This is a genomic window from Hydrogenimonas urashimensis (assembly GCF_016593255.1).
Classification (GTDB): Bacteria; Campylobacterota; Campylobacteria; order Campylobacterales; family Hydrogenimonadaceae; genus Hydrogenimonas; species Hydrogenimonas urashimensis.
Window position 1 is genome coordinate 785,344 of record NZ_AP023212.1, and the last position, 226,110, is coordinate 1,011,453.

The following is a 226,110-nucleotide window of genomic DNA, read 5'->3' on the forward strand; positions in this document are numbered from 1 at the left end:
TCTTCCTGCGTCAGCACGAGCTGATCGACGGTCCGGTTCAGATCGTCGATCTTCTCCACCGCCTTGTCGTAGGAGCGTATCTTGTCGTTGAGCCCTTCGATGATACTCTGAAGACCGTCGATGCGTTCCCTGTTCTCCCGGACGATCGCCTGCTGCTTGAGAAGGCTCTTCTGGAGCGCTTCGATCGCCTGCTTGTTTTTGAGAATATGTTTCTCTTCTTCACTCAGGCCGTAGGGATTGGGACTGTCGAGATTGCCGGCACCGAAAGCGGAGGGCTCTTCGGGGGCCGCCGCGAAAACGGCCGCCGCCAGCACAATAGCTGTAAAAAGGTGTTTCATCAATCAATCAGGGGAGGAGTTTGAATTCGACACGTCTGTTCTTGGCCCAGCACTCTTTGGTGTGCTCGGTACAGACAGGGTTGCTTTCGCCGTAGCTGACCATCACCATGCGACTTTCGTCGATACCTTTGACGCTCAACGCGTCGCGAACGCTTTTGGCCCGCTTGAGCCCAAGGGCGTAGTTGTATTCATCGGTTCCCCACTCGTCACAGTTTCCTTCGATTTTGATCGTCAGGTCTTTCGCATCCTCCGACGTGAAAAGCCTGGCATCTTCGTCGACTCTCGGCTCCTGGTCGGGCCGGATGTTGAATTTGTCGAAGTCGAAGTAGATTTTCTTCGCGCTCGCCTCGATTTCACGGATTTTGGCCATCCGCGCATCTTCGCTCATGATATTGCTGCTCTCGGTGCTGCCCTGGATCGTATCCAGACCGGTGTCGGCACTTTTGGCCTCCTGGCCCGCTGTCTGCTGCGTCATATCGACTTCCGGCTCCTTCTGCGAACAGCCGCTCATCAGCATCGCCGCAGCCACAACGGCCATAAACAAACTCTTTTTCATCGCTCTCTCCTTCAAAGTTTTACGGATTTTATCATAAAGTTGTTGGTATCTTTTTGAAAAATCCATCCATTCATGTTGATTTACCCACAGGCAGTTCGGTTCGCAACAGGCTTCACCAGTCGATCGACTGGATCTTCCTGCCTTTGAGAGGGAAAAGATACCCTTCGTTGTAGTTGAGTCGGATGATGCCGATGGCGCTTTGTGACGCATAGTGTTTCAGATAGATGACACTCTCGCCGTCGTCCGAGAATTTCGGGAACTGATTGACACCGCTTGCGGTGAGGCGCCTGATGTAGTCGGTCTGTGTCGAGATGAGATAGAGGTTGAAGGTATTGGAACTGAAAGCGTTGTCCGTTTCGCGGCTGCTGTAGACAATATATTTTCCGTGGGCGCTGCACGCGTTGTTGTTTCTGCCGTGAAACACCATCTGCTGCACCCCGCGGCTTCCGATTTTCGAGGCGAAGATATTGGGATAACCGAGCCGGTCCGAAACGAATACGATCCGTTTCTCCCCGTCGATGTACTGGGCCGACACATCGATGCCGGAGTAGAATGTCAGCCGCTCTTTCATACCGGTATCAAGATGGTACTGGTAGATGTCCGGTTGCCCGCCGGGCGCCATCGTCAGCAGAAGTCTTTTGCCGTCCCTGCTGACATCGGAACAGACCAGCATGCCGTCGGATGTGGCGACTTTTCGCTCCTCGCCAGTATAGATGTTGTAGTAGTAAAGCACCGGGCGCCGTCCCAGTTTGGTGAAGTATATCCCCTTCTGCCCACGGTCGGCCCATTTGGGAAAGATATTGAGTCCGCCACTCACAAGCCGTTTTCTGTAGGTCAGGGTATAGTCGGCAATAACGATATCGGCACGCTTTGGTTTGACATATTCGGAAAAGACGACATACCGCTTCATCCATCGCACGCTCGGCATCTTCAGGAAATCGTTGAAATCAATCACCGCCTCATGGATCAAAAAAGGGTATCTGGCACGGTTGGCGACCCGGTAGCTTCTTTCGTAAAAGGCGCGCCCGGAGGGAAGTTCGAAAGCTCTGACGTCCATATAGAGTCTCTGCTGGTCGCCCTCCCTGAAACGGTAGCGCAGAAGATAGTTGTAGGATTTCAGCATCGGATCGATCATCGCGTCGTACTCCGCCCTGTGATAGGTGTCCTCCACCTTGAAATGGGCCGTCACTTTCAAATCGCCCATGACGAGCCGGAAAAATTTCTGACGTGTCATCTCCGTTCCGAACACGGAGGCGTCCTGTATGACGATCGACGGCCGGTTGTCCGCCGACTTGACGATCTCAAGCGTCGCATCGGAAGCGTAGAGGAAGATCCCCAGCAACATCATCACAACTATTCTCACACCTACTCCTTCGCTTTGAATTCCACATCGATCACGAGTCGTTTGTTCCGTTTGTGGGACGGGAATCTCTTCTGTTTGAGTTGTTCGAGGTATTCTATCAGGCTCTGATTGAAACCTTGATTATCCGACGGGTATAGCAGCGTATAGTCAAACTTGCCGTCAGGTTCGATGAGCAGCCGTACCGTCGCGGCCGATCCGGCATAGATCGCTTCGGGCTGCCAGGAGCCGTAGAGGATTTCGTAGAGTTTGGACATGTAGGCGTCCACCTCGCCCTGCCCGGAAGCCTTGGAGGTCATCCGGATCGAAGGTTTGCTCAGATTGATATCCCTGATCAGCTGCTGCGCCTTTTTCTGTTCCCGTTTCTCTTCTTTGGAGGCGGCCTTGTATTTGATTTTCGGGGCATTAGCCAGACGTGCCGCCCGCGTCTGTTCCGTGGGCTCTTTGATCTTTACCCCTTTAAACAGGGATGCGATCGCTTTGGGCTTCGGTTTGGCCGGGTGCTTGGCCGTCGCCGAACTCTTTTTCGCGACGGCGGGAATTTCGGATTTTTGCTTCTCTTTCTGCTCCTTTTTTGCCACCGGTTTCGGTTTCGTCCTGACAGGAAGCGCCTGTGTCAGGGATATTTCGATCGACTGGGTCGATTTGGGAACGTACCGCTTCGAGCGCTTGTAGTCGTTGAAGAAAAGGATCAACAGAAGAATCAGAAGCAGATAGAAGAGGAATGCGGCGACACCGCCCGTGAAGAAAAAGAGGCCCTTTTTATCCATTCGTCACCAGTGAGACTTTCGAAAACCCCGCTTCCTTCACCGTTTTGAGCAGATACATCACATCCCTGTAAGGCAGGCGTTCGTCTGCCCGTATGTAGACAGGAATCGACTTGTCAAGCGATTGCGTTTTGAGCAGAAAACGGTCGGGGAATGAGATTTTGTCGTACTTCTCTTTCTGAAAATGGATCACGCGGTTTTTGTCCATGCTTATTTCGATCGATTTGATCTTCTGCAGGGTACGGGTTTTCGATCCCTGCGGGAGAGTGATGTTCTCCTCGTAGATGATCGTGGGTGCCGTAACCATCAGAATGGCCATCAATACCAGCATGATATCGACAAGCGGCGTGATGTTCAGGTCGGGTTTCTCATCCCATTCGTATCGCATGGTCCTATGTGTCTCTTTTCTGAGCCAGCAGCATGTCGATCTGCATCGCGATGAGTGTCGTCAGATCGTAGGCTTTTCGCTTGAGCAGTAGATGGAAACTGTAGGCGAATACGGCAACGAAAATGCCGGCGGCCGTGGCGACGAGTGCCTCGCTGATGGCAGGCGCCACGACGCTAAGAGTCGCACTCTTTTGTGTACCCAGACCCGCGAATGCCTCGAGGATGGAGATGACGGTGCCAAAAAGCCCTATAAACGGCGACGTGCTCGCAATCATGGAGAGGAGCGTCAGGCCTTTCGTCGCCTCCTTGGTCGCGGCATATTCGCACATTTCGAGCATTCTCGCATTGACGGCGGGAGAGCGTTTGAGACAACTTTTCAGAACCGATTGGTGCGTGACTGTCGTCGCGCCCATGTGCATCTGTTCCATCGAATCTTTCTCTTTCGAGAGCCAGCGGGAAAGTGTGAGATAACGGTAGACGTAGGTCCAGATGGTCAGGAAAAGATAGAAGGAGAGCAGGCCCAGCACCGCAATGGTGATGGAGCTGCTTCGGTCGATATAACCGACGATGATGTCGATCATGGGTTAAAATCTTGTTTTGGCGGCGGTTTCTACTTTTGCCTCGACATTGGCGATGGCGAAGTCGGAGTTGCTGGCTCTCTTGATAAGCTCTTTCGCCTCTTTGATCGCTTTGGCCATGTCGCTCTCCGTTTCGCCGATGATCGGAACGGCCCCTTCGACGACGACGAGTGTCTTGTTCTCGTCGACTTTGACGTAGCCGGAGTCGATGACGATGGAATCGACGGTTCCATCCTCTTTTTCGATCTCGATGATACCCGCTTCAAGAAGGGAAACGAGAGAGGCGTGTTCGGGAAGAACGCCGAACTCCCCTTCCGCTCCCGGGAAAGTGGCAGATTTCACATTGCCGCTGAAAATCTGCCCATGCGGTGTCACGATTTCAAGTTTCATTGTATCCATGGTTATCCTTTAGGTCAGGATATGAACTCTCTTGACAGGGTGCTCCCCGTCAAGAGGCTTTGGCTTTGAGCTTTTCAGCTTTTTCGATCGCTTCGTCGATGTTTCCGACCATGTAGAATGCCGCTTCGGGCAGGTCGTCGTATTCGCCTTCGAGCAGACCTTTGAAGCCTTTGATCGTCTCTTCGAGCGTAACGTATTTTCCCGGTGAACCGGTGAAGACTTCCGCGACGAAGAATGGCTGCGAGAGGAAGCGTTCGATCTTACGGGCACGCTCGACGGTCTTTTTGTCCTCTTCGGAGAGTTCGTCCATACCGAGAATCGCGATTATGTCCTGCAGGTCTTTGTACTTCTGAAGAACCGACTGCACGCCGCGAGCAACCCGGTAATGTTCCTCCCCGATGATTACAGGATCGAGCATGCGGCTGGTTGAATCGAGCGGGTCGACTGCCGGGTAGATCCCTTTTTCTGCGATTTTCCGGTTCAGAACCGTCGTTGCGTCGAGGTGGGCGAAAACCGATGCCGGCGCCGGGTCTGTCAGGTCGTCCGCGGGGACGTAGACAGCCTGGACAGAAGTGATCGAACCTTTGGTTGTCGACGTAATACGCTCCTGCAGCTGTCCCATCTCGCGCGCGAGTGTGGGCTGGTAACCGACGGCCGAAGGAATCCGTCCCAAAAGCGCAGACATTTCGGAACCTGCCTGGGCGTATCGGAAGATGTTGTCGATGAACATCAGAACGTCAAGGCCCATCTCGTCACGGAAATATTCCGCCATCGTAAGACCTGTCAGTGCGATACGGTTACGTGCTCCCGGGGGCTCGTTCATCTGACCGTAGCAGAGGGCGACTTTGTCCAGAACGTTGGACTCTTTCATCTCGTTGTAGAGGTCATTACCCTCACGTGTACGTTCGCCGACACCTGCGAAAACGGAGTATCCGCTGTGTTTGAAGGCGACGTTGTGGATCAGTTCCATGATGATGACGGTCTTGCCGACGCCCGCACCACCGAAGAGTCCGACTTTGCCCCCTTTCGCGTAGGGTGCCAGAAGGTCGACGACTTTGATGCCCGTTTCGAAGATCTCCTGTTTGGTGCTTTGATCCTCGAACGCGGGCGGATTGCGGTGAATGCTCCACGTCGTTTTCGCTTTGAGCTCCTCGCCTTCGTCGATCGTTTCGCCGATGACGTTGAAGATACGTCCGAGGACCTCTTCACCCACCGGTACCTTGATCGCGTCGCCGGTCGCCTTGACATCCATGCCGCGAACGAGACCTTCACTCATATCCATCGCGATCGTTCGGACGCGGTTGTCTCCGATGTGGCTCGCCACTTCGAGCACGAGACGCTTTTTTTCTCCCTCAAGTTCGTAATTGACTTCGAGTGCTTCGTTGATCGCCGGCAGATAGTCTTCGAAATCGACATCGACAACCGGCCCGATGACCTGAACAATTTTACCTGTCATTCCTTCTCCTTCTTTTATTTCAGTGCTTCCATACCGCTGATGATTTCGATCAGTTCGGTAGTAATAGATTCTTGTCGCGCCTTGTTGTAGGCGATCGTGAGTTCATTGACGCGCTCGGAGGCGTTCTTCGTCGCGTTGTCCATCGCCTGCATGCGCGCGCTGTGCTCCGCGGCGAGTGAGTCAAGCAGTCCGTAGTACATACTGTATTCGGTATATTTGCGAAGCAGTGTGTTGAGCAATTCTTCCTGCTCTTCCGGCTCGTACTCGATGCTCGATTTCAATTCCCTCGGCTCGACCGTCGAGATGTCGATCGGCATGAGTTGAATGACACGCTGCTCCTGGGTCAGCATGTTTTTGAAGCCGTTGTAGACCAGGATGACACGATCGGTCACCCCGCTCGCGAAATCCATCAGCGACTGGTCCATGAACTCGGCCGCCCGCTTGTAGTCGGGCGAGGCGCTCAGGCCGATCACTTCATCGGTCATTTCGATGCCGTTGTATTTCAAAAAATCGATCGCTTTGCGTCCGATGACGCGGAGTCTTACCGCAACTTTTTTTTCTCTGTACTCTTTGAGAAGTTTCAGTGTCGTTTTCAGCGTGCTGATGTTGAAACCGCCGCACAGGCCCTTGTCCGCGGTGACGCAGATGATATCGACCGTCCTGACGGGCAGATCGATTTGGACGAATCGGCTGCTGCTGCCGCCGACCTTGCTCTGATTGATTTCATAGGCGATCTCACTGACGAGTTCGTCGAGTTTCTGCGCGTAGATACGGGAGCGCTTCGCGAGCTCTTCGGCTCTTTTCAGTTTCGCCTGTGAAACAAGCTTCATCGCACGTGTCGTTTTTTGGGTGCCCTTGACACTGTTGATCTGAAGCTTAATCTCTTTCAAATTTGCCATTGGTGATCCTTGTGATTAGGCGCTGAACGAATTTTTGAATTCTTCCAGTGCTTTCTTCATCAACTCTTCGACCTCTTCGTCGATTTTTTTCTTCTCGCGGATCTGCTCGAAGACTTCCGGGAAGTTGGCTTCCACGAAGGGATAGAGTTCCGCTTCGAATTTCGTGACCGCATTGACCGGAATATCATCGAGATAACCGTTCGCGCCCGCATAGATGATCATAATCTGTTTCTCGACCGGCAGCGGGCTGTAGGGAGGCTGTTTCAGTACCTCGACCATCCGTGCACCGCGTTCGAGCTGAGCGCGTGTCGCATCGTCAAGGTCGCTTGCGAACTGGGCGAACGCCTCGAGTTCACGATACTGTGCAAGGTCAAGCCGCAGTGTACCGGACACCTGCTTCATTCCCTTGATCTGGGCCGCACCCCCGACGCGGGATACCGAGATGCCTACGTTGATCGCCGGGCGGATACCGCTGTTGAAAAGGTTCGTTTCGAGGAAGATCTGGCCGTCCGTGATCGAGATGACGTTGGTCGGAATATAGGCCGAAACGTCACCCGCCTGCGTTTCGATGATGGGAAGGGCTGTCAGCGAACCGGCACCCAGCTCGTCACTCAGTTTGGCCGCACGCTCGAGAAGACGTGAATGGAGATAGAATACGTCACCGGGGAACGCTTCGCGTCCCGGAGGTCGGCGGAGAATCAGCGACATTTCACGGTAAGCGACGGCGTGCTTGCTCAGGTCGTCGTAGATGATCAGCGCATGCTGTCCGTTGTCCCGGAAATATTCACCCATCGTGACGCCGGCGTAAGGGGCAAGGAACTGGAGTGCGGCCGATTCGGACGCACCGGCGTTGACGACGATCGTGTAGTCCATCGCGCCGTGCTCTTCCAGTTTCCTCACGATAGAGGCGACTGTCGACTGCTTCTGTCCGATGGCGACATAGATACAGACGACATCCTGTCCCTTCTGGCTGATGATGGAGTCGATGGCGACAGTGGTCTTACCGGTCTGGCGGTCACCGATGATCAGTTCCCGCTGTCCCCGTCCGATCGGAACCAGAGCGTCGATCGCCTTGATACCTGTCTGCAGCGGTTCATGGACAGATTTACGGGCCATGATGCCGGGGGCTTTCTCTTCAACGAAACGATACTCTTTCGCTTCGATCGGTCCCTTGCCGTCGATCGGCTCGCCCAGCGCGTTGACGACACGACCGACGATCTCTTTGCCTACGGGCACTTTGAGAAGCTGTCCGAGCCGTTTGACGCTCATTCCCTCACGAATGTTCAGCCCCTTGCCGAGAATGACGATACCGACGCTCGCCTCCTCGAGGTTGAGGACCATGCCCCGCTCGCCGTCCTCGAATTCGACCATTTCGCCGGCCATCACGTTGTTCAGGCCGAATACCTGCGCAATTCCGTCAGCGACGCTGACCACTTTTCCCGTTTCATCGATATCGACGCTCAACTCAAAATTTTCGATACGCTCTTTGATAATCGAGCTGATTTCATCTGCTTGAAGTTTTGACACTACCGATCTCCTTTCTGTGTTTTACAATGCTTTCAAAATGTGGTTGATCATGTCGGAGGCGACCCGCTCTTTTGAGAAACTCGCTTCAAGACCCAGATCCTCGATCATGACCTTGATTCCGTCACGCTCGCTTTTAACCGGATGCAGAACGACCGTCGCATCCACGTATTTGGAGAGAGATTTCTCCAGCTCACCGAGCAGCTTCTTGTCGATCGGCTTTTTGCTTTCTACGACACCTTCGTACTTGTTGCTGCGTCGCTGAAGCTCTTTTTGCAGAAGCGTGACGATCTCGGGAATCAGGCCGAATCGGTTGTGGATGCCGAGTGTTTTGACGAAGTTGACAAGTTTGGCATCGGGCTTCTCTCCCAGAAGAGAGATGATCAACTCTTCGCGCTGCGCCTTCGAGACTTCCGGCGATACGATCACTTCGGCGAATTTCGGATCTTTGAATGCGCCCGCCACGACAGCGAGCGCTTTTTCCGCTGCGGCGATCTTCTTCTCGCCCACTGCTTCGATCAGGGCCTTGACATACTTTTTCGCTACAAGCTGCTCCATTTATGCCACCTTTTTCATGATGAGATTAACAAATTTCTTCTCATCCATGCCGATCGCATCGCCCTTGAAGAGCTCGTCAAGAACCTCCGCGACGGTTTTGCGGACCATCTGCCGTTTCTCGACTTCCATCTTCTCTTCCTGGAGCTTTTCGAGATTGTGGAGTTCGGCACGAAGCTGCTCATCCAGCTTCTTCGCCAGTAGCTTCGCCTCTTTTTTCGCCGACTCGATGATCTCCGCCGCCGTCGCTTCCGCCGCCTCGTATTCGGCCTGTGCATCCTCTTTGGCCTTTTTCGTCGCTTTCAGACGCTTCTGAACCTCTTCAAGCTTCGCCGCTATTTCGGCGCTGCGTCCGGTGAAAAAGTTTTTCACCGGCTCCGCGACAAAATAGTAGATGATACCGGCAAAAATGATGAAGTTGACCAGACGCGGAACGAAATCGGTTTCGTGCTCCGCCGCCTCCCCGCCGGAAGCCAGAACCACCGCAGGAAGAAAAAATGCAGCCATCCATAACAGTTTACGCACATTTTCTCCTTTATATTTGGCTGAATTTCGCTTTCAAAGACTCTTTGAAAAGCGGCATTTGCGAAAGAAGCTCGCTCTTGAGCTGTTCTTCCTCTTTTTTGAGTTCTTCCAGAAAATCCTGGTACGACTTCTCAAGCTCCTCTTTTTTCGCCTCGAGTTTGCTCATGGCAAGAAGCTTGGACTCCTCGATCGTCTTGGATCTCAACGCCGCGGCTTCGTTTTTCGCCTGCGCGATCACCGCTTCCGTTTTCGCCTTCAGCTCCTCGATCTCGGAACTGTTGGAACTCACGTTTTCGAGATCTTTGCGAATGCTCTTGTCGCGCTCGTCCATAAAGGCAAGCAGCGGCTGGTAGAGCCAGCTGTTCAGCAGCGTCAACAGGACAAGAAAGACGACGGCCACCAGAAGCATCAGGGATAAATGTATATCCAGCATGCACACGCTCCTTTCTAAAAATTGGGCAATGTTATCATATTTATCCAAAATTCTAAATTAAGGATATTCTAAAACGCTTGGCTCACACAAGCGCTTTCGACTCTCCTCAAGCCCGATATTCAGGAGTTCATCGCATGAAACTGGCGAGAAACTTCTCGACCTCCTCTTCACTTTCCAATCGGATTTCTATTTTCGACTGTTTGATATTGATACGAAAAGGAACATGTTCCATGAGACGTTCCCGGTAGGGAGCCAGATCGAAGTCGGTGCCGCTTTTCGTCTTTTTCTTCGCTTTTCCCTCGGAAGGTTTCATCTCGTTGACGAGCTGTTCCGTTTCTCTCACACTCAACTTCTGTCCGACGATCGTGTCGCAGAGGATGCGCTGATCCTTTTCGTCCAGGCCCACCAGGACTTTGGCGTGCCCCTGGGTAATCATCGAAGCGGAAAGTTTGTCGATGACGTAGTCGCTCAGCTGAAGAAGCCTGAGCGTATTGGTAATCTGGCTGCGGCTTTTGTGGATGATTTTGGAAAGCTCTTCTTGCGTAATCCCGTATTCGTCGATCAGCTCTTTGTAGGATCGTGCCAGTTCAACGGGATTGAGAGCCTCGCGCTGGATATTTTCGATCAGCGCCAGTTCACGGAATTTCGAGCGGTCGATATCGGCGACGATTGCCCGGATAGTCTCCAGTCCCGCCAGTCTGCTGGCACGTACCCGGCGTTCTCCCGCGATCAGCACATATTCGCCATCTTGTTCGATGACGACCACAGGCTGAAGCAGGCCGTGCTGCCTGATCGATTCGGAAAGTTCTCTTATCGCTTCTTCGTCGAAATGGGTCCGGGGCTGATAGGGATTGGGAACGATCTCATCCAGCGGGACGTCGATCACCCGTTCGCGGATGTCGCTCCCACCGCTTTGAAATTCGTTTTCGTACGCTTCGGCCACTTCCCCGAGAATGGCACCAAGGCCTCGTCCCAGAGATTTGCTCTTGCCTTTTTTCCCCATCATGCCGCCTAGCTTGCCAGAATCGCCTGCGCAAGATGCTGATAAGCCTGCGATCCTGTCGATTTCACATCGTAGAGTATGACCGGTTTGCCGAAACTTGGGCTCTCCGCGAGTTTGACGTTTCGGGGAATGACGATGAATTCGTCGTCAACCGATTTGAAGAGTTTGCTTTTGAAATGCTGTGTCAGATCGGCAAAAACCTGTTTGGAGAGGTTGTTCTGCCCGCTGTACATCGTGGGGAGGAACCCTTTGATCTTCAACTTCGGATTGATTGTCTTCTTGATCAGGCGAATCGTATTCAGAAGCTGCGCAAGCCCTTCCAGGGCGAAAAATTCGCATTGGATCGGGATAATCACCGAGTGGGCGGCACTCAGGGCGTTGATCGTGATGGGTCCGAGCGCCGGAGGCGAATCGATGATGATGTAGTCGTAGGATTTTTTGACCTCGTCGATCTTCCGCTTGAGCACAAGTTCGCGCCCCTTGCGCGTTTCGCTGTCGTAAAACTCTTTTTCCACCCCGACAAGCCCGATATTGGAGGGAACCAGATGCAATGTCGGCAGTGTCGTTTTCAAAATGGTGTCACTGATCTTTTTCGCCCCGATCAGCACATGGTAGATGTTGTATTCGTAATCGTTACGATGAAATCCCAGGCTCGTCGTCGCATTCGCCTGAGGATCCGCATCGATCAACAGAACCTTCTTTTCCGCCACGGCGAGCGACGCCGCGAGATTGACCGCCGTCGTCGTCTTGCCCACTCCACCTTTTTGGTTGGCTATCGTAATAATTTCACTCATCGCAGACTCACTACCCTTCTTTTTCCTATTATCAACGATCCGTCGTTCTGGAGGACGGCCTCCCTCAAATCCAACGTTTCCCGGCCGAAATGTGTATGAAAGTTTTTGCTGTTCTCGAATTCTAATCTAAAGTTGCTAAAAATATGCTTCCATGACGGCGTTTTTTTCAAATTTTCCAGATAGGCTTCCAGAAGTTCATGAGCGGAGATTTTTATGTCCAAAACCCCGAATTCATGGGGTCCGTCGACGATATTGACCCCTATACCCGCCACCACGGTTTTCCCTTTTTTCGCCGTGATGCAACCCCCTATTTTCCGGCTTTGGATATACAAATCGTTGGGCCATTTCACCCAGGTTTCCGATCCCATGTTTTTCAGTGTTTTTTTCATGATGCAGGCGAAGTAGATGGAAGCGGCTGCCAGTGGAAGATCCCGGGGAAGTGCATTTTCCGGCAGCGCGACAGAAGAGAAAAAATTTCCAGGTGAACCGATCCAGCTGTTTTCACGGCTTCCGACACCGTCTGTCTGCATCTGTGCGATCACGGCGCAGGGAGGTTCGACTCTCCCCTCTGAAATTTTTCCTATCAGCCACTTCTGGGTCGAAGGAAGGGTATCAAAGGAGTAGATCCGCAATCTTCAACCTTTTTCCCCGCAGGTAGCTGAGTGCATCCATCGGCTTTTTCGAAGGGGGCTGCACGGTTTTGATCCTGACCGCACCTTCGCCGCACGCGACGATGACGCCATCTTTTTCCAGCGAGAGGATACGGCCGGGCTCCCCCTCGCCGATGGCGGGTTCGATCTCAAGAAGTTTCAGGCCGTTTTCGAGATAGATGCCGGGCCACCCCTCATAGGCACGGAACCGGTTGTAGAGCTCATCCGCCGCTATCGCGAACGTGACGCGGCCATCATGCCGGGTAATCTTTCTGCAGTAGGTGGCATCGGCATCGCACTGCGGCAGGGGTTCGATGGCATCGTAGGCTTTTATGACCATCGGTGTCAGGTCGGCCGCTTCTGTCGCCAGCTTTTCGAAAAGTTCGTTCTTTCTCGTCTGCGGCGTAACCGAAACGACCCGCCAGGCGAGTATCGGTCCGCTGTCAAGCCCCTCTTCCATCAGCATGGCCGTGACACCCGTCACGGCGTCGCCGTGAAGCAGCGCCTCCTGAATGGGGCTGGCACCCCGGTATTTCGGCAGCAGCGAGGCGTGGAGGTTGATGCAGGGTGCGATTTTAAGAATCGCCCGGGGCAGCAACTGCCCGTAGGCCGCCACCACGATGAAATCGGGGCTTTGTGCCGCAATCTCTTCGGCGATCCCCTCCTCTTTCAGCGAAAGGGGCTGGCATACCGGAATGTTGGCAGCCTCCGCCGTCACCTTCACAGGCGGTGGAGTCATCGTTTTTTTTCGTCCCACGGGCCTGTCGGGCTGGGTATAGACCCCCACAAGCTCCATACCGCTCTCTTTTATCAGACGTTGTAGGATCTTTTGGGCATATTCCGGTGTTCCCATAAAAAGAATGCGTTTTTTTTCGTTCCCGGCCTCTTTGTTCACAATCCTCTACCCCGCATTCTCGGTTTTCTGCTCCCGGTCCCCGATTTTTTTCGTCCCTTCCGCCTGCATCATCCGCTCAAAAACCGTGGCCTCCTCTTCGGCTCTTTTGCGCCTCATCCGCTCTTGCTCCGCTCTTTTTTCCGCTTCGCTCATCTCTTTTTTGATCGTTTTGAGTTTTTCGAAAACCGTCTCGTCCATCTTCATTCCCTTTTTCGGCTTCGCGAATCGTCTGAAAGTGACATTTTACCTTCGTATCCGGCGTCTGTAAAGATACCATAGAAGCAAAAGTCCCGCCACACCGCCGAGAATCTGCGCCCAGGCACCTATTTTGATATTCTTGTTCAAAATTTCGTTGTGCGTTTTTCTGTCGATCTTTACGCCGGCGACCTCGGCGACATGATGCATCAGCGAAACGGCGAGGTCGCCGCCCGGCACCGTTTGGTGACACGCCAGGCAGGCCCCTCTGCGGTCGAGCTTCGCCCGTTGCAGGTTGCTGAGCGGTCCCGCCAGGTTCCAGTGGTTGTCCACCGTCTGCAGCGGCGTGCCGTTTTCGTCGACGAAGCGGCTCCAGTCGGTGTTGAAATTTTCGATTTTCGGCTTCTGGACCGTGTAGCGCGTGGGGATCACCTTTCCGTCGGCGGTTTTGAGATCGACGATGAAATCTTCGCCCATATCGCCCCACACTTTGCCCCCTTCGATGCCGTACCCCATGGCCGCCGGGTTGCCGTGGCAGCTTTCGCAGCTTCTGGCCTCTTTTTGCACCGTATGCGAATGGGTCGCCGCCATGACGACGCCGGGGAGTTTGCGCCCGCTTTCGGGGTGCTTGTAGTCGGGCATCATGAAGACATGGTTTTTCAACACCGCTTTGCCATCCTTGCCGATGACCGTCAGCACCACCTGGCATCCCGGCATGGCGGGTGAGACGCGCCCTTCGCCGTTTTGTACCAACGGCGGGTTCTCCCAACGCAGGTAGCTGCGGGTCTCGGTCACTTTGCCAGGAATCAGGTGCTCTCTGAGCGTGCCTCGGCGCATGGCGTCGGTGCCGTGGATATCACGGTCGTGGGCGGCGGCGAGCCAGTCGACACCTTTTTTGCCGCCGCTGTAGTCGACTTTGACATGGCATCCGTAACATTGCGGCGCCCAGCTGTCGTGGCAGGCGTAGCACTCCATCCGGTCGTTGTGTTTGGCGATCGTATCCATCGCCGTCAACCCCGCTTTGGAGAGTTTGCCCTCCTCTTTCAGTTTTTTGAGGGGTTTGAGGCGCAACTTTTTGCCGCTGGCCAGATAGACCAGGACCTCATCCCCGGTTTTGACGACATTCTTGTAGGGATTGCCCCGGGCGCTCAAGAGATAGCCCTCTTTCTTCTCGAAAGTGGTCCCTTTTTTCAGGTACGCCGCCAGAGTCTGTGAAACCCCTCTGGGTTTTCCTTTGGCCGCAAAGGTGTCGAACTCGTCGCCGTATCCCAGCGGCAGCTCCCACGGATATCTTTTCGTCGTTCCGTGGCAATCCTGGCACTCGATCTCCACCGGTCCCAGCGTCGCCCCAGCGAGGAAGCCGTCGCCGTGCAGGTCTCGGGTCGTGTGGCAATCCTGGCAGAGCATCCCCTTTTTCATATGGACATCGGCTTTGAGATGGAGGTAGTGTTTCGTATGGAGTTTTGGCTGCCCCTCCCCTTTCTCGTCGAATCCGGGTTTGTAGGCCGTCTCCATCAGCCCTTCGTAACTCACGCCGATCCGCTTGCCGCGATTGTGGCACGTCGAGCAGGTCTCCACCGGAACTCCCGTATAGCTCACGCCATGCACCGTCACTTTGGCGTTGACGGAGCTTTGTATCCGGTGTACCAGCATGTGGCCTGGTTCTTCTTTCGGAATCGTCGGGTCGTTTCCTTCGTAGAAGCCGTCGTTGCTGTAGGGAATGTGGCAGCTCGAGCACCCCATTCCCCGGTAATCGCCCCGTTTCTGGCGCCCTTTGGAGCCGGTGTGGCATCGCAGGCACTCCTGTCGCAGGTAGGTAAAAGCGGCCAGTTTCGGGTTTCTCTCGACCTCCTCGGGAGTGGGTGCGGGTGGCAGCTCTTTCATCTTCGCCGGGAAGACCTGGGGGTTCAGGTCATGAAGTTTTTCCATATATTTCCGATAGGTTTCGGTACCCAGCCGTTCGTGGGGATCGGGGTTTTTCGTCGCGTAGTTGCCCACATCGTGGCGGTACCCCTCCAGGCCGCCGAAACTGTAGAGTGTGCCGTGAATCTTGCCCTGCTCCGTCATCATCAGGGAGTTCATCTGGGCTGCCACCTGCTCTTTGTGGCACATGCCGCAGGTGTGCCGGTTGACCCAAGGGCTGCCCGGATCGGGATAGAAGGCTTTGGGCCCTTCGTAGGCCTGAAGTTTGCGTGGTGCACCCCGATGGGCGCCCTCTTTGCTCGACGCTTCGGGATCGCCGCCGTGGCAGACGACACAGGTATTGTCGCCGACACCGGCCTCTTTGGCCTTTTGGGCGATCGCTTTGGCCATCTTCGTGTGGGGTTCGCGGATATCTTCGATTCCCCGATGGCACCGAAGGCAGCTGTTCGCTTCCGATACGGCGAGCAGAAGAGAAAGAGTGAGGAAAAATCGCACCATGGCGGCTCCTGGTCAATGCGGTAGGCAAAATTTTTGGGAAGCGGATCGCGAAAGGTGACCGCGAACGGTTCCGTCAGCCATCATTATAACAAATTTTTATCATCAACAGCTCTTGACGGCTACGGTTCAGGGTAAGTTCGGCACTCTTTGGTTTCGTGCCGTCTGCGGGTCATCTTGCCATCTCCTCCAGGACGACACCGATGATGTCCGTCATCGTGAGAATGCCGTAAATTTCGTTGTCATCGATGACGAGCAGACGTTTGATGCTGTTTTTGACCATCATCCGAGCCGCATACCTGATATCGAGTTTCCTGGAGACGGAGATCGATGGGGAAGACATGATGTCATAGACGTTGAGCAGGTCGATATCGCCGTCTTCGGCGACAATGGATGTCAGTATGTTTTTGAACGTGACCAGGCCGTAGGCGCCGTGTTCGCCGTTTTTGTCGACAATCACCGCTTTGACTTTGTGTTTTTCCATCAGATTGAGCGCTTCTCTCACAGGCGCCATCTGCGATACGGTCACCAGCTTCTCTTTGGGGGTCATGATATTCTCTACCAGCATGTTGGCCTCCTTGGTGTTTTTGAATCTCTCAAAGCAGATTTTTTATTTCGCGTTCGAATTTCTGCAACTCCTCCATATTGATGCCCACGACATGATCGAGCGCCATCGTATACACAAGGCTCACATTGTCGTCGCGCTCCATCTGCAGACCCTTCGCCAGAGCCTTGAGGACCCTGCGGGATATACGGCGCGGAAGGATGAAGTGCAGAATCGTCACATTCTCTTCGAGTGTCAATCCGAAAAAGATCTTCTTCTCCTTCAATCCGAGCGTCCGGGCATGGATGATCGTCACCGCGCCGGCACCGGCCCCTTTGGCGATATCGATAGCCTCCTCTTCCCTCTCCTCTGGCACTACGGCCACCAATGCGACAAATTTCATCCCTCTCTCTCCTTTTTGGCTAGATAATCGGCATAGATGCCATACCCCATCACCGTCATCATCGGAAAAAGCGAAGCGAAAGCGATCAGGCCGAAACCGTCGACCAGAGGGTTGCGCCCTTCGATATTTTCGGCGAGACCAAGCCCAAGAGCCGCCACCAGCGGTACCGTCACGGTCGAGGTGGTCACCCCGCCGCTGTCGTAGGCGATGGGAATGATATAGCGGGGGGCGAAATGGGTCAAGACGATGACGATAAGATATCCGACGATGATGTAGTAGTGCAGCGGACCGCCCGTCACGATGCGGTAGGCTCCCAGAGCGATGCCCACGGCAACCCCCAAAGCCACCGCCACACGCAAAACCGTGTCGTTGATGCGACCTTCGCTCACCTCTTCGGCCTTGATGGCGATGGCCAGAAGGGAGGGCTCGGCCATCGTCGTCGAAAAACCAATAAGAAAACCGAAAAGATAGATGAGCAGATCGTTTTTCATGGCCGTCAGTTGAAAAGCGATGGTCTCGCCGATCGGAAAGAGTCCCATCTCCAGCCCCAGAATGAAAGCGTAAAGCCCCAGTATCACCAGAACGATTCCTACGGCGATTCTTTGCAAACGGGGCACCTTTTTGCGTATGACGCCGTATTGGAAAAAGAAGATGACAGCCAGAATCGGTGCCACATCCTTCACTACCGCGAGCAGATCCCAGAAGACTTCACTCCACTCAAACACCGTACGGGCCTCCACCGTGCCACGCACCGCCTCCTCCATCGCCACCAGACTCTCGTGGGCACCCTGTGGAAAGAGGGCATAGACGGCGATGCCGTAGATCTGGACAAAGATCATCGGCGTCAAGGAAGCGAAAGCGATAAGTCCAAAGCCGTCGACAACGGGGTTTCGGCCTTTGATGGAGCCCGCGAGTCCGATGCCCAGAGCCGCCACCAGCGGCACCGTCACGGTCGAGGTGGTCACCCCGCCGCTGTCGTAGGCGAGGCCCACGATCTCCTCGGGCGCGAAAAACGTGATCAGCACAACCAGTATATAGCCGGCGATGATGTAGTATTGGATCGGATGGCCCGTAAGGATGCGCAAAACCCCCAGGGCAATGGCAAATCCCACCGACGATGCGACAGTCATGCGTAGAAAGAAGGCATCGATCTTTCCGGCGCTGATGGAGGCGGCTTTCTCGGCGATGGCGATAAGCGCCGGTTCGGCCACCGTCGTCGAGAAACCGATAGCAAAAGCGAAGAGCATGAGCCAGAAGAAGGAGCCTTTCCTCGCGAAATCGGTGGCCAGGTTTTCTCCGATTGGGAAGATGCCCAGTTCCAGTCCGCGAATGAAAAGAGCGAGCCCTACTGCCACGATGAAGAGTCCCGCCGCGATGGAGACGAGATTCTCGGGCATCGCGCGGACGACGGCAATCTGGAAAAAGGCGACGACGGCGACGATCGGCACGAGATCTTTGAAGGCGTTTTTCAGATCTTCCCAAAATATGCGTGCCGATTCGCTTATCATCCGCCCTGTTCCTCGCGCTGAAAAATCGTCAGAAAAGCTTTTTTATCTTTTTCATGACTCTTTTGCCGGGAGTATCGCTCTTTTCATCCTCTTGTTGCGGGGCATCTTCCCGATAGAGATTGTCCGGAAGGTTGGATTCTTGTCCCGGCTCCACGTTTATCACCTCGAGATTGGGATGAATCAGCTCCCTGAGTCGCTTTTCCACGACCATCTTCGTCGTCATCAGACTCATGGAGCAGCCGTGGCACGTTCCGGTAAGCTGTATGTAGACACGGCCGTCCGCGACACCGAGCACTTTGATCCCTCCGCCGTGGGACTGAACATATTCGTTGACCGTTGGCAGATGGTGCATCACCGCCGTGTAGATGTCTTCATCCGAAAAAGGCATCATGGTGCCCCCTTCCATTTTTTTGCACCAATAGTAGCCAATCGAAGATTATAAAGAATGAAAATTCCCGATCTAACCCTAATATAAGACAGCCCATCAGAAAACCACTCTGCTTCCGCCCCTTTGCGTTCATCAAATCTGCCGGATTTCGCTGCCTGTGTAATACCTTCTGGGCCATCTTTGCACAAACCCGCGTGGCAAGTTGGCCGTTTCATCCAAGAATTTGTCTCTTTGAGGCTGATATAATACCCTCCCGATTTTTAGAGCAGGTCTGTTTTCATGAGAGAAACCATCCGATCCATTCACGCCATCGATGCCGGTATTCTTTTCATGCTGGCCAGTGCACTCATCTCCGCCATGAACGGAGCCGTGGCGAAAATGCTGGGGGATGAGATGAGTGCCATGGAGATTGTCTTTTTCCGAAATCTCATCGGCATGTTCATTATTCTTGCGACCCTGCGCCACACCCCCGCAACACTGCCGGGCGGGAAGCTTTTGCTGCTGCTTCTGCGGGGGTTTTTCGGATTTGCAGCGATGATTCTCTTTTTCTATACCATTACCACCATCCCACTCGCGGAAGCCATTACTCTTAACAAAACATCGCCGCTGTTTGTTGCCATCCTCGCCTTTTTCCTGATGGGCGAACGCCTCAACCGATACGCCCTATTGGCGCTTTTCATCGGCTTTTTGGGTGTCGCTTTTATCACCAAACCCCTGGGACTTGCCATCGGATACGAACATTTCCTGGGATTGCTGGGCGGTTTTTTCGCCGCGTGTGCCTACGCCACCATCAAAACGATACGCCGCATCTACGACGCACGGGTCATCGTTCTCTCTTTCGTGGGCATGGGCACCTTTGTGCCGCTGCTGCTATTTTTGCTGGCGCCCCACGTCGAAGTTCCCGACCCGCTCGCTTTTCTTTTCCCTCATTTTAGCTTTCCCGTCTCTCTTCATACCTGGACTCTCATCGCTTTCATGGCTCTTGTCTCCACCCTCTCGCAGTGGCTGCTGACAAAAGCCTACAGCCTGGGGAGAGCAGGCATCGTCGGAGTCGTCAGCTATACCAACATCCCGTTCGCCGTGGGATTCGGCTGGATGCTGGGCGACCCATTCCCGGATATCTGGGTATGGACGGGCATCGGCTTGATCATCCTGGCGGGCACCCTTTTGAAAAAGAGTTGAAAAGGTTACCGCACCCTGCCAGCCAAACGGCTACCGAGCTTCGCCATCGTTTTGGAAAGCTTCGCAATCGATGCACCCTGCCGCTTTGTCAGCTCTTGCGCCCGCTCCTCCAGCAGCATCTCCTCTTCCACCAGTCTCTCCTCTTTGAGCACGATCTTTTCATACCGTTTCTGCAGTTTCGCATACGCTTTGTCCAGTGCGCGAAGCTCTTTCATCAGACGCTCGTACTCTTTTTCGAACATCTCCACCTGGCGCTCGGTTTTTGCTTTGAAAATCTCTTTTTTCACCCGTGCAATCTTATTGAGCTTTTTGTGGATTTTGCGTTCGGTTTTGCGCATTTTGGAGGTAATATCAATAACCCTCTCTTCCAGTTTCGATATTTTGTCGTGCGATTTTCGTATCAGCGTATCGATCGAGTCGATCTCACCTTCCGTCTCCTTCAGCACGTCGAGCAGGTCCCGAATCGCTTTTTGCGTCGCTTTGAGCTCTTTTATCATTACAACTCCTTTTTTCGCTCATTGTAACGAACTTTTGCCCCAGGCACTGCTACATGGGTATCAAAACCCTAGGGTTTTAGATATCGACGCCGTCCCAGAACTCCTCGTAGCTGAGATTGGTCTGGGCGTTTTCGTCGACCATACTCTTTTCGAGCATCTTCTTCCGTTTCTCATGGAAGTAGTGTTCAAGAGCCTCTTCCACCAGTGCCTCCGGCGGACGCTTTTCGATCTCGGCAAAAGCCAGCAACTCCTCCGCCGTCACTTTTTTTAGACGCAGCGGCAGTATAGTTTTCATCTGTTTCATGCGAATTTTTCCTTTCATTCATCGTCGAACCGGATATATCTGACTTTTGCTGTTTTGGCCGCCGTGCGACCGCTTTTGCAAAAAGCCCCAACCGTAGTTTTAGGCTATCACAGGGATTCGGTCGACTCTATGCCGTGATTCATGGTACTATTATCGCCAAAAAGCGCAAAAAAGGTCAAAATATGCTGCAAGAGGGTGATTCGCTCTTCGATCTCGCTTCCCTGGGGCCAACTGTTGAAGGAACCTTTCTGGAGCGACCCAACCGCTTCGTGGCCATCGCCGAGGTGAAAGGAGAAAAAAGACGGGTCCATGTAGCCGATACGGGACGCCTCGAAGAGATACTCACCCCGGCAAGGGCGCTGCTGCTTCTGAAAAACCGCGAAGGCATGAGCACCGACTACACGCTTCTGGCCGCCCGAATGGAAGAGGGATGGGTCCTCATCAACACCCGTCTGCACGCACCCATCGCCAAAAAAGCGATCGAGCGCGGGGTACTCGGATTCGTGCCCAAACGATTACGAAGCGAGGTTCGTTTCGGGCATAGCCGTTTCGACTATCGCGCAGACGATGCGTTCGTGGAGCTCAAAGGGTGTTCGCTGGTGCAACAGAACGAATGCCGATTCCCCAATGCTCCCACAATCCGCGGTGTCCGACACCTGCTAGAACTGCTGCAGGCCAAAGAGCAGGGATTTAGAGCCTTTATTCTCATTATGGCTCTGCGTCCTTGCGACTGTTTTCGCGCGCATCCCCGACGGGATGAAAATTTTCGCCGCACCTTCTACACGGTTTTGAAAAAAGGAGTCCAATACAAGGGATTTCACATCAGAATCGTAAATGACACCGTGGTCTATGCCGGAGTGCTGAAACTCTGCCAGGACAAAAAAGCCGTGTCCGACAACTGATGCGGGCAATCGTCATTGTGCCACTGAAAATCAGGTTTGTTAATCAACGTACAATTTATCGCCTTTTCAACCTCCTTTCAATACAATTTGTATCCAAATTTACATTTTCACGATAATGCCGATATTATCGGAGAAATACATTATAATGAAAGGAAGGTGTTCAATGCGTTTTAGTTGGTTAAAAATCATGTTCGCCACATTGGCGGTGGCATTTACAGTCGGCTGCGGAGGCGGAGGCGGTGGAGGTGGCGGAAGCAATCCCACCCCAACACCTACATTGGAATTCAGCATGTCAGGAGACGTGACTGTTCAGGAAAAAACAACCGATGTTGCGACTTTCGAAGTAAAAAATGCATCAGGCGATGTAACATACTCGATAGACGGTGGAGCCGATGCGGCCAAATTCAAAATCAGCGGCAATATACTCTCATTTGTAACGGCCCCCGATTATGGAAATCCGGACGATGCCAATCATGACAGAATCTACGAGGTTGTTATTAAAGCAGAAGATGCGGCAAAGCATTCGGATACACTGACAATGCACGTGGAAGTCACCAATGCCACTCTTTATTTTACGACAAAAAGTGACATCACCGTCGAGGAAAACACCAGTGCCGTAACCACCCTTTCTGTTACGAATGAATCAGGTGGTGTGACCTATTCAATCAGCGGAGGGGCGGACCAGGACAAATTTCAGCTTCAGGGCAGTGCACTCTCATTTACCATCCAGCCCGATTATGAACATCCCTCCGATGCAGACAAAGACGGTATTTACGAAGTGGCAATTCAGGCAAAAGATGCGGTTGAAAGTGCCATAAAGGTACTGAAAATTACGGTCGTCAATGTCGGAAGTGCAAATCTTGAATTTACGACAAACAATGAAGTTTCCGTCAAAGAAAAGAGTACAAGTGTTGCGACACTCGCTGTGGCAAATGCGGCAGGTACAGTAACTTTTTCCATTACCGATGGCAGTGACAAAGATAAATTTGTCATCACATCCGGCAACGAATTGAAATTCAAAAATGCACCTCTTTACATCCCGGATGCTTCAAATGTTTATCATGTCACCGTTACAGCCATTGACGGCATCGACAGTGTTGATCTGGCGATAAATGTTTCCGTCGTTCCTTTGCCCATTACGTTTACGAATGAACAGAATGTCACAGTACCCGAACTGACTCAGGAAGTTCAGACACTGAGTGTGGACAATGCACACGGACGGGTGGAGTTCTTTATCGACAGTGGAGCGGACAAAGACAAATTTACAATCAGCAAAAACAAGCTGATTTTCGTTACTGCGCCCGATTATGACAATCCAGATGATTCCAACGGCGACCGAATCTATGTTGTCGTCGTCAAAGCGAAGGATGATGCGGGGGTTTCAACAACGCAGAAAAAATATATCACCATCACATCCTTGGGACATCCCCAATTTGTTTCCGAAGCAAACATCAGCGTTCCCGAATATACAACCAATGTGACCACAGTGAAACTCAACAGCAAATATGATGTAACCTCACTGATACTGAGCGGAGACGATGCGGGCTTTTTTGATTTCAATGCATCGTCAAACAATCTTAGTGCCGTTCTTACCTTCAAAGTCGCACCGAAATTCGATGATCCCCAGGACAAAGATCATAACAACATTTACGAGATTACAATCAATGCAACGGATGCAAACGGAAAAAATGCTTCTTTGCCGATGCAAATTACAGTCACGGATGTGAAAGGAGAAGATGTCAATATTGCATCTGCCGTATATGACGACAATTTGACGGATACAATGGATGATGACACACTCACTCTCTATTTCTCTGCTGAAATAGATGCCAACAGTATACCTGCTGATCTCAAAACAGCGTTCGAAGGTATCGATTTTATCGGGTCGCCAACCGACCACTCCTACATCGAGGGCTGGCCCTATAAACTGATCATTCATCTTGACAGCACGGCCAGCAGACCGGACGAAAACACTACCATTGCGATCAAAAATGAAGTGCTGAAACTTGCGGACGGCACTACACTAATAGAAGCGAGCCCCGCCAAACAGATCGAATTTGCATTGCCTATCTACAAAACGGGACAGACAAAAAGCTACGATGAGAATGGCACTGAAATCAATCCTCCGAATTCTTCTTTGAAAGATGATGCCTATTATGCGGTTATTGAGCATCTTGGAAAAGAAAATATATTGGAAAGAAATGATACACAGAATGTTGTCATTGACAAATTAAACAAACTCATGTGGCAGGATGATACGGAAGCAAACAGTACCGTAAAAGTGTGGATCACAAAAGATAATTTTGACAATCACAATTATTTTGCCAAAGAAGATGGTGACACCGCATTCAATTACTGCCAACAGCTTGACCTTGACGGATTTACCGATTGGAGGCTTCCAACTATTAAAGAATTGAATACGATTATCGTTAAAGGACAAAATCCGGCATACAGCAGCACATTTAGATATGTCGCTGATGATTGGTACTGGTCCGATACGCCATGCGATGAATGTGACAATTATGCCTGGGCGGCACAACTCTATGAAGGTACCATTAGAGCAGTTGGAAATACAAAATCTCGACATTTCCATGTGCGATGTGTACGTGATTATAGTGAGGGAGAATGATTATGATGAAAAAAAGTGTACTAATATTGGCATCATTGTTTTTATTTGCCAATGCGGAATATCTCAGAAATGAAAGTCAGGGTGTGGTACTTGACACCAGAACCAATCTCATGTGGCAGGATGACGCATTAGTAGGAGGAAAAACATGGAAGGAAGCTATCGATTATTGTGAAAATCTCGACTTGGCGGGATACACAGACTGGAGGCTTCCGAATTTCAACGAATATGACAGTCTCATCGATACAGAGCGTAACAATCCGGCGTTGAGTCCGGTTTTTGAAAATGTCGCGACCGATGTATACGACAAATACTGGACATCTACAACCTACATGGATGAGAACAAAACCAAAGCGTGGACGCTTCAAACGCGCAACGGGTGGAATTATCAGTCGGAAAAGTCTGAAAACGACGGAAGTCTATTCATCCGCTGCGTCCGCGGAAAAAATTGATTTATCCTCCTCTTTCCCTCTGCGGGAAAGAGGGGGCGGGCTTGCTCACTCTCAATCTCTATTTTTCTTCAATCTTCAAAGCGATTCATACTAGTCAGGTCTCTTCTCGCACGGATGGCATTAAGCGAATCTGTGCTTACGCCAGATTCGTATAGACTGCCTGTACATCCTCGTCATCTTCGAGTTTTTCGATAAGAGTGGCCACTTCGTCCATCTGCTCGTCGCTCAACGCCAGCGGAACGTTGGGTACCCGTTGCAGCGAGGCTTTGGTGACCTCTATGCCCCGCTCCTCCAGGGCTTTGGCCAGTTCGCCGAAAGAGGTATATTCACCGAAAACCCGGACGATCGCCTTGTCTTCTCCGTTTTCCTGGGGAATTTTGTCCTCTTCCAGCTCTTCAAGACCGTAATCGATAAGCTCCAGTTCCAGCTCTTCGAGATCGATAGTTTCACGCCTGTCGAACTCGAAGACCGCTTTGCGGTTGAACATGAAATCGAGCGAGCCGCTTGTTAGCAGTTCGCCGCTGTTGCGAACCAGTACCGCACGGACGTTGGCGACGGTGCGGGTCGGGTTGTCGGTGGCGCACTCGATCACCATAAGCGTCCCGTAGGGTCCCTTCGCTTCGTAGGCGATCTCCTTGATATCGGCCGCATCTTTGCCCTGCGCCCGTTTGATCGCCGCTTCGATATTGTCTTTGGGCATATTCTGGGCTTTGGCATTGAGAATCGCCGTACGCAGTTTCGGGTTCATGTCAGGGTCGGGTCCTCCTTCCCTGGCCGCAATCGTGATGATGCGACCAAGCTTGGGGAAGATGCGTGACATCGCTCCCCATCGTTTCAGTTTCGCCGCTTTGCGGTATTCGAATGCGCGTCCCATACTATTTCCTTCGATAAAAAAGTTTCGGCGAATTATAGCATTGCAGAAAAATTACGCAAATGTTCCTCTCCCATTGCCACTGTCTGCTTTTAACTTACACATTCCACACCTGTTCCTGCAAACTGCTCCTATTGGGTTCTTTCAATTTTTACGCCAAAACTCGTATTTGTGCAAGTCTGAATGCCCTATGGCGACGGGGAAACACTCCGTGTCGAATCTATCACGCAAGAAGCGAAAGAGACGGGATTTTCAGCGAAATTTTCCATGCTGTGAAATAGGATAATTTTTGTCGGATTTATTGATTTATATCAATTGTCATTCGAACTTTTTTAGTATATAATTGCATAAATTGACGAAAAAAGGGGAGCAAATGGAAATTTTACCGTCAGACGCAGAAAAGATCGAAGTGCCCGGTGCCACCGTCGACTTCTACAAATACACGAAAGACGGAATTACGTACTACCAGTTCGATACATCCCGCTGCGGGCCGCCGGAGCCGATGGTCAACGCCATGAGCGGCCTGAAACTTATCGATGGTCCGGATAAGAAGCTCGTGATGATCAACCACAAGAAACCGATGGGCTTGCTGGATAAAATCGGACAGAATTACGATATAAAAGTCGAAACACTCGAAGACGGGCGCGTCAAACTTATCTTCAGCTATCAAGAAGGCGCCAGCGAAAAGGCGAATCTAAACGACGCCGCCTGCCACGGATAACGGTTGCATGAAAAACGGAAAGTGAAAGTGAAATTTTTCACCGATCGCTTTTCGTTGTCATCCGTTTAGCTACAACGTTCATTTTTCACCAAAAAGGGTTTTTATGTTCAATGTATCGCGTGAATTCGCACCGCCTTTTTCACTGATCGCTCCCTTTTTCGTTGCAGGAAGCATCTTCTATCTGCTGGCATCTTCTATGCTGCTTGGCTTCGGCACGGATATTACCCATTACGACATCTCCGTTGTCGCATGGGCACACCTTTTCCTGCTGGGATTCGTGATGATGATCATTTTCGGAGCGATGGCGCAGCTGGTACCGGTGGTGTTGGAAGTGGGGCATTTCAGTGTCGATTTCTACTATCTCATCTGGCCGATACTGGCCCTTGGAACCGTTCTTATGGTCATGGGCTTCCTTTTCATGCCTGGCATGCTGCCCTACGGCGGATTGATGGTACTGGTCTCGATGCTCATTTTCCTGGCCGATACGATCATGACCCTCCGGAAAGTGGAACATGTCTCATTGACGGTCAAAACCGTAGCGGTGACCAACGCCTTTTTGCTGCTGGGCATTCTCGTCGGCTTCGCGATGGCACTGGGTATCGGCACCGGTGTGAATATCGATATCGCCAAATGGCTGAATGCCCATATCGTCCTGGTGCTGGGCGGTTATGTCACCCTTACCATCATGGGCATGAGCCTGATCCTTCTGCCGATGTTCGGCCTCTCCCACGGATTTGACGAAAGTCCGATCCGTCTCGGGTTCAAGATCATGGTGGACGGCGTGCTTTTCTATCTGCTCGCCACCCTGTTCGATTCGGAGGATTTGCGTTTTCTGGCAATGATGACGATGATTGGCGCATTGGGACTCTACCTCTATCAAATCTGGCTCATTTACAAAACCAGGGCTCGAAAAGAGGCCGATGTCTGGTTCAAATCGATGGTGATCGGATACGCTTCACTGGCCATCGCTTTGATTTTGGGCTTCATCGCTCTTGTCGGACACCTGGAGCGCGTCGGACTGGCCGCCGCCTGGTTCCTGATTATGGGGTTTTTTACATTCCTCATCAACGGACACCTCTACAAAATCATCCCTTTCCTGGTCTGGTTCGAGCGTTACAGCCCGCTTGTCGGCAAACAGAAAGTCCCGATGCTGGCCGACATGGTCCCCAAAAAGATGGCGGAATACCAGTTTTGGTTCTCATCCGCCGGCGTCGGCATCGCCGGCCTGGGACTGCTTCTTGGCAGCGATGAGCTCTTCAAAGCGGGTGTCACATTCATTGCAACCGGTGCCATTTTTCTCGTCACCAGCGTAAAATGGATGATGGGATTCGGAAAAAAGTAGTTTCGCCGCCAAGTTTTGACAGGCAAAGGCAGAACGAATGAAACGCGATTTGCAAAAATTTTCACTTAAAAAGGAGAAGAGAGATGTCCGAAAAAATTACAAAAGAGCAGGTTTTCGACGCAATCCGGAAAGTCGTCGACCCGGAAGTCGGGTTCAATCTCGTCGAAATGGGGCTCATTTACGATGCCGTTATCGACGATGACAACAATGTCAAAGTGGTCATGACCCTATCCACACGCGGATGCCCTCTGCACCAGATGCTGACCCAGTGGGTCAAGGATGCGGTCAAGGAGATTCCCGGTGTCGGTGACGTGGAGGTCGAGGTGGTCTGGGAGCCGGCATGGAACATCTCCATGGCGGAAGATCATGTGAAACAGAAACTCGGAGCCCTCTGAAGTGGGGGAAGAAAAGTCCAACCACAACCCATGGCTGCATGAGCTCCGCCACCTCTACGGCGCGGGTATTCTGCTCTTCTACTACGCCAAATGGCCCATCCTTGTCGGGTGGCCCCTTTTGCGACTTTATCTCGATTATCCCGACAACTGGATCATCGACGCACTCTGGATATGGTGCCTGATTCTTGTCATAAAAGACTTTTACGTCTGGTTTATTAAAAAAGAGAGTTACTGTACTGCAAAATCGTGCAAAAACGAAAAAGAGGAAAAAAATGGAGATTCGTCCGAACACGAAAGTCAATGACCTGTTAAACGCCTATCCCGAACTGGAAGCGTTTTTGATGAAGCTCAACCCCAAATACAAAAAACTCAAAAACCCGATTCTGCGCCGTACTGTCGCCAGAATCGCCACGCTGACACAGGTTGCCGGAATCGGCGGGTATGAGACGCTGGAATTGGTCAATCTTTTACGAAAAGAGGTGGGCCAGCCGCCACTGGACGCTTCGGGCCATCCCAAAGAGACAGAAGAGACCCGAAAGGCGCCGCAATGGCTTCAAAATGAACCCAAAACCATCCTCGACGCCAACCAACTCCTCGATGAAGAGAAAAACCCTCTGGCGGAAGTGAGCAAAGTACTCAAAACACTCGATAGCGGCGAGATTGTCATGATTCGAAGCGACTTTTTGCCATCTCCTCTCATCGACACTTTCAAAGAACAGGGCTACGATGTCTACGCGAGCGAAGCAGAAAAGGGACGTTTCCTGACCTATATCAGGAAACCGTGAGAATCGCCGGCCAAAGATCGGTCTCCAGAAGTATCTTTTTCACCCGCTCCTGCCACAATTGGCCGAAACGCTGCTTCTCCTGCTGCGTTGCGGTCCCCTGCATCAGTTTCTGCATCAGTGGCTGCATATCGGGGTGAGCCGGTACGATGGAGGGGTTGTAGACCATCTCCACATGGGCGGCATTGTCCAGGCGTGTCAGCCGCACTTCGGCACCCAATTCCACCCCGTAGAAAAGACGGTTGTTGCGGGCAAATTTGCCGCCAAGGCCTTTGAAGCCTCCCTCGTTCGAAGCTCCCGTCACCAGGCCGATGCAACTGCCGATGACTCCGGCGACTCCCTCATCCAGTGCCTCGCGTATTTCCACTTTGACATTTCCGCGTACCGGAAGATCATCTTGGTAGAGCTTTTTCAGGCCCATCTTGGTCATCAGCCACGCCCCCGCCACGGTGGGACAGGAGTGGCCGGCCAGTTTGACCATGTCAAGATAGTCGTACGTGATGCGTCCATTCTCCACGGCGCCGAGAATGTCGGCCAGCGGGTCGATGGTTTCGATCGGTTCGACTTCGTCGAAAAAAGCGGGATAGTTCATAAAATTCCTTTGTTTTTGAATTGGTGGTAGATTTTTGCGGCACCCAGCAGATTGGCGCCGTAAAGAAGGGATTCGATGAAAAAAAGGAGTGCCGTCACCTTCCACAGCAGCGGCATGAAAAACGACGCGATACCGAAAACCGGCAACGCCCAATGAATCCAAAGATGCGGTTTCATCCCCTTGGCCGGTATGATGTCTCCCATCATAGGGCACTCCAAAACTCCTTTGGCATTCAGGTGGAACCAGACCAGAAAGGGGATGATTTTATAACTCATGGCAAAAATGATACTGAGAAAAAAGTACCCAAAGAGCAACGCCCCCGTATCGAAAAATGTTTCTAACTGAAAACCGTAGTATAGAAACAGCGATATCGAGGAGGCTGCCAGAGAGACAAGGCCTGTGCGCCAGAGCCAAACCGTCGTATCGGCGACGGGTCGCTTTCTCTGGGAGAGGCGTCTGAGCGTCACCAGCGCAAAGGCGAGCAGCAATACTCCCACTGCCGCATCGAACAGTGTCACTGCCGACTGGGAGACGATATAGAAAGGTACCTGCAGTACCAAAAGAGCCAGTATACTCATCGGAAACCATCGCCGCACCGCTTCGGGATACGGCGGTGTGACATAAAACATTTCAATGACCTGGAAGGCCACCGCCATGATCAGCACGGCGATCCATCCGAAAAGCATGAAATGCATGTGGACCGTGCGAAGCCCCTGGGGCGGCAGGCCGATATCGACACCCAGGAAGGCCAGCATCACCAGCAGGGCAAAAAAGAGGCCAAAGCCCAATCCCCCGACGGCGACCATCATGCCGATGACGGAGGGCGTTTTGTTCTCGACACGCAGCAGTTTCGAGAACATCAGGAAAACGACGAAACCGAGGGAGCCAAGAAGCAGTGCCAGCGCCGTATGGAACAGGGCCGTTTTCGCAAAAACAAACCCTCCGACGAGCATCAACGTGCCCAAAGCCATGAAAGCATGGATCCATCGAGCATGGTACATCGGATCTTTGATCGATGCTCCGGCAATGACCGGAAGCATCTGAAAGAGTGCCCCCACCATCGCCATGCCTGCCATGCCGAGCACGACGAGATGGACGACGGCCACCGTATCCGGTGCATCCCAGAGACCCAAAGCGGCCGGGTCGGCAATGAAGAGCGCTATGGCCGTCAACAGACCGAAAGCCGGAATGGTAAGAAAAAAGCGAAGAATCACTTCAAACGGCGGCGCCTGATCGAGCGAAAGTCCCTGATTAAACATCGCAGAAATCCTGTAACATTCTTTTCAGATCGAAAGATGGGTTTTTCGTAAAGAGTATGTGCCACTCCCCCGACTCCGTTTCACACGCATCGAAACGGATGCCCTGTTTTTGGGCGATCATCAGAAGAGGACGGGGATACCGGTGAATTTGCAGATGCAGACAGTTTCTGCCGTCCAGCCGCTTCATCATTTCAACACTGCGTTCAAGGGGTTCGGGGTGGTTCAGGCCCCGAACATCCAGTTCGATCACTTCGACAGGGCTCAACGGGCTTTCATCTTTTCGACAAGATCCTTTGCCTGCTCACCGAGCACATTGTCGCACATCGCATAAAGCATCTGCTCCTCTTTCATGTTGTGCTGCTGCAGCAGAATCATCAATGTATCGGCTACGGAAAAAAAACGCTCCTTGTCCGCTTTGTCAATGGCATCCTTGAGCTGTTCGAGAAGTCCGCGCACCTGATTGTGCTCGTAGCGCATCACCTGCGTAGGCCCCTCTGTGCTCAGCGTCGCCGCTTCGAAAGCGGGAAAGAGTATCTCCTCCTCTTTGTCAAAATGCTTCAGCGTATCGACCATGAACTCTTCGAAATGTCTGAACGCCTCGTCGAAATCGCCGCTGCTGACAGCCTGCTCGGCTTTGGCGAACTCTTCGTCACAAAGGCGATGCTCATCTTTCATATAGTTCGATATCTCCATTTTCACTCCTTCTAAATTTTGGGCGGCTCTATTTGAACATCAGAAAAATTTTGCCCATCAGCACTGCGGTGAGGGCAAGAAACGAAACCAGAATCCAGTCCATTGTCCATCCTTCCGATTGATTATCTAAGATTTTACAAAAAAAGAGTTTTCAAAAGATTGATACGGGTCAACGCATGTCACACAGATGTCACGGAAGCCCTTTCAAACCGGTTTTCGTGACAATTTTGTGATGATTTTTTTTATGGCATGGAAAGTGGTTTCGTCCTATCATTTCACTAGCCGGAAAGATCCGGCTCCTACTCCGCCTGCCATAGGAAGGCAGGTTTTTACAGCTTGCATCGAAGGGCAGGAGCCGAAGCCTCCTCTCCCCGGGCTTCGGCTCCTGCCCTTCGCAAAACTTGACCGTAAAGACTTTAGAATGATACTCAAAGAGATACTCAAACGCGACGGCTCGAAAGAGAACTTCGCCCCCTATAAAATCGAAGATGCGATCAAGGCGGCCTTCAAAAGCCAAAACACCCAATACGACAGCACCATCTTTTTCAATGTGCTTGAACGGCTCAAGACAAAACGGATCGCCGCTGTCGAAGATATCCAGGATATGATCGAGCAGGAGCTCTTCAAAGCACGCTATTTCGAAGTGATGCGCGCCTTCATGATCTACCGCCATACCCACAAGATGCAGCGCGAGCACATCTACGGCCTGAGCGAAGACACCACCTACATCAATTCGACCGAAACGATCGAAGAATACATTGGAAAAAGCGACTGGCGCATCAATGCAAACTCCAATACCGGCTACTCCCATGCCGGCCTCATCAACAACACAGCGGGCAAGGTGATCGCCAACTACTGGCTCGACAGGGTCTATTCCAAAGAGGAAGGATACGCCCACCGCAACGGGGACTACCACATCCACGACCTCGACTGCCTCAGCGGCTACTGCGCCGGCTGGAGTCTGCGCGTGCTGCTGGACGAGGGATTCAACGGGGTCCGCGGACGTGTCGAAAGCCGTCCGCCCAGCCACTTCCGCGAAGCGCTTGGGCAGATGGCCAACTTCCTGGGCATTCTCCAGAGCGAGTGGGCCGGCGCACAGGCGTTCAGCTCCTTTGACACCTATCTCGCACCCTATGTTTTCAAGGACCGACTCCCTTACAATGAGATCAAAAAGGCGATACGCAGTTTCGTCTACAACCTCAATGTCCCCGCCAGGTGGGGGCAGTCGCCTTTTACCAACATTACCATCGACTGGACGGTGCCGGAAGATCTGAAAGATCAGATCCCCACCCGTGCCCAGCGCCACCTTTTCAAGGATCTGGAAGACGAAACCCTACTGGCCCTCGCCAAGGAGCGCGACCCTTCCGTTACATCGCTGGAGGATCTGCGCTACCGCCATTTTCAGAAAGAGATGAACCTCATCAACCGCGCCTATTACGAAGTGATGACCGAAGGGGACAGCACCGGCCAGCCCTTCACCTTTCCGATTCCCACCGTCAACATCACCGAAGATTTCGACTGGTACGGGGAAAATACGGACATCCTTTTCGAAAATACGGCAAAAATCGGCTCATCCTATTTTCAGAACTTCATCGGAAGCCAGTATAGACGGGATGAAAATGGCAATCTCATCCCCAACGAGGAAGCCTACAAACCTGGTCACGTCCGAAGCATGTGCTGTCGGCTGCAGCTCGATCTCCGTGAACTTCTAAAACGGGGCGGCGGCCTATTCGGCAGCGCTGAAATGACCGGCAGCATCGGCGTCGTCACGATCAATATGGCGCGGCTTGGCTTCGTCCATAAAGGGGACAAAAAAGGGCTCTACGCCCGGTTGGAAGAGCTGATGGATATGGCCTCTTCCACGCTGGAAAAGAAACGGCGATTCATCCAGGAGCTCTATGATCGGGGGCTTTTCCCCTATACCAGACGCTACCTGCCCGGTTTCAACAACCACTTCTCCACGATCGGCGTCAACGGAATGAACGAGATGATCCGCAATTTCACCGGCGACAGAGATCATATCGCCACCGAAAGCGGGCAGCGGTTCGCCCTCGAAATTCTTGATTTCATGAGGGAAAAGCTCAAAACCTACCAGGAGAAAACGGGCAATCTCTACAACCTGGAGGCCACCCCTGCGGAAGGGACCACCTACCGGTTCGCCAAAGAGGACAAGAAACGCTATCCGGGCATCATCCAGGCCGGAATGGACGAGAATATCTACTACACCAATTCGTCCCAGATTCCCGTCGACTGGACGGAAGATCCTTTCGAAGCGCTCGAACTGCAGGATACGCTGCAGTGCAAGTACACGGGCGGCACCGTATTGCACCTGTACATGCGCGAACGTATCAGCTCCGCCGAAACGTGCCGCAATCTCGTCAAAAAGGTGATCACCAATTTCAGACTGCCCTATATCACGATCACCCCGCTTTTTTCGGTCTGCCCCAAACACGGCTACATCCCGGGAGAGCACGAGTACTGCCCAAGATGCGACGAAGAGCTGCTTCTGACATTCGACGAAGAGGAGATCACAACAAAGGAGGAAAAAGATGCATCGTGAAGAGATTTTGAAAAAACTGGCAAATAAACGCACCCGCTGTACCGTCTATACCCGTGTAATGGGATACCACAGGCCGGTGGAGAGTTTCAACATCGGCAAAAAAGGGGAACATCGTCAGAGGAAACCCTTTGTCGAGCGATAGACTGATTTATGACATCACCCCATTTACGCATCTGGACTATCCCGGAAAACTGGCCGCGGTCGCCTGGTTCGCCGGATGCAATATGCGCTGCATGTACTGCTACAACAGTGACATCGTCTTTTCTAAAGAGGGGTCTTACACGGTGGACGATCTGCTCGCGTTACTGAAGAGGCGGATCGGACTGCTGGACGCTGTCGTACTCAGCGGCGGCGAACCGACTCTGCATGAACTGGAGCCCATCTGTCGCGCCATCAAGACGATGGGATTTTCTATCAAGCTCGATACCAACGGCCTCAGACCCGATCGTATCGCCGATCTGGTTGCAAAGAAGCTGGTCGATTACATAGCGCTCGATTTCAAGGCCGGAAGCGAAAAATTCGGATACATCACCGGATCGAGCCGATACGAGCGGTTCCGCGAAACGCTCGACTTTCTGATCGGCAGAGATTTCGATTTCGAAGTACGTACGACGGTACATGCCGACTTGTTGAGTCCCGACGATATCAACAACATGATGAAAGTACTCAAAAACAGAGGCTACAACCGTACCTACTATCTTCAGAATTTCATCGAAACACCCAACAATATCGCCAACATCACAAAACCCTCGGCAGAATTCGACAGACAATCCCTTGGCGATCTGCTGCCAACTAAGTGGCGCAACTGATACAGCTCCTATCGAACGATCAGCACATACCCCTGGCCCGAAACGTTCTCTATGAGACCTTTGTCGCTCTTTTGACGCACCCTCTTGATGAAAGTCCGCAGCCGCTCGTCGCTGACCTCCTCCCCTTCCCAGAGGCGCTCTTTAATCGCTTCGTTGGAGAGATAGTGGTTGGGGCTGTGATAGAGCAGCGAGATGAAACGGCTCTCCCGCTTGCTCAAATGGACCAGCACCCCTTTTTTGAAAAGCTGCTCGCTCTGAAGATCAAAGCTAAAAGGCGGCAACAATTGCACCAGACTCTGTTTTTTGATTTTTTCCGCCAGAGAACAGAGATACTCCAACAGCTCTTCGGGGTCGAAGGGCTTGATGAAATATTTCACGACCCCCACATCGATGGCACCCAGGAGTTTTTCTTTGTCGCTGTAGGCACTTAAAATGACGATGGGCATGTGGGGATTTTCTTTTTTGATCTTTTCGGCCAGTTCGAGTCCTGTCATTTTGGGCATCGTAATATCGGTTATGACGACATCGGGTTTCATCTTTCTGAACTGTTTCAACCCTTCGATGCCGTCATAGGCGATTTCGAACTCGGCAAAATAATCACCCACCGCATTTTTCAAAAGTTGCGCAAGACGTTTTTCGTCTTCGACGAGAAGGACTTTCAGTTTCGAGAGTCTACTCTGACACGACATCACCACCCTCCAGCGGTACCCTGATCGCGAATTTCGCTCCGCCGTTCACGTTTTCGACATCGATACTTCCGCCAAAACTTTTTTCTATGATCATCTTCGACATGAAAAGTCCCAGACCTGTTCCCTGTGCGGCGTGTTTGGTTGTAAAATAGGGCTCGAATATCCGTTCCATTGCCTCCGGCTCGATGCCTCCCGCATTGTCTTCGATCTCGATGAGTGCCCAATTCGCCTCCCTGCGGACACGGATATCGATGCGGCGCTCTTTGACATTCCGCTGCCTGAAAGCATCTTTCGCGTTCTGCAGAAGGTTAATAAGAACATGGGAGAATTCGTTGGAGACACCGACGATTCTCAAAGTGGCATCGACCTCTTTGCGGATATCGATGTACTCTTTTTCCAGCGTCTTTTCCACTATCTGAAGGGCTTCCTCCAGGCTCGCGGAAACGGCGAACGGGACTTTGGGCTTGCCGGGTTTGAAAAAGTTGATGAAATCCTCGATCGTCTGCGACATGTTCTGAATCAGCGTTTTCGCATCGTCGTAGGCTTCGTTCAGCTGGGTTTCATCCCCCCTCTGGGCCGCCTTTTTGAGGTTGAAGAGGGAGAGGGCCAGTTCGGTCAGCGGCTGGCGCCACTGATGGGCGATATTGGCCATCATCTGCCCCAGACTCGCAAGGCGCGACTGCAGAAAGAGCATCTTCTGTTTCTCTTCGTTCTTTCGGACCTCTTCGCGTACCCGCTCCTCCAGGTAACGATTGAGATCGTAGAGTTTTCTGGTCTGCAGCTGCACGCGCTTCTCGAGGGTTCTGTTGAGCATCTCCAGCTCTCTCTCTTTCTTCTCGAGGGCCATTTTGAGCTCGACCTCTTTGGTGACATCGTAGCGGATGGCGATGAACTCTTCAATCTCCCCTTTTTCGTCGAGAATGGGAATAATCGTCGTGTTGACATAGAAAGTGCTGCCGTCTTTCGCCCGGTTTTTCACGGTCGTTTTGTAGGTTTTCTTGGCGAGAATCGTATCCCAGAGCCGTTTGAATTTCTCCTTGGGCACGTCGGGATGGCGGACGATATTGTGGTTTTGCCCGATCAGCTCTTCGCGGGAATAACCCGATATTTTGCAGAATTCGTCGTTGACGAAAGTGATAATCCCGTCAATATCGGTCTTGGATACGATATTGGAACTCTCGATCGCTTCTTTGTACTGCTGGAACATCAGATCGGTCTCCGAAGGCAGTGATGGGTCGTTGGCAGTCGGTTAGGAGAAGCTCTCATCGCAAAACGCCTCTTTTGCCAATGAACGAAGACTAACGACCAACGACTCTTTTCTCCCACTTCTCGAATTCCGGTGAAAAATACTCAATCCTCACTTTTTTGAATTCTCTTGTTGAGTAGAGATAATTATACTCTTTTATTCCGATTTCGCCGGCCATCTCTTCGACGATGCTTTCGACCTCCTCCTTCGATTTGCCGTGAACCATCGAAAAGAGGGGATAGGGCCACTCGGGATAGACGGGACGCAGATAGCAGTGGCTCACGGCACTGTAGGCGGCCACCGTCTCCCCGATGGCTTCGGCCCGCTCCTCGGGTACTTTCCAGACCACCATCGCGTTGGCGGTGAAACCGGCCTTTCGGTGATAGAGAATCGCGGCGAAGCGGCGCATCAGACCCGCCTTTTTCATCCGTTCCGCTTCCGAAGCCAGCGTTTCATAATCGATGCCGAGGGCCTCGACAAGCGCTTTGAAAGGCTCTTTCATGGGCTCTATATCTTTTTGCAGCCCTTTGATCATCTCGTAATGCACGGGCTCCAGCACCATCGGCTCTTTCTTGGCCCGCTTGAGCTTCTCTTTCTTGGCACGGTCCCCTTTGACATCGAGCTGCACCGAAATTTTGAACATCTTTTTCGTCGGAAGAACGATGAAACTTTCGGCTTCCGACTTTTCCGCCAGAATCTCCACCGTCTTTTCCAGACCCAGTTTCGAATCGGGCGCAACCGCGATGGTAAACCAGAGATTGTAGGGATTGTCGCGTTCGTAATTGTGGCTCACGCCCGGATGCGCGTTGATTATGGCCGCGGCCTTTTCGATATTTTCCACCTTGAACGCGACCAGGGAGGATTTGTACCCGAGCGACTTCGTATCGAAAATCGCCGATGTCTGGCGGATCACTTTCTGCTCTTTCAATGCTCTGTAAAGATCCAGCACCTCTTTTTCACTGCTTCCGAGCGTCTCGGCCAGTTCGGCGAAGGGGCGTCTGGCGATCGGAAAATTTTTCTGTATCAGGGTCAAAAACTCTTTTTCCATCGTGTGCTGCAACCTGTTTTTAGCGCCCATTATAAAGGTTTGTAGTTTATACTTTCCTTGATGTGCATCAACCGGCTCTCAACGACTCTGTGTTAAGATATCCGCATCCCTTTGCAAGGTATTGGATGACCTTTTTCCCGGCATTTATCAAACTCGACAACCGAAAGATTCTTCTTGTAGGAGGCGGATTCATCGCTGGCGAAAAGCTGGAGAAACTGCTCGATTTCACCCGCGATGTCACCATAGTGGCTCCCGAAATCTCCGAAGAAATCGAGGCGATGGCCAAGGCCCACACTCTTTGCGTGCACCGCCGCCGCTACACCCCTGAAGATCTTGAGGATGTTTTCGTCGTCATTGTCGCCGTCGACGATATCGGACTTCAAAAAGAGATATACGAGGCGTGTCAGAGTCGCCACATCCTCTGCAACAGTGTCGATTCGGTCGATTACTGCGACTTCATTTTCCCCTCCTACACCAAAAAAGGGGCCCTCACTGTCGCCTTTTCGACATCGGGCATCTCCCCTTCGGTGGCCAAATATCTCCGCAGGGCCATCGCGCGCATGATTCCCGACTCGATCGCCGACTTTCTCGAAGAGATGAAAAGCCTGCGGGCATCCCTTCCCAAAGGGAAAGAACGGATGCGGCTTCTTGATGAAAAAGCCAAAGCCTATATCGACAATCTATTCAACAAAAAGGACACGGAGTAATGTTCAACAAAAAAACCGCCTATCTTCTGATGATTGTTTTCGCGTTTCTCTCCATCTCCGCACTCATCGTCAACATGCCTGAAAAAAAAGATCCCGACGTTATAGCGAAAATCACACCCTATTTTCCTTACGAAATGACCAAGACATTCGGTGGTCTCGATATCGTGGACAAACGTACGGGCGAAAAACTGAAACTCGACAATGCCAAAGTTTTTCTCGCGTACGACCACTACCTGAAAAAATGGGGGAAAACCCATCTTAAACTGCAGGAAAACAACCTGATCATCCTCGACGACAACGGATCCAGGATCGATTCGATGGCCTTGACACCCAAGCAGTTATCGTTCGTTAGAGAATTTTTCTTCGAGAATCCGCCGAAGTAGCGCTTTGTCCACCTCCCCTCTGAGGGGCTCCATCATAAAATTCTCTTCCGGAGAGAGCAGAAAAAGTGTGGGAAAACGTGTCGAGTAGAGAAGCTCTATCGGATAATCTTCGTTCTCTTTCGTCACGATCACCGCGATAGCATTTTCGTTCACCAAATGCGCAATCTGGGAATCGCCGAATGTTTTCACCAGCAGATGGCGGCATGCATCGCACTCTTTGGTCACCAGCAGCACCAGCATCGGCTTTTTCGTGCGCTGCGACACTTCCAACGCAGCGTCGAATCTCCCGTACCAGTGCACCCTCTCTGCAGCCACTACAACCTGTATTGCAAAAAGCATCCAGAAAATTCGAACCATTCTTCTCACACTCTCACTCTCTAATAGATCTCATACCCCACCGGATCCCCCTCCAACGTTTTCAAAAATGCGACAATTTCGTCAATCTGTTTCTTCGTCAGTGTCAAACCGAGCTGATGCCGTGCCATGATGCGCACCGCCTCTTCGATCCTCTTGATCGATCCGTTATGGAAATAGGGCGCAGTCCGTGTCACGTTGCGAAGAATGGGAACACGGAAAAGGAACTGACCGTTGGCACCGTGGAATCCTCCGATATCGTCGAACGGATAGGGTTCGTCCCCCCTGGGTTTCTGCCAGTCGAAACCGGCGAAATAGCGCTTGCCGTTGACGATGACCGATTTGGGTACCAGTATACTGTTGTAACGCCGCAACGGGAAGTGTTGCAGGCTCTGACCGCCCACACTCATACCGGTGTGGCACCCTTTGCATCCGATTCTCATAAAAAGGTTCAGGCCCGCTTTGGCCTTCTTGGAGATGGCATCGTCATCCCCCTCGAGAAACCGATCGAAAGCACCGCGCGTCAGGAGCGTCCGTTCGTAGGCGCCTATCGCTTTGGTCACCGTATCGAATGTGATCCCCTCTTTCGGGAAGACGGATTGGAACATCTTTACGTAATCGGGGCGCTTTTTCAGCCGAGAAACGACCTCCTGTGGCGTCATTGCCATCTCGAAAGGCGCTTGAATGGGTCCCTTGGCCTGATCCTCCACATCGGGACTCCTGCCGTCCCAGAACTCCCGCTTTGCCAGTGCGGCATTGAGGACCGTGGGGGAGTTGAGATGTTTGGGATTGGGCTGGTTGTGATAGCCGATGGCGGTGGGGCGGTTGTCGTCACCGCCGTCTTCGAGAATATGGCACGATGCGCAGTTGATGGTTTGATCCTTCGAGAGGATCGGATCGAAATAGAGCCGTTCTCCCAGTGCGATCTTTTCGGCCGTCAAAGGGTTGTCCGGATTGCCTACATAAACGGATGCTTGCGCCCATGAAGCCGGCACGGGCGCAAGGCCGCGTCGAAGCGCTTTGGCTCGCAGCTCCTTGGCTTCCGGTATCCGGGTATGGCTGGAAGGTTCAGGAATGAAAAAACCCTTGAAGTAGAGAGTGAAGACGATGAAAGAGATAAACAGTACCGTAGCATGGGTTTTCATAGCGACTCCTTTGCTATGAAATTAACCCATCGTGACGAAAAAATCAATGACTTTCGTCAACCCACTCCAAATCGTCTTTGAGATTCACGACATTGCCCACGACGATAAGCGCCGGGGTTTTGATTCCGGCCTCCTTGACCTTTTTCGCGATGGTCTCCAGTGTTCCGACAACACTCTTTTGTTCAGGCGTCGTCCCCTTGCTGATGACCGCCACGGGAGTTTCGGCCGACCTGCCGATACGGATAAGATTTTTGGCGATATTGGGAAGATTGTGGAGTCCCATCAGAAAAACAATCGTCTCGTCCGCTCGCATCGCTTCCCAGTCGACCTGGGAGTGTTCCTTGTTGGGTGCCTCATGGCCTGTCACGACTTTGAAAGACACTGCCACCCCGCGATGGGTCACGGGAATTCCCGCATAGGCGGGGACCGAAATGGCCGACGTGACACCCGGAATGAATTCGAAAGGAATCCCCCGCTCTTTGAGATACTTCGCCTCTTCGCCGCCCCGGCCGAACACCAGCGGATCACCCCCTTTGAGTCGGACGACCTTTTCATGTTTCAAAGCGTTCTGATAGATCACTTCGTTGATTTGATCCTGCGGCAGCGTATGCCGGCCATCCTCTTTGCCCACATAGACAAATTCGCACTCCGGCTTCGCCTCTTTGAGAATGTCGGGATTGGCCAGACGATCGTAGATGATGACATCGGCTTCGCGCACCACGCGCAGCGCCTTGACCGTCAGCAGATCGATATCGCCGGGGCCGGCACCAGTCAAATAAACTTTTCCCATTTCTTTCCTTCTTACAGCGAATGCTTTTTCAACTAAAAACTAAAATTTGAGGAAAAGGCGCTACGTTTCTCTTTATTTTTAAAAAGAGTAATTTTAATCAATGTCTGCGTAGCAGTTCACAACAATTTTTAGTTTTTAGTTTTTAACTTTTCTGACCTCTCACTTTCCGTGAGATAGCAAGACGGGTCTTCCGCCCACAGGTCGCCGTGAATCGCCCAGGCGCGGCTGCGACTGCCGCCGTTGCAGATGTCGATGACGCCGCAGTCGGCACATTTTCCGCTCAGTTTTCTGGGATGTTCCCGCAGTTTGGTGAGCAGTTCGTTCTCTTTATCCAGCCATATCTCATCAAAGGGGCGTTCGGTTATGTTGCCGATAGTGACGGGGAAGAAGGGGTCGGGTTTGACATGTCCCATCCAGTCGATGTTGACCAGTTTGCGTCCGGCGCTGTTGCCCCCCCAGTTTCGCAGGCGCCTGAGCATCTCGTCACGCATTTGGGGGTATTTTTGCGAAAACTTCTCCAGAAACAAAATGGCATCCATCTCCATGTTGCCCGTGACGACATCGATGTCGCGCCCCTCTTCATGGTAAGCAAACGCCTTGTCGATGATGAATTCGACGAATTTCCGCCGCTCCTCTTTGGAGATGTCGATTTTGAGATTGTCGAGTCCCCGGCCGCTGTAGACCAGATGGGAGATGTAGATTTTGTCCACCCCGATATTCTCGGCCAGGTCGAAAATGTCATAAAGATTCTCTTTCGTCTCGTCGGTGATCGTGAAACGGATGCCCGCATTGCCGCCATGTTTCTGGATGAGGTCGATGGCATCCAGGCTTTTTCTGTACGCCCCTTCCAGACCCCTGAAACGGTCATGCACCTCTTCGATGCCGTCGATACTGATGCCGATGTAATTGAACGTGCCGATAATGCGGTCCACATTCTTTTCAGTGACATAAAGGCCATTGGTCGAGAGATAGGTAACGATACCCTGCTCGCGCATCGCTTCGGCAATCTGAAAGATGTCCCGACGAATCAGCGGTTCGCCGCCGCTGAAAATGACGAATCGTATTCCTGCCCTCTTCAACTCGGCAATGGCCCCCAGTATGAACTCCGTCGTCAGGAAATCTTCCGAATTGGGATCGGCATAGCTGTAGCAATGGTGACAGGCGAGATTGCATCGGTTGGTGAAATTCCAGATGGCGATGCTCCCGTTCAGGGAGCGCTCTTTTTTCCCTTCTGTCACCGACTTGATGAGATTGGAGAGACGAAACACGTCAATGACTCACTTTTCGTATCTTGGGTGCCGGCTCATCGGGTGCTTCAAAAAGAAATATGCCTGACGGTTTCGGAACCGGCCACATATAATGCTTCCACCACTTTTTCGGATCCGGATCGGAGACGTTGTAGGCGAGCACTTCATCCTTCGTGTTGACACTGAAATAAAGATGCGGGGTGTCATTCGACCAGCGAAGGTGCAAAATCCATCCGGGGAACTTTAGAGTACGGGCGATTTCAAAGGTTTTGGCATCGATGATCTGTACATACGGGAAATCTTTGCCGCTAAACGATACGGCAAGCCACTTTTTGTCGGGGCTCAGCGCCGTAAATACCGGATTTCCCTTGACATCGATGGAGGTTATCGGATTGAATTTGTGATCGAAAACAAAAACCTTCCTGTTGCCCACTGCCGGAATGAAGAAATAATCGCCGCTGATGCTCCAGAAACCAAAGTGGGGCACTTTCAGTATACGCTCCTTTTTGCCCAGTTTCAAAGGCACTTTGCGATACTCCATCGTATCGAGATTCAATACGCCGATATCGGGAGAGTTGAAGAGGCCGACAACATAGAGATTTTTGTCGATCATCGCATCGAAAGGGACTTTGCCTATGTTTGTCACCTTTTTTTCGAGCACGAAATGAGGTTTTTTCTTGCCGGCGTTTTCGTCATGCATCACCCAGATTTCGTCACTGTCCATACATGCGAAAATCAGTTTGTCGCCATACTCTTTGATGCCGACATTCCGGCTGCCTGTTTTGATCGTCTGCAGCGGATTGAGATCGCGGTCGAGTATTTCGACCGTTTTATTGTCGTAATTGGCCACTGCGACATAGTTGTCTCCCACGATGAAACCGATCGCACTTTCGGATGTTTTGTACTCTTTGACCTTTTTGTCGTTGATAGGATCGAATTTTATGACATAACCGTCGCGGGTGATCACATAGCCGTCATTGTCCCGAAATTTTACGACAGCATGGTTGAAGTTGTGCATATTCTTGATCTCGTCCCAAACGAGGTTGTGCTTGATAACCGCGAGAGCCGAATTTTCCCTCTCGACAACGAATATCTTCTCTCCCGCCGTCACCGTTGCGGCAGCAAAAAGCAGCGAAGTGACAATCAGATGGACGACTCTTTTCATTTTTTATCCTTGAATTGCATAATGTAGTCTGTGAGCGCTTCAAGCTGCGAAGCGTTCAAATCGTCAAAGGCAGGCATTGAATTTCTTGTATAGCCAAGCTGCCTGTAGGTATGATCCGGATCGGCGATTTGGGCGATGATCTCACTGCGATCACGCTTGTTCGCAATGGTTTTGAATGACGGTCCAAAGGCTTCGGCAGTCTGGTGGTGGCATCCCCAGCAGTAGGCTTTGAAAAGCTTTTCACCCCTCTTGTGGTTTTCTGCATTCATCACAGCAGGAGCAACGAGCAGCAGCAGCACCGGTACGGCCGATCCGAAAATTTTCATTCTATTTGACCTCATAGACAATCTTTTTCATGAGATAGGGCTCCATTAAACTTTTTTCTTTCAACTGCAAAGTGTCCCAGCAACTTGGTTTTGTCAAGTATGCCCACATTGAAACGATGATTTTATCATCTCTCTTCAAAGAAGAAACTTTATAATGGAGACTTCTGCTCTCTTTTGCACGTAAATTGTTTTTAAAACCGTAGCCGTAAGCTTTCGAGGGTATCACAACAGGCTCGCCATCTTTGCCGGTGAATTCTATGACAAAACAGCCCTTACTGTCCTCATACGGACTCTTTTTGAAATTTCTCCATATTGTCTTGCCGTTTCGCATGATACTGATATCGAGATACTTCATTCTTGCGGCCTGGATAATCAACGGATGTGCCATCTGGTTGGTGATCTTGATTACAATTTCATCGCCTCCCGCGGATGCGGTCACATTCATCTCCACGCTCTTTTCGCGCATCTGCCTGCTGTGGATACCGGGAAACCTGTGGCTTCGGTGTTTTGTCCGTGCGCGTTTGTTCATTTTCTCGACTCCGCCGCGAACGTACGGCATGTGGCATTTGATACACTCTTTGCTCTCTTGCTTTTCGTCCATACCTTGGAAAATTAATAGGTCATGATCATTGTATTTGTGTGAATGGCATCCCATACAGACATAGCGGTCGTATATCGGACTCTTTACCATGGCATGCTTGTCGCTTTCATCCGGATTTTCAAGCGAGCCGTACAGTGTGGGTTTGTATCCCGCGGCCTGTTTTGCCAGAACGATAATGTTTCTTTTATGGGCCTTTTTGACGTAGGCGATCTCATGACAATAGAAACATGATATGGCGTCTTTTTGTTCCTGATGAATGGGATTGGGCCTGGCCTTTCCCTGATCCATCGCATCGATATTGGTGGCCGCAGGCATATGACAGGCACCGCAGTCATATTTTTTCATGCTTGCTCTGTCTGCCACTTTTCTATGCAGTTCGTCATTGAAATAGGTTTTCGAATGATACGAGTGTTCATATTCGTCATAAATCTCTTCATGGCACTCTTTGCATGATTTGTTTGTAAGGTAGACTGCATACAAAAGTGGAGCAATGACGACCAACAATACTGTTTTTTTCATTGTCGATCCTCTAAAGGATGGGATGTATCTTCTTCTCGCAGAAGTCTCCCCCGTCGGGGGAGACGAAGGGACGATTACGCGCCCGGAATCTCCTGTCGGTGTTCGACAGAATAGGTGAAGGTAGGCGTCGTCATATTGTAGATATACTTGATGAACTTGCCTGTTTTGGCATCATAGATACCGATACGGCCGGTTGTCCACTCGGAAATGAATGTCCATTTGCCATGGTTGGCAGGTTCGGCATGCAGCAGCCTCGGCTGAACCGGATGCTTGACCTTTTTGCCTTTTTTGGGTGTATAGGTCACAAGCTTCTCTTTGGAAAGCTTGGATGCCTTTTCTTTACCCTTGACAGTCTGATACTGCGTTGCATCCCATGTCTGCAGAATTTTGCCGGTATGGGCATCGATCAGGTGGCCTTTTTTCTTGCCGACTTCAATGATGCGGTCGGTTTTGAGTGTCTGTTTGTTGATCAGATAGACTTTGTTGTAATTGGCCGGTCCGCCAAGTACACAGTCTGACCAGATATAGGGTGTATCTTTGCTTGTACCGACAAAGAGACCGCCGCCCGCAGTCGGCACGTTGGCCACGACTTCGTTGTTCATGTTCCAGATAACGACATTACCGACATTCATGCTGTTTGTCGCATTGAGCTGGCCGTACTTGTCATTATGCCAGGAACTTCCCTGTCCCGGGTGCGGTTTTGTGCCAGGTCCTGTATAGATCTTGGCTGCCAGTTTTTTCGTTTTGAGGTCGATGACGCCCATCAGGTCGCTTCCCTGGGATGCGACGTAAACGAACCGTCCATAATCGACACCTTCGTTTTCGAACGCATCATGCAGAATTTTACCGATATTGGGAATATCTCCGACAATCGGGAAATCGGGTTTGCTGTAGTCTACGATGTAGACGTGTCCGGCATCTTTAAGAGCGAAGCTGAAATAGGGCGCATAGGGCGTATCCGCAATATAGGCGACACGGCTCGGGCCGATGTTGCCATCCGGATCGATAACGCTGGAAGTCGGGTAAACTTTGAGCGGTTCAAGCGTTTTGGCGTCACAAAGTACCGCACCGCCCGGATTGTAATCACCGGCCATCACATATTTGCCATCGGGAGAAACTGCCAGACCGCGGGACTCCTGTCCTACCTGTACACTCGCGATAGCAGGCTGACCCGGAGCGTTGAGGTCGAACATCGTCAAACGGCCGGATCGGCTGATGGAATAGGCGTAGCGGGGCATACGCTTGTTGGTCACCGTAACGTGAACCGCAAATCCCGCTTTATGGCGTGAAAGCACTTTTCCGGTCGTACCGTCGATAAAGTCGACCAGTGAAGCGTCACGCTCTGTGGCGAAAACGATATCTTTGACATCTTTGACATCGACCGGTTTCGGATACTTCTTGTAGAGCGCATCCCGGTCAGCCAGTTTTTTCCACGTCTTTTTGACTTCATCAAGAGAGAGTTTGAGCTCGACTGTGTTTTTCCAGTTCATGAGCCAATCGACCATGCCTGCCGCATCGTCTCGGCTGAACATATGCTTCCATGAAGGCATCGCCGTACCTTCACGCCCGTTCAGGATCGTGTCGGCAAGCATCTGGGCATTTTTCTTTTTCAGCGCCTTGGGACGAAGGTCGGAACCGACACCACCCTGGTGGATCGGACCGTGACATCCCTGACACTCTTTTTCGTAGGTTTTGGCAAAGTCCATTTTCGATGTACCGGCATACAGTGAACCGGTCACCATGGAAACAGCGGCAGCCATACCAAGAAGTTTTGCAATCTTCATATTTTCTCCTTCGTTTTGAGATTTCCTCCCCTCAAAAACGGAGCCATGCGACTCACCTTACCACTCACCCTCCGGCTACTATCTTCCCTCTTCCAGTTTTTTCTTTTCCTGGAAGTAGATGAAGAACATGGGAATAATCAGAACCGTATGCAAAAAGATGGTCAATGTCAACGGACCCTGATTCAACCATGCGAAAAAGTTGCCACATGCAATGTCAGAGCATGTACTCCACATAGTATACTCCTTTCATTCTTATATTAAATATAAATCGTAAGGAAGAGTTGCCCCTTCCTTGCGATCAGGCCGCTGCGGCAGCGACCGCCTCACTCTTCTCTTCGGCCGATTCAACGGCACCGATGGTCAAAAGATCCCATGCCAGATAGACGAATCCGATGAAAGTGACCAGCCCCATAACCAGACGCCATGCCTGGGCCTGCAGCATCCAAGGCAGCTCCTGGGCAACGAAGTAGGCATCCCATCCGCCGCCGAGATCGGCGCGTTCGACAAGGACCTGTTCGTAACCGGCTATGGTCAGCGCAACAGTCATACCCAGAACACCGAAGGTCACCAGAACGATCGCCATTTTACTTTTGAATGTCATCGTCATTTTCTTGATGCCGTAGGAGCCCTGGACACCCAGGTACATCATACCGATCAGGATCGTCGCGTAGGCGCCGAAGAAGGCCAGGTGGCCGTGCGCTGCCGTGAACTGTGTGCCGTGGGTATAGATATTGACCTGCGGCAATGTATGGAAGAAGCCCCAGATACCGGCACCCAGGAAGTTACCGAATGCGTTGAGCGCGATCCATCCCATCGCAGGTGTGTTGTTGACGGCATGTCCGGTCTGACCCGCTTCACAGTGGCCCTGCTCTTTACCCCAGTCGTAGAGGACATGGACGAACATCGCGACCAGCGGCACAGGCTCGAGTGCGGAGAAGAGCGCACCGATCTCCCACCAGTATTCGGGTGTTCCGATCCAGAAGTAGTGGTGTCCAAGACCGAGGATACCGGAACCAAACAGCATCAATACTTCGATCCAGAGCCACATCTCGACGATTTCGCGTTTCGCTCCAAGGATTTTGATCAGTCCGTAGGCCGCCAGTGAACCGACGAAAACTTCCCAGGTCGCCTCGACCCACAGGTGGATAACCCACCACCACCAGTACTGATCCATGGAGATGTTGTCGGTAAAGAACATACCGCACAGATAAAGGCCGGCCAGTGCGAAGAGGTCCGCGACCATAACGGTCATGATGCCCGTTTTTTTGCCTTTCATAAAGGTGGCGAAGACATTCCAGTAGAAAATCAATACGACGACGACAATACCGATATCCGCCCAGCGGGGTGCTTCGATATATTCACGTCCTTCGTTGATGAACCAGATGGTCGACTCGTTGCCCGGTCCGACCTGAATGAAAATATAGACAAGAACCACTACGGTTACGGCTGCCGTCAATACCCAGAAGGCAAGTTTGCCAAGGCCGATTGCCACGGCTTCTTCACCCGTTTCATCGGGTATCATATAATAGACTGAACCGATCATGGCATAAAGCATCCAGACAACCAACGCGTTGATATGCACCATACGCGCTACGTTGAAATCGAACAGTTCAAACAGAAAACCCGGATAGAGAAATTGAATGGCAGCTATCAGTCCCATCAGCAGCTGTGCGCCGAAAAGGACAAGCGCCACACGAAAATAGTTCATCGCCAGTTTTTGCGATTCATATTTCAAATGAGCACTAGTGAGCATGTGTACCTCCTGCTAAACGTTTCGCATTCTGGGAGAAGTTGCGAGGGAAACCATTGGTATCAATCGCACTCATATGTTTGAGAAATGCTACGACTGCGATTGCTTCATCTTTTGTAATCCCGAGATTCGGCATCATGCGTGCATGCGTAGGATATTGCGAGGGATGCATCAAAAATTCCGCCATCGCCTCTTCTTTCGACTCTTTGCCGGTGATTCCGGTCATCGTGCCGTCGTTCCATTTCGGATCGAGCCACGCTTTTGTGAGATCTGGCGCAAAATACGCACCGTTGCCCAGCAGTGTGTGACAATCCATACAGTTTTTTGCCTGAACAGTCAGTTTGCCGTGATGCAGAAGCGCCGCAGCCTCTTCATTGCTCCACTCTTTACCGAAGAAAGGCTCTTTTTCACCGATTACCGGCACCTCGTGACCACGTTTGTCGTCCATTACATAGTCAATATGGTAGTTGATGACCGAAGCTGCCGGAATACGCTTTTTAATCCCTTTCGCCAGATCCTCATCGCTTCCCATACTGATCTGCCCCATCGTGTTGAACGTCAGCCAGATAAGCAATACGGTCGCCGTTCCTGTGACCCATGCAGCCGAACGACGCCAGAACCGTATGCTCGTCCAGACCGAAGCACTCTTCTTGCTCATCACTCCTCCTTTAATTTATTGGTTGACTATCTTCCGCCGATTCATAGCGTTTTTCCGACTCCTCCACAAGATAAAAGTACAAATGTGGCGCAATGAGATAGATCATCATTGCCACCGTCAGTACTTTTGCCGTGAAAGGGTTGCTGTGAATCCGTATCGAAAGATCGTACAAACTGTAAGCCTGCAATATCCAGAATATATAGCCGAAAGGCTGCCATTTCCTGGGAACAAACCCCATTTTGGACAAGGTGATCAACGCAGCATAACCGACTCCGAACACAAGAACCAGCGTCGCTACGATGAATATTCCCAAAAACTCATCCGGTGCCAGCTGAGGCATATAGATGACCGTTTCCATGACACTCCTTTCTTAAAAGTCCTTTTTAAAAGTGACTTTTCAATATACCCGGATAAGGCATGGAGATATTATGACAATATTTATCGTTGATCGGATTGACATGCATCAAGAAAATGCGTTTTTTTTGTTGTTTTGAAGATGAAGAGAAATTTTCAGAATTTTTTAATCAAAGCAGCCGGGATCCCAAAACATGGGGTTTGGATAAATTATCGATTTTTGTAGGGAATACAGCGGGCGGCAAAAAAAGGACGGACATAGGCATCGGATACAAAATTGTCACCTTCCAATCTCCATCCGCTGGATTTTTTCAAAATCAAAGACTGTGCTCCTTTGCGCACCATTCGGCTTTCACAGATGATCGGCTCCCCCTTTTCGAAAGCCTCTTTCACCTCTTTCATTCGGGTAGTGGTAACCCAGTAATGCGCGCCGATCGCCAGGGCGAGAAAGAGCGCAACCGAAGTCAAACCGGTTTTTTTGGCATTTTTTCCCATAAAAGGCCGTGTTGTTACGAAAAGTGTCACCAAAAGAATGATTGCAGCCAGTATAAGATAGGCACCTTCAATATAAAAAAAATTTCCCATTTTTTAACCTCACCTTGAATCTACGATATTAATCTACTAATATTATCAAAATAGGGAAACCAAACATTGACCTATGTCAATTGCTTCATGTCATCTAAACTGTTTCTCAGTCACAAATCCCTATACTTTTCCATTCAGTTATATGTTTTAAGGAAACAGTTTGGATGTAATTCTTACCCTGGTTTTCAGTATCGTGATGCTTTTTTTCATGATTTTTCCTGCCATGAAAATCACGGAATGGATCGATACACGCTTTCCGATTCCCCGGAAACTCTACACGCCGGTGATGCTGACAATAGTTGTGCTTCTATCCCTTTGTATCGGACTTTTTTTAAAATTTGCATGAAAGAAAACGGAAACAGAAAATCATGATGAAAAAACTGAAAAAATTTTACCTCTTCAGACACATGAGTGAAGAGAAGCTTGCCCGGCTCGAGGAGATTTCCAACATCGTCGAATACAAAAAAGGGACCATCCTCTTCTTCGAAGGTGACGAAGCAAAAAATATGATCGTGCTTATCGATGGCATCCTGCAGGTTTACAAAACGGACCAGAAGGGAAACAAGGTGATTTTGCACCATTTCTTCCCCATCGATGTTATCGCCGAAATCGTCAATCTCGAACATATGCGTTATCCGGCCTCGGCAGAGTTCGAAACGGACGGCAGGGCGCTTGTGATCAACTACGAACTTTTCGAAAAGGAATTTCTCAAAGATCCGGAAGTCTCCTTTGCATTCATCAAATCGCTTTCGAAGAAGATCAAATATCTCGAAAACGTCATTGCCACCAACATGGTGATGAATTCGACGGCACGGGTTGCCAAATTCATCTGCGAACACGGTCATGAAATCTCATCTTTGAAAAAGAGCATGATCGCCGCTGATTTGAACATGACTCCCGAAACGCTTTCGCGCATATTGAAAAAGCTTTCGACACTCGGCCTTATCGAAAAGAAAAAAGACGAAATTATCGTTCTGGACAAAGAGGGGCTTGAAACCTTCTATCTGTAACAATTTCGTTATTCGGATAAGGGCAGTTTTTCAGATTGTTTGCTTTCTATTGTTCCGGTATCGATTCTGCCTCTTTTTTTCTTGGAACAAAACCTTACTCAATATTCCCACTGCAAACAACGTTTTCAAACATTCTATCGGGCTCACTAAAAATTCTTAAACCGTCTCTTTAGTTGTATTTCTGACTTTTATCAATTTCATTGACCAATATCAAGAATAATTCAGGCGGACTTCTGTAGAATTATTTTGTGTTGGAATCCTAGTGTCCAGACTCAAGAAATATTTAATCAAATATTTCTGGGCTCTGGGCGCTTGGTGATTCCAGAAACGTGCAAATTTATTAGGAGGTAAATATGTCATCTATGTCACGACGTGACTTCCTCAAGAGTGCAGCGGCCGCAACGGCTGCCAGCGCGGTGGGGATGTCTGTTCCTAGCGAAGTAGAGGCCGAAGCCAATTCTGCTGAAGCAGGATGGCGATGGGACAAGGCGGTCTGCCGCTTCTGTGGTACCGGATGCGGTATTATGGTTGCAACCAAAGACGGTAAAATCGTTGCCGTCAAAGGCGACCCTGCGGCACCGGTCAATCGCGGTCTGAACTGTATCAAAGGATACTTCAACGCGAAAATCATGTACGGTGCCGACCGTCTGACCGTGCCGCTACTGCGGATGGATGAAAAGGGCAATTTCGACAAACATGGAAAATTCCGCCCTGTCAGCTGGAAGCGCGCTTTCGACGAAATGGAAAAGCATATCCGCAAAGCGCTCAAAGAGGGTGGTCCGGAAGCGGTCGCGGTATTCGCATCCGGTCAGTATACGATTCAGGAAGGGTATGCCGCCCATAAAATGATGAAAGCGGGATTCCGCTCCAACGCGATCGACCCCAACGCTCGCCACTGTATGGCATCGGCGGTTGTCGGTTTCTTCCAGACATTTGGTATCGACGAACCGTCCGGATGTTACGACGACATCGAAATCACCGACACGATCGTCACCTGGGGTGCGAACATGGCGGAAATGCACCCGATTCTGTGGGCGCGCGTCACCGACCGTAAACTCTCCGATCCCGATCGCGTCAAAGTCGTCAACATCTCAACCTATCGACACCGATGTTCCGACCTGGCCGATATGGAAATCATCTTCCGACCGGGTTCCGACCTGGCGATGTGGAACTATCTCGCACGCGAAATCGTCTACAACCATCCGGAAGTGATCGACTGGGATTTCGTCAAAAAACACATCATTTTTGCCACCGGTTTCGTCGAGACAGGTTACGGAATGCGCATGCCCGACGAAGCGAAAAAACTGGGTTACAGCGACAAAGAACTCGAAACGATCAAACAGGAAGCCAATCATACCGTTTCCGAAAGAGAAGCTCCGGGTCTCGCACCGCTGGGCTACAAAGCGGGCGACAACATGAAAATGGTTCACCGCGGCCATGCACTCGGACACTGGGAGATCAGCTTCGAAGAGTTCAAAAAAGGCCTCGAGCCCTACACACTCGACTATGTCGCAAGCGTTGCAAAAGGCGATCCCGACGAAAGTATCGAATCGTTCAAGAAAAAACTTGAAACGCTCCGTGATCTTTACATCGACAAGAGCCGAAAGATGGTCAGCTTCTGGACGATGGGTATGAACCAGCACTATCGGGGTTCCTGGGTCAACGAGCAGTCCTATATGGTCCACTTCCTTCTTGGAAAGCAGGCCAAGCCGGGCATGGGAGCTTTCTCGCTGACCGGTCAGCCTTCTGCTTGCGGTACGGCACGCGAAGTCGGTACCTTTACCCACCGTCTGCCGGCCGACATGCTGGTCAAGATTCCAAAACACCGAAAGATCGCGGAAAAAATCTGGAAAATTCCGGAAGGTACGATCAACCCGGTCGGTTATCAGCACATCATGAATATCCACCGCCAGATCGAAAGTGGAAAGATCAAGTTCGCCTGGGTCAATGTCTGCAACGCCTACCACGATTCCGCCAACGCCAACCATTGGATCAAAGCGGCGCGCGAAAAAGATGTCTTCATCGTCACGTCCGACGGATACCCGGGTATTTCGGCAAAAGTCTCCGACCTGGTCCTTCCTTCTGCGATGATCTACGAAAAATGGGGCGCCTACGGAAACGCCGAACGACGAACGCAGCACTGGCGGCAGCAGGTTCTTCCCGTCGGTGACGCCATGAGCGACACGTGGCAGTGGGTCGAACTCTCCAAACGCTTCACTGTCAAAGACCTGTGGGGCGAATGGACCATCAAAGGCGGCAAAAAGCTGCCCAACGTCATCGAAAAAGCGAAGAAGATGGGCTACAAAGAGGACACAACGATGTTCGAGATTCTCTTCGCCAACGACTATTATAGAAGCTTCAAAGCCGACGACCCGATCATGGAAGGGTTCGACAACTCCGAAGTTTTCGGCGACAGCCGCAACGTTGTCGGCAGCGACGGCAAAGTCTTCAAAGGATACGGATTCTTCATCCAAAAAGCGCTCTGGGAAGAGTATCGCAAATTCGGTATCGGACACGGACACGACCTGGCCGATTTCGATACCTACCACCGTGTACGCGGTCTGCGCTGGCCTGTCGTCAACGGAAAAGATACGCCCTGGCGCTTCAACGTCAAATACGACCCGTATGCGCGAAAACATGCGAAACCGGGAGAAGAGTTCGCCTTCTACGGACCGGCGCTCAAAACAATCAAACGGGGTAACCTCAAGAAAATCGATCCGAAGGCGGGCAAGATTCATCTTCCGAACAAAGCGAAGATCTTCTTCCGCCCCTATCTGGATCCGACCGAACAGCCGGATAAAGAGTACGATACCTGGCTCTGTACGGGTCGTGTTATCGAACACTGGCATTCCGGTACGATGACAATGCGTGTTCCCGAACTCTTCCGTGCGATGCCGGAGGCGTTCTGCTACATGAACCCCAAAGATGCGAAAGCCAAAGGCTTCAAAGACGGCGATCTCGTCTGGATCGAGAGTCGACGCGGCAAAGTCAAAGCCCACATCCAGACACGCGGACGGAACCGACCGCCCAGAGGGCTGGTCTTCGTACCCTGGTTCGACGAGCGCGTCTTCATCAACAAGGTGTGCCTCGACCATACGTGTCCGATGTCCAAACAGACCGACTACAAAAAGTGTGCGGTCAAAATATACAAAGCGTAAACCGCTTCGTCGCCGGGAGAGCTGCTCCCGGCCGAATCACCAACCTCGAGAGGGTTGAAATTTCAATGGAAAAAGGTGGATTGAGTCTTTGAACACTCAAAATCCGAAAAAAGAGAACAAACCCAAAATCACCGAAAGACGGCGTTTTCTGACCATCATGGCGCAAAGCGTCGGACTCTCGGCGCTGGGCGGTATCGTCTGGATGGGGTATGTGGAGGAGGCGAAGGCTTCGCCGCTTTTGCTGCGTCCGCCGGCAGCGTTGCCGGAGCAGGATTTTCTGCGCACCTGCATCAAATGCGGACAGTGCGCGGAAGCCTGTCCATACGATACGCTTTTGATGGCCAAGCCGGGTGACGGCGTGCCGATGGGTACACCCTATTTTATTCCAAGAGATGTTCCGTGCTACATGTGCACGGACATTCCCTGTGTGCCGCCCTGCCCGACAGGCGCACTCGATCAAAAGAGCGTGACGACCGTCAAGGATGGCAAGGAAGAGCTCGATATCAACAAGGCCAGGATGGGCCTGGCGGTGGTCGATCACGAGTCGTGTATCGCATTCTGGGGTATCCAGTGCGATGCGTGCTACCGCGCCTGCCCCGTTCTGGGTGAAGCGATAACGATCGATTTTATACGGAATGAACGGACGGGAAAACATGCCAAACTGGTGCCGGTGGTCCATGCGGATCACTGCACGGGATGCGGCCTGTGCGAGCATGCCTGCGTGACGGAGAAAGCGGCGATATTCGTTCTGCCAAGGGAAGTCGCCATGGGCAAACCGGGCGACTACTACGTCAAAGGATGGAGCAAAAAGGATCAGGAGCGCATCAAACAGCGCAGTCTGGAAAACCTGAAGACGAAAACCGAGCGGAGCAAAAAGAAACCGCAGGAGTATCTGAATATGGATGAGGAGCTCTACGAATGAAAAAGCTCTTTAAAATGCGGTATCTGATACTTCGCAGGATCGTCCAAATCGGCCTCCTTTTTCTCTATTTCGCGGGAAACGCCTACGGATGGAGTATTCTGAAAGGAACACTCAGCGCATCCGTACTGTTTGACACTATTCCGCTGGCCGATCCCTTTGCGATACTGCAGATGCTTTCGGCCGGGGCGATGATGGGCATCGACGTTTTTGTCGGTGCCGCCATCATTGTCCTCTTCTACGGCATCGTCGGCGGCAGGGCTTTTTGCAGCTGGGTCTGTCCGGTCAACCTGATAACCGACCTTGCCAACTGGCTGCGCCGAAAACTTCTGCTCGACAAAGTGGAGAGAAAAGTGTGGGTAAGCCGAAATGCCAGATACTGGGTACTGGGCTTGTCCCTTATCGTCTCAGCACTTTCGGGACTGGCGGCGTTCGAACTTGTCAGTCCCATTACGATATTCAACCGGGGTGTCATCTTCGGCATGGGCATGAGCGGCGGTGTACTGCTGGCGATTTTTCTGTTCGATCTCTTCGGGGTCAAGAACGGATGGTGCGGACATATCTGCCCGCTTGGCGGCTTCTATTCGCTGATCGGGCGTTTCAGTCTGATACGTGTACGCCATAACGAACCCAACTGTACGCTCTGCATGAAATGCAAAGAGGTGTGTCCCGAAAGTCAGGTCCTGTTCATGATCGGAAAAAAGAGCACGACCGTCAACATGGGTGAATGCGTCAACTGCGCCCGCTGTATCGAAGTGTGCGATGATGATGCGCTCGGGTTTAGTCTAAGAGATTTTGCAACTACCAAAGCCAAAGGAGACAACAAATGAAAAAATTGATTCTAACGGCTCTGTCTGCTGTGTTGGTACTGGGCATTAGTGCCTGTGCCGGCAAAAGCGGAGAGAGTGCGACTAAAATGGATGAGCAAGAGCTGAACAGCAAAGCTGCTCCGATCGTAACCGAAGAGGAACTTGGACTGCGTAAAGAGAATCTTTACTCAGAAGAGACAAAGCCGGTCAAAGCAGAATTCAACCGGCCGGCACCGGGTGCGGCAAAAACATTCGAGCGTTCCTATGAAAACGCACCGCCGCTCATTCCCCACAGTGTCGACGGTCTGCTTCCTATCACCAAGAAAAATAACGCATGTCTGGGATGCCATATGCCGGATGTCGCGCCGAGCGTCAAAGCGACTCCTATTCCGCCGACCCATTTCATGGATTTCCGCACACAGAAAAAACTGGACCATCTGGCGCAGCAGCGTTTCAACTGTTCCCAGTGCCACGTACCGCAGGCGAACGTCAAACCGCTTGTCAAAAACAACTTCAAGCCCGACTATCGACGGCCTGAAGACAAAAGCAGATCCTTCCTGATCCACGACCTCAACGAAGGTGTCAAGTAAGATGATCGACGAAGAGAGACGGGGGCTTTTCGCCTCCCTCTCCTCGGCGATAAAAAAAGAGAAACAACGCGAAAAACCGGTTGTCCGGCCTCCCTACAATACCGATCCGTCTCTTTTTTACAAACTGTGTCCAGACTGCTCCGACAAGCGGTGTGCCGGAGTGTGTGAAGAGGAGATTATCGTCATTGACGAGAGGGGAACCCCGACACTCGATTTTTCCAAAAACGGGTGCACCTTTTGCGACGCCTGCGCCGACGCGTGTGACAGCGGAGTTTTAAGCGACAAAACGCTAAACTTCGTCGATACGACGGTCGAAATCGATGTTCTAAAATGTGTCGCGTGGCACCAGGTACTTTGCAGCAGCTGCAAAGATCCATGTCTTGAAAACGCCATCGTGTTTCTCGGACTGTTCCGGCCGGAAATCGATATGGACCGTTGCACGGGTTGCGGATGGTGTCGTCCGGTCTGTCCGGCCGATGCCATTTTGTTCATTCCCCCAAAAAGGAGAAAGGAAGCATGATGAAAAAGCTGTTTCTGCTTGTGTTGGCACCTCTGCTGCTCTTTGCAGCTTCCATCATCAAGCCGGCTTCGACCATCGATGTCGATGGCAATGTCATCGATTCGATCGTTGTCGGAGATCTCCTCTATGTCACGACTGATGCCGGCACACTGGAGACATACAACTGGAAAAGCAGAAAGCTACTCAATAAAATCTCTTATCCCAAAATCCACGATTTCATGGGCGATCTGATGCTTCCTAAAGTATTCGGTGTGGATGTCGATCCGAAAACGGGCGCGATTGTCGTTCAGGTACAGGCCGAAGAGGGGGCGCGTGTTCTTTATATCTACGACGCAAAGGGTCATCGTCAAACATTGCTTGATGAAAAATCGCACATACAGATGCGCGAGGTACGCTTTGTCGACAGCGGCCATCTGCTGATTTCGACAATGAGCAACGACCTGATTCTCTTCGATATCGCAAAAAAGAAGATTTTATATCGCGAGCAGATCAGTCCCTCGACATTTTCCGACTATCAGCTGAACGAAGATCATACGAAAGTGGCGAGCAGCTGCGAATCGGGCGATCTGTTCATTACCGATGTCATGAGCGGGAAACGTCTCAAAACATACAGCGGCATCAACAAAGACAACGTCTTCAAGGTCGATTACAAAAACAACAGGGTCCTCACCTGCGGCAAGGACAAAAAAGCGGTGCTCTACAATATTGACAACGACAGGCAAACCGTTTTTCCGACCGACTTTTTCGTCTACGCCGGCGCATTGAACGCCGATGCGTCTATGAGCGCATTCCAGATAGACATCGACAACGATATCGCTCTATACGACAACCAAACAAAAGAGATGAAATATAAACTTGTCGGGGCAAGCTCGACACTCAACAATATCATTTTCATTGATGACAAAACACTCATCAGTTCTAGCGATGACAACCATATTTTAATCTGGAGGATTCCATGAATATTTCAAGTATCGTAGTACAGGTACGCCAGGAGCATGTCGACGAAGTGGTCGAAACGCTAAAAAATTCGGATTTTTGCGATTATCATTTTCATGACAAATCGATCGGAAAAATCATCGTGACCGTCGAAGGAGAAGGCGTCGAAGAGGAGATCGCGAAGGTCAAACAGATTCAGGCCGTCCCCCACGTGATAGCAGCGGACATGATGATGGCATACAGCGAAGACGAACTCGACAAGGAGCGTTCCAAGCTCGAAATGGGCGGTCCAAACGTCCCCGAAATGCTCAACGACGATTCCATACGCGCCGAAGATATCGTCTACCATGGTGACTTGAAAAAGAAAGATTTCGGTTTTTAGTCCCTACGCATCGCCATTGGCGATGCCCTCATCGTGCAGCGCGACGGTATCCCTTTTGGGATTAAACAAAAACGCATCGTTCACACACTCTTTGCCTCATCCTGCTTGCAAGTCGGCAGGATGACGCAATCTGTCTTGTTGACTATTTGGAAGGAAGAGTTCGGGGAGCTTGGGCAAGGGGAACGAGTTCCGAAATTTCCGCCTGGCGAAGAATCTCGAATCGGTTTTCAACCTGGAGGAATCGTATCACTTCCGCCGTACTCATGATTTTCTTGAACTTCTTGACATACGCTCTTTTCAAAGCGATGGCATCCTCTTCCGTTTTGAACCATTCGTCGATAAGTTTCTGTGCCTTGGCATCATCAAGCTGTTTGTAATTTTTCGCATATTCCACGATGATATTGAGGCGCTTGGCGAGAATATCGTTAATCTTCTCCTGGAATTCGTCGTAAAGTGTGCCGAATGCCTCTTTCTTTTTGCCCTCCAGGTTCATCGTAGCGAGTACGATCGCCTTTTTTTGTGCCATTTTGGACAGCATCGCCAATTGAACTTCATCGTTGGGCAGTGCAAAAGCGGTAACGGCAGCGATTGTGAAAGCGGTAATCCATTTCTTCATGGAAACTCCTTTTGTTTGATTTTGTAAAATTATACCGATATTCGAACGAAATTCGCCCTCTTTTCGAACTTAGTTGTTCTTTATCAAAGTTGGCGAAGTTTTACGATGGCAAAAAGACCCTCCGGAGTCTGCTCTACATGGTAATCCGAATCGATCGGCGGTTTACGGTTTTCCAGGATTTCCGAAAGTTCATGAAGAACCATGCCGAAATGGTTCAACAAAGGTACGCGGATCTCCTTGATCTTCGCTTTGTGGATCTCGTCCGCGATACGGTTCAAAACGCACTCGTATGCGGCTTCGTTCGTGACGTATTGGAGGTAGTAGTCGAACATGGCGTCGATATTTTTCAGCCATGCCTGTCGCGCTTCTTCGGTCAGGGTTGTCGCCTCCTTGATATGGGTGCGCAGATCATCCACCATCGCTTTGGCTTTCTCTTCTCGTGACTGGACATAATCGTCGAGATTTTTGCAGTATTTCTGCATCAAATCCATAATCTGCGTTTCGCTCAGCTCACTGGTTTTGGCCCGATAGACAATATCCTGCGTGCCTTCCGGTACATCGAATGCCTGAGCAAGCTGCAATGCCACTCCAAGATAGATGTATTTGTCCGGTTTACCTGTATCGAATCGAACCCCTTTGTCCGTAACGATAGGTTTGGGACCGACGAATTTGATGGTTGTCATGATTTACTCCGATAGTGTAATTTCTATGCTGATATAGTACCGTAAACGATGTTTGTATGCGATTAAAATCATCGGAAACAGTGAATGCAGAGCAATACATGGAAATACCGTGGATGGGTGTCAGACCACCCACATAATCTGGGAAAGAACAATAATGACGACGACCAGTGTGAAAGGGAAATAGTGGCTTTTGAAAACCCAGGGGTTGATCTTGAAAACCTTTTGCATGAAGCCCCTCACTCCCAGCCACAGTCCCAAAAAGGCTTTGATCAAGAGAACAATTTGCAGATGGCTCAGACCCTCCGGAGCGACCTTGCCGAAAACATAGGGGAACATGACGATACCCGTTCCCACGACGACGAAAAGAGCATAGGGGACCACTTTCCTCACATGCACCATGATCGCTTCGCGGCAGGCCGCCCCTTCCTCGGCGGACAGGGACTTTTGCATCTTCTGCATGAAAAGGATGTCGGTGAAAAGGAAACCGCCGTAGACAAAAGCGGCGAGCAGATGGATTGTATGGATCAGGGTGAAAAACATCGGAACACCTTTTTAGGCGCGATTATATCCGATAGGAGATAAAAAAGAGTTGTCCGCCGTCAACGGGCACGGCGGACAGGACGGGGGCGGGGTCTTGGCCGCGGGGCGGGACGCGGTCTTTGGACAGGCCTTGGGCGAACGGCCGGTTTCTGCGGACGTGCCACCGGTTTCGTCGAAGGCCGCTGGATGGGCTGCGTGGAGGGTCGCTCGGGGCGCGGACGGTTGAAAAAAGGATTCTCTGTCGGCTGGATCGTCACCGGATTTTTCCCAGGCCTGTGCGGCGGCTTTTCTCCCGGATGATGCGGTGGCTTCTCCTCGGGATGGTGAGGGTGTTCATGGTGGGGGTGATCGTCCCAATAGTAGGGCGGATAGGCGTAGATGGGATGGGGCCAGTAGACACCGCCATAATACCCCCTTTCGTCCCGCAAATCTTCATGCCGCTCTTCCTCCTCGTGCCCCTCGCCTATCTTGATCATTCGCTCGATCCGTGCCTTGGAGAGGTCATGCTTTTTTGCCACTTCGACGAATTTGTCCCGCTTGCTGTACATCTGCACCCGTTCTTTGCCATCCTCGACAACAAAACAGTTGGAGCGCTGTTTGTAGCAATGGGACGTGGCATGCAGCGCATTTCCTGTCAACAGCAACAGCAAGGCCCATCCCGCCATTCTGGTTCTCAAGAGACTCCTTTCACTATCTTTATTACAACAATTTATTTATTCTAGATTTGTCGTGCAATCATTCCAACATGGAGGGAGCCCAGTCGATTACGCCGAAATTGTCGACGACGTAGTCGATATCTTTGTCGCCGCGGCCGGAGAGGTTGACCAAAATGGCATCGTGGGGGACCTCCTTGGCCAGTTTCATCGCGTAGGCGATGGCATGAGCGCTTTCGAGTGCCGGAATGATCCCCTCCATCTGGCTGATAGCGTAAAACGCTTCCACCGTCTCTTCATCCGTCGCGCCACGAACATGAACCCGTCCGATATCGTGCAGATAGGCCTGCTCCGGCCCTACGCCCGGGTAGTCGAGACCGCTGGCGATGGAGTGCACCGGCGCCGGTTCCCCCTCTTCCGTCTGGAGCATGATCGATTTGAAGCCGTGCAACACCCCCTCTTTGCCATATTCCAGCGTCGCGGCATGGTCACCCAGCCGGGTGCTTTTGCCCAGCGGCTCCACGGCGTAGAGTTGCACCGGATCGTCGATGAAGCCGCTGAAGATCCCCATGGCGTTGGAGCCGCCGCCGACACAGGCGACCACATGATCCGGCAGCTCTCCGTCGGTCATCTGCATATACTGTTCCCGCGCCTCGATGCCGACGATGCTCTGAAAATCGCGCACCATCAGAGGAAACGGATGGGGACCGACAACCGAACCGATGGCGTACATCGCCGTATCAAGCTGTGAAAGGTAGGCTTCGAAAGCCGAATCGACCGCCTCTTTGAGGGTTTTGAGACCGTGGGTCGCTGGGACCACTTTTGCGCCGAGTATCTTCATTCTGACCACGTTGGGATGCTCTTTCTCGATATCGACCTCGCCCATGTGGATCTCGCATTCGAGTCCGAAAAAGGCACATGCCGTCGCCAGCGCCACGCCGTGCTGCCCCGCCCCGGTTTCGGCGATGAGTTTGCGCTTCCCCATGCTTTTGGCAAGCAGCGCTTCGGCCATGCAGTGGTTGAGCTTGTGGGCACCGGTATGGTTCAGGTCTTCGCGCTTGAAATAGATCTGTGCCCCGCCCACCGCGTCGCTGAGGCGTGTGGCGTGATAGACCGGCGTGGGACGCCCCTGGTAATGTTTGCGGATACGGCGCAGTTCGGCAAGGAATTCGTGGGATTTTCGAAGCTTCATATACGCTTCGGTTATACGTTCGAACTCTTCGACCAGCTGAGGTGGAAGAAAAGCACCGCCAAACTTGCCGAAATACCCTTTTTCATCGGGCTGGGATTTGAGATAGGTGTGTTTCATCGAAACTCCTGGAAAACGGAATCTGTTTTCCAAGAGTGTAGTACGAAGTGGATTAGAGAGGATTTAAACGATCATTTCAGATCAGACCGAGCTCGGCGAAAATGGGCTCCAAAACGGCGAACTTCTGTGTCAGCTCTTCGATGAGACTGCCAAAGGCTTTGTCCTCCTCATACCACTCCTCGATATGGGCGATGGCATTGTTTTTCTCCTCTTCGCTCAGTTTGTCGGACTTGCGAATCGCCTCTTTGAGTTTTTCCAGTTTTTCATGATGTTTGTGATGGGCCATGATGATCCTTTTTTTCTGTAATCTTACACCAATTTGATTAAAAGTTTCTCTTTCTTACGGTATGATTGCGCTATGACACAGAATCGGTACAATATCCATCACAAAGAGTCGCATCGTGTTTGAACTTTTGAACAAGACATTCTACGGCAACACCATTCTGGAGTGGTCGATCGCGGCGGGAGGCATCATCCTCTCCTTCATCATCGCCAGGACCCTCTACTGGCTCATCGGCCACTTCTTCAAAAAGGTGACAAAAAGAACGCAAAACCGATTCGACGACATTCTCGTCGATATGCTCGAAGAGCCCATCGTCTTCGTACTGGTCATTACCGGCATCTGGTACTCACTCCACTTCCTCCATCTAAGCGATATGGCGGAAACGATCGTCTCCAGAGCCTACTATGTCCTTTTCATCATCGCGGCAGCATGGCTCATCACCCGGTTGTCGGACGCCACGATTGAAACCTACCTCGTCCCCTACGTACGCCAGACCGAGGGGAAACTCGACGACCAGCTGCTTCCGATCATCCGCAAAGGGATCAAACTCTCCGTCTGGAGCATTGCGATCATCGTCGCTCTCGACAATGCAGGCTACGACGTCAAAGCGGTCTTGGCGAGTCTGGGTATCGGCGGTCTGGCACTGGCTCTGGCCGCCAAAGACACGGTCGCCAACCTCTTCGGCAGTTTCACGATATTCGTCGACAAACCTTTCGTGGTGGGTGATCGCATCAAGGTCAAGGGGTACGACGGTTTCGTCCGTGAAGTGGGCATCCGAAGTACCCGCCTGCAGACGCTCGACGGGCGTATGGTGACCATTCCCAACCAGTTCGTCGCCAACGAAAGCATCATCAACGTTACCAGCGAACCGAGCCGGAAGATAACGATGGACCTGGGACTTACCTACGACACCACGCCCGAAAAGATGGAACTGGCGATGAAAACCCTCAGAGATATCGCCGCATCCCACCCCAACGTGGAGGATAGAATCGTCACCGCCTTCACCGAATTTCTCGACTCGGCACTCAACATCCGTTTTATCTACTACATCCAAAAAGGCAAGCCCGTTTTCGATACGCAAAACGACATCAACATGCAGATTCTGCACCGTTTCAACGAGTTGGGACTGGAGTTCGCTTTCCCCACCCACACGGTCTATACGAAAACGGTTTAATCTTTCCGGGTGGCCATCCACTTTTTGAAAGGCTGCAGCGCATCGATGAAATCGGCGACATCCTCGATTTCTTTGGGTGTGAGGGGCAATGTGGGCATGGCATTGGCGCTGTATCCGAATTGTCGATACATACTGCCGGGATCGCCGGCGTAAGCTATGATCTCCTTCTTTGTCCGGGTGTAGGAGACGAGGTTGAAATCCCGTCCCATTCCGCCTGTCATGTGAATGCTGTGGCATTGGGAACAGTTGGCTTGATAGACTTTTTCCCCCGCTTTCGGATCGGCCAGAAGCAGTGTGGCCACGGAAAGAATCGACAATCTGATAATGTTTCTCATTACTATCACTCCTTTTGGCCGGAATGATAGTTAAATAAGACAATTTTTGTCTTGATTAAGATCAAGAGGTGAAAATCGTGCCTGCCTGATAGATGGCGACGCTGATACCATAGGCAAGAAACGGCAGAAACAACACTTCAAAAAGCAGCCATCGCCAGCCGAATTCGTGTTTGATCGCCGCCATCGTCGAGACACAGGGAATATAAAGAAGCACGAATACCATATAGCTGTAGGCATTCAGCGGCGACGGAAAGTGCGCTTTCAGTTTCGATTTCAGCGGTGTCGATTGCCCATCCGTGTGAAGGGTTTCTATCCGAATGTTGCCCAGATGGAGCGCAGCATCGATCAGCGCATTTTTCAGACGGCGAAGCTCTTCGAATGTATCTGAAACAAAATCGTATCTTTGAGGCCGGTCGGTTCGCGATGCCGTCTCGACCCCGTAAATGGTCCCGAGCGATCCTATCACCACCTCTTTGGCGAGGGTGCCGGGTATCAGTGCCGCCACCGGTTCCCAATGATCGCCGAAACCTGCGGGTTTGAAAATCGGCGTGACGCTTTTGGCCGCCTTTGCGAGGTAGGAGTTTTGGGGCTCGGTGCCCGAGGGAAGATTGACGATGGCCCACAGTGCGATCGAAGCTGCGACGATAAGCGTGCCGGCCCGAACGATGAAATCCGCGAGTTTCGGTTTCATCAGTGCCCAAACGGCGCGCATGGTGGGCATATGGTAGGTCGGAAGCTCCAGCAAAAAAGGTTTCTCCCCGCTCACGGGAAGCAGCTTGTCGGCGATAAAGGCGATCAGAAGCGCCAGCGCGACACCCAATCCATAGAGCGACATGATCACGAGCGCCTGATGCGAAGCGAAAAAGAGTGCGGTAAAAAGGGCGTAGATCGGCAGCCTTGCGCTGCAGCTCATCAGGGGAATCATCAGCATCGTGACGATTCTCTCCCGGCGGCTCGTGAGTGCCCGTGTCGAATAGACAGCCGGCACGTTGCATCCGAACCCCACGATCAAAGAGATGAACGCGTTTCCCTTGATGCCCAGTTTCGAGGCGAGTTTGTCGAGCAGAAAACTGACCCGCGCCATGTACCCGCTCTCTTCCAGAAGCGCCATGAAAAAATAGAGAAAAAAGAGCAGCGGCAGAAAGGAGAGCACCAGACCCACACCCCCGACAAGACCCTCTGTCACCAGCGACACGGCCCAGGGCGGCGCGAATCCCTCCATCCAGAAACGCAGATATTTTCCGACATATCCGTCGAAAAAACCGCCCATCCACTCCACCAGCGGCGCACTTCCGTCAAACGTGAATTTGAACATCAGATACATGGTGAGGAGAAAAACAGGGATGGCCGCATATCTGTTCAGCACGATATTGTCGATCCGTTCGCTCAGAACCACCTTGTCAACCATCGGCTTCGTCAAAACTTCGTCGAGTATGCGGTCGATCACCTCGTAGCGCGCCCGGGTGACAATCGTTTTTATCGGCAGCTTCATATGCCGCTCCAGCCGTCCCCTCGCCTCCTTCGCGAAATCGAGAATATCGCCGGCTCCCGCTCTTTTTGCCCGTTGAATCGCGAACTCATCCCCCTCGATCAATTTGATCGAAAAAAGACGCGGCGGATAGGGAACGTCGGGATATTGGGCCAATCTCTTCTGCAGAAAGGCGATCTCCTTTTCGATATGCTCCTGATAGGGCTGGATACGCGGCACCCTTTTCTCTTTCACAGCCTTCACCGCCGAAGCGATCACTCTTTTTGCGCCCACGCCTTTGGAAGCGATGGTCGCCACGGCATCGACTCCCAGTATCTTTTCGAGTTTTCCGATATCCAGAGCGTATCCCCGACGTGTGAAATCGTCGAACATGTTCAGGGCGAGCACCATCGGTTTTTGCATATCTACCAGCTCCAGCGTCAGATAGAGATTGCGTGAGAGATTGGTCGTGTCGATCACATCGATGATGCCGTCGATCTTTCCTAAAGCCAGCGTGTCCCTGGTAATCTTCTCTTCCATGCTGTAGGGGCTAAGCGTATAGGTGCCGGGGAGATCGACCAGGGATACCTCCTCTTTTTCGTAGAGGAAACGGGCCTCTTTCTTTTCGACCGTCACACCCGGCCAGTTGCCCACTTCAAGATCGCTGCCGGCGATGGCGTTGATGAGGGCTGTCTTGCCGGTGTTGGGATTGCCGACGAATGCCAACGAGATCATCTCATTTTTTCTCTTTTCGTACGGTGAGCGTGCGATATGGGCTCCACTTCGATCTTTTCGGCATCCTCTTCGCGGATGGCCAGATGGGTATCGGCCACCTTGATCTCCAGAGGATCGCCGAAGGGGGATCGGCGCACTAACTGAATCGGTTCGCCGCAAAACACTCCCAGTTCCATCAGACGTGCCCTGAGTTCGCCCAGTTGCCCCACTTTTTTGACGATCGCCTTCTGTTTTGTCTGCAGATCAGCCAGCGTCATAAAGTGTTCATTTCGATGTTGTCGAAATTGCGCCGGTAGTACCGCATATAGAGCACCTTCTTCTCGAGCGCCTCGATCACCGTCTCACAGAAATCGACATCTTTGAAAAGATGGGAATGGTGCAGTCCGCCGGGGCTGAAGACATTGATTTCGAGCAGTTTGTCTCCGACAATATCGAGTCCGACAAGAAACATGCCGTCCTGGACGAGTTTCGGCCGGACAATCTCTGCGATGCGAAGCATCCCGTCGGTCACTTCGACCGCTTCCGCATGGCCGCCGGCATGGATGTTGGAGCGGATGTCTCCTTGGCCCGGAACACGGCGGAAGGCGCAGTATTTTCCCTTCGACTGCAGGGGTTCGGCATTCATCAGAAAAAACCGGACATCGCCATGGACCGCTTCGGGTATGAAAGCTTCCGCGATCGCATAGCCGTCGCGGAAGATTGCGGCAGCCATCTGGTGAAGGTTCGCCGCATCCGTCGGCTGGACGAAAAAGACATTGTGTCCCGCCGACCCCATCAGCGGTTTGAGGATGATGCATCTTTCGTGTTTTTCATAAAAACGTTCGATTTCGGAGAATGTTCGTGTAATCACCTTTTCGACCCGCACTTCGGAAGGGAAATGCTGAAAATACATTTTGTTGATCGCCCGGCTGAGACCGTCGGGGTCGTTGAGTACGACAACACCGTGGCGCATGGCGGTCCGGCCGAAAACGATCGCGGCGTGCTGGGCCCACGAAGAGTGAATATCCTGGGCCGGGTCGTTTCTGAGCATCAGGATGTCGAGGTCGTCTACGGTGATTCTCTCCTCTCGCGCGTTCTGCGAGCAGATCGCCGCGTAATACTCCTTCTGGTCCGCGTACTTTCTACCGTCGGCGCTTCTGGCATAGGCGTGCACCAGTTCATCACGGTTATAGACGAAATCGCCGACACCCATCAGCCACACCTCGTGTCCCATCCTCGTGGCGGTCAGCGCCAGCTGGATTGTCGAGCTCGGCAGCGCTTCGTTCAGCAGTTCGTTGATGACAAACCCCAGTCTCATAGGTATCCTTTTTCAATCAGATCAAGAAGCGTCAGTTTTTTCTCCCGTATCTCTTTCAGCCGCCTTTTCGCTTCCGGCTCTTCGAGCCAGCGCGGCCAAAGAGGAGGTTTTTTCAAAATGTTTCGATACTGCAGCTCTTCGATCAGAGGAATGTGTTCTGCCGCGATCTTTCCGACAAAGAGCGGTTCAAGAGGCCCCTCTTTGTGCAGATAGTCGAAAATCCCGATGAGGCCCCGCAGATAGATCGCATCTTTGCTCAGGCCTCCCCCACGGTAAACCCGTGTCGTGACGGTAAAGGCGCTCTTTGCGCCGAAATCGTACTCTTCATACAGCGTTTTGAATGTCTCTTCGAAACTTTTTCCCTCGCAGAGCAGATGCACCGCGATCACACGGGCCGCCAGCACCCGCAGGCGCGCCTTGCTTATGCCGCCGCAAAGATATTCGGATAGCACGGCGATCCCCTCCTGCATCTCGTCGTAACCGCTGAGGCCCGTATGGAGCTGTTTGAAAGGCTGCGACAGACCATTGGTATAGGTGAGGATGTGGGTTCCGATCTCATGATGCAGCAGCGCTTCGATCCGGTGTTTGGGAAAGTGTGCCGACCGGGCGATCAGAAAATTTCCGCCGGAGACCATCGCACCGGCAACGATGTCGTCGCGTATCTCTACACGCGAGGCCATCTGCGGACAGAAGGCCCTGTAATAGTCGATCTCCTTTCTCGCGTAATCGGCGAATGTCTCCGCATCGACCGCATCCTCCTGTGCGTCGGCTTCGACATTTCTCTTGTCATGGGGAAGAAGTTCGAGCGTTCGCCGGGCCGTTTCGAGCAGTCCCTCCTCCACCTTCCCGTAGACGGGAATGCTTTCATAAAGAAAATTCTCCGTATCGCGGTCAAAGAGCAGTGTCAGTTTGCGGTCGAGTTCCGAAACTTTTTCGCCGAAGAGCTCAAAGAGGGTCGGATCTTCGATTCTGTCGATGGGAATGTCGAAAAGAGCCCGCTTCATGTGGCCGATACAAAAGGGTCTCGGCCGGTAGAGAAAACGGGGTGTCCCTCTGAAACCGTTCGCCTTGAACTCTCGCCATGCGGCTTCGGTATTGACCGGTGTTATCTGCAGAAGAAAATCGAACGCATCCTCGATACTCGCCAGCGCGCTGTCGACCCTCCATACCGCTTTGGTCACGAGGCGGCGTCCCATCATCGCGTAATGGGTGGGACAGATACGGGTCATGTCGGCGGCGAACCGGAAAAACGTTTTTTTGAAAGCGGTACCCAAATCTCTTCGAAGGGCGTACAATTCGAGTGGGAAAAGCTCGCTGCCCGTTTCGTCGTGATAGATGGGCAATACCCCGAGCCCGACGATATGGATTCGGTGCCGCTGCCGCTTCGCTTCCGCAAGCACCTGTGGCAGTCCGGGAGGTGCCACGGTGTCGTTCCGCACGATTTCCACCTCGGCTTTCAGCCGGTGCACCGACACTTTTTTCAACCCGGACTGGAGGGTCTCGATGCTTGAGAGAAGCACTTCCGGTTCTTTGGCAACAATACGGAACCTGGGGCGATGCCTGCTTTCGATATCCTCGAAAGATAGTTCATCAAACGGAAGCGACCAGAGTTCGAGTATCAAAAAAGTGCCGAAAACATCCGCCATCGTCGAGGCGACCGCTTCGATCAGCATCGAGACATCCTGACCTCCCAGCGCGGTGATGTAGGAGGCTTCGCTCTGCACCAGTCTGTCGGTTCCCACATCCTCTCTTCCAAACGGTTTTCTATAAAGGCACAGGAACGGAAGCTGCCGGTCGATATGGATCCGCCCGCCGCCGGGTATTTTTTCGCGAACCGCCCGGTTGGCTTTGAGGCTTTCGGTCACCTTCCCAACAAAATCTTCCATGATCATCCGATCGGCTTTCAAAGCCTGGCTCCCATCTGCAGCAATGAGTTTTCGATACCCGGCATGGCGGATTTGATCATCGTATGAAGCCTTTCTGTCAGCATAAGCTCGACGGTCCCTTTCCACTCGTCCATGAAAATTTTTTTGAATTCCACGGAAAGGACGCAGGCGGAGTCTTTGAAGTTTCTGTGGATCCATTCCGCCATGTATCCGCCCTGGAACTTGACATTTTCCCGCACATCCAGTCTCTGTCCGAAATAGTCGAATTTCCGAAGATCGTCAATAAATCGGTCAATCAGCCGCTGCCACGGTCGGCGATCGAGCAGCGTCGCGGTTCCTACGTTGATGTCGGGGTTGGCTTTCGGATCTTCCGGCGGCGCATCGGGCCCGCCGCGTTTGTGATTGTAACTGTGAAGATCGAGCACGACAAAAAAACCGTACCGCGATTCGATCTCCTGAAGATAGCCGCGAAGCTCGTCGTAAAAGGCGTCGTAAAGGCTAAGAGCGTGATCGACCATCCCGGCTGTCGGCGGACTTTTCCACAGATCGAGCCCCCAGGCATCTTCGGGCGTGCGGTAGATCGCTTTCTCTCTTGGACGGTTGAAATCGACGACGAACCGGGAGACGGAGACCGTGATGCGGTTGTCGGCGACCGAAGTCATACGGTAGGTGCAGGGATCCTCCTCCCGAAGCCGAAGCGCTTCATCAAGGGTAAGCCGTTCCGCCACTTCGTGGGTGAGGTCGTGGCCGTCGTGGATCGAAGCCGCAACGATCGGCCCTTCGCCCGGACACATCATCCACTGGCGCCTCTGCATCGCGTAATGGCGCGCCAGCGTTTCGGGTTCATACTCCGGATAATGCAATGTTTCCTCCTTTGCGAACCTTCTTCATGTTATCACTTTTTCATCTGTTCGACCAGCCGATGCAGATCATCGTGCATTTGAAAGTAGCCGATCATCGTTTCAAACATTATTCGCCACATCAGTTCGGTCATGAGAAAGAGCCCGAGTACCAGGAGAATCACCACCGTTTTTCGGATCGGCTTCGATGCGGCGAAAAGCCGCTTCGCCATCTCATCCGATTTTCGACAGAATGGAACTCTTTCAACCAGATATTGGCGAAAAAGCCACAGCGCCGCCGGCACCACGACGGCTCCAAGATAGTAGAAAAAGATCAATACATCCGGCGTGACAAAGGTTTTGAAGGTAAGAAAATCCTTCACCACAGCATCCTCATTCCTCGCAGAGTTCTTCGCGAATCCTCGGAATCAGCAGATTTTTCATCTGGTGCAGTTCCCGTTCGTAGGCTTCGAAGGGTTTGCCGCTGGGATCGTCGAAGCCGATATGGATCTCCTTTTTCGCTCCCGGAAACGTGGGGCAGACCTCTTTTACATTGTCACAGACCGTGACGACCAGGTCGTAATCGGTCTCCTTCAGATCGTCGACACTTTTGGACCACAGATGCTCCGTTTCGATGCCGTCCTCGGCCAGCACCTGCAACGTTTCGTGATCGATGCTTCCTTTCGGCGCCAGACCGGCACTCTCGGCGTGCACATCACACGGACGGCCCAGATACCGGTTGACAAGCGCCTGCGCCATGATCGAACGGGCTGCGTTGCCGTTGTCGATGATCAATACTTTTTTCATGCTATCATTCTCCGAGACTGGTTTTGATGTATCATAACAATTAAATGATTTAAAAAGGTTTTACCGTGCGTCCGAGACCGCAGATGAACAAAGCCCTCAGGCAGCAGCAGAACGAAATCGATGACTACCTCATCTATACGGCACTCTCCCGTATCGAAAAGGATCAAAAAAACAAAAAGATCCTGAAAGATATCGCCGCCGAAGAGAAGCGCCATTACGAATTCTGGAAAAAAATCACCCGCAAAGAGCGTAAAGCCCGTCGCTGGATCGTCGTACTCTACGCCCTGATGGCCAGATATCTGGGAACCTCCTTCGCTCTGAAACTGCTGGAGCGGCGCGAAGAGGGTGCCGAAGAGTTCTACCGAGAACTTTTCGATATCTATCCCGAAGCGAAAACCATCTACGAGCAGGAGTCCCATCACGAAAAGCTGCTCATCGATATGCTCAGCGACAGGAAACTTCTTTATGCCGGTGCCATCGTACTGGGTATGAACGATGCGCTGGTGGAGCTGACGGGCACGCTCAGCGGCATCGCCCTGGCGTTCGACAAAAGTGCCCTTGTTGGTATCACCGGGCTCATCATGGGCATCGCCGCTTCGCTCTCGATGGCGGGGTCGGCCTATCTGGAGTCGAAGGAGAGTCCCGCGGAGGGTATCGATCCAGCGGTCTACGCTCTTTACACCGGTATCGCCTACATTTTTACCACGATTCTTCTGGTGGGCCCCTTTTTCCTTTTCGAAACCACTCTGCCGGCACTGCTTTTGATGTTTGCTGCAGCCGTCGCCGCCATCGTGCTCTACAACTTCTACATCTCTGTCGCCCGCGACCAGCCGTTCTGGAAACGGCTCAAAGAGATGTCTCTCATCACTTTCGGTGTCGCGCTTGTCTCGTTCGGCATCGGCTACACGGTGCGGACCTGGTTTGGAATCGACATTTGACCCATATCCTTAATGACCGACATTTGGCCATTTTGAAATCATGACCGACGGTACGCGTCGCGCACCGCGTACCGTCAGATAATAAAGTAATCGGCACCGAGTTCACTCAGTTTTTCGAGATCTTCGGAAGATTCCGCCCCGCTGATCAGCAGTTTCGTACCGATGCTTCCAAGCAGGAGCGTCAGGGAATCTCTGAGTGTATCGCTCATGTCGAGGAACTGGCCGATATGGAGTTTGACATAGATCGGCCGTACTTTGTGAAGCAGCTCAAGCATCTGGGTATCCGCGTTGAATCGGGCGATCGCGATGGGAATGGCTTGACGATGCAACTCTTCGACGATCGCTTCGATCGCCGAGAAGTTTTTTCTGATCAGGTCGTTCTGACCGATTTCGACAACGAAACCGCGATGCATCGCTTTGAGTCGCTTGATGTATTCGAGCATCTTTTCGAATTCGTGGGTCGTATCCAGGTAACGGATGGGAAGCTCCATCGAAATGCGGCTGCACGAAAACGTCGGCTGTGAGATGAGATATTCGAATGCATATTCGGCGTAGCGGGAAAAGAGATCAAGCTGCGTGAGCATGGGCGCGTAGATGCGGTAGGGTATCCTTTCTCCGCTGCCGGTGGTCAGGTCGAAAATCAGCTCGGCCGAAATGTCTACGCCGTTTTCCGAGAAAATGTTGGTCAGTACCGGTTCGAGGGTTCCCTTCTCCATCGCCTCCACGATAAGCTTTCGCCACTGCGATTTTCTCGTGGGCAGGCCGTCTTCGTAGGTCAGTTTTTTGAGGGCGTCGCGGTTTTGGCTCATCGCATCGTTGAGAGCGAGGTCGATGGAAGCGAAGAGTTTTTCCAGCGGTTTCTGCGGCGCGTAGGGTACGAGGGCGGCCGCGACATAGAGTGTTTCCCGGACAGCGTCGGCTTTGTCGATCTCTTCTCTGGCACTCTTTAGCAGCCGGTTGATCATCTCTTCGGCCTCTTCCATCGGCAGCGAAGGCACCAGAAGCGCGATCTCCATGCCGGAAATGCGGCATGCCACCATATCTTCGTCCGTTCCGAAGACTCCGTGCACCTTTTGGGCCACCGATTTGAAAAGGAGATTGACCCGGTCGTAACCGATCACCTTGTTGGCTTCCATCGTGCCGCAGAGGCGAAGTGCCACGGCCATCCCCGCGGAGCGATTGTCTTTTGATCCGGTGTACTCTTCGTAGCGCACCACAAAGTATCGACGGTTGCAAAGGCCTGTAAGAGCGTCGCCATACTCCAGTTCGCGATTTCTGCTCGTGAGGGCTATCAGTTTCTGGTGCATCTCTTCCATCCGCTTCACCAAAGCGTTCATCGCGAGGGACATCCGTTTGAGCTCCTCCGTGCGGGGAAGATCCTCATTGAGGATAAAACGGTTTTGCAGCACACCTTCGGCCTGCTGCTTCATTTTCTGTATGGGTCTGAGGATCATTTTGAGCAACGCCATGATGATGAACCAGCCCAGCAGCGCGGAGAGAAGAAAAACGAGAACGATCTTTTTAAAAAGCGAGTAGAGATAGGCGAGCGACTCGGTCGGATCCGATACGACCTCCAGTATTCCAAGCGGTTTCCAGCCCTCAGATACCTGTGCACGGGCTCTTTCGATTTTCAAATGCACCATCGATGCGAACCATGCCGGAACGGCCACAAGCGGCTCCCTGGACTTCTTGAAAAGTGTGGCGCCGCCAAGATCTTTCAACAGGATGGTTCGGTAGTAGCCCGTATCGAATACCGCATCGGCCATGACGGACATCTTCGTCACATCCCCTTCCGCCTGGGACATCGTCACGGCAAGAGTGGAGGCGGTATTCTGCGCTTTCGTATAGAGTTCATTCTCTATATAATCCCTCGAATCGCTGAAGCTGATCGCCAGAACGATCGCCAGCATCGTGAGAAAGAAGAGTGTAAAAACTGCCGTTATCTGTCTGAAGAGTGTCATGGTTCGTTCCTTTTCATTCGCTGCATCAGGTCTTCCCATTTGCGCTTCACTTTCCTGTTTTTCTCCTTGAGGCCGTTGCGGGAGTGATTGCTGTAGCGTTCCAGCAGCTCTCCGTTGAAAGTGTATACGGGAATGATATCTTTTCTTTTGGATGCGGGGAAGATTCTGTAGTTGATACTGTCAAGAATCAGAGGTTCGGCCTCCGGTGTTTCGTAGTAGGCGAGCACCATGTGGGGTATCTTCCTGTTACGCACGCGGACATAGACGAAATAGAGTTTTTTTGGATCGATTCCCAAATCTTTCAGGGTGAAGTATTTGGCGATCACATAGTCTTCGCAGTCGCCGCGATCCTTGAGCAGAAATTCGGAAGGGGTCGCCCAGTAGTCCTTTTTTCCCCAGACCCGCAGGTCGCTTCCGTAGCGCACGCCGTTCCAGAAGTCATTGGTCTCCTCCAGTTTACGGCGGGTATCGGCATGCCTGAGAGACTCGACCAGTTCGTCGAGATATTTGAAACGTGCCGCGACGAAGGGGCCGTATCTGGCCCGCAGCCGCTGCAGTCTCTTCTGGGCGATGTAGGCATCAAGAGAAACGGATGCCGTCAGAAAAAGGAGCATGGCAAAAACCGTGCTCCTTCGTACCGTGGGTGCCAGCTTTTTCAACCCACTCAGCCGTGCTGAACATCCTGATCGATTTTGAGCGTGACCGTCGGATCACCGCTGCTGCTGGTGTAGGTGTAGACGTCATACCCGCCTTCCGTCGACTGGGTCACGCTGTAACCCGACGGAGCGTCGGGAACATCCACTTTGTCGCCGCTTTCGCCATCGATAACGAGCGTATTGTCTTCATCGGTCATTTCGATGACATCTTCGAGCGTGAGCTTGACAAGATTCTCCTCTTTGCCGTCTTGCATATCGATCGTTTCGATGTTTTTGATCTGCCCGTCGGCCAAGAGGGTGAAGTCGATATTCTCCTGGGTAAACAGCGTATCGTTTCCGCTCCCGCCATCGACCGTATCGATGTTTTCGAACAGCAACGCATCGTTTCCGCCCTCTCCTTTGAGAGTATCCGCCTGATTGGAAGTGCCGAGAAGAATTTCATCGGCGTCGGTGCCCGTCACCGTCTGCGAATCCGTCAGGGCCACTTCGACCGATGCGTCATCGCTGTATTTGCCGTCACTGATTTCGTAATCGAAAGAGCCGTGTCTCTCCCCTGGAACCGGGTCGATCGAAATCCACAGCTCATAGTTGCCGTCGTCATCCTGGATACCATGAGCGGAATTGTCCCACGCCGTCGCTTCGATGTAGTAGTACCCGTCTTCACTGACCTCGTATTCCAGGTAGGAATCGAGCGAGTTGCCGTGATAGCCGCTCTTGACCGATCCTTCGCCTCCCGCGTTAGGAGCCGCATCATCGTTGCTTGCCAGCAGGTTGCCGCTTCCATCGTATAGATAGACAGCCATATCGACATCCTGGGGATCTTTTCCGACATCCCTGTCTCCGTCATCCCCTTTGTCGACATCGAGAATGATCTTTTCTCCGGCATGGAGATAGACTTTCAGATAATCTTTGTCGGAGACTCCGGACGTCGAACCGTCGTCATCGATCGTTCCGGTCCATTTGAACGAAGGAAGCGCCGCATCGGCGACATACGGGGCCTGTGAACCATCGACACGTCCGAAACGGTCACGTGTGATTTCGTAGGCATGCTCCAGATCGTTGTTCAGGGGGTTGGCTTCGGAATCGCCTGCATAGCGGTCCGCTTCGTTCATCGTCTCCGCCGTGCGGCCGACGTGTAAGTGGTCGGTAAATTCGATTGGATCGACGCCGTGTACGTCTCCCCCGACGGGATTGGAAACCGAGGTGACGGCCAGATCGTCCAGATCGGCGTCGCTGTCGTTGTTCAACAGCATGCGTGCCGGAATGGGAATGGCTTCCCCCGCTTCGATATTGGTCAACACGATATCGTCGTTGGCCACAGGCGGATGGTCGTTGCTGTGGGCTTGAACGACCAGTTCATCCTGCGTCGTGTCTTCGGAGCGGTTGCCCGCGCGGTCGATGGTCGTGACTGTCACATCGTATACGCCGGCAGCCAGAGGGGCATTAAGCGCGAGCGACCAGTTGCCGTTTCCGTCCGTCGTCAATTCCGGATCGTTGCCGAGCACATAGGTTTTTCCGTCAAGAGTCACCTCCAGGCCCGTACTTTCCGCTTCATCCCAGGTTCCCTGCAGAAGGGGAGTGTCGTCCTTCGTCGTTTGCGAAATCACGGTCGGTGTACCCGGAGCCGTCGTATCGAGCGTCACACTCAACGGATCGCTCGAAGCGCTGTTGCCGTAGGGATCGACAGCCGTCGCGGTGAAATCGAATTTCGGGTTTTCGATGCTCATCCAGAGCTCGTAGGTTCCGCTGTCGTATTTGCTGCCATTGTTGAAGGCGGAGACCTGGATATAGTACTCCCCATCCTTGGGTACGGTAAATTCGTAATAGGGATCGAGCGTTCGGGCATCGGGTCCGGTCCGGTCGTATATTTTCGAACCTTCCCCGCCATCCAAAGGCGTCAGATCGTCGTCTTGCATCGCGTCGGTGATCTCGCCCGCGGGATAGTTGTAGATATGCTTATCGACGCCCCTTACCAGCTCTCCGTTGGCATCGAAGACCCGGATCTCCGTATCGACGGAACCGTCGTTGTTCCAGATATTGCCGTCAACGCCGTAGTCGACGTCCAGGATAAGTTTCTCTCCCGCCTTCAGGGAGACTTTCACCCAATCCTGATCCACGTGACCATCGGCAGGGAAAGAGCTTCCTTCGGGATCGACATTCCTGATTTCGCCGACGAAGCGTGCCGAAAGGGTGTTGGGGTCTTTGACGTTTTCGGGCACTTCCCGTCCGTTGATGTCGTCCGACCCGCCGAAATTCCGGGAGAAAGCGCCAAAGTCGGAACGCTCGAACACGACAGCGGTATCGAGGGTGTTGTTGAGCTCGTTGCCGTTGGAGTCTTGCGCATCTTCCGTTTTCGTCGTGACCGGACGATCGATCAAAGAGGGAACCTCGAACTCCCATTTTCCGTCCGCATCCGCCGTCACCGTTCCTATTGCCGTGCCATCTTGATAGATGGTTACTTCCGCACCGGGGTCCGTCTGACCCGTCAGAAGCGGCGAGTCGTCGTTGGTCAGGTTGTCGGAATCGGATTCTCCGGTGTCACTCGAAGAGGCCAGGCCGATCGTCACGGAGCAGACGGTATCTTTCACTATCTCGCCTGTGGCGGTTCCGGTGTTGCCATAGGCATCCTCACCGCTTACGGCCACCTGCAGCGTGCCGTCGTCAAGAGTGGAAAGATCCACATCGACACGGTAGTTTCCATCCTGCTCGACAACGACATCCGCCGGATCGATCTCGAGTCTGTGACCCGCTTCGTCCGTGATGACCATCGTTTTGATCACGGCGCCCGGTTCCAGATGTCCCGTAACCGCGGCCTGATGCTGTTCGGCCCGATTGATCACATTGTCGCTGTCATTCGGGTTGTTGTCGCTTAGAGCGACGCTTATATCCAGCGCCGTATCGATACGGTAACTCTCGCTGTCTGTCGCCGTCGCCACATTGCCCGCTTCGTCGGTCACGCTCACCGACGCTTCGATCGTGCGGTCCGGATCTGCCGCAAGATCGCTTCCGGGCACCATCGCCGTAAATCTTCCCTCATGCACCTCCGCCGTGAAGGTTTTCCCGTTGACGTTCAGCGTGACGGTATCGCCCTCTTTCACATCACCGCCCACGGTACCGGTTATGGCGATATCTCTGCCGCTCTCTTCCGCGTTGATCACATCGTCGGGCGTAATGGTTCCATCCAGCGCAATCGTCGCGCCCGGTGCCGTCGTATCGACGATGGCGCTGTCGCTTCCCGCGGGCGAGGGGTTTCCTGCCGCATCGACGATGACCGCTTCGACCTGTATCGTGCCGCCCTCCCCGGGAGCGTCGAAAGCGACCGAAACGCGGCCGCTTTCGATCATCTCCTCACTCAGAGTCACACTCTGCACATCCGTTCCGTCTGTGACACGAAGACGATCACCGGCTTCCGCATCCGCGGGAAGATCGATCCGCACATCCACTTTTCCATCCAGCTCGGCACCGCTGATGAAGCCGTCGTTATTAGCATCCTCCGCGATTTTCACGACAGGCGCTTTGGGAGCGTTCAGATCCACACTGTAGCGGTCCGAATCGATGGCGGTGGTTCTGTTGCCCGCTGCATCCAAAACGGTGATGCTCGCTTCGATCGTATGGTCGGGATCGGCGACGAGCTCTTTTCCCGGAACCTCGATGACGAATCTGCCGGATGCATCGACCTGGCCGGTGTATTGCTGACCATTGACAGATAGATGGACAGTCTCTCCGACATTGAAATCGCCATCGACATGTCCGGAAATTCCGATGTTCCCATCGGCTTCGGCCGCATTGATCACATCATCGGAGGTGATCGTCTCGTCCAGTGTCAACTCAACGTGTGGCGGCCTCGTATCTTTCAGCAACGTGGAAGTGGATGTGGCGCTGTTTCCCGCTTCGTCGGTGCTTGTAAGGCTCACGACGATGGGTCCGTCCGCGAGGGACGAGACATCGATGCCATCCACTGAAAAGTGCCCGGTCGAAGGGGTGTAACGGATCGCCGACGAAGGGACATGAAGGGTATTCTCTCCATCGGAGAAGGTCAGCGAATCGATCCTGCTTCCGGGTTCGACGGTGCCGGAAACGGCGATGTGTGTCGCTTCATCGGCGTTGATGATATTGTCCCCGTTTCCGTCGGCCACCGTGAAACTGTTGCTCGTTTCCGTATCGTTCGGCGGCTGGATGGGCATGGGAGGCACGGTCGGAGAGGGAGAGGGGGCCACGGGCGAAACCGATGCTTCGGGTGTGAAAAGACCCGTCCCGTTCTCGCTTCTTTGGGCCTGGGCAGGGTTGTATGTCTGGTCGAGCGAGTAGTTGTGGGAAGCGACATTGCGCAGTGATGCTTCCACGTTCGCTTCCGCACCGCTCTGTGCGGCGAAAGTGTCACCGCTCTCATGCGATTGCGGCAGAACCTCTTTCTCACCGACTGCCGTCTCTTCCACATCGATGTCGCCGTACTCTTTTAGTAGCATGTCGATCGGATCGTTTTCGCCCCGTTCCTCTGCGGCGAGGGCTGTCACCATATCCGCTTCGCTCAATGCCGATTCAGCAAGACGCGTTTCGTTCTGCGCCACGGTTTCGTCGAACATGATTTCGGCCTTCCCGCTGGCGACAAGGTCGTTTTCGGCCCTGAGAAGATCGATAACCACCCGGTTGGCGGCATTGTGGGAAGGGTCGTACACCAGATCGTTGCTGAAGATCGGGTCACCCTCTTTCAGCTCCCTCACCGATCCGTCCGGACCCTTGGCGTAAAATTTTCCTTCCGTCGATTTTACATACCCGATGATGTGTGCCATACTGTTCCCTTCCACTGTCGTTTTTTTCAGATTTTATTGCATTTTCTCTCTTTTCGTCTATTGGACGAAAGTACTAGAACCCGTCTCTTTGACTTTCAATGCCAGCTCCAGGCGGTTGGAAACGCGAAGTTTCCCGTAGATGTTGCCAAGATGGGCCTTGACCGTCCGTTCGGCGATACCAAGCCGTTCGGCGATCTCCCTGTTGTTTTTGCCCTGCGCAACCTCTTCGACGATCTCTTTTTCACGGGGTGTCAATATATCCGGCATATCCTCCGCACGGAGGTTTTGCGTTTTAGAATGCATGATCTTTTCGACCAAGGCGCTGAGGAATTCGGGATAGACCCAGAGGTTCCCGCTCCTAACCGTCTCGACGCACGATTGCAGATGGATCGGCTGCATGTAGGCGTTGCCATACCCCTTCACACCGGCCGCGAAAAGTCTCTCCGCGGTCCGGCGCTTTGGAACGCCTTCGAGCACGATCAGTTCCACCCGCCCGTCCGATCGCTTTTTCAGGTAATCGAGCACCTCTTTCCAGGCGGTGGTGAAATCCGCGATGAGGATCTTCCGCGACTCGGAAGACTCGATTCTCTCCACAATCAAGGGATCGTACTCTTTCAGAGCTTCCCGCCAGCGGTCGGCCAGAACGATATCCCCACTCAGAATTTCGATCATCAATGCTCCGTGAAAATATAGTCTTTGCTGTTGAGTATCGGCTTGAGCAGATAATCGAGAATCGTCCGCTTGCCTGTGATAATATCGGCATTTACAACCATTCCTGGAATGATTTTCAGCTCTTTTCCGTTGGAAAAGAGAAAATTCTTGTCGGTTTTGATGCGGACGATGTAGAAAGTCCTCTCTTTTTTGTCGGTGACCGTGTCGGGACTGATTCCCACGACCTTGCCGCTCAGCCCCCCGTAGATAGCGAAGTCGTAAGCGGTGAATTTCACGAGTGCTTTCTGCCCCGGATAGATGAAGGCGATATCTTTGGGGCTCACCTTCACTTCCGCGATCAGGTTTTTGTCCAACGGCACGATCTCGACCAGGTCCATTCCGGGCTTGACGACCCCACCGATCGTATTGACGTAGAGTTTTTTGACCAGTCCGTCCACCGGTGAGCGGACAAGCGTACGGTTCACGGAATCGCGGAACGCCTTGATCTTTTCGGTGAGCCGCTCCATCTCTCCCAGGGCCTCGTTCATCTCCTTTTCCGATTTGCTCCGAAAATCCAGCTTCGCCTCTTTGATGCGGCTGTTGATTTCCAAGATCGCGGACTCTATGCGGGGTATCGAATTTTTGACACTGTCGATTTCCGTCAAGATGGCATTGGCTTCCCGCTGGAGTTTCAGAAAGTCGACACGCGATTTGACCCCCTCTTTGACCATCGGTTCGCTCATTTTGACCTCTTCTTCGATCAGTTCGTAGCTGTGCCGGAGGTTTTTGAGCTTCGCCCTGGCCTCTTTGAGCTGCTCCCTTTTCTGGCGGATCTGCCTTTTGAATGTCTCGACCTGCGCCGCAAGGCGGCCCATGTTGGCCTCGTAAAGGCTTTTTTCCCGCGCCACCAGGTCCGGATGCGCCTTGCGCATGACAGGATCGAACGTCAAAGGCCTGTTCTTCGCCTGCGCACGGAGCCGGCTGGCCCTCGCGGCCAGTTCGTTGTATTTGCTCAGATAGCCGGCCAGTTCCGTTTTCGATTTGACGTTTTTGATTTTCAGCAGCACCTCGCCTTTTTTGACGGCATCCCCCTCCTTGACGAGAATCTCCTCGACGATACCCCCTTCGAGGTTTTGAAGTGTCTTGTTTTCGCCGGATGGGACGATCTTTCCCTGGGAACGGACGATCTCATCCACTTTGGCGATGGAGGCCCAAAGCAAGAAAGCCGCGACGGTCACCAGCCAGAAATAGAGAATGATACGGCTGCGTCTGGGGGTCGAGTGCAGCACCGCCTGACTCAGGCTTTCAAGATAGGCGAGCTCCCGTTCGCTGAGCTGCTCTTTACGCTTTGCCATGGTTTTCGCCTCGCAGTGTTTTGAGGACCACATCGCGCGGTCCGTCCAGATAGATTTTTCCTTCATGCATCACGATGACGCGATCGACCGCCTCCAGCAGGGAGAGTTTCTGGGTCGACAGAAGGAGCGTTTTGCCGCGAAAACGGGATTTGAAAAGCGCGATGATACGCGCCTCACTGACCTGGTCCATCGCGTTTGTCGGCTCGTCCATCATAACGATCGAGGCATCCCGCATCAGAGCCCTGGCGATGGCGACGCTCTGTTTCTGGCCTCCCGAGAGACCGACACCCTGTTCGCCGATCATCATTTCGTATCCTTTGGGATGCTTCTGCACAAATTCGTGAACACCCGACGCTTTCGCCGCCTCGATCATCCGTTCGTCATCGATATAGGGGTTGCCGTATTTGAGGTTCTCCTTCATCGTGCCACGAAAGAGTTTGACATGCTGGTCGACATAGGCGACATTGGCGCGCAGATCGGCCGGATCGATCTGTTTGATATCGATGTCGTCGATCAAAACGGCCCCCTCATCCGGTTCATAAAGATGCATCGCCAGTTTCAAAATCGTGCTCTTTCCCGAACCGATGCGACCGATCAGCCCCACTCTCTCTCCCGGTGCGATCGTGAAGGAGACGTTCTGGATGGCCGGCCGCTCCTCGTCCGGATAGCTGAAGGTGACATCTTTGAACTCTATCTTGCCTTCGAAATGCGGTTTCTGGACGAACTCCTTCGCTTCGGGACGCTCCACCGGCTGATTGACGATCTCCTCCATCATCCTGTAGACGGTTTTGACATCCTCGTAATTGGCGATGAGCGAAGCGGCCTGTCCCATCGGGGCCACCGTTCTTGATACGAGTATGACGATTGCGATCAGGTCTCCCATCGTCATCGTTCCCTCTTTGATCAGATAGACCCCCACCACGACGACCAGTACCGTATTGAACTGAACGAGAAACGATGTGATCGCAGGCAGGGAAGCCGACATCAGACGGGCCGAGAGGCTCTTTTCGGCCACCTCACCTGTCGCTTCCTCCCACTCCCACTGCACACGGCCCGCCGCACCGAGGGTTTTGATGGTTTCGAGATTGTGAAGCGCCTCGACCAAAATTCCGTTTTTGTGGGCGGCCGCCTGATGGGTCTGCTCGATCCGGCGATAGAGCGGTTTTCGGATCAGCAACGCATAGCCGATAATCAGAAGAATCGTGACGATCGGCACCCAGACGATGGGGCCTCCCAGATACCAGATGACGACCAGGAAAAGGATTGCGAAAGGGATATCGATGAGTGTCGTCAGAGTCGCCGATGTCAAAAAAGAGCGGATCGCGTCGAAGTCTTTCAGATTGCTGGCGAAGGAGCCGACCGACTTGGGCATCGCTTTCATCTGCATGTCGAGTACTTTTTCGAAGATCACCGACGACATGATGATGTCGGACTTTTTGGCGGCGATTTCAAGAAAATAGGTGCGGGTGAGCTTCAAAAAAAGATCGATCAGATAGATGACCACGACACCGCCTGCGAAGTACCAGAGCGTTTCGACCGCCTGGTTGGGGATGACCCGGTTGTAGACGGTCCGGGTAAAAAGCGGGGTCGCCAGAACGAAAATGTTGACAAGGATCGATGCCATGATGACATCTTTGTAGATGCTGTAGGAGTGCCTGATGCTATCCCAGAACCAGTGTTTGACATCAAGATTGAGCCGCTTCTGCTCCCGCTCCCCGTAGTCGTAGATTCTCTTCAGCAAAAATCCGTAGCCCGTATACTCCTTTTCGAGTGTCTCAACATCCACCCACTCATGGCTCTCTCCCGCATCGGGAAGAACGATCTTCGCCTCTTTTCCGTCCGGAGAGAAACTCTCCAGAATGCAGCTCTCCCTGTTCTTGAGCAGCAGGATCATCGGCAAAAAGAGCGGAGAAATCTCATCGAGATCTTTTTTGACGAATGTCGATTTGAGACCGGCACGCTGTGCCGCACGGGACATCAGTCCCCGCGCTTTGTTCACGCTGAACAGAACCGGCCTGCCCTCCTCGTTTTCAAGAGGCAGGCCATGGGTCAACGATTCGGCCGAGTAGGGTTTATGATAGAGTTTCGTAAAGAGGACAAGGGAGTTGAGCAGTGAGTCGTATGCAGTATTTTCCGGTTTCATAACCCTCGTCCGTCATCTTTGGTCTCATTTCTCTTTTTTGGTGACACTCTTCTGCAGCGTTTCGAGAAATGTGTTGTTTTCATTCAAGATATCGACCGGCAGCGAATCCTGTTTACTCTCATCATCCGGACCGAGTCCCACACGGGCTGTGTAGATACCGCTTCGGCCCACGACAGCGGGTACCATCGTTCCCATCGCATCGAGGATGCGGTATTTCGAGAAGAGATAGCCGTATTTGGTCATGACGATCTGCGATTTCGCATTGATCAGGTCGTTTTGGGCAGAGAGAAGATCGAGCAGCGAACGGCGTCCCATTTCGTACTCTTTGGAGTAGAGCCGCAGCGTGTTGACGGCATGAAGTTTGTACTCCTGCAGGTGTTCAAGCTTGTTTTTGAGATGTTCGTAGGCCGCCCAGGAGAGGTCGAAACTCTCTTCGGTTTTGCGCATCAGATCGTGTTTGAGCATCACCTCCTGCTGCACTTTGCTCACACCCTTCTGTATCGCCGCTTTATCGGCGAAGCCGTTGAAAAGGTTGTAGGACAGTGTCGCCGTGACACGGTAGCGGTCGTCGTGGCCGTCCCGTTCTCCCCCCATGTTGTAGTTCCATGAACTGCGGGCGCGGATATCGACACTGGGATAGTAGCGGCCCCTTTTCTCCTCGTAATCTTCCTGGGCCACTTTGATATTGTAGCGTTGCACGAGAATCGAAGGATTGTGGTTCAACGCATAGTTCCTGCCCTCTTCGTAACTGCCGGGCAGCGAAAGTGCGAGATCGGGAATCTCGAAAGCTTCGGGATCGACTTTCTCTCCGTAGAAATACTTGAACTGAAAGAGGGCATCGCTGAGATTGTTCCGCTGGACCACCTCGTTCGAACGTGCCAGCGCCAGTGAGGCGGCCGCCTTCTCCATCTCCGATTTGGTCGTCAATCCGCCCTGGTAGAGCTTGTTGACCTTGTTGAAGATCTCTTCGTTGATGCGTATATTCTCTTCGGCGATTTTTAGCAGTTCCCTGTTTTTCACCACTTCCAGGTAGTAGTTCACCAAGCGGTACCCGGTGTCGTCGACCACCTCGATGTAATTGTAGGCTGCGGCGAGAACACGCGCTTGCTGGGTGTTTATCTGATGGGTCGTACTCCAGCCGTTGAAAATATTTTGCGTCAACAGAAGGGAATTTTCGTAAATCCTGTAATCGTTCCAGTCATGATCGGTGTAGAGGTTTTTTCCCCACTCGCGTCCGACACCGCCGTAATAGTCGAGTTTCGGCAGCCATCCGCTCTTTGCGATCGTGACATCTTCACGCGTCGCATTGTAGTTTTTAAGCCGCTCCTGGATCAGGGGATTTGTCTGCAGTATATGCAGCATCGCTTCCTGCAGATTGAGCGCAAAAAGCGGATGGACCGACAGCAGAGCCATCAACACCCCGATTTTCGATAATATTCTCATGAAAATTCACTCCTTCGTTCGCGCATTTTCGCCTTTTTTTGAAAAAAATTATAGCACATATCGATTCTTTTCAATTATGTTGCAATATAATATTTACTCACGGTATCCATTGTATGCCAACAGTGCCGGAATTATATATCGGCAAAAACATCGCCCGATTATAGCTTGACCTCTCTCCCGATGGAAAAGTTGACAATCTTTTTGCTGCCGAAGGTCGTTTTGGCGAATTTTATCTTTCAAACAAGGCGCCAAAATTTTTTTTGGATATTTTAAAGCAATCCCCCCCAATGCGACAAAAAGAACGGGGGATGTAACAACAAGGCCTACTTTTACTCACCCCACCCAATATGCACTCCTTTTTTAAAGAACATGGAGCTACAGCAGTGTGGCAAGTGAACCGATGGAGGTCATTTTGGGCCCCGGGTTTGAACCGAGTATATTGGCGTATGTCAAGGCTTCATGACCCCCATAGCTCCCGTGGTCGATGGCGATATCCATGATCATGTTGGTGGGCATGTTGTTCATCACCGCGCTCATGATTGCGAAAATGAAACCGGGCCTTCGTTGGCGAAAAAAGCGGCCACCAACGCCCCCAATATCATATTGACGAACATCAACGGGCCGCTGCCGCCCACTCGAAAAAGCCGATCTCGTCCAGCACCATCGAAAGCAAAATGATGCCGATGAGCGCCAGCATGGCGTCCCAGACGATCGCCGTCACCGCCACCACGTCGTGCCAGGAGACGGCCCCCAGCAGCAACGCAGCCACGGCATCCAGCACCGCCGTCGTGCCTATCTGAAGGCCTTTTGGCTGCCAGATGACAAGAATTAGTGTCACCAAAAAGAGAGCCAGTGCCAGAATCATGCGAGCATCACGTTGAAAAGATAACCGATGGCCATGATCCCCACCGCAACGGTGCTAAAAAAGATCGCGATCAGTTTCATGGAGAGAATCTTTTTCAAAATCATCGCCTCCGGCAAACTCAATGCCGTAATGGCCATCATGAACGAAAGTGCCGTCCCCATGAGCATCCCTTTTTGTGTCAGCACTTCGATCAGGGGCATGACACCGGCGGCGTTGGAGTACATCGGCACACCCAGGATCGTCGCCAGCGGTACGCTATACCAGGCGTCGCCACCGGCGTATCTGACGATGAGATCAGCGGGAACGTACCCATGAATCCAGGCACCGATACCCACCCCTGCCAGCACGTAAAGTCCTACTTTTTTCAAAATATCCAGCGTATAGGCCCACGCCTCTTTCAACCGTTTGGCGACAGGTATTTCGACTGTTTCGATCGTGTGTGGTTTCATGGGCGGGGGCTTGATGAGTACCTCCTCTTCCAGGTCGAGGCGGTCGATGACGAGTCCGGCGACGATAGCCACCAGCAGCCCGAAGCCGATATAGAGCGCCGTCACTTGCCATCCGAACAGCGTAAAAAGCATGGCAATGGCGATTTCGTTGTTCATCGGTGCGCTGACGAGGTAGCTGAAGGTCACGCCCAACGGGATACGCGCCTGCAGGAAACCCAGAAAAAGCGGAATCGCCGAACAGGTGCAAAAGGGGGTAATGATACCAAACAGCGCCGCTGTGACATAGCCCACTATCTGGTGTTTGTCGGCCAGCCAGTCGCGCACTTTCTCCACGGGAAAGTAGCTGCGCACGAAGGTCACGAGAAAGATGATGACAGTAAGAAGCAGCAAAATCTTGACCGTATCGAAAAGAAAGAAATCGAGCGCACTTCCCGCGGCGGAGTTGGGGTCGAGCCCCAGTGTGCCGTAGACGAAACCGTCGACGATCTTCTGCCACCACCCGAACACTTATACCCTTTTGCAGTAAAGGTCGATCAACTGACGGATCTCTTTGGAACAGCAGCGGCCATTGGGATTTTTTTCGGCACATTCATGACCGCTGCAAGCGCCGGTTTTTTCCTTGATCGCCTTCAGATCCGTCGCCCCGTTTCGGATGGCTTCGACGATGCTTTTTTTGTCCACTTCGATACAGTAACAGATCAAGTCGTCGTCATCGAGCGTCGTGGCATCATCAAAACATTTGATTTTCGTAAAGAAACGCATCATCCGGCCTTTTGGATCAGCTGGGCGATCTCGTCGGGCGAGAGCACCTTGCCGACACTGACGACCTGCCCATCGATCACCAGGCCCGGCGTAGTCATGACCCCATACTGCATGATCTCGGTGATATCCTCCACCTTTTTCAATTCCGCGAATTTCCCCACTTTTCCCAATGCCGCCATGACATTCTGCTCCAACGTTTTGCATTTGGCGCAACCGGTTCCAAGTATTTCGATCTTCATTCATTTCCTCCATTCAGTTCTTTTTCGATGATGGGCAAAAGGTCGTTTTTGATCTTCTCTTTCGTTTCGACGAAAGCGTCATAGGGTTGGCCGTCGGGGTCTTCGAATCCCACATGGATCGTTTTGACGCCGCCCGGGAAGACAGGGCAGCTCTCTTTGGCATCGTCACAGACGGTCACCACCAGATTGAAGGGGCCCTCTTTCATCGCTTCGTCGATCGTTTTGGAGTGGTAGCGCTCGTCCCACGCCCCTTCCTCCTCCAACACCCGCTTCGCATCGGGGTTGACCCGGCCGCTGGGGCGGCTGCCGGCACTGAAGGCTTCGATCCCCTTCGTTTGAAGGGTTTTGTTCACCAGCGCTTCGGCGATGATAGAGCGGCAGCTGTTGCCGGTACACAGAATCAGCACTTTTTTCATGCGTTGCATACCTTTCGGTTTTTCGGAATTTCAAGTGGTAGCGAACGAATCTTTTCCAGCGCTGCCCTGTGAAAGGTCCCGGGATTTGGATGAATCGCGTAATAGACCCACCTTCCCCTTCGCTCGGATGTCAAAAATCCCGCCTCTTTCAAAATTTTCAAATGGCGCGAGAGCCTGGATTGGAGCATTTTGAAAGCCTCTTCCAGTTCACAGACGCAGAGCGGACCATACCTGTCGATATACTTGAGCAGCCGGATGCGCGTTTCGTCATAGAGTGCCCCTGCGGCTTTGAGAAAATTTTCGGTTCCCTTCTCCATCGCTTCTCCTTGACGCGAAAGTATATCATTGTTTTTACTACATATCAAAATATATTGATATATTTACTATCTGTTTTTCATTAAATTTTCTGTCTACAGCAAAATTGCCGGCAAATCCGCTACCGAATCGATGACAGCGTCGGGTTTGACACCCCCTTCCAGGTCGGAAGGCCGGAACTTGCCCGTGCGTACCAATACGGCACGTATGCCCGCACGCTGCGCCCCGGCGATGTCGCTTTCGATGTCGTCGCCAACCATCACCGCTTCTTCGGGGGCAACCCCCATGGAGCGAAGAGCCTGGCGGAAAAATTCGGGGCTCGGTTTGCCGACGACCGTCGCCTCCACGCCGGCGGCATACTCCAACGCAGTAACGAAACCGCCGGCATCCAGCGAAAGTTCGCCATCGGCATCTTTGAAATATCGATTTTTCGCCGCGGCGATCAACCTGGCGCCGTTCATCAATGTCCGAAATGCCCGGTTCATGCGCGGGTAGTTGAAGTTTTCTCCCGCGTCCCCCACCACCACAAAAGGCGAAGCGGTGTCGATGCAGTGAAGGCTGCCGAAATACTTCTCCGCCTCCTCGGTCAATATCGTCACCGCCTTGCCGCCGGCCTCCTCCACGATCTGCCGGGCGGCGGCAAGCGCCGTGAAGAGTTGCGATGGCTCGACCTCAAATCCCATTTTTGTCAGTTTCGCATGGATCGTCCCGGGCGGTCTGCGCGTGGAATTGGTCACGAAACGCATGGCGTAACGCCCCTGCAGCGAAGCGATCGCTTCAAGGGCACCGGAAACAGGCTGTTCGCCTACATAGAGCACGCCGCCAATATCCAACAGGATTCCTTTGACATTTTCCATACCATCTCCCTTGTTTTGGCATCATTGCTCTATTCTAACATGGAAGATATCCCATTTCATCCTTTTTCGAGAAAAAAGACAACCTAACCATCCTGCCAAACCATCAAACCATATAGGAAACGGTTTTCTTTTTAGTGGGTCTCACCCTCGACTATCCGTCTGTTGCAAGCTTCAATTATTGGGGTGATAATAGAAAATTTACCGTGTTCACAAACATGGTTGATCAAAAAATAAACAATTGATCAACATTTTGATTAATTTTTAAACAATTTTTGACGATAAATTATAATCATTTCATCGCCTTCCTTGATTTTGGTCAAAAGAAACCGAAAAGGTGTTTTTCTATACTTCCCCTGAATTTTCAAAGTTTTGGCAAGGAGTAAAGGATGTTTCAGACATCATTGGAGCTGCTCAAGTTTCACTGGGCGGCCTATTCGATCTATGCGCTGCTGATCATTTCGGTCATCGCGTGGTTCGGTTACAACCTGACCCGCAAGGAGAAGGTCAAGTCGATCGTTCGGATCCCCTTTTACGGCTACATCGCCTTTCTCGTCGCCGGCGGGGTCGGGCACCATATCTTCACCTACAACGCCATCCCCTGGGTGGCTGAAGATATCATGCGCCACGAAATCACCCCCGACCGCGACTACGAAATAGAGATCGCCAAGCACAAGTGGAAGCTTCCCGAAGAGCAGATGGTCGCCAACATGGGCGAAAAGGTGCGTTTCAACGTCCACAGCCACGACCTTACCTACGGATTCGGCCTCTTTCGAAAAGACGGCACGATGGTGATGCAGATGCAGGTGGTCCCCAAGCACGACAACGACATCGTCTGGACCTTCCACGAGTGCGGCAAATTCGACCTCACCTCCACCGAGTACGCCGGCCCCGGCCAGTACGACAAAGAGACAGGCGAAGACAAGATGTTCGTCAAAGACGCCCTCATCGTCAACTGTAACGACAAATTCGCGAGCAGATAAGGAGCCACAATATGGAAAACGTAGCGAAAAAACCCTTTTTGGAGCAGTTGATCCACGGGACCAACTTCGATGCCGACAGCCTTAGCGCCCTGCAGAAGGTCACCCTGCGGGCGGTGGTGATGAGTTTTCTCTTCTTCGGCCTCGTTGCGATCGAAGGGATGATCATGCGGATGGTGCAGACCGGCCCCATCAACCCTCTGCCCGAGATGTTCAACCATCCCGACCACTACTTCTCCATCATGACGGTGCATCCCATCGTCGGTATCTTCGGCTCGACCTATCAGCTGGTCTTCGCCGCCTTCATGTTCCTGGTGCCCTACCTGACGAAAAAGCCGCTCTACAGCGTCAAACTGGCCAACTTCGTCTGGCTCTGCATCACGATCGGTACGGCGATGGCGTGGATCGCCGGCTTCATCTGGCAGTATGCGCCGCTCTATACACTCTACTGGCCGCTGCCCGCCGACTTCGAGCAGTTCAGCGTCATCGGTGCCTTCGTCTTCGTTATCGGCGTCGCGCTCATCATGATCGGCACCATCGGCTTCATCTACAACATCTACGCCACCATTTTCGCCCGAACCGGTGTGCACAAGAACAAGACGACCAAAGAGCTTCTGATTTCGGGCTTCGGTATTGATGGGTTGATGAACCTCATCCATAAACTGATGGGCAAGCCGCCTTACTCCAAGGAGCCGGCACTCAGCCTGCCTGTCGTCGCCATCTTCCGCGGCACCGTCGACACCTTCCTCGACGCCATCGTCATTCTGGGAGCCGGCATCCTGGTGCTGGTCTACATCGTCGCCCATGCCGGCGGTTTGTCGTGGGATGTCCACGCCGTCGACTCGCTGCTTTATAAAAACTACTTCTGGTGGGGACTCGACCTGGTCGCCGACGGCCTGGTGCTCATCTACGTCGCCGGCTCGTGGTACCTGCTGGCCACCATCATCACCGGCCAGAAGCTCTTCATGGAAAACGTCGCCCGCGCCGCGTTGTTGCTGGAACTCTTCGTCAGCTGGATGGTCTGGAGCCACCACCTGCTGGCCGACCAGCCGCAGCCCGAGATGATGAAGCTCATTTCAGGCGAAATGGTCACCGCCTTCGAACTGCTCACCCAGGGGCTGGCCCTATTCATCACGCTGGTGACACTCTGGAAGGCGCGTCCGCTGAAAATGAGCCCCGAGCTGGCCTACCTGCTGGGCGGACTGGTCGGCTTCGGCCTCGCCGTACCTGCCGGCATCATCCAGGCCGACATGGGCCTCAACCGCGTGTTACACAACACCCAGTGGATCAGCTTCGCGCATTTTCACATCGCGCTGATCGTGGGGCTTTACATGACGCTCTACAGCGCCCTTTACGTCCTGTGGCCGCTGGTGACCAACAACACCAAGCTCTTTAGCAAAAAGCTGACCTGGGCGCACTTCTGGCTCTACCTCATCGGCGGTATCGGCATGGGCGCCTTCGCCGGAATGGCAGGACTTGACGGCATGCTGCGACGCCACCTCTACGTCGACGGAGAGTTCCATGGCTGGATGATCCTGGCGGCCATTTTCGGCACGATGGTACTGATCGCATGGTTCCTCTTTTTGTACAACATCGTCATGAGCGTCGGCCTCAAGGGGCTCATCGGCATCTTCAAACCGGCCAACAACGACATCGCCACCTTCGGCATCGAAGAGGAGCCCGAACCAGCTCCCGCCGCCGTCAAGGCGTGACGGTCCGTGCGCCTGGCGCACGAACCGCGGAGAACAGGGAATAGGGAACAGGAAACAGTGAACGGATGGAGGCGCAAAGCGCCTCTCCCAATAACCAATATACCAATAACCCAATAACAAGGACCATATTGACCAACCTCGACCGCGTCGCCCGTGAAATCAAAGATGTCGGGCTCTACGACCTCATCTTGCAGGATGTCCAGAAGATCGCGGGGACTTCCCGCCCCACGGTGGAGCAGATCAAGGCGATTCTGCAGAGCCACCCCGACATCCTGCGCGATTACAAGCAGACCAACGTCGAATACAACCTCAGCAACATCCACCTCAAACCGATTCCCACCGAGGAACTGAGCGGTGCGTGCCTGAAGGAGGCGAAGCGATTCAACGAAAACCTCGAAACGCTCAAGGCCATCGAAAAGTATACCCTCGACTTCGAACACTCTTCGACGCTGGTCATCATCTTTTCGGTGGAGTTTTTCGTCCTCTTTTCGGTGCAGTACTTCATCGTGTTGCTCAATCTCAAAGCCTACCAGTGGTACATCTACGGGCTCTTCGCCCTCTCCATCGTCGCGGCGTGGTGGTACGCCAGCAAGGAGCGCAAAAAGTACGCCCGCGAAAACGCCCGCTTCGAGCGGCTTTACGACGAGACCCTGGCCATCCTGGAGGAGCTGGAGGCGAAAGGATGCGTCGAAAAAGAGAGGCTTTGGATCATGGAGAGTGACGAGCATGTCTGAACCCTCCTCCATCCATGTTTCCATGACGTGGGACGAAGCGACCTTCCTCGAAGGGGCGAAGATCGCCTACGACGTCGACATGCGCCACTCCTGGCGACGCTACGCGGGGTGGTTTTTCATCGCCCTGACGCAGTTTGGCGTCGTGGGTGCCATCCGCCACCAGGCCATCGGGTTGCTGCTTGTCTCGACCCTGCTGGTCATCTACTGGTACGGCCTGCGCTGGCCCCTGCGTCGGCGGATGCTGCGCCGCTTCTTCCGCTCCCATCCCGACGCCGGCAAAACACTGGAGATCTCCCTTTTAAAAGAGGGAGTCTGCGTCAAAGAGGGGTGCATCCCCTGGAACCGCTTCCTGCGGGCGATTCTCTCCCCCAAAGGGTACCTGCTGCAGCTGGATGACGGTACGTTCCTCTACCTGCCCAGACGCATTTTCCCCGACAGCGACACACGCAACGCCTTCGTCGCCGAAATAAGAGAGAAAATTTCATCTATCGTCAAAATCGACACATAACCCAACACAACAAGGAGTGACCATCATGAAAAAACATTTCGTTATCGCCGTATACGACAAACCCGAAAAAGCGAAAGAGGTTGTCCATCACCTGCTCGATGCGGGTGTCGACAAGCGGACCATCTCTCTCGTCTCCCGAAGCAACGAAGATGAAGCCGAGAAGATCGAAATCGAAAAGGTCGACAGCGATGTCAAAGTGTGGGGTACCCAGGGCGCGCTCTGGGGCGGCCTGATCGGTGCGCTGATGGGGGGCGCCTTCTTCATCGTTCCCGGATTCGGTCCCATCGTCGGCGTCGGGCCCGTTACCGCCGCATTGGCGGGGCTGCTGGGCGGTGCCATGACCGGCGCCGCGGTTCTGGGACTCAGTGACGCCCTCGTCGAATGGGGAATGGGTGAAATCGAGGCCAAACGGTACGAGGAGCTGGTGGAGAAGGGAAAGGTACTGGTCATCGTCCACGGCAAAGAAGAGGCCGTCGCCAAAGCCGAGACCCTGCTACAGTCCACCGGTGCGGAAAAGGTGGAGGTGCATTGACTTTTTTAACTCTCCAATGCGGAGACCCAACCTCCGCTTTGGCATACTTTTCCCACTTTGCCTTCATTCCTAAATCAAGGATCAGTTTCATCGTTTTGGCAGTAGGTCGATTCTTCCGGAAGGAGCTCCTGCGAGTGAGATGGAGATTGCCGTTCCTTTGAAAGCCATCCAGAAGAGAGCATTATCGGTATCCAATGTTTTGAAGTCGAGATTGCAGCAGCCTACTGACCCGATGAAATCTGCCAGATTGCACCGTTTGATTTACAAACTGATGTTACAATATACGCAATAAACGGAATGGATAGATAGACGGGATGATATGGGAAAAATGTTGATACGTTTTTTGATCGACGAGTGGCTGCTTCTGGTTTCACTGGCGGGTTTGGCGGCCACCTCGCTCTACCTGAAAAGTTGGCCTCTCTATACCGAAAAGGAGATGGAGCCGATCTTTCTTCTGTTTGCCCTCTTCGTCGTCGTCAAGGGGATCGAAAACAGCCAACTTCTCGGTATGATCGCCAAAGTGTTGGAAAAAAGGGGACGCATCCCTCTGCTGTTGGTCTTAGTCACGTTCGTGCTCTCCATGTTCGTCACGATCGACGTGACGCTTGTGACGGTTCTGCCCATCGTTATGGCGATGAATATCCGTGAAAAAGAGAATCTCGTCATCCTCGTCGCGCTGACGGCCCACGCGGGTGCGGCGCTCACCCCTTTCGGAACGCCCCAGAATATCTTCATTTTCAGCTATTACGAACTCCAGACCATACCCTTCATCCAGACCATCGCGCCTTTCTCCTTCGGAATGCTTCTGCTCTTTGCCATAGCGGCCCTCTTCCTCAAAAACCGTCCCAACTCCGGCTCGAAACGTAAAAAGAGGCCCATAAGTCAGCCATTGGCACTGATCTATGGCGTCCTTCTGCTTATCGTCGTACTCTGTGTCCTTCGGATCTTGCCGACCGGCACGGCACTGCTGGCGCTCGTTTTCGCTCTCTTTTTCGACCGAAAAAGCCTGAAAGTCGATTACGCCCTTCTTTTGACTTTCATCGCGTTTTTGGGGCTTACCACCAATATCCAGGCGATGATCGGCGCATCGCTGGAACATCCGATGCATATCTTTATCCTCTCCAGCCTTATGAGCCAGGTCATCAGCAACGTGCCCACGACCCTGCTGATGGAAAAGTTCACGAGCAACTGGCAGGCGCTGCTGTGGGGGACCAACGTCGGCGGTTTCGGTACCCTCGTCGCGGCGTTGGCCAATCTCATCACCTACCGCATCTATGTCGCCGGTGCCGAAGCGGGAAAGAGTCTCTCTTTTGTACGAAAATTCGTCGGGGCGGGGTTTGTCGCTTTCTTCGCGGGGTATGCAATTTTCTATCTTTTCTATTAGATGTTAGACTGACCTACCAGCCCAACTGAAGCAGCATCGAGAAAAAATAGATCATGTATGTCAATGCAAAATCATCTATCGTTTTTTAACAAGGTGGAAATACCCCGGTCGAAAAAAACCCTTTCGGAAGGCTACCTTTTTGAATGTTCAACTCCAACAGAATGAAGCGAAATTGATCATCACAACTTTTTGTTCCACGGCTGCGCGTTGCAACGTGATATTCAAACGATGCGTAACTTCATGCCATTCACCAAAGAGAGGTTTCATGGTGCCATGTGACCGCCTGTAATATCTTTGCCTAAATAAACGAGAGCTATCTACCCGGTTTCAACGACCAACTCCTTGCTGTCATTCCGCCGATATTCCGGCTGCAGCGTGACATGGGCGATGTGGAACTTCTCTTTCAGCAACCGTTCCACCCGTTCGATGGTTCGGGTCACCTCTTTGAGGTGCAAATTGCTCGAAAAATCGAGGTGCGCTTCCAGAAACACATCGTGGTCGTCCAATCGCCAGATGTGGATATGGTGGATGTTTTCGATGCCCGGCATTTTTTCGACCGCTTCGGCCACTTTTTCCAAATCAAGCCCTTCGGGGGCAAACTGCATCAAAATCGCCACCGCCTCTTTGGCAATATCGAAGGAAGCGTAGATGAGATAGAAGGCGATCATCATCGATACCAGCGGGTCGACCCAGAAAAGCTGCCACCGGTACATCAGCATCCCGCCTGCGACGACGGCGACCGAGGTCATCACGTCGGTTAGAAGGTGCAAATAAGCCGCCTTGATATTCATGTTGCCATGAGCGTCGTTTTTGATAAGCAGCACGCTGGCGGCGTTGAGCACGATACTGAGCATCCCCAGTCCGATGACCCAGCCCGATTTGATCGTCTCGGGATGGATGAACTTGTGGAACGCTTCGATGATGAGGAAAAAGGCGATGCCGATAAGCACAGAAGCGTTGAAGAGCGCCGCGATGATCTCGGCACGCCGGAAGCCGAAGGTATACCTCTCGCTCCCGGGTCTTGCGGCGATTCGGTGGGCGACCCAGGCCACCGCGAGCGCCAGTACGTCGCTGAAGTTGTGCATGGCATCACTCAAAAGCGAGAGCGATCCCGAGTAGAGTCCGCCCACGATTTGCGACAGGGTGATGATGACATTGAGCAAAATCGTGATGAAAAGATTGCGCCCCATGCTATCGTGGTGGTGATGGTGTGCCATAGGTTTACCTTTGCAGCATCTTTTCAAAGAGTACACTCAGGGTTTCGGCCGACACAAGCCCTTCGGCCAGAATCTCATGGCCAAGCGTCAGTGTCGGGTCTTTCGAGACTCCGGCTTCGAGGGATTTTTCCACATCCTTTTCGTACCGAATGCGAAGCCGCAACGGCAGATGTTTCACGGCGCATACGAGCCGCTTGGAGAGCTTCACCCGCTCCCTGTCGCTGCCGTGGATCGTCACGGAAAAGAGCGGCCATTCGGGATGGTCCGCATTCAGCACTTCACCTTCAGCCAGAGGATAGCAATATTCCAGTGCCATCTTATTCCTCGATAAACTCTTCGATCTCTTCGATCGGATTGCTCTTTTTGTTGCGTGGGTCGGTCGCATAGGCATAGAGCGGTACGTAGATCAGTGTCAGCAGCGTACCGATCAAAAGACCTCCGACAGCCACGTCGGCCAGCGGGCTCAGACGCTCCAGGCCCACCGCCTGCTCCAGCGCGATCGGGATCATACCCGCGATCGTACCGAACGCCGTCATCATGACGGGGCGGAAACGCACGCGAACACTCTGGATAGCCGCATTAAACGGCCGCTGACCTTTTGCTTCGTACTCTTTGTAGAAGTCGATCAGCAAGACGGCGTTTTTGATGATGATGCCAAAGAGCAGCAGCACACCCACCATACTCGGCATACAGCTCGGTTTCTCAAAAAGCAGCATGCCCCATGCCGCGCCGATCATCGAAAGGGGAAGCACGACGATCATGATGAGCGCCAGCCGTACCGACTGGTAGATCGCGATCAGCGTCATCGTCAGGATGATGACACCCAGCCCGATCGCTTTGATCATCCGCTTGAAACTGTCGTTGAGCTGCGCTATATCCCCCTCCTGGGTCACGACGAAGCCGGTAGTGTCGATCGTTTTGAGCAGTTTCTCGCTATCTTCGGTGATGTGCGTCACCGGCCGCTTGGCACGGTAGCCGCTGGCATCGACGCTGTAGAGCATCTTGTCGCGCTCGATCTTGGCCGGAGTGAGCTGCAGATGGATGTCGGCCAGCTCTTCGAGCGGTATTTCACCGAACTTCGTCTGGATCGGGAGCAGCCGCACCGTCTGGATGTTTTTGGCGAATTTGCCTTTCAGATAGAGCCGCATGAACTGCGTATTCATCGAAGCCAGGTCGGCACCAAGTGCTACGATCTGCCCTTTTTCCGGCATCTGCTGCGCTATCTGGTAGGGCGTGACGCCATAACTGAGCGCTTTGTTGACATCGATGTCCACCGCGATCTCGGCGAAGTCGTTGTCCCAGCTTTGCGAGAGGGAGGTCAGACCCTTGATGCTCTTCATCGCATCGACGATTTCACGCGCCTTTTGGGGCAGCTGGTCGTAGTTGGGCGATTTGATCCGCACATCCAGCGGCGCCTTGATCGTCGAAAGCGCCGTCGCGCCGAAATCGAAGACGTCGTTTCGCTTCACACCCGGCAGCTTGGCCAGATGGTCGCGTATTTCGTCTTCGAGCTGCCAGATGCTCTTCTTTCGCTCGAAACGGTTGACGGCGTTGATCGTCACCGTCGCCTCGGCGGGCAGGTTTCCGCTTCCAAGGCTCAGTACGCCGGGTTCGGAGCCGAAGGCCACCGAACTCATGCGCACCCACGGCTGGCCGTGCAGCCAGGCCAGAAACGGTTTGAGTTTCTTTTCGGCGCTCTCCACCGTTTCGTTGGAGCTGAAGAGAATCTGCGCCTTGATGATACCCGTATCCATCGGCGGCATCACGTCCTTTCCGATGAGCGGCAGGATATTTTTGACGCTCAGTACGAGCGTCAGAACCACCGCGGCGGTCAGTGCCATGCGCCTGAGCGCCCACCATTTGCCGTTGGAAAATTTCAACACGCCGATATAGGGCCCGACCAGAAGCCCGATCGTGTGCTGATAGAGCCATTCGAACCACTTTTCGACCTTCGTCTTGCCGGTGCCGTTTCTGTAGAGCCACGCCGACAGCTTCGGAATGAAGGTGATCGAAAGGAAGTAACTCACCAGCAGTGCGATGATCAGCGTCGATATGAGCGGCCGGAAGATATGCTGCGGGAAGTCGCCCACAAACATCAGCGGGAACATGATCGCGATCGTCGCGATCGTGCCCGCGAAGACCGGCTTGATGACCTCTTTGGTCCCCTTCTCGATCGCCGTCTGCAGATCTTCGTGCTCCTCGTCGAGGTGCCGTTCGATGTTTTCGAGTACGACGACCGCATCGTCGGTGAGCATCCCCAAAGCCAGTATGATCGCCGTGTAGATGACGATATTGAGCTCACCTCCCATCAGCCAGATGATCGCCATCGTCGCGAAAAAGACCATCGGGATCGAAAGGCCCGCCGCGATGATCGCACGGAAATTTCCCAAAAAGATCAGAATGACGATCAACGTATAAACCACCGCGTCGCGAAGCGCTTCGAGCATGTTGGTGTTGGCCGTTTCAATCAGGTCGCGCTGGGTATCGGCGATAGAAAAATCGATGTTGGGATAGCGTTTTTGCAGTTTCGCCATCTCGGCCCGCGCCGCTTTGGAGACGCTAAGCACCGAACCGCCTGGCGATCGCTGGATAGAGAGGGCGATGGCCTCTTTTCCGTTTCCGAGATAGCCGCTCATACGCTTCTTGTAGCTCCAGGAGACATCGGCGATATCCCCCAGCCGGACATTGGGAAGGACCGGAAGGTTTTTGAGGCGCTCGACCTGGTCACGCTCGCCGTAGTAGGTGATGGTATAGAATCCGTTCTCGCTCTTTGTGAACCCCAAAGGAATGTCGTGGTTGGTCGCGCCGATCACCTGTGCCAGTTTGTCGAAATCGACGCCGTAGCGCTTGGCCTTGAACGGATCGACTTCGATACGAATGGCACTTTCGTATCCGCCGAAGACTTCGACATTGCCGATCGCAGGGTCACTGAGCAGATAGGGCTTGATGAAACTGTCGGCGATTTTGCGTATATCGCTCATCGAGAGCTGGTCGTTTTTCGGGCGCATCGCGATGACGTCAACAGGAAGCGTGAAGTCGCCGGCCGTGTAGATCGACGGATTGGCCGTGCGCGGAAGCTTCCCTTTGGCGATCGAGAGGGCGTTGGCCACGTCGACCGCCGCCGCTTCGAGTCCCTTTTCATACTCGAATTCCGCTTTCACGATCGAAAAGTTCGCCACGTTGACCGAGCTGATGTCACGCACCAGGCCCAGACGTGAAATCTCTTCCTCGATCGGCTTGGAGACGGTATTGGCTGCTACCTGCGCCGTCGCACCCGGTACCTGGGTGATAACCACGACCTGCGGACGGTTGGCGTCGGGAAAGAGGTTTTTGGGCAGCGTCACGAGCGCGATGATGCCCATGATAAAAAAGGCCGCGATGATGCTGTAGAGCATATAGGGCCGTTTGTAGAAATAGTCAAACATATCGCTCCCCTTTTACTTGATCGTCTTGATCGCGACGCCGCTTAGAAGTTTGAGAAGAATGTCCGGTTTTTCGACGATGAGCCTTTTTCCCTCGATCGTCGTGTCCGTCACGACGACGCCCTCCTGACCGCGTGCTTTCACCCGTACCGGCATCGCTTTGGCGCGATCGCCTTCGACGGCGAGCACATAGGTTTTGCCTTCGCGATCGAGCAGTGCATCCATCGGAAGTTTGATCCCCTGCCCCCTATAGGTGACGACATCCACATCCACACGCTCTCCTGCCGTCAGCGTCGTCGCTTTCAGGTCTGCGCGGTACTCTTCGAGCCCGTTGAAGGTATGCATCAGATCGACGGTTTTGAGCAGTTTGCCCCGGTAGACGATCGCTTTGGGATGGATATCCCGAGGTGCTCTGACGATCAGGTAGACGCCGGTTTGCGCGTTGATCTGCATCAGCGGTTTGCCCGGCATCGCCATATCGCCGGCATTGGCGAAGGTTTTGCTGACCGTGCCGTCGACCGGGGAGACGATTTTGGCGTAACTGAGCAGATCGAGAATCTCTTTCCGGTTGGCTTCGAGGCTTTTTATCTTCGAAAGTGCCTCTTTCACCCCGGCTTCGGCCGCGGCGATCCTGCTCGCTTCGCTTTCGTACTGCTCCATGGACGCCCCCCTGACCTTCAGCAGCGTTTCGGTGCGTTTGTGGATCGCTTTGAGATTTTCAAGCGTCGCACGCCTCGCTTCGAGTCCCTTTTTCGCCGCTTCGATCTGCGCGTTGATACTCTCCAATTTCGCTTTCAGGTCGGTTGTATCGAGCTGTGCGACCGTTTCACCCCGCCTGACAGGATCCCCGGCATGCCTGATGGCGACGATACGGGCTGCGAGTTTGGAGGCGATCGTGGCACTGTTTTCGTTCTCCGCGATCGCGATATAGGGCAGTGTCAGCGTCACTTTCCCGGCTTTGGGTTCGATGGTATGGACCACCACCGCATACTCTTTGGCTGTCGGCATCGACGCCTCGGCCGCTCTTTTGTGCTTGATCGCTCGAATTCCCAGTACCACCAACAATACGACAACCGCCAGAATGATCGATATCTTGAGTGCCTTCTTCATCTTCTCTCCTTACTCCACAATAGTTTTCAGATCGTTGCCGTAGATGACGGCCAGCTGGGCCATCGTCTGCCACCGCTTCATTTGTGCTTCGAACACCTTGCTCTGGGCATCGAGCAGCCCCTCTTCGTAGCGAAGGTACTCCTCTTCGGTGAGACGGCCCGCCTGCAGCGCCACTTTGGCGTATTCGAGCAGCGATTCTCTTTTTTGGACACTCTTTTTGGCCAGTTCTATGGAACGGGTGTAGAGTTTCAGGGACGTTTTGAGTGCTTTGGTTTTGGCGAGAAGCTCCTGTCTCATTTTGGCCAGATGCAGTTTCTCTTTTTCAAGCGCGACCCTCGCACGTTCGATATCGGTGTAGGTGCCCTTTTCAAACAGCGGCATCGTGACACCGACCATGTAGTTGCCGTAGCTTCGGTGCACGTCGTCGGAAACATGGGTCGAAACAGATGGGGGAACGGTGTTGACAGCGTTTTGGCCATAGTTTTCGCTCCACACGGCGCTCAGTGATATCCTGGGGTAGAGCCTGCCGTAGCTCGCGTCGATTCCCTTCGCCTTGGCTTCCACCCCATACTCCAGCGGTTTGAGGGCGAAGATCTCTCCTTCCTGCACCCCCCGTTTTTGGGAAATCGGGGCGGGTTCATCCAACTCCAGTCCCGTCAGTGACGCAATGCGGCTGCGAAGGGATGCCTGCTTGATATCGATATCGTTCACGGCAATGTCAAGACGGTTAATCGACTCCTCCATCTTGTCCAGGGTCACACCGGGAGCGCGACCGCTTGTCACCTTGATACGGGTGTCTTCGAGCATCTTTTCGATAGAACGCTTTCGGGCCGCGAGCGCTTTTTTGAGAGATACAAGATAGCGCCAGGAAGCGTCGGAACCTAGCAGCAACGCTTCGTGTTCCAGCAGATTGAGCCGCTCTTTGGCTTTGGCGCTTTGAGCCATCGAACGGGCCTGGTCTGCGAGAGCGAAGAGCTCTTTGACGAAGATCGGCATCGAAAGCCTGCCCCCAAGCCGTTCGATCGTCGTAGCAAAGGGCAGTGGCTCCCCGTGCCCTGAAACTTTTATGGATTCCGCCGGCGACATCGGGCGAAGATTGGTTGGCGAATTGTAATGCTCATAGGTGGCAAAAAGCGATGCCCTCGGATAGAAGGCGTCTTTCACCTTCTGGGCCGACAGTTCGGCGTATTCGGAACTTTTCACATCCATCTGTGTGACGGGGTTTTTCTTAAGGGCATCGAAAAGCTCGGTCATCGTCGCCGCCTGCGACTGGGTCGCGAATCCTACCGCCACCGCCACGCTGATTGCGAACCGTCGTTTCATTCTTTATCCTTTTTCACTGATTTGATCACTTTATTGGCCAGTATCCGGGCCAGATCCGGCAGCGAAGGGTCGGGACTGACGGGGTGAAATCCCCGCACGTTCCGTGCGACACGGGCACGAATCGTGCGAGTGGTCTGGTGCATGATGAGCGTCGAGACGATCATCATCTGCACGACCATCGGATTTTCCATCGCGAAGACCCCTTCCTCGATCCCTTCGTTAAGGATTGCCGTTACCGTTCCCAGGGATTCGGAGAGAACCTTGGCCGCCCGGTCGCTCATCTGTTTGCCGTCGTCGGCAAATTCGTGGGCCAATATGGCGGCAAAACAGCGATGCTCCTGCAAAAAGGCGCCAAAGGCTTCGATATAGGCGCGAAGTTTCGCTTCGGCCCCTTCGCTTGCGGCGACGGCTTCTTTGACCGATTCGGCCAGCTTTTCGAGCCGAAAAAGCAGCACCGCTTCGTACAGAGCCGCTTTGTCTCTGAAGTGGTAGTAGATGGCAGGTTTGGTCACTCCCACTTCCGTGGCAATCTCCTCCAGCGACGCCCCTTCGAACCCCTTTTGGGAGAAATGCTGCGCCGCCACCCGAAGGATTTTCTCTTTTTTGCTTCCTTTCATACTTGTCCTTACTTACTGTTAAGTAACTATAACACGGGAGAGACCGGTTTGTCAAATATCCGAAACCGTTCACAATCCGTACACATAGTTGTGATACCATACGAACGCAATCACAAAAAAGGAGAAACAATGTTCAAAAGAGCACTCGCCATGATCGCTGCGGCATCAATCGCACTGACTGCCGCACAGGCCCAACCGGAAAATCCCCAGATGCAAGGACAAAAGCATATGCAGGGCAAAAAGAAGATGAGAGGCATGCACTCGGTCTTCCTGATTCAGCGCGGCCTGCCCCACTACTCGATGATTCTGATGAAAATGTGGGACAATCCGAAGCTGGCCCTCACGCCGGAACAGAAAACGAAACTCGAAGCGATTCGCACTCATACCATGACGCAGATCAAAGAGATCGCGCCGCAGGTCAAGCAGCTGCGCAAAAAAATCGTCCAGGAATCCAAAAGCGGTGCCAAACCCGAGACACTCGCAGCCAATGTCGACAAACTGGCAAGTCTTAAAGCCAAAGCCACAAAAGTTCAACTGCAATGCATTTATGACACACGACAGGTTCTTACGGCTGAACAACTCGAGTTCATTCACAAACATCTGAAACATAAAATGAAAAAACACAAACAAAAAAAGAGAGAGCATCAATAAGCTCCGATGAACCTTCCCCGCTTGTACGGCGGGGATTAACTCCCGTTTAACACTCCTTCGATAGACTGCTTCTCATGAAAAAAATCGTGATCGTTCTTGGTTTCATCGTTCTTGTGGTGATTTTGTTCCTCTCGCTGGCCGAAAAACCGCATCCAAAAATTGTTTTGTTGGGAAATATCGGACAAAAAGCGGTGGAAATCGTCCCCAATGCCTGGCAGTGCAGTGCGTGCAAAATGCCGATAACCTCGCAAAGGCATGCTGGCGAAGTGGTCACCGACGACGGAAAAACGTGGTTTTTCGACGATGTGGGATGTCTTGCCGGATGGCTGAGTGACAAACCCTTCAGAGAAAAAGCAGTGGTCTGGGTCCATACACTCGATACGAAGCGATGGATCGATGGAAGAAAAGCGTGGTACAGCGTCTTGGAAAACACCCCGATGGGATACGGTTTTAGTGCCTATGAAAAACAAGGACCCGACAGAATCGATTTTGCGACGATGTGCGGACGGATGGCGAGGGGAGAGAACCTGACTGACAGAGAATATGCCCGAAAACTTTTGAAAGAGAGGCGGCATGGAAGCCGTTAATTTCCTCTCGATCGCTACGATCGCCTTTCTGGGAAGTTTCGGCCACTGCATCGGCATGTGCGGCGGCATCGTCCTGGCCTATACGGGCACCAAGGTCCATCCCCAATGGAACGCCGTCCACCAATCCACCGCCCATCTGCTCTATTCGCTCGGCCGTGTCACCACCTACACGGTGATGGGGGCGCTGTTTGGCTATCTGGGCAGTGTGGCGACCTTCAGCGGCTACACGGTCGCGGCCCTCTTCATCTTCGCGGGTGGCGTGATGATTCTAACCGGACTCTCCATCATGGGGAAGGTGAAATTTCTCACTCTCATCGAACATTCGCTGATGAAAAGCCATTGGTACCAGAAGAGTTTCCGCGCCATCATGCACGACAGAAGCCTTTTTAGCTTCTATCTGCTCGGCATGCTTAACGGCCTGCTTCCCTGTGGCTTCGTCTACTTCTTCGCCGTCACCGCCGCCAGCACGATGAGCCCGTTCTGGGGCGCGGTGGTGATGCTGGTTTTCGGCCTAAGCACCGTTCCGGCCCTCTTTTCGCTCGGTTTTTTCACCGGAATGATGCAAAAAGGCAGCCTGCGCAAAACGATGGTCACCCTCGCCTCCGTCGCCGTCATTGTCTATGGCCTCTTCATGATCGCCGATGCCGTGAAATTCATCCGGCACCCCGAACGAAGCCTTTTGCACTGCTGCGATTGAAAGTGGATAATGTATAGCGAAATATTTACTTTGCTCGTTTGGTAGGTAGTTGGAAAGTAGCCCCTTGCGGGGCTATAGTTTAGTTCAGATCGGGTTTGGGAGTTTTGTTCGTGCTGGCAGGAAGCATCGGGTAGCGGACATAGGGTTTCTTGCCTGTCAGCGCGCCGAAGAAGGTTTCGATCTTTTCGGCCTCTTTGTCGCTGATCTTCACGCCAAGCTGCGTCTCGCCCATGATCTTGATCGCCTCTTTGATGTCCCACACCGCACCGTTGTGGAAATAGGGGCGTGTTTCAAGGATGTTTCGCAGGGTCGGTACTTTGACCATACCGTTTTTGTCACCCTTGAAATCGCCGACATTGGCGTATTTGTATTTTCCGACGGCAGGGAACGGCTGCATGCTTCCGCCAAGCGCCACGCCGTTGTGGCAGCTTGCACACCCTTTGTCGATGAAGAGTTTCAGGCCCTCTTTCTCCTCTTTGCTTAGCGCTCTGTCGCACCCCTGCAGATATTTGTCATAGCGTGAAGGGGTCACCAGCGTGCGCTCGAAAGCGCCGATCACGTCCGCCACATCTTTGAAGGTCGGTTTCATCTTCGGATTGTGGTAGGCTCGTTTGAACGCCTTGACATATTCTGGGATAGAATTGACCACGTCGGTGACATGCTGTTTGGTCGCGGCCATTTCGGGAGAAGCCTGCATCGGTCCTTGGGCCTGGTCTTCCAGGTCGGGGCTGCGGCCGTCCCAAAATTGGCTTCCGGCGAAGACGGCGTTGTAGACCGTCGGCGAATTGAGGTGGTGCGGGTTGTGGCGCCACATATGACCCGTCGCCGCGTCGACACCGTCCACACCGCCGGTTGCCAGGTTGTGACAGGTGTTACAGCTGATCAAACCGCTCTTGCTGAGCCTGGGGTCGAAATAGAGTTTCTTACCCAGCTCCACCTTCTCGTCGGTGATCGGGTTTTTGGGGTTGTCGATCAGTTTCAAAAGTTCCGTTCTACTCTCCGGAATCGGTTTGAGACCGGCTTTTTTCGCCTTTGTCATCAACGCATCCGAAGCGACGGCACTGATACCCAAAGCCGCAACAACACTCAATGCTGCTGTTAATCTTTTCATCTTTTCTCCTCCTGAAATTTTATAAGAAATTATACACTATTGGATAATATTTTTCTCTTAAAGTAAATAATTTATTGTCGCTGTCTCAGCATAGATGTTCGCGCTTGAAATACTCTCTCGGCGCTTTGCACAGAGGGCACGCTTTGGGCGCTTTTTTGCCCCTGTGGACATGGCCGCACACTTCACAGACCCAGTATTCATCCTCGTCGCTGTCGAAGAACCCCTCCTCTTCGAGGCACTTTTTGAGCTCGGCGTATTCGCGCTCGTGCTCCACTTCGACTTTGGCGATCGCCTTGAGCAACCTAGCGATATCCTTGTGTCCCTCCTCTTCGGCGATTTTGGCGAAGTTGGGGTACATTTCGGTATGCTCGTAATGCTCCCCGGCCATGGCGATGTCGAGATTTTTGAGCGTTTCGTAGATCTCAATGCCGAACATCAGCTGGTTGTAGGCCTTGAATTCGGCTTTGGCGTGGTACTTTTCGTTCATCGCCGCCTCTTTGAAGTGTTCGGCGATGCGATGCCACCCCTCTTCCTGCGCCATCTCGGCAAAAAACTCGTATTTGTTTCGCGCCATCGATTCGCCGGCGAAGGCCTTCATCAGATTCACCGCCGTGAGGTTTTCGGTGGTGCAGACCATCTCTTCGCCGCAGCAGACCAGCGTACCGCCGCCGACTTTCTGGACTTCGACCTCGTTGCCGCATTTGTTGCATTTGTAGGTTTCATACTGTCTCATTGGATACTCCCTTTTATCTGTTCGACAAATTCGGAAATGTCTTCGTGCAGTGCCACAAGATCCTCTTCGTGCTCCACCTCGTCGGCAAGAATCTGGCTGACGATGTCGTAGGTGACGATATCCTTGTCTCTCGTCATCTCCGCCAATTGGCTGTAGACGCCGATCGCGCACTGCTCTCCTTTGATGGCATCCTCGAGAACACTGAGCACATCGAAATTTTCGGGTGCATCGTAACCGCAGTTGGTTTTTTCGAACCACTCTTTGGGATGCAGAATCGGCGTGCCGCCCAGCTGGATGATACGGTCAGCCACCATCCCCGCATGCCGCAGCTCGTCCGCAGCGTGCTGATCCAACTCGGCAATAGCCGCATCTTTCATGATCCCTTTGATCACTTTGCTTTCTATATAATACTGATAATAGGCCAGCCACTCATCCGCATAGGCTCTGTTAAGCATACGGATCACTTCAGCGATGTCGACACCTTTGATGATTGAATTGCCACGAGTTGCCATTTTGACTCCTTTTTTATTGGAAAATTTTTTTCCTAAGAAAATTATTGCGTAAAAAGTCTTAAAAGAAAATTATTTTCCACTCAGCACCTTCAGCGTTAACGGCCCTGTCAATATGTTTGATGTATAACTATAAAAAATAAAAGACTCTTTTTGGTAAAATGCCGACATTCTTATTGGGGGAAAATGATGAAAGGAACAGCCGAACTGCTCAAAGAGCATCAGCTCAAAGTGACGCCGCAGCGTCTGAAAATTGTCAAGATGCTTGAAGAGCATGGTCATATCAATATCGAAGAGATGTACCGTGAAATGCTCAAAGAGTTTCCAAGCGTTTCTCTGGCCACGATTTACAAAAACATCAACCAGATGATCGAGAGCGGACTCATTCAGGAGGTGAAGCTTCCGCAAACGAAATCGGTCTACGAACTGATCAAAGAGCCGCATCTGCATATGGTTTGCGACAGATGCCACAAAGTGGAAGATATCGTCATCGGTACCGAGAAAATCATAGAAGAAGCGGAAAAACTGAGCGGCTACAAAATTAAAGAGAGCTTCATCACCCTGCGTGGCATCTGTCCCGCGTGCCAGAAGAAGGTGTCCGAAGAGGCATGAGTGCCTCACGCTCTCGCCACGGCGGACATTTCGCCGTCTTCGTCCCACATATTCCCGCCTCTTTTGTACTGTCTCCCGTTATTCTGTTTTTTCCCTGCCGCTTCGAGTGGTAGGCATATTCGTCGGCCCGCTTGAATACCGATATCGCGTCGTCCCCCTCTTTAAAGAGCGTCACCCTAACGCTCAAGGTGATATGCAGCCCTTCCGCGAAGCCACGTCCCGCCACCTTCCTGCACAGCGCTTCGGCAAAGCGGACGGCTCCCTCGACCCCGTCGGTCTGAATCAGCATCGCGAACTCTTCACCTCCTATGCGAAAGAGTCTGTCGGTTCGCCGGCTATCCTCTTCAATGATTCGCGTCAGCTCCTGCAGCACTCTGTCGCCCGTGTCATGACCGTAACGGTCGTTTATCGTCTTGAAATCGTCGATATCGAAAACGATCAGGGCATAACGCTTTTTGTAGCGCTTGAACTCATAGAGCGCCTGCTCGAGCATCTTCGCGAAATAGCGGCGGTTGTAGGCACCGGTGAGGGCATCGCTGAAAGAGAGCGCTTCGAGCTCTTGATGTTTCCGTGCCACTCTGCTGCGGTACCCGTTCAGCGCCTCGGCCACCTGTACGAGCTCGTCGATCACGAAGCCTCGCGAATCGACATCTTCCTCTTTCACAATGGCCGTCGAAATACGCTCGAGACTCTCCGAGAAGAATTTTCTGAACAGAAAGAGCATGATCAGGACCATCGATAAAGCGGCGAAAATCTGGAATCCCAAACGCAAAAGTCTCTGGTGGTAGTGGGCGAACTGTGGATGAAGGTCCAACCGGCTCCGCAGGAGGATATACTCTTTGTTCAACGGTTCGTTGAAAAGATTCTCCGACACGGAGTAGACGACGGCCTCCTGCCGATTATCGTCGATTCTGTAACGCAGTTTCCGGCCATTGAAGAGTTGAGTGAGCACATCGCTTTTTTCATTCACGCTTTTGGGGTCGATACCGCCGATATCCTGAATGAAACGGTTTATGAACGAGCGTTTCTCCCGGGCGAGGCGTTCGAAAAATTGTCGTTTGTCGGCCATTTTACCATTGAGTGTCTTGATGAGCCCGTTGCTGAAAAGGATCACATCCAGCGATCTCAGATCCCGATGGCGCGACTTGAGCGTTTCGACCTCCTTTTTTATGCTATCTATCGGGAAATAACTGTGCGAAATCTGCACGAAAAACTTTTTCGATGTCGAAAGTGTCAGAAAATACCTGACAAACTCCTGCGTGATCGAATGGAGATAGGGGTGGGAAGCGTGATAGGGCATCTCGCCCGATTCGACGATGTCGAACACTTTCATCGCGATGTCGAACTTCTTGAAATCGAGCCCGATATCGGGTTTGAAGGAGGCGTTGACGATGACCCTGTTGCGATCGATCAAAAAAACCTCGTAAGTACCGAAAACGACATGGCGGTTCAACGCCTCTTTTATCGGGCCGATCGGTTTGTCGATCCTGTCGAAATAGGCTTTGGCCTCCATCAGCTTTTTTCGGTCCAGATCGGAGGTTTTGTTGAAAACGTAGTGTATCCTGTCGAAGTCGTTGGTGAAGTGCTCCTGCAGCGTAAAGGTTTTCGATTCGACGGCCCGCTTCAGTTGGGTGGTGAATTCGTTGTCGATGTTCCGGTACTCTTCGTACCCGGTCATCGCCACAAACAGAAGCAGAAGCGCTGCAATGGCGATATTCAGAGACTTTAAAGAGATGACCGCATGATTCACGACGGCTCCTGGCAGTTTTTAATGGATAACTGAGCCTGCACAATATACACCGCTATCCGCGGCATCAGCATCGCGCCCCATATCCTGTGGTTATTGTTTGACGGATGGTAATGTATATTGTGCAAGGTCAGTTAATAATAGTGGCGTTTGCCTTACATTTCATTGAAACTGTTTTATAGCGTATCGTTAATTTGATGATGGAGTATGTTTTGGAAAGCAAAAAACCCGGCATCACAGGCCGGGTTTTATTATGGAAATAGGGATAATAAGCTCGTTTGGAAGCCGGGAGGCTTACATCATGCCGCCCATGCCGCCCATGCCGCCCATATCGGGCATAGGTGCTGCCGGAGCCTTCTCTTCCTTGACTTCGCTAACAGTCGCTTCGGTCGTAAGAAGCAGGCTTGCAACGGAAGTGGCATTTTGCAGTGCGACACGCTCGACTTTGACCGGGTCGATGATTCCCGCTTCGAGCATATCCACATATTCGCCTGTGGCTGCGTTGAAGCCAACATTTTCATCCTCGGCACATGCAACATTGTTGGCTACGACACCCGCATCGAATCCGGCATTTTCGGCGATCTGCTTCAGCGGTGCCTTGATGGCGCGCAGAATGATATCCGCTCCGATCGCTTCGTCACCTTCGAGTTTCACATCGACTTTGTTCGCCGCACGGATGAGTGCTGCTCCACCACCGATGACGATACCCTCTTCCACTGCCGCTTTGGTCGCAGAAAGCGCATCGTCCACACGGTCTTTCTTCTCTTTCATCTCCGTTTCGGTCGCTGCACCGACTTTGATGACAGCCACACCGCCGCTCAGTTTCGCCAGACGCTCCTGAAGTTTTTCGCGATCATAGTCGCTTGTCGTTCCTTCGATCTGGATCTTGATCTCCTTGATGCGCGCCTCAACCGCCGCTTTGTCGCCTTTTCCGTCGACGATCGTCGTATTGTCCTTGTCGATGACGACACGTCCCGCCTGACCAAGATCGGCGACCGTCGCGCTCTCGAGCGTTCGGCCCACCTCTTCGCTGATGACGGTACCGCCGGTCAATATCGCGATATCCTGGAGCATCGCCTTGCGTCGGTCACCGAATCCCGGTGCTTTGACCGCCGCGATGTTGAGAATTCCACGCAGTTTGTTGACAACGAGTGTCGCCAGCGCTTCGCCCTCCACATCTTCCGCGACAATGAGCAGCGGCCGTCCGCTTTGCTGGATGCCTTCAAGCACCGGCAGGATGTCTTTGAGGTTGGTGATCTTTTTGTCGGTCAGAAGGATATACGGATTCTCGAGCACCGCTTCCATCTTTTCCGTATCGGTGATGAAGTAGGGGCTCAGATACCCGCGGTCAAACTGCATACCTTCGACCACTTCGAGTTCGTCGACGATACCTTTGGCCTCTTCGACTGTGATGACACCGTCTTTGCCGACTTTGTCCATCGCTTCGGCGATCAGATCACCGATTTTGGCATCGTTGTTAGCAGAAATGCTCGCGACCTGGGCGATCTCTTTTTTGTCTTTGACCTCTTTGGCGATTTTCTTGAGCTCTTCGATGATCGCCTCGGCTGCCTTGTCCATGCCGCGCTTCACTTCGATCGGGTTGGCGCCGGCCGTGATATTGCGAAGGCCCTCTTTGAAAATGCTGTAGGCCAGAACAGTCGCCGTCGTGGTACCGTCACCCGCTTCGTCCGCCGTTTTGCTGGCGACCTCTTTGACCAGTTGGGCACCCATATTCTCGACGGTGTCTTTGAGCTCGATCTCCCGGGCAACGCTTACGCCGTCTTTGGTGATGCTCGGCGCACCGAAGCTCTTTTGGATGAGAACGTTACGCCCACGCGGCCCCATCGTCACTTTGACCGCATCGGCCAGTTTCTTCACACCTTCGAAAAGTTCGTTGCGTGCACTGTCTGAAAAATGAATCTCTTTGGCTGCCATCTTTCACCCTCCTCTTATTTCAAAATTCCGAGAATATCGTCGCTGTTTAGTATCAGCAACTCTTTTCCGTCAATGGTGATCTCTGTACCACTGTATTTACCGAAAACGACTCTGTCGCCCACTTTGATGTGGCCCTCTTCCTCAACCTCCGGTCCGATTGCCAGTACTTTGGCCTCTTGCGGTTTCTCCTTCGCATTGTCGGGGATGATGATTCCCGAAGCAGTCTGCTGGGGTTCATCAACACGTTCTACCAGTACCCGATTGGCAAGTGGTTGGAAACTCATTGACGCTCCTTTCATGATTTGATTTTAGCAATTACTTTTTTAAAGTGCCGAAATTTTAACCCAATTTTTTTTCTTTGTCAAGATTTTCACCATATTGTTTAGCTAAATTACATTAAATTCTTTAGTCTATACTACTCAATTATAAATCACTATACCACTTTTGGCATTCCACACATCCTCTAATTCAACGTTTCATGATATAATTCATCAAATTTTGCTGTGACAAAGGATCGGGTCATGAAGTATCTCATCTCTCTTCTCGTTATTATCCTGCTGCTGGTCGGCGCGCTCTATGGAGTGCTCTTTACCTCTCCGGGCAACAATCTCCTCAAACCTGTCATCGAAAAGAAAATCGCCGCACAGGTACCGCTCCCCACTACACTGGAAACTTTCGTACTGCGGCCGGACCGTTTCGAAATTGCGCTCAAGATTGGCGAAGATACCCGCATCGAAGCCAAAGGCACGATGAATCTGATGGCACAGTCGGTCGACGCGACCTATCTTGTCGATATCAAGGAACTCGCCAATCTTCAGAAACTGATCGGTCAAAAGCTCAACGGGCCTTTCAAAACGAACGGTACAATCAAAGGGGATCAGAAGATGATGCATATCGATGGGGTAAGCGATGTGGCGGGCAGTGCCACCGACTACCACCTGGCTTTGAGAAATTTTTCGCCGGAAAACCTCAAGGCGAAAATCGCGCACCTGCATATCGACAGACTGCTGCATATGGTTAATCAGCCACAATACGCCGAAGGAGAGGTAGACATCGAAGCGGATATTCCGAGTCTTAATATGAAAAACCTGAAAGGGAACGTGGTCACCACTATCGCCAAGGGTCTTGTGCATCCGGCACCGGTCAAATCCGATTTCAATCTCTCCATTCCCGCAAACCTCACATTCAAAGGCAATATCCATACCCGTCTGACAGGGACAAAAGCGATCTCCAACGTCGATTTTGTCACATCCATCGCATCACTGAAAAGCAAGGCGGTCACGTACGACATCAGCGACGGCTCCCTCGCAACCGACTATCACCTGCATGTACCCAACCTCGATGACCTCTATTTTGTCACCAATCAACATATGAAAGGCAAGATTACCGTCACTGGGGATGTCAAAGTCGCCAAAAACGGCCTGGAAGCGACCGCCCACTCCGACACTCTCGGCGGAGCGTTCGATGCCATCGTCAAAAACAACAAAGTGAATGTAAAAATCAAAAACATCCAGACGGTCGCTTTGACCGATATGCTTCTTTATCCCCATATCTTCGATTCACGCGCCAACATGAATCTCGACTACGACACCGTAACGCAACAGGGCGTCATGCACGCCGAACTGCTCAACGGCCAGATTCTGCCCAACAAAATGAGTTTCATGCTTCGGCAGATGGCCAATTTCGACATTACCCGCGAAGTTTACGAACGTACCACTCTCGATACGAAAATCGACAGAAAAGTGCTGCACAGCGACCTTTATATGAAAAGCAAACTGACAGAAATTTCATCGAAAAACGGACTTGTCGATCTTGACAAGCAGTACATCGACACCACGATCAATGTCAAACTCAAAAAGATGTTCATTCCGGTCGTCCTGAAGGGCAAACTCAGCAATCCGGAGGTCAAAATCGACAGCAAGGGTCTCATTAAGGCAAAAGCGAAGGAGGAACTTGAGAAAAGACTCCCTGATAATATCAAAAAATCTCCAGCCGGCGGCCTGCTGAAAAAACTTTTCTGATCCGCATCGAAAATGCGGATTCTGGCTTGACACCACCTCTGTTTTTGGTTAAAATACCGCTCCACAAACAGAGGTTGGCTGGGTAGCTCAGCTGGTTAGAGCGCTGGTCTCATAAGCCGGAGGTCGGGAGTTCAAGTCTCCCCCCCGCCACCATCTTCAAACCCCGAAATTTAGGGCTTTCCGAAGGTTCATCTCTCGGATTGTACTAAAATTGTACTAAATCACACTCTCAAATAGCTATGTTTTTTACGCGTGAAGTGTCAACCTTCACGCGGCCCATGTAGTGTTCGTATGTAATGTCGATCTTGCTGTGTCCGACCTGCTGGATGATCCAGCTTTCCGGCATGCCGCTTTGGGCCATAATCGTGATGAATGTATGGCGCATATCGTACATACGAAGCTCTTTGACGCCGGCGCGCTTCACGGCCGTCTTGAACTGCCTTCGGAGCGTTTCGCTCTCCTGGTAGGGCACGCCGTGTTGCGTCAGGAATACATCCTTCGCCAATCCGGTGTGCCGTCGCTGCCGCATCAGTGCCTCCTTGGCCTGCGGAAGCATATCGATCACCCGCTTCTTCTTGCTCTTCGTCACGTCGACCACCCCTTCGCGTCGCCGGCGCTGCACGATGATCGTCTCCGTCTCGAAGCTGATGTCGCTCCATCGAAGCGCGATCATCTCTCCCGGACGCATGCCGGTGAAGAACATGAGCTGAACGAAATTCCTGAAAGGCTCTTCGCACGCCCGGATGATCTTCCTGACCTCCTCGATCGTGTAGGTCTCTATCTCCCGTTTCGGCTGCCTTGGCACTTCAACGAAATCGAGTGGATTGCGATCGATGATGCCGTCCGCATACGCCATCTTGAATATCGAAGCCAGAACGGACCGGTAGTTCTTCACGGTCTTTGGCGTGACACGCTGCAGCATCCTGTTCTGCCATCGCAGAATGTCGCTCGCCTTGATATGCTCCACAAGCATGTCGCCGAACACCTCGTTCAGGCGTTCGAGCTTCTTCATCGATTCGTCCTGGGAAAATCCGTTCCGACGGGAGGATGTGTTCTCGATGACCATCCGTCCGTAATCCTTGAATGTCGCGCCGGACCTCTCCCGATGCTTCTTCTCGTGCAGTTTGATAAATTCGCGCTCTTTGTTCTTTTCGAGCCACCGCCGGTTGACGGCGTTCGCCTCCTTTCCTGTGGCGTAGGTGTACTGTTTTTTGTCGATCGTCCCGCGCAGGGACAACTTGTTACCTCTTTGGACAACGGAAACCACGCATCTCCTTTCCAGTTGCCCGGCCAGCAATGCGTATTTTACCATGTCACACCCCTGTCGACCCGAAACCGCCACGTCTTGCGGCATCGATCCGGTACGCCTCTTTCATGATTTCCCTGCCGAAATGCCGGTGAAGCAACAACTGCCCCACAGCCATCCCCCTTTGGATTCTGAATGGCCCGTTTTCGCTTTCTGGAAGCTGCATGATCATTTTGATTTCGTCGTAGAAATCCATGTCTATTATGCCTGTCCCGTTTGGGATATACACGCCCCGCATCGCCACGGAGCTTCTTATGTAGAGCCCGAATTCGAGCGTATTGAGTATTTTTTTACGAAGGCCCTGTCTCGTAAAACTGATGAAGCGGCACCGCATGGTCTATCACGTCAAGCCCCTCGGCGACACGCCTGTGTTTGGGCAGCAGGTCGCCAAGACGCACATAGCTCTTCCCGCCGCTGGTGATGATCTTGCCGCGGTAGGCCCGACATTTGCGTATCGCCCCTTTGTACAGTCTCGCCTCGAGTTCGCTCACCAGCACGCACTCACGCAGCACTGTCATTGCCACCCCTTTCGTCGAGTTTTGAAAGAATGTACGTCGCGTACTCCCTCACCGTGCAATCCTCGTAAATAAACGGCCTGGAGCGGTTCACCGAATCCATCACCGCCAGCTCCTCCGCGCTGAAATACCGCGCCTGCGGCCGCTGGCTCGGCAGCACCTCCGCGTCCTCGTCCTCTCCCAGCTCCTCCAGCGCGCGCACCAGCCGCCCCACCAGGTCCGCGAACCGACGATCCGCCGGCTTGTGCCTGCGCACCAGCTCCGACGCCGAACGCACGCTCGCCGCCTCCGGGTCCCCGCCGATCCACTCCTCCCAGTCGTTCAGCCATGTCGCGGGGTGCGGAATGTAGGTCAAATCCCTCTCGGCGATCGCCTCGGCCACCCTCGGCGACTTCACATAGTGCCCCACCGCCTTGAGCAGCTCCCTGATGCGTTTATGAAGTTTTTTCGATTTGAAGCGCTTGTAGGCCGTGTCCTTTCTGACCTTGCGCGGGTAGAGCTTCCAGAAGCGTGAAAACGCCTCCTCCACCTCGTCGGTTTTGGAGCCATTTTCACAAGAAGATGAGTCGTCCAAAGAGGTCCTTTTGGACCGATTTGGACAATATATATTATTTATTTTATATAATAGGTTGTGGTGGACATCTTTGTCCGCCTCAAAGAGGACATCTGTGTCCGCCTGGAGGACATCAGTGTCCCCATCGATGTAATCAGGAATGCTATATTTATCTGGCTTGAGATGCAATGCCATAACAGCTCTATCGGTAGGGTAATATGCAAAGGTACTACGAGAATGTTCAATTCGATGCATTGCCCCCGCATCGACGATTTTTTTGAGAGTTCTCCTGATATGTCTATCGCTATCATCAAGAGAAAGTGCCTCTTTGAGCATTTTCGGAGTAAGAATCATATACTGTTTGCCGTTCACCATAATAGTATCCTTGATTATTTTATCCGCGTCAATTGTCCACAATACTATCAGCGCCTCAGTCGTATTAAGCTGTGGAAACAGCTTCCTAAATGTTCTCAAAAACTGCCATATCATCTTCATTTCTTCTCCAGCTTCAATATTTCGTTAACCGAATCTAATATCTGAATTTTTTATCGCTTCAGTTCTCTTTTGAGCCCATAAGCCATCTCGTTTATTTTGGCAGTGCGGTACTCTTCTACGGCGTTTAATTTCCCTCTGGAGTGATGGGCGAAAACCGCCATCCAGATTGTAGTGGTCCGTAAATCTAAGGTATGCATTTCTCACATGACACCTTACGATTTTCTTCATTTCTACATTCACGTATTATTCCGATGCCTATCTTGATGAGCCGCTTAACTGCGCATGATCTATAATTTTACATCTCATAATTTTCTCTCCTTTTGCTATAATTTGTTAGCAAATATGTTTAACTTTTTTGTGTTTTTTACGATTTTTTGGTAAATAATTAGTTTACTATAGTCTTTTATAACAACATTATACAAATTTTTGTGGCTATTTTCAATCACATAAAGGATTTTAATATGGATGATGTAGCAAGAAGACTTGATAAAGCAGTCGAATTAGGTGGTTTCAAAAGTCGTCGTCAAATGGCAGAAGTATTGGGTATTTCGTATAATACTCTTAATACGTGGATTAAAAATGGTTCAATTAGCGAAAAAGGCGCAGTAAAAATTGCCTCGAAAATCCCGATTGCCCAGAATTACCTCCTTACCGGCGAAGGTATCCCCGAAAAACATATAGACATTCATGAACTATTCGGAAGAGAAAAAAAAGAATATAATAGTGTCTTTGCCGATGCCTGGGACCCCAAAATTTTAGATATGCTCAAAAAAGCACAAAAGAATGAAGAAATCAAGAGACAGGTCGCCATCCCCCGCCTCACCGCCAAAGCCTCCGCAAGAAGCGGCAACAACATAGAAAGCATCGACGTCTTTGAAACCGGAGAAGTTCTCTTTGTCGACCGATCCCTCTTTAAAACCCACCCAAAAAATGTTCGTGCCATCCAAGTTGACGGTTACAGTATGGTCCCCGTCCTACTTCCTGACTCCTGGGTCTTCTTCACCGAAACCTCGGAATGGACCGGCGACGCCCTCTACGTCCTGCTCTTTAGAAACATCCTCATGGTCAAACTCGTCGAAGCCGACCCCAAAACAGGAAACCTCTGGATCAAATCCGCCAACCCCGACTACGACAGCTGGCAATACGACCCAACCCAGGACCAAAGCACCATCAAAATCATAGGCCGCGTCATCCGCTGCATGGTGTGATTGGTAAAAAGGAATAACATGTGCACTTCATCCTATGTGCTTGCAGCATTTCTGATCTATCTGTTTGTGAAATACATTGCACTCAAAGATGCATTCGGTCATGCACTGATCGATCTTGACGAAGCATATGAAAAACTTGGGACAGATCAGTTTGAAACCGGAGTGACAGATATAGGAGGATGGAAAGCACGATTGTTCAGACGATCCTCCAAGAGAAGGAAAGAGTACCTCGTGAATTATCTTGCAGAAAAGAGTGAAGCGAGAAAAAGGCTTGGAAAACCGCCCATCGATCCAGCCATGATCAAAGGCCTTGAAATCGATGTCTTACGCATATTCAAATCTTGAATGAGCAGCAATAAACCATGAGAAAGATAAACACAACGATGGAGGAGCCCGTATGCCTTGCCATGCACTGATCCAGAACACAGATATAGCAAATATCTATCATATAAAGCAGATTAAACGTGTTTCGCTGAAATGCGAATGCAAAGACGACGACGTCAAAGAGTGCTTTATCACCCCTGAGGCCAAAAATTCCCCCGCTTTGGTCTGCCAACCTATTCAACGTACATACTACCGACACAAGCCCCTTCGCGGCATGAAAGGTACCGGGAAAGTCGTCAAGCACGAACTATTTTACATGTGCCCGTTCTACAGAAAAAAAGGCATCGCATCCGCATTGGCAGACAATGAAATGACGATCTACAGAAGAAATAATTTCGACGAGATTCAGCTGGATGCCGCCGCGGACGGCGTAGTGGTTTGGCAGCGTCTTGGGTTCGAATACCAAAGGAAAAGCGATGAGCGGATGCTCTTGTTGGCATGGAAGCGCTACTTCATGGAGATTTACAATGAAGGCAATATTTCCAATGAAGTTAAAGCGGATATAATATCGAAAATCAGACATTTCCACGATGTCAAATCAAAGCATATGAAGCAAAGCAACGGTCCATCATTCAGTGATTGGCTTCGGGGGAGCCCAAAGACGCAGATGCTTCCAATGTACAAGAGAGTGGCATAATGAACGAGCGCAAACGTTACGATTTTAGGATGTATCTTGGAAACGGAGAATCCAAGATACTCTTTTTCCGTGCCCTTGTCGTCAATGAAGAGAACTATTATTTCATCGAGGTGCCCCATTTTGGCATAGATGAAGGTGCCAAAGAGATTTTCGAAGGTATTCTGCACGGTACGCTGGAAATCGAATATTTCGATACGGAAGAATATAAAAATCCAGAAATCGCGCCAGAAATTCACGTCTGGAGGCCTCATGGAGAGACTGCTATCGAAAGGCTTGAAAGCGCCGTTGATGCACCACTCTCAGACGTATTGCCGGAAATGTCAATTGATCAAATAGAACTCGTGGAAGCTTTTTCTTTCCGGTTCGACGGTCATGATCTCAATCTTGCATATGGGCTCAGTCCCAAAAGCGCGGGGAACGTCTTTACCCTTTCTAACCAATATGCCACAACGATATCATCATGCAACAATGGAAGTTTCGGTGAGACTCTGCAAGTCGAACCCATCGCCGCAAGCACAAAAGTGCCCTATCTTGCAGAAAAGATCGATGAAACCGCGATTGCCACGATCGAAAAGGCGATCCGTGACGTCAAAGACGGCACCATAGACAGGACATACGCTTCGCAGAACGATGCCTATGCCAGGCTTTACAAAAAGTTCCTCAAAGAGTTGAAATATCTCAGAACCATTACAGACATCCGCAAGTTCGAGTTTTCGTCTCAGAACGTTTCGATTGGCATCGATGATTTTTCCGTACTCAATGATATCGATATGCAGCTCTACAACGAAACGGTACAGGGTTCCGGCACGGTGCATCATCATGAGCGATTTTTGAAGAGTAGGCCCAATATTTATGTGGTCGTACTGGATGAAAACGATCACGAAACGAGGCTTCATCTCGACAGTCAGCGGGACAATTTCAAACAGATGCTCCGCATTCTCAAAGAAAATGACGAAAAACGTATCCGGTACGAAGGTATTCAGGTAAGTGAAACCGTTGTAGAGGCAACACATGTATATGCCGACGCATAGCATGAGAACACCGCCGACGACTCCACCATGAAAATAATAGGCCGCGTCATCCGCTGCGTCGTATGATTGTAAAAAGGAGCACCCATGAAGCGCATCATAGCAGGAACCCTCATCGCCGCCGCATTTGCTTTCGCGGAACATCGTCCAACACAATGTCAGATATGGCTAATGCTAACAAAGGGCGAAAAGCTTGCTATGCTTTGGGGAATGGAGTTTGCCTATTTCGACTCACATAATGAAGTTATCGTGGACACTATTGCTTACAGTACATACAACATCGAAGGAATCGATAAAGTCTGCAAAGACCCAGACAATAAATATGTTCAAATCGTCGATGCCGCTGCACTTGCTCATTATAGATCAATAGGAAGCGTTATTAGGAAAAATGATCTGGAAGAGATAAGGAGAAGAGGTTATAAGTTATACCGACGATGGTATAATTCGAATCCGAAAAAGTGAGAAATTTTTCACAAAATTTTTCGCACCCCACAAACCGGGAAAACGAAAATTTCCACACACTCCTACATCTGTGGAACGCGGCTTTTTTTAAAAAAGGCCCGGGTGGGGGACGCACCCCCCTCCAAAATGAAAAACCGTTTTCCGATGAATACCTACGCGCCCGCCTGGGCAGATTGCCGGAAACGTTTCAAGCCGTCTCCAGAGCGCCTCGATGGAGATTTTCCGCTTAAGGTTTCTTTTTTCAGAAGGTTTGAAAATCATAATTTTCAATACTTTTTAGGGCGCTTTTCATCACTTTCGCCGCGCCATGCAGAGCCATTCAGCGCCACAACCTTAAACACGCCTATTTTTCCCCGATCCTCTTAAGATTTCCCCAGACAATGCCCCTTTTCATATTGTATTCTTACGCTTTGAAATTAGTTTGCCGTTTTCAGTGAAAACAGGCTTAAATCACCGCCATCGAGACTCGCTATCGTCCGTTGCATCGCTCTTTTCAGCGGATCGCCCCCGTTTTGGCCTCGCCGGTCGCCCGCTCCCTGCGCCAACCCAAACCATAGCACCCGATCACCGGACGCGTCCAAATTTTTCAAATTCCAAAGCCGCCCTCCCCTTTACGTATCATTTTCGCCCGAAAATCTGCCGAGTTTACCGCTTTTTCGCTTTCTATAGACCTCCTCTTTTTGTTTGAATTGTCTCTCTTGCCGATTCGATGGAGCGTAAATTCATTTTGACTATTTTCAGCGCAAAAGCGGCGCGGCTGTGTTATAGTGTGTCATCTTGTTTAAAAGGTGCGCAATGAAAATGAAATTTCTCGCAAAAGCGGCGGCGGTTCTTTTGGTAACGGTTTCTTTGTTCGGCGGTTCTCTTTTTGACAACCCATACGACGGCGAAAAGAAGAGTGAATACAAGTACGAAGGTTCAAGCGGCGCGCATTACAAATATGACCTTAGTGACCCCTCCGACCGTATCGAGTACAGCACGGATCTCGACGCCCAGATGAATGACAAAATGAGCGTTAGCCCCAATCGGGATCTCGATCGGCAGATGGGGCAGTTCGGCGGCGGTATCGACCCGAACGATTAGTCGTCATCGCCGGCAATAGCGGCGTCGCGCTGCTGTTTTTCGAGCATCCGGCGCAGCTCCTCGTCGCTCATCTTGCTGTAATCCTCGACCTTGTTGGTATTGTTGTTGACGACCACCACATCCGGACTTTTCCCGAAGACTTGCTGCTTGGCCATCGCCACGATCTCGTTGTAGGTCTTGATCTCCCGCATGTCCACACTGGCCGGCGACGATCGCATCAGCTTCTTCATATGCTGAAGCTTGTCGTGCGCCATCATCACCCCCTCGAACGCCAGGGCGTCGAACTTCTCGATGCTCAGTGCGCCCATGATGATCGCCTCGGCCCTTCGGTCCGCGATCAGGTCGTGCGTCTGCAGCTCGATCAGGTCGCGCGGCTTCCCCGTCTTCTCCTCCAGCTCGTCGACGATCTTCTTCTTCGCCTCCTGGAAAATGTCGGTGCTCTCCATCCGCTCCTTAAGGATTTCGGCCGCTTTCTTGACCTCTTCCTTCAGCGCGCCCTTCATCCAGTTCTCCCGCTTGCGCCACTCCCCCAGCGTCGCCTTGGGCACGCCAAGATGCTCGCCGATCTTGCTCAACGGCCAGCCGTACACCTCGTAATAGTCCCGTGCCCTGGCCCGTATCTCCGCGCTGTACGCCATGCTTGCATCTCCTTCGCTCTTATGTTATTATTTTCGCGTGCCAGTGGGTCGCATGCCGTGGGTAGGCCAGGGCCAAACACACTCCCGGCGGCGCTCAGCCTTCCGCCCGTAGGATTAACGCCGGGACGGCGGGGCGGCGGTACCCCCACGTCTTACGACGACTCCGGGCCGGTAGGCGGGTAAGCCGGCCTGGCACATCCTTCTGTAAAGTTTTGACATCTCTTCACATTTTCGATAAAATTTCAACAGCAGGCCGCCTCGCGGCCAGGATTTATCCTGCGTTGGTTACTACCTCCTGATCTTCAGGGGCGCTAGGGGGCGGCCTGCAAAAACCTCGCGCTACACGATCTCATCCACACATTTGACATCTTTTCCTATTTGCGATAATATTTCAGAAGCAGGTCGCCCTTCGGTCAGGATTTATCCTGCGCTGGTTAGCACCTTCCGCAAACGGAAGCGCTGCGGGGCGGCCCGCTTTCTTCTACTGCTTCATATACAGCAAATTCGCATCCGGAACTTTCAACAACTCTTTAATCTTCGAAAGATTTTCAATCTCGAAAAACGTTTTGTGCACCAATTCTCCATCTTTGTCCAAAATGAAGCTGGCGAGATGGTAGTGGCCATTTTCATCTTTGAACGGCTTGTAATAGACATGCTGCCACTCCCCTTTGTACCGCTTTTTCACGACGAATAGAGGATCTTTGAGGGTCTCGACAAAAGCACCTACAAGATGCTTTGTCATCCATATGAGTATTGTCTGCGCCTATTCAACCTATAAGCGCAATCAATCCACCATTTTATCCAATTCCTTCACAAGCTTTTGGAAAAAGACTTCATGGGGTGTTTTGTAACCCAATACTTTTCTTGGCCTGTGATTGAGTCTGTTTTGAATCTTCGTGGTCTCTTTGACGCTGATATATTCGAGTTCACTCTCTTTGAAAATAGCCCATATGCGTACCCCAGATTTTTTAAAGTATGAATCATGACAAATTCCTCTTTGCTTATCATTGCCTCTCCGGATAGGATTTTCATCGGGGTTTAGCAACTTCTTTCTCTATCTCGGTGGTACATTTTAGCGCGTTGTTTAACAGTGAGCAAAATTTGTAAAAAATTGTCCATAAAAATAAACGTACTTAATATAAATTCAATATTGAGAAGTCCAGTACTCTAAAATTCTATTTTATGCCGTACTGAGATTTTATTATATTGATATCAACATATTTGGCTCCCTATAATTATATTATGGCACTTGAGAATATCTAGCCTGGAAGGTTCCAAAAACTCATGCACAGACACTTCCCTCTTCGCATCCATGGATAGGCTTTAACAAAAACTATATATAATTATTTAAAAAGGCTTGTTGTGTCCAATAAAACGTTTAGAAGTAAATGCCAAAAGTGTGGAAAAGCCATAAATATGGTCGAGACAGATGAAGGATGGAAAGCTTTTGAAATAGGGACTTATGGTTTACATTTTTGCAGTAAACGAGATAACTGGTCACTTTCTTCTCTTGGACATAGGCTCACATGCACCATCCGATGCTGGTGGTGTAGGGAAACAGTTTATTTTCATACAAATGGAAATGGTGATGCTGTTTTGTTCGAAAAACTGGGTGCCCCATGGGAAATCCACCCATGTTGGGAGAAGCACAAACATTCCAGATCTGCAAAGATTAAAGAGTTAGAATCAATACTTAAGCAGGCAGGGTATGATGGAAGATCTAAACAATTCAATCTTCTCAAGCGGCGAAAACATGATCCATATATTAAAATGATTTTACAATCAAAAGATATGAGGGTACTGGATAATTATTTAATTGATTTTTGCAAATGTCTGGTAAGCAATGATATTTCATTCAAAGGACCTATACCTATGAATGTTAAAATTAATAATGGTGTCAAGATATATAAACGAATCATAAAAATATTGACGGCCAGTGCAATCAAAGATATTGATTGTTTTAAAGAAATGATTCCACCTTCTATCAATATTAAATTAAAAATAATTTAATAAAATGTATCAATAAGTGATAATCATTCGTAAAAATCCGACTCCATTCTCGAAGAAAGTAGAATATATAAAAAGTTGTCTATCATTGGAGATTGTCTATCCTTTATTTGTCAAGATAAATTTATCGACCATCATCTTTAAGTTACTCAGATCGCCTACTTCATAGAGGATCAGTGTAGATTTATTAATTATTTCCTTCTTATTGTTTATTAAAGTGTTACCAAATTCTTTCCTTTAATGGTCATATATTTCCTTCATAGTCATCTGAACTGATAACAGTATCATATAGTCCGACCTCTTCCCCTATATGCTTATTAATACCGACATATTCAAGACTTGCATCTTCATATCGTTTAAATTTGTAAACCGCATCGTTCATAAGGGCACTGTTAAAGACATCAAGACTGACCAAAAGCTCAAAGTCCTCTACTGTTAGACCTGTAACCTTTTTGAATAGACCAGGTTCAAGCTGCGTGATAACATCTTTCAGACTCTTCTCGCGATAATCTGTCAAATACATAAATACTGGTATTCGTGTTGCAAATTTGATGAGCTTTTCCTGAATCTTTTTACGGAGGCTTTTATACTCTTTCTCTTCTTTACTAAGTTCTTTTTTCTCTTCCTTGGTCAGATCTCTATCATTAGCTTCTTTTTTGGCTTTCTTGACTGCTTCAGACTTGTTAATGATCGTTTCTATGTCCTGATTGAGAGAGCGAAACCCTTCGATGCTCATGAGCGCGTTCATCGCTTTTTCGTTATCCATGAGTCTTTGTAGTGTTGCGTTGTCTACATTGACCAGCAGAGCACTTTCCCATCGTCTCGCAAGCAGTGTCGCTGTCGTTCCACTCAATGCCATGTCGAGAACACCGGCAGCGTCTATGCGCTTCATTGAGCTTCCGTCATAGGCGAGAATCGGAAGGAAGTGAATGAATTCGGCTACTTTCTTTTCAGGATCAGGTTCTTCCACATTCAGCCTTGAACTATATTCGGCAATTTGACTCAGTGCTCTGTTCGGCGCGAAGTCAAAAACATAACACTCTTCTTTGATGATCTCTTCTTTGTTGGGGGACTTTCCATCCGGGTTCTTAACTGTCCATGGAGTTTGTACCCTGAACGCTGCCTGAAAATAGGTCTCCGGACTACTGAGGTTTCGCAGCATAAAGATCCCGGACCAGGGCTTTACGGAAACACCTGTTGTGAGTTTCCCGCATGAGAGGGTGATGGTTTTGGTTTTAAGGGGATCTCCCATCGCTTTGAGTACCGGTTCCAGAGCCTTGACACCTATTCCAGCCTTTGGACCTGCAGCCACTACAATGTTGTAGTCGTGATAAAACCTGTTTTGTCTCTTCATCATCAGGTTTCTCATAGCATACGCCGATGCTACGGACGGCAGGAACCAGAAGGTATGGGTCAGGATGTGAAGCAGTCTGGTATCTGAAAAGGGAAGCGCCGGTTTTTTGGCACCGAGTTTGAGATTGTCTGTACTTGTCGGCAGATAGGCACCACGGATCAGGTCAAGCCATTTCTGCACATACTCTTCATAGACAAACTTGGCATCATCGCCTTCACCTTTGGCAGAGAAAAAGAGGTTGAGGTCAAATTCGTTAAACTCTCCGCCCATAGCGATAGAACGGATCGATTCCGGCATCTGGTAGGTCAGCATGACCATACGCGGCAAAGAGGCATAAGGATTGTTATCACCTTTCCACTCTTCTTTGGCTCTTTGTTCATCGGAGTATGTCCAGTTGAATATCTGCTCTTCTATGAACTCACCAGTGCTGATGGCGCGAAACGGAGTACCCGAGAGATATAGATAGTGATTTGTAGTGATAGGCATAATATCTTCAATATCGTCATCGTTTTTATCGAGAATATCAACCGCTTCACCCTGTGCCGCTTTCTGCTCTTTGGCATCTTCTGCCTCAAAAAGCTCTTTGGCACTCTCTCGCCATGCCCCGTAATGATACTCATCGAAGACTACACAGTCCCAGTTGGTAGCGTGTACCCACTCATTTTTCGCCTTGATACCGCCGGCAGAGTTTTTGCCGAGGTAATCCTGAAATGAACCGAAGCATACGAAAGGCTTACTCTCATCGACGCTCTCCTCCTTCAGACGCTCCGGAGAGTAAAACTCCCACCCTTCAAAGTCAACATGACTCTCAAGATCCTCTTTCCATGCGCTTTGTACCGCAGGCTTGAAGGTAAGCACAAGTATTTTTCTCCACCCCATCTTCTTCGCCAGCTGATAGGTCGCAAAGGTCTTACCGAAACGCATTTTTGCATTCCACAGAAAGTGAGGTGTCTTACCCGGATTCTCCGCTTTGAAGCTCTCGAAATAGCGAATCGTCTTATCCACCGCTTCAGCCTGCTCCGGACGCATCTTGAATGTCAAGGTACGGTTTTCCACATTCTCTTCACCGTTTTTGATGGCATGTATAGCCGCTTGGATTTCTCTTTTGCCGCATCTGAACCACTCCCCGTCAGGGTTGGCGATCCCTCTGGCACGCAAATAGCGATGGACATCATGGTCAGTGAAAGTGCTGCCGTCATTTCGCATGGCGGACTCTTCGAGGATGATCTCATAGCGCAGTCCCGCCGTACCGACCTGCTCTTTAATCCGCTGGCGTACATCTCTGGTGGTGTAACCTACTTTTACAAGACCTTCTCTGTCTGAGGCATTTAAGATCTTGTAAGCATAGATTGTGGGATGTAGATCAGGGCGTTGTGGGAAAAAGTCCATATCATTACTCCATCGGACGAATCATGGATTCAATAAAAGCAATTTCATCCTCACTCAAACCATATTTACTGTAAAGTTTTTCATCTGTCCACTCTTGAGTAAAATCCTGTTTCGGTGCAAATTGATAAACTTTAGAAGTTGCATGTTGTGTTGGTTTATTAAGCAGTACCATAAATCTCAAAAATTTTGTTTTTAGATAATTTTTAAGATTTTCTGCCTCCTGTGCATTATCATATGCTCCTGCAATGAGATAGGTTTCTGTGCAGGCGCTATTGGGCTCAGCAACAAATGGTTGCCCTAAAATTGGATGAGGAAAAGAATCACTACCGCTACCAAGTGGAGGAATCATTACTTTATAAAGAGGTACATACTCAAGTCCCTTGCTTATCTTCTCTATACCGATATACCCTATGCCACCATTCTGATAGATCTTAATACAATCCTTAAATGGCTTTGTTTCCCCCTTAAAAGTAGTATCAAGACCAAATGGTTTTCTTGAACTGATTTGAGACATCAAGGACGGTTCTTTTTTCTCTCGAACCTTTTTTAAGATAGGGATTGCTTCATTGTACCGGATAAATGTATCAGCTCCATCTTCAAGTAGCGGTCGCTCCATAACAGAAGGAGTATTATCTTTGGAGTATGAAAACACTTTACAAAGACCTGGTTCATCCCGCTTCCAGAGAAAATAACAAACACCACCTTTAATCTGCACGCCAGGGAAAACATGAGTTGCATCAGGAAAATCATGGATCTCACGAATGCGATTGTCTGTGAGCATCTCTTCACGAAAACTGTCCAAACCCTTTCCGCCTGAAAACCATCGTGCAGGTATAATCATTGTCAGATATCGAGGTTTTAATTTTTTGGCTTGTTGAACAAATTTATGATAGATTGGTTTGGCACTTGTTCCGTAACCACTATCACTTAGCTGATAAGGAGGGTTTCCTACAATAACATCAAATTTCATATTAAATATCTCCTCTGGATTATCTGTGTGTATAAACTGATAAGCATGGGTCTCAAGAATGTCGTCCCGATCATACACCTCTTGACTGGCACCGCAGTATTTGCACTTTCCGTTTACCCATGTATGCTCAATGCGCTTAAAGATAATATTTCCCTGCTCATTGGTAAATGTTTCACAAAAAGAGTACTTGCCGTTGGCAATTTTCGAACCGTATACACTCCGGCGTGAGAGCAGAGATGTAAGCTCTGTTATAGCTATTCCAAAGAGCTGTTTTTCGAAAATATGGTTGATGCGCTCTTGCTTGTCAGGTATGATTTCTTCGAGACCTTTTACAAGCCGCTTTGCGATTTCTCTTAAAAATACACCGGATTTGCTGAAAGGGTCAAGGAAGGTCGCATCGGGGTTTTGCCACAACTTCTCCGGCAGCAGGTCAAGCATATCGTTGGCAAGTTCCGGCGGCGTAAATACCTCGTCACTGCTGAGGTTTGCCAGCATGTTGAGTACATCAGGGTTGTAATTTATTTTATTATCCATGTTCTGCCAGCCTTAAAAAATGGGTTACGGGGTACTCCTTCACCGGGTCGGGAATAAATGCTTCCTCCCCCAGGTCCGAAAAAAGGCCGGCATCACTGCCAAACTGGGTGTTGTGCAGTATCTCGAAGCTGTAGTCTCTGCGCTTGATCATCACACTGTTAACGGGGGACCATTCGGAGAAAATGATAGGTTCACCTTTCCTGTCTGTCCTCTTAAAGGTAAGGGCATCGCCCTGGATGATGTTGCGATCTAAAATATATCTCACACTTTGACGGCATGCTTCCTGACAACGCTCTTTGAAGAGTTTGGTATATTGCGCATCAAACAGATCATAGAGCCGACAGCGACACTCTTCGACATTATCTTCCAGCAGATCGATACCGTAAATGCTTGAGACGGCAATCACCGCATTTCGTTCATAGTCCAGCTGGTTCTTCTTGTAGCGACTCTTCACCACTTCCAGTTTCCTGCGTAAAACCTCCAGCAAAAAGTTCCCGGTACCGCATGCCGGTTCCAAGAAGCGAGATTCTATCCGCTCCGTTTCATGTTTGACTAGATTAAGCATCGCATTTACTTCTCGTTCCGCAGTGAATACCTCACCATGGTCTGCTACCCGAGTTTTACATTTTACTTGTTTATGCATTTAACTTATCCTATTGCTACAAATACGATTAGCTTAATTATTTTTTTCTCTTTATTGTATCGTTACACAAATGCTAAAAATATGATAACTCATCCTCCCCATTCGTCTTCTTTCTAGAATTATAATTCGATTATATATCATATTTTGAATTTTTTGCCTAAAACCTTGGCCAAAAACTAACTGTCCACAGTGTTGATAGATCGTTTTATCTTTGACAGTAATGCTCCCCATTCTTTACCGCATCCAAAAGTAAAACCAGGCCGCCAAGCAACCTTTTACCTTGGCACAATGTCGTTTCTATATGGGCCTTTTTGACCTCGTGCCCGCCATCTTTACTGTTATGCCTCAATTCCAGCTGATCATCGATAGATGTACACCGATTCGTTCGGCAATCTCTTTTTGGAACATACCGCTCTTGCGCAAAACTGAAATATGATATCGTTTCTGCAGGGTTAATTAATGATAGCTCATGCAACTTTCCTTCTGTTTTTGGTCGAACAAGGATAACTGAGCCCCTGATAACCGTCTCTTACGACCTTATGAAAAATTGTGTTTATCTTTTGAATAAGCTTTTAAAAAAATGCTCCGAAAGTGCCCTGGAAACCAGGATGCAAAAAGAGGAAATAACGCAGTTTGTTTTGTACTAAATTTGTACTAAAAATCACCCGAAAATCGCTGACCGGACAACTCTTCTTTTACCGAAAACAGGGAAACCGCCGCAATCACGGCATCAAAAAAACTTCAAGTCTCCCCCCCGCCACCATCTTCACTTACACACATTTTCTCTCATTCGACAATCGAACAAATACAGCAATCTTAAATTGAAAATCAGAAGACTCTACGTAGTTTGGCTCAGGCAGGAAGAAAAAGCGTGCCCCCTTCATGTCGCTTTTCGATAAGAAAAGCGTAGGCATCCTTGAGGTCGAAGCCGCTTGCGAGAAACATTTTTTTCCCATGCTTCAGAAGAAAAGAGGCCGCTTTGAGCTTGGTGACGATTCCGCCGGTGGCGAAAGAGCCGTTGGGAGTGCACTCCGCTTCGAGGTCTTCGGCAGGAATCTCGTGAACGATCTTAAGCGGCCGTGCATCTTCGAACTTTCGGGGATCTTTATCGTAGTAGCAGTCGATATCGGAGAGTATGACGAGCAGTTCGGCATCGAAATAGTAGGCGACACGGGCGGAGAGTTGATCGTTGTCGCCAAAAACCAGCTCTTCGGTGGCCGTCACGTCGTTTTCGTTGATGATGGGCACGACGTTCTGTGCCAGAAGCGTCTCGACAGCACATTTGGCATGATAGGTGCGTTTTCTGGAGTCGAAATCGTCCGCCGTCAGCAGTATCTGCGATACGACAATGCCAAATTTTTCAAATTTTTTCTGATACATCGATATCAATTTCGGCTGACCGATGGAAGCGAGTGCCTGGCGATTGGCCACGATACGTTTGTCGAGCTTGCACAGGGTATATCCGGCAGCCACCGCGCCGGAGCTTACCAGGATCACCTCGATCCCTTTCTCCTTGACTCTGGCGATCAGTTCCACCAGTGCCGCCATGCGCTCTCTTGCCACGCGGTTCTGTTCTGTCAATACGGCGCTGCCGACTTTGATGACAATCCGTTTCACTGACGCTTCTCCATGACATCCGCCAGAGCGAAAATGAGCGGTTTGATGTTGATCTTCGCGACGGCCGAAATGGGCATGACAAAGTGGGGGTTGCCCTTAGTTTCGCTGCCGTAGCCGATGTAGTTTTCATCGACGCCGTATTTTTTCAGCACATCGTTGGGTACTAGGTCGATCGATTTAAGAAGTTTCCACATCTTTTCATTGACCACTTCGCCCTCGATGGCGTCGATTCGGGTAAGAGCGATGGCATAGGGACGTTTCGCGAGCTCCGTGCTGTAACGCGCCAACTCCTTCCGCAAAGCTTCGAACTGATCAGCCACTTCCCGATAGTTGGCCGCATCGATCATGTACAGCAGCGTCTTGGTACGTTCGATGTGTTTCAGAAACTCGATGCCAAGCCCCCTGCCGTCGCTCGCCCCCTCGATGATCCCGGGAATATCGGCCATGACAAAGGATCGGTACTCGTCGATCGCCACGACACCGAGTTTCGGTGTGAGCGTCGTAAACTCGTAATCGGCGACTTCGGGATGGGCATTGGAGACCGTGGAGATGAGTGTCGATTTGCCCACGTTGGGAAAACCGACAAGCCCCACATCGGCAATCAGTTTCAGCTCAAGACGCACATCCTTCTCCTCACCCGGTTCGCCGGGCTGGGCATAGGTGGGACGCTGATTGGTCGACGACTTGAAATGGACATTTCCAAGGCCCCCCTTGCCTCCCGCAAGAAACTTCACCTTCTGACCCTCTTCGGTCAAATCAAGCAGAAGCTCGCCCGTCTCTTTGTCGATCACCTGGGTACCCGGCGGCACCTTGATATAGAGCGATTCGCCCGTTTTGCCGGCACACTTGCGTGGCATTCCGGGGCGGCCGTTTTTCGCCTTGAGATGGGTTTTTCCCTTGAAATGCGAAAGGGTGTCGGTGTTTTTGTCCACGACGAACCAGACGTCGCCCCCGCGCCCGCCGTCACCGCCGTCGGGACCGCCTTTGGCCACGAACTTTTCACGACGAAACGAGGAGCACCCCTGGCCCCCTTTTCCGGAACTGAGTTTCAGCTCTACACTGTCTACGAACATAAGAAACTGCCTTGAATTTTTGATTTTAAAATATCAGATTTCGGGACGTTTGTCAAAAAGCGGGTACGGGTATGATGAAGTAAGAGGCGGCCAAAGCCGCCTGCGGATTATGCGGGATAGACGGAAACTTTTTTGCGATGCTTGTCTTTGCGCTCATACTTGACGACACCGTCGATGAGTGCGTAAAGCGTATGGTCTTTCCCCATTCCGACATTGTTGCCGGGATGGATTTTCGTACCGCGCTGGCGGTAGATGATGTTTCCGGCTACGACCGACTGGCCGCCGATCTTTTTGACACCGAGCCTGCGTCCCGCTGAATCACGGTTGTTCTGGGTAGATCCCTGACCTTTCTTGTGAGCCATGCTATCTCCTTGCTGCTTATGCGATTTTAGTTATGCGTACGCGAGTGAAATCTCGGCGGAAGCCACGCTTGAGTTTGCTATCTTTACGACGTCGTTTCTTGTAGATGATGATCTTTTTTTCACGACCTTCGTTGATCACTTCCGCTTCGACAACGGCGCCATCGACGAACGGTGTACCGACTTTCAGGTCGCCATCGTTCTCGACAGCCAATACCTCTTTGATCTCGATTTTGGCTTTCGGCTCAAGGCCCATATGATCGAGGCAGAGAATATCGCCTTCATTGACCTTGTACTGCTTGCCGCCATGTTTGATAATTGCTGTCATGCCGTTTCCTTTTGATTGTCCAACGATTTTAGTGGCGAATTATACTCAATCTATATTTAAGTATAGTTTAATGCTTTGTACTATCTTCGGTCTTCGGTCAAAGCCACACAGTCGATTTCGACCCGAGCATTTTTCGGCAGTGTTCTGACAGCCACGGTACTTCGGGCCGGCCTATGCCCGTCTAACCACTTTTCGTAAACGGCGTTGACTCGGGCGAAATCATCCATATCCGCCAGGAATATCGTCGTTTTGATCACCTGCTGCAGCGAACTGCCAGCCGCTTCGAGAATCGCTTTGAGATTGCGCATCACCTGCGCCGTCTGAAGCTCTATGTCCCCCTCGACCATCTCACCCTCCGGCGTCAGCGCGATCTGTCCGGAAGTATAGACGAATTCGCCAACTTTCACAGCCTGTGAGTAGGGTCCGATCGCCCCGGGGGCAGTATCGGTTTGGATCACCTTGACCATCGCCACCTCTTTTTTCCCGCAATTATACCATTACAAGAGGCCAGATGGATGCGAAGTAGAGAAGAAAAAAGAGGGAACTGACAAAAACGAGGGCCGCCACATCTTTGGGACGGCAGTGGAAAAGCGCGGCAAAATTGACATTGGCGACAGCCAGTGGGGTCATAAGCTCGAGCAGCAGAACCGCCTGGACCATCGGCGGCAGCGCCGTGAACCGCATCGCCACCCAGCCCGCCAGCGGAAGCAGAACGAACTTGACGCTGCCCACGCTCCCCAGTAGCCGCCTGTCGAGATGTTCGGGGCGCACCTGGGAGAGGTAGATGCCAAAAAGCAGCAATTGCACCACGATGGAGGCGTAGGCGCCCAGCTTCAGGTTGGCTTCGATCGAACCGGAAATCTGCAAGCCGAAAATATTGACTGCGATGGCGGCGAGCGCACTCCAAAGAATCGGCATCTTGACGACATTCATGACCGACTGTTTCGGCGAAAAAGTGCCCGATGAGTAGATGTAGACACCCAGAATGTTCACGAAAAAAACATTCGCCAGATTGATCATCGTCGTATAGGGCACACTCGCTTCACCGAAGATCGCGATACCCAGCGGTATGCCCAGATTGCCGGTATTGCCGACCAGGGAGGCGACGAGAAATATGGCCCGCTTCTTCTTTTCGGCAAAAAGGGCGCGGGCAGGGAGAATCATCAGAAGGAAAATCGCCGCCACGATCCCGATGTACCAGAAGGAGACTTCGAAAACGTCCGGTTCGATGGGACGGGCGGTCAATCCCCAGAAGGTCAGAAACGGCTGCAGAAGATAGACGGACACGAGAATGAGCGAACGCTCCTGCAGATCCTCTGCGAATTTCCATTTCGCGAAAGCACCCAGCGCCACGAAAAGATAGATGCCCAGTATCGAGATCAGTAAATCAACCATGGGTAAAAGTATAGTATAATCATTCAAAAAAATCCGAGGAGACGACGTGGATATCGAAGCGATCAGAAAAGAGTTGAGAGCCTATGAGGACCGGCGGGACGAGTTTTACCGCTATCTCGACGAGAACATTCCCCACGACGGCAGCACGGGGCTTTATGATTTTCGCACCCGTCCGATGCTCGATGCGGAAAAGGTATACGAACTCTTCCACAAACTCGACTACCAGGCACGTAAGATCCGTGGCATCGTGATCAACGAAATCGTTCAGAAGTCCGACGCTTGACACTGCTTCTTCTTCTCGTCGCTGCCGCCGCAGGCATTGTCGTACTGCTCTATGAAAAGCGGCTGCGGGAAGAGAATACCGCCAAACTCCAAAACTACATCGTCCAGGTTCTCCACGACGACAAACTTCTCGAGCGAGAGAAGATAGCGCGCATCATGGATCTCTTCAGCGAAAACCGATACAGAATCGACGATATGAAAAACGGTACGCTTATCGTCAGCCGCAGGGAATTCAGTGTCGGCGCCGCGTTGATGTGGCTCTCGCTTGCCGGCATCGGCCTGATCGTCTATTTCGCCTACTATTTCCTGAAAAAACCGGAAAGACTCCATGTCGACCTTGCCACAGGAGCCGTCCATGCCGGATAATCCGAATGAAACCTGCCCCTGCGGATCGGGAAAAACCTACGAAGCGTGCTGCAGAAGATACCTGCAAAAGGGTCTGCAGGCACCGACCGCCGAAGCGCTCTTGCGTTCCCGCTACACCGCCTATGTCAGGGGCGATCTCGACTATCTTGTCGATACCGATTTCCACGAAGTCGACAAAGAAGCGACAGAAGCTTGGATGCGGAGCACACGCTTTTACAAACTCGAAATTCTGAAAATCTACAAAGGCAAACCTCTGGACAGAAAAGGCCGCATCGAGTTCAAAGCCTATTTTACGGAAAACGGAGAAAAGAGAGTCCACCATGAACTCTCCGATTTCGAAAAACACAAGGGACGATGGTACTACAGCGGCGGCCTGGCGGCGGAGTGAGCTCCGCCAACATCACACCTTCGCCAGGTCATCGAACGCCCTGGCGTTTCTGGGGCGGTTGATTAGAAGCTTCGAATAGGTGTCCAGAAAGCGGAAATAGGACTCCACGATTTTTGGCTCCACATTCTTTGCGTGGATTTCGAGCACCTCCCTCCAGGTTCCCAGCCATTCGGTCCGATGTTTTTCGTTGATACTGAAGGGTTTGTGCATTTTGACCTGGTCGACATGTCCCAACTCTTCACTGTAACGCTTTGGTCCACCCGCGATTTCGGCGAAATATTTGCCATTGTGCCTCTTGATCTTTTCGATCTCCTCATCGTCCTGCGGGAAAAAGAAGGCGATATCACTCTCGACAATCCGATCGTAAAATTCTCCGATCATTTTTTTAAAACCTTCCTCCCCGCCGACAGCCTCGTAAAATCGGGGATCGGGCAGCGAAATCTCCTCCTCTTTCGGAACGTTGTCCGGATCGTAGGAGGTAATGACAAGATTCATCCGCACTCCTTTTGGGATTTTGCAAACTTTACCATACTCCAAACGGAATTTCGATAAATTTATACCGAAAAATATTCAAAAAACGGAATATGATGAAATTTGTAATACTCGATACCGAAACGACGGGAGCCGAAGAGAAAGACCGCATCTGCCAGATCGCCTACATCGTCGCGTCCCCTCAGCTTGTGGGCACCACAATCGAGGAAGTGCACGAAGATTTGTGCAAACCGCCGGTTGAAATCGGTTTCGGTGCGATGGCGGTGCACCATATCACCAATGAAACCGTCGCGAAAAAACCGCCCTGCGTACAGACCGAGAGTTTCCGACGACTGGAAGAACTCAACACTGCCGAAAACATCCTGGTCATACAGAATGCCCCCTTCGATCTGGCAATGCTCCAAAAAGAGGGATTCAGATCCCGCATGCCCCTTATCGACACTCTTAGATGCCTGCGTCATCTCTACCCCGATCTGGAGGCTCACGCTCTTCAGTATATACGCTACGCATTCGGTCTTTACAAAACAGAAAAGAGAGAGGCCCGATCGATCGGACTCAAAATTTCGCCCCACGATGCCCTCGGCGACGTTTTTATTCTCAAGCTGCTGCTCGACTACCTTCTGATCGACCACGCGCCCGAGGAACTGGTGGAACTGACGAAAAAACCTATCACCTACAAAACGTTCAAATTCGGCAAATACAAGGGAGAAGAGATCATCGAAGTGGCGAAAAAGGATCCTGGCTATATCGAATGGCTGCTGATGGAAAAAGAATCAGAGGAGGGGCTGGACGAAGATTGGCGCCAGACCCTGCAAAAAGCTCTGGAAATCGCGGAGGAAGAGGCCGTCTGGCTCTTTCCTTTCGGCAAATACAAAGGCCAGAGCATCGAAGAGATCGCAAGCCACGATGTCGGCTATCTCAAATGGGCGCTGGAGAATATGGACAAACTCTCCGAGGGAATGAAAAAGGCGATCAGGAAAAGAATCGAGGCGTAGTCGCTTTTGTGTGGTACGTTCTCAAGCGAAGCGGATGCGACGCCAACCGCATCAGGAGAAAATGTTTCAATGCCCCGCCGCCAGCCATGTGGCTGTATTAAAAGGACACAAATAAAAAAAACCGGGCCGCGCAATGCGCGCCACCCGGCTTTGGTTAGGTCAAGAGCAAGAAAGTCTTACTTCAGGCCGTGAATGTATGCAGCCAGTTCTTTGATCTGAGCTTCGTTCAAGCCTGCGACCTGACCTTTCATCAGCATACCCATGCCGTGCTTGTTGAGCGTACCGGCCTGGTAACCTTTGATATCGCTTTCGAGAGTCGCAGCATCCATTCCGCCGATTACGGCAGATTTTCCGAGAGCTTTCTTCTCACCTTTTGCACCGTGGCATCCGGCACATTTTTTAAACAGTGCAGCTCCGTCAGCCATTACGAGGCTGGCCGCTCCTGCGAGCATCAGTGCGAGTGTTACTTTTTTCATCGTATCTCCTTTTGTTTTTTTGTGATGTGATTATAGCGAATTCTCATCGCTTCGGCTTGACGATCGTCAAGCCGTTTCGTTAACGAATGTTGCCGATTCTGCCTTAGCAGGCCGGAACGTTGCCGCTGTCGTTCGCATACTCGTATGCAAAATCGTACAGATCATCAAGATACTTCTTGATCGATTCGATATTGACTCTCGGGCAGATTTTTTTGATTTCATCGGCGAATTTGCCCTCTTCCTTGAGCTCTTCCCACTCATCCTGGGAATGTTTGGCCGCGAATTTCGCCCCGTTGAAGCCACACGCATTTTTCAGTTTTTTGCTGTAAACTTTTTGGCCTTTTGCAGCATCCGCGCTGGCAGAAGTCGCCATCAGGCTCATTGCAACGAATCCCGCTGCCACCACTGTAAGCAATTTTTTCATATATCCTCCTTTTGATTGGATGCCCCGTACGCCGGGCCACCCTTTTGATACCCACATTGTAGAAAACAATCGTGGAGTCATCGTGAAAAAGATTCTAACACAAACTATTTTATTTTCCCAAATACTTTGTAGGTTTCCCAATAGATATCGATCGCGCTGCGTAAATCCGTATCACTCAAACCGCTTTTGGGCATCAGACCATACTGGCGAATCAGCTCTTCGGAGGCGAGCGCCTTCTTTTTGGTCGGATATCTCAGAAATCGGTAGAGCGCGCTCTTCACACGACGCTCGCTGCTGTACTTCAGCAGATAGTTGAAAAAGAATTTGTCCAGCGACACCGGCAATCTCCTGTGACACGCCACGCAGTTGCGCTGATAGACCGATCCCTTGTTTGCATGAGCGGGGATACTCCCCAAAAACGCACCCTCCAGAAGCAGGGCGATCAAAACAAGATGGCGAATTTTCCGTTTTCGGGTTTCCGCTTTACGCTTTCCGTATCCCGACTTCATCTTTGAATCTGCCACCCCAATCACCTTTCGCCTCTGTTTTGCCATCTCACCCACACTTTTGTCCCTTCTCCTTTTTTGGACGCGATATCGATTTTCAGGCCGTACTCGCCGGCGATCATCGCCACGATATTGAGACCGATGCCAAAGCCGCCCACGCTCGTATCGAACCGCTTGTAGCGTTTGAAAGCCTCTTTGACCGCCTTGCTCTCCATTCCCATCCCGCTGTCTTGCACCAGCAGCTCTCCGGGGCGGAGTCGGACGAAAATTTCCCCGCCCCGTCTGTTGTATTTGATGGCGTTGGAGAGCAGATTGTCGATCAGCCGCGCCGCCTTCCCTTCGTCGATAAAGAGTTTCACGCCCGGCTGGATATCGGTTTCGATGCCGATTTTTTTCGATTCCGAAAGGATGCGGAAGTAGTCGATACGCTCTTGGACGAGCTTCGCCATGTCGACGTACCGGTTCTGGGACGCTGTTTTGTGGTGGAGCACCAGGTAGGTCAGGTCCTGGTAGATGTTGCTGATGGTCCGCGCCCCGATCTCGATGCGCTTGATCTTTTTGGCGGTCGATTCATCGAGCCTTTGCTCATCGATCATCTCGATATTTGTCAATATGGCATTGACGGGCGTGTTGAGCTCATGGGTGGTGTCTTTGATGAACCGGTCCAGAAGCCGTATGGCATTGCGCATGGGCGCGAGAAAGAGCCGGACCAGCACCAGACCCGCCATCAGAAACACCGCCAGCATCGCCCCGCCGTAGAAGACGATGTTTTTCCATGTCTGAAGAAACCATTGCCTGTCGTCGTCGATCTCGACCACCACATATTTGGCCCCAAGATAGTAGGAGTCGAGCACATGGATGTAGTGGATGACATGATCGGTGGTATAGATGACCCGATCCAGCGCCACCCCCCGCGGATGCTTCAGCGTCGAAAATATCCGGACCTTGTCGGCATCGTAGATGGCCGAGCGGTAGAGCGGATTGCGGGGGTAGGTACGGTAGCGGTCGAAATAGATATGCAGAAGTTTCAGCCCGTCTATCAGCTCTTTGGAGTACTCCTCCAGCTCCAGACGCTTGGTCTGCAGCATCAGGTCCTTCTGGAGTTTGTAGTAGATGGTGGAGCCAAGAATGAGAATAAGAAGGGCCAAAAAGGCATACAATCCCAGAAAACGCAGCAGCGTACGCCGCTCGTTATGGGAGATACTTGTAGCCGTAGCGTTTGATGCTGACAATTTTCTCTTTCCCTATGGTTTTGCGCAGGTTCTTGATATAGGTCCGAAGCGCTGTCTCGCTCGGCGTCTCGTCGTATCCCCAGAGCGTATCGTAAAAAGTCTCGTGGGCTATCACCTCCCCGGGATGGGTCAAAAAGAGTTTCAAAAGCGCAAGCTCCTTGGGCTGAAGATTGGCAGGCTTGTCGTCGATGTAGAGAGTATTGCCAACCGAGTCGTAACTGATACCCGGAGCGATTTCGATACGGGGAGCCGGTTTGTGGGAGAAGTTGCGTTTCAGAAGCGTCCCGATGCGCAGCAGCAGCTCCTTGAGGGCGAAAGGTTTACGGATGTAGTCGTCCGCGCCGCTTTCGTATCCCTCTTCCAGATTTTCGATCGCGTTCAAAGAGGTGATGAAAATCGCGGGCGTATCGACACCCCGCTCCCTTGAGGCTTTGAGGAGTTCGAATCCGTTGATACCGGGAACATTGACATCCAGAAGCAGCAGGTCATACCGTTGTTCGTAGAGCTTCTCCTCCGCCTCTTCACCGTCGTAGGCGCACTCCACCTCAAACCCCTCCTCTTCGAGGAAATCGGTCACCGTTTCGGCGAGGTTGGTGTCATCTTCGAGAAGAAATATTCTGGTTTTTTTAGTTTTTGCCGGCATCTTCGATCTTTTTCTTCGCCTCTTCGTATGCCCTCTTCTCCTCGGGCGTCATCGTCACTTCCCGCTTTTTGAGTTCGTGCAGGATGACCGGGATATTCCCGCTCTTTTCATATTTTAAAGCGGCGATCAGTTCCTGGGTACTTCTTTCCGACCAGTCGATGGCGAAGGCGAAAATAACCAGCGCAAGGATCAGCACAAACTTTTTCATCCCCTATCCCAGATGCCGCGCCACCAGCTGGGCGATCTGCTGGGCAGGCAGCGCACCGCTGACACGCTCCATCTCCTGTCCGTTTTTGAAGACAATGATGGTCGGAATGCCGCGTATTCCGAAAGGTGCCGCGAGCTGCTGATATTGCTCGGTATTGACTTTGGCAAACTGCGCCTTGAGCGGAAACTGCGCCGCAGCCTCTTCGTAGGCGGGAGCCATCATCCGGCAGGGGCCGCACCAGGGTGCCCAGAAGTCGACGACGACGGGAATATCGCTTTTTTGGATATGGATCGCAAAGGTTTCGGGTGTCAGTTCGACCGGATGGGTGTCGAGCAGAGAGCCTTTGCAATAGCCGCAGTTGGCCTTGGTATAGTGCTCTTTGACGGGTATACGGTTGACTTTGTGACAGTGTGGGCAAACCACATGGATGGTTGACATGAAGAATCTCCTTCCAAAGATCGCATTCATTTCTGAAACGTTTTCTTTCAACTGATTTTACCTCATTTTTCGTGCATGTTTTGTACAATAGGTATCAAAAAAGGCATATTTCTTGCGATTTGAAACCTATCCTTTCGAAAAACTGAACGTTTTGCTGGAGGAGATCACTCCCAACGGCACGTACGAGCCGATCGTTCTGACCATCGGCGAACCGCAGTTCAATACCCCGGCATTCGTCACCGAGGCACTCTGCGAACATGCCCCCCTGCTGAAAAAATATCCGAAAACATCGGGGGAACCGGAACTTCGGGCTGCGATGCGCGTTTTCTTCAAGCACCGTTTCCATATCGAGCTGGACGACTCCCAAATTATCCCCACTTTCGGAACCCGGGAGTTTCTTTTCAATTTTCCCCAGTTCCTGCTCGCCGATGTCGACCATCCGATGATGGCCTACACCAACCCTTTCTACCAGATCTACGAAGGGGCCGCCATCGCCAGCGGCGCGAAAGTGCTTCATCTGCATCTGACGAAGGAAAACGGTTTCCTGCCCCCTATCCGTGAACCGGAACTCGCCGGCTGCGACCTGGTGATTCTCAACTTTCCCAACAACCCCACCGCTTCGGTTATGGATGTCGACACGATGGCGGAGTGGGTCCGCCTTGCGCTGAAGCACGATTTTGTCCTGCTCAACGACGAGTGCTACAGCGAAATCTATACCCATACGCCGCCGCCCTCTTTGCTCGAAGCTTCCATCCGGGCCGACAATCCTACGTTCAAAAACGTCCTTGTCATCAACTCGGTTTCAAAGCGCTCCAGCGCCCCGGGCCTGCGAAGCGGTTTCGTCGCGGGCGACGACGGGATACTTCGTGAATACATGCGGTACCGTACCTACGTGGGATGCGCCTCCCCCCTTCCCCTGCAGATGGCGGCCGCCGCCGCATGGCGCGACAACGAACACGTCATCGCTTTTCGGGAAAAGTACAAAGAGAACTTCGAAATCGCCCAAGAGATTCTGGGAATAAAAATCCCCGAAGCGACTTTCTATATCTGGCTGGAAGTGGGGGACGAACTCGCGTTCACCAAAAAACTCTACGCCGACTTCAACGTCAAGGTGCTGCCCGGAAGTTTCCTCGGACGCGAAGGGATCGGTCAGGGATTCGTGCGCATCGCACTGGTCGAAAACGCCGAAAGAACCCTCGAGGCGGTCCGTCGCATCAAACGATGCATTGACGAGATGCTATAATGTAGTCCATGAATGAAATTATTCGTAAAAATCCCCGCCTCAAAGTGATGCTCAGGCAGGTCAAGCCGCTGATCATGAACTACATCGACATGGCGCTGTACGACTTCGAACGCTACAGCCTGCCCTCGAGCGCCCTCCTGATTCAAGCCCCCCTCAAAATGCTTCTGACGCTTGAGCGAAATACCCGAAAAACCGACATGGTCATGGCTTTGGATCAGAATCTCTTTTTCGTCATCTATCCGAACACTCCTGTCGAAAAGGGGAAAATCGCCTTCTCCAACATCCTGAAACTCTTCACCAAAGAGGTGCACGAAGGCAATGTCAAGGCGGCCATCATGGAGATAGGCGAAGACAGAATCTCTCCCGAAGAGATCATCGAACGTCTTGTCATCGCACTCCACAACCGCCAGGAAACGGCCAAAACGCCTCTCATCGACGCTTCCAAAATCAGGTTCTAGCAGACCTCGCACCGACGCACTTTTTCCAAAAACGCCTTCTCGTCCAGCGGCGCGCTGTAGTAGTAACCCTGGCAGAATATCGTTGCGTCGATCGCTTTGAGACGGTTTTTCTGCTGGACGCTTTCGACCCCTTCCGCCACGACACTGTATTTGAACTGCCGGGCGATATCGACCATCGCCCTCACAAGTGCCACATCGTCCTCGTCGGTCAGTATGTCGCGGATGAATGACTGGTCGATCTTGATCGACTCGAATTCGAACCGCTTCAAATAGGAGAGCGAGGAGTAGCCTGTCCCGAAGTCGTCGATAAGAAATCCGATACCCACGTTGTTGAATTTTTCGATGAGTTCTCTCGTCCTTTCGCTCTCCTCCATCAGTATGCTTTCTGTAATTTCGAATTTTATCAGGCGCGGATCGATAGCGTATTTGCTTATGATTGCCATCACCTCGTCGTAAAATCCCTGATGCCTGAACTGCTTTGAGCTGATATTGATGCTGATATAGTAGAGAGGAAACTCTCCCTCCCGCTGCCACGACCGCAGATTCGAGCAAACCGTCTCGATGACCCAGTGACCGATCTGGTGGATGAGCTTCGACTCCTCCGCCACCGGGATGAACTCGGAGGGCATGACGACCGTACCGTCGGGCTGTTTCCAGCGAAGGAGCGCCTCCGCGCCGTAGATTCGCTCCTTGTCGATATCGATGATCGGCTGATACTGGATAAAGAGCTCCTTCCGGTCGATCGCGTGCCGCAGGTCGTGTTCCAGCTTGATCGTGCGGCGCAGCTCCCTGTCCATCTCCTCTTCGTAGAAACTGGTGACGCCCTGCCCCCTTTTTTTGGCATGATACATCGCGATGTCGGCGATCCTGAGAATCTCGTCGAGCGGTTCGTCCATCCCATAGATCATGACAGCCCCGATGCTGGTCGTGATGTAGAGCTGGTGCTGGTCAATCAGGTAGGGCTTCGCCAGCTCTTTGTGAATCTTTTTGGTCACCTGCCATGTATGCTCGACACTCTCTTTGAGCTCTTTTGAGATCATCGGCAGAAAAATGATGAACTCGTCTCCACCGAGCCTACAGACGGTATCGCTCTGGCGCATGATCTTTTGAAGACGGTCCGCTGTCTCTTTGAGCAGTTCATCGCCGACATTGTGGCCGTAGGTGTCATTGATATGCTTGAAACGGTCGAGATCGAGGAAAAGAAGCGCCGAAAAATACTTCCCTCGGGCAGCCTGGGCAATCTGGAGCCGGTATCTGTCTTCGAGCAGTTTTCGGTTGGGCAGATGGGTCAAAGTGTCGTGATAGGCCAGAAATTCCGCCCTCTCCATCGCTTCGTGTTCCGCCGTTTTGTCCTGTACGACCGCCAATCCTCCGATCAACCGGCCATACTGGTCGAGCAGGGGCGAATAGACAGCGGAGACCCAGAGCTCTCTTCCCGAAAGGGCCGCCATAAAAGGGCCTTCATAATGCATCACCCTCTTCTCTTCGATCACCTTCCGGATGTTCCTGATGGGACGCTGATCCTTCAATTGCAACAGGTTGAGTTTCAGCAGCGTCTCTTTCGGAACGCCGATATGCTCGGTCAGCGCCTTGTTGCAGTCGATTATGTTGAATTTCGTGTCGAAATAGAGTATGCCAACGGGTGCCTGGTCGGCGATAAGATCGAGCCTTCGGCGCAGCTCTCCCAGTTCGCCGTGCTGTCGGATCCCCTTTTCGAGAATTTTGTTGAGCTGACGTGTGCTCACGAGAAAAACGGTCATGAAAACGAATGTCATCAAAAATAAAATGGTATGCAGTTCGTCCCAGCAGATGATCAGTCGCAAAGCGAACGCCGAGAGAACGAGGATGATGTAGGTGTCGGCAATCTTTCTGTCGATGGCCAGCGTGATCGCCCCGCCACCCGCCATGCCGGCCACGATGATCCCCAGCAGCAGTTCGTACTGCAAATGGCCCTCCGGATAGAAAACAAAAGCGGCTACCGCCCACAGAAACGCCATGGTCACCGCCTCCACCCTGAAGCGCTGATACCGTGCCTCGAGGGAACGGTCGCCGTACCGGCACCCTTTCAGGGCGTAATAGACCCGCTCCAGCGAAAGAACGAGGACCAGCACATACCAGGTGCCCAGAAAAAGATGGTCCGCATAGGGCCACAGAAAAAGCAGAAGGCTGCTCGCCACGATAATCGTCGCCCCCATCGTGATGGGAACTTTGGTGCAGAGCGTCACAAGTACTTGTTCGCGCAAAAACTGATGCAGTGTTTCGGATTCGGAAAACAGCGCTTCGATGCGTTTTAGAAAAGTTTTGAAAATTTTCGGCATCTCTTTTCCATCGTTTTGTCAAATCCCGATTCAGACGGCTCGGAGTCTGCCGGGTTGTTCCCTTGCTGTTCCAAGGCATTTAAGTTTACGACGATTATTCTTTTATGTCGCTAAGTCTGTTATCCAAAAATTTATGCTATTGTGACACATGGCAACCCTAACAAAATTGTCAAAAGAAAAAGAGTACGATTTTACAAAAGCGATCGAAATCGCTCCCGCTGTCTGGTGGGTCGGGCATGTTCTCGAAAACGATATTTTCCAGTGCCATGTCTACCTGATCGAAAACGAAGAAGAGAGTATTCTAATCGATCCGGGGTCGAAACTGACATGGCCACACACCCGACGCAAGATTCAAGAGATCATGCCGCTGGAAAACATAAAATACATCATCTGCCACCACCAGGACCCCGACATCACCTCCGGCATCGCAGATCTGCTGGCCGAGATCGGAACGCAAAACCGCTATCTTGTCACCCATTGGCGGGCGGCCGAACTTCTCGATCATTACGACTGGGGGATCGAGTACTACGAAGTGCAGGCGAAAAACTGGCGGCTCAGCACGAAAGATCGCCTATTGGAATTCGTGTTTACGCCCTATATGCATTTTCCGGGAGCCTTCTGCACCTACGACACAAAAAGCGGCATTCTCTTCTCCAGTGACATTTTCGGCGCCCTGACGGAAAGCTTTTCGCTGTTTGCCAAAGACGCCGACTCCTATTTCAGGCAGATGGAACCTTTCCATACCCACTATATGCCGGCTTCTGAAATCGTCAACCACGGCCTCGACAATATCCTCAAATGCGAACCGATCAACATGATCGCTCCCCAGCACGGCTCGATCATTACCAAAGAACAGATCGGACCCATCATCCAAAAACTGCGAACACTGCGATGCGGCCTCTATCTGGAATTCGGCGGGACCAGAAAGATCGGACTGATGACGAAAGTCAACGCCGTTTTGCCGAAGGTTTTCGAAACGGCGGCTTTCTTCGAAAGTTTCCACTCCGATACCCAGCGCATTCTCGCCTCGATGCGACAAGTATTTCCGATCGAGAGAATCTTCTCTCTCGTTCTGATCGACGACAGCTATTTCGTCAAACTCGATTCAAACAGTCGCAAGATGCAGCCCTGCAAGCAGAAAAAAAGTGACATCCTCGAAAAATTCCACCCGACTTTCCATGCACGGACTCGCGCCTTCATCGACAGTGAAACCATCCAGTGTCTTCCGCTCGAGGCACCGAAAACTCTCTACACTTTTCCGCTTCACGATATGCAAAATCGCATCTTCGGTATCGGGATGTTCGTACTCGATCGCTCATTTGAACGCTCCGATGAAATGATGGAAATGCTTCAAAAATTTGAAATCGCCGTCGACATCATCGCCAAACACGAAGCCGAGGCTCATCTGATCGAAAAAGAGAAAACCCTCGCCTACGCCATGGCAATTACCGACAAACTCACCGGTCTATACAATCGGTACTACCTCGAAGAGGCCGCGGCGAAGGAGCTCGCCAAAGGCCAGCGACACGGCCATTCCCTCTCATTCTGTTATCTCGATATCGATTTTTTCAAAAGGATCAACGATACCTACGGCCATGATGTGGGGGATGAAATACTGCAGCGCTTCGCCCACATTGTCATCGCCAATCTGCGGGAGAGCGACATGGCCTTCAGACTGGGCGGCGAAGAGTTTCTTGTCATTTTGCCCTACACGATCAAAGAGGATGCCGTCAAGATGGCCGAACGGCTGAGGTATTCGGTAAAGGAAAACGGCTGTCTCGAAAAGGATGGCAAGAGAATCTGTTTCTCTTTCAGCGGAGGCATCACCGACACCGAAGAGAGCGGCTACGAGCTGGAGAGACTGCTCAAAAGGGCCGACGAGAAGCTCTACGAAGCGAAAAAGTCGGGAAGAGACCGAATCGTTTTTTAAAGCTCGACGACCGTCGCGCCGAATCCCCCCATGTGCGGCGGCGCGTCGTGGAAACCTTTGACGCTGGGATGCTCTTTGAGAAAGGTGCGGACCGCGTGGGCCAGTTTCCTGGTCCCGATGCCGTGATAGACCAGCACTTCATCAAATCCCGCCAGCAGCGCGTCCGAGATGAATTTGTCCAGTTTCTCGATCGCCTCTTCCGCTCTGAGCCCGTGCAGATCCAGCTTGACGCCCGCTGTTGCTTTGGAGCGCTCCAGCGTCACGGAGACCGTTTTTTTCTTCGGCGCTTTCGGGGGGTTGCCCGAGCGTTTCAATTCGCTCAGCGGCACCCGCATTTTTATTCCTTCCACTTCGATCGTCGCCTCTTTGGCTTTGAGCGCGATGATCGTGCCCCGGTTTTTGCGGTATTTCACCCGGTCGCCGACGGCGAAGCTCTCCAGCCTTTTCGGCGCCTCGATCTTCGCCTTCTGCACCGTTTTGTGGGCCCGGTTGAGCTGGCGATGGATCGATTTTTCGTCTTTGGCTTTCAGCGCCATTCTCACCTGCTTCGTCGCTTCGGCGTAGATCGCCTCCAACTCCCGCTTCTTGGCGTAGAGTTCGCTCTCCAGCGTATCGTTGAGCTCCTTGTAGCGTGCTTTCTCCCGCTCCAGCGCTTCGATCCTGTGCTCGAGTTGCCGCCGTTTTTCGTGAAGCTCTCTTTCAAGGGTGCTGGAGCGTTCGATGAGTTCGTTGAGCCGCTCCTTGTCTTCGCCGTACTCGACTCTCGCCTTCTGCACGATGTTCCTGGGCACGCCGTAGCGCTCCGCCGTCTCGAAAGCGTAGCTCTTGCCGATGATTCCCTGCAGAAAAGTATAGGTCGGCACCTGGTTCTTCTCGTCGTAGACAGCGGCCACCAGTTCCACCCTCTCGTTCCCCGCCATCATCGCTGCCAGCCTTTTGTGATGGGTCGTGATGACGATTTTGACATGCCGTTTCACCAGTTCCTCGATCATCACCTTAAAAAGCGAGGCCGCTTCGTCGCTGTCGGTCCCAAGCTCGATCTCGTCGACTCCCACCAGCACGTGACTTTGGGAAAAGAGCCGCGAAAACTCCCGCATCCGTCCGGCGAAGGTGGAGATGTCGTTTCTGACATTCTGGGGATCTTCAATGATCGCTTCGATCTTTTTGAAGCTGCCGATGTACGTCTTTTTGGCATCGCACTTCATGGGCAGCAGGTACTTCGACAGCCACGCCGCGGCCAGAATCGATTTGAGCAGCATCGTCTTGCCGCCCGCGTTGACGCCGGTGATCATCAGGACATCTTTCGTAAAATCGATCGAAACGGGTCTGGGATGGCTCAGCGCCGGATGGGCGAAGTCGGCGAGTCGTATCGCTTCGCCGCGGTCGGGCATCACGAAATTCAGGTCCTCCAGCCTCGCCATCTGCATCCGCGCCTGGTAATGGTCGAACCGATCGAACGCGGCATCAATGAATTTCAGGAATTTCAGCCATTCGCCCAGCATCCGGCTCGTTTTCTTGGCGATGTCGTAGTAGACCTCCTCCAGGCGGCTGACAATGCCCGCCTCCTTCTCCTTGAGCTTGGCGATCGACTCGGGAATGACATAGAAAAATCCCGCCGTCGTCCGGCCGATGACCGTGGCTTTCATGACATGGTTGAACCCGCCCCGCACCAGCAGCGCCTCCTCGTCGTTGACGTAGTGGATCTGCCGGTCCACCAGATAGGGCGAAAGTTTCGCGCTGTTGAGCATTCGAGAAAGCGTCTGGCGGATCGCTTCCCGGTTTTGTCGCTTGGCCGCCTTGAGCGACGCGAGCCTCTCGTCCACATGCTCTTCGAGGTTTCCTTTCGCGTCGAACATTTTCGACAGATCGACGATCGGGGCGGGAATCTCGATCTGCGCAAGCCACTCTCCCAGCACATTCTCGATGCGCAGATTTTTGAGATACATGAAATAGCGTACGATCTTGACGACTTCGTAGATCTCCTCGAGCCCCAGCACCGCCTGCTTGCCCAGACGCATCCACATATCCTTGCAGTCGCGCACCTTCGGCGGCGCCTTGAACTCCACCTCCTCCAGCGCCCGGATAAAGCGAAAATGGAGGCTTCTGTCCCCCTCGATAAAGAGCGGTTTGGGCCGCGCCAGCAGCCCCTCGAACCGCTCGATGTACCCTGTCAGATCCAGCTGTTTGATCAGTTTATCTCTCATAAAACCCCTGTTTTTCAATTGCACCGCACATCGGCGCCAAGCAGGCGAGCCAATGCCCGCACTTTTTTGCCTGCCAACCTTCGGGCTTTCTTATTTCAAATTCTTGAACCATATCCGCCGCCGCCGGGTGTCTCTATGCGTATTCTATCGCCTTTTTCCACCTGCAGCTGCACCTTCGCTCCCAGGTCGTACACTCGGTTTGCTCGAATCAGAATGTTGCGCCCCCTGGCACCCGCTTCCCCGCCGGCCAGCCCGAAAGGGGCGAAAACGCGCCGTTCGCTGAGAATCGAAAACGCCATGGGCTCGAAAAAGCGGTAAATCCTCACCACACCGTCTCCGCCCCGGTGGCGCCCGGCACCACCCGAACCGCGGCGCACGGCGAACCGCTCCACCGCCACGGGGAAACGTCGCTCCAGTATCTCGATGTCGGTAATTCGCGTGTTGGTCATGTGGGTGTGCACGGCATCCGCCCCCGGGGCGTTGGGCGTCGCTCCCGCGCCGCCGGCGATCGTTTCGTAATAGCCGAAGCGCTCATTGCCGAACGTGACGTTGTTCATGCATCCCTGGCTCGCCGCCGCCTCGCCGAAAAGCCCCAGCACCACATCGACGATGCGCTGGCTTGTGGTCACGTTGCCGCCCGCCACCGCCGCCGAAGGCGAGGGATTTAGAAGCGAGCCTTCGGGCAGAACCATCTCCACCGGCGCGATGAGCCCTTCGTTGAGGGGAAGATCCTCCCGCAGCATCGCCCGCAGGGCGTATATGAGCGAGGAGCGAACGACCGCGGGCGGCGTATTCTGATTGCCCCACATCTCCAGGCCGCTGCCCGTGAAGTCGAACACCGCCCCGCCCTCCTTGTCGAACGTCACCGTCAGAGCGATCTCGCTGCCCCCATCCAGCCGGTCCGCGGCCTCGCGTCTTTGTCCAGCATACCTCCTGAAAAAGCGGCGCACCGCTTCCTCGCTGATTCGCTGGATATCGGCCATATACTCCAGTATGGCATCCCGCCCGCTCTGGCGCATCAGGGCGAGCACCCCCTCTATGCCTTCTCGGTTGGCCGCTGCCTGGGCCCGCAGGTCGCTCAGGTTGTCCGCGATGTTCCGCCCCCCCGCCCTTTGGAGCGTTTCGATGACCCGCGTCTCGTCGAAACGCCCCTTTTCGATGAGCGGAAAGCTTGTAAAAAGCGCCCCCTCCTCCTCAAGTGTCGCCGAAAAGGGGGGCATCGACCCCGGCACTTTGCCGCCGATGTCGGCGTGATGGCCCCGGCTGGCGACCCAGAAGAGTACCTTTCCATCTTTCACACAGGGCGTGGCGAGGGTGATATCGGGCAGGTGGGAGCCGCCCTCGAAAGGGGCGTTGGTGATGTAGGTGACCCCCGCTTCGAAGGATCCGTGTTTTTGTATCAGCGCTTTTACCACACTGCTCATGGAGCCCAGATGCACCGGGATATGGGGGGCGTTGGCCACCAGGTTGCCCGCCGCGTCGAAAATGGCACAGGAGAAGTCGAGCCGTTCGCGAATATTGGTGGAGACGGCGCTTTTTTGCAGCATATCCCCCATCCGCGCGGCGATGAAGCCGAAACGGTTGGAAAAGAGCGATCGGCGCACCGCGGCAAGCGACGTCTTGTCGTTTCGGACCGCGGCGATGTCCATCACCACATCACCGACTGCGTTGACGGCAGCACGGCATTCGGGCTCGAGCACGATCGTGGAAGTCTCCTGTATCAGGAGGGCCGGCCCTTCGATGGTGGCACCCGCACCCAGTTGCGACAGGTCGTACACCCAAGCATCGTGCCATCCGCCGCGAAGATAGATTCGCACCCGCCCCGTGGCCCTTGGCTCACCTTTTTGCGGCGGCACGGCCGGGCGCTCCCATCCTTTCGACACGACGGTCGCCACCAGTCGTACCGACTCCACGATGAGCCTGCGCTCGGGCATCAGAAAACCAAATTCCCGTTCATGCCGCTCCTCGAACGCCTCCTTCGCCTTTTTGAAAGGCACTTCGATCGCCTGCTCCGTTCCGTCGTATTTGACCAGCGCCCTGTAGGAAAACCGCGTATCGCGCCCCCGGGTTTTGGCGGCCAATTCTCTTTTGAGCGGTTCAAACAAAGCGGCGTCACACGCCTCGAGGGGCTTTTCCACAAGCCGCATCGCATCGACGCTCTCAGAAGCCAGCGCCATGCCGTAGGCCGAGAGGATACCCCCGTAGCGATGGATCAAAACCGTCCGTATGCCCAGCTTCGCCGCCACGGCCGCGGCGTGCTGTCCGCCCGCGCCGCCGAAAGCGCAGAGGCGGTGGTCGGCCGGGTCGAATCCTTTCTTGAGGGTCACCTCTTTGATGGCGGAGGCCATCTGCTCATTGGCCACATCCAAAAAACCCTCGGCGACCGCTTCGACACTCGTTCCCAGCGCCTCGGCGATCGGTTCGAATCCCCGGCGGCTCGCGGCGATATCCAGCGGCGCATCGCCGTTTGGGCCGAATATTTTCGGAAAACTCTGCGCATCCAGACGCCCTGTTACCAGATTGGCATCGGTAATGCTCAGATATCCCCCGCGCCCGTAACACAGAGGCCCCGGATCGGCTCCGCTGCTCTGCGGTCCCACCTTGAAAAGACCGTTTTCGAAAAAGAGGCGGCTCCCCCCGCCACTGGCTATCGTGTGCAGATCCACCTGCGGCACCCTGACCCGCACACCGGCCGTCTCGCCTTCGTAGCGTAGTACCGTCTCTCCGTCATAGCGGCACACGTCGGTGCTGGTCCCGCCCATGTCAAAGCCGATCAGCGGTGTGCCGTCGTAAACCGACGCCAGGGCCGTCACGCCTCCGGCCGGCCCGCTCAGAAGCGCCCGTGACCCCCGGAAATCTTCCAGTGAACTGAGTGCGCCGCTGCTTTGCATCATCCGTGTCTTTGCGCGGATATCGCCGCGAAAAGCCGCCTCGAAAGTTTCGAGATACTCCTGCAGTTTTGGTGTCAGGTAGGCATCGCACAGCGTTGTCTCCGCCCTGATCACGGCACCCGGCAGCGGCACGGTTTCGTGGCTGCAGACAACCGAAAACCCCATCGTCTCGGCGATTTGCGCTACCTTTTTCTCATGTTCCACAAAGCCGTAGCCGTGCATCAGGCAGACCGCGAGGTTCCTCTCCTGCAGTCCCCAGAGCGTTCGCCGAACCTCATCGGCATCGACCGCTTTTTCTACGACGAACTCCCCTTCTCGCAGCAAAACCCGTTCGTCGATCTCCACGACTTTCGCATACAAAGGCGCGATCTTTTCGATCTCCAGGGCGAATATGTCCGGCCGGGCCTGGTCGCCGATCTCAAGCAGGTCCCCGAACCCACGGGTCACCACGAGCACGGTCGGCTCCCCTTTGCGCTCGAGCAGGGCATTGGTCGCGATGGTCGTCCCCATGCGTATCCACCCGATCCGTTCCGCGTCGATCGGCTTTGTCGCCCCAAAAAGTTCACGCATCACTTCGCCGATGGCGTGGCTGCACGCCTCTTTATAAAAAGGCGAACGGCTCAAAACCTTTTTGACGATAAACCGCCCTTCATAACGGGCGATCAAATCGGTAAAAGTCCCGCCCCGGTCGATAGCAAACTCGATTTTTTTCAAGGTGTTTCCTTGAAAAGGTTATCGATGCTGCATGCCTGACGGGAGGGATATAAAAAGGGAAAATTTTTGGTTTCGCATCTCAATAATTCCCGGATAAAGAAAAAAACCGGACCGATCATCTCACCTTCTCACCCAAAAATCGTCACTTCAAACCCCGGATCTGGTAGGTGATGTCTCCGGCACCGAAGGCCACGATGAGATCGTGGTCAAACTCCTTGATACTGCGGCCGCTTTTGTCGAGAATTTTCACGACGCCCCCCTCTTTTGTGACACGTTCGGCCATCGTCAGCTCATAGCCCGCGAAGGCACCTTTGAGATCGATGGGAACCTCCACCTCCCCGGCGGCCCAGATCGGCAGAATGACCAGTTCGTCCACATCGGTGAAACATTCGACGAATCCCTGCAGGTTGTCCATGGTACGGCTGTATTTGTGAGGCTGCCATATCGCCCTGATTTTGCGGAAACCGCGCATGGCGGCATAATCTTTCAAGGCGTCCATCGTCGCCCTGATTTCGGTGGGGTGATGGCCGTAATCGTCGATCACGACACACTTTTCACTGTTTTCGATGATGTCGAAACGCTTCTTGATCCCTTTGTAACGCTTCAGATTGTCCCTAATGGCATCAGGGCTTTGGCCCTCATGCAGCGCCGCCAGAATAGCCAAAGAGGCATCCAGAGCGATATGCGCTCCCAGCCCGAACACATCGAAACTCCCGAAATTTTTAAGCCTGAACCGTGTATGGGGCTCCCCGTCGATGAGCACATATTCGATATCGCGGATATCACGGCTTGGATAGAGCCTGATCGACTCAAGCTTTAGGGCGGAGAGAAAAAGATCTTCCCCGTTGACCACTCGCACCGACGCCAGGCGCAAAAACTCCTCATACGCCGCATAGAAACGCTCAAGATTGTATTCGTAGTACTCCATGTGTTCCGGTTCGACATTGGTGACGATGGCCATGTAGGGGTTGCAGTTGAGAAAACTGGCATCGCTCTCGTCCGCTTCGAAAACCACTTCGTCGTTTTCCGCCGTTCGTACATTGGAGTGGAAGACTTTCGAGATAGCCCCGATCAGTGCGTTGGTTTGCGGAAGAAGCTCGGCCAGCATCGCCGACGTGGTGCTTTTGCCGTGTGCTCCGCCGACGGCATAGACTCTCTTGTCTTTGAGAATGAACTTCAACGCCTCTTTTCTCGCATAAAGCGGGATCCCAAGCGCCTTCGCGCGGATATATTCGGGATTGTTCTTTCGCACCGCCGCCGAATGGATCACCATATCGGCCCCCTCCACCGCGTCGCCGTGATGGGGAATCGTGATCTTCGCCCCGTATTTGAGAGCCAGCTCGTCGGTGATCTCGCTCTGGCGTATGTCCGATCCCGAAATCGCATGCCCCTCCCCCGCCATGAACTTGGCAAGTGCCGAAATGCCGATGCCTCCGATGCCTATGAAATGGATTCTCATCTTTTTTTCGCTGCCGGCATAGGGGCTGTTTGGACAAGGACGAACGTTGGGGTGCGCTCTGTCAGCTTCTTGCTTCTCACTTCCTGTTTCTCACTTTTTCAAAGTTTCCAACTCTTTGAGCGCATTTTCGAGCACATCTTTTTTCTCTTTCAAAAATCCTTCGACGGAGGGTTTGAAGTTGGTCAGGAAAAAGCCGTAGGTTTCGCTGTCGTTTGGGTTTTTGGTATCGACCAGTTCGTCGATGAAATCGTCAAATTTCATTTGGGATGCCGCCGCCGCGATGTGGGGCATCATCGCCTCCGAGAGCGTTTCATCGTTCGCCGTGTAGTGAAGGATCAGAAATATCTCCTTGGCCCCCTTGAAATCGTTTTCGCTGTAGCGCTCGATACCGTGTTCGTAGATGCCCCGCAGGGTATAGAGATCCTCCGGCTGGCCGATATCGAAAAACTCCTCTTTCGTCAGTTTGTCGGCAAGCCGATCGAAAACGGTTTGCAGAATCTCCGTGTAGATGCGATCGAGTCGCTCGGCAGAGAGGTTCAGCATCACCGACGTATCGAGCACATCGTACATCCCGACGACATCTTTCGCTTTGACGGCGGCCTCTTCCCTGTTGGCCAGTTCCATCATAAATGCCGGATTGTTTTTCAAATCTTCAAATTCGTTCTCATTCATTAAAATTTTCCCTTTTGTGTCGATATATGTGACAACTTTTTAACATAAATTCAAACAGAGCCGCAGGAGCGCACGAATGAACAATCCGATTATATTTAATTTTAAATTAAACAAGCTATAATCGCGCCATGATTCTTTTTTTGGTAATTTTTACTTTTATTTTTACTTTTATTCTGATTCTTCTTTTCATTAAAACCGCCCCAAAGCTGGGGTTCGTGGATATACCTAATGAACGAAGCATGCATACACAACCCATACCCAGAGGGGCAGGCATCGCCTTTGTATCGGCCGCGCTGTTTATTTCGTTGATTTTGATATTGTTTGATTACAACCATCTTTCCCGGTATCTTCAGGTCTATATTGCGACTATCATCGTTTTTCTGGGTGGTGTTCTGGATGACAGAAAGGGTGTAACACCCAAAATGAAATTTCTTTTTATCTTCATCGCATCGATTCTGCTTTACAGCAACGGCATCGCTATCGAAAGAGTGGGTAAATATCTTGGATATGAGATTTTTTTACCCTCTTTGTTGGTTTTTCCTTTCACGTTCATTGCCATTGCAGGCTTTACCAACGCACTCAATCTGCTTGATGGCCTGGACGGTCTGGCAGGCACCGTCTCCATTATCATGCTGGGGGCTTTCATGTGGATAGGATACACCCATCATGACAATTTGATGGTGATGCTCTCTGTCATCTTTATTCCGGCCCTGGCCGCTTTTTTGCTGTTCAACTGGCATCCGGCCAAAATCTTCATGGGCGACAGCGGGTCGCTGACTCTGGGCTTTGTCATCTCTGTCCTGGCTGTTAGAGCCACCCATTACATTGCGCCCACGGCCGTGCTTTTCATGCTGGCCATTCCCGTTCTCGATACTTTCGTCGTCATGACACGGCGCATTCAGCGGGGAAGGTCCCCTTTCAGCGCCGACAAAAACCATATGCACCACATTCTTTTCAACCGGTACGAAGATGTAACATATACCGTCATACTGATCGTATACATACAGATTGCCTTTACGATGATCGGATACCAATTGAGAGATGCCGATGACTTTCTGTCACTGGTGCTTTTCGGCATACTGTTTTTCATTTTTCTCAATCTCTTGGATCAGCGAAGAAAACGGCGAAAAAAAGAGAGAAAAAGAACATTGTTCAAATCAAAAATTTAATATTTTTGTCATTCCATCGATTATTATCGAAAAAGTATCTTTAAAACCCTCAAGGAGGCTTATTTGAAAGGCATCATTCTAGCAGGTGGCAGCGGTACACGCCTTTATCCGATTACCAAAGCGGTATCCAAGCAGTTACTGCCCATCTACGACAAACCGATGATCTACTATCCGCTTTCGGTCCTGATGCTGGCCGGTATCAAAGAGATACTGATCATATCCACACCTGCGGATCTGCCGCGTTTCGAAGAACTTCTTGGTGACGGCGCACATATAGGCATGCGTTTCAGCTACGCCGTGCAGGAGCGTCCCAACGGTCTGGCGGAGGCTTTCATCATCGGGGAGGAGTTCATCGGTAACGACAATGTATCGCTGATTCTTGGCGACAACATCTTCTACGGCCCCGGACTGACACCGATCCTCGAACGCGCCGCCCGGAACAAAGAGGGAGCCACCATTTTCGGCTACCAGGTCAAAGATCCGGAACGCTTCGGGGTCGTCGAATTCGACAAAAACCTCAAGGTTCTTTCGATCGAGGAGAAACCCAGGCATCCCAAAAGCAATTTCGCCGTTACCGGGCTCTATTTCTACGACAACGACGTCATCGAAATCGCTAAAAACGTCAAACCTTCCGATCGAGGGGAGCTGGAGATCACCTCCGTCAACCAGGAGTACCTCAGGCGCGGCAAACTGGAGGTCCAGCTTCTTGGACGCGGCTACGCCTGGCTCGATACGGGCACGCACGCCAGCCTCGCCGAGGCGGGACAGTTCATCCAGACCATCGAGCATCGCCAGGGGTACAAAGTGGCCTGCATCGAAGAGATCGCCCACTACAAAGGGTGGATAGACGACGAACAGCTTATCAAATTGGCCGAACCTTACAAAAAGACCGAGTACGGCCAGTATATGCTGGAAATGGCAGGTGCTCTATGAAATCGATTCTCGTGACAGGATGTGCCGGATTCATCGGCTCCAATTTCGTCCCCTACTTTCTGCAGAAGTATCCCGACTACCGTCTGATCAACCTCGACCTGCTCACCTACGCCGGCGACCCGGACAACCTCAAAGAGGTGGAGGGCCATCCCCGTTACCATTTCGTCCACGGCAACATCGGCAACCGGGAACTGGTCGAATACATTTTCGATAGCTTCGACATCCAGGGCGTTATCCACTTTGCGGCCGAATCGCATGTGGACAACTCGATCAAGAACCCCGGGGTATTCATCGAAACCAACGTCAACGGCACTTTCACGCTGCTGGACGTGGCCTACAAGCACTGGATGGAAGCACCCTTTTCCTACAAGGAAGCCTACAAAGAGTGCCGTTTTCACCACATCTCCACCGACGAAGTTTACGGCACGTTGGGAGAGACGGGCCTTTTTACCGAAGAGACACCCTATGCCCCCAATTCGCCCTACTCCGCTTCCAAGGCCTCCAGCGACATGGTGGTCAGAAGCTATCATCACACCTACGGGCTTAACACCGTCATTACCAACTGCTCCAACAACTACGGCCCCAAACAGCATGACGAAAAGCTGATTCCGACCATCATCCGAAACGCTATACATGGCCATCCCATTCCGATCTACGGCGACGGAAAGAATATCCGCGACTGGCTCTACGTTCTTGATCACTGCAAGGGAATCGATCTGGCCTTTCACAAGGGCAGGTCGGGCGAAACCTACAACATCGGCGGGCGGAACGAGCGGGACAACCTTTACATCGCCAACAAGATCTGCGAAATTCTCGACGAGCTTTATCCCATCCTAAGCAATCCGACATTGAAATCCCGCCATTCCCGATTGCGTTCCTACAAAGAGCTCATCACCTTCGTGCAGGACCGTCCGGGCCACGACCGGCGCTACGCCATCGACGCCACGAAGATCGAGAACGAACTGGGATGGAAAGCGGACGAGAATTTCGAGACGGGCATTCTCAAGACGATCAAGTGGTATCTGGACAAATACAATGATTAATGTAACCAGCCCTTATCTTCCCGATATCGAAAAACTATATTCGTATATTCAATCAATTTATGATTCCGGATATCTCACCAACAATGGGCCTCTCGTCCATAGGCTGGAAGAGCGGTTAAAAGCATATTTGGGCGTCAAGCATGTTATTCTCACTGCCAATGGCACCATGGCCCTTGATATAGCCTATACCGCACTGCATTTGAAAGGAGAAGTTATCACGACCCCTTTCACCTTTGTAGCAACGACAAATTCACTGGTTCATGCTGGTCTCAAACCGATTTATGCCGACATCGATCCCGAAACATTCAATCTGGACCCTGCGAATATTGAACCTCTGATCACAGATCGCACAACCGCCATTGTTCCCGTTCATGTTTTCGGAAATGCATGTGATGTGGAATCTATTGAAACAATAGCGAAAAAACATAATTTGAAAATCATTTACGATGCCGCCCATGCATTTGGCGTTCGGTATGGGGAAAACAGCATACTCAATTTTGGTGACATTTCGATACTGAGTTTTCATGCCACCAAAATGTTTCATACGATTGAGGGAGGAGCCATTGTCACCAATGACGACACGTTGGCAAAAGAGATACGCATTATAAAAAACTTCGGTATTGACTGCCCCGATACCATAAAAACCGTAGGTATTAATGGAAAAATGAATGAATTTTCAGCGGCAATGGGACTCTGTGTATTGGATGATATTGATATCATTATTCAACGACGTAAAAAAATTCACGATACCTATAAGCAAAAGCTCGAAGGTTTTGTCGAATTTCAGTCGCAAAATCCAAAGGCCACACAAAATTACAGCTATTTTCCCATTCTATTAAAAAACGAGAGGGAGATGTTTCTTGTACAAAAATCACTTGAAGAAAAAGGAATTATATGTAGAAGATATTTCCATCCTTCGTTGGATACAATTCCTTATATGGATTCGGCCATCGAAATGAACATATCCAGAGATATTGCAAAGCGCATCCTCTGTTTGCCAATCTATCCATCTTTGGATTTGGAAGATGTGGAACGAATTATAGAGCTTACAAAAAAAGTATTGCACGCAAGAATCGATTAAAGATTAAAAAAGGAAAAAAATGGTCCGTGTTACGAAAGTGTATTATCCAGATAGAGAAAAATACAACTCCTATGTGGACAAAATCTATGAAAGTGGTTGGTTGACCAACAATGGTCCTTTGGTAAGAATGCTGGAAGAACGGTTGGAAAATTATTTTGGAGTCAAAAATGTCATCCTGGTGGCCAATGGCACAATGGCTTTGGAACTGTCATACAGAGTTCTGGCGTTGGAAAACGAAGTTATCACCTCTCCTTTCAGTTTTATTGCAACGACCAATTCCATCGTTTACAGTTGCTTAAAGCCGGTTTTTGCAGACATCGATCCGGAAACATTCAATATCGATCCGGAAAATATTGAAAATCTCATAACGGATAAAACAAGTGCAATCGTGCCGGTTCACATTTATGGCAATGCATGTGAAGTGGATAGATTGGAGCATATTGCCAAAAAACACAATCTAAAATTGATCTTTGATGCGGCGCATGCTTTCGATGTCAATTATAAGGACAAATCCATCTTGGGACGAGGCGACATTTCCACTATAAGCTTTCATGCCACCAAAATGTTTCATACGATCGAGGGGGGAGCTATTGTTACCAACAATGACGAAATCGCAGAAAAAGCGCGACTGTTGAGAAACTCCGGAATTACCCCGGATGAAAAAATCATTGGCGCCGGCACCAATGCAAAAATGAATGAATTCGAAGCGGCAATGGGTTTATGTATTCTTGATGATATCGATATGATTATCAATGGTCGACGAAAAGTTTTGGAATATTATAAAAAAGAGTTGGACGGTTACGTTAAGTTCCAAAAACAAAATCCCGATGCCAATCAGAGTGTCAGCTATTTTCCTATTCTGCTGAAATCTGCCGAAGAAAGAGAATATGTCCATAACAGACTCAAGGAAAATGATATCAATTCCAAACGTTACTTTTCTCCCTCACTCGACACACTCTCCTATATCGATGTTCCTGTACCCATGAAAATTTCCCGAGATATTGCCGACAGGGTTCTTTGTCTCCCTTTTTATCATGATCTTGAGTTTGAGACAATAGAAAAGATCGCATCGGTTATCAAGCAGGCATGTTCGGAAAACATTGTTCAGGAATAGGAGATTATATGAATGAAAAAAATTTTGACATACTTAAACTGATTGGCAACACACCTCTGATTTCATTTCGCAATGAAAACATTGTCGCCAAAGCAGAATTCCTAAATCCCGGCGGAAGCATCAAAGACAGGGTCGCTCTTGCTATGATCGAGGCGGCCGAACGGGAAGGAATATTGAAACCCGGCATGAAAATTGTAGAACCCACAAGTGGCAATACAGGCATAGGTATCACCCTGGTAGGCGTCGCCAAAGGTTACGAAGTGCATATCGTCATGCCTGAGGGCATGAGCGAGGAGAGAAAACAGATCATCCATATGTTAGGCGGGCACCTTGTCCTCACGCCGGATGAAGAGAATGTCGCAGGAGCCGTATCCAAAGCGGAAGAATTGGCGGAAAAATATCAAGCCTTCATGCCCCAACAGTTTAAAAACAGAAACAACGCATTGGCTCATTACAATCACACGGCTCCCGAACTCTGGGAACAAGCCGGAGGAAAAATAGATGCATTCGTTTCGGGAATAGGCAGCGGGGGTACGTTGCAAGGTGTCGCATCGTTCCTTAAAGAAAAAAACCCGAATATCAAAATTGTGGCAGTGGAACCCAAAAATGTCTCCGCCCTGCTGGGACACGAACCAGGCTTACACAGCATTCAAGGCATTGGTGACGGATTTATTCCCGATATTCTCGATGTCTCTTTGATCGATGAAATTCTTGAAGTAACGGATGAAGATGCGATAGACACGACAAGAGAGATTGCAATCAGTAACTCTTTGTTGTGCGGGATATCATCCGGAGCCAATATATGGGCTGCCAGACAAATTGCCAAAAATCATCCTGATTGGAGAATCGCCACCGTTCTTCCGGATAGAGCGGAGCGCTATTTCAGTACGACTCTTTATGATACGTTAACAGAAGGAGAAGTTTCATGAAAATAGGCATAATGCAACCATACTTCTTTCCATATATCGGTTATTATCAATTAATGGAGGCTGTTGACACCTATGTTATCGCGGATGATTTGAACTATATTAAAAATGGATATATCAATAAAAACTCCATATTACTCAATAATCAGCCATTCAAAATTTCTCTTCAACTTTTTGGGGCCAGCCAAAATAAGCTCATTAACCAGATAGAGGTGGGTGAAAATGGTCCGAAATTGTTGAGTACCATTAAAAATGCCTACAAAAAAGCGCCTTTTTTCAAAGAAGTATTCCCACTTTTGGAAGACATCCTTCTTGAAAAGGAAAAAAACCTTGGCAGGTTTCTGGGAAATTCTTTGATGAAAACAGCAAAATATCTGGAAATCGAGGTCGATTTTCTCTATTCAAGCGAAATTGAAAAAGACAATTCCCTAAAATTTGATGAAAGAATTTACGATATATGTCACCGTCTAAATGGTGATCATTACATCAACGCAATCGGAGGTCAAAAACTTTACAGTAAAGAGAAGTTTGCAAAGCACGGTATTCGATTGAACTTTATTCAAACCCATGTCATCCAATACAAACAATTCAACGACTCATTCGTTCCCAATCTTTCCATTATCGACGTTATGATGTTCAATTCAAAAAAAGACTTGAAAATATTTTTGAATGAGTATTCGCTTGTTTAACAAAAAATTGACAATATATATGCTGAAGGATTTTCGGTGGTGAAGAAAAAAATACTTTTTCTTGGCGCATCTGTTTCCCAACTTCCCGTCATAAAATATGCAAAAAAAGCGGGTCATTACATTATTACCTGCGATTACATGCCGGAAAATCCCGGAAATGCTTTGGCAAATGAATATTACAATATCAGCACCATTGACAAAGAAGCTGTTTTGCAACTGGCAACGAAGTTAAAAATCGATGCTATCGTTTCCTTCGCTTCCGATGTCAATATTGTCACACAATCTTATGTAGCCAACAGGCTCGGACTCCCTTCCAACCCTTACGAATCGGTTATGACTTTGACACGAAAAGATCGTTTCCGCTCTTTTCTTAAAAAACATGGCTTCAATGTTCCTCGGTCACAAGGATTCTCAAATTACAAAGATGCGGCTGCTTTCGCAAATACCATAAATTATCCGCTTATCATCAAGCCCACAGATGCTGCAGGGAGCATGGGAGTAACCAAAATAGACAGTAAATCCGAACTGAAAAAGGCATTTGATTATGCCATGCAATTTTCAAGAGAAAAAAAAGTGATTCTTGAGGAGTTCATTCAACGCAAAGGCTTTCAAGTCGGCGGCGATGGATTCATAGAAAACGGGAAATTGGCTTTTAAAGCATGGACAAACGCACACTTCAATGATGCATGCAATCCTTTGATTCCCATTGGTACCAGTTTTCCCTCAATTCATGACAAAAGCAAACTGGAATATGCCCATCGGGAGTTTCAAAGATTGTTTGATCTTCTCAAACTCAAAAGCGGCGCGGTGAATTTTGAATTTATTTTCGATCAAAACGACAATCTTTACATTATCGAAGTTGGACCCCGCAATGGGGGCAACCTCATTCCGGAGGTCACCCATTATGCCACGGGAGTCAATCTGATCGAATGTACAGTCAAAGCAGCGCTTGGAATACAGTGTGAATTGAAAAAGCGAGAGACAGACAAATACTTTTCATATTATGTCATTCATTCTGAAAAAAATGGGGTTTTGCAGAAGATTCAATTCGACTCGGAGATAGAAGAGAATATTGTAGAAAAACATCTTTTCAAAAAAGAAGGTGACAATGTAAATCGCTATGAAAATGCAAAACAGCAACTTGGAATTGTGATTTTGAGATTTTCATCACAGGATGAAATGATAAACAAGATGGAAAATATGCAACAATATATCAAGATCTTTATAAAATGAAAACTGAAAAATTCACTATTTTGGGAGCTTGCAAAGTTTCAATAGGCTATATATTGGATTGTCTATATAGTCAATACAAAAACAACTCCAGAATCTTCGTCGACATTATTCACAATCTACCCCTGGAAGAAAATCAGTATGCCGCGTTGGATTTCATTCATCCATCGATTTCTGTAAGAGAGTTGTGGTATGACGATTGGAAACCCAACGGAAACGAACAGTTGATTTTATCCGGCATGGCCCCTTCTACCAAACGGAAAATATTCCATTTTTTCTATAAACATTTTGGAATCGATAGATATAACTATATCTCAGTTATTCACAAAACCGCATATGTTTCTCACGGTGTAAAAATAGAAAAACCGGTACTGTTGACCGGAGGATCCATCATAGAACATTATGTAGAACTTGAAAAATTCGTATCGGTATTTACAAAAACCGTTGTGGCACATCACTCCCGCATCAAAGCTTTCAGTTCGATACTCATGGGAAGCAACATCGCAGGGTTTTGTTCCATTGGCGGCAATGTCATTATAGGTATGGGCTCGAATATTTTCAATCGCGTATCGATAGGAGACAATACTTTTATCGGTGGCGGTTCAGTCGTAACAAAATCGATTCCAGCAGATGCCATAGCATATGGCATTCCTGCCAAAATCGTAAGACATTCATAAGGCCAACAGATGGATAATCTGAAATCGACCGGAATCAAAGCCTTTATATGGAACCTAACAGGAAAACTTGCAAGACACGGCACCAGTTTCATAGTCACGATTTTTTTGGCAAGGTTATTGGATCCATCGGCTTTTGGATTGATAGCTATAGTGATGATGATTGTCATGGTCGCCATGGTATTTACAGATGTAGGGCTGGGTGGTGCTTTGATCCAACGGAGAAGAATTCTGCCTATTCATTACAGTTCAGTCTTTTATTTCAATATATTTGTAGGAGCAGTCCTTACTCTCATAACCTTTCTCTCGGCTGATTGGATCAGCAGTTTTTTTCATAATCCAAAACTGATACCTCTCATTCAGGCGGTCGCCTTTCTTTATCTTATTAATTCTTTCAGTGCTGTGCAGACAAACAAATTCAAAAAAGAGATCAATTTCAAGGCATTGACAAAATCCGATGTACTTTCTTCCGTATTCAGTGGAATAATAGGTGTTGCATTGGCATTTCTTGGGGCAGGTGTCTGGAGCCTTGTAGCCCAGGTCCTTTTAAAAAGTATTTTTTACAATATCATAATCTGGCACCTTTCCGACTGGTCCCCGACTCTAAACTTTTCATTCAAAGCATTGCGGCAATTGTGGAAATTCGGTTTTCACATGTTTTTATCTTCTCTTCTTGAAACCATTTTTTCCCGTCTTGACGTTCTTATTATCGGTAAACTTTTCTCTTCGGCTACACTGGGATTTTTTGATCAGGCCAAACGCCTCAACAATCTTGTTACCCAATATTCATCCGGAAGTCTTATGAGCGTTCTTTTTCCCATATTGAGCAAACTGCAAAATGATTTGCCCCGATTCCAGAACACCTCTATCAAAATACTTGAATTGATCAGCTTTGTAGTTTTTTTTCTTATCGGAGGCCTCTACCTGGTTTCGGAAGAGCTTATCGTTTTCCTCTTTTCCGACAAATGGCTTCCTTCTGTCGATTATTTCCGAATTCTCATGTTGAGTGGTTTTGGATATCCTGTCAGCGCCCTTCTTGTAAACATTTTGAAAGGCCATGGTAATTCAAAAGATTTTTTCATTCTTGAAATTTACAAAAAAATTATGACATTGGCGAATTTTTATATCGGGTTCATGTTTGGAATCAAAGGATATCTGTATGGAAAAGTCATTGTGACATTTCTGGGAGTCTCTTTAAATATATTTTACGCATCAAAAGAGATAAAACTTGCAACAAAAGCATTTTTTAAACCTATTTTGTTGCAAATGGGTATTTCTTTGTTATCTGTGTCTTTTGTTTTATTGATTATCTTTTACCTGCCAATAGATAATCTTCTTATATCTTTTCTGTTTAAAGGATTTACTTTTTTCTTTTTCTACATTCTTTTCAATGCCATCCTTAAAACCGATTCTTATGAAAATTTTCGACGCCAAATACTACACTTAAAAAATCTTGGAGTACAGTATGTCAAAAAATAATACAGATGAAATTCTTGTTAGCATTCCCATGCTAGCTTATAATCATGAAGAATATATTGCTGAAGCTATTGATTCTGTGCTAATGCAACAGGTAAATTTTAATTATGAAATTATCATCGGAGAGGACTGCTCCACGGACAATACCAGACAGATTGTGCTGGATTATCAAAAAAAATATCCAGATAAAATCAAACTGATACTGCATGAAAAAAATGTGGGCATGGAAGCAAATGCAGACACGGTTTTTAAAGCTTGTAAAGGTAAATACATTGCCCCATTAGAGGGAGATGATTACTGGATAGACCCACATAAACTTCAAATACAAGTGGATATGATGCGACAATATCCGGAGTGTCATATAAGTTTTCATCCTGCAGAAGTCCGGTATGGTTTTGAACGTAAAGGAAAAGTCATTGCTCAGCATGCCAATGAAAACAAAATTTTCTCATTATCGGAAATTATTCGAGGTGGGGGAGGATTTTGCCCAACAGCATCCACCATGTATTTAAAGGCAGCAAAAGAAAATTTTCCAAAATTCAAAAACAAACCACTTGGTGATTATTATACACAAATTTTCGCCTCTCAGAACGGAGGCGCTTTATATATAAACAGGGTTATGTCTGTTTATCGAAAAGGCGCAAAAAGTTCATGGTCATCTTCTATGAAAAATCTTGAAAAAAGAGAAAAATGGTCAAAAGAAATCATAGCATTCTTTTATGAACTAGATGAATATTTTGACAATAAGTATCAAAAAGAAATATTTGAAAAAATTTCTAATCATTATTATAGAATGGCTCAATTTTACTTCCACCTGGGATTTTATCATAACTTTAAACAATGTATTGAATTAAGCTACAAGCATTTCCCTTACAATTCACCAACATATTTGTTATATTATCATTTTAGATCCAATCCCAAAATAATCAATTATTTAAAAAAAATTTATAAAAAAATTTTCCATAAAGGAGCCAATCATGAGAATTAAAACGATTATGAATCTAATTTATAGACATTTAATTAGTTGTAATAAACTTGCCCAAAAAGAAGGTGTTCGTTTTGGAAAAAATTGCCAATTTAACACAAAAATATTTGGCACTGAACCTTATCTTATTGAAATAGGAGACAACTTTTATTCTTCTAGAAATGTAAAGTTTGTGACACATGATGGAAGTGTCAATGTCATAAGAAATCTTTATCCAGAATATAAAAATATTGATCTATTTGACAAAATTATTATAGGTAATAATGTTTTCATAGGCATAAATGCAACAATTTTACCTGGTAGTACAATTGGAGACAATGTTATTGTTGGTGCAAATAGTTTAGTAAAGGGGACTCTAAATTCCAATAGTGTCTATGCAGGAAATCCAGTAAGATATATTTGTTCAATAGAAGAATATTTACAAAAACACAAAAATAAATTTGATTTTACAAAGAATATGAGCAAGAAAGAGAAAAAAAAATATTTGATGGAAAAGTTTAAAATAGGTTCATGAATAAAAACAAAAGGAAGTAAATATTGAAAATAGTAATGTTTATTTATTCATTGTCTGGGGGCGGTGCAGAAAGGGTTATGGTGTCACTTGCGAATTATTGGGTTCAAAAAAACAATGAAGTATCAATTTTTACTATAAAAAAAGATAATCAAATTGCTTACAACTTACATAAAAAAATTAAAATTTGTAGTTTAGGTATTGATACAGAATCAAATAATTTTACAAAAGCTTTTCTTTTTAATATAAAAAGAATTAATATTTTTTCTAATGTCATGAAAAAGGAACAGCCTGATATAGTAATAAGTTTTAATACAACAGCGAATATATTAACAACAATTGCTGCAAAAATCACAAATACTCCCATTATAATTTCAGAAAGAACTTACCATAAACGTGTACAGACAGGAATTTGGAAATTTTTATCACGTTTGACATACCCTCTTTCAAATGGTTTAGTAGTTCTATCACCGGAAGATTATGAATATTACAATTTTCATCCAAATCGGATAATTATAAAAAATCCAATAGGTATTCAACCTCCAACCAACATCAAACTGGAAGAAAAAGAAAATATTATACTTGGTGTAGGTAGATTGCATAAGGTTAAAGGCTTCGATATGCTTATTGAAGCTTTTGCAAAAACACAAAACAAAAATTGGAAATTAATAATATTGGGTGAAGGATCCGAACGCAAAAATCTAGAAACATTGATATACAAATTTAAATTAAGTTCGAAAATCAAATTAGTAGGACAGGTTAATGATGTACATACTTATTATAAAAAGGCATCCTTATTTGTATTGTCATCGAGAAATGAGGGTTTTCCAAATGCATTGGTAGAAGCTATGGCATATGGTTGCGCTCCTATTAGTTTTGATTGCAAAACAGGTCCTAATACCATTATTAAGCAAAATGACAATGGTGTACTCATTGAAGCCGCAAATATTGAAATGCTTTCAAAGGAATTAAATTGCTTGATGAATAACAAAGAAAAAAGATTAAGTTACGGAAAAAAAGCAATGGAAATCAGTAAAGAATTAAATATTAGCAGTATCAGCAAACAATGGGAACAGTTTATTGAAAATATTTTGGGGAAAAAGAATCTAAAAAATTAACATAAAAGGCCCGTAATGAAAAGAAAGAAAGTACTTTTTATCATTCCATCCATGCGAGGAGGGGGTGCTGAAAAAGTTATTTCAATTATTTTGAAAAAAATTGATAAAAAAAAATTTGAGCCAATACTTGTGTTACTGGAAAAAAAAGGCAAATTCTTAGAAGAACTTCCCCCTATTAAAATAATAGACCTGAAAACTCCGAGAGCAAGATATGCTTTGTTCCAAATAATACGAGTAATTTACTTGGAAAAACCAGAAATAGTTTTTACAACATTAGGGCATCTAAATTTAATTATCGCATTAATTCGTCCACTTTTTTCAAAAAGTATAAAATTTATTGCACGTGAATCAAATACTGTAAGTGTACAGAATCAAACAGAAAAATATCCTATAATTTTCAATTTTCTATATCGTAATATTTATAATAATTTTGACAAGATTATTTGTCAATCTGAATATATGAAAAATGATTTAATAATAAATTATAAAATCAAAAAAAATAAAATTGTTGTGATAAACAATCCAGTCGATATAGATGATATTGAAAAAAAATCAAATGATTTTAAGCCAGAATGTTACAACAACAACATGATTAATCTTGTAGCAATAGGAAGACTTGTATATCAAAAAGGGTTCGATCTTTTAATTAAAGCATTCGCTAAACTCGATAAGAAATATACCTTAACCATCCTTGGCAATGGGCCTTTGAGAAATGAGTTAGAGAGGTTGGCTCAAAATTATTCTATCAATGAGAGGATAAAATTAGTTGGATTTCAAAAAAACCCTTATCCTTATATGAAAAACGCTGATTTTTTAGTATTAAGTTCTAGATATGAAGGGTTTCCCAATGTTGTTCTTGAGGCTAATTGTTGTGGTATCCCCGTTATAGCATTTAACTGTCCTGGAGGCACTAATGAAATTATCAAGAACGAATTAAATGGCTTTTTATGTTCTTGTTCTGATATTGAAGATCTTACTTTTAATATTCAAAAAGCAGTCAATTACAAATTCAATGCTTCTTTAATAAAAGAATATATTAAAATTAATTACAATACTAACTATATTGTTCAATTATACGAAAAAGAGATGGAATGAATCATCAATTAAGTAAAATAATTTTATTTGTTTTTACTTTACTTATATATTCCAATGTAATTAATTTTTATCAAACAACACATTTAATCGGAATTACGTACACACAAATTATAATTCTTTTATGTTTACTTGTTATTTTTTTTGTTTTTCAAAATCATGATTTCTCTTTTTTTAAAATAGCATTATATAAATGGATATTTTTTTATTTGTTTCTTCTACTACTTTGGTATATATTCCCATCAAATGAATTAAATATCCTAGAATTTAGAAAAAAATTATTAAGTATATTTTCATTATTTATTTTTGTAATATTTATCTACCAAGATAACAATAAACTATCTACTGTAAGATGGGCGATTTTTATAGTGACAATCATATCCGTGTTTAACAACGTATATGAATTTTTTAATCCAGGATCATTTTTGCCTTTGGGATCCCCTCATTATATTCCTGGACGTTCTTCCGGTTTTTATATGAATCCAGCTACATCTGGAAAAATCATATTACTAGGTTCAATCCTTTCATACGGTTTAGTTCCTAAAAAATATAGAATATTTTACTTTTTTTTGATTTTTATTGGGATTTTATTCACATTTTCTCGCTCAGCTTTAATTGCATTTATTTTATTTTATTTTATTCTTTCATTTTATAAAGAAATTGATTTTAAATATTCTTTTATTTTTCCGATAATAATTGTATCTGTCTTAACAATTTCAATGCCCTATTTGCAAAACTATATTCAAACAAATATTCAAGGCTCATCCAATATACTTAATAGAATTTCCTGGTTTACAAATCCAGAAAAGCATTCAGATTACAGCGCAGAAGAAAGATTGGATGTTGCTAATAAAGCTCTCTATTTGTTTGAAACACATCCTTTTTTAGGAAAAGGTTTAGGTGCAACTCGACACTGGAATGAACGTGTTTCTGCTCATAATATTTATCTTACCAATATGGCGGAGTTCGGAATAATTGGCCTTTTTATATTCCCTTTATTATTATATTCATTAATATATAGATGTGGCAAGAATGTTCAAAAGACTATGTATACGTATGTACTTGTTGTCTTTTTTTTAGGTTTTTTTTCTCATATGTTATTGGATGAATTCACATCGTTGTATGCGTATGCAATTTTAGCAAATTTGGGTTTTAAAAATTTCAATATCGAACTATCAAAAAAGGAATAAATAATTCTTCAAATACGATAAATCAATTATACAAAAATAGGAATAAACAACATGATGCAAAATAAAAAAATTAATGTTTTACAAATCATAACCGGATTGGGTATAGGAGGGGCAGAAAGAGTAGTATTAGATTTGGCCACAAATTTGAACCAGAAAAAATTTAATATTTTTGTTGTTTCATTATCCAAAAAAGTTGAGATGTTAAATGCTTTTAAAACACAAAATATCAATACAATTACTTTAAATAAAAATAATGCTTTTAAAGATTTTATTGAAATAATATTTTTTTTAAATAATTATATTAAAAAAAATAATATTGATCTTATACATGCCCACATGACTCATGCAATGCTAGTTTCCAGTGTTTTAAAAATTTTAAATCCTAAATTGAAAATAATATTTACTTCTCATAATATTAATATTGGTTCCAGAAAAAGAGAGTTTTTGTTATATCTTACCAAATCGTTAAGGTCTGTAGATATACTCTTTTCAAAAGACCAATTCAAATATTTTTACAAAAAGAATTATAAAATAATTCCAAATGGCATAGATATAAAAAAATATTTAATTTCTACTCAAAAGTTTGACAAATTCACTTTTCTTTCTGTTGGACGTTTGGAAAAACAAAAAAATCATTTATTACTATTAGAGTGTTCAAAGAAATTAAAAGAAAGAGGGAAAAGATTTCAAGTACTTATTGCAGGAAAGGGCAAGCTTCGGAAAAATTTGGAAAGAAATATAATACAAAACAACCTTGAAAATCATGTTTATTTACTTGGATCACGATCTGATATTCCAGAATTAATGGCAAAATCTCATGTTTTTGTAATGCCTTCTTTATGGGAGGGATTGCCTATTGTATTGCTTGAAGCTGGTGCAAGTAAATTACCAATTTTAACTACACCTGTAGGTTCAATACCATCATTAGTAAATGATTCGTGTGGCTACCTTTCAACTTTAAATGACTTCTGTAATTCCATGGAATTAATATTAGATAATTACAATATTGCTATAAACAAAGCAACTAAAATGCAAAAGATTATTAAAGATACCTATTCAATCAATGGCATAACAAAAAAACATGAAAAAATATATGAAAATATTTTATTTAAAAAGAATATATAATTGATTTTAAATAGTGTGTTGGCGCCGGCCCCATTAGGACACCCTGTCGGAATAGATTGATAGGATCAATAAATGTCCATAATTTACCTTCCCGATGCGTCAACGTCAAGGGTAATCCCCCCATTTTTCACCACTTCCAAAAGTAGAGTCTAAGCCACAATGGGAACCTTCTGCCTTGGCGAAATACCACCGAGCGCCGTATGGGGACGCTCGTTATTATACACCCATAGCCATCTGGTGGCATATTCCTGTACCTCTTCGATCGTTTCGAACAGGTGTTGATTGAGCCCGTCGTATCGGACAGTACGATTGTAGCGTTCAATGTAAGCGTTCTGCTGAAGCTTACCGGGTTGGATATAATCGATCACGATATTTCATTTTTTGGCCCAGTTGTAATGACTCCTCTCTTTCTGCACACCTAAGCCGCTAAATGAAACACCTCTGCGGGTGTTCTGAATTGCAGCGCCGAATGTTTTCGTTTCTTGTTGTAGAAGTCGATCCAGTCTCCGATGATTTTGTTGGCCTCCTTGAGCGATTTGAAGTTGTGATGCCAGATGCACTCCTCTTTGATGGTACGGAAGAAGCGCTCGATCATTCCGTTTTATCCTCGGCTCCGCCTGCGGGGCTGTCGTCTTCGGCTCGGACGCTCCGGGGTATAGGGCGTGATGAACTCTTGGGTGAAATGGTAGTCTCTGACCCTCTTGGTAAAGGATTTGCCGGTAAAGACCAATCCGTTGTCGCTTCGCAAGGTGATCTCTCTTTCCACCCTTTTGAGTCTGCCGAAACGGTAGATGAGCCCCTCCTGCAGTGCCGCCTCCGCCGTCTTGGCTTTGCCGCTTTTTGAGAGCCTCCAGCCCACAATCTCCCGGGTACAGGTATCGATAACGGCGGCCAAGGTGCTCCAGCCATCCTTTTGGCTCCATACGCGGGTCATGTCGATGGCCCATCTTCGATCGGGAATCTGTGAGCGTGAGGGCATCGCCTTGGCCCTTGGCCTGTGGCCTTTTGCTCGTTTTCTCACCTGCCGCCTTTGAGCCGCAGAATGCGCTGGACCGCCTTTTTATTCATTCCCAGCAACAGAGCCAACCGCTGGTAACCATAGGTGGGAAAGGCTTCGATCTTCTCTTGGACTCTTCGGACGCGATCTTCATTCAGTTTCGGCGTTCTTTGGATGGGCTTGTAATAGAAACTCCTGCGAGGAATACCGAACAGACGACAAAGTTTCGTGATGCTGATCGGATGACCTTCACTTCTCATTTCGCTCTGAACCCGCATCACTTCTTCTCTTCCCCTACAGAAAAGTCGTACTTTTTTCTCGAAGAGAGTGATTCGCTACGCGAACCGCTTCGCTTCACAAGAAAGCGATGTTCTCCAACGTCAACTCCCCGATGACCTCTTTCATCGCTTTGATCTTCTCTTCGTACACTGCGGCGATATCTTTCGGTCTGGCCCGCAACTGGTTCTCCATCCCCGCTCGGGCCTCCTCCATCCACTCTTCAATGGTGGCGGGTGTCAGATCATACTTGCGCGACACTTCGGTCACGGTCGTCTTGCCCTGAAATATATCCATCACGATATCCGCTTTCTTTTTGGCGCTAAAGCGTTTGATTGGTGGTTGCTGTTCTTCCAACTTTTTGCTCCTGTATTTCCTATATTATACATTGTGCAGTTGGGCTGGGGGTCAGTATACTTCTGTATAGCACCCACTACTGGGGTATGCCTTCGTAGGTCAGGCTCTTTTGAATGCAGGCATAATTTTCATCGATTCGCACGAACGCCTTTTCATCATGCTCTTGCGAAAACGCTTTGGCTCTTTTGAGACGGGATGGCACACGGGTAATAAACGTGATGCCATGTTTTTTGATCGACTCCATCCCTCTATCTCATTCTCCATTCATAGAATGGAGAATGACAGAGCAAATTTTGTTCTTCTTTTCATGAATGCCCTATTTTCGGGCTTTGAAAAATGTGGATTTTGGGTGCGCAATGGCGGATTCATGTTAGGTTAATTTGGAATTTTAGATATCGTATATAAAAATTTACCTGTTTCTGTTTTAGGAATATCTTTTACAAATTCAAAATTTACTTCACATTCATCTCCCATTAGGAATTTAATTTTTTTTACTATATCATCTAATTCATTTTTTGGAATTTTGTCTTTTTTTACAATTTTTATTAAGATTTTATCTTTTGTTTTTTGTATTACCTGAAATTTTTCAATCCAATTTCTGAAATAAAAAATATGTGTAAAATATGCACCATATATCTTTTCATCTTTTGTGTTTATAAAAAAATCTGTACTTCTGCCTAATACTTTATGTAGTTTTGGATAACTACATCCACACGAACAATGAGTATATTCTTGAAATATTCCTATATCTCCTATTTTATAGCGAATAAGAGGCATGGCAAAATTATGAAGAGATGTAACTACTATTTCTCCCTCTTCTCCAGGTTTACATAATTCTCCTTTTTCATTTACAACCTCAACAATGGTATGTTCCATCATAATATGCAGCCCATCATGTGCAGAGCATTCTGTTGCAATTGGCCCTACTTCTCGACTCCCATAGTGATTGAAAATTTTACATTGGAATACATCTTCTATAAGATCTCTCATATAATCATATACCGTGCCAGCAGAAGTATGAATAGCATTTTGTTTTTCTACATAAATTTTGTTTTCTTTGGCAAATTTTGCAAGTTCATAAATTGATTGAATATATGAAATTATAAGTTTGGGCGGTCTTTTATTTAAAATTTTTAAAAAATTTATCATGTCATTTTCAGATAATTTATAACTATTAAGACAAACTCGATTTAATTGAAAATCTAAAAATCTATCCTTCAATGATCTTTTTCCAATTGCAATATCTCTATCCGCTCCCCAAATGATAATAGTTGAATCATATGGAGTACATCCTCGCAAAAACTTTACCAATTCGAAATTAGCCTTATTGCTTAATTTGTATTTATCACATTGAAGAAATTTAACAGGTTCACCCGTTGAACCGCCGGAAGTATTTACATAATGATTTCTTTTATTTAAGTCTTTTGAATATAGATTTTCTTTTTGCTGACGAATAATCTCCTTGGTCAAAAAAGGAAAATTTTTTAATTCAGAAAGATCTTTTAATTCTACTACTCCTCTTTGGACCAGTCCGAGATCCTTAAAAATTTTAGAATAATAAGGAACATTTTTATATGCATGATTTAGTAAAATATTCAATTGATCGATTTGTTTTTTCTCTAATATTTCTATAGGCATAGAACAATCATTTTTTAAGTTGTGGAAGTATTCAAGGATATGTTTTTGATTTATACTAATATTTGATCTTAAAAAGCAAATAAATTTTTGTATTGACATTTTATTCTCCTTTTATCATTTACAAAACAAATATTACATAATCATACAATTGTATTGTTGAAAATAATTGAATTAATAATATGCACGTATCGATCAATGATCAATTTTTCATCGAATTCTTTTTCCATTTTTTTCCTCCCAGATATTCCCATCTTGAATCTTTCTTCTGCTGACATTTCAACAATTTTAGACATAGCTTCAACCAAACAATGAACATTTTTAATTGGGCACTTAAATCCATTGATATTATCATCCACGACATCTTTACAACCGATATTATCTGTTGTAATAATCGGTTTACCCATAGCTGCAGCTTCAAGAAGCGATCGTGGTACACCTTCTCTATAATATGATGGAAGAACAACACAATCACTCATTTCTACTATTCCAGGCATAACGTCCGGACTGACACCACCAAGATATTTTATTGATTCACCATCACATATCTGATTAATAACATTTATATTAATATAGTCATCATAATTATCATGTTCACCTACTATAATAAATTTTGTATTGGAATATTTCTTAATCATTTTTGATGCCGCTTTTAAATATTCTTCAATTCCTTTTTGTTTCAAAAGGCGACCAACAAACAAAAATCTTATTTCTTTTGAGGACTCTTTTGGAAACTGAGAATCCGTTATTTTAAATTTGTTCAAATCTACACCTGATCCGGGAATTCGCTCTGCTTTAACTTTAGAAATAATTTTTTTTTCTATAAAATAATTCATATCATCATTATTTTGAAAAAATACTTTCATAGCATTTTTTAATGAAAATTTGAACAATTTTTCAATAGTCAATCTAAAAATTTTACTTTCATGAGAAAAAGCTTTACCAGCTCCAGCTACATTATTAATTACCGGTATCCCAGCCATTCTTGCAGCAATATTGCCAAAAATATTTGGTTTGATTGTATAATGCAAAGAAACATCGGGGTGATATTTTCTAAAACCTTTATAAAGTCGGATGAGAGTAGCAATTTCTTTAAAAGGATTCATCCCATATTGGGAAAAATGTACTGGAAAACATTCCACATTGTATTGTTGTAATTTTTCCACATAAGAGTCAGGTGGTGCCATAACAATAACTCGATATCCCTCTTCCTGTAGTTTTTTTATTAAATTTAATCTAAATTTATATACTGATAAAGTTTTATTATACACAATAGAGATAGTTTTAGCTTTCAATACACAACCTTGAAAATTACGATTATTTTCTATTAACGATTTCATTTTTAACTATATCGACATATTTGTTGAAAATCAAATATGGAATCCTTTTTTACAACAATTTTCAGCATTAAAGAATAAATTATGTATTGGCTCACCACATATAGCACTCCGGATGATATTCAATAATTGGGTAGCTTTTACTTAACCAACCTCTACTTTTGGAAGTATTAGAAAATGGGGGACTACCCAGTTATATAAATGGTGTACCACTTTGAAATTTGTATCAAGAACACAAGAATCTGATTCTCGCTGTAGTATAATTTTTTCATTAAAATTTCTCATCCCCTCTATAAAATTACTATTTTTGAGAAGAATGCATATTCGAGGGAGTTATTTCTATGAAAAATCTATTTTACGCTCTATTATTTTTAAGCAATCACATACTACATAACAATTATCTGGAATGTCTTTATATATTATTGCATTAGCCCCTATTTTAACATTATTACCTATCTTAATTTTACCAAATAATTTTGCTCCAGGTGCAATATAAACATTATTCCCAATGATAGGGCATCCTCTTTTTGAACCTTGACCTGATACCCCTATACTCACATCTTGTGATATATGGACATTATCGCCTATTACTGATGCATTATTTATAAATATTCCACCATAATGACCAATTCTAAAACCTTTTCCTATAATCGCACCTTTCTCAATAGAAATTCCCCATAAAGAATTAATAATAAAATTAAATAATAAATAAATTGGTGAAAATATTAGTTTGATAAATATATTATTTTTATAAATCCAATTACCAAATCTAAATATTAAAATTGCATGTAATCCCGGCTGTCTAAAACAATTAATATATCTTTTAATTTTATGTCCATGTGTTAATGTATAGTATCTTTTAAAATCATATTTAATATAAGAAAACATTTCAACTACCTCCTGAAATTCACTATCATTAATTCCATTTGTACATATTTAAGTTGATTAAATTCCCCAATCATTGACCAAACGGGATGACTTTTTCTTATTTTTGATTATGGCTTCCCCCTACCTCAATGGAAGTTATTTTTTTATCAAAAGAATTATGTGAAAATTCCATATTGTAATCCAGTATCTACTCTTTGCTCATCGGTCATATCCTTGAAAGGGAATTGAAAATAAAAGCATCAATTGTTCCTTTCTCAAGCTTCCATCAAACTATTCGATGCAAGCGTTGTGCGATGATTTCCCGTGACGCTTGAATTTTAGATAAGTTTTTTGTTATTTAGACCATTCCAACAACTTACAAAAGATAAATTCATGGCTATTATAGACACGGATGGCATGACCTGCGGTCAAATGGTTCTCTCCATTATTTAGGACCCTTCTATGGACTATGAGGCCAAAATCATTGTAATTTTGACATTAGATTTTAATCTTTTTCTAGCATCATCCTTTGATGAAAACCAATAGACATTTAGTATTCATCTTAGAACGACCGATTTAATGATTTAATTATAACATTGTCTATAAAGTTTATCGAGACGGAAAAGTCCAATGTAACACCGTGCTCATATACTCAACAGTAAGGATTTCTGGAAATGAACTCTCCACCATTTTCAACTTAGTTCGTTTCGGAAAACCCCGCTTGTTTTAGATCGCCCATTCAACCAGAACGTGAAAATAAGGTAATGGCAGGCTCAAATGGTGGAGACTGTTACCTAATTTCTTTGTACAAAAAATGTTGACAGATTATTACACTGGTTTGTTTCTTAAAGGACAAACCAGTGCGAAGATATAATTAGTGAGCAGAGACTTCCAGAGAAAGCTGATGAAGCTGATGTTCAATGTTTGTATATTGACTATTATATTTCTCATGAGGATTTGTTACTTCTTTAAATGGTTTGTATATTTTTTTATAATTTAAAGAAGTAGGTGCTGAAGTGGGTATTCTTCCTGTTCTGTTTTTTACCTCATTTATGATACGGGTATCTATATAATCTCTTTTTCCTGATCGTGCACCAGCATTTGTAAGAACTTTATTATAAGTAAGTGTTGATTCATATGGTTTATAATTTGGTACAAGTAAAGGTTCTTCAGTTTTATAAGGTATTTTAACAGGATTTTCTACATTATAACCTGCAACATGGTGGCCAAATGCAATATTATCTTTCATATAAATTTCTGCGTGATTATTAGCCATGGAGTTTCCAATACGTACAAGTGGATGTTTTATAGCTGTTCCAGTATCGGGACCAGCAACTGCAACATTACCTCGGAAATCCAACCGTGCGGGACGATTTCCATAATAATCATAATCTCCAGATAATTGCGCTGCTCTATAATTGAAATTATACATCACATTATTCCATGATGCACATGACGTGCCTACTTTGATATATGGACTTCTGTGCCCATAATGTGCATAAAGATTGTCACGCAAAAGAATATTGTTTCCATTTATAAGTGTTCCAGTTGAATGGTAGAGTAAATGTTCTGACATTAAACAATTTGAAACTGTAACATTTGAAACTGTATTACCTCCTTTTTCTCCATTCGAAGGATATGTTGACCAAATTGCTACGGCTTCTCTTGACGACCAAGAAAAAGTACAATGATCTATTACTACATTATAAATTGGGCCATAGTATGCAATCAATGATATATTTGTGTAGGTCCCATTTCTAGAGCCATCTTTTGGCATTCCAGTTCCAGCACCACGTATTGTAATATGCTGAATCAAAATATCATGTGCACCACTAATTCTGAATTCTCCTCGTCCAAATAAAACTACAGGACCAGGAGCTGTTTGGCCCGCAATTGTCAAAAAAGAATTTTCTTTTTTGAGGTTATAATTTATGCCATCTTTTAAAGGAATAATACCTGAAATATCAAACACTATTATTCTTGGAAATTTTCTTGTCACTGCCCACGCAAAAGAACCATGAGTGTTATCTGTATTTGTTACATCACCAGAAAGGGTATTTACATGCAATATTTTGGGCAGATCTGAAGTTTTGCCAGTTTTCGCATATAGTCCATATGCGGCCCTTGTTTGAGTTCCGTATCCATAAAGTCCCGGAATAATGCTATATTTGGATAGATCATAGTTCACTTCTGTAGCGTTTTCCGAAGCATCACCTTTTTGTATATCTTGAATCTCATCTCCAGCACCCTCATGTTCTGTGACAGGAATCAATGTTCCATGGTTTGTTCCACCTTCTGGTGTGATTACAAATGCCATTGCCATTATCGCTGGCAAAAACAAAAGAAAAATTATTTTTTTCATGCTAAATCCTTTTATCGATTGTCTTCGAAAGTTTCACCGGGTTTGATGCCCGGGATCACTTCCTTAAATACCGCCTCGAACTTCTTGACGTAATCGTACGCCCGAATCTTGAAGTCACTGTTGGGTACCACCTCGATCTCGAACCTTCCATCTTCATCCGTGGAAAGATCCGTCATGATCCAGTTCTCACCCCGTGCCTGGATGCGGATGCCACGGGCCGGTGTCCCGTCTTCGTATACGATCCTTCCGGTATATAGGCCTGCCGCCTCTTCAATCGGCATACTCAGGCTCCATGCGCCGGCATGAGAAATCTCTCCTTTGTAGGAACCGTCACTCTGGCGGGTCGCATACCCCTCTTCGATCCACATCCCCTCTTTATAGTCATAATACCACAGGGGAATCGTTTCCGCTTTCGCTTTGGAAACTGCCGGAAAGCGGATGACAGCGCTGTCGGCAATCTTCAACGGATTGCCATCACTGTCTCTTAGATCGATGATCATCATTCCGTAAGAGGTCAGCATCCTCTCTTCTTCGTTACTGTCGATCCCCTTGTAGGCGCCGAGAAACTCGTATCGCCCTTTGCTGGTGAATATATCTTCGTAGGCTATATCGGCCTGAACCTCACCGGTGTACATATTCCCTTCGCTGTCCTCATAAACTCCGGCCGGAATCTCGATGCTCGCATCTTTTGAAGTCACTAGAGTTTTCTCTGTTTTGCTGTCATAGCTTTCATGGTCATCATACCGATCCAGCGGATAGGCAAAATAGTTCGGAGAAACGGTCGTCGTGCCGTTGACATACTGTTTCACCTGGATGATTTTGCTGTTTGTGTAATAACCCTCTGCACTGATCGTAACTACCGCTCTATCACTTTCGGCAATGTTCTCCAGTGTGTAATAACCGTTCTCATCGGTCGTTGTCACACAGCCTCCGATGCTCACTTTCGCATTGGCGACAGGATCTCCCCCGCTGTACTTGAATATCTTCCCCATTACTTTCGCCGATCCGTGCCGACAACCATCCATGGGCTCTGACGTCTGATCGCTTTCTTGAACATCCGAAGACTCTTCCATACTCTTCGACTCTTCTGTCGATGAAACAACCTCTTCTGAGGCTGCCGGGAACGCATCCGCATCTGCAATGTTGTCTTGTTTATCAGATTCTTCTATGACATTATGGGAAGTGATTTCATCCTTAAGCGACCTTTCGGCGTCGTTTTCATTGCTACTTTGATTTGCGATGTTTGCAGAAGACGCGTTCTCTTTGATTTGGCTCGTTTCGTTAAAGCTGCTGCCGCCGCCTCCACCACATGCAGTCAACAGTGTCATGGCTGTAATTGTCACTAAAATATTTCTGAGTGTTCTGATTGTTCTCAAAAAAATCTCCTATATCTATTTGCTCCGACAAATAAATCGTCTTACGCAATTGAAAGTATATATACATAGGGCTAATAGTGGATAAACAATCAGTTAATCAGTATTAATCGAAACATTGCCATTTTTATTTTGGAGCCACAATATCACTCATGGCTCCGGTTTATGTTTGACAATATGTTGTAAAAGAACGTGAAATTCCCGAAATTCCAACAAATTTGTGACAAAATTCTGGGAATATCATTGAGACAAAAATTATCTTTTGTCTTCGAAAGTTTCACCGGGTTTGATGCCCGGGATCACTTCCTTAAATACCGCCTCGAACTTCTTGACGTAATCGTACGCCCGAATCTTGAAGTCACTGTTGGGTACCACCTCGATCTCGAACCTTCCATCTTCATCCGTGGAAAGATCCGTCATGATCCAGTTCTCACCCCGTGCCTGGATGCGGATGCCACGGGCCGGTGTCCCGTCTTCGTATACGATCCTTCCGGTATATAGGCCTGCCGCCTCTTCAATCGGCATACTCAGGCTCCATGCGCCGGCATGAGAAATCTCTCCTTTGTAGGAACCGTCACTCTGGCGGGTCGCATACCCCTCTTCGATCCACATCCCCTCTTTATAGTCATAATACCACAGGGGAATCGTTTCCGCTTTCGCTTTGGAAACTGCCGGAAAGCGGATGACAGCGCTGTCGGCAATCTTCAACGGATTGCCATCACTGTCTCTTAGATCGATGATCATCATTCCGTAAGAGGTCAGCATCCTCTCTTCTTCGTTACTGTCGATCCCCTTGTAGGCGCCGAGAAACTCGTATCGCCCTTTGCTGGTGAATATATCTTCGTAGGCTATATCGGCCTGAACCTCACCGGTGTACATATTCCCTTCGCTGTCCTCATAAACTCCGGCCGGAATCTCGATGCTCGCATCTTTTGAAGTCACTAGAGTTTTCTCTGTTTTGCTGTCATAGCTTTCATGGTCATCATACCGATCCAGCGGATAGGCAAAATAGTTCGGAGAAACGGTCGTCGTGCCGTTGACATACTGTTTCACCTGGATGATTTTGCTGTTTGTGTAATAACCCTCTGCACTGATCGTAACTACCGCTCTATCACTTTCGGCAATGTTCTCCAGTGTGTAATAACCGTTCTCATCGGTCGTTGTCACACAGCCTCCGATGCTCACTTTCGCATTGGCGACAGGATCTCCCCCGCTGTACTTGAATATCTTCCCCATTACTTTCGCCGATCCGTGCCGACAACCATCCATGGGCTCTGACGTCTGATCGCTTTCTTGAACATCCGAAGACTCTTCCATACTCTTCGACTCTTCTGTCGATGAAACAACCTCTTCTGAGGCTGCCGGGAACGCATCCGCATCTGCAATGTTGTCTTGTTTATCAGATTCTTCTATGACATTATGGGAAGTGATTTCATCCTTAAGCGACCTTTCGGCGTCGTTTTCATTTTCGCCACTTATGTTTTTTTCATTTTCGATATTTTTTTCGCTATTTGAAGTTTTGGCAGAACTATCCAGGTTTGAAACCATACCGTCCTCATTGCCATTCTCCAAGCTATCTATATCTTGTGTCGGAATATTATCTTGTGGAAGTACCTTTTCCGTTTCGGTTTTTTGCTGATGACTCGGTTCAGAAATTTCCTCATATTTGGATTGATCATTAACTGTTTCGTCTGATGATAGATCGAGTGAAATGTCAATGGCCGATCTTTCACGCATATGACGGATTGCCGATTCTTCATCCACAAGTACAGATCCAATGACAGCTTCCGCCTCATGATCAAATGATGGAGAAGCGATATCAAGAGGTTGTTCAATACGTTTCACCTTTTCTCGGTCTATTACAAATGTATTGAGATCGCCGTCATCATCCAATGTTTGAAGAAGCTGAGCAACATTCACAGCAGCTTCAGGATCTTCAGGATGCAGAGTCAACGGAGTTATTTTGGAAGCCACTTTTGCTTCACCCAATATAATCTTTCCTACCTTGAACGTAACGGTATCTCCCTGTGGGCACGTAAATTCTCCCATTTCGGCAGTGACACCCATTTTTCCCGATGAACATTCATAATCAATTCCCTCGACAGGTCCGTCGATAAACTGGCCTGTAATAAGAGTCGAAGCTGTATTCAAGGTTGTTGAATCCAGGCTGCTTTCGGCACTGTTTCCGCCACTACCGCCACAGGCTGTAAACAGCGTGGCGACTGCTGCTGAAACAAGCGCGTTTCTCATTATCTTGATTGGTCTCAATGTGTCTCCTTTTACAAGACTAGTCGATAATGAAAGTAATTATTTTTCTCATTTAAAAAACATTACTTTCGACTAAGCGTATGCAAGGAGCAAACCACTAAAGTAGAAGAATTGGAGACAGAAATATGCAAATTCTAAGATTTACATATCGATCAAATAGGAAAACATGATACGGGTGTATCATGGCAACCCAGCCGTCTTTATAAAACATAAAGACCTGTGGCTTTCCGTCCCCATTTCACAATGGGTTTGGCATATCCTACATACATTAAAAAACGTGGAAAAGGTTTCATAAAAGAAGATCTTGACTCTTTCGAGGAATAAAGAATCAAGGCAACCCGGCTGTCTTTGACCTTTTGGTAAAGACCCGTGGCTTTCCGTCCCTGCTTCACAACAGGTTTGGCCTTTTCACATACATCATTATGATACAATTCATATTAAACAAATCTTAAATCAAACGAAAAAAGGTAGCACTACTGTTAATGAACAAAAACAAGAGAAAGTGGGAACCAAGGTTTAGTTGGCCCCATTTTTAGACATAAAACCTTAAAGCCGACCGTCACTCTCTTTGAGTTTGGACTTGATATCATAAACGACTGTTTTTTGACCATTCTTCACTTTGTCGATGTCAAAAGATTCGAACTCATTGTGAGCCACCGCCAGAATAATTGCGTCATATTTCTTGCCATTGAGATCCCTTTGTTCCAGTAGGTCCAGACCATATTCACGTTTTACCTCTTGGGGATCAGCCCACGGATCGTATACATCCACATCGATCTCGTAATCTTTAAGTTCTTGGATTACGTCGATAACTCTTGAATTGCGGATATCAGGACAGTTCTCTTTGAAAGTGATACCAAGAACAAGTGTTTTTGAACCTGCGATCTTATGCTCTTTTTTAATCATCAGTTTGACCACCTGGTTGGCCACATAGATACCCATATTATCATTAAGCCTTCGACCTGCAAGGATAATTTCCGGATTATAGCCAATCTCCTGAGCCTTATAACTCAGGTAATAAGGATCGACGCCGATACAATGGCCGCCGACCAGTCCGGGACGAAATGGCAGAAAGTTCCATTTGGTCCCGGCAGCCTGAAGCACCGCTTCGGTGTCGATACCGAGCCGGTTGAAAATGATCGCCAGTTCGTTGACAAAGGCGATGTTGATATCGCGCTGAGCGTTTTCGATGACTTTGGCAGCTTCCGCAACCTTGATGCTGGGAGCGAGGTGGGTGCCCGCCGTGATGATGCTGGCGTAAAGCGCATTTACCTTTTCTCCGATTTCCGGCGTCGAACCCGATGTAACTTTGAGAATCTTCGTGACGGTGTGCTCCTTGTCGCCCGGATTGATCCGTTCGGGGGAGTAGCCACAATAGAAGTCTTTGTTGAATTTCAGACCCGACTCTCTTTCAAGAATCGGCACGCACTCCTCTTCGGTCGCGCCCGGGTAGACAGTCGATTCGTAAATGACGATATCCCCTTTTTTCAACACCTTTCCGACGCTTTCGCTCGCTTTGAGCAAAGGAGTCAAGTCAGGGTTTTTGTGTTCGTCGATGGGAGTAGGTACTGTCACGATGTAGATATTGCACTCCGCGATATCCTCCAATCGGTTGGTGAATTCCATCCCATTGGCGATCGCTTCCTTTACTTGCTCGTCGCTAAGTTCAAGGGTTCTGTCATGTCCCTTTCGAAGCTCGTCAATACGCCACTGGGCGATATCAAAACCGATCACTTTATATTTGTTGCTGAAGGCGTGGGCAAGGGGGAGGCCCACATAGCCCAGGCCGATGACGGCGATTTTATCGGACATGGTAGAACTCCTTGTACCAAGTTATAAAATTGTTGATTCCCTCTTCAATGGATGTTTCGGGTTTGTAGTGCAGATCTTCGATGAGATCACTCACATCGGCGTAGGTCGCAGGGACATCGCCGGGTTGGATTGGAAGCATGTTCTTCTGCGCTTTCTTTCCCAGGGCTTTCTCGATCGCTTCAATAAAAGCCATCAACTTGACCGGGTTGTTGTTGCCGATATTGTAGATTTTGTAAGGGGCTTTGGAACTGCCGGGATCGGGGTGTTTGCCGCTCCACTCGGGATTGCCTTTGGGCGGGTTGTCAATGACGCGAAGGACTCCTTCGACAATATCGTCCACATAGGTGAAGTCTCTAAGCATCTCGCCGTAGTTAAAGACATCGATCGGTCTGTCTTCAATGATCGCCTTGGTAAAGAGAAAGAGGGCCATGTCGGGACGACCCCAGGGGCCGTAAACGGTAAAGAAGCGAAGCCCCGTGGTGGGAAGTCCATAAAGGTGGCTGTAGGTATGGGCCATCAGTTCGTTGCTTTTCTTGCTGGCGGCATAGAGGCTGATAGGATGGTCAACATTGTCGTGGACGGAAAAGGGCATCGTTTCGTTAAGGCCGTAGACGCTGGAGCTGCTGGCATAGGCGAGATGTTCGATATCGTTGTGGCGGCACGCTTCCAGGAGATTGACAAAGCCGACGATATTGCTATCGACATAGGCATAGGGATTGGTGAGACTGTAGCGCACTCCCGCCTGGGCGGCGAGATTGCATACTTTGTCAAATTTCTCCTCCTTGAAGAGTTGCTGGATGGCATCACGATCTTCGAGATTCAGCTTGATAAAACGGTAATTCTCATATTTTATGCTTTGATAGGGTTTGCCATACTCTATATCGGTACCCTTTTCGATGCCGGTCTCTTCAAGACGTCCATATTTGACACGCTGGTCGTAATAGTCGTTGATGTTATCGAGTCCTACGACTTCGTCCCCCCGTTCGAGCAGTCGTCTGGCCAGGTGAAAACCGATGAAACCTGCGGTTCCGGTTACCAAAATTTTCATTGTATTTCTACTCCTTTATGTCATTCATGAAGTAATCTCATTATCGACAAATTCTGTTAACTATTAAATTTCAGATAATCATTAAAAAGATTAAATAGATTTTACTCTTTTGCTATTTTAATTAGGAGGCTGATAATAACGTGATTTATCTTAATATAATGACAAATATTCCGATATAGCTTTCAACCAATAGTTGTATATTTTCATAAGTAGGTTATACTTTCGAAAAAATTTAAAGACAGTGGGAAAAAAATGACAAGTTTTTTTAGCAAAATTTTCAATAAAAAAACAGAGTCAATAGAATCATCGACACAAAAACAACCTCAGCACCAACTTTATGTGGATATCCATTCCCACTTGCTGCCTGGTATTGATGATGGATCAAAAGCGATGTTTCACTCCATCAAATTTGTAAGTGCCATGCAGAAACTGGGATATAAAAAACTCATCATTACTCCCCATATTATGTCCCACCGATACAAAAACAGTTCAAAAATTATTCTGGAAAAACTGGAAATACTAAAGGATGCTATTGCCGACCACGATATTGATGTCACGCTAGAGGCGGCATCCGAATATTATCTGGATGATCATTTTCTTTCATTGCTGGATAAAGGAGACATTCTCACACTCCACGGGAAATATGTACTTTTTGAAATGTCATATACGCGGCCGCCCGTTGACTTGGAAGGCATAGTGTTCAACATGATTTTAGCAGGATATATTCCAGTCCTTGCCCATCCGGAAAGATACATTCACATGCACAGTGACTTTTCACAATACACTGCTTTGAAAGAGCAAGGAGTGCTTTTTCAGCTCAATCTCAACTCATTGGCAGGATACTACTCCAAAAAAGTTCAGAATGTAGCGAAAAAGCTTGTCAATAAAGGAATGGTGGATTTTCTAGGAAGTGATATTCACAAAATGCAGCAAATTGAAACTTTGGAAACAGTCCTGAAAGGGCCACTGCTTCAGAAAATTTTTGAAAAAAACAAAATTTTGAATAATTCTTTTCTGTAATCTTAAACCATGAGACTGAAAACGAATTTACTGGTTTTCAAATATAAGATTCGAATAGATCAACCGAAATATTTATGAATTCGGCCCACAATAGGGCCGAATGATATTTTCATGAATAATAGTTGTTGTTGTATCCGTAACTGACTCCATAGCCATAGCCATAGGCACCTTTTTTCGAAGATACTTTGAGTGCATTGATAATGATACCTACCTTGATTTCATGCTCTTTGGCAAAATGGTTGATATTCTTCACAAATTCTCTCTTCGAATATTCGGCACGTACCACCACAAGATTGATATCTGACATTCTCATAGCAATCATCGCATCTGTAACAAGACCTATCGGTGGTGAATCGAGTAGTACATAATCGTATTCGCTCAGCAGCTTTTCAATCAATTTTTTGAACGCATCTGACATCAGCAGTTCGGAAGGATCCGGTGGTTTGGGGCCACTCGTAATAACATACAGATTATCTTCATTGGTTTTCTGGATCACTTCTTTGAGCGTATTTTTTCCTGCAAGAAGTGTACTCAAGCCCTCTTTGTTCGGAAGGTTAAACATCTTGTGTACTTTGGATTGACGCATATCCAGATCGACAATGATGACCCTTTTTCCGCTTTTTGCTATGATTTTAGCAAGCTCGGTTGATATGGTCGTTTTACCCTCTTTCGGAATCGTCGAAGTTATCGTTACAAGCTTTGATTTGCCGGTATTCTGGAGAAATTCCAGATTGGTTCGGACAACCCGTAATGCCTCGTGGAAAGTACTGAGGTTTTTTCGACCGCTGAGAAAGGGAATCGCACCATAAAGAGGAAGATGCGTAAGTTTTTCCAACTCTTTGCTGCTTTTAATCGTATCGTCCATTCTGTAACGAATAAGCGCAATGGCCATGCTCAACATAAAGCCAAGAATTCCACCTATCAAAACAATGAGTTGTACTATAGGTTTGAATGGCTTTTTCGGCACATAAGGTTCATCCACAACGCGGGCTCTCGGCAATGTGGAGGAGGCGGCGATAGCCGTTTCCGCTCTTTTCTGCAGAAGATAGGAATAAATTTTTTCGTTAACCATAAAACTTCGCGTCAAACGTGCCAGCTGCCTCTCCTGCTCCGGCAACTGTTTTAGCTTTTGTTCATTTTCATTGATAATTCCAAGCAGTCTTTGTTTCCTGTCCTGAAGGCTCCTTATGGCACTTTTGAGTGCAGCCAGCAAGGAAATTCTAAGGCTGCGCAATTTTTTGGTTACCCTGACCACATCAGGATGAAGTTCCGTATACTCTGTCAAAAGTGAAGAACGCAATTCATTCGCTTCCTGGATTTTCAGGATCAGTGCGTTTATAGTGGGACTCAACTGTTGGGCAAGATCAATATCGATGCCTTTAATATCTTCATGCGTCTTAACAAACTGCAGAATATTCTGAAAAACACCAAGCCTCATGTCGATTTCATAAAGCTGACTCTGAAGTTCACTCAGCTTTTCTGCCGTTAAAGTGGCTTTTTCGCCGACACTGGTCACAACATGTGTCGCTTTGTATTGTTGAAGCCTGCTTGCCGATGCCTGCAAGGTTTTACTAATAGAGGCCAATTGGCTGTCAATAAATTTCAGTTTTTTCTCTTCACTTTCCGTTTTCAGCTTCAGTGTTTCATTGATATACGCATTAATAACCGCATCGAGAATATCTTTTGCGCGCATACCTACCCTGTCTTCGAAGCTGACAGTTACCATTGTGGCTTTGGGGGAAATGGAGTTGACTTTTAGATTGTTTACGATATAGTCTTTCATTTCTTCGTTGGGACGAATCGAAAAGAAATACTTCTCGTTTTTCGGTTGGAATATTTTTTGGACAACTATGGAAAACCAGGGTGTTTCAATCTGTTCTCCGTACTTGTGGACTTTTTCATAGACAATCGGTTCTTCATTTTTTGAGCCCAATTTGAAATAGGACATGACAAAATTGATGATTTTCTCTTTTAAAGAAGGTTTGATAACAAGTTTGAAACTTTCTTCCGAAACAGGATAGAGTTGAAACGTGCTTCTCTTGGCATTTTCTGTCAGCATGTCAGCATTTACAACAAACGGAGAATTTTTGTACAACTCTTTGGTTTTGAAATTTTTAACTGTGTAATAACGTGTTCCGATATTCAAATTTTGAAGCGCATCAAGAATTATCTTTCTTGACTGTATGATTTCTATTTCATTCTCGATACTTGATCCGCTCGCACCTGTTGCGAGGCTCAAAATATCCGGCTGTGATCGTGAACCTTCCGTATTGATTTCAATCAAAGACGATGTCTTGTACATTTTTGGAGCAAAATAGGAATAGATAACTGCCAATACAATCGAAACCAACGTTATAGATACAATCAAGTATCTATAACGTCTAATGATGGTGAAAAACTCTTTCAGATCTGTTTCGCTAGCGCTGTTTTTCATATCAGTGGAATCCATGCAGATTGTATCCGTCTTTGATATATCTGAATTTTACAAATGGATCAAGCATAGCACTCAACAGTTCCCAGAATGGCATCTGTTCTCTAAACGCAACATTGTAGGCTTTCATGTCTCTTGGAGTGACGTAGACAATATCGTTGGGTCGAAGAATCAGACTCGACATGCGAATAGCTGATACGTCGTTGATGTTGATCTTCCTGATTTTCGGATGCCTGAGATCTCCTCGGATGACCAAAATATCTGTACGTTTCGCATCGTCTGTCAAATCACCTGAATAGGCCAACGCTTCAAAGAGGGTCATGGAGCCGTGCGGTACCTGAACGACACCCGGCTTGCGCACTTCACCCAGGACAAAAAGTCTTTGATCGAGAATCTTGACCGAAACGAAAGGGTTCCTCAAATATTTTTTATAGGCTTCCGTCAACCTTTCGGCCGCTTCGTTCTCCGTCAAGCCCGCAACTTTCACTTCATTGATCAAGGGCAGTCGAATCTTGCCGTTTTTCGGCACTTTCAAACCTTCGTATCCGTCACGTGTCAGATAGGTATCCCCCAATCCGCCACGGGATATCACTTCATTCAATTTTCCGCCGGCTCCACCCGATTGGTTGAAGACTGAAATCTGAATTCTATCGCCCGGGACGATTTTATATTCGTAAGACATTTCAGCTTCATATTCGGAATCGGAGACGTTTGTCTCTACATTGTTGACATTTTTATCAAACATTTTGTATTCCTGGGTAGCACACCCGCCAAAAAACATCCCTGCTGCCAACAATAAAGGCAATAGACCTTTTTGCATCATGTCTCCTTCTTGATTGATTATGGGATTAACCGATCCCCACAATGCCCGTTTTTTATAGAAAAATTATACACTACCAACATTTAAAAGTAATTGACTTATTGGATGACAACGGTATAACTTTCTTTATTAAAATCGGTAGATTCGGATTTTGTTTAATACATGATCAACAAAAAGAAATGGATGTTCTTGATTTTGCAGAGAATCGGAAGTTGTGTGGGTTTTTCAGATCAATGGTGCGCAGAGCGAGACTTGAATTGTAATTGATATAACAAAATACGCTTCATTCGGCATTCTCGTCAAACCAGAGCGTCTTTTTTTGTATCATTTGGCACAATTTTGGCACACTCGTCCACTACCGCTACCAACTCCTCCGCCCTGCTTCCAACCTGCCGATACCACAAACTGTTCTGCATTTCCAACGCCATTTTTGCCCAGTCTCTTCTTTGGATCGCCTCCCACATATGATTGAACGTCATGAGTCGATTGATGCCGAGGTTGTAGAGCATGTCCAACAGGACAGACTGAATCTCCGACGGCAGATCGTCGAAATCCGGGTATGCGCGTCGTAATTCGTCTGCCATGTTGTCCAGCCGGTGGCGCAGCAGAAGTTCGCCCTCTTCTTCGGTTATGGGCAGTTTCGTACCGTACCCGATGGTCCAGTTGCCGTAGATGTCCTGGTACGCCATGCCTCTGAAGCCTTCATGCCGCTTGATCTGATCGATAAGCCTCATTTCTCATTGACCTTCACATTTGTGTAAATTACTTTGTAATCGCTGTAGCCAAAGAGCATGATGTATTTGTCAACATCTTTCGCTTTCAGATCGAACGAGACCTTGCCGCTTTTTGTCGTGCAGTAACCATGGTTGGACGATGCCGCAACACACCACTTCTTGCCCGCTGGCTCCGTACGAACATCGACTATGAACGTGTACGTCTTTCCGGCCTCGTAGCTGTGCGGCTTGCTGGCGTATGAGTATTTGCCACCCTTGTCTATCGTGATCTTTCCGTCCTCGATCTTCACGCCTGACTTGTTGGTTCCATGAGCCGTCCACTCTTTGGCGACAATGCTCGACTTCGGTTTCGCCGTGCATACCTCAAGCGTTTTCGTTCCATCGGTGCAGTAAAGCTCCGACCCAGTCACGCCCTCGGGAACAACGATGCTTTTGTTGTACTCGATGTATGTTGGATTCCACGGCGAGTAGGCCATGAATTTGAAAGGCTCGCCCCCTTTGACGGAAACGTTGAATTTCCCATCGTCGTTCGTCAAAGCGTAGCTGACCCAGTTCTCCCCGACAGTTCGAACCACGCCACGCTTGTAGGGCTTGCCGTCCTCGTAGACGATGCTACCGGTGAAGTTGCTGTCGTATGCGGGAGCCAGATCGAGTTTCGGGCACGGTTTTGCCACCTCGACGATCTTTTCGACTTCAACAATTTTTTCCTCGCACTCAGGGCAGGCAGGGCACTCTATCGTGCCGTTCATCTCTTTTGTCAGAACGTCGTAAATGTCAGTTTTCGTGACGCCAAGGTATCCGGCTATCAACACCAGAACGGTCACTACGCTCGCTATCGTTTTCTTGTTCATTTCATATCCTTTTTGAGTTCGTTGTAAACTTTTCGTATCTGCTTGATGCGGTTGTACACCATGTACGTCGGTATATCGAGCCTTTCGCCGATTTCTACCTGATCGTAGCCCTGCATGAACAGGTCGAACGTCTCGGAACCAAGGCGCATCAGTCTCTCTTTGACCTTTTCGACAAGCTCTTCGTTGGACACCATGTCGAACGTGTCTTTTTCATCGACCAGGTATCTGTCCAGCGGGTGATGCCTTGCCCCCGACTCGTCCTCATATTCCGGCCAGTCCGACCATGCCATGTGCCGTCTTTTCTCTTTCCTGTTCCTGTTCTTCTCGCACAGCAGTTTCTCGTCGATGTACTGCCACAGCTTGTTTTTGATCGAGATCCACCGCATTCTGGTTTTCTCGATCTTTCCGACGGTTCGGTGATACTCGATCAGCCCCTCCATATAGAGATCGTCGTAAAACCGATGAAATGGTCGAAATTCACGCTGGACGATCGCTTTGACGAAATTACGATGCTCAAGCGTCTGGCTCCACGCTTCCGTCATTCCCGCTCTTCCGTCTCCAGGCGAAGCCGCTTTGTGATGAACGTCTCCATTGCGAAAATCGCCTTGGTTCCCATGTGACCAGATATACCGACAAACACAGCGGTGAGCATCGTGGCGACTTCGTAGTACTCGCAAATGAAGTAGGTCAAAAGACCGATGAAGCCGCTTATGACGACATCCCCGACAAGCTCGCTGATGCTGAAGCGAACCGTTCCGTTTCTGACTTTTCTGATATTGCTGGCAATGCCGCCCCACAATGAGAGGGCCAGCACCCACAGATAGGTGACGAACGGCACGTTCTCCGGACTGTTGTGCGGCATTATCTCTCCCCTTTGCACTCAAGAAGTTTCTCCCTGAGCTTGTAGTATGTGTAATCGTTGAGTAGCACGCCGTCGAACGGAGCCACCTCGCCCTGACGCATCCAGTGTGCGTTGATGCTGGGGTCGGAAATGTCCACTCTGGCGCATCCGTCAATCATGAATAACGCTATGAAGCTCGTCAATAGTTGTCTTGTCATCTCTCTTCTCTATCTCGTTGATCAGTCTCTGTTTCGCGGCTTCATAGCCCGCTTTCTTGTAGAGAGCCACCGCCATCTTGATGATGTCGATAAGCTCCAATAGCTTCGTCATCTCACCCGTTTCGTGGCTTTGATTCGGCCATAAATGGCGACGACGGAACCAACGGTGGCTCCAACGCTTGTCAGTGCGACGACGATGGCCTGCTGGTCTTCCGGGCTTACCGTGTAGCCGAACACGCCGAGAACGATAGCCAAGATGGAGACGATGCCTCCCCACACTCCCTTGCTCTGATACCATGGTTTTTCGTAAGTCATTCCGTTTCCTTTCTAAAAATATTACGTTTTGCCGCTTCGTTCTCGAAGCTGTTTTTGCAGTGATTCTCGCCGAACACGAAGTCGATGAACCTCAGGAACCACTGCGCCTGCCGGTTCCCTTTATAGATGGCGAGGTAGTACGTGTACGAACTGATCGTGTAGTCTTCCTGCGAATACAGGATGGAACCACCCGCCTGATCGAACCCTATCGCCGCTGTCTTGAAGTACCTACCGAGGCTGGTTCCTCGCCATAGATGCCGCATGACGTTCAGCGGAACCACCACGGGGGTGAGAAGAGTTGCGAGAACGAAGGCGACGATGAAGAGGACTACCCACTTCACTCCGCTGGCTCCTCGAACTCCTCTTCGGGCGACTCCATGTGCGGCGAGACACGCTTCCACGCCTCAAGCTCTTCGAGAGTCAATATCCAGAAGGCTTTCGGGTCGTCGTTGGCGAAATTCTCTCCGCCAAGCACGTAGCCCCACGCCTGCGCTAACAGTTTTGTGCCCTTCAATTCGTTCTTGAGGTCACTCATCTCCATCGCCACATAGCCGTATTTCCCGTCAGGCGTAGTGACAATCGTTCGATTACCGAACGAATCGATGTATGTTCGTATCGTGTGGTAATCCACGACGTTTCCCTCTTCGTCGGTGATCTCGAACAATGGAAACCTTACATTGCCGGTCGGGTCAACCACTTTGATGTTCGTCGCTTCCAATGGAGCCACGAGGAACATGCTTGGGTAGACTTTCGAACCGTACTTATTTTCACTTGTGGTCATTTTCTCTCCTATGGTAAATCAGGATATTTGGCTTTCGCCTCTGCGTAGAGCCGTGCGATTTCTGTATTGGATAGAGCTTTTTGATACATTCTGAAAAGCTTGACAGGATGTTCCATTGGCTTGTGCCATGCCGAATATCCAAAAATGAAATTGTATGTTTCGTCTTGCGGAGTGTATGTGGTATTTTTTTCGATTTCTCCATTGACAAATATTTTGAGCGATGAATTACCATCCCACTTGACAACATAGTGAGCAACCCCGCTATGCGAAGAATACTCTATCGTGCTTTGATAGGAACCAACTCGTGCCCATGCCCTATTGTCCGCATTGTTGTATCCAAATCGTAGTTTGTCTCCACCGCACAGTTCAAAGTCGTGAGGCACTCTGTCCGAGAAGTCAAGAATGAATTCTATCGAGCCAGGTTTCGATGTGTCGAAATACTGTTCAGGTGTCATCAGCAGATACTCGTCCGTTCCCACTTGAAACTCAATTCCATCAGCCACATACTCGACAGGCACTCCGACATCGTTCGTCTTGAATTTGCATAGCTGTAGACCGTGAGATTGGTTGTCGGCGTTCGTGCGGATTGATTTTGAATAATTCATAATTCGAAGTCCACCATTCAGTTTTTTGATGGAAATTTCGGATATGCGCATTTTCCCTGTTTTTGTTCCATTGAAAAGAAAATATCCCCCTGTCCTATCATGATCTTCCATCATGGTATAGGCGTGATAGCCCTCAGCGACGTTCTGCCCTGCATTGTATGATCCCGTCAGGCTCTCAATGGCCACAATATTTTCACCACTGATAACTTCCGATCTGTATTCAACCTTGAATGGGACATCTGCCGTTACAATCGGATTAAGATTGTCGAATCTAACCTGCGGTCTTTCAGAGTGATCGCCGTCGCCGAATAACTCTATTTCAAAACCATTTTCAAATGTTGAGAATTCATACGTCGCATTTTGCGGATCATGCACATATGGAGTATCGTATGTGACATTTTCTTCGGAATAGTTCTTCACGTCAACTATTACCCCATTTGTGCTTTTCCACCCTTCTGATGGAATTCCGATTGTATGCTCACCGCACGGATACCACGACACGATATCATCCGGCGTCAGACTCAATCCCGTGCTTGTGTCCCCAAGAGCCAACCTGCCCAACAGTTCCGGCTCTTTGTTGAGCTTGTCGATGTCGGACTGCGTGAAATGTTTGCCGATTGCGAGTGTCGTGATATTGCTGATTGTTTGGTATTCGAAGCGGTATTGTGTCGAGGGTTCGAGTGAGCCATCGTCAGTTGTTTTGACAGCAAACTGTCGTGTCTCGAAATCGTAGTAGAGAATGTCGCCTGTTTCGATAATCGGTTCGAGAATCAGTTCTACCTCGAAGTCGGCGTTGTATTGCGCCGTTCCATCAAACGTTACGACGATGTGCCGGAAATCTGGATTTGACGCATAACGAAAATACCCTTCTTGTGTGGTGGTAAATGTCCCCGTGATGTCGGTGTCATACGTATGAACGATATCGCCTCCACCATCAGGAGTCGATCCAGTCTTGATGTTGTGGAGTCTGACGGTTCCGCTTGTGACGGTCACGTTTACAGTGACCTTGTATCGTCCTGTATTGTTTCCATTGTACTGAAATGATGGCTCCCATGCATTGTCAGTAGGGTTTTCGAGATGCACTGTCCATTTCTTTTCAGTGTCGTCATATGTCGCCGTATTGTTTTCGCCTGTCATAACCTTGTACGGATTTCCCGTATACCGCTCCCCAAGCGTATGCTCAAGCGGCACATCGACATACTGCGTGCCCGTCAATTCGATGCCACGTCCAGTGTACGCCGTTGCGTGGATATGAGGGTTGGTTCCCTCATCTTTGACGTATCTCGTACCGTCCGGTTTCGTGGCGAGTCTGCCCGTGTAGAGAATCTGTGAAGCGGCGAGAGAGCCCTGAAGCGTTTCGGTGAAATCGATGATGTTTAAGGGAGTCTGGCTGGTTCCGTCCGTGTGGTCCCGTTGCGACGGGTCGAACACGCCGCCGCCGGTATGGTCGATCAGCATGTTACGCCTTGTCACTCGCCAATGTGACCGTGCCGGATGCCGAATGTTTGAAGTATACTGTCGAATCGACCCGTATCGCGCCGTAAGTGGCCGGCAGAACGAACCACTTTTTCGTGTCGTCGTTGTCGAACGAATACATGACGTTGACGACCTGGTCGGTGTTTTGCACGATATTGCCTGCTGTGTCGGGATCGAACTGTACTACGGTGTTAGCGGGGATTTCGATATCTGTCATATTCGCCTCCTGTGTGTGGCTATTGTAGAAAAATGCTGATTCGTTTTATAGTCGACTATAAATCAGTTTTCCCAATGCAAACATTTTTGCATACGAACGGCATGGAGGCGTGTTTCATTAATGTGGGATTAACGCTGTTTTTACTATTTGCAGTGCTTCATTGTATGTAATATCGAAATCGTATTTTTCATAAAGTGCCCTTGCGACCCATTTCGCGCAATCGATTGTCATGCATCCGTAATTTTTCAGTTGTTCTTTATAGGCTTCAATTTCACATTTCAGTCTGTATTTTTTACTTATAGCCCACAATAAACCATGTAAAAAATTTCGGCGATATTGTCTGCAGTGCACCAATTCGTGTTCGTGCAAACCAATGTCTCCACGATATTTTGGTCGGATCACGATGCGACACGTGCCTATGACAGGAACTAGCGGGAAATAGCAATAACCGCCATATTCTTTTGGCAAATTATCCGAATACTCGATTTTATATTTCATGAGCAACAGTTCTCTTTAAGTTGAGCTATTTCATCTTTCAGGGAATCCACTTCGGCTTTGAGTTCTTTGACGGCGTTAACGAGGATCGGAATGAGTGACGTTTCTTTCAACCCAAGTTTCTCTTTGTTATCCTTTTCAACTACCGGGCTATCCTCGATGCCAAGCTCTTCTTCGATCTCAAGGATGTCCTGCGAGATGAAACCCCACATGAACTTCTCGTCTTTTTTGGAGCCGTCGGGTTCTTTGGATTTATCGATTGTGCCATCTTCTTTTTCGACCCAGTATCTGCTTCTGTCATCGAATCGGAATTGTTTCGGCTGAAGGCGGGTGATGTAGTCGAGCCCATATTGAATTGGGGCTATGTCAGTTTTATCTCTTTCATCCGAAGTAACGGTCCAAGAAACTTTAATGTATGCGTTGGTGATGTCATTGTTACCTACTACAATTTTATTTGAATCACTTGATGAAAATTGATGTGGTGATGTGTCTGTACCTGCTTTATAACCTATTGCAGTATTGTTTGAACCTGTTTGTATATTGGCTCCAGCATTAAAACCTATGGCTGTATTGTGATCACCTGTTGTTAATGAAGTTAGTGTGTCACCACCACAGCCAGTATTGCTAATTCCTGATGTAATATGTTGTAAAGAAAATTCACCAAGTGCAACATTATTATATCCTGTAACAGCATTTGCTCCATCACCAAAACTTGTTGATCCAATTGCTACATTTCTTGAATTGCCACTGCCAAGTTTTCGTGCACACCTATACCCAATATATACATTTTCATTGTTGGAACCAGACCCTGGATCAATAACACAATCTTTGCCAGCAACAAAAGATTGGACACTGATTCTTTGTCCAGCATTTCCGTCATGCCATGCAGTATGTCCATCTATTGTAATGTGTTCACCTGTGATTACTGTAGTTTTTACAGTGTAACCGCTTTGCCAGTTTGAGTGGGCAGAATCAGGTGTATTTACTGATAATCCACTTTCGGCATTCACATAGACATATTCATTAGTCTGTTCACTTACTTTTCCTTCACTCTCCCCAGCATTGAGAATTAGTTGTTGTCCAGTTCTACATGTAATTTGATCAATATTCATACCTGCAAGAGCAGAAATGTGAGCAGGAATAGTAACAGTTTGTGTGTTGTTATATCCAATATAGAAATTGATAGGAGATGATGATGAATAATCATAAGCACTTAATCTGTAAATTCCACTATTTACTGATATATAAAACTGTTTATTGCTATTATTTGGGTCATAAAGTATTAATTTACTTTCTGCATCACTGCCATAAATTCCACATCTAATTGTTCCATCAGATAAACTGCTACTTGACCAATGAAACTCAGCAATATTACCATTACTGTTATTGCACCTTGTAGCAAACAGCGGCACACCACTATCTCTTCTGATCCAAATATATTGCCCATCTGTTCTATTATTAGCCCAAGTGATGCCTGCCAGTGTTTCCCATGCTGAACCATTCCACTTTTCAAATTTATGATTTGATGAGTTATATCTGATTGCGCCTGTTGGCTGATTTGAGCCATATGTCATTGTGGCTAAATCATCATCTCTTTCTTTTAGTTGATTTAGAAAATCTGTATAGTTTGATGTTAGTGTAGGTAAATTCCAATCAGCCATAGTTTGCTCCTTTGTATATTAAAATCCTCTTGCCTGCCAATTCACTTCCCCACTTTTCCTGCTTCCATTCTGGTCAAATAGGTAAATTTTGAACGATGTTGGATTTGGCGTATCCTGAAAATCGATGACAACGGTATACGGGTCGCTTCCTTTGTAAGTGCCGGTAATGCTGTCAACGTCGACAAACGAGACATTGAATTGCACTTCTGTTCCGTTTGCGTCGGATGCGTTTACAGTCGCACGCCCGCTGTCATTTTTGAGTTTGCTGTCGAGTAATGTTTCGATATTCTCTATAATGATTCCGTCGTCACCTGTTCCTCCAGACCATTCCAATCTGACTTTCACATATCTGAATTCTGTTGCATAAACTTGATATACATCGGGATAGTCTGTCCAGGAACTACCATCCTGTGAAACAGAAATAGTGCATGTTTCATCGAGTTCCGGCGTCGTGTCTCCAACGATATTTTTCGTTACATTGATAGTTATTTTCGTCGCATGGATCGTGGCGCCATAATCGTGCGTCTCCTCATACGACGCAGTTGCCGAAAATGGTTCGATGTAAACAGGATATCCAGCGTCTATTTGATCCTGCGGGCTGTTCCAGCTGCGTGACGTAAAATGATCTTCATACGTTTCTGCGGTATTGACTGGTAGAATCAGTTGAGTGCCGTCACTATACGCATTCGTTTTTGTTCCGCTGAAATCACTATCCCATTTCGCGTTGAGAATATAGTCAGGCGGCTGATTCACGTGCGCAACCTTGCTGACGGGATCGCTCACGTTTCCTGCGCTGTCAACAGCCGCTATCCAATATCTGTAATCACCGCTTTGACTTTCAAACACGGTGGTAAACGTGCCCTTTTTGTATCCGATCGTTTCGGCAGTTTCCCATGTGTCTCCCTTTTTTCCGATCGTATTTATAACAGGCAGAGACCCCTGGGACACTTCCCACTGAAAGAGAACGTTGTTGTCGATTACCTGCAGATGAAACGATGTTATCTGTGGCGGGGTGATTGTAGACATATATTCACCGGCTTGTCCAATGTTTCCAGATATATCAACCGCTTTTACAGAAAAACTTTTTGATTGCCATGTTATTGGAATATTCCATGCGCGGGTGTCAACGCGAATTGATTGAGAATCGTATTCGATCAGATAATGATCAATTTTCCACATAGATGATGGCTCAGTCCATTCGAGCCGCAGAATTGTGTCGTCGATATAGCCATGCACCTCCGGTGCCTCGATTGCTGAATAATCGACCGTGATCACAGCCATCGACTCACTCTCGTTTCCTGACGTGTCAACCGCCGTCACGCCAAATTCCGTCTGACCCGATATCGTCCCGCATTCATAAATATTTGTCGTCACCATTTTTCTAAATGGTGATCCGTTCTTGTAGATATTGTATCCAGCGAGATCGACGTCATCGCTCTCGTCCCAGCTCAGTATAATTCCAGCCGAGCTATCAACCGTATATGATACATTTGTAATATCATCTGGCGGCGCGGACTTTCCGAGATAGGCATGTGACGCTTTCGCCGCCTCGGATACCGGCTGCCTGCCGCTTATGTCGTTTACGACGAACGCGAACGTATATTCCCGCCCCTCCTCGAGATCGATGGCGTTCATCCGGTATTCCCCGCCTCGGATACCGGTCTGGGCATCGTTCCACGTCGTACCTCCGTCCGGGCTGATGAGCAGATCGACGATCGCCATTCTGTCGTCAGCGACGCGCCAGGCGAAATCGATAAACGGCACGATGGTTCCGTCGCTTCGCTTTTCCAAATGCTCCCCGATAGAGATATCCGTGATTTCGGCGAATCCCGTGATGTGCGACGGACGCGCTATGTTGTCAGGCGTCGTCCAGTCGTCCAGGATGGTATCGTTATAGTCGATTGCCGTGATCTTTCTCGTCTGATCGCTTTTTCGCGTGATCGCCGCGACGCGAAGCTCGATGTACTCTTTGTTCACCTCCCCGAACGTGTAGATGTCGAATTTGGACGGAGCCGCGTCGAAATCCGTCACGACGGTGAAAGTGTCGAACGATCCGTCGCCGGGATTCTGCACGTCTCTTTCTTCGATCGTGTCGTCCTGATGCCGCACGACGACGCGATAGCTTTTAGCGACGTCGATATCAACGCTCCGATCGAGTGTGACAGTGTCTGTCGTGCCAGATGCGACCCTGCCGGAATATCCCCACGCCGGCACGTCGTGCGCGAACATGATGACGTCTCCAGGCTGGCAGGCGATGCTGTCGATGCCGGCTTCGAACTCCACGACCCTGCGCTGTTTGTCGTTGCATTGCAGCATGTATCTGCCGTGCCGGTACGCCTGGGACTGGTCGGTGCAACCTATCAGAGAGAGCGTCGTTTTCGCCCCTGTGTTGTCTCCGAGCGACACCGTGACGGCGTTTTTGCCGTATCCGGCCTTTGAGTCGACATATTCGATGTCGATCTCCGTCGCGACGTCGTTTTTGCCGATATAGCGCGTTTTGTAGCTGCCTTTCACGATATTGCCCATCGAGAAAAGCTGGACCGGATCGGCGGGCTTGTCGATGATGACTGAATATTTCGTGCCGACCATGACGGGAGCCGCGCGGCCGACGGAGCATATTTTCTGCAATGTCTCCCACATATTCGACTGAAAATCAAGAACGCCGTTGAACTTTGCCCTCGGCTCTTCCCCGCCGAAGCCGTCAGGCACAGCCTGGTCGCACCATTCCGCCCACTCCGCAAACCGCGCGAAATCGACGGCGCTATACGGTTTTCCCATGCCATGTTTTCTGTTCGTTATCACGTCCCATGCGACCCACGCCGGATTGTCTGAGCGTTTGACACCCTGCGACGTGCCGTTTTCGTCGAACACCTCTATCCCGCCGCGTCGTACGAGCGTATTGATCGACGGCGCGGAGCCGGAAAGCTGTCCGTTGGCCTTGATTCTGATGGCAAGAAGCGCGATGCTAGGATAATAGAGCCTGTCGCTCGTCATTTCTGTCATGCCGCTCCAATAGAGCGTGTTGCGCTCGCGTGTCGTCTCCTTGTCCTCGGACAATTTCGTGAGGCGCACATGATATTGGCCTGGAGTCAGCCCTGTGATCGTGAACTGCCTGCGGATAGCTGACGTTTTGGCCGCGTCGATGGCGAAATAGTCGTACACGCGTTCTCCGACCACCCGCTTGCGCGATTTGCCGCTCTTCGACCATCCGCTGCCTGGTGACGACGCGGACCACTGATACTCATAGTCGTATGCCGTCAGATTGTACCGACGCCACTCGTATTCCGTCTCCGTGTATTCCGGGTAGACTCTCTGATGCAGCGTCCAGTTCGTGCCGTCTGACGAATATTCGATCTTGAATTTGACCGTCCTGCTGTCGAGGCCGCCCTTGTCGTTCACGTAGAACAGTCCCTGCGGCATCGTGACTGAGATCGTGATGGAGTCCACCGCGTTCCCGAGTGTGATTTTCTCTACGGTATTGTCGTATGTCAGTTCGGCGCTGAACGCGTTTGCGGTATCGACCTTGTCGAACCAGCCTATCGTCTTGCCGTCGTGCCATTTTTCGAACGCCATCTCGTCGGCAGTATTCGTTTGGGAGAGCGTTCCCTGCCGGTACGCGTATTCGACGTTGTCGTACGTGTCGAGGGGGTTGTTGTTGATCAGGATGTCGCCTGCCCAGATCGGCTCTATCTCTCCCTCGCAGAGCGCGAGGAGAGTGTAGAGGTATTCGTCGTCGCCTTCGTCTTTGATATACTGTCCGATGACGGACCCTGGCAGGCGCATCTGGCCGAACAGAACAGGGATGGGAGACCCTGGAGTAGGAAGCGTTCGCGTGCCGCTCCATCCGTAAACCGGGGAGCTTTCGAGAGACGATGACCCGATCTGTCCGAACGATGGGATTTGCGGCGGCAGCACAGCGTTGATGAGCATCGCGCCGCCGGCGACTGTCGCGGCCATGATCGTGTAATATCCCACGTTTCCGAGTGCGGCGGCCGTCTCCGCGCCCATAGCGAGAAACGCAACGTCCGCGGCGTATGGGGCGACAACGGCAAGGGCGACGAAAGCCACGGCGCGCAGAATGTCTTTCCCGCCGCCTCCTCCGCGCAGCACAGGAGATACGATGATCTGACGATCTCCTGTCAGGACCATGTCGTATTTCGTCGTGATCTCCCCATCCACCGCCACGACCACATCAGCGAATGGCGAGATGTATTCCGCGAGCGTCTTGCCTGGCTCCTTGAATGTGGTGACGCGGCTGTTGACCGGATCGAACGGGTTGCGGATCTCCGTTATGCAGACCATTCGTAAAATCCCTCGATGCGCTTTGCCCAGGCCGGACTGTCGATGCTCTCGACGCATGTCGCCACGTTCTCCATCGTGTGGAGAAACCGCCTGTCGTCTATCATGACGCCGATGTGCCTGATAATGCCCCTGATGCGAAACAGCACGACCGCTCCCGCCTTCGGAGCGCACGGCTTCCATTTGCTGATCTGCGTTCCAGCAGCGACGACCTCGACCATGAACGTCTGGGCCACTTCGATAGAATTCGGATCGTCGTAGCGCCACATATCAGGTACGCTCTGACCGTATTCATGTTCGAGGACATGCAGCACGAGACCGATGCAATCGAATCCTTCCATGTCCCTGCCGTGCGCCCTGAACGGTACGCCGATGTATCGCTTCATATCTTGAACACCCCTCTTCCCGTTGGAATGCCAGGAAAGCCGACAAACGGCACATCCGAGTCGCCGAACTTGCTCTTGCAATCAGACAGCGTATAGTCGCACGTGTCGTCGCTTCCTGCATACGGACATCCGGTGTCGGATACCTTGAATTTCGCCTGGCACTGGTTCGGGACAAATCGCCTGTATGGGAAAATGCGTCTAAGCGGATTTTCCATTCCGAGGGAAAAAACGCACCACGTCTCGTCGCACGATGCGCCAGATGATACGAACGTCAGATGCAATTCCGCGTCCCTGTCCGTCGTCACGGTTCCGTCGACGGCCGGAGTCGGCTCGTAAACGACGAAGAGATCGACATCCCAGCCCGATCCGAAATCCTCGTCGTTTTCTACGTACCCCTGCATGATTCTCGTCACGTTCGATACTTTCAGCTGAAGGGACGGAAATTCCCCTTTGACGCCCTCTTTGTACTCTCCGATGTCGAACGGAAACGCCTGGTAGGTATCGCCCTTCCACACAACGTCGGCCGTGTTGTTCGTGACGCGCAGCGTGAGGTCCTGCTTCGGGCTGTAGATTTTCAGCAGCAAAAGCCACGCGCCGGTATCCGTCAGCGAGTTTTTGGCAGCTATCGCCTCGGGAGTCATAGTTCTCTCATTTTCAGCGTGATCTCGTACCAGCCGGGCCACGCGCCGTCGACGACGTTTTTCGGCGCTTCGGTGTAGCGGACGGTGTACGTGTCGGACGATTCGGGGTCCGTCCAGTCGAACGACCCGCTCCCTCTCACGCTCTCATAGTGAGACAGAATCGCGTCGCGGTCGGCCGTCTCGACAAAATATTTCGCCGAAATCGTTCTGCGCGATCTCGTGTGGCGCTCCCGAGTCTGCTGATAGCCAGCCTCGAACGGCGTGGATATCGTGGAGAACTCGTCCTGGATCTCTACCTTGACGGGTTTTCTAGATAGCGAAGGAAAGCTCATTGTATCCCCATTATCTGTCTGAATTCAGGGTCGGTCTGGGCGTGACGAACGACCACGTCGATGATCTGCTGCCCGTTGTCGCCCCGCATCTGGCCGATCTTCTCCATGTCGATCGGCAGGCCGGTCTCGTTTTTCACGTTGATGATGACGTTGGATGGAATGGCTTTTACCCCAAGATCGCCGTTGATTCTGGTCAAGGGCATGATCGCCTCCGCCCCGGCCTCCCCCATCAGACCCATGCCGTTTGCCATCGGAAAGACGGTCGGCTGGCTGACGATGCCGCCGGAGGAGAACGCCTGGACCACCCCGCCCCTGGCGAACGGGAGCATGCCGGTCAACCCGCCGACAAGCGGATTGATGATCGTCGTGCGCATCATCTGCATGTAAATCTCGTGCAAAACGTTTTCCACGAGATCGCCGAAGCGGAGGAATTTGTCGGACGTGTAGTCGAAAAAGCTTTCGAATGTGTCTTTCAGGTGTCGCTCCATGCCCTTGAACGCTTCGTAAATAGCATTGGCGGTTTTCTCCGCATCGGGTACCATTTTCTCAAAATATGCCTTCCTGTGATTCTCAACAATCTTTTCGACAGCTGCCTGATCGAAACCGGCATATTTTTCCCTGATCTCATGCTCTTCAATGAGCCAGGCTTTTGAAATTTGCCCACTCTCTTCGTAAAACTGTTTAGTGAGCTTCAGCTGCTTGTCTTGACTCTCGTATAGAGATTTCAGCTGCTTCTCTTCACGTTTTTTCATGGCAGCTTCGTAGTACTTCATTTGCTGCTCCGCGTCGAGTTCCGACAGCGAAGCTATCTGATCACCAAGCTTTTTGTAGAATAGTGATTCTTTGTCAAGCATCATCGCGGAATATTTGTCATAGGCCGAAACAAACCCTGAAATATTCGTTGTATCGCCTGGAGGCGCATTGTCATGCGTTTTGATAACTATGCTACTCTGTTCTGATGCAAGCTTTGAAGCGTTGGCATGCTGTCCAAGAAGCCTGATTTGCTGTTCGAGGAATTTTTTCTGCTGTTCAAGTTCCGCTTTCGTATTGCCTGTTCCGAACATTGAGCCCCATATGCTTACGCCATTTTTTAGTTTGTCCTGAACTTCGTTTAGCTTTTCTACAAGATCATTGTATTTGGCTATAATCTCCTGATCTTCTTTTACCTCGAAAATGCTTTTTGCAGCAGCCGACGCATTTTCAAAACTTTCTGTCAGATCATTTATCCACTCTGTTATCTTGTGGAATGTAGGTTTCAGTGATTCGAACGTTGATTCTGTAATCGTTCCGGTGAGATTGTCCCACGCATCCTGCATATTCGATATAGAACCATCCCAGCTGTCGGAAACTGCCTTGCCAGCATCAGCAAAATCTCCCAGTTTTCTCTTTAAAAACTCGAAGAGGTCGCCCTGCTTTTTGTGTGTCTTGATCTGCTCGTTCGTGATGCCTATGTTTTTCGCTACGACGCTGTTCATGTCGATTGTCCCGGAAACGACGGAACGCATCTCCTGTGCCAGCTGATTCATCGGCACACCCATTGCGCCTGCGGCCTGGGTCATAAGCTTCGTATATTCGACGGTCTGTTTTATTGTCATTCCGGCCTTCAATGCCGGGCCGAGCGTGCTTTGAAAGCCTTCCGTCAGCTGTGTGAGAGTGGCAGACGTTTCGAGATTGGCCTTTTTGAGCATCGCCATGACATCCGACGACATTTTCATCGCTTCTGCAAATTTGTTCACTCCGCTTTTGGCTTCGGTGTTGACGGATATCAGTGACGCTATCCCTATTTTCATCGTTTCGATGCTTGCGTTGTACCGAAGGCCGTTTTGCACAATGGCGTCAAACGCTTTCGCTACGCCGTAAATGCCACCTGCAGAAGCTCCGATGGCGATCAGGCTTTCTGTAAACGCTTTCGTTTTTGAAGCGGACACGTCAATGGTTTTTGCGAAACGCTTCAGATCGTTTTCTACGACGACAAGCTCTTTGGTGTCCTTGTCAAATTTGATCTTTATGCGCAATTCATTTTTCACGTTTCGTCCTCGCTATCGTAGATGCCCAGACCTGGCCCATTCTCATGACAACAGGCACCCATCTTTTTGCATCCATCCCGGCCCATTCGAGATAGTCTTTGGTCGCATCGTATCTCTTGCCGACTGTGCCCGACATGCCATATTCCCACGGTATAGACAAAAAAATCCTGCTGATCGCAAAAAGTTCATCGTCGTCGTCCAGAAATATCACGCGAGAAGAATCGTTCGCGATCAAATCTGCGCGTTCGCTTGCGCTGATGGCGAGTTCTCCGGTCCCGCGCGCATTTTGCTCTGACCATTTTATTAGCCGTTCGACCCTTCGGCTTTGAGCTTTCCCAGCGCCTCGTCAAGCGTGACCTTGAACTTGTAGATATTCGCGTGTGTCGTCAGCTCAGCAATCATTTTTTCAATATCGTTTTCGTTCCCTGAAAGACAGGAGCGAAGCGCCTTTTTCGCATATTCCATTTTTTCTTTGACATCCGCGTCCCGAATGTCTATGCCTCCGTCGATCAACTCCGTCGTCGGCTCCATATATCTGAACGAAGCAGACGATCCGTCAAGATACTCGTACTCGAACTCGATAAAAAGACGCTTCGCTTGAAGTTTCATTCCATATCCTTTGTGCAGTGATTTTGTGCAGCGATTTCACAGGGCGGCTCACTGCACGAGGCCGCCATTATCATTCATATTTGATTTCAAAATTGTCGCCACCGGCATTGCTCTCGCATCGGAAAGATCGCTCGATGACCACCTTGCCATTGTCGTCGCTTTCGTTTATGCCGGAATATTTGCAGTAATTTGCCGTGAATGTGACCTTTTCTCCGCTTGAGGAGCCAAGGCTGACGACGAATGCTTTGACGTTTTCGTTTTTGAGGTCTGTCCAGTGATCGATAGAGTCGCGCTGCTTTATTTCGTTGATGGTAATGGTAGGCATGAAATCCGTAATGACATACTCTTTTTTCCCAATAGCGTAGATTTCGTCGATCTGATTGCCAAGATCGAAATCTGCACTTGTCAGATTGATTGTTGCCCCGTCGATCGTCACTGCGGATACGCTCTTGACAACAAAATTCGAATTGCCGTCGATCGTCGCCGATGGATTTGCCTCAAGGACTGGCTCGGCATCCGTGAACCCCTTTATGTCGAACGCTATTCTGACAAGCTCCCCGACCGTAAAATTGATCTTCAGGTTTGAAACGACACCTGTAATTGTGCGCTTCTCCCCATCGATATAGCTGATTATCTCCCCGGTTTGTCCCATTTGCGTCATCGGCGTATATGTGACCTTTTCTTCTCCGGCAGTCGTGTCTATGGTTTCAGTCAAACCGCATATTTTGTACATCTCGGAAAGTTTCGGAGGTGTGCCGGCAGCCCCAGTCGCCTTCATGATCGCCGTAATCGTTCCGTCGGCAGCAGTCCAATCGGGAATCACGAATCCCTTTTCAGCTCCAAGCGCGCCAGTGCCTATTTCCTTGATGGTTCCATTCTTGATCGTGGTGTTGAAGAATGTGTTTTCTGCCAGCGTAACAACATCGGACGTTGTCGGGGTGCCTCCGTATTTAGCAAGCAGAACTTGTTTGTTTGTCAGCTGATAAGCCATTTTTGCTCCTTATGGTGTCACTTTTGCCACAATTATCAATGTTTCAAAATCGAGATCTGATATCTCCCGCGTGGTGCCGCCAAATTCGAAAAGGCCGTCACTTTGTACGCAGAAATCATATACGTCTGATATGAACTGAGGATCGAATCCACCATCCTTGATTATCACTGCATAATGAATCAGATATCCCCATTCCTGATCTGGATCTCGTCTCAATGGAGATATTTGATGCCCAGTCAATCGCTGCGAACAAAAATCGATTATCTTCTGCGTCGCTTCAGCTTCTGTTTGCATCGCAATGGACATTATTCGACCCCTATGATGATCTCAAGGCCATCGCTCGTCCGCTTGGTGTTTGCGACAGATACTATTCGCTCTCCGATCTCTTCGTTTTCGTCAGGTATGATGATAGTGTCGCCCTTTTGTATATTTTTCGCATCATCGTATGCGGCCCTATATGTTTCGTATTCATGGAGATCGATCTCGTAATTGTCGACGCGAACAAGATGCATGGTTTTTGAAACGCCTCCTATTATCGCCGTAACAGGAATACCGAGCGCGCTATACATGCTCGGCAATGCATCGTTCATCGCATCGACGAGGGCCATGCTTTATGCCGCGTTGATCTTGACGTAAACCGAACCGGTTGTGCTGGCGGCTTTCGCGCTTACCGCACGTCCCGCGCGCGTATTGTCCGTCGATGTCTTGGTGACGACCCCGTTTGTCGCGTCGAAGTAAAGCTCGTCCCCGACTGCGATCGCGTCGGCTGTGGCGGCGGCGATTTCATACACACCCTCGATTTTCAGCGCGATCGTCTCTCCGCTTACGCCGGAAACGGTTGCGATGCCTACCATTCCGTCTCCGAGCTCCACAATGTCGCCGACGTTTGTGTCGGCCGCGAGATCGTAATCGATCGTTTTACCTTCCTGGATTTCGACTGCTTGTTTTGCCATTATCTACTCCTTATGCACCGGCGTTTTTGTAAAGTCCGCGGAAGTCTTCCGCAAAGAGTCCGAAGTCGAACACGCATTCGTAAGTCACATAGCGCAGGTTGCGCTCTTTTTCAGCGACGATGGGACGTCGGCCAGTTCCGGCGAGATATCCGACCTTGATGGTGCGCCGGCTCGCGGCAAGGTACCACGGATCGGCATCGAGCTCCGCATCGACGACAATATCGAGTGCGCCGCGGAACGGGTTTACGACACCTGGGTTGTCTTGCCCCATTGCCGCTTCGCTCGTAAGAAGCTGCCTCACAAGGGTCTCGTTCTCCGGCGCTGCGATGATATACCGAGGGTTGATATTGAGCGCTGTTCCCGCGGCATCTTTCTGTCGGCGCATTTTGATTCGCCCCTGGGTCAGCGTGTCGATTGACGGCTGTGCGCCCGATGCGGCGACATTGTTGTGCGCTGCGTCGAAAATCGGTTTGCCGTCGGCCATTTTGTAGGAAGCGAATTCGCCCTTCTTCTGCAGCAGGTCGTAGACCAGCCCGTTGGCGGTGCGCTTTGCCATGCGCGCAAAATCCTGAACAAGGTCGGTGAACGCGCCAAGATCGTCGTTGATGATCATTTCTCGGCTAAGCGTCACTTCGTCGCCATAGCTGTAAAGTCGCCAGCTTTCGGAATTCTCTTTCGACTCTTTCTTTTTCGTCTCTCCGTATTCCGTCAGCTTGCGCAATCGTCCAGCAAGGCGTCCACGACTTGCCTCTGTCCGTGTTTTGAAGTCGGGCAGTTCCGTCGATGCGGTCCAAATGTCAAATGTTCCCTCTGCCTCTTCGTAGGCTGCGGAAAGCACACGGTTCGCCACATTGCCGAGAAGAACGGGAAAATCGCTTGTGCTCATGGCGCGCTTGATCATCTCGTCACGGCTGTATCCGTCATATCCCGTCACCGCCCGCATGATGTCGCTGAGATTTGCGGCCATGAACTCACGGCTGCCGTCGTGCGGATTGTCGAGTTTGACGCCGGAGCGAATGATCAATGCGTCGGTAGCTGCGCGCATGATCTCCTCTTTTTTGCTGTCGTCTCCTACCTGCACTCCCTGCATGTGCCCTGGGCTAACGTCTTTTGCGCTCTGTCTGTCGAGCAGATATCTGGCGAGATCGTCAGCGCTCTTGTTTTCGTAGTCGAGAAAACGCTGCAGTTCCTCTTCCGTCAGAATGTCGCCGTGCTTTGACGCGAGACTCTTGATCTCGTCGCGTCGCTTCAGATCGGCATTCTCTTTTTTGAACGCAGCGAGATCGCCTCCGATGGCCTCGATAGCCCGCGTGATCTCATCCATTTTGCGCTCGATCGCTTCTGCGTCGGCGCCACCCTTTCGCAATGCGGCAAGCTGCCGCTTCAGTTCTTCGATTTTGTCCATCGTCTCTCCTTCTTGTTGTTTTCTACCGATGCTAGCTGATGGATCGGCACCGATGTCGACCAAAGACGCTTCCTGGAATTCCCATCGCGTCACCTCTACGAGCGGCACATCGCCGTCGCGCTCCGTGATCCTGACCTCGCGTTTCACTCCCCCGACGGATATTTCAGTCAGCGTGCCCTCCTCCACCATGCGCCACAGCATGTCTGCGTCTGGGTTTACCGTGGAAAAAACTGCGTCGGCTCGAAGTTCTCGATTTTCAAGACGCACATTCTCGAGTCTGCCGATAGGAAGCTCCCCGTACCTGCCTGAGCCGTGCATCCAGCGCAATTTGGCTGAACCTGCCCTGGTGAGGTCTATGTTCTCTTCCCCGTGAAGAAGAACTTCATCGTATTTTTCGCCGCTCCACCAATCGGTGCGTCGGATTGGCGTTTCGGTTGATATCAGAATCGAAACGCGCCGGGTTTCTGTATCGATGGCGGTTTTGTCAATCGCGGCGCGTCTGTTCAACGTCCCGCCGACGATTTTTTCCGCATTTAGCTTGCGTCTCGGCATAGCGCTCCTTTTTTTCGTTTTAGCCATTTTCACAAAACCTCGATCCGTTTAATAGTCGACTAAACATCATCCGCCTGTATCCCGGCCTCTTTGAGCATCCTGATCTCCTCTTTGCGTTGAGCGATCAAGTCCTCCAAATCCTCCCCGCGGCTTCCGGCCACCTGTTTGAGCGTGGTGATGCCAAGGTTCAGTTCGGCTTCGATCGCCTTGATGTCCTTGAGCGGATCGACCCACTCCCGCTTTGGCGGTATCCAAACAGGCGCAAAATCATCGCGGTTGTTTTCCAGGCTTACCGCGCTCAGCCCCTCTATGTTTCCTGCGTAGACATTGCGCATCAGCCACTCGTTGAAGATGGGGCGCAAAACATAGGTGACCAGATGCACCTGCTCGTGGGAGAAGCGCTTGTGGTCCTGGATGATGGAGGCCCTTGCGCTGGAGAAGTTGACCTGCGAATAGTCCCTGAAGGCCAGCTCGTAACTGACTTGACGGCTGACGGCGATGAGTCGAACCGCGCTCTTGACGAAACGCTCGTGATCGTCGCCGTTCATATTCGCTGCCAGCAAATGGGGCTTTTCGCCCGGAGATAGGTACTCGACGATAATATCGTTGATATCCTCGATCGGGTCGCCGTCAAGCCCGGCGTCTTTGGCGGCCAGCCTCGCCTCAAGGTCGGCGGTCTCGATGAAATAGGCCACGTTCGCACGCGCCCGTGCTGCTTTGATAAATGCGCTCTGATACCCAGCGAAGTTGCGCAGGTCGATGATGCTTTGGCGATATTCGGAGATGCCGCGATACTGGGTGGCGCGATTTGTTATCTTGAAGTAGTGGATAATGTTGGCGGCTGGGATCTCTTTGCTCTTGAAATTCTCCTGACGGATAACATAGCGCTTGGGCGCGCCGTCTTTGTCGAGAATGATGCCGTCGGCATAGATGCCGTCGGCGTCGTTATAGTTTTGCAGCGTCGAGTCGATGCGGTCAGCTTCAACAAGCTGAAGACGAAATGGGTTTTTCCTGTCTTTCGGATACCGTTTTGCGACAATGATTTCCCCGTCCATCATACGTTGCGCGAGAATAACGCGCTGCATATCGCCAAAATGAAGTCGGCGCGTCATATCGCAAAACTCTTTTTCGCACCAGCGCTCCCACAATTTTTCGATGCGGCGGTTGAGATTTTTATCTTCGCTTTTGATCTGCAGCTTCAAGCCGTTGCCAACGGTGTTGTTGACTATTGCGGCGTCGATGTTTGCCATGATGCCGTTGTTTTCGTGCAGCCACCTGGCGCGGGCCCGCATCGTGTCGCGGTCCATTGCAGCGGTCGCCTCGAACGGAGCATTGACGGAATTGTTGAAGTCGCGGTTGGTGGTGCGTTTGCCGCCCTCGTAGTAACTTCTTACGATTTTTGCGGCCTGCCTTGCGATGAACCTTCTGAGTGAATCACGAAAAGACAATGCGAGCCTTTCTTGGAAGAGGTCCTGTGGATGATCCTGGGATGTGATCACGTCCGTATTTGGCGATCTTGTCAATCAGGTATGCTTCACGTTCCTGAAGTTTCGAGAGCGAAACATGCTCGATGCTTTTGTCGCCAATTTCCATCCTGTGGCCTTTCAGCGAAGCAGTTATGGCTGCCTGCACTTCATCAAGTTGTTCGCCAAGTGTTTGCGCCAAAATCGCCCCTTTTTTCATATGCTGATGAAATTGTGGCAGTTTCGAGAAAAGATTTATAGTCGACTAAAGTATGCCGTTCTTTTTCAATTCTTCGTATTTTTGTTTAAATGGAGGGCTCTCCTTCAAAAGCATCTCCAAAATCTTGCTCTTTGTGGCCTCATTCTCTTTCGCAAGTTCGAAAAGCACGCGATTCGTGCGTTCTTTTACCGTCAAATGCAAAGTGAGTGAGGAGTCCAAAACATCTTTTCTGCGCCCAGCCATGATTCCCCTTTAAATGATGTCACCCCAATTGTCTGTTTGCCTGCGTTTTTTTCTTTTTGGCCTATTGATACCGTTTTTATGCCGATGCGCCACCGCCTTGTAGTTTGGGTTGAGTATCCGCACCGCCGCAAGCGCATAGACGTTGATGTCCAGCGCTTCGTTGCGGGCGCGCGTTTTGACCCACTCTCTGCGCTGAAAGCCTTTGTGGTAGCGCGTTACGACCTTCTCGGCGGTCAGCTGCGCGAAATATTCCGCGTCGTACCGATCGCTGAAGTGGTAATAGCCTGGTGAGTGCTCTTCGATTTTCAGCCTGGCATAGATGAGCTCTTTGGCGGTATCGGTGCCGACCATGAAGAGCTTCACGCCGTATTTGTTCGATGTCGACGGGCGCGACACGATCGGTTTGCCTGGCGTGGAAGAGCCCTTGACGGCATAGACGCGCCGCATGGCGTGCCGCTTGCAAAACTTGTACACCTCGTCGGTGAAGTGGCCGCCTGAGTCGATGCAGGTGCAAGAAACCGGCAGCTTCACGCCAAGCTCGCTGTCGTATTCGTCGAAGATGATATCCTCCAATTGTTGCCACGTGCTATCGAGCGCCGGGCTGCCGTGGATAACGAAGGGTTTGATGCCCCAGCTCTCCTCACCCTCTCCGAAAGCTTTGATCTCCCCTTCCAGGCGATCGTCCTGCACATCCACTCCCGCGACCAGCACGGCGGCCTTTGCCGGCACCTTTTCGTAATCGGAGACATGCTGCGAAAAGTCGATGTCGTCCACCCCCTCGCCCTGGTCCTCCTCCCACGTCTCGCCCAATGAGGTGTTGACGAAGGTTTTGAGGGTGTGGGGGCTCTTTTTGGCTTCCAGGAAGTTGGCCGCCATTTCGGAGAGCTTCACCCACGGGCTGTAGATTTCGTTCAGCCAAAATCCCGCCACTCCGTTGGTCTCTCTATCGGCGATCCACCGCCCTTTTGTTACCGCGCCCCATCTTTGCGCGTCCGACCATAGCGACCCGCACGCTTCGCAGGCATACGCTGCGGTGAACGGGTCATCATTTTCCCACACGACGTTGCTCCACTTCAGCACCTGCGTTTTGCCACACTGCGGGCATGGCACGTGAAATTTGCGCTTGTCGCTCTCTTCGTAAGCCATCTCAATGCGCGACAGGCCTTTGATAGTCGGGGTTGAGACAAGCATCCGCTTTTTGTTCCAAAAGGTCGTGGAACGCTTGAAGGCCAGGTTGACAGGGTCGCCCTCCGCACCGGCGCTTGGAGGATAGCGATCGATCTCGTCGCAAAGCACGATGCGCACCGGTCTTGAAGCCAGCGAAGCCGGAGAGTTCGCTCCCGCCATCGTGATATGGCCCCCGGGAAAGGTTTTGTGCAGAATCGTGTTTCCGCTTGCACGCGCCTTGTAGTCGATGAGCCCGTGCAATGCTTTGGTATCTCGAATCATCGGGGCCAGACGGTCTTTTGAGAAGGTTTGCGCCATTTCAAGCGTAGGCTGAAGCATCAAGATTGGCGACGGGTCTTGAGAGATGAAATAGCCGATAATATTGAGCAGCTGCTCCGTTTTGCCAGTCTGGGCGCTCGACATCCAAACGATGGTGTGGATGGACGGATCGACGAAAGCGTCCATTATGTCACGCTGGTATTCCGCTCTGCTCGTGTCCCACCGACCGGGCTCCGCACTCGCTTCGGCGGACAACATACGGTACCTATCGGCCCATTCACTTACTTTCAGTTTCGGCGGCGGGGCCATCACCGCCATGGCTTTCCGCCAGACGTTTTCGATACGATTCAGGTAGTCCGTCATTCGCCAATTCCTTCAATGCTTCATGAATGTGATCCGTCAAGATTTCCTCTATGACGCTCGTTTCGGTTTCGCTTACCAGTTTCCCCGCCGCCTTGGTCGGAATGGTTAGCAGCTTGCCGCGCGCGTTAGCGGTATATGCCTGCCACGTCTCGATAACAAGTGGCGTTCGAATCAATTCGCCACGCAACTCCTTGACGATCAGCTCGCGCTCGTCCGCCTGCGCCGCCGTAAGCCTGATCTTCTCACGCTCAAGCGGCTTTTCGTCGCCTGTTTTGAGATGGTCGATATACTGCTGAATCGACTTTTTGATCGGCGTGCCGCTGCCACGCTTTTTTGGCGGCAAAATCCCATCATCGCGGTACCGCTTGACCGTCTGCGGCGAAATACCAAGAAAATCGCCAAGATCGGCGTCAGACCCGTACAGCTCTGCCATATCTCACCTTTTTAATTTTCGCTTCAGCTAAAAAAAGATCGGGGCCGCCACTACCCGCACCGCCATCATGCCAGGAAGGACCCGTCACCATCCCATCTCCTTCCGCTTTGCCATCGCCCTGGCGAACGCTTCGGAGAAATGCTTCTGCCCTCTTCGCTCGATAACCTTTCGCACGATTGCCACGTCATGCAGCCTCTTCTGATAGTTGGGCTTATCGGCTATGCGCAACATGCAGACAGGATGGTTTATGCCTGGCACTCTCGCATAGACTCCTGGGTGCATATGCCCTGAGGAATGCCACGGGATTGCGAAATACCTCACGCCTTTCTTTCTCAGTCTCTCCCTTCTTTTTCTGCTCGCCTTCGTTTCGTTCGCCATGAACCCTGCCTTGTAGAACAGCTTTAGCTGGCTCATCATCTCAACATAGGTATGCGGCTTGATCTTTACGCCAGGCGGTGGTGTGAGTATCTGATCCTGACGCATCAATCCCATGTGGATCATCGCTTTCTCCATTCCCTTTCGCGCGCGGTCGCCGCCTGTGTAGTGATGCTTCAGCACTTTGTACTGCCAGCTCCATTCATCGACGTACAGTTCTGCGTATGGCTTCGCTTTGGTCGCTTTTTTGACACGCCACGCGGATGGTATTGATTTTCCCTTGATATTGAGTTTCGCACCGATCTCTTTTTTGATCGTGCCAAGCGCGTCGAATGCGATGTTGTTCATCGCAACCATCGTCGCGTACGGGATGTCATTGCTGGCTATTTTCCCAAACGCTTTGATGTACTGTCTGATGTTCGACCTGATGTCTATGTTCATCTTCTCTCCAGCCTTTCGATCTCGTGCTGAAGATACCATGCCGCCTTCTTCAGATCCTCGATGCCGTTCTTGCGCTTGTGCCTGCTGACGTATTTGATGACGTTCATGATGGCCCAGCTCCATCCTTCCTTTTCGTTCGCCTCGATGTATTCCAGCGGGCTGATTGCCATTTCTGTGTAGTGCTTCGGTTCGATCGGATTGTCTTGGTCTTTGTTTCCAATGGCGTCGATCACCGCCATAATCCCGTCCGCTTGTGTCATGCCACCTCCTTTATGTCGATTTCGACGCGCTCCGGCCCGATGCCTCCGTATTCGAACGAAATGGCCGTGATATTTCGCTGGCAGTCGTCCGGGATGATCTTCGCGTCCACCAGTGCGTCGCTGAAGAATTTGTCGATGACCGCTCCTACGTTGCCTATGTCTTTTCGGTGATTCGTCTCGAAAAAGATCGTGTAGTGGATATGGACGCGGTCGTAATGTTTGCGGCGGTGTGGTCGTAGGTGTGCCCATGCAATCTCTTTGTACGTCCGTTTCGCTTCAGCGGATACGCGGTAGTGGATGTTGCGGTAGTCGTTCATCGTCAGCAGCTTCTGCCGTCCTGCTTTGACGTAGGTCGGGAGCGGGAGCGTCAATCGGATCACATCATCTCCTTTGACGGAAACGGCACGTGAATACCGAATTTTTCTCCAAGCAATCTGTTCATCACGTCGTACACCTTGTCTATCTCCTCTTTTTTGAGCTTCGTGGTGCTCTCTTTGCCAAGCATCGCCTTTTGCAACCGCTTCCACATCACCTCTTTGACGCTTGACGGGCTCCACGGCACGTCGGCTTTGATCACCTGCTTCATGTCAAGCCCCGCTTCGTTGAGCGCGTCTGCCACCATCGTGAAGTAAAGATGCATCGCCGCGTTTTGTTTGATCGTGCGGTAGTCCATGTTCGTGATCTTGACCTGGTAGTATCCGTCGTTGAGCGATTCGAGTACGTCGCGATCTTTGAAGATCGGCTGTCCGTTGATGACCTGCATTGTGACGATCGGCATTACAGCATCTCCTCCACGATATACCGCTCGTAATTCTTCTCGCCGATCCTCTCCACGTCCTCCCGACTCACACCAAGCGCCGCATAGCCGTCTTTGCCGTGGTGGATTTCGTAGTGGCATGGATGGCAGAGCGCCACCAGCGTGCGGTCGTCCTTGTCGGCTCCGCTGCGACCGTATTTGGCGTGGTGTGCTTCGCATGAGGCGTGGCTTCCGCATATCTGGCATGTCGGGAATGTCAGGAAGAGCCATGAGCGGAAGGCCTGCAGGTGCTCCGGCGACATGCGCTTTAGGCTCTTTGGCTTGTTCCATCGGGTCTGTTCGGCTTTTGTCATCTCACCACTCCAAAAAAACCTCAATCGGTAAATCATCGCGCCCGATGGCGTCATAGACCCTCTTTTGCAACTCGTAATCCTGTGGCGACGCCTCATGGATGTTGACTAAGATCGTCCAGTCGTCGTCTAACAGACTGGCGCACATTTTGATGTCGCCGACGAAAGCGTTTGGCGCCTCTTTCTCCAGCATCGTCTCGATCTTCTCTTTCCATGCCTTCGCTTCTTCTCGCAGTTTCTCGTTCATCCCATCGCCTCCCGCATCAAAATTCTCCATGCCATCGCCACCACTCTCGGAACCTGTCCGTTTCCAAGGGCTTTAAGTCGGTGTGTCCGATGGGCCAAGCCATCAACCACTCGACCCACTCCGGGTTCAGGCGGCCACCTACGGCAGTCGCCAACCCAGTCCCGCTGTTCGTCCCGTCTTTCGGTCTGTTGTAATTCCCGCATACCGTCGGCGTAGGCCAATATCCACAATCTCTTTCTACGGTGTGAAGCGCCGGCGTCGTCCGCTCCCACAACTCCCCATACCGCATTAAGCCGAAGCGCGGCAAGGTCGGCAAGCACTCGATCGAGTCCCCTGGAAACAAGCATCGGTGAGTTTTCCACGAAGACGTATCTGGGTCGTACTTCACCGATAATTCTCGCCATTTCCGACCAGAGCCCGCTTCGCTCTCCTTCAAGTCCTTTTCCTTTTCCGGCGATGGAGATGTCCTGGCACGGGAAGCCTCCCGAAACCACGTCAACAATGCCTCTCCACGGTCTTCCGTCAAACGTTCGCACGTCATCCCATATCGGGAACGGGTCGAACGTTCCGTCGTTCTGACGTGCGACGAGTACATGTCTGGCATACTCGTCGATCTCGACCGCACAGACCGTTCGCCAATCGAGGATTTTGCCGCCAAGTATGCCTCCGCCAGCGCCCGCGAATAAAGCCAACTCATTCACATCGCCTCCAATTCCTCTTTTGACCGGCTCATCATCATCCGGTGATCGTTGACGACGATCAACGCGCCGCACCTGTCGCAGATGTCTGGCATATCGCTCAAATCCTCGCTCTCCCATACTCGCTTGCAGTGTGCGCACATCGCGGTGAAGCGGAAGGTTGGTCTTTCCTGATTTTGGTTTCGTTTTCTGCTCATCGCGTTAACTCCCAAATTCTCGCCAAAATATTTACGATAATCTCCTTCAGCCTGGTTCCGTCCGTCAGCCTCAAAATCCATGCGATCATGCCGATCTCCTGAAGTGGTACTTGAACAGCTGCCTCAATTCACGATCTGGCAGTGGATCGCCGCTTGAGTGCACCAAATCTGTGACGAACCGCTCTATCGTCCCGTAATCCACGCCCTCCTTTTTGCCCCATAGTATGATGTCGGCGACGGCGTTGTTTCGGTTGCCGGTTTCGTAAATTCTGTTGAACCGCGCCTTCATCGCTTTGAATATGTCGCCATCACGCTCTTTCGCGCTCAAGGCTTTGTGCTTCTGCTCCTGCGCCCACCGCGCCAGCTCGATACGCTGTTTCGCCCGTTCCAAAAACGGCTCCCAGTCGAAAAACTCCCCGTACAAAAACTCGGTCTGCGCTTCGGGGTTGCCGGCGTATGCCCGCGCCGCGTCTTTGCATCCTGTGTCCACGCCTGGGAAATGGCGGTAAATCTCCTCCATCGTCATCGAGTATTCGTCATTCGGGATGTCCATCGCCGTCAGCAGCGGAACGATGGCGCGAAAGCGGTCGCACACTTTGCCGTTCTTCTCCTTCCGATGGCTCTTGGTCGTGCCGATGAACGCCGCATTGGGATAGATGCGTTTTTTGAACTCCTCGATGCTCATGCCGTCGTCGAAGTCGAGTACGATGGCATTGGTGCTGTCGGCGATCCTGTTTTCGCCTTTGCGGTAATCGCCCATGAACCAGAATGGACTGTACCGCCCACGCATCTTCAGAACCCGCACAAAATCGTCGAACATGACGGAATACGGCTTGAATCCTTCGGCCACCGCCATACTTGGGTCATTTGTAGCTGAAATGTTGATATTGCAATCCGCAAAACTCATGCCACATTCTCCGGGAAGTCGATCACGACCATGCCTTCGGTTTTAGGTTCAGGTCGATGCATCGGTGTGGCGATTTTGATTTCGAAATGGTCTTTGCCGTCCGTCAGCTTCCAAAGATGCTTCCGTACGCCCCAGTTGTCCTTTTTGAGCGCGCACTTTCGATAACCCATCTCCAGCTTGTCTATGTCTGGTTCCCCTTCGTCGTCAACGATGAACGACAATTCGTACCGCGCCCTCACGCCATCGTGAAACGCCGTCGCGCCCCTGCTGGCTCCGTCTTTGTTGGCGTGGTGGATAATGAGCGTCGTGATCTGAGACGCTTTCGCCCATTCCGCGAACGCCTGGATGAATACACGCGCTTCGGAGTTGTCGTTTTCGTTCCCGCCATAAAATGCCAGCAGCGGATCGAATACCACGAACCTCGCGCCAATGTCGATGAGCCTGTCGCCGATCTTTTGGATTTCGTCGTAGTTGGCCTTGAAAAGCCCCATTTCCCGCTTCGCCAATTGCGGCGGCGCGTCAAGTATCAGCGCCATCTTCGGCAATGCGTCGGGATTGACCAGGCCGTCTGCCGCCATTGCGTTGAAAATCGCCCGCACTTGCCCGGGATAGTCTTCCGTCAGCCACAACGCGCTGACCTCCCCGGTCTCCATGACGTGCCTGGCCGCCATGATGAGCGCAAGCCTCGTCTTTCCAACACCCCCGGCAGACGACAGCAGCGTCACGGCATTGCGCGGGATCGGCATGAAGCTTGTAAGAATGAACGACGCTTCGGACGGTTCGATGGAGGAGAGCATCTCGATCTTCATCACATCACCTCGACGTAGTTTTTGCGCTTTTTGGCCGGTTTCGCGCTGGCGACGTAGTCAGCCATGAAATTGACGAGCTTCATCGCGTAACGCCCTTTTTCGGCGATATGCGCTTTAAACGCCTGGACGAATCGCTTTGGGTCGTCTATCTTCAGCGCGTACTCCAAAGCGTTCAGGTACTCGTTTTGCGGCAGCCGCCCCTTGGCCCCCATGTGGAAGCATTCGGCCTTGATGACATTCAGCACGCCGGTGGCTTTGGCGCGGTCGGCGGCTTCGCGTGCGCGCGCGGTAATCCCCGGGTTATTTTCTCCGGCTAAGGAAGAATGCTCCTTTTGGTCTGTTTTGCATTCAGTGCTTTTGGGACGTGTGGAGCTTTCGGTGTTGTTTCGTTCGTCACCGGTTGGCTTTGCTGTTTTCCTATGCTGAACATCTTCAACGGAAAAATCACACTCTCTCCAGCCGCTTTGCCCGTCCTGTTTGGCTGTTCCTTGCTGAGAGGGTATGGTGTGTGGTTCTCTTACGGGTTCAGTAATTACAGGTTCGGGTGTAGCTCCTACACTACCCCCTGGTGTAGCTCCTACACTACCCTGGTGTACGTCCTCCACTACCCCCCCCGCGTCTTTAACTACCCCGTTCATGTTTATTTGGTAGTGATTTGGAAGGGATGTTCCGTCCTTTGTTCTATGAATAATTCTTATAAAGCCGTCAGCTTCAAGCTCTTTCAGATACTTGATAACGGTCTTTTTTGAAAGTTCAGAATCGGCAACGATTCTGTTCAATGACGGCCAACAGTAGCCATCGTCATTCGACCGATCCGCAAGCAGTAAAAGCAGCAGTTTTTTTTGTGGTTTTCCAGTCTTTTGTTTCGATGCCCAAGATAATGCGTCCCAGCTCATGCCGCCACATCCTTAATCCGTTCAATTTCATCTTTCGGCATCCAGTACCGCGCGAATCGCTTGCCTGTCGCTTTGTTCTCGACCATTTCTGTGCGGATGTCGTAGCCGTCGTTTCGCAGCTCGTCAATCCGTGCCGCCAGACGAAAGCAGCCAAAGTCGTTGAGCGCTTCGATGGCGCTTATCGATTTGCCGTCAAGCAGATGATGTAGGATCATTTCACACTGGCTCATTTCAGCATCTCCTCAAGCTCCCTGATCGCTTTGCGCAGATTGAACGTCGCTTTTCTGATCGCTTCGCTCTCGTCTTCGTCGATGGTCCCGTCCTCCAACGCTTCGAAGAGCGTTTTCGCGAGATCGCCGTGAACGCTGTCGATGCCGAGCGTCATTTGCAGGACGTGAATGGTGTCAGCTTCTGTCTGTGGCGCGTCTGGCGCCTTGCAGAGGTTGTAGCCGTACTCGTCGAGAATGGCGCTCAAGACATCTTCCCTGCCCTCTTCGTCGAGTTCGTAAAGCAGCACGGCGAGCTGATCGACGCTCATGCGCTTGGGATTGGCCGGGTTGTATGTGGTGCAGTTGAGCATGGACGATACCTGGATGTGGCCGTTCGGCCCCCGGTATCCGAGAAGCGGCGCGAAATGCGCGCGCGCCTGAAGGTGGTGGCGGTTTCCGAAACCCTCGACGGCTTCGGCGACCGCTTTGTAGATGAAGCGGTGTTTTTGGATCATGATATCCCCCACGGATATTGCCTTTTCAATGCCTGCCGGCCCCCACAATCCGTGGGGGGGGATTTTTCACTCAGGGCCGGCATTGAAAAAGGAGTGAAGCGCTTCAGTGAAGTTTTGTTATCATTGGAGCGCACCTCGGTGTTTTTCCGATCCCTAAACTTTGGTCGGTGGCTGGATCGGATGCATAGGTTAATCAACCTATTAGTTGATTATAAACTAATTGGTAGATATATGTCAAGGAAAGGAGTATGGTTATGGGCTCGATCGGATTTTGGTTGGCATTTTTTGTGTTTTGCTTTCTGGTAGCAATGTATGCAGAAAAACTCCACAGGAGCGGGATTGCTTATTTCATAGCATCTATTTTCTTTTCGCCGTTGATAGTTTTTCTATATCTTTTGATAGCAGGTGACGCACAAAAAACAGGAGACAATAAGAACAATGGCAATACTTTTAATGACAAAAACGTTTCGATCCCTATTAGTAGCGAGGACGAATGGGAAAAATTGAAGTTTGATATTAGAAAATTATTTCCGTCTCTTGATAGTATTGAGGTAGATGACCAATTTAGATTTATCGCGACAGACGGGAACGCGAAGATTGTAGCAAATAGGCAGCGCGATCTTGCAAAAATTTTGTTTTACTCTATTGATTCAACTCCGCTGCTTGAAAAATACAAAATAAATAAATCTTCTTCAACACAAAAAGGAACTTCAGAGAAGGAAACGATAGAAGCATTGGAAAAACTATCAAATCTTTACGAAAAGGGAGTGTTGACCGAAGAAGAATTTAATAACAAAAAAGAGAAGCTATTAAGCAGAATATAAAATTGAATAAATTCACAAAATTCATATTGTTGCTTGTTGTAATTTCGCTAACTAACAGTTTCGCCCACTCCACACACCACGAAAAACACTATCAGCGCATCTTCTGCGAAAAGGTGCACGGCAAGATGGAGTATCGGCTAAAAGACGGCACGCGCGTGGACTGCCAGACGCCTACCTATTCGTTCGAAGTGGATTTCGGGCACAAAGCGTTCGAGAGCGTCGGCCAGGCGCTTTACTATGCGATGATGACGGGCAAGCGTCCTGGGATTGTGCTGATCAGTGAAACGCCGAAGGACGACCGCTACATAGGGCGCATCAAGGCGTTGGCGAAGAGGTATGGAATTTATCTGTTCGTGATAGACGAGATGGGAAGGATCAGGGCGATTAAATAATATTCAATGTTTTTAATCTAATCTCCATTGCCTGCTCAGATACTTCAAATTTTTTTGCCATTATTTTTATAAACAAATCTCTTGGTATTTTTTCTTTTTTTTCAGATTCTCTATACTCTTCAAGGATTTTTGATCCAATATCTATAATCATCGTTTCAGGCATCAACAAATTTGCTGCATATCTATTGGCAACCACCTCTTTTAAATCACGAGTTGCGCCACGTCTTAATGTTGTATAATCATCTTTTATTGGGTCTTTGAATTTGTCAATATTTGGTATAACATCATAAACGAGATGACCTATTTCATGGGCAAGAGTAAATTTTCGCCGATTTATATGATCGGTAGGATTGATCCAAATCTCAGGACAACCTGTTTTAGATAAATATATCTCTCCATCATATGTTAATTTATCCCAATCTAACGACTCATCGACTTTTATTCCGATTTTTTCCGCGATTAAATAAGGGTCTACTGGAGGCTTAACTATACCGGATATTTCTAATAATTTATTTGGACTAATTTTTGATATTTTTTCGAAATCAATTCCACACATGCTTATTCTCCTATCCCTTTCTTGAGCGTCTCCTTTACTTTTTCGCCTACAACTTTTTTTACCATATCTTCTTTTACCATATCCTTTAGTTTATTATCAAGTTTATCATTCACACTTGCATCTATCAATGCATTAAATTTTTCTTTAAATTCTTCATCTCCAAGAATAGACGCAATTAATGAGTCTTTTATTTCGTTATTTTTTGATATTTGTTCTACAACTTTTGCTACTGCCTCTGTAATTTGTTTTTTCTTGTCTCTTGCAAGAAACACTTGAAGTATAATAGTTACAATCACTGTTAGAATGGTAATTATTCCTAAATATATAGTCAATACGCTGTCAGAATGGGAAAGAACATCCCCTGCAAGCGTTAACATATTGTTAGTTGATGTAAGTATGTCAGCAAGTGAAATATTTGCATCCATAATCAATACTTCCTCACCCCGCCAACAACGCGCCCGACGATGATGCAGTCATCCAGCTCGTCGCCTGTGATCCGCTCATCCCCAACGTTGCTGTTGTCGCTATGCAGGACGATCACCTTGTCAGCCGGCTTGATGTATACCCTCTTCACCAGCACGCCCATCGGGGTTTGAATGACATAGATGCCGCCGTCTCTCAACTGGCCGCCGTCCTGCTCATAATTGAGCACATAGAGCCGGTCGCCACTCTCTATCGTCGGGCTCATGCTGTCGCCGACCGCAGTGATGAGATGCAGCCCTTCATACGACGGCAGGCCGAGGATTTCGGTGATGAACTCTATGGATACTGGCACTTTTTTCGGCGCGGTGTCGTAATTGTACGCGCCGCCGCCAGCTGAAGCGTAGATATCGGGGTAGAATGGGATGGATACGGTATTGGAAGGAGCACTGGATAACTGTTTATTGCCAAACATATCTCCAGCGCCGTATTCAAGCCACGGTAGATAGATGCCCTTCTCTGCGGCGATCCGTTTCATATTATCAGTCAATTTTTTTGCTTTTTTGAATTTGCTGACAGCCTGCGGGCTTATTCCATACTCATTTGCAATTATATTTCCATATCTATCTGTTCCATAGACTTTCGTCATCGCTTCATGAAATCTTTTGCCAATTTCTGTCATATTATCCACCAAATGCTTGACATTTATCTACCTTTTGGTTTATAATCAACCTAACAGTTTATTTACATTCCCATAATGTAAACAATTATAACAAGACATCTTGAAAGAAAGGTAGGTTCGTGACGAAGACATTAAACCTGTCAAGCTGGCAACGGTTCAAACATGAGCTTTATAAAACAGGCAGATGCGCGGAAATGGCGGCAGAAGAGATCGGCACTACCGAGATGGCGCTTCGACAACGCATTTACGCCGGGCTGAAGCGCCCGGACGGAAAACGAACTCCGCTCGACGAGAAGATCGTCAAATTCATCGAAGAGAACAAGCTGGACTTCGACGTTTCATAGGGCGGCCCGCGGGCTTCCCTATTGAGCCGTCGGCTCTGATCTATCACAACCCAGCCGGTGCCAGGCAACCGGCTAAGAGACTCCCGAGCGAGGCAGAGAGGGAGAAGAGCGTTCCACCACGGCCATATCAGTTGTGGCCGTGCAGAGCACTCAAAGGAGCCACCATGATCACGATTGTGAGAAAAGGGATTGACAAGTACGCGGCGGCGACCATCTACGGGTTCATCTACAACGTCAAGTGGATAAGGAGGTGGAAATGGATGCGGACATAAGGGACGAGATTGAAACGATCCATGCGCTGACCAGTCGGCTTCGGACGCATTTGGACACGCTGCAGGCGTCAATCACGCATGTTGCGGCAACGACACTGCAGCAGATCGAACATCTCGAATTTATCAACAAGCGGCTAAAAGCCGAAAATGAGGCACTCAAGGAGAAACTTAATGAAAACAATGGTCATGATTGGTGATATAGGACAGGCTGCGCTCGTCACCAGCGCGTTGATCTTGGCCGGTCGCGCGCTGGTGGCAGGCATCAAAAATGAATACGTCGAAATTATAACATACTGGAGAAACCGATGAAGATCACGATCGACATCAACGACTTCGACGCGCTCGTGGACAACCTGGCCGCAAGCGTCCTTCGGGCGTATGACCGCTCGGAAAACAGCCCGAAATCGAAAGTGATGAAGGATATATACAGGCAAAAAGCAAAGCTGCTGGAAAAGATGCGTGACGAACGCATTAAACAGACAGGAAAGTGAAATGGAAACAATTCTCGTGACGACAGTTTTTCTAATCGTGCTTGCCTGATTGTGCAACATCGAAAGGATCAAGAAAAAGAGCGGCGATGTCGTGTATCGCAACGTCGCAGGAAAATGGATAAAGGTGGAGTTATGAGCAATATTATCGAACTGAAGCAAAAACCGATCATCGCCTACGACCTGATCGAAGCAAAGGGCAAAGAGATCGCCCAACGCATCGCAACCCTGGATATTGACAATATCGAGGCGAACGAAAACAATTTAAAAATTATCAAATCTACCAGAGCGGAGCTATCGAGGGAGTTCAAAGACCTCGAAGAAAAGCGCAAAATGGTCAAAGACATGATCCTGAAGCCGTATAACGACTTCGAGGCTGCCTACAAAGAGCATATCGCCTGCCTGTTCAAAGATGCAGATGCGACACTGAAAGAAAAGGTGGCAGCGGTTGAGAGCGAAATCTTGCAGCGAAAAATCGAAGCGATCAAAACCTACTTCGATGAGCACAGCAAACACGAATGGCTAACCTTCGACGATATCGGTCTTAATATTATCCGCTCCAAATCCGACAAATTCTACAAAGATCAGATTGATGAATACTTGGGCCGCGTCGAAGCGGACTTGCAGACCATTGAGACGCTGGAGCACAAAGAACGCGTCCTGGCCAAATACCAGCGCATCAAAGACCTGGCCGCCGCCATCGCGGAAGTGAATATCGAGATCCAGCGCGAAGAGGCGATCAGAAAGCAGCGTGAAGAACAGGAGCGTTTGAAAAAAGAGCGCGAAGAGGCAAGTCAAAAGAAAGAAGCCGAACAGGATCGCGCCTACGTCGAGACCGTCGCACCACAAATGGCCGCGACACAAGCGTCCATCCAACAGCCCGAACCGCAGATAGAGATGAATCTGCAACCGTCCAAACGCTACCGCGCCACCTTCACCATCACGGCAACGATGGAACAGATGGCGGAACTAAAACAATTTATGCAACAAAAAGGAATCACTTATGAGTCAGTTAAATGAAAAAGCGGTCGTCCGATACAACATCGGCGATACAGAAATCAAACTCACTCCGAAAATCGTAACAGATTACCTAACCAATGGCGCCAATATCACCATGCCGGAGTTCAAACTCTTCACCGAACTCTGCAAGGCCCGAAAACTGAATCCGTTTCTGAAAGAGGCGTACATCATCAAATACGGCAACAACCCCGCCCAAATCGTCGTCGGTAAAGACGCGATCCTCAAACGCGCCATCAATCACCCGCAGTTTGACGGACGCGAACAGGGCATCATCGTACAAAAGCCGGACGGCACCATCGAGGAGCGTCGCGGAACGTTCCATTTGCCCGACGAAGCACTTGTAGGCGGTTGGGCAAAAGTCTACCGAAAGGACTGGCATCATCCCACCTATATCACCGTTTCATTCGACGAAGTGGCGCAACGAAAAGGCAACGGCGAACTCAACTCCAACTGGGCCACAAAAGGTGCGACGATGGTCGAAAAGGTCGCATTGGTGAGGGCATTGAGAGAAACATTTGTCGAAGACCTCGGTGGCATGATCGACGAAGACGAAGCCTGGAAAGAGGATGCCGCACCACACAAACAGTCGGAACAGCATGCCGTATCGCAGCCAGACCCGTTCCAACAGGCTGCCCCAATCGATGCCGAAATAGAAGAAATCGACATGAACGATGTACCGGCATGAAAATCGACATAATCAACACCGGTTCTGACGGCAACGCCATCTTGATCGACGACCGTCTACTCATCGATGCTGGCGTGTCCTATGCGATGCTCAAGGATTATGATATCGAAACTGTATTGCTCACCCATATCCACGGAGACCATTTCAACCCTTCGACCATCCGAAAGCTGGCGGTCGAAAAGGAGTGCCTTTTCGTCTGCGGGGATTTCCTGCGCGAAAGGCTCGCATCGATGGGCATGCCGCAGGAGCAGATACTCACCATCAGCGAAATGGCCAAACTTCCATCCGGCCACTACGTCGTGCCTGTGACGCTCTACCACGACGTGCAAAACATAGGATGGCGCATCAGACGTGGAGATCATCTACACTTCCACGCCACCGACACCGCCCATCTAAACGGCATCACGGCGATGGATTACGATACGGCCACGATCGAGTGCAATTACGAAATGCAGCTGGCAAACGCCATCATCGAAGAGGCGAAGTTCCACGGCGAATATACCCATCTCGCAAGGGCTGTCGAAACGCACCTCTCCGTCCAACAGACCGTCCGCTTCGTCCAGGAAAACCGTATCAGGCGACTCATCCCAGTACACATCGGCAACTCCACCAAAGAGGCGGTACTGGAGTACCTGAAAAATAATTGCGAAAGGGCAAGATATGTTCAATAAAATCATCCTGGTAGGCAACCTCACCCGCCAAATAGAGCTACGCTACACCCCAAGCGGCCAAGCGGTAGCCAAAGGCGGCATCGCCACAAACCGCAAATGGAAGGACCAGAGCGGCCAGCAGAAAGAGGAGGTGATGTTCATCGACTTCACCATCTGGGGGCGCAGTGCGGAGATCGCAAACCAGTATCTCCACAAAGGCTCCAAAGTCCTGCTGGAAGGCCGCCTGAGCCTGGAGCAGTGGACAGACCAAAGCGGACAGAAACGCTCCAAGCACGTCGTGACTGTCGAAAACCTCAAGATGCTGGACGGCAAGGGCCAAGCTGGGGGACAAGATCCACAGCAGGGCGGCCAAGATCCACAGCAGGGCGGCCAAGATCCACAGCAGGGCGGCCAAGATCCACAGCAGACACCACCGCAACAA

Annotated in this window: 252 protein-coding genes, 1 tRNA gene, 2 pseudogenes and 2 riboswitches (2 of these 257 cut by a window edge); of the genes and pseudogenes, 79 read left to right on the plus strand and 176 right to left on the minus strand. The window is 49.7% G+C overall.

The window, feature by feature from the left end:
• The 23 genes from JMG82_RS03865 to JMG82_RS03975 form a co-directional block, all read right to left on the minus strand.
• On the minus strand, window positions 1-338 hold the beginning of the coding sequence (locus JMG82_RS03865) for a tetratricopeptide repeat protein (protein ID WP_201353621.1). The gene continues 529 nt to the left of window position 1, outside the view; the window shows 338 of its 867 coding nt (coding positions 1-338); its start codon is at window positions 336-338; its stop codon lies off the left edge, out of view.
• Between the two features lie 7 nt (window positions 339-345).
• Window positions 346-894, minus strand: coding sequence for an OmpA family protein (locus tag JMG82_RS03870; RefSeq protein WP_201353622.1), 549 nt, complete (start codon window positions 892-894; stop codon window positions 346-348).
• Between the two features lie 112 nt (window positions 895-1,006).
• Window positions 1,007-2,257, minus strand: a complete 1,251-nt coding sequence (gene tolB, locus JMG82_RS03875) for a Tol-Pal system protein TolB (protein ID WP_201353623.1) — start codon at window positions 2,255-2,257, stop codon at window positions 1,007-1,009.
• 2 nt (window positions 2,258-2,259) lie between these two features.
• A complete protein-coding gene (locus tag JMG82_RS03880) occupies window positions 2,260-3,024 on the minus strand; it encodes a TonB C-terminal domain-containing protein (RefSeq protein ID WP_201353624.1) in 765 nt (254 codons plus the stop codon).
• Window positions 3,017-3,409, minus strand: coding sequence for a biopolymer transporter ExbD (locus JMG82_RS03885; protein WP_201353625.1), 393 nt, complete (start codon window positions 3,407-3,409; stop codon window positions 3,017-3,019). Before JMG82_RS03885 ends, JMG82_RS03880 begins: the two co-directional genes overlap by 8 nt.
• A gap of 4 nt (window positions 3,410-3,413) precedes the next feature.
• The gene (locus tag JMG82_RS03890; protein ID WP_201353626.1) at window positions 3,414-3,989 is read right to left on the minus strand and encodes a MotA/TolQ/ExbB proton channel family protein; all 576 of its coding nucleotides are present in this window, start codon (window positions 3,987-3,989) and stop codon (window positions 3,414-3,416) included.
• Window positions 3,990-3,992: 3 nt separating this feature from the next.
• Window positions 3,993-4,385 carry an ATP synthase F1 subunit epsilon gene (atpC, locus tag JMG82_RS03895; RefSeq protein WP_201353627.1) on the minus strand — a complete coding sequence of 131 codons (393 nt, stop codon included), beginning with the start codon at window positions 4,383-4,385 and terminating at the stop codon, window positions 3,993-3,995.
• A 49-nt stretch (window positions 4,386-4,434) separates the two neighbouring features.
• Window positions 4,435-5,841, minus strand: coding sequence for a F0F1 ATP synthase subunit beta (gene atpD, locus JMG82_RS03900; RefSeq protein ID WP_201353628.1), 1,407 nt, complete (start codon window positions 5,839-5,841; stop codon window positions 4,435-4,437).
• A 14-nt stretch (window positions 5,842-5,855) separates the two neighbouring features.
• Window positions 5,856-6,740, minus strand: coding sequence for an ATP synthase F1 subunit gamma (gene atpG / locus JMG82_RS03905; RefSeq protein WP_201353629.1), 885 nt, complete (start codon window positions 6,738-6,740; stop codon window positions 5,856-5,858).
• 15 nt (window positions 6,741-6,755) lie between these two features.
• Window positions 6,756-8,267 (minus strand): F0F1 ATP synthase subunit alpha, encoded by a 1,512-nt coding sequence (gene atpA / locus JMG82_RS03910; RefSeq protein WP_201353630.1) that lies wholly within the window; start codon window positions 8,265-8,267, stop codon window positions 6,756-6,758.
• A gap of 21 nt (window positions 8,268-8,288) precedes the next feature.
• Window positions 8,289-8,822, minus strand: a complete 534-nt coding sequence (locus JMG82_RS03915) for a F0F1 ATP synthase subunit delta (RefSeq protein ID WP_201353631.1) — start codon at window positions 8,820-8,822, stop codon at window positions 8,289-8,291.
• Window positions 8,823-9,344 (minus strand): F0F1 ATP synthase subunit B, encoded by a 522-nt coding sequence (locus tag JMG82_RS03920; protein ID WP_201353632.1) that lies wholly within the window; start codon window positions 9,342-9,344, stop codon window positions 8,823-8,825.
• A gap of 10 nt (window positions 9,345-9,354) precedes the next feature.
• Window positions 9,355-9,777 (minus strand): F0F1 ATP synthase subunit B family protein, encoded by a 423-nt coding sequence (locus JMG82_RS03925; RefSeq protein ID WP_201353633.1) that lies wholly within the window; start codon window positions 9,775-9,777, stop codon window positions 9,355-9,357.
• Window positions 9,778-9,904: 127 nt separating this feature from the next.
• Window positions 9,905-10,780, minus strand: coding sequence for a ParB/RepB/Spo0J family partition protein (locus tag JMG82_RS03930; protein ID WP_201354187.1), 876 nt, complete (start codon window positions 10,778-10,780; stop codon window positions 9,905-9,907).
• Between the two features lie 8 nt (window positions 10,781-10,788).
• Window positions 10,789-11,574, minus strand: coding sequence for a ParA family protein (locus tag JMG82_RS03935; protein ID WP_201353634.1), 786 nt, complete (start codon window positions 11,572-11,574; stop codon window positions 10,789-10,791).
• Window positions 11,571-12,206, minus strand: coding sequence for a biotin--[acetyl-CoA-carboxylase] ligase (locus JMG82_RS03940; RefSeq protein WP_201353635.1), 636 nt, complete (start codon window positions 12,204-12,206; stop codon window positions 11,571-11,573). The genes JMG82_RS03935 and JMG82_RS03940 overlap by 4 nt, the downstream gene beginning before the upstream one ends.
• Window positions 12,187-13,119 (minus strand): methionyl-tRNA formyltransferase, encoded by a 933-nt coding sequence (gene fmt / locus JMG82_RS03945; RefSeq protein WP_269089354.1) that lies wholly within the window; start codon window positions 13,117-13,119, stop codon window positions 12,187-12,189. The genes JMG82_RS03940 and fmt overlap by 20 nt, the downstream gene beginning before the upstream one ends.
• Window positions 13,120-13,125: 6 nt before the next feature.
• Entirely contained in the window at window positions 13,126-13,317 is a 192-nt protein-coding gene (locus JMG82_RS03950; RefSeq protein WP_201353636.1) for a hypothetical protein, read from the minus strand.
• Between the two features lie 45 nt (window positions 13,318-13,362).
• A complete protein-coding gene (locus tag JMG82_RS03955) occupies window positions 13,363-15,735 on the minus strand; it encodes a multiheme c-type cytochrome (protein WP_201353637.1) in 2,373 nt (790 codons plus the stop codon).
• Window positions 15,736-15,904: 169 nt separating this feature from the next.
• Window positions 15,905-16,300 (minus strand): CBS domain-containing protein, encoded by a 396-nt coding sequence (locus tag JMG82_RS03960; protein ID WP_201353638.1) that lies wholly within the window; start codon window positions 16,298-16,300, stop codon window positions 15,905-15,907.
• 28 nt (window positions 16,301-16,328) lie between these two features.
• On the minus strand, window positions 16,329-16,679 hold the full coding sequence (locus JMG82_RS03965; protein WP_201353639.1) for a transcriptional regulator: 351 nt from the start codon (window positions 16,677-16,679) through the stop codon (window positions 16,329-16,331).
• Window positions 16,676-18,187, minus strand: a complete 1,512-nt coding sequence (locus JMG82_RS03970) for a DUF1538 domain-containing protein (RefSeq protein WP_236579181.1) — start codon at window positions 18,185-18,187, stop codon at window positions 16,676-16,678. Before JMG82_RS03970 ends, JMG82_RS03965 begins: the two co-directional genes overlap by 4 nt.
• A gap of 28 nt (window positions 18,188-18,215) precedes the next feature.
• Window positions 18,216-18,578 (minus strand): NifU family protein, encoded by a 363-nt coding sequence (locus JMG82_RS03975; protein ID WP_236579182.1) that lies wholly within the window; start codon window positions 18,576-18,578, stop codon window positions 18,216-18,218.
• A 276-nt stretch (window positions 18,579-18,854) separates the two neighbouring features.
• Between JMG82_RS03975 and JMG82_RS03980 the strand changes: the two genes are divergently transcribed.
• Entirely contained in the window at window positions 18,855-19,757 is a 903-nt protein-coding gene (locus tag JMG82_RS03980) for a DMT family transporter (protein WP_236579183.1), read from the plus strand.
• Window positions 19,758-19,762: 5 nt separating this feature from the next.
• Here JMG82_RS03980 and JMG82_RS03985 read toward each other — a convergent pair whose 3' ends face one another.
• Together JMG82_RS03985 and JMG82_RS03990 are read right to left on the minus strand one after the other, a co-directional pair.
• Window positions 19,763-20,254, minus strand: a complete 492-nt coding sequence (locus JMG82_RS03985) for a hypothetical protein (protein WP_201353640.1) — start codon at window positions 20,252-20,254, stop codon at window positions 19,763-19,765.
• 76 nt (window positions 20,255-20,330) lie between these two features.
• Complete coding sequence (locus tag JMG82_RS03990) at window positions 20,331-20,558, minus strand: hypothetical protein (RefSeq protein ID WP_236579184.1); 228 nt, start codon at window positions 20,556-20,558, stop codon at window positions 20,331-20,333.
• Window positions 20,559-20,740: 182 nt separating this feature from the next.
• Between JMG82_RS03990 and sfsA the strand changes: the two genes are divergently transcribed.
• The 3 genes from sfsA to JMG82_RS04005 all read left to right on the plus strand — a co-directional run bounded on the left by sfsA (window position 20,741) and on the right by JMG82_RS04005 (window position 24,538).
• Window positions 20,741-21,460, plus strand: a complete 720-nt coding sequence (gene sfsA / locus JMG82_RS03995; RefSeq protein ID WP_201353641.1) for a DNA/RNA nuclease SfsA — start codon at window positions 20,741-20,743, stop codon at window positions 21,458-21,460.
• 163 nt (window positions 21,461-21,623) lie between these two features.
• Entirely contained in the window at window positions 21,624-24,089 is a 2,466-nt protein-coding gene (locus JMG82_RS04000) for an Lcl domain-containing protein (RefSeq protein ID WP_201353642.1), read from the plus strand.
• A gap of 2 nt (window positions 24,090-24,091) precedes the next feature.
• Window positions 24,092-24,538 (plus strand): Lcl C-terminal domain-containing protein, encoded by a 447-nt coding sequence (locus JMG82_RS04005; protein ID WP_201353643.1) that lies wholly within the window; start codon window positions 24,092-24,094, stop codon window positions 24,536-24,538.
• Window positions 24,539-24,674: 136 nt separating this feature from the next.
• Here JMG82_RS04005 and JMG82_RS04010 read toward each other — a convergent pair whose 3' ends face one another.
• Window positions 24,675-25,412 (minus strand): YebC/PmpR family DNA-binding transcriptional regulator, encoded by a 738-nt coding sequence (locus tag JMG82_RS04010; protein ID WP_201353644.1) that lies wholly within the window; start codon window positions 25,410-25,412, stop codon window positions 24,675-24,677.
• Between the two features lie 370 nt (window positions 25,413-25,782).
• Between JMG82_RS04010 and JMG82_RS04015 the strand changes: the two genes are divergently transcribed.
• The 5 genes from JMG82_RS04015 (at window position 25,783) to JMG82_RS04035 (ending at window position 28,652) form a co-directional block, all read left to right on the plus strand.
• Window positions 25,783-26,130, plus strand: coding sequence for a hypothetical protein (locus JMG82_RS04015; RefSeq protein WP_201353645.1), 348 nt, complete (start codon window positions 25,783-25,785; stop codon window positions 26,128-26,130).
• 103 nt (window positions 26,131-26,233) lie between these two features.
• Entirely contained in the window at window positions 26,234-27,472 is a 1,239-nt protein-coding gene (locus tag JMG82_RS04020; RefSeq protein ID WP_201353646.1) for a hypothetical protein, read from the plus strand.
• A gap of 83 nt (window positions 27,473-27,555) precedes the next feature.
• Window positions 27,556-27,867 (plus strand): metal-sulfur cluster assembly factor, encoded by a 312-nt coding sequence (locus JMG82_RS04025; RefSeq protein WP_201353647.1) that lies wholly within the window; start codon window positions 27,556-27,558, stop codon window positions 27,865-27,867.
• 1 nt (window position 27,868) lies between these two features.
• Complete coding sequence (locus JMG82_RS04030) at window positions 27,869-28,171, plus strand: hypothetical protein (RefSeq protein ID WP_201353648.1); 303 nt, start codon at window positions 27,869-27,871, stop codon at window positions 28,169-28,171.
• Window positions 28,140-28,652, plus strand: a complete 513-nt coding sequence (locus JMG82_RS04035) for a DUF1858 domain-containing protein (protein WP_201353649.1) — start codon at window positions 28,140-28,142, stop codon at window positions 28,650-28,652. The genes JMG82_RS04030 and JMG82_RS04035 overlap by 32 nt, the downstream gene beginning before the upstream one ends.
• On the opposite strand, the gene JMG82_RS04040 is transcribed toward JMG82_RS04035, so the two are convergent.
• The 4 genes from JMG82_RS04040 to JMG82_RS04055 are packed head-to-tail and all read right to left on the minus strand — an operon-like array spanning window position 28,639 to window position 31,193.
• Entirely contained in the window at window positions 28,639-29,241 is a 603-nt protein-coding gene (locus JMG82_RS04040) for an FmdE family protein (RefSeq protein ID WP_201353650.1), read from the minus strand. The genes JMG82_RS04035 and JMG82_RS04040 overlap by 14 nt on opposite strands.
• Window positions 29,238-30,500 (minus strand): hypothetical protein, encoded by a 1,263-nt coding sequence (locus JMG82_RS04045; RefSeq protein WP_201353651.1) that lies wholly within the window; start codon window positions 30,498-30,500, stop codon window positions 29,238-29,240. The genes JMG82_RS04040 and JMG82_RS04045 overlap by 4 nt, the downstream gene beginning before the upstream one ends.
• A complete protein-coding gene (locus JMG82_RS04050; protein ID WP_201353652.1) occupies window positions 30,493-30,765 on the minus strand; it encodes a DUF2249 domain-containing protein in 273 nt (90 codons plus the stop codon). Before JMG82_RS04050 ends, JMG82_RS04045 begins: the two co-directional genes overlap by 8 nt.
• Window positions 30,762-31,193, minus strand: a complete 432-nt coding sequence (locus JMG82_RS04055) for a hemerythrin domain-containing protein (RefSeq protein ID WP_201353653.1) — start codon at window positions 31,191-31,193, stop codon at window positions 30,762-30,764. Before JMG82_RS04055 ends, JMG82_RS04050 begins: the two co-directional genes overlap by 4 nt.
• 424 nt (window positions 31,194-31,617) lie before the next feature.
• On the opposite strand from JMG82_RS04055, the gene JMG82_RS04060 reads away from it, so the two are divergent.
• Genes JMG82_RS04060 through JMG82_RS04070 form a run of 3 tightly spaced genes read left to right on the plus strand, consistent with a single transcriptional unit; the run spans window position 31,618 to window position 34,562 of the window.
• Window positions 31,618-33,753 carry a ribonucleoside triphosphate reductase gene (locus tag JMG82_RS04060; protein WP_201354199.1) on the plus strand — a complete coding sequence of 712 codons (2,136 nt, stop codon included), beginning with the start codon at window positions 31,618-31,620 and terminating at the stop codon, window positions 33,751-33,753.
• Complete coding sequence (gene nrdD, locus JMG82_RS11770; protein WP_201353654.1) at window positions 33,743-33,895, plus strand: anaerobic ribonucleoside-triphosphate reductase; 153 nt, start codon at window positions 33,743-33,745, stop codon at window positions 33,893-33,895. Before JMG82_RS04060 ends, nrdD begins: the two co-directional genes overlap by 11 nt.
• Window positions 33,882-34,562: an anaerobic ribonucleoside-triphosphate reductase activating protein gene (locus JMG82_RS04070; protein ID WP_236579185.1), complete on the plus strand. Its 681-nt coding sequence runs from the start codon at window positions 33,882-33,884 to the stop codon at window positions 34,560-34,562. The genes nrdD and JMG82_RS04070 overlap by 14 nt, the downstream gene beginning before the upstream one ends.
• 8 nt (window positions 34,563-34,570) lie before the next feature.
• Here the strand turns inward: JMG82_RS04070 and JMG82_RS04075 are convergent, their stop codons facing one another.
• From JMG82_RS04075 to ahbA, 3 genes are all read right to left on the minus strand, one after another.
• Window positions 34,571-35,251 (minus strand): response regulator transcription factor, encoded by a 681-nt coding sequence (locus JMG82_RS04075; protein WP_201353655.1) that lies wholly within the window; start codon window positions 35,249-35,251, stop codon window positions 34,571-34,573.
• Window positions 35,235-36,458, minus strand: a complete 1,224-nt coding sequence (locus JMG82_RS04080; protein WP_201353656.1) for a PAS domain-containing sensor histidine kinase — start codon at window positions 36,456-36,458, stop codon at window positions 35,235-35,237. Before JMG82_RS04080 ends, JMG82_RS04075 begins: the two co-directional genes overlap by 17 nt.
• 91 nt (window positions 36,459-36,549) lie before the next feature.
• Complete coding sequence (gene ahbA / locus JMG82_RS04085; protein WP_201354203.1) at window positions 36,550-37,545, minus strand: siroheme decarboxylase subunit alpha; 996 nt, start codon at window positions 37,543-37,545, stop codon at window positions 36,550-36,552.
• A 125-nt stretch (window positions 37,546-37,670) separates the two neighbouring features.
• On the opposite strand from ahbA, the gene JMG82_RS04090 reads away from it, so the two are divergent.
• Together JMG82_RS04090 and JMG82_RS04095 are read left to right on the plus strand one after the other, a co-directional pair.
• On the plus strand, window positions 37,671-38,252 hold the full coding sequence (locus tag JMG82_RS04090) for a precorrin-2 dehydrogenase/sirohydrochlorin ferrochelatase family protein (protein ID WP_201353657.1): 582 nt from the start codon (window positions 37,671-37,673) through the stop codon (window positions 38,250-38,252).
• Window positions 38,252-38,635, plus strand: coding sequence for a hypothetical protein (locus JMG82_RS04095; RefSeq protein WP_201353658.1), 384 nt, complete (start codon window positions 38,252-38,254; stop codon window positions 38,633-38,635). The genes JMG82_RS04090 and JMG82_RS04095 overlap by 1 nt, the downstream gene beginning before the upstream one ends.
• Here the strand turns inward: JMG82_RS04095 and JMG82_RS04100 are convergent.
• The 12 genes from JMG82_RS04100 to JMG82_RS04155 all read right to left on the minus strand — a co-directional run bounded on the left by JMG82_RS04100 (window position 38,591) and on the right by JMG82_RS04155 (window position 49,913).
• On the minus strand, window positions 38,591-38,974 hold the full coding sequence (locus JMG82_RS04100; RefSeq protein ID WP_201353659.1) for a DUF255 domain-containing protein: 384 nt from the start codon (window positions 38,972-38,974) through the stop codon (window positions 38,591-38,593). The two genes, JMG82_RS04095 and JMG82_RS04100, sit on opposite strands and share 45 nt — an antisense overlap.
• A 38-nt stretch (window positions 38,975-39,012) precedes the next feature.
• Complete coding sequence (locus JMG82_RS04105) at window positions 39,013-40,134, minus strand: cytochrome-c peroxidase (RefSeq protein ID WP_201353660.1); 1,122 nt, start codon at window positions 40,132-40,134, stop codon at window positions 39,013-39,015.
• A 43-nt stretch (window positions 40,135-40,177) separates the two neighbouring features.
• Window positions 40,178-40,924 carry a uroporphyrinogen-III C-methyltransferase gene (gene cobA, locus JMG82_RS04110; protein WP_201353661.1) on the minus strand — a complete coding sequence of 249 codons (747 nt, stop codon included), beginning with the start codon at window positions 40,922-40,924 and terminating at the stop codon, window positions 40,178-40,180.
• A gap of 128 nt (window positions 40,925-41,052) precedes the next feature.
• Complete coding sequence (locus JMG82_RS04115; protein WP_201353662.1) at window positions 41,053-42,192, minus strand: radical SAM/SPASM domain-containing protein; 1,140 nt, start codon at window positions 42,190-42,192, stop codon at window positions 41,053-41,055.
• A 1-nt stretch (window position 42,193) separates the two neighbouring features.
• Window positions 42,194-43,336 (minus strand): cytochrome D1 domain-containing protein, encoded by a 1,143-nt coding sequence (locus JMG82_RS04120; RefSeq protein ID WP_201353663.1) that lies wholly within the window; start codon window positions 43,334-43,336, stop codon window positions 42,194-42,196.
• Window positions 43,333-43,662, minus strand: a complete 330-nt coding sequence (locus JMG82_RS04125; protein ID WP_236579186.1) for a c-type cytochrome — start codon at window positions 43,660-43,662, stop codon at window positions 43,333-43,335. The genes JMG82_RS04120 and JMG82_RS04125 overlap by 4 nt, the downstream gene beginning before the upstream one ends.
• Window position 43,663: 1 nt before the next feature.
• Window positions 43,664-44,782 (minus strand): multiheme c-type cytochrome, encoded by a 1,119-nt coding sequence (locus tag JMG82_RS04130; RefSeq protein WP_201353664.1) that lies wholly within the window; start codon window positions 44,780-44,782, stop codon window positions 43,664-43,666.
• A 74-nt stretch (window positions 44,783-44,856) separates the two neighbouring features.
• Window positions 44,857-46,566 carry a nitrite reductase gene (locus tag JMG82_RS04135; protein WP_201353665.1) on the minus strand — a complete coding sequence of 570 codons (1,710 nt, stop codon included), beginning with the start codon at window positions 46,564-46,566 and terminating at the stop codon, window positions 44,857-44,859.
• Between the two features lie 298 nt (window positions 46,567-46,864).
• A complete protein-coding gene (locus JMG82_RS04140; RefSeq protein WP_201353666.1) occupies window positions 46,865-48,319 on the minus strand; it encodes a cbb3-type cytochrome c oxidase subunit I in 1,455 nt (484 codons plus the stop codon).
• Window positions 48,309-48,974 carry a c-type cytochrome gene (locus JMG82_RS04145; RefSeq protein ID WP_201353667.1) on the minus strand — a complete coding sequence of 222 codons (666 nt, stop codon included), beginning with the start codon at window positions 48,972-48,974 and terminating at the stop codon, window positions 48,309-48,311. The genes JMG82_RS04140 and JMG82_RS04145 overlap by 11 nt, the downstream gene beginning before the upstream one ends.
• A 10-nt stretch (window positions 48,975-48,984) precedes the next feature.
• Window positions 48,985-49,332 carry a hypothetical protein gene (locus tag JMG82_RS04150; RefSeq protein WP_201353668.1) on the minus strand — a complete coding sequence of 116 codons (348 nt, stop codon included), beginning with the start codon at window positions 49,330-49,332 and terminating at the stop codon, window positions 48,985-48,987.
• A 206-nt stretch (window positions 49,333-49,538) separates the two neighbouring features.
• Complete coding sequence (locus JMG82_RS04155; protein ID WP_201353669.1) at window positions 49,539-49,913, minus strand: hypothetical protein; 375 nt, start codon at window positions 49,911-49,913, stop codon at window positions 49,539-49,541.
• A 160-nt stretch (window positions 49,914-50,073) separates the two neighbouring features.
• Between JMG82_RS04155 and JMG82_RS04160 the strand changes: the two genes are divergently transcribed.
• From JMG82_RS04160 to JMG82_RS04200, 9 genes are all read left to right on the plus strand, one after another.
• A complete protein-coding gene (locus JMG82_RS04160; RefSeq protein ID WP_201353670.1) occupies window positions 50,074-50,259 on the plus strand; it encodes a hypothetical protein in 186 nt (61 codons plus the stop codon).
• A 22-nt stretch (window positions 50,260-50,281) separates the two neighbouring features.
• Window positions 50,282-50,923, plus strand: coding sequence for a Crp/Fnr family transcriptional regulator (locus JMG82_RS04165; protein ID WP_236579187.1), 642 nt, complete (start codon window positions 50,282-50,284; stop codon window positions 50,921-50,923).
• 353 nt (window positions 50,924-51,276) lie between these two features.
• A complete protein-coding gene (gene napA / locus JMG82_RS04170) occupies window positions 51,277-54,081 on the plus strand; it encodes a nitrate reductase catalytic subunit NapA (protein WP_201353672.1) in 2,805 nt (934 codons plus the stop codon).
• A gap of 88 nt (window positions 54,082-54,169) precedes the next feature.
• Window positions 54,170-55,003: a ferredoxin-type protein NapG gene (gene napG, locus JMG82_RS04175; protein ID WP_201353673.1), complete on the plus strand. Its 834-nt coding sequence runs from the start codon at window positions 54,170-54,172 to the stop codon at window positions 55,001-55,003.
• Complete coding sequence (napH, locus tag JMG82_RS04180; RefSeq protein WP_201353674.1) at window positions 55,000-55,830, plus strand: quinol dehydrogenase ferredoxin subunit NapH; 831 nt, start codon at window positions 55,000-55,002, stop codon at window positions 55,828-55,830. The genes napG and napH overlap by 4 nt, the downstream gene beginning before the upstream one ends.
• The gene (locus JMG82_RS04185; protein WP_236579188.1) at window positions 55,827-56,399 is read left to right on the plus strand and encodes a nitrate reductase cytochrome c-type subunit; all 573 of its coding nucleotides are present in this window, start codon (window positions 55,827-55,829) and stop codon (window positions 56,397-56,399) included. The genes napH and JMG82_RS04185 overlap by 4 nt, the downstream gene beginning before the upstream one ends.
• A 1-nt stretch (window position 56,400) precedes the next feature.
• The gene (locus JMG82_RS04190) at window positions 56,401-56,919 is read left to right on the plus strand and encodes a ferredoxin-type protein NapF (RefSeq protein ID WP_201353675.1); all 519 of its coding nucleotides are present in this window, start codon (window positions 56,401-56,403) and stop codon (window positions 56,917-56,919) included.
• Window positions 56,919-57,878 carry a WD40 repeat domain-containing protein gene (locus JMG82_RS04195; protein WP_201353676.1) on the plus strand — a complete coding sequence of 320 codons (960 nt, stop codon included), beginning with the start codon at window positions 56,919-56,921 and terminating at the stop codon, window positions 57,876-57,878. The genes JMG82_RS04190 and JMG82_RS04195 overlap by 1 nt, the downstream gene beginning before the upstream one ends.
• Window positions 57,875-58,237: a chaperone NapD gene (locus tag JMG82_RS04200; RefSeq protein ID WP_201353677.1), complete on the plus strand. Its 363-nt coding sequence runs from the start codon at window positions 57,875-57,877 to the stop codon at window positions 58,235-58,237. The genes JMG82_RS04195 and JMG82_RS04200 overlap by 4 nt, the downstream gene beginning before the upstream one ends.
• Window positions 58,238-58,379: 142 nt before the next feature.
• Here JMG82_RS04200 and JMG82_RS04205 read toward each other — a convergent pair whose 3' ends face one another.
• From JMG82_RS04205 to JMG82_RS04230, 6 genes are all read right to left on the minus strand, one after another.
• On the minus strand, window positions 58,380-58,853 hold the full coding sequence (locus JMG82_RS04205; protein ID WP_201353678.1) for a hypothetical protein: 474 nt from the start codon (window positions 58,851-58,853) through the stop codon (window positions 58,380-58,382).
• Between the two features lie 83 nt (window positions 58,854-58,936).
• Window positions 58,937-59,536, minus strand: a complete 600-nt coding sequence (locus JMG82_RS04210) for a hypothetical protein (RefSeq protein ID WP_201353679.1) — start codon at window positions 59,534-59,536, stop codon at window positions 58,937-58,939.
• A 120-nt stretch (window positions 59,537-59,656) separates the two neighbouring features.
• Window positions 59,657-60,076, minus strand: coding sequence for a hypothetical protein (locus JMG82_RS04215; RefSeq protein ID WP_236579189.1), 420 nt, complete (start codon window positions 60,074-60,076; stop codon window positions 59,657-59,659).
• A gap of 59 nt (window positions 60,077-60,135) precedes the next feature.
• Entirely contained in the window at window positions 60,136-60,753 is a 618-nt protein-coding gene (locus tag JMG82_RS04220; RefSeq protein ID WP_201353680.1) for a hypothetical protein, read from the minus strand.
• 58 nt (window positions 60,754-60,811) lie between these two features.
• Complete coding sequence (gene trpB, locus JMG82_RS04225; protein ID WP_201353681.1) at window positions 60,812-62,038, minus strand: tryptophan synthase subunit beta; 1,227 nt, start codon at window positions 62,036-62,038, stop codon at window positions 60,812-60,814.
• Between the two features lie 76 nt (window positions 62,039-62,114).
• Window positions 62,115-62,324, minus strand: a complete 210-nt coding sequence (locus JMG82_RS04230) for a hypothetical protein (RefSeq protein WP_201353682.1) — start codon at window positions 62,322-62,324, stop codon at window positions 62,115-62,117.
• Window positions 62,325-62,439: 115 nt separating this feature from the next.
• Between JMG82_RS04230 and JMG82_RS04235 the strand changes: the two genes are divergently transcribed.
• Complete coding sequence (locus JMG82_RS04235; protein ID WP_201353683.1) at window positions 62,440-63,495, plus strand: mechanosensitive ion channel family protein; 1,056 nt, start codon at window positions 62,440-62,442, stop codon at window positions 63,493-63,495.
• On the opposite strand, the gene JMG82_RS04240 is transcribed toward JMG82_RS04235, so the two are convergent.
• The 8 genes from JMG82_RS04240 to JMG82_RS04275 all read right to left on the minus strand — a co-directional run bounded on the left by JMG82_RS04240 (window position 63,492) and on the right by JMG82_RS04275 (window position 70,862).
• Entirely contained in the window at window positions 63,492-63,830 is a 339-nt protein-coding gene (locus tag JMG82_RS04240) for a c-type cytochrome (RefSeq protein ID WP_201353684.1), read from the minus strand. The two genes, JMG82_RS04235 and JMG82_RS04240, sit on opposite strands and share 4 nt — an antisense overlap.
• A 61-nt stretch (window positions 63,831-63,891) precedes the next feature.
• Window positions 63,892-66,033, minus strand: coding sequence for a ferrous iron transport protein B (gene feoB, locus JMG82_RS04245; protein ID WP_201353685.1), 2,142 nt, complete (start codon window positions 66,031-66,033; stop codon window positions 63,892-63,894).
• Window positions 66,030-66,290 (minus strand): FeoA family protein, encoded by a 261-nt coding sequence (locus JMG82_RS04250; RefSeq protein ID WP_201353686.1) that lies wholly within the window; start codon window positions 66,288-66,290, stop codon window positions 66,030-66,032. The genes feoB and JMG82_RS04250 overlap by 4 nt, the downstream gene beginning before the upstream one ends.
• Window positions 66,287-67,330 (minus strand): glutathione synthetase, encoded by a 1,044-nt coding sequence (locus JMG82_RS04255; RefSeq protein WP_201353687.1) that lies wholly within the window; start codon window positions 67,328-67,330, stop codon window positions 66,287-66,289. The genes JMG82_RS04250 and JMG82_RS04255 overlap by 4 nt, the downstream gene beginning before the upstream one ends.
• Window positions 67,327-69,216, minus strand: a complete 1,890-nt coding sequence (locus JMG82_RS04260) for a flavohemoglobin expression-modulating QEGLA motif protein (protein WP_201353688.1) — start codon at window positions 69,214-69,216, stop codon at window positions 67,327-67,329. The genes JMG82_RS04255 and JMG82_RS04260 overlap by 4 nt, the downstream gene beginning before the upstream one ends.
• A gap of 17 nt (window positions 69,217-69,233) precedes the next feature.
• Window positions 69,234-70,079 carry an N-formylglutamate amidohydrolase gene (locus JMG82_RS04265; RefSeq protein ID WP_201353689.1) on the minus strand — a complete coding sequence of 282 codons (846 nt, stop codon included), beginning with the start codon at window positions 70,077-70,079 and terminating at the stop codon, window positions 69,234-69,236.
• A 32-nt stretch (window positions 70,080-70,111) separates the two neighbouring features.
• Window positions 70,112-70,438 carry a DUF4282 domain-containing protein gene (locus JMG82_RS04270; protein WP_201353690.1) on the minus strand — a complete coding sequence of 109 codons (327 nt, stop codon included), beginning with the start codon at window positions 70,436-70,438 and terminating at the stop codon, window positions 70,112-70,114.
• 10 nt (window positions 70,439-70,448) lie between these two features.
• The gene (locus JMG82_RS04275; protein WP_201353691.1) at window positions 70,449-70,862 is read right to left on the minus strand and encodes an arsenate reductase ArsC; all 414 of its coding nucleotides are present in this window, start codon (window positions 70,860-70,862) and stop codon (window positions 70,449-70,451) included.
• 65 nt (window positions 70,863-70,927) lie between these two features.
• On the opposite strand from JMG82_RS04275, the gene JMG82_RS04280 reads away from it, so the two are divergent.
• Entirely contained in the window at window positions 70,928-71,800 is an 873-nt protein-coding gene (locus tag JMG82_RS04280) for a VIT1/CCC1 transporter family protein (protein ID WP_236579190.1), read from the plus strand.
• A 74-nt stretch (window positions 71,801-71,874) separates the two neighbouring features.
• Here JMG82_RS04280 and JMG82_RS04285 read toward each other — a convergent pair whose 3' ends face one another.
• The 15 genes and pseudogenes from JMG82_RS04285 to JMG82_RS04355 form a co-directional block, all read right to left on the minus strand.
• Window positions 71,875-73,761, minus strand: coding sequence for a bifunctional diguanylate cyclase/phosphodiesterase (locus tag JMG82_RS04285; protein WP_201353692.1), 1,887 nt, complete (start codon window positions 73,759-73,761; stop codon window positions 71,875-71,877).
• On the minus strand, window positions 73,758-74,375 hold the full coding sequence (locus JMG82_RS04290) for a transglutaminase-like cysteine peptidase (protein ID WP_201353693.1): 618 nt from the start codon (window positions 74,373-74,375) through the stop codon (window positions 73,758-73,760). Before JMG82_RS04290 ends, JMG82_RS04285 begins: the two co-directional genes overlap by 4 nt.
• 50 nt (window positions 74,376-74,425) lie before the next feature.
• Window positions 74,426-79,207, minus strand: coding sequence for an Ig-like domain-containing protein (locus tag JMG82_RS04295; protein ID WP_201353694.1), 4,782 nt, complete (start codon window positions 79,205-79,207; stop codon window positions 74,426-74,428).
• A 57-nt stretch (window positions 79,208-79,264) separates the two neighbouring features.
• Window positions 79,265-79,879, minus strand: a complete 615-nt coding sequence (locus tag JMG82_RS04300; protein ID WP_201353695.1) for a response regulator transcription factor — start codon at window positions 79,877-79,879, stop codon at window positions 79,265-79,267.
• Window positions 79,879-81,213 carry an HlyD family type I secretion periplasmic adaptor subunit gene (locus JMG82_RS04305; protein WP_201353696.1) on the minus strand — a complete coding sequence of 445 codons (1,335 nt, stop codon included), beginning with the start codon at window positions 81,211-81,213 and terminating at the stop codon, window positions 79,879-79,881. Before JMG82_RS04305 ends, JMG82_RS04300 begins: the two co-directional genes overlap by 1 nt.
• Window positions 81,200-83,356 (minus strand): type I secretion system permease/ATPase, encoded by a 2,157-nt coding sequence (locus JMG82_RS04310; protein WP_201353697.1) that lies wholly within the window; start codon window positions 83,354-83,356, stop codon window positions 81,200-81,202. The genes JMG82_RS04305 and JMG82_RS04310 overlap by 14 nt, the downstream gene beginning before the upstream one ends.
• A 24-nt stretch (window positions 83,357-83,380) precedes the next feature.
• Window positions 83,381-84,799, minus strand: a complete 1,419-nt coding sequence (locus JMG82_RS04315) for a TolC family outer membrane protein (RefSeq protein WP_201353698.1) — start codon at window positions 84,797-84,799, stop codon at window positions 83,381-83,383.
• A gap of 375 nt (window positions 84,800-85,174) precedes the next feature.
• Window positions 85,175-85,336, minus strand: coding sequence for an ArsB/NhaD family transporter (locus JMG82_RS11860; RefSeq protein WP_201353699.1), 162 nt, complete (start codon window positions 85,334-85,336; stop codon window positions 85,175-85,177).
• Window positions 85,337-85,356: 20 nt separating this feature from the next.
• Window positions 85,357-85,664 (minus strand): annotated as a pseudogene (locus JMG82_RS11865) (ArsB/NhaD family transporter); the annotation flags it as partial.
• On the minus strand, window positions 85,661-86,620 hold the full coding sequence (locus JMG82_RS04330) for a permease (protein ID WP_201353700.1): 960 nt from the start codon (window positions 86,618-86,620) through the stop codon (window positions 85,661-85,663). The pseudogene JMG82_RS11865 and the gene JMG82_RS04330, both read right to left, overlap by 4 nt.
• On the minus strand, window positions 86,621-86,875 hold the full coding sequence (locus tag JMG82_RS04335; protein ID WP_201354213.1) for a (2Fe-2S)-binding protein: 255 nt from the start codon (window positions 86,873-86,875) through the stop codon (window positions 86,621-86,623).
• Entirely contained in the window at window positions 86,875-87,114 is a 240-nt protein-coding gene (locus JMG82_RS04340) for a thioredoxin family protein (protein ID WP_201353701.1), read from the minus strand. Before JMG82_RS04340 ends, JMG82_RS04335 begins: the two co-directional genes overlap by 1 nt.
• Window positions 87,111-87,530 carry an arsenate reductase ArsC gene (locus JMG82_RS04345; protein WP_201353702.1) on the minus strand — a complete coding sequence of 140 codons (420 nt, stop codon included), beginning with the start codon at window positions 87,528-87,530 and terminating at the stop codon, window positions 87,111-87,113. Before JMG82_RS04345 ends, JMG82_RS04340 begins: the two co-directional genes overlap by 4 nt.
• Window positions 87,527-87,847 (minus strand): ArsR/SmtB family transcription factor, encoded by a 321-nt coding sequence (locus JMG82_RS04350; RefSeq protein WP_201353703.1) that lies wholly within the window; start codon window positions 87,845-87,847, stop codon window positions 87,527-87,529. Before JMG82_RS04350 ends, JMG82_RS04345 begins: the two co-directional genes overlap by 4 nt.
• Window positions 87,848-87,940: 93 nt before the next feature.
• Window positions 87,941-88,702: a TIGR01458 family HAD-type hydrolase gene (locus tag JMG82_RS04355; protein ID WP_201353704.1), complete on the minus strand. Its 762-nt coding sequence runs from the start codon at window positions 88,700-88,702 to the stop codon at window positions 87,941-87,943.
• 386 nt (window positions 88,703-89,088) lie between these two features.
• Here JMG82_RS04355 and JMG82_RS04360 point away from each other — a divergent pair, with 386 nt between their 5' ends.
• The 6 genes from JMG82_RS04360 to JMG82_RS04385 all read left to right on the plus strand — a co-directional run bounded on the left by JMG82_RS04360 (window position 89,089) and on the right by JMG82_RS04385 (window position 94,549).
• Window positions 89,089-89,682, plus strand: a complete 594-nt coding sequence (locus JMG82_RS04360; RefSeq protein ID WP_201353705.1) for a cupredoxin domain-containing protein — start codon at window positions 89,089-89,091, stop codon at window positions 89,680-89,682.
• An 11-nt stretch (window positions 89,683-89,693) separates the two neighbouring features.
• The gene (locus tag JMG82_RS04365; protein ID WP_201353706.1) at window positions 89,694-91,391 is read left to right on the plus strand and encodes a cbb3-type cytochrome c oxidase subunit I; all 1,698 of its coding nucleotides are present in this window, start codon (window positions 89,694-89,696) and stop codon (window positions 91,389-91,391) included.
• Between the two features lie 128 nt (window positions 91,392-91,519).
• A complete protein-coding gene (locus JMG82_RS04370; protein WP_201353707.1) occupies window positions 91,520-92,125 on the plus strand; it encodes a hypothetical protein in 606 nt (201 codons plus the stop codon).
• Window positions 92,118-92,633 carry a YcxB family protein gene (locus JMG82_RS04375; RefSeq protein ID WP_201353708.1) on the plus strand — a complete coding sequence of 172 codons (516 nt, stop codon included), beginning with the start codon at window positions 92,118-92,120 and terminating at the stop codon, window positions 92,631-92,633. Before JMG82_RS04370 ends, JMG82_RS04375 begins: the two co-directional genes overlap by 8 nt.
• Before the next feature lie 25 nt (window positions 92,634-92,658).
• The gene (locus JMG82_RS04380; RefSeq protein WP_201353709.1) at window positions 92,659-93,165 is read left to right on the plus strand and encodes a hypothetical protein; all 507 of its coding nucleotides are present in this window, start codon (window positions 92,659-92,661) and stop codon (window positions 93,163-93,165) included.
• Window positions 93,166-93,484: 319 nt separating this feature from the next.
• Window positions 93,485-94,549: an SLC13 family permease gene (locus tag JMG82_RS04385; protein WP_201353710.1), complete on the plus strand. Its 1,065-nt coding sequence runs from the start codon at window positions 93,485-93,487 to the stop codon at window positions 94,547-94,549.
• A gap of 317 nt (window positions 94,550-94,866) precedes the next feature.
• Here JMG82_RS04385 and JMG82_RS04390 read toward each other — a convergent pair whose 3' ends face one another.
• The 6 genes from JMG82_RS04390 to JMG82_RS04415 are packed head-to-tail and all read right to left on the minus strand — an operon-like array spanning window position 94,867 to window position 102,238.
• Window positions 94,867-95,766: a cation diffusion facilitator family transporter gene (locus JMG82_RS04390; protein ID WP_201353711.1), complete on the minus strand. Its 900-nt coding sequence runs from the start codon at window positions 95,764-95,766 to the stop codon at window positions 94,867-94,869.
• 4 nt (window positions 95,767-95,770) lie between these two features.
• Window positions 95,771-96,082 (minus strand): hypothetical protein, encoded by a 312-nt coding sequence (locus tag JMG82_RS04395; RefSeq protein ID WP_201353712.1) that lies wholly within the window; start codon window positions 96,080-96,082, stop codon window positions 95,771-95,773.
• 1 nt (window position 96,083) lies between these two features.
• A complete protein-coding gene (locus JMG82_RS04400; protein WP_201353713.1) occupies window positions 96,084-99,191 on the minus strand; it encodes an efflux RND transporter permease subunit in 3,108 nt (1,035 codons plus the stop codon).
• A 12-nt stretch (window positions 99,192-99,203) separates the two neighbouring features.
• Window positions 99,204-100,298 carry an efflux RND transporter periplasmic adaptor subunit gene (locus tag JMG82_RS04405; protein WP_201353714.1) on the minus strand — a complete coding sequence of 365 codons (1,095 nt, stop codon included), beginning with the start codon at window positions 100,296-100,298 and terminating at the stop codon, window positions 99,204-99,206.
• Window positions 100,299-100,307: 9 nt separating this feature from the next.
• Window positions 100,308-101,621 (minus strand): TolC family protein, encoded by a 1,314-nt coding sequence (locus JMG82_RS04410; protein ID WP_201353715.1) that lies wholly within the window; start codon window positions 101,619-101,621, stop codon window positions 100,308-100,310.
• Window positions 101,618-102,238, minus strand: a complete 621-nt coding sequence (locus tag JMG82_RS04415; RefSeq protein ID WP_201353716.1) for a TetR/AcrR family transcriptional regulator — start codon at window positions 102,236-102,238, stop codon at window positions 101,618-101,620. Before JMG82_RS04415 ends, JMG82_RS04410 begins: the two co-directional genes overlap by 4 nt.
• Before the next feature lie 129 nt (window positions 102,239-102,367).
• Between JMG82_RS04415 and JMG82_RS04420 the strand changes: the two genes are divergently transcribed.
• The 3 genes from JMG82_RS04420 to JMG82_RS04430 all read left to right on the plus strand — a co-directional run bounded on the left by JMG82_RS04420 (window position 102,368) and on the right by JMG82_RS04430 (window position 104,173).
• Window positions 102,368-102,889, plus strand: a complete 522-nt coding sequence (locus JMG82_RS04420; protein ID WP_201353717.1) for a Spy/CpxP family protein refolding chaperone — start codon at window positions 102,368-102,370, stop codon at window positions 102,887-102,889.
• 74 nt (window positions 102,890-102,963) lie between these two features.
• Window positions 102,964-103,476: a hypothetical protein gene (locus JMG82_RS04425; protein ID WP_201353718.1), complete on the plus strand. Its 513-nt coding sequence runs from the start codon at window positions 102,964-102,966 to the stop codon at window positions 103,474-103,476.
• Window positions 103,463-104,173, plus strand: coding sequence for a sulfite exporter TauE/SafE family protein (locus JMG82_RS04430; RefSeq protein ID WP_201353719.1), 711 nt, complete (start codon window positions 103,463-103,465; stop codon window positions 104,171-104,173). The genes JMG82_RS04425 and JMG82_RS04430 overlap by 14 nt, the downstream gene beginning before the upstream one ends.
• A 79-nt stretch (window positions 104,174-104,252) precedes the next feature.
• Here JMG82_RS04430 and JMG82_RS04435 read toward each other — a convergent pair whose 3' ends face one another.
• From JMG82_RS04435 to JMG82_RS04445, 3 genes are all read right to left on the minus strand, one after another.
• On the minus strand, window positions 104,253-105,284 hold the full coding sequence (locus tag JMG82_RS04435) for a cytochrome-c peroxidase (protein WP_201353720.1): 1,032 nt from the start codon (window positions 105,282-105,284) through the stop codon (window positions 104,253-104,255).
• An 85-nt stretch (window positions 105,285-105,369) separates the two neighbouring features.
• Window positions 105,370-106,017, minus strand: coding sequence for a ferritin family protein (locus JMG82_RS04440; protein WP_201353721.1), 648 nt, complete (start codon window positions 106,015-106,017; stop codon window positions 105,370-105,372).
• A complete protein-coding gene (locus JMG82_RS04445; RefSeq protein ID WP_201353722.1) occupies window positions 106,014-106,529 on the minus strand; it encodes a ferritin-like domain-containing protein in 516 nt (171 codons plus the stop codon). The genes JMG82_RS04440 and JMG82_RS04445 overlap by 4 nt, the downstream gene beginning before the upstream one ends.
• A 183-nt stretch (window positions 106,530-106,712) precedes the next feature.
• Between JMG82_RS04445 and JMG82_RS04450 the strand changes: the two genes are divergently transcribed.
• Window positions 106,713-107,138, plus strand: a complete 426-nt coding sequence (locus tag JMG82_RS04450) for a Fur family transcriptional regulator (RefSeq protein ID WP_236579191.1) — start codon at window positions 106,713-106,715, stop codon at window positions 107,136-107,138.
• Here JMG82_RS04450 and JMG82_RS04455 read toward each other — a convergent pair.
• From JMG82_RS04455 to groES, 3 genes are all read right to left on the minus strand, one after another.
• A complete protein-coding gene (locus tag JMG82_RS04455) occupies window positions 107,083-108,888 on the minus strand; it encodes a GGDEF domain-containing protein (RefSeq protein WP_201353723.1) in 1,806 nt (601 codons plus the stop codon). The two genes, JMG82_RS04450 and JMG82_RS04455, sit on opposite strands and share 56 nt — an antisense overlap.
• Window positions 108,889-109,179: 291 nt before the next feature.
• Window positions 109,180-110,820, minus strand: a complete 1,641-nt coding sequence (gene groL, locus JMG82_RS04460; RefSeq protein ID WP_201353724.1) for a chaperonin GroEL — start codon at window positions 110,818-110,820, stop codon at window positions 109,180-109,182.
• A gap of 14 nt (window positions 110,821-110,834) precedes the next feature.
• Window positions 110,835-111,104 (minus strand): co-chaperone GroES, encoded by a 270-nt coding sequence (groES, locus tag JMG82_RS04465; protein WP_201353725.1) that lies wholly within the window; start codon window positions 111,102-111,104, stop codon window positions 110,835-110,837.
• 237 nt (window positions 111,105-111,341) lie between these two features.
• Between groES and JMG82_RS04470 the strand changes: the two genes are divergently transcribed.
• Together JMG82_RS04470 and JMG82_RS04475 are read left to right on the plus strand one after the other, a co-directional pair.
• Window positions 111,342-112,841, plus strand: a complete 1,500-nt coding sequence (locus JMG82_RS04470; RefSeq protein WP_201353726.1) for a hypothetical protein — start codon at window positions 111,342-111,344, stop codon at window positions 112,839-112,841.
• A gap of 76 nt (window positions 112,842-112,917) precedes the next feature.
• A tRNA-Met gene (locus JMG82_RS04475) sits at window positions 112,918-112,994 on the plus strand.
• A gap of 76 nt (window positions 112,995-113,070) precedes the next feature.
• Here JMG82_RS04475 and JMG82_RS04480 read toward each other — a convergent pair.
• From JMG82_RS04480 to JMG82_RS04495, 4 genes are read right to left on the minus strand one after another with little or no spacing between them, the layout of a single operon-like run.
• Window positions 113,071-114,108 carry a tyrosine-type recombinase/integrase gene (locus JMG82_RS04480; RefSeq protein WP_201353727.1) on the minus strand — a complete coding sequence of 346 codons (1,038 nt, stop codon included), beginning with the start codon at window positions 114,106-114,108 and terminating at the stop codon, window positions 113,071-113,073.
• Between the two features lie 46 nt (window positions 114,109-114,154).
• A complete protein-coding gene (locus JMG82_RS11775) occupies window positions 114,155-114,481 on the minus strand; it encodes a dCTP deaminase/dUTPase family protein (RefSeq protein WP_201353728.1) in 327 nt (108 codons plus the stop codon).
• On the minus strand, window positions 114,438-114,665 hold the full coding sequence (locus JMG82_RS04490) for a hypothetical protein (protein WP_201353729.1): 228 nt from the start codon (window positions 114,663-114,665) through the stop codon (window positions 114,438-114,440). Before JMG82_RS04490 ends, JMG82_RS11775 begins: the two co-directional genes overlap by 44 nt.
• Entirely contained in the window at window positions 114,649-115,710 is a 1,062-nt protein-coding gene (locus JMG82_RS04495) for a hypothetical protein (RefSeq protein ID WP_201353730.1), read from the minus strand. Before JMG82_RS04495 ends, JMG82_RS04490 begins: the two co-directional genes overlap by 17 nt.
• A gap of 461 nt (window positions 115,711-116,171) precedes the next feature.
• On the opposite strand from JMG82_RS04495, the gene JMG82_RS04500 reads away from it, so the two are divergent.
• The 7 genes from JMG82_RS04500 (at window position 116,172) to JMG82_RS04530 (ending at window position 120,512) form a co-directional block, all read left to right on the plus strand.
• The gene (locus tag JMG82_RS04500; RefSeq protein WP_201353731.1) at window positions 116,172-116,918 is read left to right on the plus strand and encodes a LexA family transcriptional regulator; all 747 of its coding nucleotides are present in this window, start codon (window positions 116,172-116,174) and stop codon (window positions 116,916-116,918) included.
• 18 nt (window positions 116,919-116,936) lie between these two features.
• Entirely contained in the window at window positions 116,937-117,263 is a 327-nt protein-coding gene (locus JMG82_RS04505) for a hypothetical protein (protein ID WP_201353732.1), read from the plus strand.
• A 52-nt stretch (window positions 117,264-117,315) separates the two neighbouring features.
• Complete coding sequence (locus JMG82_RS04510; RefSeq protein ID WP_201353733.1) at window positions 117,316-117,939, plus strand: N-acetyltransferase; 624 nt, start codon at window positions 117,316-117,318, stop codon at window positions 117,937-117,939.
• Complete coding sequence (locus JMG82_RS04515; protein ID WP_201353734.1) at window positions 117,939-118,970, plus strand: hypothetical protein; 1,032 nt, start codon at window positions 117,939-117,941, stop codon at window positions 118,968-118,970. The genes JMG82_RS04510 and JMG82_RS04515 overlap by 1 nt, the downstream gene beginning before the upstream one ends.
• 84 nt (window positions 118,971-119,054) lie before the next feature.
• Window positions 119,055-119,429 carry a hypothetical protein gene (locus JMG82_RS04520; protein ID WP_201353735.1) on the plus strand — a complete coding sequence of 125 codons (375 nt, stop codon included), beginning with the start codon at window positions 119,055-119,057 and terminating at the stop codon, window positions 119,427-119,429.
• A gap of 144 nt (window positions 119,430-119,573) precedes the next feature.
• Window positions 119,574-119,795, plus strand: a complete 222-nt coding sequence (locus JMG82_RS04525) for a hypothetical protein (RefSeq protein ID WP_201353736.1) — start codon at window positions 119,574-119,576, stop codon at window positions 119,793-119,795.
• 435 nt (window positions 119,796-120,230) lie between these two features.
• Window positions 120,231-120,512 carry a hypothetical protein gene (locus JMG82_RS04530; RefSeq protein ID WP_201353737.1) on the plus strand — a complete coding sequence of 94 codons (282 nt, stop codon included), beginning with the start codon at window positions 120,231-120,233 and terminating at the stop codon, window positions 120,510-120,512.
• Here the strand turns inward: JMG82_RS04530 and JMG82_RS04535 are convergent.
• The gene (locus JMG82_RS04535; RefSeq protein ID WP_201353738.1) at window positions 120,509-121,150 is read right to left on the minus strand and encodes a hypothetical protein; all 642 of its coding nucleotides are present in this window, start codon (window positions 121,148-121,150) and stop codon (window positions 120,509-120,511) included. The two genes, JMG82_RS04530 and JMG82_RS04535, sit on opposite strands and share 4 nt — an antisense overlap.
• 481 nt (window positions 121,151-121,631) lie before the next feature.
• Window positions 121,632-121,892 (minus strand): hypothetical protein, encoded by a 261-nt coding sequence (locus JMG82_RS04540; RefSeq protein WP_201353739.1) that lies wholly within the window; start codon window positions 121,890-121,892, stop codon window positions 121,632-121,634.
• Between the two features lie 674 nt (window positions 121,893-122,566).
• Between JMG82_RS04540 and JMG82_RS04545 the strand changes: the two genes are divergently transcribed.
• Window positions 122,567-123,160, plus strand: coding sequence for an uS10 family ribosomal protein (locus JMG82_RS04545; RefSeq protein ID WP_201353740.1), 594 nt, complete (start codon window positions 122,567-122,569; stop codon window positions 123,158-123,160).
• A gap of 241 nt (window positions 123,161-123,401) precedes the next feature.
• On the opposite strand, the gene JMG82_RS04550 is transcribed toward JMG82_RS04545, so the two are convergent.
• The 9 genes from JMG82_RS04550 to JMG82_RS04590 all read right to left on the minus strand — a co-directional run bounded on the left by JMG82_RS04550 (window position 123,402) and on the right by JMG82_RS04590 (window position 132,819).
• A complete protein-coding gene (locus JMG82_RS04550; RefSeq protein ID WP_201353741.1) occupies window positions 123,402-125,900 on the minus strand; it encodes a GIY-YIG nuclease family protein in 2,499 nt (832 codons plus the stop codon).
• Window positions 125,901-125,904: 4 nt separating this feature from the next.
• Window positions 125,905-127,404 (minus strand): Eco57I restriction-modification methylase domain-containing protein, encoded by a 1,500-nt coding sequence (locus tag JMG82_RS04555; RefSeq protein ID WP_201353742.1) that lies wholly within the window; start codon window positions 127,402-127,404, stop codon window positions 125,905-125,907.
• Window positions 127,397-128,047, minus strand: coding sequence for a DNA methyltransferase (locus JMG82_RS04560; RefSeq protein WP_201353743.1), 651 nt, complete (start codon window positions 128,045-128,047; stop codon window positions 127,397-127,399). The genes JMG82_RS04555 and JMG82_RS04560 overlap by 8 nt, the downstream gene beginning before the upstream one ends.
• A gap of 852 nt (window positions 128,048-128,899) precedes the next feature.
• Window positions 128,900-129,664, minus strand: coding sequence for a glutamate 5-kinase (gene proB, locus JMG82_RS04565; protein ID WP_201353744.1), 765 nt, complete (start codon window positions 129,662-129,664; stop codon window positions 128,900-128,902).
• Window positions 129,661-130,737, minus strand: a complete 1,077-nt coding sequence (gene obgE, locus JMG82_RS04570; protein WP_201353745.1) for a GTPase ObgE — start codon at window positions 130,735-130,737, stop codon at window positions 129,661-129,663. Before obgE ends, proB begins: the two co-directional genes overlap by 4 nt.
• Before the next feature lie 107 nt (window positions 130,738-130,844).
• On the minus strand, window positions 130,845-131,099 hold the full coding sequence (gene rpmA / locus JMG82_RS04575; RefSeq protein ID WP_201353746.1) for a 50S ribosomal protein L27: 255 nt from the start codon (window positions 131,097-131,099) through the stop codon (window positions 130,845-130,847).
• 16 nt (window positions 131,100-131,115) lie between these two features.
• Window positions 131,116-131,424, minus strand: coding sequence for a 50S ribosomal protein L21 (gene rplU / locus JMG82_RS04580; protein WP_201353747.1), 309 nt, complete (start codon window positions 131,422-131,424; stop codon window positions 131,116-131,118).
• An 80-nt stretch (window positions 131,425-131,504) separates the two neighbouring features.
• Window positions 131,505-131,891, minus strand: a complete 387-nt coding sequence (locus JMG82_RS04585; RefSeq protein ID WP_201353748.1) for a RidA family protein — start codon at window positions 131,889-131,891, stop codon at window positions 131,505-131,507.
• Window positions 131,892-131,913: 22 nt separating this feature from the next.
• Window positions 131,914-132,819: an AEC family transporter gene (locus tag JMG82_RS04590; protein ID WP_201353749.1), complete on the minus strand. Its 906-nt coding sequence runs from the start codon at window positions 132,817-132,819 to the stop codon at window positions 131,914-131,916.
• 46 nt (window positions 132,820-132,865) lie between these two features.
• On the opposite strand from JMG82_RS04590, the gene JMG82_RS04595 reads away from it, so the two are divergent.
• Genes JMG82_RS04595 through JMG82_RS04605 form a run of 3 tightly spaced genes read left to right on the plus strand, consistent with a single transcriptional unit; the run spans window position 132,866 to window position 133,855 of the window.
• A complete protein-coding gene (locus JMG82_RS04595; RefSeq protein WP_201353750.1) occupies window positions 132,866-133,102 on the plus strand; it encodes a hypothetical protein in 237 nt (78 codons plus the stop codon).
• Window positions 133,099-133,467: a hypothetical protein gene (locus JMG82_RS04600; RefSeq protein ID WP_201353751.1), complete on the plus strand. Its 369-nt coding sequence runs from the start codon at window positions 133,099-133,101 to the stop codon at window positions 133,465-133,467. The genes JMG82_RS04595 and JMG82_RS04600 overlap by 4 nt, the downstream gene beginning before the upstream one ends.
• The gene (locus JMG82_RS04605) at window positions 133,457-133,855 is read left to right on the plus strand and encodes a YchJ family protein (protein ID WP_201353752.1); all 399 of its coding nucleotides are present in this window, start codon (window positions 133,457-133,459) and stop codon (window positions 133,853-133,855) included. Before JMG82_RS04600 ends, JMG82_RS04605 begins: the two co-directional genes overlap by 11 nt.
• Window positions 133,856-133,867: 12 nt before the next feature.
• Here JMG82_RS04605 and JMG82_RS04610 read toward each other — a convergent pair whose 3' ends face one another.
• Window positions 133,868-134,350, minus strand: a complete 483-nt coding sequence (locus JMG82_RS04610; RefSeq protein ID WP_201353753.1) for a globin domain-containing protein — start codon at window positions 134,348-134,350, stop codon at window positions 133,868-133,870.
• Window positions 134,351-134,439: 89 nt separating this feature from the next.
• Between JMG82_RS04610 and JMG82_RS04615 the strand changes: the two genes are divergently transcribed.
• Window positions 134,440-135,342 carry an exodeoxyribonuclease X C-terminal domain-containing protein gene (locus JMG82_RS04615; RefSeq protein WP_201353754.1) on the plus strand — a complete coding sequence of 301 codons (903 nt, stop codon included), beginning with the start codon at window positions 134,440-134,442 and terminating at the stop codon, window positions 135,340-135,342.
• Between the two features lie 176 nt (window positions 135,343-135,518).
• On the opposite strand, the gene JMG82_RS04620 is transcribed toward JMG82_RS04615, so the two are convergent.
• The 7 genes from JMG82_RS04620 to trxC form a co-directional block, all read right to left on the minus strand.
• A complete protein-coding gene (locus JMG82_RS04620; protein WP_201353755.1) occupies window positions 135,519-135,818 on the minus strand; it encodes a c-type cytochrome in 300 nt (99 codons plus the stop codon).
• 103 nt (window positions 135,819-135,921) lie between these two features.
• Entirely contained in the window at window positions 135,922-136,242 is a 321-nt protein-coding gene (locus JMG82_RS04625) for a cytochrome C (protein WP_201353756.1), read from the minus strand.
• 104 nt (window positions 136,243-136,346) lie between these two features.
• Window positions 136,347-136,766 carry a hypothetical protein gene (locus JMG82_RS04630; protein WP_236579193.1) on the minus strand — a complete coding sequence of 140 codons (420 nt, stop codon included), beginning with the start codon at window positions 136,764-136,766 and terminating at the stop codon, window positions 136,347-136,349.
• Between the two features lie 5 nt (window positions 136,767-136,771).
• The gene (locus JMG82_RS04635; protein WP_201353757.1) at window positions 136,772-137,980 is read right to left on the minus strand and encodes a sensor histidine kinase; all 1,209 of its coding nucleotides are present in this window, start codon (window positions 137,978-137,980) and stop codon (window positions 136,772-136,774) included.
• A complete protein-coding gene (locus JMG82_RS04640; RefSeq protein WP_201353758.1) occupies window positions 137,940-138,623 on the minus strand; it encodes a response regulator transcription factor in 684 nt (227 codons plus the stop codon). The genes JMG82_RS04635 and JMG82_RS04640 overlap by 41 nt, the downstream gene beginning before the upstream one ends.
• Window positions 138,607-138,831, minus strand: coding sequence for a hypothetical protein (locus JMG82_RS04645; protein WP_201353759.1), 225 nt, complete (start codon window positions 138,829-138,831; stop codon window positions 138,607-138,609). The genes JMG82_RS04640 and JMG82_RS04645 overlap by 17 nt, the downstream gene beginning before the upstream one ends.
• A gap of 3 nt (window positions 138,832-138,834) precedes the next feature.
• Window positions 138,835-139,269 (minus strand): thioredoxin TrxC, encoded by a 435-nt coding sequence (gene trxC / locus JMG82_RS04650; RefSeq protein ID WP_201353760.1) that lies wholly within the window; start codon window positions 139,267-139,269, stop codon window positions 138,835-138,837.
• Window positions 139,270-139,381: 112 nt separating this feature from the next.
• Here trxC and JMG82_RS04655 point away from each other — a divergent pair, with 112 nt between their 5' ends.
• Together JMG82_RS04655 and JMG82_RS04660 are read left to right on the plus strand one after the other, a co-directional pair.
• The gene (locus JMG82_RS04655; RefSeq protein WP_201353761.1) at window positions 139,382-140,512 is read left to right on the plus strand and encodes a succinyldiaminopimelate transaminase; all 1,131 of its coding nucleotides are present in this window, start codon (window positions 139,382-139,384) and stop codon (window positions 140,510-140,512) included.
• An 8-nt stretch (window positions 140,513-140,520) separates the two neighbouring features.
• Window positions 140,521-140,970 (plus strand): hypothetical protein, encoded by a 450-nt coding sequence (locus JMG82_RS04660; RefSeq protein WP_201353762.1) that lies wholly within the window; start codon window positions 140,521-140,523, stop codon window positions 140,968-140,970.
• Here JMG82_RS04660 and JMG82_RS04665 read toward each other — a convergent pair.
• Window positions 140,967-143,288 carry a putative bifunctional diguanylate cyclase/phosphodiesterase gene (locus JMG82_RS04665; protein WP_201353763.1) on the minus strand — a complete coding sequence of 774 codons (2,322 nt, stop codon included), beginning with the start codon at window positions 143,286-143,288 and terminating at the stop codon, window positions 140,967-140,969. The two genes, JMG82_RS04660 and JMG82_RS04665, sit on opposite strands and share 4 nt — an antisense overlap.
• A 148-nt stretch (window positions 143,289-143,436) precedes the next feature.
• Here JMG82_RS04665 and JMG82_RS04670 point away from each other — a divergent pair, with 148 nt between their 5' ends.
• Window positions 143,437-145,218, plus strand: coding sequence for an oxygen-binding di-iron domain-containing protein (locus tag JMG82_RS04670; RefSeq protein ID WP_201353764.1), 1,782 nt, complete (start codon window positions 143,437-143,439; stop codon window positions 145,216-145,218).
• On the opposite strand, the gene JMG82_RS04675 is transcribed toward JMG82_RS04670, so the two are convergent.
• The 4 genes from JMG82_RS04675 to JMG82_RS04690 form a co-directional block, all read right to left on the minus strand.
• The gene (locus tag JMG82_RS04675) at window positions 145,215-147,422 is read right to left on the minus strand and encodes an endonuclease MutS2 (protein ID WP_201353765.1); all 2,208 of its coding nucleotides are present in this window, start codon (window positions 147,420-147,422) and stop codon (window positions 145,215-145,217) included. The two genes, JMG82_RS04670 and JMG82_RS04675, sit on opposite strands and share 4 nt — an antisense overlap.
• 95 nt (window positions 147,423-147,517) lie before the next feature.
• Window positions 147,518-151,027: a hydantoinase B/oxoprolinase family protein gene (locus JMG82_RS04680; RefSeq protein ID WP_201353766.1), complete on the minus strand. Its 3,510-nt coding sequence runs from the start codon at window positions 151,025-151,027 to the stop codon at window positions 147,518-147,520.
• Between the two features lie 142 nt (window positions 151,028-151,169).
• Window positions 151,170-152,486 carry a UDP-N-acetylmuramate--L-alanine ligase gene (murC, locus tag JMG82_RS04685; RefSeq protein ID WP_201353767.1) on the minus strand — a complete coding sequence of 439 codons (1,317 nt, stop codon included), beginning with the start codon at window positions 152,484-152,486 and terminating at the stop codon, window positions 151,170-151,172.
• A gap of 90 nt (window positions 152,487-152,576) precedes the next feature.
• A complete protein-coding gene (locus JMG82_RS04690) occupies window positions 152,577-153,158 on the minus strand; it encodes a hypothetical protein (RefSeq protein WP_201353768.1) in 582 nt (193 codons plus the stop codon).
• A gap of 239 nt (window positions 153,159-153,397) precedes the next feature.
• Between JMG82_RS04690 and JMG82_RS04695 the strand changes: the two genes are divergently transcribed.
• The 16 genes from JMG82_RS04695 (at window position 153,398) to JMG82_RS04770 (ending at window position 169,514) form a co-directional block, all read left to right on the plus strand.
• Entirely contained in the window at window positions 153,398-154,327 is a 930-nt protein-coding gene (locus JMG82_RS04695) for an MraY family glycosyltransferase (RefSeq protein ID WP_201353769.1), read from the plus strand.
• Between the two features lie 63 nt (window positions 154,328-154,390).
• On the plus strand, window positions 154,391-155,260 hold the full coding sequence (gene rfbA, locus JMG82_RS04700) for a glucose-1-phosphate thymidylyltransferase RfbA (RefSeq protein WP_201353770.1): 870 nt from the start codon (window positions 154,391-154,393) through the stop codon (window positions 155,258-155,260).
• Entirely contained in the window at window positions 155,257-156,303 is a 1,047-nt protein-coding gene (gene rfbB, locus JMG82_RS04705; RefSeq protein ID WP_201353771.1) for a dTDP-glucose 4,6-dehydratase, read from the plus strand. The genes rfbA and rfbB overlap by 4 nt, the downstream gene beginning before the upstream one ends.
• Window positions 156,296-157,384, plus strand: a complete 1,089-nt coding sequence (locus tag JMG82_RS04710; protein ID WP_201353772.1) for a DegT/DnrJ/EryC1/StrS family aminotransferase — start codon at window positions 156,296-156,298, stop codon at window positions 157,382-157,384. Before rfbB ends, JMG82_RS04710 begins: the two co-directional genes overlap by 8 nt.
• 19 nt (window positions 157,385-157,403) lie before the next feature.
• Window positions 157,404-158,498, plus strand: coding sequence for a DegT/DnrJ/EryC1/StrS family aminotransferase (locus JMG82_RS04715; protein ID WP_201353773.1), 1,095 nt, complete (start codon window positions 157,404-157,406; stop codon window positions 158,496-158,498).
• A gap of 8 nt (window positions 158,499-158,506) precedes the next feature.
• Window positions 158,507-159,427, plus strand: coding sequence for a cysteine synthase A (gene cysK, locus JMG82_RS04720; protein ID WP_201353774.1), 921 nt, complete (start codon window positions 158,507-158,509; stop codon window positions 159,425-159,427).
• Complete coding sequence (locus JMG82_RS04725) at window positions 159,424-160,113, plus strand: WbqC family protein (RefSeq protein WP_201353775.1); 690 nt, start codon at window positions 159,424-159,426, stop codon at window positions 160,111-160,113. The genes cysK and JMG82_RS04725 overlap by 4 nt, the downstream gene beginning before the upstream one ends.
• Window positions 160,114-160,152: 39 nt before the next feature.
• Window positions 160,153-161,346: an ATP-binding protein gene (locus tag JMG82_RS04730; protein ID WP_201353776.1), complete on the plus strand. Its 1,194-nt coding sequence runs from the start codon at window positions 160,153-160,155 to the stop codon at window positions 161,344-161,346.
• Window positions 161,343-162,020: an LbetaH domain-containing protein gene (locus JMG82_RS04735; protein ID WP_201353777.1), complete on the plus strand. Its 678-nt coding sequence runs from the start codon at window positions 161,343-161,345 to the stop codon at window positions 162,018-162,020. The genes JMG82_RS04730 and JMG82_RS04735 overlap by 4 nt, the downstream gene beginning before the upstream one ends.
• 9 nt (window positions 162,021-162,029) lie before the next feature.
• Window positions 162,030-163,496: a lipopolysaccharide biosynthesis protein gene (locus JMG82_RS04740; RefSeq protein ID WP_201353778.1), complete on the plus strand. Its 1,467-nt coding sequence runs from the start codon at window positions 162,030-162,032 to the stop codon at window positions 163,494-163,496.
• Window positions 163,483-164,481 (plus strand): glycosyltransferase family 2 protein, encoded by a 999-nt coding sequence (locus JMG82_RS04745; RefSeq protein ID WP_201353779.1) that lies wholly within the window; start codon window positions 163,483-163,485, stop codon window positions 164,479-164,481. The genes JMG82_RS04740 and JMG82_RS04745 overlap by 14 nt, the downstream gene beginning before the upstream one ends.
• Entirely contained in the window at window positions 164,471-164,992 is a 522-nt protein-coding gene (locus JMG82_RS04750; RefSeq protein ID WP_201353780.1) for an acyltransferase, read from the plus strand. The genes JMG82_RS04745 and JMG82_RS04750 overlap by 11 nt, the downstream gene beginning before the upstream one ends.
• A 23-nt stretch (window positions 164,993-165,015) precedes the next feature.
• The gene (locus JMG82_RS04755; protein ID WP_201353781.1) at window positions 165,016-166,107 is read left to right on the plus strand and encodes a glycosyltransferase family 4 protein; all 1,092 of its coding nucleotides are present in this window, start codon (window positions 165,016-165,018) and stop codon (window positions 166,105-166,107) included.
• A 15-nt stretch (window positions 166,108-166,122) separates the two neighbouring features.
• A complete protein-coding gene (locus tag JMG82_RS04760) occupies window positions 166,123-167,202 on the plus strand; it encodes a glycosyltransferase (protein WP_201353782.1) in 1,080 nt (359 codons plus the stop codon).
• 380 nt (window positions 167,203-167,582) lie between these two features.
• A complete protein-coding gene (locus JMG82_RS04765) occupies window positions 167,583-168,389 on the plus strand; it encodes an O-antigen ligase family protein (protein WP_201353783.1) in 807 nt (268 codons plus the stop codon).
• A 51-nt stretch (window positions 168,390-168,440) separates the two neighbouring features.
• The gene (locus tag JMG82_RS04770; protein ID WP_201353784.1) at window positions 168,441-169,514 is read left to right on the plus strand and encodes a glycosyltransferase; all 1,074 of its coding nucleotides are present in this window, start codon (window positions 168,441-168,443) and stop codon (window positions 169,512-169,514) included.
• A 149-nt stretch (window positions 169,515-169,663) separates the two neighbouring features.
• Here the strand turns inward: JMG82_RS04770 and JMG82_RS04775 are convergent.
• From JMG82_RS04775 to JMG82_RS04840, 14 genes and pseudogenes are all read right to left on the minus strand, one after another.
• Window positions 169,664-169,885, minus strand: a pseudogene (locus JMG82_RS04775) (integrase core domain-containing protein); the annotation flags it as partial.
• 47 nt (window positions 169,886-169,932) lie between these two features.
• A complete protein-coding gene (locus JMG82_RS04780; protein WP_201353785.1) occupies window positions 169,933-170,109 on the minus strand; it encodes an integrase core domain-containing protein in 177 nt (58 codons plus the stop codon).
• Window positions 170,110-170,115: 6 nt separating this feature from the next.
• Complete coding sequence (locus JMG82_RS04785; RefSeq protein WP_201353786.1) at window positions 170,116-170,535, minus strand: integrase catalytic domain-containing protein; 420 nt, start codon at window positions 170,533-170,535, stop codon at window positions 170,116-170,118.
• Window positions 170,532-170,771 (minus strand): helix-turn-helix domain-containing protein, encoded by a 240-nt coding sequence (locus JMG82_RS04790; RefSeq protein WP_201353787.1) that lies wholly within the window; start codon window positions 170,769-170,771, stop codon window positions 170,532-170,534. Before JMG82_RS04790 ends, JMG82_RS04785 begins: the two co-directional genes overlap by 4 nt.
• Window positions 170,772-170,865: 94 nt before the next feature.
• Complete coding sequence (locus tag JMG82_RS04795) at window positions 170,866-171,144, minus strand: transposase (RefSeq protein ID WP_201353788.1); 279 nt, start codon at window positions 171,142-171,144, stop codon at window positions 170,866-170,868.
• 76 nt (window positions 171,145-171,220) lie between these two features.
• A complete protein-coding gene (locus JMG82_RS04800; RefSeq protein ID WP_201353789.1) occupies window positions 171,221-171,388 on the minus strand; it encodes a hypothetical protein in 168 nt (55 codons plus the stop codon).
• A gap of 131 nt (window positions 171,389-171,519) precedes the next feature.
• A complete protein-coding gene (locus tag JMG82_RS04805; RefSeq protein WP_201353790.1) occupies window positions 171,520-172,881 on the minus strand; it encodes a phenylacetate--CoA ligase family protein in 1,362 nt (453 codons plus the stop codon).
• A gap of 41 nt (window positions 172,882-172,922) precedes the next feature.
• Window positions 172,923-174,119, minus strand: coding sequence for a glycosyltransferase family 4 protein (locus tag JMG82_RS04810; RefSeq protein ID WP_201353791.1), 1,197 nt, complete (start codon window positions 174,117-174,119; stop codon window positions 172,923-172,925).
• A gap of 336 nt (window positions 174,120-174,455) precedes the next feature.
• Entirely contained in the window at window positions 174,456-175,004 is a 549-nt protein-coding gene (locus JMG82_RS04815; RefSeq protein WP_201353792.1) for a serine O-acetyltransferase, read from the minus strand.
• A gap of 853 nt (window positions 175,005-175,857) precedes the next feature.
• Window positions 175,858-177,345: a hypothetical protein gene (locus JMG82_RS04820; protein ID WP_201353793.1), complete on the minus strand. Its 1,488-nt coding sequence runs from the start codon at window positions 177,343-177,345 to the stop codon at window positions 175,858-175,860.
• A gap of 11 nt (window positions 177,346-177,356) precedes the next feature.
• Window positions 177,357-178,337 (minus strand): peptidase associated/transthyretin-like domain-containing protein, encoded by a 981-nt coding sequence (locus JMG82_RS04825; RefSeq protein WP_201353794.1) that lies wholly within the window; start codon window positions 178,335-178,337, stop codon window positions 177,357-177,359.
• Between the two features lie 636 nt (window positions 178,338-178,973).
• Window positions 178,974-180,986: a peptidase associated/transthyretin-like domain-containing protein gene (locus JMG82_RS04830; protein ID WP_201353795.1), complete on the minus strand. Its 2,013-nt coding sequence runs from the start codon at window positions 180,984-180,986 to the stop codon at window positions 178,974-178,976.
• Between the two features lie 181 nt (window positions 180,987-181,167).
• A riboswitch (cyclic di-GMP riboswitch) is annotated at window positions 181,168-181,250 on the minus strand.
• A 65-nt stretch (window positions 181,251-181,315) separates the two neighbouring features.
• Window positions 181,316-181,400: riboswitch (cyclic di-GMP riboswitch) on the minus strand.
• Window positions 181,401-181,532: 132 nt separating this feature from the next.
• The gene (gene tviB / locus JMG82_RS04835) at window positions 181,533-182,798 is read right to left on the minus strand and encodes a Vi polysaccharide biosynthesis UDP-N-acetylglucosamine C-6 dehydrogenase TviB (protein WP_201353796.1); all 1,266 of its coding nucleotides are present in this window, start codon (window positions 182,796-182,798) and stop codon (window positions 181,533-181,535) included.
• Window positions 182,788-183,846 carry an NAD-dependent epimerase gene (locus tag JMG82_RS04840; RefSeq protein WP_201353797.1) on the minus strand — a complete coding sequence of 353 codons (1,059 nt, stop codon included), beginning with the start codon at window positions 183,844-183,846 and terminating at the stop codon, window positions 182,788-182,790. The genes tviB and JMG82_RS04840 overlap by 11 nt, the downstream gene beginning before the upstream one ends.
• Before the next feature lie 252 nt (window positions 183,847-184,098).
• On the opposite strand from JMG82_RS04840, the gene JMG82_RS04845 reads away from it, so the two are divergent.
• Window positions 184,099-184,866 carry a tyrosine-protein phosphatase gene (locus JMG82_RS04845; RefSeq protein ID WP_201353798.1) on the plus strand — a complete coding sequence of 256 codons (768 nt, stop codon included), beginning with the start codon at window positions 184,099-184,101 and terminating at the stop codon, window positions 184,864-184,866.
• 109 nt (window positions 184,867-184,975) lie between these two features.
• On the opposite strand, the gene JMG82_RS04850 is transcribed toward JMG82_RS04845, so the two are convergent.
• The 45 genes from JMG82_RS04850 to JMG82_RS05070 all read right to left on the minus strand — a co-directional run bounded on the left by JMG82_RS04850 (window position 184,976) and on the right by JMG82_RS05070 (window position 219,335).
• Window positions 184,976-187,300, minus strand: a complete 2,325-nt coding sequence (locus tag JMG82_RS04850; protein WP_201353799.1) for a GumC family protein — start codon at window positions 187,298-187,300, stop codon at window positions 184,976-184,978.
• Window position 187,301: 1 nt separating this feature from the next.
• Complete coding sequence (locus JMG82_RS04855) at window positions 187,302-188,117, minus strand: polysaccharide biosynthesis/export family protein (protein WP_201353800.1); 816 nt, start codon at window positions 188,115-188,117, stop codon at window positions 187,302-187,304.
• Window positions 188,118-188,416: 299 nt separating this feature from the next.
• A complete protein-coding gene (locus JMG82_RS04860) occupies window positions 188,417-188,851 on the minus strand; it encodes a glycoside hydrolase family protein (RefSeq protein WP_201353801.1) in 435 nt (144 codons plus the stop codon).
• Window positions 188,848-189,702 carry a hypothetical protein gene (locus JMG82_RS04865; protein WP_201353802.1) on the minus strand — a complete coding sequence of 285 codons (855 nt, stop codon included), beginning with the start codon at window positions 189,700-189,702 and terminating at the stop codon, window positions 188,848-188,850. Before JMG82_RS04865 ends, JMG82_RS04860 begins: the two co-directional genes overlap by 4 nt.
• On the minus strand, window positions 189,699-190,244 hold the full coding sequence (locus JMG82_RS04870; RefSeq protein ID WP_201353803.1) for a hypothetical protein: 546 nt from the start codon (window positions 190,242-190,244) through the stop codon (window positions 189,699-189,701). Before JMG82_RS04870 ends, JMG82_RS04865 begins: the two co-directional genes overlap by 4 nt.
• Window positions 190,241-190,564: a phage holin family protein gene (locus JMG82_RS04875; RefSeq protein WP_201353804.1), complete on the minus strand. Its 324-nt coding sequence runs from the start codon at window positions 190,562-190,564 to the stop codon at window positions 190,241-190,243. The genes JMG82_RS04870 and JMG82_RS04875 overlap by 4 nt, the downstream gene beginning before the upstream one ends.
• Window positions 190,564-190,722, minus strand: coding sequence for a hypothetical protein (locus JMG82_RS04880; RefSeq protein ID WP_201353805.1), 159 nt, complete (start codon window positions 190,720-190,722; stop codon window positions 190,564-190,566). The genes JMG82_RS04875 and JMG82_RS04880 overlap by 1 nt, the downstream gene beginning before the upstream one ends.
• The gene (locus JMG82_RS04885) at window positions 190,715-190,873 is read right to left on the minus strand and encodes a hypothetical protein (RefSeq protein WP_201353806.1); all 159 of its coding nucleotides are present in this window, start codon (window positions 190,871-190,873) and stop codon (window positions 190,715-190,717) included. Before JMG82_RS04885 ends, JMG82_RS04880 begins: the two co-directional genes overlap by 8 nt.
• The gene (locus JMG82_RS04890) at window positions 190,870-191,076 is read right to left on the minus strand and encodes a hypothetical protein (RefSeq protein WP_201353807.1); all 207 of its coding nucleotides are present in this window, start codon (window positions 191,074-191,076) and stop codon (window positions 190,870-190,872) included. Before JMG82_RS04890 ends, JMG82_RS04885 begins: the two co-directional genes overlap by 4 nt.
• Window positions 191,073-191,417 (minus strand): hypothetical protein, encoded by a 345-nt coding sequence (locus JMG82_RS04895; protein WP_201353808.1) that lies wholly within the window; start codon window positions 191,415-191,417, stop codon window positions 191,073-191,075. The genes JMG82_RS04890 and JMG82_RS04895 overlap by 4 nt, the downstream gene beginning before the upstream one ends.
• The gene (locus tag JMG82_RS04900; RefSeq protein WP_201353809.1) at window positions 191,414-191,857 is read right to left on the minus strand and encodes an RHS repeat protein; all 444 of its coding nucleotides are present in this window, start codon (window positions 191,855-191,857) and stop codon (window positions 191,414-191,416) included. The genes JMG82_RS04895 and JMG82_RS04900 overlap by 4 nt, the downstream gene beginning before the upstream one ends.
• Window positions 191,858-191,865: 8 nt before the next feature.
• On the minus strand, window positions 191,866-193,920 hold the full coding sequence (locus JMG82_RS04905) for a LamG domain-containing protein (protein ID WP_201353810.1): 2,055 nt from the start codon (window positions 193,918-193,920) through the stop codon (window positions 191,866-191,868).
• 1 nt (window position 193,921) lies between these two features.
• Window positions 193,922-194,155: a hypothetical protein gene (locus JMG82_RS04910; RefSeq protein ID WP_201353811.1), complete on the minus strand. Its 234-nt coding sequence runs from the start codon at window positions 194,153-194,155 to the stop codon at window positions 193,922-193,924.
• Window positions 194,156-194,272: 117 nt separating this feature from the next.
• Window positions 194,273-194,653: a hypothetical protein gene (locus tag JMG82_RS04915; protein WP_201353812.1), complete on the minus strand. Its 381-nt coding sequence runs from the start codon at window positions 194,651-194,653 to the stop codon at window positions 194,273-194,275.
• Window positions 194,650-196,311 (minus strand): tail fiber domain-containing protein, encoded by a 1,662-nt coding sequence (locus tag JMG82_RS04920; protein ID WP_201353813.1) that lies wholly within the window; start codon window positions 196,309-196,311, stop codon window positions 194,650-194,652. Before JMG82_RS04920 ends, JMG82_RS04915 begins: the two co-directional genes overlap by 4 nt.
• An 18-nt stretch (window positions 196,312-196,329) precedes the next feature.
• Entirely contained in the window at window positions 196,330-200,613 is a 4,284-nt protein-coding gene (locus tag JMG82_RS04925) for a host specificity factor TipJ family phage tail protein (RefSeq protein ID WP_201353814.1), read from the minus strand.
• Window positions 200,601-200,996, minus strand: coding sequence for a C40 family peptidase (locus JMG82_RS04930; protein WP_201353815.1), 396 nt, complete (start codon window positions 200,994-200,996; stop codon window positions 200,601-200,603). Before JMG82_RS04930 ends, JMG82_RS04925 begins: the two co-directional genes overlap by 13 nt.
• Entirely contained in the window at window positions 200,993-201,637 is a 645-nt protein-coding gene (locus JMG82_RS04935) for a phage minor tail protein L (RefSeq protein WP_201353816.1), read from the minus strand. Before JMG82_RS04935 ends, JMG82_RS04930 begins: the two co-directional genes overlap by 4 nt.
• Window positions 201,634-201,969: a hypothetical protein gene (locus JMG82_RS04940; RefSeq protein ID WP_201353817.1), complete on the minus strand. Its 336-nt coding sequence runs from the start codon at window positions 201,967-201,969 to the stop codon at window positions 201,634-201,636. The genes JMG82_RS04935 and JMG82_RS04940 overlap by 4 nt, the downstream gene beginning before the upstream one ends.
• Window positions 201,966-203,996 (minus strand): phage tail tape measure protein, encoded by a 2,031-nt coding sequence (locus JMG82_RS04945; RefSeq protein ID WP_201353818.1) that lies wholly within the window; start codon window positions 203,994-203,996, stop codon window positions 201,966-201,968. Before JMG82_RS04945 ends, JMG82_RS04940 begins: the two co-directional genes overlap by 4 nt.
• Complete coding sequence (locus JMG82_RS04950) at window positions 203,986-204,132, minus strand: hypothetical protein (RefSeq protein WP_201353819.1); 147 nt, start codon at window positions 204,130-204,132, stop codon at window positions 203,986-203,988. The genes JMG82_RS04945 and JMG82_RS04950 overlap by 11 nt, the downstream gene beginning before the upstream one ends.
• A gap of 167 nt (window positions 204,133-204,299) precedes the next feature.
• Window positions 204,300-204,605 (minus strand): hypothetical protein, encoded by a 306-nt coding sequence (locus tag JMG82_RS04955; protein WP_201353820.1) that lies wholly within the window; start codon window positions 204,603-204,605, stop codon window positions 204,300-204,302.
• 70 nt (window positions 204,606-204,675) lie between these two features.
• Window positions 204,676-205,596 carry a phage tail tube protein gene (locus JMG82_RS04960; RefSeq protein WP_201353821.1) on the minus strand — a complete coding sequence of 307 codons (921 nt, stop codon included), beginning with the start codon at window positions 205,594-205,596 and terminating at the stop codon, window positions 204,676-204,678.
• 9 nt (window positions 205,597-205,605) lie between these two features.
• Window positions 205,606-205,902 carry a hypothetical protein gene (locus JMG82_RS04965; protein WP_201353822.1) on the minus strand — a complete coding sequence of 99 codons (297 nt, stop codon included), beginning with the start codon at window positions 205,900-205,902 and terminating at the stop codon, window positions 205,606-205,608.
• Window positions 205,902-206,204, minus strand: a complete 303-nt coding sequence (locus JMG82_RS04970) for a hypothetical protein (protein WP_201353823.1) — start codon at window positions 206,202-206,204, stop codon at window positions 205,902-205,904. Before JMG82_RS04970 ends, JMG82_RS04965 begins: the two co-directional genes overlap by 1 nt.
• A gap of 3 nt (window positions 206,205-206,207) precedes the next feature.
• Complete coding sequence (locus JMG82_RS04975; RefSeq protein WP_201353824.1) at window positions 206,208-206,549, minus strand: DUF2190 family protein; 342 nt, start codon at window positions 206,547-206,549, stop codon at window positions 206,208-206,210.
• A 10-nt stretch (window positions 206,550-206,559) separates the two neighbouring features.
• Window positions 206,560-208,506, minus strand: a complete 1,947-nt coding sequence (locus tag JMG82_RS04980) for a phage major capsid protein (RefSeq protein WP_201353825.1) — start codon at window positions 208,504-208,506, stop codon at window positions 206,560-206,562.
• Window positions 208,507-208,565: 59 nt separating this feature from the next.
• Window positions 208,566-209,954, minus strand: a complete 1,389-nt coding sequence (locus JMG82_RS04985) for a phage portal protein (RefSeq protein ID WP_201353826.1) — start codon at window positions 209,952-209,954, stop codon at window positions 208,566-208,568.
• The gene (locus JMG82_RS04990) at window positions 209,941-210,189 is read right to left on the minus strand and encodes a hypothetical protein (protein ID WP_201353827.1); all 249 of its coding nucleotides are present in this window, start codon (window positions 210,187-210,189) and stop codon (window positions 209,941-209,943) included. The genes JMG82_RS04985 and JMG82_RS04990 overlap by 14 nt, the downstream gene beginning before the upstream one ends.
• A 45-nt stretch (window positions 210,190-210,234) precedes the next feature.
• Window positions 210,235-210,432 (minus strand): hypothetical protein, encoded by a 198-nt coding sequence (locus JMG82_RS04995; RefSeq protein ID WP_201353828.1) that lies wholly within the window; start codon window positions 210,430-210,432, stop codon window positions 210,235-210,237.
• Between the two features lie 9 nt (window positions 210,433-210,441).
• Complete coding sequence (locus JMG82_RS05000) at window positions 210,442-212,241, minus strand: phage terminase large subunit family protein (RefSeq protein ID WP_201353829.1); 1,800 nt, start codon at window positions 212,239-212,241, stop codon at window positions 210,442-210,444.
• Entirely contained in the window at window positions 212,156-212,674 is a 519-nt protein-coding gene (locus JMG82_RS05005) for a hypothetical protein (protein ID WP_201353830.1), read from the minus strand. The genes JMG82_RS05000 and JMG82_RS05005 overlap by 86 nt, the downstream gene beginning before the upstream one ends.
• A gap of 84 nt (window positions 212,675-212,758) precedes the next feature.
• Window positions 212,759-213,490 carry a phage tail protein gene (locus JMG82_RS05010; RefSeq protein WP_201353831.1) on the minus strand — a complete coding sequence of 244 codons (732 nt, stop codon included), beginning with the start codon at window positions 213,488-213,490 and terminating at the stop codon, window positions 212,759-212,761.
• A complete protein-coding gene (locus JMG82_RS05015; protein ID WP_201353832.1) occupies window positions 213,487-213,750 on the minus strand; it encodes a DUF3310 domain-containing protein in 264 nt (87 codons plus the stop codon). Before JMG82_RS05015 ends, JMG82_RS05010 begins: the two co-directional genes overlap by 4 nt.
• Window positions 213,747-214,130 carry a RusA family crossover junction endodeoxyribonuclease gene (locus tag JMG82_RS05020; RefSeq protein ID WP_201353833.1) on the minus strand — a complete coding sequence of 128 codons (384 nt, stop codon included), beginning with the start codon at window positions 214,128-214,130 and terminating at the stop codon, window positions 213,747-213,749. Before JMG82_RS05020 ends, JMG82_RS05015 begins: the two co-directional genes overlap by 4 nt.
• Entirely contained in the window at window positions 214,127-214,528 is a 402-nt protein-coding gene (locus tag JMG82_RS05025; RefSeq protein WP_201353834.1) for a hypothetical protein, read from the minus strand. The genes JMG82_RS05020 and JMG82_RS05025 overlap by 4 nt, the downstream gene beginning before the upstream one ends.
• A complete protein-coding gene (locus JMG82_RS05030; protein WP_201353835.1) occupies window positions 214,528-214,860 on the minus strand; it encodes a hypothetical protein in 333 nt (110 codons plus the stop codon). The genes JMG82_RS05025 and JMG82_RS05030 overlap by 1 nt, the downstream gene beginning before the upstream one ends.
• A 1-nt stretch (window position 214,861) precedes the next feature.
• Window positions 214,862-215,104, minus strand: coding sequence for a hypothetical protein (locus JMG82_RS05035; RefSeq protein WP_201353836.1), 243 nt, complete (start codon window positions 215,102-215,104; stop codon window positions 214,862-214,864).
• Window positions 215,101-215,796 (minus strand): DNA cytosine methyltransferase, encoded by a 696-nt coding sequence (locus JMG82_RS05040; protein WP_201353837.1) that lies wholly within the window; start codon window positions 215,794-215,796, stop codon window positions 215,101-215,103. The genes JMG82_RS05035 and JMG82_RS05040 overlap by 4 nt, the downstream gene beginning before the upstream one ends.
• A gap of 5 nt (window positions 215,797-215,801) precedes the next feature.
• Window positions 215,802-216,080 carry a hypothetical protein gene (locus tag JMG82_RS05045; RefSeq protein ID WP_201353838.1) on the minus strand — a complete coding sequence of 93 codons (279 nt, stop codon included), beginning with the start codon at window positions 216,078-216,080 and terminating at the stop codon, window positions 215,802-215,804.
• Between the two features lie 4 nt (window positions 216,081-216,084).
• On the minus strand, window positions 216,085-216,855 hold the full coding sequence (locus JMG82_RS05050) for a hypothetical protein (protein WP_201353839.1): 771 nt from the start codon (window positions 216,853-216,855) through the stop codon (window positions 216,085-216,087).
• Between the two features lie 47 nt (window positions 216,856-216,902).
• Window positions 216,903-217,715, minus strand: a complete 813-nt coding sequence (locus JMG82_RS05055) for an AAA family ATPase (RefSeq protein WP_201353840.1) — start codon at window positions 217,713-217,715, stop codon at window positions 216,903-216,905.
• Complete coding sequence (locus JMG82_RS05060; protein WP_201353841.1) at window positions 217,715-218,611, minus strand: helix-turn-helix domain-containing protein; 897 nt, start codon at window positions 218,609-218,611, stop codon at window positions 217,715-217,717. The genes JMG82_RS05055 and JMG82_RS05060 overlap by 1 nt, the downstream gene beginning before the upstream one ends.
• Complete coding sequence (locus JMG82_RS05065; protein WP_201353842.1) at window positions 218,608-218,841, minus strand: helix-turn-helix domain-containing protein; 234 nt, start codon at window positions 218,839-218,841, stop codon at window positions 218,608-218,610. The genes JMG82_RS05060 and JMG82_RS05065 overlap by 4 nt, the downstream gene beginning before the upstream one ends.
• Complete coding sequence (locus tag JMG82_RS05070; protein WP_201353843.1) at window positions 218,838-219,335, minus strand: phage regulatory CII family protein; 498 nt, start codon at window positions 219,333-219,335, stop codon at window positions 218,838-218,840. The genes JMG82_RS05065 and JMG82_RS05070 overlap by 4 nt, the downstream gene beginning before the upstream one ends.
• Window positions 219,336-219,589: 254 nt before the next feature.
• On the opposite strand from JMG82_RS05070, the gene JMG82_RS05075 reads away from it, so the two are divergent.
• Together JMG82_RS05075 and JMG82_RS05080 are read left to right on the plus strand one after the other, a co-directional pair.
• On the plus strand, window positions 219,590-220,159 hold the full coding sequence (locus JMG82_RS05075) for an SHOCT domain-containing protein (RefSeq protein WP_201353844.1): 570 nt from the start codon (window positions 219,590-219,592) through the stop codon (window positions 220,157-220,159).
• A 26-nt stretch (window positions 220,160-220,185) separates the two neighbouring features.
• Window positions 220,186-220,551 carry a hypothetical protein gene (locus tag JMG82_RS05080; protein WP_201353845.1) on the plus strand — a complete coding sequence of 122 codons (366 nt, stop codon included), beginning with the start codon at window positions 220,186-220,188 and terminating at the stop codon, window positions 220,549-220,551.
• Here the strand turns inward: JMG82_RS05080 and JMG82_RS05085 are convergent.
• From JMG82_RS05085 to JMG82_RS05095, 3 genes are read right to left on the minus strand one after another with little or no spacing between them, the layout of a single operon-like run.
• Window positions 220,544-221,107 carry an ImmA/IrrE family metallo-endopeptidase gene (locus JMG82_RS05085; RefSeq protein WP_201353846.1) on the minus strand — a complete coding sequence of 188 codons (564 nt, stop codon included), beginning with the start codon at window positions 221,105-221,107 and terminating at the stop codon, window positions 220,544-220,546. The two genes, JMG82_RS05080 and JMG82_RS05085, sit on opposite strands and share 8 nt — an antisense overlap.
• A 2-nt stretch (window positions 221,108-221,109) precedes the next feature.
• On the minus strand, window positions 221,110-221,532 hold the full coding sequence (locus tag JMG82_RS05090) for a hypothetical protein (protein ID WP_201353847.1): 423 nt from the start codon (window positions 221,530-221,532) through the stop codon (window positions 221,110-221,112).
• A gap of 2 nt (window positions 221,533-221,534) precedes the next feature.
• On the minus strand, window positions 221,535-222,209 hold the full coding sequence (locus tag JMG82_RS05095; protein ID WP_201353848.1) for a S24 family peptidase: 675 nt from the start codon (window positions 222,207-222,209) through the stop codon (window positions 221,535-221,537).
• Between the two features lie 119 nt (window positions 222,210-222,328).
• Here JMG82_RS05095 and JMG82_RS05100 point away from each other — a divergent pair, with 119 nt between their 5' ends.
• The 8 genes from JMG82_RS05100 to ssb form a co-directional block, all read left to right on the plus strand.
• Window positions 222,329-222,553, plus strand: coding sequence for a hypothetical protein (locus JMG82_RS05100; RefSeq protein WP_201353849.1), 225 nt, complete (start codon window positions 222,329-222,331; stop codon window positions 222,551-222,553).
• A 256-nt stretch (window positions 222,554-222,809) separates the two neighbouring features.
• Window positions 222,810-223,022, plus strand: coding sequence for a hypothetical protein (locus JMG82_RS05105; RefSeq protein ID WP_201353850.1), 213 nt, complete (start codon window positions 222,810-222,812; stop codon window positions 223,020-223,022).
• A complete protein-coding gene (locus JMG82_RS05110) occupies window positions 222,997-223,134 on the plus strand; it encodes a hypothetical protein (RefSeq protein ID WP_201353851.1) in 138 nt (45 codons plus the stop codon). The genes JMG82_RS05105 and JMG82_RS05110 overlap by 26 nt, the downstream gene beginning before the upstream one ends.
• Window positions 223,131-223,316, plus strand: coding sequence for a hypothetical protein (locus JMG82_RS05115; RefSeq protein ID WP_201353852.1), 186 nt, complete (start codon window positions 223,131-223,133; stop codon window positions 223,314-223,316). The genes JMG82_RS05110 and JMG82_RS05115 overlap by 4 nt, the downstream gene beginning before the upstream one ends.
• A 132-nt stretch (window positions 223,317-223,448) precedes the next feature.
• The gene (locus JMG82_RS05120; protein ID WP_201353853.1) at window positions 223,449-224,333 is read left to right on the plus strand and encodes a DUF1351 domain-containing protein; all 885 of its coding nucleotides are present in this window, start codon (window positions 223,449-223,451) and stop codon (window positions 224,331-224,333) included.
• The gene (gene bet / locus JMG82_RS05125) at window positions 224,317-225,018 is read left to right on the plus strand and encodes a phage recombination protein Bet (RefSeq protein WP_201353854.1); all 702 of its coding nucleotides are present in this window, start codon (window positions 224,317-224,319) and stop codon (window positions 225,016-225,018) included. The genes JMG82_RS05120 and bet overlap by 17 nt, the downstream gene beginning before the upstream one ends.
• Complete coding sequence (locus JMG82_RS05130) at window positions 225,015-225,689, plus strand: MBL fold metallo-hydrolase (protein ID WP_201353855.1); 675 nt, start codon at window positions 225,015-225,017, stop codon at window positions 225,687-225,689. The genes bet and JMG82_RS05130 overlap by 4 nt, the downstream gene beginning before the upstream one ends.
• Window positions 225,679-226,110, plus strand: partial view of a single-stranded DNA-binding protein gene (gene ssb / locus JMG82_RS05135; RefSeq protein WP_201353856.1) — the 5' portion only. It continues 123 nt past the right edge of the window; only the first 432 of its 555 coding nucleotides appear in the window; the start codon lies at window positions 225,679-225,681; its stop codon lies beyond the right edge, outside the window. The genes JMG82_RS05130 and ssb overlap by 11 nt, the downstream gene beginning before the upstream one ends.

Bases quoted from the DNA above. Each gene is read 5' to 3' on its own strand.
- JMG82_RS03870 (WP_201353622.1), bottom strand. From the start codon at position 894: ATGAAAAAGAGTTTGTTTATGGCCGTTGTGGCTGCGGCGATGCTGATG.
- JMG82_RS03880 (WP_201353624.1), bottom strand. From the start codon at position 3,024: ATGGATAAAAAGGGCCTCTTTTTCTTCACGGGCGGTGTCGCCGCATTC.
- JMG82_RS03885 (WP_201353625.1), bottom strand. From the start codon at position 3,409: ATGCGATACGAATGGGATGAGAAACCCGACCTGAACATCACGCCGCTT.
- JMG82_RS03890 (WP_201353626.1), bottom strand. From the start codon at position 3,989: ATGATCGACATCATCGTCGGTTATATCGACCGAAGCAGCTCCATCACC.
- atpC (WP_201353627.1), bottom strand. From the start codon at position 4,385: ATGGATACAATGAAACTTGAAATCGTGACACCGCATGGGCAGATTTTC.
- atpD (WP_201353628.1), bottom strand. From the start codon at position 5,841: ATGACAGGTAAAATTGTTCAGGTCATCGGGCCGGTTGTCGATGTCGAT.
- atpG (WP_201353629.1), bottom strand. From the start codon at position 6,740: ATGGCAAATTTGAAAGAGATTAAGCTTCAGATCAACAGTGTCAAGGGC.
- JMG82_RS03915 (WP_201353631.1), bottom strand. From the start codon at position 8,822: ATGGAGCAGCTTGTAGCGAAAAAGTATGTCAAGGCCCTGATCGAAGCA.
- JMG82_RS03925 (WP_201353633.1), bottom strand. From the start codon at position 9,777: ATGCTGGATATACATTTATCCCTGATGCTTCTGGTGGCCGTCGTCTTT.
- JMG82_RS03930 (WP_201354187.1), bottom strand. From the start codon at position 10,780: ATGGGGAAAAAAGGCAAGAGCAAATCTCTGGGACGAGGCCTTGGTGCC.
- JMG82_RS03935 (WP_201353634.1), bottom strand. From the start codon at position 11,574: ATGAGTGAAATTATTACGATAGCCAACCAAAAAGGTGGAGTGGGCAAG.
- JMG82_RS03950 (WP_201353636.1), bottom strand. From the start codon at position 13,317: ATGGACGAGACGGTTTTCGAAAAACTCAAAACGATCAAAAAAGAGATG.
- JMG82_RS03955 (WP_201353637.1), bottom strand. From the start codon at position 15,735: ATGGTGCGATTTTTCCTCACTCTTTCTCTTCTGCTCGCCGTATCGGAA.
- JMG82_RS03960 (WP_201353638.1), bottom strand. From the start codon at position 16,300: ATGCTGGTAGAGAATATCATGACCCCCAAAGAGAAGCTGGTGACCGTA.
- JMG82_RS03965 (WP_201353639.1), bottom strand. From the start codon at position 16,679: ATGAAATTTGTCGCATTGGTGGCCGTAGTGCCAGAGGAGAGGGAAGAG.
- JMG82_RS03970 (WP_236579181.1), bottom strand. From the start codon at position 18,187: ATGATAAGCGAATCGGCACGCATATTTTGGGAAGATCTGAAAAACGCC.
- JMG82_RS03975 (WP_236579182.1), bottom strand. From the start codon at position 18,578: ATGATGCCTTTTTCGGATGAAGACATCTACACGGCGGTGATGCACCAT.
- JMG82_RS03980 (WP_236579183.1), top strand. From the start codon at position 18,855: ATGAGAGAAACCATCCGATCCATTCACGCCATCGATGCCGGTATTCTT.
- JMG82_RS03985 (WP_201353640.1), bottom strand. From the start codon at position 20,254: ATGATAAAAGAGCTCAAAGCGACGCAAAAAGCGATTCGGGACCTGCTC.
- JMG82_RS03990 (WP_236579184.1), bottom strand. From the start codon at position 20,558: ATGAAACAGATGAAAACTATACTGCCGCTGCGTCTAAAAAAAGTGACG.
- sfsA (WP_201353641.1), top strand. From the start codon at position 20,741: ATGCTGCAAGAGGGTGATTCGCTCTTCGATCTCGCTTCCCTGGGGCCA.
- JMG82_RS04000 (WP_201353642.1), top strand. From the start codon at position 21,624: ATGCGTTTTAGTTGGTTAAAAATCATGTTCGCCACATTGGCGGTGGCA.
- JMG82_RS04005 (WP_201353643.1), top strand. From the start codon at position 24,092: ATGATGAAAAAAAGTGTACTAATATTGGCATCATTGTTTTTATTTGCC.
- JMG82_RS04010 (WP_201353644.1), bottom strand. From the start codon at position 25,412: ATGGGACGCGCATTCGAATACCGCAAAGCGGCGAAACTGAAACGATGG.
- JMG82_RS04015 (WP_201353645.1), top strand. From the start codon at position 25,783: ATGGAAATTTTACCGTCAGACGCAGAAAAGATCGAAGTGCCCGGTGCC.
- JMG82_RS04020 (WP_201353646.1), top strand. From the start codon at position 26,234: ATGTTCAATGTATCGCGTGAATTCGCACCGCCTTTTTCACTGATCGCT.
- JMG82_RS04025 (WP_201353647.1), top strand. From the start codon at position 27,556: ATGTCCGAAAAAATTACAAAAGAGCAGGTTTTCGACGCAATCCGGAAA.
- JMG82_RS04035 (WP_201353649.1), top strand. From the start codon at position 28,140: ATGGAGATTCGTCCGAACACGAAAGTCAATGACCTGTTAAACGCCTAT.
- JMG82_RS04040 (WP_201353650.1), bottom strand. From the start codon at position 29,241: ATGAACTATCCCGCTTTTTTCGACGAAGTCGAACCGATCGAAACCATC.
- JMG82_RS04045 (WP_201353651.1), bottom strand. From the start codon at position 30,500: ATGTTTAATCAGGGACTTTCGCTCGATCAGGCGCCGCCGTTTGAAGTG.
- JMG82_RS04055 (WP_201353653.1), bottom strand. From the start codon at position 31,193: ATGGAGATATCGAACTATATGAAAGATGAGCATCGCCTTTGTGACGAA.
- nrdD (WP_201353654.1), top strand. From the start codon at position 33,743: ATGCATCGTGAAGAGATTTTGAAAAAACTGGCAAATAAACGCACCCGC.
- JMG82_RS04075 (WP_201353655.1), bottom strand. From the start codon at position 35,251: ATGTCGTGTCAGAGTAGACTCTCGAAACTGAAAGTCCTTCTCGTCGAA.
- JMG82_RS04080 (WP_201353656.1), bottom strand. From the start codon at position 36,458: ATGTTCCAGCAGTACAAAGAAGCGATCGAGAGTTCCAATATCGTATCC.
- ahbA (WP_201354203.1), bottom strand. From the start codon at position 37,545: ATGGAAAAAGAGTTTTTGACCCTGATACAGAAAAATTTTCCGATCGCC.
- JMG82_RS04090 (WP_201353657.1), top strand. From the start codon at position 37,671: ATGACCTTTTTCCCGGCATTTATCAAACTCGACAACCGAAAGATTCTT.
- JMG82_RS04095 (WP_201353658.1), top strand. From the start codon at position 38,252: ATGTTCAACAAAAAAACCGCCTATCTTCTGATGATTGTTTTCGCGTTT.
- JMG82_RS04100 (WP_201353659.1), bottom strand. From the start codon at position 38,974: ATGCTTTTTGCAATACAGGTTGTAGTGGCTGCAGAGAGGGTGCACTGG.
- JMG82_RS04105 (WP_201353660.1), bottom strand. From the start codon at position 40,134: ATGAAAACCCATGCTACGGTACTGTTTATCTCTTTCATCGTCTTCACT.
- cobA (WP_201353661.1), bottom strand. From the start codon at position 40,924: ATGGGAAAAGTTTATTTGACTGGTGCCGGCCCCGGCGATATCGATCTG.
- JMG82_RS04120 (WP_201353663.1), bottom strand. From the start codon at position 43,336: ATGAAAAGAGTCGTCCATCTGATTGTCACTTCGCTGCTTTTTGCTGCC.
- JMG82_RS04125 (WP_236579186.1), bottom strand. From the start codon at position 43,662: ATGAAAATTTTCGGATCGGCCGTACCGGTGCTGCTGCTGCTCGTTGCT.
- JMG82_RS04130 (WP_201353664.1), bottom strand. From the start codon at position 44,782: ATGAAAAAAACAGTATTGTTGGTCGTCATTGCTCCACTTTTGTATGCA.
- JMG82_RS04135 (WP_201353665.1), bottom strand. From the start codon at position 46,566: ATGAAGATTGCAAAACTTCTTGGTATGGCTGCCGCTGTTTCCATGGTG.
- JMG82_RS04140 (WP_201353666.1), bottom strand. From the start codon at position 48,319: ATGCTCACTAGTGCTCATTTGAAATATGAATCGCAAAAACTGGCGATG.
- JMG82_RS04145 (WP_201353667.1), bottom strand. From the start codon at position 48,974: ATGAGCAAGAAGAGTGCTTCGGTCTGGACGAGCATACGGTTCTGGCGT.
- JMG82_RS04150 (WP_201353668.1), bottom strand. From the start codon at position 49,332: ATGGAAACGGTCATCTATATGCCTCAGCTGGCACCGGATGAGTTTTTG.
- JMG82_RS04155 (WP_201353669.1), bottom strand. From the start codon at position 49,913: ATGGGAAATTTTTTTTATATTGAAGGTGCCTATCTTATACTGGCTGCA.
- JMG82_RS04165 (WP_236579187.1), top strand. From the start codon at position 50,282: ATGATGAAAAAACTGAAAAAATTTTACCTCTTCAGACACATGAGTGAA.
- napA (WP_201353672.1), top strand. From the start codon at position 51,277: ATGTCATCTATGTCACGACGTGACTTCCTCAAGAGTGCAGCGGCCGCA.
- napH (WP_201353674.1), top strand. From the start codon at position 55,000: ATGAAAAAGCTCTTTAAAATGCGGTATCTGATACTTCGCAGGATCGTC.
- JMG82_RS04185 (WP_236579188.1), top strand. From the start codon at position 55,827: ATGAAAAAATTGATTCTAACGGCTCTGTCTGCTGTGTTGGTACTGGGC.
- JMG82_RS04190 (WP_201353675.1), top strand. From the start codon at position 56,401: ATGATCGACGAAGAGAGACGGGGGCTTTTCGCCTCCCTCTCCTCGGCG.
- JMG82_RS04195 (WP_201353676.1), top strand. From the start codon at position 56,919: ATGAAAAAGCTGTTTCTGCTTGTGTTGGCACCTCTGCTGCTCTTTGCA.
- JMG82_RS04200 (WP_201353677.1), top strand. From the start codon at position 57,875: ATGAATATTTCAAGTATCGTAGTACAGGTACGCCAGGAGCATGTCGAC.
- JMG82_RS04205 (WP_201353678.1), bottom strand. From the start codon at position 58,853: ATGAAGAAATGGATTACCGCTTTCACAATCGCTGCCGTTACCGCTTTT.
- JMG82_RS04210 (WP_201353679.1), bottom strand. From the start codon at position 59,536: ATGACAACCATCAAATTCGTCGGTCCCAAACCTATCGTTACGGACAAA.
- JMG82_RS04215 (WP_236579189.1), bottom strand. From the start codon at position 60,076: ATGTTTTTCACCCTGATCCATACAATCCATCTGCTCGCCGCTTTTGTC.
- trpB (WP_201353681.1), bottom strand. From the start codon at position 62,038: ATGAAACACACCTATCTCAAATCCCAGCCCGATGAAAAAGGGTATTTC.
- JMG82_RS04230 (WP_201353682.1), bottom strand. From the start codon at position 62,324: ATGGCCCATCACAAACATCATGAAAAACTGGAAAAACTCAAAGAGGCG.
- JMG82_RS04240 (WP_201353684.1), bottom strand. From the start codon at position 63,830: ATGAGAAACATTATCAGATTGTCGATTCTTTCCGTGGCCACACTGCTT.
- feoB (WP_201353685.1), bottom strand. From the start codon at position 66,033: ATGATCTCGTTGGCATTCGTCGGCAATCCCAACACCGGCAAGACAGCC.
- JMG82_RS04250 (WP_201353686.1), bottom strand. From the start codon at position 66,290: ATGACGCTGGCTGATCTGCAGACAAAACAGAAGGCGATCGTCAAAAAA.
- JMG82_RS04255 (WP_201353687.1), bottom strand. From the start codon at position 67,330: ATGAGACTGGGGTTTGTCATCAACGAACTGCTGAACGAAGCGCTGCCG.
- JMG82_RS04260 (WP_201353688.1), bottom strand. From the start codon at position 69,216: ATGGAAGATTTTGTTGGGAAGGTGACCGAAAGCCTCAAAGCCAACCGG.
- JMG82_RS04275 (WP_201353691.1), bottom strand. From the start codon at position 70,862: ATGAAAAAAGTATTGATCATCGACAACGGCAACGCAGCCCGTTCGATC.
- JMG82_RS04285 (WP_201353692.1), bottom strand. From the start codon at position 73,761: ATGACACTCTTCAGACAGATAACGGCAGTTTTTACACTCTTCTTTCTC.
- JMG82_RS04290 (WP_201353693.1), bottom strand. From the start codon at position 74,375: ATGCTCCTTTTTCTGACGGCATCCGTTTCTCTTGATGCCTACATCGCC.
- JMG82_RS04295 (WP_201353694.1), bottom strand. From the start codon at position 79,207: ATGGCACACATCATCGGGTATGTAAAATCGACGGAAGGAAAATTTTAC.
- JMG82_RS04300 (WP_201353695.1), bottom strand. From the start codon at position 79,879: ATGATCGAAATTCTGAGTGGGGATATCGTTCTGGCCGACCGCTGGCGG.
- JMG82_RS04305 (WP_201353696.1), bottom strand. From the start codon at position 81,213: ATGGCAAAGCGTAAAGAGCAGCTCAGCGAACGGGAGCTCGCCTATCTT.
- JMG82_RS04310 (WP_201353697.1), bottom strand. From the start codon at position 83,356: ATGAAACCGGAAAATACTGCATACGACTCACTGCTCAACTCCCTTGTC.
- JMG82_RS04315 (WP_201353698.1), bottom strand. From the start codon at position 84,799: ATGAGAATATTATCGAAAATCGGGGTGTTGATGGCTCTGCTGTCGGTC.
- JMG82_RS11860 (WP_201353699.1), bottom strand. From the start codon at position 85,336: ATGAGCGCGGTGATGAACAACATGCCCACCAACATGATCATGGATATC.
- JMG82_RS04335 (WP_201354213.1), bottom strand. From the start codon at position 86,875: ATGCGTTTCTTTACGAAAATCAAATGTTTTGATGATGCCACGACGCTC.
- JMG82_RS04340 (WP_201353701.1), bottom strand. From the start codon at position 87,114: ATGAAGATCGAAATACTTGGAACCGGTTGCGCCAAATGCAAAACGTTG.
- JMG82_RS04345 (WP_201353702.1), bottom strand. From the start codon at position 87,530: ATGAAAAAAGTGCTGATTCTGTGTACCGGCAACAGCTGCCGCTCTATC.
- JMG82_RS04350 (WP_201353703.1), bottom strand. From the start codon at position 87,847: ATGGAGAAGGGAACCGAAAATTTTCTCAAAGCCGCAGGGGCACTCTAT.
- JMG82_RS04355 (WP_201353704.1), bottom strand. From the start codon at position 88,702: ATGGAAAATGTCAAAGGAATCCTGTTGGATATTGGCGGCGTGCTCTAT.
- JMG82_RS04360 (WP_201353705.1), top strand. From the start codon at position 89,089: ATGTTTCAGACATCATTGGAGCTGCTCAAGTTTCACTGGGCGGCCTAT.
- JMG82_RS04365 (WP_201353706.1), top strand. From the start codon at position 89,694: ATGGAAAACGTAGCGAAAAAACCCTTTTTGGAGCAGTTGATCCACGGG.
- JMG82_RS04375 (WP_201353708.1), top strand. From the start codon at position 92,118: ATGTCTGAACCCTCCTCCATCCATGTTTCCATGACGTGGGACGAAGCG.
- JMG82_RS04380 (WP_201353709.1), top strand. From the start codon at position 92,659: ATGAAAAAACATTTCGTTATCGCCGTATACGACAAACCCGAAAAAGCG.
- JMG82_RS04385 (WP_201353710.1), top strand. From the start codon at position 93,485: ATGGGAAAAATGTTGATACGTTTTTTGATCGACGAGTGGCTGCTTCTG.
- JMG82_RS04390 (WP_201353711.1), bottom strand. From the start codon at position 95,766: ATGGCACACCATCACCACCACGATAGCATGGGGCGCAATCTTTTCATC.
- JMG82_RS04395 (WP_201353712.1), bottom strand. From the start codon at position 96,082: ATGGCACTGGAATATTGCTATCCTCTGGCTGAAGGTGAAGTGCTGAAT.
- JMG82_RS04400 (WP_201353713.1), bottom strand. From the start codon at position 99,191: ATGTTTGACTATTTCTACAAACGGCCCTATATGCTCTACAGCATCATC.
- JMG82_RS04405 (WP_201353714.1), bottom strand. From the start codon at position 100,298: ATGAAGAAGGCACTCAAGATATCGATCATTCTGGCGGTTGTCGTATTG.
- JMG82_RS04410 (WP_201353715.1), bottom strand. From the start codon at position 101,621: ATGAAACGACGGTTCGCAATCAGCGTGGCGGTGGCGGTAGGATTCGCG.
- JMG82_RS04415 (WP_201353716.1), bottom strand. From the start codon at position 102,238: ATGAAAGGAAGCAAAAAAGAGAAAATCCTTCGGGTGGCGGCGCAGCAT.
- JMG82_RS04420 (WP_201353717.1), top strand. From the start codon at position 102,368: ATGTTCAAAAGAGCACTCGCCATGATCGCTGCGGCATCAATCGCACTG.
- JMG82_RS04425 (WP_201353718.1), top strand. From the start codon at position 102,964: ATGAAAAAAATCGTGATCGTTCTTGGTTTCATCGTTCTTGTGGTGATT.
- JMG82_RS04430 (WP_201353719.1), top strand. From the start codon at position 103,463: ATGGAAGCCGTTAATTTCCTCTCGATCGCTACGATCGCCTTTCTGGGA.
- JMG82_RS04435 (WP_201353720.1), bottom strand. From the start codon at position 105,284: ATGAAAAGATTAACAGCAGCATTGAGTGTTGTTGCGGCTTTGGGTATC.
- JMG82_RS04440 (WP_201353721.1), bottom strand. From the start codon at position 106,017: ATGAGACAGTATGAAACCTACAAATGCAACAAATGCGGCAACGAGGTC.
- JMG82_RS04445 (WP_201353722.1), bottom strand. From the start codon at position 106,529: ATGGCAACTCGTGGCAATTCAATCATCAAAGGTGTCGACATCGCTGAA.
- JMG82_RS04450 (WP_236579191.1), top strand. From the start codon at position 106,713: ATGATGAAAGGAACAGCCGAACTGCTCAAAGAGCATCAGCTCAAAGTG.
- groL (WP_201353724.1), bottom strand. From the start codon at position 110,820: ATGGCAGCCAAAGAGATTCATTTTTCAGACAGTGCACGCAACGAACTT.
- groES (WP_201353725.1), bottom strand. From the start codon at position 111,104: ATGAGTTTCCAACCACTTGCCAATCGGGTACTGGTAGAACGTGTTGAT.
- JMG82_RS04470 (WP_201353726.1), top strand. From the start codon at position 111,342: ATGAAGTATCTCATCTCTCTTCTCGTTATTATCCTGCTGCTGGTCGGC.
- JMG82_RS11775 (WP_201353728.1), bottom strand. From the start codon at position 114,481: ATGCGGTGCCGCTTCATCAGTTTTACGAGACAGGGCCTTCGTAAAAAA.
- JMG82_RS04490 (WP_201353729.1), bottom strand. From the start codon at position 114,665: ATGACAGTGCTGCGTGAGTGCGTGCTGGTGAGCGAACTCGAGGCGAGA.
- JMG82_RS04495 (WP_201353730.1), bottom strand. From the start codon at position 115,710: ATGAAGATGATATGGCAGTTTTTGAGAACATTTAGGAAGCTGTTTCCA.
- JMG82_RS04500 (WP_201353731.1), top strand. From the start codon at position 116,172: ATGGATGATGTAGCAAGAAGACTTGATAAAGCAGTCGAATTAGGTGGT.
- JMG82_RS04505 (WP_201353732.1), top strand. From the start codon at position 116,937: ATGTGCACTTCATCCTATGTGCTTGCAGCATTTCTGATCTATCTGTTT.
- JMG82_RS04510 (WP_201353733.1), top strand. From the start codon at position 117,316: ATGCCTTGCCATGCACTGATCCAGAACACAGATATAGCAAATATCTAT.
- JMG82_RS04515 (WP_201353734.1), top strand. From the start codon at position 117,939: ATGAACGAGCGCAAACGTTACGATTTTAGGATGTATCTTGGAAACGGA.
- JMG82_RS04520 (WP_201353735.1), top strand. From the start codon at position 119,055: ATGAAGCGCATCATAGCAGGAACCCTCATCGCCGCCGCATTTGCTTTC.
- JMG82_RS04525 (WP_201353736.1), top strand. From the start codon at position 119,574: ATGAATACCTACGCGCCCGCCTGGGCAGATTGCCGGAAACGTTTCAAG.
- JMG82_RS04530 (WP_201353737.1), top strand. From the start codon at position 120,231: ATGAAATTTCTCGCAAAAGCGGCGGCGGTTCTTTTGGTAACGGTTTCT.
- JMG82_RS04535 (WP_201353738.1), bottom strand. From the start codon at position 121,150: ATGGCGTACAGCGCGGAGATACGGGCCAGGGCACGGGACTATTACGAG.
- JMG82_RS04540 (WP_201353739.1), bottom strand. From the start codon at position 121,892: ATGACAAAGCATCTTGTAGGTGCTTTTGTCGAGACCCTCAAAGATCCT.
- JMG82_RS04545 (WP_201353740.1), top strand. From the start codon at position 122,567: ATGGTCGAGACAGATGAAGGATGGAAAGCTTTTGAAATAGGGACTTAT.
- JMG82_RS04550 (WP_201353741.1), bottom strand. From the start codon at position 125,900: ATGGACTTTTTCCCACAACGCCCTGATCTACATCCCACAATCTATGCT.
- JMG82_RS04555 (WP_201353742.1), bottom strand. From the start codon at position 127,404: ATGGATAATAAAATAAATTACAACCCTGATGTACTCAACATGCTGGCA.
- JMG82_RS04560 (WP_201353743.1), bottom strand. From the start codon at position 128,047: ATGCATAAACAAGTAAAATGTAAAACTCGGGTAGCAGACCATGGTGAG.
- obgE (WP_201353745.1), bottom strand. From the start codon at position 130,737: ATGTTCGTAGACAGTGTAGAGCTGAAACTCAGTTCCGGAAAAGGGGGC.
- rpmA (WP_201353746.1), bottom strand. From the start codon at position 131,099: ATGGCTCACAAGAAAGGTCAGGGATCTACCCAGAACAACCGTGATTCA.
- rplU (WP_201353747.1), bottom strand. From the start codon at position 131,424: ATGACAGCAATTATCAAACATGGCGGCAAGCAGTACAAGGTCAATGAA.
- JMG82_RS04585 (WP_201353748.1), bottom strand. From the start codon at position 131,891: ATGGTCAAGGTGATCCAAACCGATACTGCCCCCGGGGCGATCGGACCC.
- JMG82_RS04590 (WP_201353749.1), bottom strand. From the start codon at position 132,819: ATGGTTGATTTACTGATCTCGATACTGGGCATCTATCTTTTCGTGGCG.
- JMG82_RS04605 (WP_201353752.1), top strand. From the start codon at position 133,457: ATGCCGGATAATCCGAATGAAACCTGCCCCTGCGGATCGGGAAAAACC.
- JMG82_RS04610 (WP_201353753.1), bottom strand. From the start codon at position 134,350: ATGAATCTTGTCATTACCTCCTACGATCCGGACAACGTTCCGAAAGAG.
- JMG82_RS04615 (WP_201353754.1), top strand. From the start codon at position 134,440: ATGATGAAATTTGTAATACTCGATACCGAAACGACGGGAGCCGAAGAG.
- JMG82_RS04620 (WP_201353755.1), bottom strand. From the start codon at position 135,818: ATGAAAAAAGTAACACTCGCACTGATGCTCGCAGGAGCGGCCAGCCTC.
- JMG82_RS04625 (WP_201353756.1), bottom strand. From the start codon at position 136,242: ATGAAAAAATTGCTTACAGTGGTGGCAGCGGGATTCGTTGCAATGAGC.
- JMG82_RS04640 (WP_201353758.1), bottom strand. From the start codon at position 138,623: ATGCCGGCAAAAACTAAAAAAACCAGAATATTTCTTCTCGAAGATGAC.
- JMG82_RS04645 (WP_201353759.1), bottom strand. From the start codon at position 138,831: ATGAAAAAGTTTGTGCTGATCCTTGCGCTGGTTATTTTCGCCTTCGCC.
- trxC (WP_201353760.1), bottom strand. From the start codon at position 139,269: ATGTCAACCATCCATGTGGTTTGCCCACACTGTCACAAAGTCAACCGT.
- JMG82_RS04660 (WP_201353762.1), top strand. From the start codon at position 140,521: ATGAATGAAATTATTCGTAAAAATCCCCGCCTCAAAGTGATGCTCAGG.
- JMG82_RS04665 (WP_201353763.1), bottom strand. From the start codon at position 143,288: ATGCCGAAAATTTTCAAAACTTTTCTAAAACGCATCGAAGCGCTGTTT.
- JMG82_RS04670 (WP_201353764.1), top strand. From the start codon at position 143,437: ATGGCAACCCTAACAAAATTGTCAAAAGAAAAAGAGTACGATTTTACA.
- JMG82_RS04675 (WP_201353765.1), bottom strand. From the start codon at position 147,422: ATGAGAGATAAACTGATCAAACAGCTGGATCTGACAGGGTACATCGAG.
- murC (WP_201353767.1), bottom strand. From the start codon at position 152,486: ATGAGAATCCATTTCATAGGCATCGGAGGCATCGGCATTTCGGCACTT.
- JMG82_RS04690 (WP_201353768.1), bottom strand. From the start codon at position 153,158: ATGAATGAGAACGAATTTGAAGATTTGAAAAACAATCCGGCATTTATG.
- JMG82_RS04695 (WP_201353769.1), top strand. From the start codon at position 153,398: ATGCATACACAACCCATACCCAGAGGGGCAGGCATCGCCTTTGTATCG.
- rfbB (WP_201353771.1), top strand. From the start codon at position 155,257: ATGAAATCGATTCTCGTGACAGGATGTGCCGGATTCATCGGCTCCAAT.
- JMG82_RS04710 (WP_201353772.1), top strand. From the start codon at position 156,296: ATGATTAATGTAACCAGCCCTTATCTTCCCGATATCGAAAAACTATAT.
- JMG82_RS04715 (WP_201353773.1), top strand. From the start codon at position 157,404: ATGGTCCGTGTTACGAAAGTGTATTATCCAGATAGAGAAAAATACAAC.
- cysK (WP_201353774.1), top strand. From the start codon at position 158,507: ATGAATGAAAAAAATTTTGACATACTTAAACTGATTGGCAACACACCT.
- JMG82_RS04725 (WP_201353775.1), top strand. From the start codon at position 159,424: ATGAAAATAGGCATAATGCAACCATACTTCTTTCCATATATCGGTTAT.
- JMG82_RS04735 (WP_201353777.1), top strand. From the start codon at position 161,343: ATGAAAACTGAAAAATTCACTATTTTGGGAGCTTGCAAAGTTTCAATA.
- JMG82_RS04740 (WP_201353778.1), top strand. From the start codon at position 162,030: ATGGATAATCTGAAATCGACCGGAATCAAAGCCTTTATATGGAACCTA.
- JMG82_RS04745 (WP_201353779.1), top strand. From the start codon at position 163,483: ATGTCAAAAAATAATACAGATGAAATTCTTGTTAGCATTCCCATGCTA.
- JMG82_RS04750 (WP_201353780.1), top strand. From the start codon at position 164,471: ATGAGAATTAAAACGATTATGAATCTAATTTATAGACATTTAATTAGT.
- JMG82_RS04760 (WP_201353782.1), top strand. From the start codon at position 166,123: ATGAAAAGAAAGAAAGTACTTTTTATCATTCCATCCATGCGAGGAGGG.
- JMG82_RS04770 (WP_201353784.1), top strand. From the start codon at position 168,441: ATGATGCAAAATAAAAAAATTAATGTTTTACAAATCATAACCGGATTG.
- JMG82_RS04780 (WP_201353785.1), bottom strand. From the start codon at position 170,109: ATGATCGAGCGCTTCTTCCGTACCATCAAAGAGGAGTGCATCTGGCAT.
- JMG82_RS04790 (WP_201353787.1), bottom strand. From the start codon at position 170,771: ATGAGAAGTGAAGGTCATCCGATCAGCATCACGAAACTTTGTCGTCTG.
- JMG82_RS04800 (WP_201353789.1), bottom strand. From the start codon at position 171,388: ATGGAGTCGATCAAAAAACATGGCATCACGTTTATTACCCGTGTGCCA.
- JMG82_RS04805 (WP_201353790.1), bottom strand. From the start codon at position 172,881: ATGTCAATACAAAAATTTATTTGCTTTTTAAGATCAAATATTAGTATA.
- JMG82_RS04810 (WP_201353791.1), bottom strand. From the start codon at position 174,119: ATGAAATCGTTAATAGAAAATAATCGTAATTTTCAAGGTTGTGTATTG.
- JMG82_RS04815 (WP_201353792.1), bottom strand. From the start codon at position 175,004: ATGTTTTCTTATATTAAATATGATTTTAAAAGATACTATACATTAACA.
- JMG82_RS04820 (WP_201353793.1), bottom strand. From the start codon at position 177,345: ATGAAAAAAATAATTTTTCTTTTGTTTTTGCCAGCGATAATGGCAATG.
- JMG82_RS04825 (WP_201353794.1), bottom strand. From the start codon at position 178,337: ATGGGGAAGATATTCAAGTACAGCGGGGGAGATCCTGTCGCCAATGCG.
- tviB (WP_201353796.1), bottom strand. From the start codon at position 182,798: ATGTCCGATAAAATCGCCGTCATCGGCCTGGGCTATGTGGGCCTCCCC.
- JMG82_RS04840 (WP_201353797.1), bottom strand. From the start codon at position 183,846: ATGAAAATTTTGGTAACCGGAACCGCAGGTTTCATCGGTTTTCACCTG.
- JMG82_RS04845 (WP_201353798.1), top strand. From the start codon at position 184,099: ATGACAAGTTTTTTTAGCAAAATTTTCAATAAAAAAACAGAGTCAATA.
- JMG82_RS04850 (WP_201353799.1), bottom strand. From the start codon at position 187,300: ATGAAAAACAGCGCTAGCGAAACAGATCTGAAAGAGTTTTTCACCATC.
- JMG82_RS04855 (WP_201353800.1), bottom strand. From the start codon at position 188,117: ATGCAAAAAGGTCTATTGCCTTTATTGTTGGCAGCAGGGATGTTTTTT.
- JMG82_RS04860 (WP_201353801.1), bottom strand. From the start codon at position 188,851: ATGAGGCTTATCGATCAGATCAAGCGGCATGAAGGCTTCAGAGGCATG.
- JMG82_RS04865 (WP_201353802.1), bottom strand. From the start codon at position 189,702: ATGAACAAGAAAACGATAGCGAGCGTAGTGACCGTTCTGGTGTTGATA.
- JMG82_RS04870 (WP_201353803.1), bottom strand. From the start codon at position 190,244: ATGACGGAAGCGTGGAGCCAGACGCTTGAGCATCGTAATTTCGTCAAA.
- JMG82_RS04875 (WP_201353804.1), bottom strand. From the start codon at position 190,564: ATGCCGCACAACAGTCCGGAGAACGTGCCGTTCGTCACCTATCTGTGG.
- JMG82_RS04880 (WP_201353805.1), bottom strand. From the start codon at position 190,722: ATGATTGACGGATGCGCCAGAGTGGACATTTCCGACCCCAGCATCAAC.
- JMG82_RS04885 (WP_201353806.1), bottom strand. From the start codon at position 190,873: ATGACGAAGCTATTGGAGCTTATCGACATCATCAAGATGGCGGTGGCT.
- JMG82_RS04890 (WP_201353807.1), bottom strand. From the start codon at position 191,076: ATGACTTACGAAAAACCATGGTATCAGAGCAAGGGAGTGTGGGGAGGC.
- JMG82_RS04900 (WP_201353809.1), bottom strand. From the start codon at position 191,857: ATGACCACAAGTGAAAATAAGTACGGTTCGAAAGTCTACCCAAGCATG.
- JMG82_RS04905 (WP_201353810.1), bottom strand. From the start codon at position 193,920: ATGCTGATCGACCATACCGGCGGCGGCGTGTTCGACCCGTCGCAACGG.
- JMG82_RS04910 (WP_201353811.1), bottom strand. From the start codon at position 194,155: ATGACAGATATCGAAATCCCCGCTAACACCGTAGTACAGTTCGATCCC.
- JMG82_RS04915 (WP_201353812.1), bottom strand. From the start codon at position 194,653: ATGAAATATAAAATCGAGTATTCGGATAATTTGCCAAAAGAATATGGC.
- JMG82_RS04920 (WP_201353813.1), bottom strand. From the start codon at position 196,311: ATGGCTGATTGGAATTTACCTACACTAACATCAAACTATACAGATTTT.
- JMG82_RS04925 (WP_201353814.1), bottom strand. From the start codon at position 200,613: ATGGTCTGCATAACGGAGATCCGCAACCCGTTCGATCCGGTCAACAGC.
- JMG82_RS04930 (WP_201353815.1), bottom strand. From the start codon at position 200,996: ATGAAGCGATACATCGGCGTACCGTTCAGGGCGCACGGCAGGGACATG.
- JMG82_RS04935 (WP_201353816.1), bottom strand. From the start codon at position 201,637: ATGACTCCCGAGGCGATAGCTGCCAAAAACTCGCTGACGGATACCGGC.
- JMG82_RS04940 (WP_201353817.1), bottom strand. From the start codon at position 201,969: ATGAGCTTTCCTTCGCTATCTAGAAAACCCGTCAAGGTAGAGATCCAG.
- JMG82_RS04950 (WP_201353819.1), bottom strand. From the start codon at position 204,132: ATGTCGGGCACAGTCGGCAAGAGATACGATGCGACCAAAGACTATCTC.
- JMG82_RS04955 (WP_201353820.1), bottom strand. From the start codon at position 204,605: ATGAAACTTCAAGCGAAGCGTCTTTTTATCGAGTTCGAGTACGAGTAT.
- JMG82_RS04960 (WP_201353821.1), bottom strand. From the start codon at position 205,596: ATGGCTTATCAGCTGACAAACAAACAAGTTCTGCTTGCTAAATACGGA.
- JMG82_RS04965 (WP_201353822.1), bottom strand. From the start codon at position 205,902: ATGTCCATTGCGATGCAAACAGAAGCTGAAGCGACGCAGAAGATAATC.
- JMG82_RS04970 (WP_201353823.1), bottom strand. From the start codon at position 206,204: ATGGCCCTCGTCGATGCGATGAACGATGCATTGCCGAGCATGTATAGC.
- JMG82_RS04975 (WP_201353824.1), bottom strand. From the start codon at position 206,549: ATGGCAAAACAAGCAGTCGAAATCCAGGAAGGTAAAACGATCGATTAC.
- JMG82_RS04980 (WP_201353825.1), bottom strand. From the start codon at position 208,506: ATGCCGAGACGCAAGCTAAATGCGGAAAAAATCGTCGGCGGGACGTTG.
- JMG82_RS04990 (WP_201353827.1), bottom strand. From the start codon at position 210,189: ATGAAAAAAGGGGCGATTTTGGCGCAAACACTTGGCGAACAACTTGAT.
- JMG82_RS04995 (WP_201353828.1), bottom strand. From the start codon at position 210,432: ATGGCTGGGCGCAGAAAAGATGTTTTGGACTCCTCACTCACTTTGCAT.
- JMG82_RS05000 (WP_201353829.1), bottom strand. From the start codon at position 212,241: ATGACGGACTACCTGAATCGTATCGAAAACGTCTGGCGGAAAGCCATG.
- JMG82_RS05005 (WP_201353830.1), bottom strand. From the start codon at position 212,674: ATGGCAGAGCTGTACGGGTCTGACGCCGATCTTGGCGATTTTCTTGGT.
- JMG82_RS05010 (WP_201353831.1), bottom strand. From the start codon at position 213,490: ATGAACATAGACATCAGGTCGAACATCAGACAGTACATCAAAGCGTTT.
- JMG82_RS05015 (WP_201353832.1), bottom strand. From the start codon at position 213,750: ATGACACAAGCGGACGGGATTATGGCGGTGATCGACGCCATTGGAAAC.
- JMG82_RS05025 (WP_201353834.1), bottom strand. From the start codon at position 214,528: ATGCCGATCGTCACAATGCAGGTCATCAACGGACAGCCGATCTTCAAA.
- JMG82_RS05030 (WP_201353835.1), bottom strand. From the start codon at position 214,860: ATGACAAAAGCCGAACAGACCCGATGGAACAAGCCAAAGAGCCTAAAG.
- JMG82_RS05035 (WP_201353836.1), bottom strand. From the start codon at position 215,104: ATGAACGAGAAACTGCGAGAAGAAGCGAAGGCATGGAAAGAGAAGATC.
- JMG82_RS05045 (WP_201353838.1), bottom strand. From the start codon at position 216,080: ATGGATTTTGAGGCTGACGGACGGAACCAGGCTGAAGGAGATTATCGT.
- JMG82_RS05050 (WP_201353839.1), bottom strand. From the start codon at position 216,855: ATGGCGGTGGCCGAAGGATTCAAGCCGTATTCCGTCATGTTCGACGAT.
- JMG82_RS05055 (WP_201353840.1), bottom strand. From the start codon at position 217,715: ATGAAGATCGAGATGCTCTCCTCCATCGAACCGTCCGAAGCGTCGTTC.
- JMG82_RS05060 (WP_201353841.1), bottom strand. From the start codon at position 218,611: ATGAGCTGGGACGCATTATCTTGGGCATCGAAACAAAAGACTGGAAAA.
- JMG82_RS05065 (WP_201353842.1), bottom strand. From the start codon at position 218,841: ATGAGCCAGTGTGAAATGATCCTACATCATCTGCTTGACGGCAAATCG.
- JMG82_RS05070 (WP_201353843.1), bottom strand. From the start codon at position 219,335: ATGATCCAAAAACACCGCTTCATCTACAAAGCGGTCGCCGAAGCCGTC.
- JMG82_RS05075 (WP_201353844.1), top strand. From the start codon at position 219,590: ATGGGCTCGATCGGATTTTGGTTGGCATTTTTTGTGTTTTGCTTTCTG.
- JMG82_RS05085 (WP_201353846.1), bottom strand. From the start codon at position 221,107: ATGTGTGGAATTGATTTCGAAAAAATATCAAAAATTAGTCCAAATAAA.
- JMG82_RS05090 (WP_201353847.1), bottom strand. From the start codon at position 221,532: ATGGATGCAAATATTTCACTTGCTGACATACTTACATCAACTAACAAT.
- JMG82_RS05095 (WP_201353848.1), bottom strand. From the start codon at position 222,209: ATGACAGAAATTGGCAAAAGATTTCATGAAGCGATGACGAAAGTCTAT.
- JMG82_RS05105 (WP_201353850.1), top strand. From the start codon at position 222,810: ATGGATGCGGACATAAGGGACGAGATTGAAACGATCCATGCGCTGACC.
- JMG82_RS05110 (WP_201353851.1), top strand. From the start codon at position 222,997: ATGAAAACAATGGTCATGATTGGTGATATAGGACAGGCTGCGCTCGTC.
- JMG82_RS05115 (WP_201353852.1), top strand. From the start codon at position 223,131: ATGAAGATCACGATCGACATCAACGACTTCGACGCGCTCGTGGACAAC.
- JMG82_RS05120 (WP_201353853.1), top strand. From the start codon at position 223,449: ATGAGCAATATTATCGAACTGAAGCAAAAACCGATCATCGCCTACGAC.
- bet (WP_201353854.1), top strand. From the start codon at position 224,317: ATGAGTCAGTTAAATGAAAAAGCGGTCGTCCGATACAACATCGGCGAT.
- JMG82_RS05130 (WP_201353855.1), top strand. From the start codon at position 225,015: ATGAAAATCGACATAATCAACACCGGTTCTGACGGCAACGCCATCTTG.